This window comes from Actinoplanes sp. NPDC051343 (assembly GCF_044455125.1).
GTDB lineage: Bacteria > Actinomycetota > Actinomycetes > Mycobacteriales > Micromonosporaceae > Actinoplanes.
In genome coordinates this window covers 56,451-282,026 of record NZ_JBITEL010000007.1, presented here as the reverse complement: position 1 = coordinate 282,026, position 225,576 = coordinate 56,451, and the positions used below count along the sequence as shown (strand labels likewise).

General features: G+C 70.7%; 202 protein-coding genes, 1 tRNA gene and 4 pseudogenes (2 of these 207 running past the window's edge). 103 read left to right on the top strand and 104 right to left on the bottom strand.

Translation table 11 applies throughout. The annotated features are described in order from the left end of the window. The 4 genes in view from ACIA5C_RS24195 to uraD are tightly spaced (at most 3 nt apart) and all read right to left on the bottom strand, a layout consistent with a single transcriptional unit that may run on beyond the window. On the bottom strand, positions 1-1,149 hold the 5' portion of the coding sequence (locus tag ACIA5C_RS24195) for an 8-oxoguanine deaminase (RefSeq protein WP_396058249.1). Its footprint begins 198 nt before the window's first position; the window shows 1,149 of its 1,347 coding nt (coding positions 1-1,149); the start codon lies at positions 1,147-1,149; the stop codon falls past the left edge of the window. Then, positions 1,146-2,006 (bottom strand): factor-independent urate hydroxylase, encoded by an 861-nt coding sequence (gene pucL, locus ACIA5C_RS24190; protein ID WP_396058247.1) that lies wholly within the window; start codon positions 2,004-2,006, stop codon positions 1,146-1,148. Before pucL ends, ACIA5C_RS24195 begins: the two co-directional genes overlap by 4 nt. A gap of 3 nt (positions 2,007-2,009) precedes the next feature. Then, positions 2,010-2,369, bottom strand: coding sequence for a hydroxyisourate hydrolase (uraH, locus tag ACIA5C_RS24185; RefSeq protein WP_396058245.1), 360 nt, complete (start codon positions 2,367-2,369; stop codon positions 2,010-2,012). Continuing rightward, the gene (gene uraD / locus ACIA5C_RS24180; RefSeq protein WP_396058243.1) at positions 2,356-2,817 is read right to left on the bottom strand and encodes a 2-oxo-4-hydroxy-4-carboxy-5-ureidoimidazoline decarboxylase; all 462 of its coding nucleotides are present in this window, start codon (positions 2,815-2,817) and stop codon (positions 2,356-2,358) included. The genes uraH and uraD overlap by 14 nt, the downstream gene beginning before the upstream one ends. 61 nt (positions 2,818-2,878) lie before the next feature. Between uraD and ACIA5C_RS24175 the strand changes: the two genes are divergently transcribed. After that, positions 2,879-5,698: an ATP-dependent helicase C-terminal domain-containing protein gene (locus tag ACIA5C_RS24175; RefSeq protein ID WP_396058241.1), complete on the top strand. Its 2,820-nt coding sequence runs from the start codon at positions 2,879-2,881 to the stop codon at positions 5,696-5,698. Between the two features lie 33 nt (positions 5,699-5,731). Then, entirely contained in the window at positions 5,732-6,115 is a 384-nt protein-coding gene (locus ACIA5C_RS24170; protein ID WP_396058238.1) for a hypothetical protein, read from the top strand. On the opposite strand, the gene ACIA5C_RS24165 is transcribed toward ACIA5C_RS24170, so the two are convergent. From ACIA5C_RS24165 to ACIA5C_RS24120, 10 genes are all read right to left on the bottom strand, one after another. Then, positions 6,097-8,391 carry a putative bifunctional diguanylate cyclase/phosphodiesterase gene (locus ACIA5C_RS24165; RefSeq protein ID WP_396058236.1) on the bottom strand — a complete coding sequence of 765 codons (2,295 nt, stop codon included), beginning with the start codon at positions 8,389-8,391 and terminating at the stop codon, positions 6,097-6,099. The genes ACIA5C_RS24170 and ACIA5C_RS24165 overlap by 19 nt on opposite strands. 58 nt (positions 8,392-8,449) lie before the next feature. Further along, positions 8,450-9,172, bottom strand: coding sequence for a PP2C family protein-serine/threonine phosphatase (locus ACIA5C_RS24160; RefSeq protein ID WP_396058233.1), 723 nt, complete (start codon positions 9,170-9,172; stop codon positions 8,450-8,452). A 103-nt stretch (positions 9,173-9,275) separates the two neighbouring features. Further along, positions 9,276-10,298, bottom strand: coding sequence for a hypothetical protein (locus ACIA5C_RS24155; RefSeq protein ID WP_396058230.1), 1,023 nt, complete (start codon positions 10,296-10,298; stop codon positions 9,276-9,278). After that, entirely contained in the window at positions 10,295-11,446 is a 1,152-nt protein-coding gene (locus tag ACIA5C_RS24150; protein ID WP_396058227.1) for a transporter substrate-binding domain-containing protein, read from the bottom strand. Before ACIA5C_RS24150 ends, ACIA5C_RS24155 begins: the two co-directional genes overlap by 4 nt. Positions 11,447-12,748: 1,302 nt before the next feature. After that, positions 12,749-14,488, bottom strand: a complete 1,740-nt coding sequence (gene treZ / locus ACIA5C_RS24145; RefSeq protein WP_396058224.1) for a malto-oligosyltrehalose trehalohydrolase — start codon at positions 14,486-14,488, stop codon at positions 12,749-12,751. Beyond that, positions 14,485-16,752, bottom strand: coding sequence for a malto-oligosyltrehalose synthase (treY, locus tag ACIA5C_RS24140; RefSeq protein ID WP_396058222.1), 2,268 nt, complete (start codon positions 16,750-16,752; stop codon positions 14,485-14,487). Before treY ends, treZ begins: the two co-directional genes overlap by 4 nt. After that, entirely contained in the window at positions 16,753-18,864 is a 2,112-nt protein-coding gene (glgX, locus tag ACIA5C_RS24135) for a glycogen debranching protein GlgX (RefSeq protein ID WP_396058219.1), read from the bottom strand. 149 nt (positions 18,865-19,013) lie between these two features. Beyond that, positions 19,014-19,946 (bottom strand): ketopantoate reductase family protein, encoded by a 933-nt coding sequence (locus ACIA5C_RS24130; protein ID WP_396058217.1) that lies wholly within the window; start codon positions 19,944-19,946, stop codon positions 19,014-19,016. 50 nt (positions 19,947-19,996) lie between these two features. Next, on the bottom strand, positions 19,997-20,260 hold the full coding sequence (locus ACIA5C_RS24125; RefSeq protein WP_396058214.1) for a UBP-type zinc finger domain-containing protein: 264 nt from the start codon (positions 20,258-20,260) through the stop codon (positions 19,997-19,999). Next, the gene (locus ACIA5C_RS24120) at positions 20,257-21,840 is read right to left on the bottom strand and encodes a Na+/H+ antiporter (protein WP_396058211.1); all 1,584 of its coding nucleotides are present in this window, start codon (positions 21,838-21,840) and stop codon (positions 20,257-20,259) included. Before ACIA5C_RS24120 ends, ACIA5C_RS24125 begins: the two co-directional genes overlap by 4 nt. 119 nt (positions 21,841-21,959) lie before the next feature. On the opposite strand from ACIA5C_RS24120, the gene ACIA5C_RS24115 reads away from it, so the two are divergent. Together ACIA5C_RS24115 and ACIA5C_RS24110 are read left to right on the top strand one after the other, a co-directional pair. Then, positions 21,960-22,469, top strand: coding sequence for a 3-oxoacyl-ACP synthase III family protein (locus ACIA5C_RS24115; RefSeq protein WP_396058208.1), 510 nt, complete (start codon positions 21,960-21,962; stop codon positions 22,467-22,469). Positions 22,470-22,568: 99 nt separating this feature from the next. Next, a complete protein-coding gene (locus tag ACIA5C_RS24110) occupies positions 22,569-22,928 on the top strand; it encodes a hypothetical protein (RefSeq protein WP_396058206.1) in 360 nt (119 codons plus the stop codon). Here ACIA5C_RS24110 and ACIA5C_RS24105 read toward each other — a convergent pair. Both ACIA5C_RS24105 and ACIA5C_RS24100 read right to left on the bottom strand, forming a co-directional pair. Next, positions 22,891-23,490 (bottom strand): hypothetical protein, encoded by a 600-nt coding sequence (locus ACIA5C_RS24105; RefSeq protein ID WP_396058203.1) that lies wholly within the window; start codon positions 23,488-23,490, stop codon positions 22,891-22,893. The two genes, ACIA5C_RS24110 and ACIA5C_RS24105, sit on opposite strands and share 38 nt — an antisense overlap. Positions 23,491-23,554: 64 nt before the next feature. Then, positions 23,555-24,172, bottom strand: a complete 618-nt coding sequence (locus tag ACIA5C_RS24100) for an EcsC family protein (protein ID WP_396058774.1) — start codon at positions 24,170-24,172, stop codon at positions 23,555-23,557. Between the two features lie 290 nt (positions 24,173-24,462). Here ACIA5C_RS24100 and ACIA5C_RS24095 point away from each other — a divergent pair, with 290 nt between their 5' ends. Continuing rightward, positions 24,463-25,365, top strand: coding sequence for a proteasome assembly chaperone family protein (locus ACIA5C_RS24095; protein WP_396058201.1), 903 nt, complete (start codon positions 24,463-24,465; stop codon positions 25,363-25,365). Continuing rightward, positions 25,362-25,820 carry a YdeI/OmpD-associated family protein gene (locus ACIA5C_RS24090; RefSeq protein WP_396058199.1) on the top strand — a complete coding sequence of 153 codons (459 nt, stop codon included), beginning with the start codon at positions 25,362-25,364 and terminating at the stop codon, positions 25,818-25,820. Before ACIA5C_RS24095 ends, ACIA5C_RS24090 begins: the two co-directional genes overlap by 4 nt. On the opposite strand, the gene ACIA5C_RS24085 is transcribed toward ACIA5C_RS24090, so the two are convergent. After that, positions 25,817-26,551: an alpha/beta hydrolase gene (locus tag ACIA5C_RS24085; RefSeq protein ID WP_396058196.1), complete on the bottom strand. Its 735-nt coding sequence runs from the start codon at positions 26,549-26,551 to the stop codon at positions 25,817-25,819. The two genes, ACIA5C_RS24090 and ACIA5C_RS24085, sit on opposite strands and share 4 nt — an antisense overlap. 95 nt (positions 26,552-26,646) lie before the next feature. Here ACIA5C_RS24085 and ACIA5C_RS24080 point away from each other — a divergent pair, with 95 nt between their 5' ends. After that, a complete protein-coding gene (locus tag ACIA5C_RS24080) occupies positions 26,647-27,324 on the top strand; it encodes a rhomboid family intramembrane serine protease (protein WP_396058193.1) in 678 nt (225 codons plus the stop codon). A gap of 45 nt (positions 27,325-27,369) precedes the next feature. On the opposite strand, the pseudogene ACIA5C_RS24075 reads toward ACIA5C_RS24080, so the two are convergent. Next, positions 27,370-27,780 (bottom strand): annotated as a pseudogene (locus ACIA5C_RS24075) (class I SAM-dependent methyltransferase); the annotation flags it as partial. A 154-nt stretch (positions 27,781-27,934) separates the two neighbouring features. On the opposite strand from ACIA5C_RS24075, the gene ACIA5C_RS24070 reads away from it, so the two are divergent. Beyond that, positions 27,935-28,852, top strand: a complete 918-nt coding sequence (locus tag ACIA5C_RS24070) for a CehA/McbA family metallohydrolase (protein ID WP_396058189.1) — start codon at positions 27,935-27,937, stop codon at positions 28,850-28,852. A gap of 247 nt (positions 28,853-29,099) precedes the next feature. Here the strand turns inward: ACIA5C_RS24070 and ACIA5C_RS24065 are convergent, their stop codons facing one another. Genes ACIA5C_RS24065 through ACIA5C_RS24040 form a run of 6 tightly spaced genes read right to left on the bottom strand, consistent with a single transcriptional unit; the run spans position 29,100 to position 32,965 of the window. Beyond that, positions 29,100-29,498 (bottom strand): hypothetical protein, encoded by a 399-nt coding sequence (locus tag ACIA5C_RS24065; protein WP_396058187.1) that lies wholly within the window; start codon positions 29,496-29,498, stop codon positions 29,100-29,102. A 47-nt stretch (positions 29,499-29,545) separates the two neighbouring features. Continuing rightward, positions 29,546-30,610 (bottom strand): alpha/beta fold hydrolase, encoded by a 1,065-nt coding sequence (locus ACIA5C_RS24060; RefSeq protein ID WP_396058185.1) that lies wholly within the window; start codon positions 30,608-30,610, stop codon positions 29,546-29,548. Then, a complete protein-coding gene (locus ACIA5C_RS24055) occupies positions 30,600-31,595 on the bottom strand; it encodes an aminoglycoside phosphotransferase (protein WP_396058183.1) in 996 nt (331 codons plus the stop codon). Before ACIA5C_RS24055 ends, ACIA5C_RS24060 begins: the two co-directional genes overlap by 11 nt. Then, entirely contained in the window at positions 31,592-32,059 is a 468-nt protein-coding gene (locus ACIA5C_RS24050; protein ID WP_396058181.1) for a hypothetical protein, read from the bottom strand. Before ACIA5C_RS24050 ends, ACIA5C_RS24055 begins: the two co-directional genes overlap by 4 nt. After that, positions 32,010-32,399 (bottom strand): hypothetical protein, encoded by a 390-nt coding sequence (locus ACIA5C_RS24045; protein WP_396058179.1) that lies wholly within the window; start codon positions 32,397-32,399, stop codon positions 32,010-32,012. The genes ACIA5C_RS24050 and ACIA5C_RS24045 overlap by 50 nt, the downstream gene beginning before the upstream one ends. Positions 32,400-32,440: 41 nt before the next feature. Further along, positions 32,441-32,965 carry a pyridoxamine 5'-phosphate oxidase family protein gene (locus ACIA5C_RS24040; protein ID WP_396058177.1) on the bottom strand — a complete coding sequence of 175 codons (525 nt, stop codon included), beginning with the start codon at positions 32,963-32,965 and terminating at the stop codon, positions 32,441-32,443. Between the two features lie 226 nt (positions 32,966-33,191). On the opposite strand from ACIA5C_RS24040, the gene ACIA5C_RS24035 reads away from it, so the two are divergent. From ACIA5C_RS24035 to ACIA5C_RS24020, 4 genes are all read left to right on the top strand, one after another. After that, complete coding sequence (locus ACIA5C_RS24035) at positions 33,192-33,464, top strand: type II toxin-antitoxin system Phd/YefM family antitoxin (protein WP_396058175.1); 273 nt, start codon at positions 33,192-33,194, stop codon at positions 33,462-33,464. Next, positions 33,461-33,862: a type II toxin-antitoxin system VapC family toxin gene (locus tag ACIA5C_RS24030; RefSeq protein ID WP_396058172.1), complete on the top strand. Its 402-nt coding sequence runs from the start codon at positions 33,461-33,463 to the stop codon at positions 33,860-33,862. Before ACIA5C_RS24035 ends, ACIA5C_RS24030 begins: the two co-directional genes overlap by 4 nt. A 351-nt stretch (positions 33,863-34,213) precedes the next feature. Then, positions 34,214-34,834 carry a type II toxin-antitoxin system prevent-host-death family antitoxin gene (locus ACIA5C_RS24025; protein ID WP_396058169.1) on the top strand — a complete coding sequence of 207 codons (621 nt, stop codon included), beginning with the start codon at positions 34,214-34,216 and terminating at the stop codon, positions 34,832-34,834. Between the two features lie 273 nt (positions 34,835-35,107). Then, positions 35,108-35,776, top strand: a complete 669-nt coding sequence (locus ACIA5C_RS24020) for a hypothetical protein (protein ID WP_396058772.1) — start codon at positions 35,108-35,110, stop codon at positions 35,774-35,776. A 73-nt stretch (positions 35,777-35,849) separates the two neighbouring features. Here the strand turns inward: ACIA5C_RS24020 and ACIA5C_RS24015 are convergent, their stop codons facing one another. Continuing rightward, positions 35,850-36,464, bottom strand: coding sequence for a hypothetical protein (locus ACIA5C_RS24015; protein WP_396058166.1), 615 nt, complete (start codon positions 36,462-36,464; stop codon positions 35,850-35,852). Next, a complete protein-coding gene (locus tag ACIA5C_RS24010; protein ID WP_396058164.1) occupies positions 36,439-38,502 on the bottom strand; it encodes a tetratricopeptide repeat protein in 2,064 nt (687 codons plus the stop codon). The genes ACIA5C_RS24015 and ACIA5C_RS24010 overlap by 26 nt, the downstream gene beginning before the upstream one ends. A gap of 317 nt (positions 38,503-38,819) precedes the next feature. Here ACIA5C_RS24010 and ACIA5C_RS24005 point away from each other — a divergent pair, with 317 nt between their 5' ends. The 4 genes from ACIA5C_RS24005 (at position 38,820) to ACIA5C_RS23990 (ending at position 41,974) form a co-directional block, all read left to right on the top strand. Next, entirely contained in the window at positions 38,820-40,163 is a 1,344-nt protein-coding gene (locus ACIA5C_RS24005) for an APC family permease (protein ID WP_396058162.1), read from the top strand. Further along, complete coding sequence (locus tag ACIA5C_RS24000; RefSeq protein WP_396058159.1) at positions 40,160-41,140, top strand: acetamidase/formamidase family protein; 981 nt, start codon at positions 40,160-40,162, stop codon at positions 41,138-41,140. Before ACIA5C_RS24005 ends, ACIA5C_RS24000 begins: the two co-directional genes overlap by 4 nt. A gap of 61 nt (positions 41,141-41,201) precedes the next feature. Further along, on the top strand, positions 41,202-41,648 hold the full coding sequence (locus ACIA5C_RS23995; RefSeq protein WP_396058156.1) for an SRPBCC family protein: 447 nt from the start codon (positions 41,202-41,204) through the stop codon (positions 41,646-41,648). Next, positions 41,645-41,974 carry an ArsR/SmtB family transcription factor gene (locus ACIA5C_RS23990; protein ID WP_396058154.1) on the top strand — a complete coding sequence of 110 codons (330 nt, stop codon included), beginning with the start codon at positions 41,645-41,647 and terminating at the stop codon, positions 41,972-41,974. Before ACIA5C_RS23995 ends, ACIA5C_RS23990 begins: the two co-directional genes overlap by 4 nt. On the opposite strand, the gene ACIA5C_RS23985 is transcribed toward ACIA5C_RS23990, so the two are convergent. Continuing rightward, positions 41,951-42,889: a ribose-phosphate diphosphokinase gene (locus ACIA5C_RS23985; RefSeq protein ID WP_396058152.1), complete on the bottom strand. Its 939-nt coding sequence runs from the start codon at positions 42,887-42,889 to the stop codon at positions 41,951-41,953. The two genes, ACIA5C_RS23990 and ACIA5C_RS23985, sit on opposite strands and share 24 nt — an antisense overlap. Before the next feature lie 96 nt (positions 42,890-42,985). Between ACIA5C_RS23985 and ACIA5C_RS23980 the strand changes: the two genes are divergently transcribed. Together ACIA5C_RS23980 and ACIA5C_RS23975 are read left to right on the top strand one after the other, a co-directional pair. After that, positions 42,986-43,561: a hypothetical protein gene (locus ACIA5C_RS23980; protein WP_396058150.1), complete on the top strand. Its 576-nt coding sequence runs from the start codon at positions 42,986-42,988 to the stop codon at positions 43,559-43,561. Between the two features lie 4 nt (positions 43,562-43,565). After that, complete coding sequence (locus tag ACIA5C_RS23975) at positions 43,566-44,408, top strand: ABC transporter ATP-binding protein (RefSeq protein ID WP_396058148.1); 843 nt, start codon at positions 43,566-43,568, stop codon at positions 44,406-44,408. A gap of 10 nt (positions 44,409-44,418) precedes the next feature. On the opposite strand, the gene ACIA5C_RS23970 is transcribed toward ACIA5C_RS23975, so the two are convergent. From ACIA5C_RS23970 to ACIA5C_RS23955, 4 genes are read right to left on the bottom strand one after another with little or no spacing between them, the layout of a single operon-like run. Next, positions 44,419-45,072 (bottom strand): ABC transporter ATP-binding protein, encoded by a 654-nt coding sequence (locus ACIA5C_RS23970; protein ID WP_396058146.1) that lies wholly within the window; start codon positions 45,070-45,072, stop codon positions 44,419-44,421. Then, a complete protein-coding gene (locus tag ACIA5C_RS23965) occupies positions 45,069-48,086 on the bottom strand; it encodes an FtsX-like permease family protein (protein WP_396058143.1) in 3,018 nt (1,005 codons plus the stop codon). Before ACIA5C_RS23965 ends, ACIA5C_RS23970 begins: the two co-directional genes overlap by 4 nt. Then, positions 48,083-51,073, bottom strand: a complete 2,991-nt coding sequence (locus tag ACIA5C_RS23960) for an FtsX-like permease family protein (protein WP_396058140.1) — start codon at positions 51,071-51,073, stop codon at positions 48,083-48,085. Before ACIA5C_RS23960 ends, ACIA5C_RS23965 begins: the two co-directional genes overlap by 4 nt. A gap of 51 nt (positions 51,074-51,124) precedes the next feature. Then, positions 51,125-52,111 (bottom strand): magnesium transporter CorA family protein, encoded by a 987-nt coding sequence (locus ACIA5C_RS23955; protein ID WP_396058138.1) that lies wholly within the window; start codon positions 52,109-52,111, stop codon positions 51,125-51,127. A gap of 77 nt (positions 52,112-52,188) precedes the next feature. On the opposite strand from ACIA5C_RS23955, the gene ACIA5C_RS23950 reads away from it, so the two are divergent. Beyond that, entirely contained in the window at positions 52,189-52,887 is a 699-nt protein-coding gene (locus ACIA5C_RS23950; RefSeq protein ID WP_396058770.1) for a nicotinamide riboside transporter PnuC, read from the top strand. Between the two features lie 174 nt (positions 52,888-53,061). On the opposite strand, the gene ACIA5C_RS23945 is transcribed toward ACIA5C_RS23950, so the two are convergent. From ACIA5C_RS23945 to ACIA5C_RS23925, 5 genes are all read right to left on the bottom strand, one after another. Then, entirely contained in the window at positions 53,062-54,615 is a 1,554-nt protein-coding gene (locus ACIA5C_RS23945; RefSeq protein ID WP_396058136.1) for a peptide-N4-asparagine amidase, read from the bottom strand. Between the two features lie 98 nt (positions 54,616-54,713). After that, positions 54,714-56,690 carry a threonine--tRNA ligase gene (gene thrS / locus ACIA5C_RS23940; protein WP_396058134.1) on the bottom strand — a complete coding sequence of 659 codons (1,977 nt, stop codon included), beginning with the start codon at positions 56,688-56,690 and terminating at the stop codon, positions 54,714-54,716. 77 nt (positions 56,691-56,767) lie between these two features. Continuing rightward, complete coding sequence (locus ACIA5C_RS23935; RefSeq protein WP_396058132.1) at positions 56,768-57,718, bottom strand: hypothetical protein; 951 nt, start codon at positions 57,716-57,718, stop codon at positions 56,768-56,770. Continuing rightward, positions 57,715-58,065: a hypothetical protein gene (locus ACIA5C_RS23930; protein WP_396058130.1), complete on the bottom strand. Its 351-nt coding sequence runs from the start codon at positions 58,063-58,065 to the stop codon at positions 57,715-57,717. The genes ACIA5C_RS23935 and ACIA5C_RS23930 overlap by 4 nt, the downstream gene beginning before the upstream one ends. Before the next feature lie 48 nt (positions 58,066-58,113). Continuing rightward, on the bottom strand, positions 58,114-58,929 hold the full coding sequence (locus ACIA5C_RS23925; RefSeq protein ID WP_396058127.1) for an SAM-dependent methyltransferase: 816 nt from the start codon (positions 58,927-58,929) through the stop codon (positions 58,114-58,116). 245 nt (positions 58,930-59,174) lie between these two features. Here ACIA5C_RS23925 and ACIA5C_RS23920 point away from each other — a divergent pair, with 245 nt between their 5' ends. Together ACIA5C_RS23920 and ACIA5C_RS23915 are read left to right on the top strand one after the other, a co-directional pair. Then, positions 59,175-60,725, top strand: a complete 1,551-nt coding sequence (locus ACIA5C_RS23920; protein ID WP_396058125.1) for an alpha-L-arabinofuranosidase B — start codon at positions 59,175-59,177, stop codon at positions 60,723-60,725. A 66-nt stretch (positions 60,726-60,791) separates the two neighbouring features. Further along, the gene (locus ACIA5C_RS23915) at positions 60,792-61,958 is read left to right on the top strand and encodes an RtcB family protein (RefSeq protein ID WP_396058123.1); all 1,167 of its coding nucleotides are present in this window, start codon (positions 60,792-60,794) and stop codon (positions 61,956-61,958) included. Here ACIA5C_RS23915 and ACIA5C_RS23910 read toward each other — a convergent pair. The 6 genes from ACIA5C_RS23910 to ACIA5C_RS23885 are packed head-to-tail and all read right to left on the bottom strand — an operon-like array spanning position 61,939 to position 69,126. After that, entirely contained in the window at positions 61,939-62,814 is an 876-nt protein-coding gene (locus ACIA5C_RS23910; RefSeq protein WP_396058120.1) for a DMT family transporter, read from the bottom strand. The genes ACIA5C_RS23915 and ACIA5C_RS23910 overlap by 20 nt on opposite strands. Continuing rightward, complete coding sequence (locus tag ACIA5C_RS23905) at positions 62,811-63,212, bottom strand: DUF2000 family protein (protein ID WP_396058117.1); 402 nt, start codon at positions 63,210-63,212, stop codon at positions 62,811-62,813. The genes ACIA5C_RS23910 and ACIA5C_RS23905 overlap by 4 nt, the downstream gene beginning before the upstream one ends. Then, complete coding sequence (locus ACIA5C_RS23900) at positions 63,175-64,020, bottom strand: AraC family transcriptional regulator (RefSeq protein WP_396058768.1); 846 nt, start codon at positions 64,018-64,020, stop codon at positions 63,175-63,177. The genes ACIA5C_RS23905 and ACIA5C_RS23900 overlap by 38 nt, the downstream gene beginning before the upstream one ends. A gap of 17 nt (positions 64,021-64,037) precedes the next feature. Continuing rightward, complete coding sequence (locus tag ACIA5C_RS23895; RefSeq protein ID WP_396058114.1) at positions 64,038-65,396, bottom strand: FAD-binding oxidoreductase; 1,359 nt, start codon at positions 65,394-65,396, stop codon at positions 64,038-64,040. A 10-nt stretch (positions 65,397-65,406) separates the two neighbouring features. Further along, complete coding sequence (locus ACIA5C_RS23890) at positions 65,407-68,457, bottom strand: BTAD domain-containing putative transcriptional regulator (RefSeq protein WP_396058112.1); 3,051 nt, start codon at positions 68,455-68,457, stop codon at positions 65,407-65,409. A gap of 57 nt (positions 68,458-68,514) precedes the next feature. After that, positions 68,515-69,126 (bottom strand): hypothetical protein, encoded by a 612-nt coding sequence (locus ACIA5C_RS23885; RefSeq protein ID WP_396058110.1) that lies wholly within the window; start codon positions 69,124-69,126, stop codon positions 68,515-68,517. Positions 69,127-69,164: 38 nt separating this feature from the next. On the opposite strand from ACIA5C_RS23885, the gene ACIA5C_RS23880 reads away from it, so the two are divergent. Continuing rightward, positions 69,165-69,545: a hypothetical protein gene (locus ACIA5C_RS23880; RefSeq protein WP_396058107.1), complete on the top strand. Its 381-nt coding sequence runs from the start codon at positions 69,165-69,167 to the stop codon at positions 69,543-69,545. A 24-nt stretch (positions 69,546-69,569) separates the two neighbouring features. Here ACIA5C_RS23880 and ACIA5C_RS23875 read toward each other — a convergent pair whose 3' ends face one another. Beyond that, positions 69,570-70,700: a hypothetical protein gene (locus ACIA5C_RS23875; protein WP_396058104.1), complete on the bottom strand. Its 1,131-nt coding sequence runs from the start codon at positions 70,698-70,700 to the stop codon at positions 69,570-69,572. A 146-nt stretch (positions 70,701-70,846) separates the two neighbouring features. On the opposite strand from ACIA5C_RS23875, the gene ACIA5C_RS23870 reads away from it, so the two are divergent. Continuing rightward, complete coding sequence (locus ACIA5C_RS23870) at positions 70,847-71,671, top strand: PfkB family carbohydrate kinase (RefSeq protein WP_396058101.1); 825 nt, start codon at positions 70,847-70,849, stop codon at positions 71,669-71,671. A 38-nt stretch (positions 71,672-71,709) separates the two neighbouring features. Here the strand turns inward: ACIA5C_RS23870 and ACIA5C_RS23865 are convergent, their stop codons facing one another. After that, positions 71,710-72,510 (bottom strand): SigB/SigF/SigG family RNA polymerase sigma factor, encoded by an 801-nt coding sequence (locus ACIA5C_RS23865; RefSeq protein ID WP_396058098.1) that lies wholly within the window; start codon positions 72,508-72,510, stop codon positions 71,710-71,712. Positions 72,511-72,821: 311 nt separating this feature from the next. On the opposite strand from ACIA5C_RS23865, the gene ACIA5C_RS23860 reads away from it, so the two are divergent. The 3 genes from ACIA5C_RS23860 to ACIA5C_RS23850 all read left to right on the top strand — a co-directional run bounded on the left by ACIA5C_RS23860 (position 72,822) and on the right by ACIA5C_RS23850 (position 77,744). Continuing rightward, a complete protein-coding gene (locus ACIA5C_RS23860) occupies positions 72,822-74,393 on the top strand; it encodes an ABC transporter transmembrane domain-containing protein (RefSeq protein ID WP_396058096.1) in 1,572 nt (523 codons plus the stop codon). Beyond that, on the top strand, positions 74,390-76,099 hold the full coding sequence (locus ACIA5C_RS23855; protein WP_396058093.1) for an ABC transporter ATP-binding protein: 1,710 nt from the start codon (positions 74,390-74,392) through the stop codon (positions 76,097-76,099). The genes ACIA5C_RS23860 and ACIA5C_RS23855 overlap by 4 nt, the downstream gene beginning before the upstream one ends. A 118-nt stretch (positions 76,100-76,217) precedes the next feature. After that, a complete protein-coding gene (locus ACIA5C_RS23850) occupies positions 76,218-77,744 on the top strand; it encodes a GGDEF domain-containing protein (protein WP_396058091.1) in 1,527 nt (508 codons plus the stop codon). Positions 77,745-77,750: 6 nt separating this feature from the next. Here ACIA5C_RS23850 and ACIA5C_RS23845 read toward each other — a convergent pair whose 3' ends face one another. After that, positions 77,751-78,566: an EamA family transporter gene (locus ACIA5C_RS23845; protein WP_396058766.1), complete on the bottom strand. Its 816-nt coding sequence runs from the start codon at positions 78,564-78,566 to the stop codon at positions 77,751-77,753. A gap of 237 nt (positions 78,567-78,803) precedes the next feature. On the opposite strand from ACIA5C_RS23845, the gene ACIA5C_RS23840 reads away from it, so the two are divergent. Next, a complete protein-coding gene (locus ACIA5C_RS23840; RefSeq protein WP_396058088.1) occupies positions 78,804-80,141 on the top strand; it encodes a sensor histidine kinase in 1,338 nt (445 codons plus the stop codon). Between the two features lies 1 nt (position 80,142). On the opposite strand, the gene ACIA5C_RS23835 is transcribed toward ACIA5C_RS23840, so the two are convergent. Continuing rightward, a complete protein-coding gene (locus ACIA5C_RS23835) occupies positions 80,143-81,228 on the bottom strand; it encodes an ABC transporter ATP-binding protein (protein WP_396058085.1) in 1,086 nt (361 codons plus the stop codon). A 112-nt stretch (positions 81,229-81,340) separates the two neighbouring features. Between ACIA5C_RS23835 and ACIA5C_RS23830 the strand changes: the two genes are divergently transcribed. From ACIA5C_RS23830 to ACIA5C_RS23820, 3 genes are all read left to right on the top strand, one after another. Further along, positions 81,341-83,263, top strand: coding sequence for a diguanylate cyclase domain-containing protein (locus ACIA5C_RS23830; RefSeq protein ID WP_396058083.1), 1,923 nt, complete (start codon positions 81,341-81,343; stop codon positions 83,261-83,263). A gap of 106 nt (positions 83,264-83,369) precedes the next feature. Continuing rightward, complete coding sequence (locus ACIA5C_RS23825; RefSeq protein WP_396058080.1) at positions 83,370-83,753, top strand: hypothetical protein; 384 nt, start codon at positions 83,370-83,372, stop codon at positions 83,751-83,753. After that, positions 83,753-85,753, top strand: a complete 2,001-nt coding sequence (locus ACIA5C_RS23820) for a PASTA domain-containing protein (protein WP_396058078.1) — start codon at positions 83,753-83,755, stop codon at positions 85,751-85,753. The genes ACIA5C_RS23825 and ACIA5C_RS23820 overlap by 1 nt, the downstream gene beginning before the upstream one ends. Before the next feature lie 27 nt (positions 85,754-85,780). Here the strand turns inward: ACIA5C_RS23820 and ACIA5C_RS23815 are convergent, their stop codons facing one another. The 6 genes from ACIA5C_RS23815 to ACIA5C_RS23790 form a co-directional block, all read right to left on the bottom strand. Further along, positions 85,781-85,918: a hypothetical protein gene (locus ACIA5C_RS23815; protein ID WP_396058075.1), complete on the bottom strand. Its 138-nt coding sequence runs from the start codon at positions 85,916-85,918 to the stop codon at positions 85,781-85,783. Between the two features lie 438 nt (positions 85,919-86,356). After that, positions 86,357-88,495: a glycosyl hydrolase gene (locus ACIA5C_RS23810; RefSeq protein WP_396058073.1), complete on the bottom strand. Its 2,139-nt coding sequence runs from the start codon at positions 88,493-88,495 to the stop codon at positions 86,357-86,359. Further along, positions 88,492-89,277 carry an HlyD family efflux transporter periplasmic adaptor subunit gene (locus ACIA5C_RS23805; RefSeq protein ID WP_396058070.1) on the bottom strand — a complete coding sequence of 262 codons (786 nt, stop codon included), beginning with the start codon at positions 89,275-89,277 and terminating at the stop codon, positions 88,492-88,494. Before ACIA5C_RS23805 ends, ACIA5C_RS23810 begins: the two co-directional genes overlap by 4 nt. Positions 89,278-89,308: 31 nt before the next feature. Beyond that, on the bottom strand, positions 89,309-90,940 hold the full coding sequence (locus ACIA5C_RS23800; protein WP_396058067.1) for a glycosyltransferase family 2 protein: 1,632 nt from the start codon (positions 90,938-90,940) through the stop codon (positions 89,309-89,311). Between the two features lie 500 nt (positions 90,941-91,440). Continuing rightward, positions 91,441-92,253, bottom strand: coding sequence for a patatin-like phospholipase family protein (locus ACIA5C_RS23795; protein ID WP_396058064.1), 813 nt, complete (start codon positions 92,251-92,253; stop codon positions 91,441-91,443). A gap of 131 nt (positions 92,254-92,384) precedes the next feature. Next, positions 92,385-92,816, bottom strand: coding sequence for a MarR family winged helix-turn-helix transcriptional regulator (locus tag ACIA5C_RS23790; RefSeq protein ID WP_396058062.1), 432 nt, complete (start codon positions 92,814-92,816; stop codon positions 92,385-92,387). A gap of 85 nt (positions 92,817-92,901) precedes the next feature. Here ACIA5C_RS23790 and ACIA5C_RS23785 point away from each other — a divergent pair, with 85 nt between their 5' ends. Beyond that, entirely contained in the window at positions 92,902-93,744 is an 843-nt protein-coding gene (locus ACIA5C_RS23785; protein WP_396058060.1) for an NAD(P)H-binding protein, read from the top strand. Between the two features lie 212 nt (positions 93,745-93,956). Here the strand turns inward: ACIA5C_RS23785 and ACIA5C_RS23780 are convergent, their stop codons facing one another. Both ACIA5C_RS23780 and ACIA5C_RS23775 read right to left on the bottom strand, forming a co-directional pair. Next, positions 93,957-94,694, bottom strand: coding sequence for an NIPSNAP family protein (locus tag ACIA5C_RS23780; RefSeq protein WP_396058058.1), 738 nt, complete (start codon positions 94,692-94,694; stop codon positions 93,957-93,959). 13 nt (positions 94,695-94,707) lie between these two features. Continuing rightward, positions 94,708-95,136: a DUF899 family protein gene (locus tag ACIA5C_RS23775; protein ID WP_396058055.1), complete on the bottom strand. Its 429-nt coding sequence runs from the start codon at positions 95,134-95,136 to the stop codon at positions 94,708-94,710. A gap of 720 nt (positions 95,137-95,856) precedes the next feature. Here ACIA5C_RS23775 and ACIA5C_RS23770 point away from each other — a divergent pair. Then, the gene (locus ACIA5C_RS23770; protein ID WP_396058053.1) at positions 95,857-96,603 is read left to right on the top strand and encodes an ArsR/SmtB family transcription factor; all 747 of its coding nucleotides are present in this window, start codon (positions 95,857-95,859) and stop codon (positions 96,601-96,603) included. 128 nt (positions 96,604-96,731) lie between these two features. Here ACIA5C_RS23770 and ACIA5C_RS23765 read toward each other — a convergent pair whose 3' ends face one another. Further along, positions 96,732-97,004, bottom strand: a complete 273-nt coding sequence (locus ACIA5C_RS23765) for a hypothetical protein (RefSeq protein WP_396058050.1) — start codon at positions 97,002-97,004, stop codon at positions 96,732-96,734. A gap of 124 nt (positions 97,005-97,128) precedes the next feature. Between ACIA5C_RS23765 and ACIA5C_RS23760 the strand changes: the two genes are divergently transcribed. From ACIA5C_RS23760 to istB, 8 genes and pseudogenes are all read left to right on the top strand, one after another. Further along, positions 97,129-97,281, top strand: a complete 153-nt coding sequence (locus tag ACIA5C_RS23760; RefSeq protein ID WP_396058048.1) for a hypothetical protein — start codon at positions 97,129-97,131, stop codon at positions 97,279-97,281. Between the two features lie 102 nt (positions 97,282-97,383). After that, positions 97,384-98,025 carry a PadR family transcriptional regulator gene (locus ACIA5C_RS23755; protein ID WP_396058046.1) on the top strand — a complete coding sequence of 214 codons (642 nt, stop codon included), beginning with the start codon at positions 97,384-97,386 and terminating at the stop codon, positions 98,023-98,025. A 103-nt stretch (positions 98,026-98,128) separates the two neighbouring features. Next, on the top strand, positions 98,129-99,082 hold the full coding sequence (locus ACIA5C_RS23750) for an ATP-binding cassette domain-containing protein (protein ID WP_326631457.1): 954 nt from the start codon (positions 98,129-98,131) through the stop codon (positions 99,080-99,082). Continuing rightward, complete coding sequence (locus ACIA5C_RS23745; protein WP_326631459.1) at positions 99,079-99,924, top strand: ABC transporter permease; 846 nt, start codon at positions 99,079-99,081, stop codon at positions 99,922-99,924. Before ACIA5C_RS23750 ends, ACIA5C_RS23745 begins: the two co-directional genes overlap by 4 nt. A 19-nt stretch (positions 99,925-99,943) precedes the next feature. Beyond that, a complete protein-coding gene (locus ACIA5C_RS23740; protein WP_396058042.1) occupies positions 99,944-100,450 on the top strand; it encodes a DoxX family protein in 507 nt (168 codons plus the stop codon). 27 nt (positions 100,451-100,477) lie between these two features. Next, positions 100,478-101,311: an alpha/beta fold hydrolase gene (locus ACIA5C_RS23735; RefSeq protein WP_396058040.1), complete on the top strand. Its 834-nt coding sequence runs from the start codon at positions 100,478-100,480 to the stop codon at positions 101,309-101,311. A gap of 421 nt (positions 101,312-101,732) precedes the next feature. Next, a pseudogene (gene istA / locus ACIA5C_RS23730) lies at positions 101,733-103,408 on the top strand (IS21 family transposase). A 17-nt stretch (positions 103,409-103,425) separates the two neighbouring features. Continuing rightward, a pseudogene (gene istB, locus ACIA5C_RS23725) lies at positions 103,426-104,183 on the top strand (IS21-like element helper ATPase IstB). Here the strand turns inward: istB and ACIA5C_RS23720 are convergent. Beyond that, positions 104,104-105,270, bottom strand: a complete 1,167-nt coding sequence (locus ACIA5C_RS23720; RefSeq protein ID WP_396058038.1) for an FAD-dependent monooxygenase — start codon at positions 105,268-105,270, stop codon at positions 104,104-104,106. The pseudogene istB and the gene ACIA5C_RS23720 overlap by 80 nt on opposite strands. 248 nt (positions 105,271-105,518) lie before the next feature. Between ACIA5C_RS23720 and ACIA5C_RS23715 the strand changes: the two genes are divergently transcribed. Then, positions 105,519-106,343 carry a DUF899 family protein gene (locus ACIA5C_RS23715; RefSeq protein ID WP_396058035.1) on the top strand — a complete coding sequence of 275 codons (825 nt, stop codon included), beginning with the start codon at positions 105,519-105,521 and terminating at the stop codon, positions 106,341-106,343. A 690-nt stretch (positions 106,344-107,033) separates the two neighbouring features. Here ACIA5C_RS23715 and ACIA5C_RS23710 read toward each other — a convergent pair. The 3 genes and pseudogenes from ACIA5C_RS23710 to ACIA5C_RS23700 all read right to left on the bottom strand — a co-directional run. Beyond that, positions 107,034-107,549 (bottom strand): annotated as a pseudogene (locus ACIA5C_RS23710) (DnaA ATPase domain-containing protein); the annotation flags it as partial. A gap of 441 nt (positions 107,550-107,990) precedes the next feature. Beyond that, the gene (locus ACIA5C_RS23705; protein ID WP_396058033.1) at positions 107,991-108,893 is read right to left on the bottom strand and encodes a glycoside hydrolase family 64 protein; all 903 of its coding nucleotides are present in this window, start codon (positions 108,891-108,893) and stop codon (positions 107,991-107,993) included. Between the two features lie 12 nt (positions 108,894-108,905). After that, the gene (locus ACIA5C_RS23700; RefSeq protein ID WP_396058029.1) at positions 108,906-109,829 is read right to left on the bottom strand and encodes a glycoside hydrolase family 16 protein; all 924 of its coding nucleotides are present in this window, start codon (positions 109,827-109,829) and stop codon (positions 108,906-108,908) included. A gap of 359 nt (positions 109,830-110,188) precedes the next feature. Here ACIA5C_RS23700 and ACIA5C_RS23695 point away from each other — a divergent pair, with 359 nt between their 5' ends. Further along, positions 110,189-110,794, top strand: coding sequence for a DUF4232 domain-containing protein (locus tag ACIA5C_RS23695; protein ID WP_396058027.1), 606 nt, complete (start codon positions 110,189-110,191; stop codon positions 110,792-110,794). 54 nt (positions 110,795-110,848) lie between these two features. Here ACIA5C_RS23695 and ACIA5C_RS23690 read toward each other — a convergent pair whose 3' ends face one another. The 3 genes from ACIA5C_RS23690 to ACIA5C_RS23680 form a co-directional block, all read right to left on the bottom strand. Continuing rightward, positions 110,849-111,013 (bottom strand): hypothetical protein, encoded by a 165-nt coding sequence (locus ACIA5C_RS23690; RefSeq protein ID WP_396058024.1) that lies wholly within the window; start codon positions 111,011-111,013, stop codon positions 110,849-110,851. Between the two features lie 224 nt (positions 111,014-111,237). Beyond that, positions 111,238-111,309, bottom strand: a tRNA-Val gene (locus ACIA5C_RS23685). A 51-nt stretch (positions 111,310-111,360) separates the two neighbouring features. Continuing rightward, the gene (locus ACIA5C_RS23680; RefSeq protein ID WP_396058022.1) at positions 111,361-111,768 is read right to left on the bottom strand and encodes a TIGR02611 family protein; all 408 of its coding nucleotides are present in this window, start codon (positions 111,766-111,768) and stop codon (positions 111,361-111,363) included. A 276-nt stretch (positions 111,769-112,044) separates the two neighbouring features. On the opposite strand from ACIA5C_RS23680, the gene ACIA5C_RS23675 reads away from it, so the two are divergent. The 4 genes from ACIA5C_RS23675 (at position 112,045) to ACIA5C_RS23660 (ending at position 114,425) form a co-directional block, all read left to right on the top strand. Beyond that, positions 112,045-112,476, top strand: a complete 432-nt coding sequence (locus tag ACIA5C_RS23675; protein ID WP_020514863.1) for an SsgA family sporulation/cell division regulator — start codon at positions 112,045-112,047, stop codon at positions 112,474-112,476. Positions 112,477-112,685: 209 nt separating this feature from the next. Continuing rightward, a complete protein-coding gene (locus ACIA5C_RS23670) occupies positions 112,686-113,543 on the top strand; it encodes a helix-turn-helix domain-containing protein (protein ID WP_396058020.1) in 858 nt (285 codons plus the stop codon). 65 nt (positions 113,544-113,608) lie between these two features. Beyond that, positions 113,609-114,064, top strand: a complete 456-nt coding sequence (locus tag ACIA5C_RS23665; protein WP_203727839.1) for an Rrf2 family transcriptional regulator — start codon at positions 113,609-113,611, stop codon at positions 114,062-114,064. Between the two features lie 181 nt (positions 114,065-114,245). Continuing rightward, the gene (locus ACIA5C_RS23660) at positions 114,246-114,425 is read left to right on the top strand and encodes a DUF4236 domain-containing protein (protein WP_396058017.1); all 180 of its coding nucleotides are present in this window, start codon (positions 114,246-114,248) and stop codon (positions 114,423-114,425) included. On the opposite strand, the gene ACIA5C_RS23655 is transcribed toward ACIA5C_RS23660, so the two are convergent. Further along, entirely contained in the window at positions 114,422-115,315 is an 894-nt protein-coding gene (locus tag ACIA5C_RS23655; RefSeq protein ID WP_396058015.1) for a hypothetical protein, read from the bottom strand. The genes ACIA5C_RS23660 and ACIA5C_RS23655 overlap by 4 nt on opposite strands. A gap of 95 nt (positions 115,316-115,410) precedes the next feature. Here ACIA5C_RS23655 and ACIA5C_RS23650 point away from each other — a divergent pair, with 95 nt between their 5' ends. From ACIA5C_RS23650 to ACIA5C_RS23630, 5 genes are all read left to right on the top strand, one after another. Continuing rightward, the gene (locus tag ACIA5C_RS23650) at positions 115,411-116,961 is read left to right on the top strand and encodes a fibronectin type III domain-containing protein (protein ID WP_396058013.1); all 1,551 of its coding nucleotides are present in this window, start codon (positions 115,411-115,413) and stop codon (positions 116,959-116,961) included. 144 nt (positions 116,962-117,105) lie between these two features. Next, positions 117,106-118,704: a diguanylate cyclase gene (locus ACIA5C_RS23645; protein ID WP_396058011.1), complete on the top strand. Its 1,599-nt coding sequence runs from the start codon at positions 117,106-117,108 to the stop codon at positions 118,702-118,704. 28 nt (positions 118,705-118,732) lie between these two features. After that, a complete protein-coding gene (locus ACIA5C_RS23640; protein ID WP_396058009.1) occupies positions 118,733-119,755 on the top strand; it encodes an NADPH:quinone reductase in 1,023 nt (340 codons plus the stop codon). A 33-nt stretch (positions 119,756-119,788) separates the two neighbouring features. Beyond that, positions 119,789-122,737 carry a tetratricopeptide repeat protein gene (locus ACIA5C_RS23635; RefSeq protein WP_396058007.1) on the top strand — a complete coding sequence of 983 codons (2,949 nt, stop codon included), beginning with the start codon at positions 119,789-119,791 and terminating at the stop codon, positions 122,735-122,737. 42 nt (positions 122,738-122,779) lie between these two features. Further along, positions 122,780-124,399: an AMP-binding protein gene (locus ACIA5C_RS23630; RefSeq protein WP_396058005.1), complete on the top strand. Its 1,620-nt coding sequence runs from the start codon at positions 122,780-122,782 to the stop codon at positions 124,397-124,399. Here ACIA5C_RS23630 and ACIA5C_RS23625 read toward each other — a convergent pair. The 5 genes from ACIA5C_RS23625 to ACIA5C_RS23605 all read right to left on the bottom strand — a co-directional run bounded on the left by ACIA5C_RS23625 (position 124,386) and on the right by ACIA5C_RS23605 (position 131,531). After that, positions 124,386-127,316 carry an EAL domain-containing protein gene (locus ACIA5C_RS23625; RefSeq protein ID WP_396058003.1) on the bottom strand — a complete coding sequence of 977 codons (2,931 nt, stop codon included), beginning with the start codon at positions 127,314-127,316 and terminating at the stop codon, positions 124,386-124,388. The genes ACIA5C_RS23630 and ACIA5C_RS23625 overlap by 14 nt on opposite strands. 188 nt (positions 127,317-127,504) lie before the next feature. Then, the gene (locus ACIA5C_RS23620) at positions 127,505-128,233 is read right to left on the bottom strand and encodes an endonuclease/exonuclease/phosphatase family protein (protein WP_396058001.1); all 729 of its coding nucleotides are present in this window, start codon (positions 128,231-128,233) and stop codon (positions 127,505-127,507) included. After that, on the bottom strand, positions 128,157-129,605 hold the full coding sequence (locus ACIA5C_RS23615) for a phosphatase PAP2 family protein (protein ID WP_396057999.1): 1,449 nt from the start codon (positions 129,603-129,605) through the stop codon (positions 128,157-128,159). The genes ACIA5C_RS23620 and ACIA5C_RS23615 overlap by 77 nt, the downstream gene beginning before the upstream one ends. Further along, positions 129,595-130,581, bottom strand: a complete 987-nt coding sequence (locus ACIA5C_RS23610; RefSeq protein WP_396057996.1) for a YihY/virulence factor BrkB family protein — start codon at positions 130,579-130,581, stop codon at positions 129,595-129,597. Before ACIA5C_RS23610 ends, ACIA5C_RS23615 begins: the two co-directional genes overlap by 11 nt. Continuing rightward, on the bottom strand, positions 130,578-131,531 hold the full coding sequence (locus tag ACIA5C_RS23605; protein ID WP_396057994.1) for a diacylglycerol/lipid kinase family protein: 954 nt from the start codon (positions 131,529-131,531) through the stop codon (positions 130,578-130,580). The genes ACIA5C_RS23610 and ACIA5C_RS23605 overlap by 4 nt, the downstream gene beginning before the upstream one ends. A 66-nt stretch (positions 131,532-131,597) precedes the next feature. On the opposite strand from ACIA5C_RS23605, the gene ACIA5C_RS23600 reads away from it, so the two are divergent. From ACIA5C_RS23600 to ACIA5C_RS23590, 3 genes are read left to right on the top strand one after another with little or no spacing between them, the layout of a single operon-like run. Further along, a complete protein-coding gene (locus tag ACIA5C_RS23600) occupies positions 131,598-132,098 on the top strand; it encodes a DUF1990 domain-containing protein (RefSeq protein WP_396057992.1) in 501 nt (166 codons plus the stop codon). After that, positions 132,095-132,964 (top strand): MBL fold metallo-hydrolase, encoded by an 870-nt coding sequence (locus tag ACIA5C_RS23595; RefSeq protein WP_396057990.1) that lies wholly within the window; start codon positions 132,095-132,097, stop codon positions 132,962-132,964. Before ACIA5C_RS23600 ends, ACIA5C_RS23595 begins: the two co-directional genes overlap by 4 nt. Next, positions 132,961-133,563 (top strand): DedA family protein, encoded by a 603-nt coding sequence (locus tag ACIA5C_RS23590; RefSeq protein WP_396057988.1) that lies wholly within the window; start codon positions 132,961-132,963, stop codon positions 133,561-133,563. Before ACIA5C_RS23595 ends, ACIA5C_RS23590 begins: the two co-directional genes overlap by 4 nt. Positions 133,564-133,996: 433 nt before the next feature. Here ACIA5C_RS23590 and ACIA5C_RS23585 read toward each other — a convergent pair whose 3' ends face one another. Beyond that, a complete protein-coding gene (locus tag ACIA5C_RS23585; protein ID WP_396057986.1) occupies positions 133,997-134,878 on the bottom strand; it encodes a serine hydrolase in 882 nt (293 codons plus the stop codon). Positions 134,879-135,053: 175 nt separating this feature from the next. Between ACIA5C_RS23585 and ACIA5C_RS23580 the strand changes: the two genes are divergently transcribed. Beyond that, the gene (locus tag ACIA5C_RS23580; protein ID WP_396057983.1) at positions 135,054-135,887 is read left to right on the top strand and encodes a hypothetical protein; all 834 of its coding nucleotides are present in this window, start codon (positions 135,054-135,056) and stop codon (positions 135,885-135,887) included. Between the two features lie 81 nt (positions 135,888-135,968). Next, the gene (locus ACIA5C_RS23575; protein ID WP_396057981.1) at positions 135,969-137,312 is read left to right on the top strand and encodes a discoidin domain-containing protein; all 1,344 of its coding nucleotides are present in this window, start codon (positions 135,969-135,971) and stop codon (positions 137,310-137,312) included. Between the two features lie 21 nt (positions 137,313-137,333). Here the strand turns inward: ACIA5C_RS23575 and ACIA5C_RS23570 are convergent, their stop codons facing one another. The 4 genes from ACIA5C_RS23570 to ACIA5C_RS23555 all read right to left on the bottom strand — a co-directional run bounded on the left by ACIA5C_RS23570 (position 137,334) and on the right by ACIA5C_RS23555 (position 140,845). Next, on the bottom strand, positions 137,334-137,813 hold the full coding sequence (locus ACIA5C_RS23570; protein WP_396057979.1) for a DUF664 domain-containing protein: 480 nt from the start codon (positions 137,811-137,813) through the stop codon (positions 137,334-137,336). Between the two features lie 62 nt (positions 137,814-137,875). Continuing rightward, complete coding sequence (locus ACIA5C_RS23565) at positions 137,876-138,916, bottom strand: S1 family peptidase (protein WP_396057977.1); 1,041 nt, start codon at positions 138,914-138,916, stop codon at positions 137,876-137,878. A gap of 178 nt (positions 138,917-139,094) precedes the next feature. Next, positions 139,095-140,387, bottom strand: a complete 1,293-nt coding sequence (locus ACIA5C_RS23560; protein ID WP_396057975.1) for an FAD/NAD(P)-binding protein — start codon at positions 140,385-140,387, stop codon at positions 139,095-139,097. Then, positions 140,384-140,845 carry a winged helix-turn-helix domain-containing protein gene (locus ACIA5C_RS23555; RefSeq protein ID WP_396057973.1) on the bottom strand — a complete coding sequence of 154 codons (462 nt, stop codon included), beginning with the start codon at positions 140,843-140,845 and terminating at the stop codon, positions 140,384-140,386. The genes ACIA5C_RS23560 and ACIA5C_RS23555 overlap by 4 nt, the downstream gene beginning before the upstream one ends. A 257-nt stretch (positions 140,846-141,102) precedes the next feature. On the opposite strand from ACIA5C_RS23555, the gene ACIA5C_RS23550 reads away from it, so the two are divergent. Next, a complete protein-coding gene (locus ACIA5C_RS23550) occupies positions 141,103-141,582 on the top strand; it encodes an NADPH-dependent FMN reductase (RefSeq protein WP_396057971.1) in 480 nt (159 codons plus the stop codon). A gap of 87 nt (positions 141,583-141,669) precedes the next feature. On the opposite strand, the gene ACIA5C_RS23545 is transcribed toward ACIA5C_RS23550, so the two are convergent. Genes ACIA5C_RS23545 through ACIA5C_RS23530 form a run of 4 tightly spaced genes read right to left on the bottom strand, consistent with a single transcriptional unit; the run spans position 141,670 to position 147,123 of the window. Beyond that, a complete protein-coding gene (locus tag ACIA5C_RS23545) occupies positions 141,670-143,337 on the bottom strand; it encodes a S8 family serine peptidase (protein ID WP_396057969.1) in 1,668 nt (555 codons plus the stop codon). A gap of 39 nt (positions 143,338-143,376) precedes the next feature. Further along, positions 143,377-144,444, bottom strand: coding sequence for an epoxide hydrolase family protein (locus ACIA5C_RS23540; protein WP_396057967.1), 1,068 nt, complete (start codon positions 144,442-144,444; stop codon positions 143,377-143,379). Positions 144,445-144,457: 13 nt separating this feature from the next. Continuing rightward, positions 144,458-146,830, bottom strand: a complete 2,373-nt coding sequence (locus ACIA5C_RS23535; protein WP_396057965.1) for a DUF4132 domain-containing protein — start codon at positions 146,828-146,830, stop codon at positions 144,458-144,460. Next, positions 146,830-147,123, bottom strand: coding sequence for a hypothetical protein (locus tag ACIA5C_RS23530; RefSeq protein ID WP_396057963.1), 294 nt, complete (start codon positions 147,121-147,123; stop codon positions 146,830-146,832). The genes ACIA5C_RS23535 and ACIA5C_RS23530 overlap by 1 nt, the downstream gene beginning before the upstream one ends. 92 nt (positions 147,124-147,215) lie before the next feature. On the opposite strand from ACIA5C_RS23530, the gene ACIA5C_RS23525 reads away from it, so the two are divergent. Both ACIA5C_RS23525 and ACIA5C_RS23520 read left to right on the top strand, forming a co-directional pair. Beyond that, complete coding sequence (locus ACIA5C_RS23525; protein WP_133875253.1) at positions 147,216-147,338, top strand: ribosomal protein bL36; 123 nt, start codon at positions 147,216-147,218, stop codon at positions 147,336-147,338. Positions 147,339-147,458: 120 nt separating this feature from the next. Continuing rightward, the gene (locus tag ACIA5C_RS23520; protein WP_396057960.1) at positions 147,459-148,844 is read left to right on the top strand and encodes a hypothetical protein; all 1,386 of its coding nucleotides are present in this window, start codon (positions 147,459-147,461) and stop codon (positions 148,842-148,844) included. A 5-nt stretch (positions 148,845-148,849) separates the two neighbouring features. On the opposite strand, the gene ACIA5C_RS23515 is transcribed toward ACIA5C_RS23520, so the two are convergent. Further along, complete coding sequence (locus ACIA5C_RS23515; protein ID WP_396057958.1) at positions 148,850-149,284, bottom strand: EAL domain-containing protein; 435 nt, start codon at positions 149,282-149,284, stop codon at positions 148,850-148,852. A 5-nt stretch (positions 149,285-149,289) separates the two neighbouring features. After that, positions 149,290-149,541 (bottom strand): hypothetical protein, encoded by a 252-nt coding sequence (locus ACIA5C_RS23510; RefSeq protein ID WP_396057956.1) that lies wholly within the window; start codon positions 149,539-149,541, stop codon positions 149,290-149,292. Positions 149,542-149,882: 341 nt separating this feature from the next. Between ACIA5C_RS23510 and ACIA5C_RS23505 the strand changes: the two genes are divergently transcribed. Genes ACIA5C_RS23505 through ACIA5C_RS23495 form a run of 3 tightly spaced genes read left to right on the top strand, consistent with a single transcriptional unit; the run spans position 149,883 to position 153,160 of the window. After that, positions 149,883-151,883 (top strand): peptidoglycan recognition protein, encoded by a 2,001-nt coding sequence (locus ACIA5C_RS23505; protein WP_396057954.1) that lies wholly within the window; start codon positions 149,883-149,885, stop codon positions 151,881-151,883. 45 nt (positions 151,884-151,928) lie between these two features. Next, complete coding sequence (locus tag ACIA5C_RS23500) at positions 151,929-152,294, top strand: VOC family protein (RefSeq protein WP_396057952.1); 366 nt, start codon at positions 151,929-151,931, stop codon at positions 152,292-152,294. 38 nt (positions 152,295-152,332) lie between these two features. After that, positions 152,333-153,160, top strand: a complete 828-nt coding sequence (locus ACIA5C_RS23495; RefSeq protein WP_396057950.1) for a phosphotransferase family protein — start codon at positions 152,333-152,335, stop codon at positions 153,158-153,160. Here the strand turns inward: ACIA5C_RS23495 and ACIA5C_RS23490 are convergent, their stop codons facing one another. Together ACIA5C_RS23490 and ACIA5C_RS23485 are read right to left on the bottom strand one after the other, a co-directional pair. After that, the gene (locus tag ACIA5C_RS23490; RefSeq protein WP_396057948.1) at positions 153,161-154,429 is read right to left on the bottom strand and encodes an MFS transporter; all 1,269 of its coding nucleotides are present in this window, start codon (positions 154,427-154,429) and stop codon (positions 153,161-153,163) included. It abuts the gene before it with no gap. 9 nt (positions 154,430-154,438) lie between these two features. Next, a complete protein-coding gene (locus ACIA5C_RS23485) occupies positions 154,439-155,644 on the bottom strand; it encodes an FAD-dependent monooxygenase (RefSeq protein WP_396057946.1) in 1,206 nt (401 codons plus the stop codon). Between the two features lie 117 nt (positions 155,645-155,761). On the opposite strand from ACIA5C_RS23485, the gene ACIA5C_RS23480 reads away from it, so the two are divergent. Then, positions 155,762-156,661, top strand: coding sequence for a TetR/AcrR family transcriptional regulator C-terminal domain-containing protein (locus ACIA5C_RS23480; protein ID WP_396057944.1), 900 nt, complete (start codon positions 155,762-155,764; stop codon positions 156,659-156,661). Here ACIA5C_RS23480 and ACIA5C_RS23475 read toward each other — a convergent pair. Together ACIA5C_RS23475 and ACIA5C_RS23470 are read right to left on the bottom strand one after the other, a co-directional pair. After that, entirely contained in the window at positions 156,645-157,604 is a 960-nt protein-coding gene (locus ACIA5C_RS23475) for an NADP-dependent oxidoreductase (protein ID WP_396057942.1), read from the bottom strand. The two genes, ACIA5C_RS23480 and ACIA5C_RS23475, sit on opposite strands and share 17 nt — an antisense overlap. A 33-nt stretch (positions 157,605-157,637) precedes the next feature. Next, positions 157,638-158,093 (bottom strand): MaoC family dehydratase, encoded by a 456-nt coding sequence (locus tag ACIA5C_RS23470; RefSeq protein ID WP_396057940.1) that lies wholly within the window; start codon positions 158,091-158,093, stop codon positions 157,638-157,640. A 127-nt stretch (positions 158,094-158,220) separates the two neighbouring features. On the opposite strand from ACIA5C_RS23470, the gene ACIA5C_RS23465 reads away from it, so the two are divergent. The 3 genes from ACIA5C_RS23465 to ACIA5C_RS23455 are packed head-to-tail and all read left to right on the top strand — an operon-like array spanning position 158,221 to position 160,401. Beyond that, positions 158,221-158,802, top strand: coding sequence for a hypothetical protein (locus tag ACIA5C_RS23465; RefSeq protein WP_396057938.1), 582 nt, complete (start codon positions 158,221-158,223; stop codon positions 158,800-158,802). A 28-nt stretch (positions 158,803-158,830) separates the two neighbouring features. Then, the gene (locus ACIA5C_RS23460; RefSeq protein WP_396057936.1) at positions 158,831-159,475 is read left to right on the top strand and encodes a bifunctional 4-hydroxy-2-oxoglutarate aldolase/2-dehydro-3-deoxy-phosphogluconate aldolase; all 645 of its coding nucleotides are present in this window, start codon (positions 158,831-158,833) and stop codon (positions 159,473-159,475) included. Further along, complete coding sequence (locus ACIA5C_RS23455) at positions 159,472-160,401, top strand: sugar kinase (RefSeq protein ID WP_396057934.1); 930 nt, start codon at positions 159,472-159,474, stop codon at positions 160,399-160,401. The genes ACIA5C_RS23460 and ACIA5C_RS23455 overlap by 4 nt, the downstream gene beginning before the upstream one ends. Here the strand turns inward: ACIA5C_RS23455 and ACIA5C_RS23450 are convergent. Continuing rightward, positions 160,398-161,726 carry an alpha/beta hydrolase gene (locus tag ACIA5C_RS23450; protein ID WP_396057932.1) on the bottom strand — a complete coding sequence of 443 codons (1,329 nt, stop codon included), beginning with the start codon at positions 161,724-161,726 and terminating at the stop codon, positions 160,398-160,400. The genes ACIA5C_RS23455 and ACIA5C_RS23450 overlap by 4 nt on opposite strands. Before the next feature lie 140 nt (positions 161,727-161,866). Between ACIA5C_RS23450 and ACIA5C_RS23445 the strand changes: the two genes are divergently transcribed. The 3 genes from ACIA5C_RS23445 to ACIA5C_RS23435 are packed head-to-tail and all read left to right on the top strand — an operon-like array spanning position 161,867 to position 163,750. Further along, positions 161,867-162,451 carry an isochorismatase family protein gene (locus ACIA5C_RS23445; protein ID WP_396057930.1) on the top strand — a complete coding sequence of 195 codons (585 nt, stop codon included), beginning with the start codon at positions 161,867-161,869 and terminating at the stop codon, positions 162,449-162,451. Between the two features lie 7 nt (positions 162,452-162,458). Continuing rightward, positions 162,459-163,340, top strand: a complete 882-nt coding sequence (locus ACIA5C_RS23440) for a GlxA family transcriptional regulator (protein ID WP_396057926.1) — start codon at positions 162,459-162,461, stop codon at positions 163,338-163,340. A gap of 53 nt (positions 163,341-163,393) precedes the next feature. Then, the gene (locus tag ACIA5C_RS23435) at positions 163,394-163,750 is read left to right on the top strand and encodes an SAM-dependent methyltransferase (RefSeq protein ID WP_396058764.1); all 357 of its coding nucleotides are present in this window, start codon (positions 163,394-163,396) and stop codon (positions 163,748-163,750) included. On the opposite strand, the gene ACIA5C_RS23430 is transcribed toward ACIA5C_RS23435, so the two are convergent. Beyond that, a complete protein-coding gene (locus ACIA5C_RS23430) occupies positions 163,723-164,601 on the bottom strand; it encodes a pyridoxal-phosphate dependent enzyme (RefSeq protein WP_396057924.1) in 879 nt (292 codons plus the stop codon). The two genes, ACIA5C_RS23435 and ACIA5C_RS23430, sit on opposite strands and share 28 nt — an antisense overlap. Before the next feature lie 30 nt (positions 164,602-164,631). Here ACIA5C_RS23430 and ACIA5C_RS23425 point away from each other — a divergent pair, with 30 nt between their 5' ends. Continuing rightward, on the top strand, positions 164,632-165,327 hold the full coding sequence (locus ACIA5C_RS23425; RefSeq protein ID WP_396057922.1) for an HAD family hydrolase: 696 nt from the start codon (positions 164,632-164,634) through the stop codon (positions 165,325-165,327). Here the strand turns inward: ACIA5C_RS23425 and ACIA5C_RS23420 are convergent. Then, the gene (locus ACIA5C_RS23420; protein WP_396057920.1) at positions 165,305-165,760 is read right to left on the bottom strand and encodes a DUF6314 family protein; all 456 of its coding nucleotides are present in this window, start codon (positions 165,758-165,760) and stop codon (positions 165,305-165,307) included. The two genes, ACIA5C_RS23425 and ACIA5C_RS23420, sit on opposite strands and share 23 nt — an antisense overlap. 14 nt (positions 165,761-165,774) lie before the next feature. Between ACIA5C_RS23420 and ACIA5C_RS23415 the strand changes: the two genes are divergently transcribed. Next, complete coding sequence (locus tag ACIA5C_RS23415; protein ID WP_396057918.1) at positions 165,775-166,365, top strand: biotin transporter BioY; 591 nt, start codon at positions 165,775-165,777, stop codon at positions 166,363-166,365. A 46-nt stretch (positions 166,366-166,411) separates the two neighbouring features. Here ACIA5C_RS23415 and ACIA5C_RS23410 read toward each other — a convergent pair whose 3' ends face one another. Then, on the bottom strand, positions 166,412-167,008 hold the full coding sequence (locus ACIA5C_RS23410; protein ID WP_396057916.1) for an NTP transferase domain-containing protein: 597 nt from the start codon (positions 167,006-167,008) through the stop codon (positions 166,412-166,414). A 328-nt stretch (positions 167,009-167,336) separates the two neighbouring features. Between ACIA5C_RS23410 and ACIA5C_RS23405 the strand changes: the two genes are divergently transcribed. Continuing rightward, complete coding sequence (locus ACIA5C_RS23405; RefSeq protein WP_396057914.1) at positions 167,337-167,483, top strand: hypothetical protein; 147 nt, start codon at positions 167,337-167,339, stop codon at positions 167,481-167,483. On the opposite strand, the gene ACIA5C_RS23400 is transcribed toward ACIA5C_RS23405, so the two are convergent. Further along, entirely contained in the window at positions 167,473-169,188 is a 1,716-nt protein-coding gene (locus ACIA5C_RS23400) for an alpha-glucosidase (RefSeq protein ID WP_396057912.1), read from the bottom strand. The two genes, ACIA5C_RS23405 and ACIA5C_RS23400, sit on opposite strands and share 11 nt — an antisense overlap. 82 nt (positions 169,189-169,270) lie before the next feature. Between ACIA5C_RS23400 and ACIA5C_RS23395 the strand changes: the two genes are divergently transcribed. The 7 genes from ACIA5C_RS23395 to ACIA5C_RS23365 all read left to right on the top strand — a co-directional run bounded on the left by ACIA5C_RS23395 (position 169,271) and on the right by ACIA5C_RS23365 (position 177,592). Continuing rightward, positions 169,271-170,287: a glycosyltransferase family 4 protein gene (locus tag ACIA5C_RS23395; RefSeq protein ID WP_396057910.1), complete on the top strand. Its 1,017-nt coding sequence runs from the start codon at positions 169,271-169,273 to the stop codon at positions 170,285-170,287. A 128-nt stretch (positions 170,288-170,415) separates the two neighbouring features. Then, entirely contained in the window at positions 170,416-171,558 is a 1,143-nt protein-coding gene (locus ACIA5C_RS23390; RefSeq protein ID WP_396057908.1) for a glycosyltransferase, read from the top strand. After that, on the top strand, positions 171,555-172,637 hold the full coding sequence (locus ACIA5C_RS23385) for a glycosyltransferase (RefSeq protein ID WP_396057906.1): 1,083 nt from the start codon (positions 171,555-171,557) through the stop codon (positions 172,635-172,637). The genes ACIA5C_RS23390 and ACIA5C_RS23385 overlap by 4 nt, the downstream gene beginning before the upstream one ends. An 8-nt stretch (positions 172,638-172,645) precedes the next feature. After that, entirely contained in the window at positions 172,646-174,124 is a 1,479-nt protein-coding gene (locus ACIA5C_RS23380) for a glycoside hydrolase family 130 protein (protein ID WP_396057904.1), read from the top strand. Positions 174,125-174,199: 75 nt separating this feature from the next. After that, the gene (locus tag ACIA5C_RS23375; protein ID WP_396057902.1) at positions 174,200-175,285 is read left to right on the top strand and encodes an SPFH domain-containing protein; all 1,086 of its coding nucleotides are present in this window, start codon (positions 174,200-174,202) and stop codon (positions 175,283-175,285) included. Further along, a complete protein-coding gene (locus ACIA5C_RS23370) occupies positions 175,282-176,358 on the top strand; it encodes a hypothetical protein (protein ID WP_396057900.1) in 1,077 nt (358 codons plus the stop codon). Before ACIA5C_RS23375 ends, ACIA5C_RS23370 begins: the two co-directional genes overlap by 4 nt. Positions 176,359-176,404: 46 nt before the next feature. Next, positions 176,405-177,592, top strand: a complete 1,188-nt coding sequence (locus ACIA5C_RS23365; protein WP_396057898.1) for an SGNH/GDSL hydrolase family protein — start codon at positions 176,405-176,407, stop codon at positions 177,590-177,592. Here ACIA5C_RS23365 and ACIA5C_RS23360 read toward each other — a convergent pair. Continuing rightward, on the bottom strand, positions 177,586-178,413 hold the full coding sequence (locus ACIA5C_RS23360; protein WP_396057896.1) for a methyltransferase domain-containing protein: 828 nt from the start codon (positions 178,411-178,413) through the stop codon (positions 177,586-177,588). The two genes, ACIA5C_RS23365 and ACIA5C_RS23360, sit on opposite strands and share 7 nt — an antisense overlap. 382 nt (positions 178,414-178,795) lie before the next feature. On the opposite strand from ACIA5C_RS23360, the gene ACIA5C_RS23355 reads away from it, so the two are divergent. After that, on the top strand, positions 178,796-179,827 hold the full coding sequence (locus tag ACIA5C_RS23355) for a Gfo/Idh/MocA family oxidoreductase (protein WP_396057894.1): 1,032 nt from the start codon (positions 178,796-178,798) through the stop codon (positions 179,825-179,827). Between the two features lie 210 nt (positions 179,828-180,037). Here ACIA5C_RS23355 and ACIA5C_RS23350 read toward each other — a convergent pair whose 3' ends face one another. Then, positions 180,038-180,586, bottom strand: a complete 549-nt coding sequence (locus ACIA5C_RS23350; RefSeq protein ID WP_396057892.1) for a TetR/AcrR family transcriptional regulator — start codon at positions 180,584-180,586, stop codon at positions 180,038-180,040. A gap of 62 nt (positions 180,587-180,648) precedes the next feature. Here ACIA5C_RS23350 and ACIA5C_RS23345 point away from each other — a divergent pair, with 62 nt between their 5' ends. Then, entirely contained in the window at positions 180,649-182,091 is a 1,443-nt protein-coding gene (locus ACIA5C_RS23345) for an MFS transporter (RefSeq protein WP_396057890.1), read from the top strand. A 449-nt stretch (positions 182,092-182,540) separates the two neighbouring features. Here ACIA5C_RS23345 and ACIA5C_RS23340 read toward each other — a convergent pair whose 3' ends face one another. From ACIA5C_RS23340 to ACIA5C_RS23310, 7 genes are all read right to left on the bottom strand, one after another. Next, positions 182,541-183,404 carry an alpha/beta fold hydrolase gene (locus ACIA5C_RS23340; protein WP_396057889.1) on the bottom strand — a complete coding sequence of 288 codons (864 nt, stop codon included), beginning with the start codon at positions 183,402-183,404 and terminating at the stop codon, positions 182,541-182,543. Between the two features lie 52 nt (positions 183,405-183,456). Beyond that, positions 183,457-187,287 (bottom strand): discoidin domain-containing protein, encoded by a 3,831-nt coding sequence (locus ACIA5C_RS23335; protein ID WP_396057888.1) that lies wholly within the window; start codon positions 187,285-187,287, stop codon positions 183,457-183,459. A gap of 91 nt (positions 187,288-187,378) precedes the next feature. After that, complete coding sequence (locus ACIA5C_RS23330; protein WP_396057886.1) at positions 187,379-188,965, bottom strand: glycoside hydrolase family 13 protein; 1,587 nt, start codon at positions 188,963-188,965, stop codon at positions 187,379-187,381. A gap of 72 nt (positions 188,966-189,037) precedes the next feature. Beyond that, complete coding sequence (locus ACIA5C_RS23325) at positions 189,038-189,931, bottom strand: carbohydrate ABC transporter permease (protein ID WP_396057884.1); 894 nt, start codon at positions 189,929-189,931, stop codon at positions 189,038-189,040. Beyond that, the gene (locus tag ACIA5C_RS23320) at positions 189,931-190,881 is read right to left on the bottom strand and encodes a carbohydrate ABC transporter permease (protein WP_396057882.1); all 951 of its coding nucleotides are present in this window, start codon (positions 190,879-190,881) and stop codon (positions 189,931-189,933) included. The genes ACIA5C_RS23325 and ACIA5C_RS23320 overlap by 1 nt, the downstream gene beginning before the upstream one ends. A 60-nt stretch (positions 190,882-190,941) precedes the next feature. After that, positions 190,942-192,327 (bottom strand): ABC transporter substrate-binding protein, encoded by a 1,386-nt coding sequence (locus ACIA5C_RS23315; protein WP_396057880.1) that lies wholly within the window; start codon positions 192,325-192,327, stop codon positions 190,942-190,944. A gap of 254 nt (positions 192,328-192,581) precedes the next feature. Beyond that, entirely contained in the window at positions 192,582-193,586 is a 1,005-nt protein-coding gene (locus ACIA5C_RS23310) for a LacI family DNA-binding transcriptional regulator (protein ID WP_396057878.1), read from the bottom strand. Positions 193,587-193,888: 302 nt separating this feature from the next. Between ACIA5C_RS23310 and ACIA5C_RS23305 the strand changes: the two genes are divergently transcribed. From ACIA5C_RS23305 to ACIA5C_RS23265, 9 genes are read left to right on the top strand one after another with little or no spacing between them, the layout of a single operon-like run. Beyond that, positions 193,889-194,167 (top strand): type II toxin-antitoxin system Phd/YefM family antitoxin, encoded by a 279-nt coding sequence (locus ACIA5C_RS23305; RefSeq protein WP_396057875.1) that lies wholly within the window; start codon positions 193,889-193,891, stop codon positions 194,165-194,167. After that, a complete protein-coding gene (locus ACIA5C_RS23300; protein WP_396057873.1) occupies positions 194,164-194,574 on the top strand; it encodes a type II toxin-antitoxin system VapC family toxin in 411 nt (136 codons plus the stop codon). Before ACIA5C_RS23305 ends, ACIA5C_RS23300 begins: the two co-directional genes overlap by 4 nt. Continuing rightward, complete coding sequence (locus ACIA5C_RS23295) at positions 194,526-195,185, top strand: methyl-accepting chemotaxis protein (protein WP_396057871.1); 660 nt, start codon at positions 194,526-194,528, stop codon at positions 195,183-195,185. Before ACIA5C_RS23300 ends, ACIA5C_RS23295 begins: the two co-directional genes overlap by 49 nt. Before the next feature lie 13 nt (positions 195,186-195,198). Next, positions 195,199-195,603, top strand: a complete 405-nt coding sequence (locus tag ACIA5C_RS23290; RefSeq protein WP_396057869.1) for a YchJ family protein — start codon at positions 195,199-195,201, stop codon at positions 195,601-195,603. Between the two features lie 22 nt (positions 195,604-195,625). Further along, positions 195,626-196,480, top strand: coding sequence for a tryptophan 2,3-dioxygenase (locus ACIA5C_RS23285; protein WP_396057867.1), 855 nt, complete (start codon positions 195,626-195,628; stop codon positions 196,478-196,480). Continuing rightward, positions 196,477-197,706 (top strand): kynureninase, encoded by a 1,230-nt coding sequence (gene kynU / locus ACIA5C_RS23280; protein WP_396057865.1) that lies wholly within the window; start codon positions 196,477-196,479, stop codon positions 197,704-197,706. The genes ACIA5C_RS23285 and kynU overlap by 4 nt, the downstream gene beginning before the upstream one ends. Beyond that, positions 197,703-198,806 (top strand): amidohydrolase, encoded by a 1,104-nt coding sequence (locus ACIA5C_RS23275; RefSeq protein WP_396057863.1) that lies wholly within the window; start codon positions 197,703-197,705, stop codon positions 198,804-198,806. The genes kynU and ACIA5C_RS23275 overlap by 4 nt, the downstream gene beginning before the upstream one ends. After that, complete coding sequence (locus ACIA5C_RS23270) at positions 198,803-199,624, top strand: SDR family oxidoreductase (protein WP_396057861.1); 822 nt, start codon at positions 198,803-198,805, stop codon at positions 199,622-199,624. The genes ACIA5C_RS23275 and ACIA5C_RS23270 overlap by 4 nt, the downstream gene beginning before the upstream one ends. A 9-nt stretch (positions 199,625-199,633) precedes the next feature. Then, entirely contained in the window at positions 199,634-200,467 is an 834-nt protein-coding gene (locus ACIA5C_RS23265; protein WP_396057859.1) for a hypothetical protein, read from the top strand. A 308-nt stretch (positions 200,468-200,775) separates the two neighbouring features. Here ACIA5C_RS23265 and ACIA5C_RS23260 read toward each other — a convergent pair whose 3' ends face one another. Continuing rightward, entirely contained in the window at positions 200,776-201,846 is a 1,071-nt protein-coding gene (locus tag ACIA5C_RS23260) for an NAD-dependent epimerase/dehydratase family protein (RefSeq protein ID WP_396057857.1), read from the bottom strand. 176 nt (positions 201,847-202,022) lie between these two features. Here ACIA5C_RS23260 and ACIA5C_RS23255 point away from each other — a divergent pair, with 176 nt between their 5' ends. From ACIA5C_RS23255 to ACIA5C_RS23245, 3 genes are read left to right on the top strand one after another with little or no spacing between them, the layout of a single operon-like run. Next, a complete protein-coding gene (locus ACIA5C_RS23255) occupies positions 202,023-204,605 on the top strand; it encodes a glutamate--cysteine ligase (RefSeq protein WP_396057853.1) in 2,583 nt (860 codons plus the stop codon). A 19-nt stretch (positions 204,606-204,624) separates the two neighbouring features. Continuing rightward, positions 204,625-206,397: an N-acetylglutaminylglutamine amidotransferase gene (locus ACIA5C_RS23250; protein WP_396057851.1), complete on the top strand. Its 1,773-nt coding sequence runs from the start codon at positions 204,625-204,627 to the stop codon at positions 206,395-206,397. Beyond that, positions 206,394-208,052 (top strand): prolyl oligopeptidase family serine peptidase, encoded by a 1,659-nt coding sequence (locus ACIA5C_RS23245; protein WP_396057849.1) that lies wholly within the window; start codon positions 206,394-206,396, stop codon positions 208,050-208,052. The genes ACIA5C_RS23250 and ACIA5C_RS23245 overlap by 4 nt, the downstream gene beginning before the upstream one ends. Here ACIA5C_RS23245 and ACIA5C_RS23240 read toward each other — a convergent pair. Next, complete coding sequence (locus ACIA5C_RS23240) at positions 208,009-208,857, bottom strand: oxidoreductase (RefSeq protein ID WP_396057847.1); 849 nt, start codon at positions 208,855-208,857, stop codon at positions 208,009-208,011. The two genes, ACIA5C_RS23245 and ACIA5C_RS23240, sit on opposite strands and share 44 nt — an antisense overlap. A gap of 85 nt (positions 208,858-208,942) precedes the next feature. Between ACIA5C_RS23240 and ACIA5C_RS23235 the strand changes: the two genes are divergently transcribed. Further along, entirely contained in the window at positions 208,943-209,494 is a 552-nt protein-coding gene (locus ACIA5C_RS23235) for a TetR family transcriptional regulator (RefSeq protein ID WP_396057845.1), read from the top strand. On the opposite strand, the gene ACIA5C_RS23230 is transcribed toward ACIA5C_RS23235, so the two are convergent. Next, the gene (locus ACIA5C_RS23230; protein ID WP_396057843.1) at positions 209,491-210,168 is read right to left on the bottom strand and encodes a hemerythrin domain-containing protein; all 678 of its coding nucleotides are present in this window, start codon (positions 210,166-210,168) and stop codon (positions 209,491-209,493) included. The genes ACIA5C_RS23235 and ACIA5C_RS23230 overlap by 4 nt on opposite strands. Before the next feature lie 54 nt (positions 210,169-210,222). Beyond that, positions 210,223-211,101: an RNA polymerase subunit sigma-70 gene (locus ACIA5C_RS23225; protein ID WP_396057841.1), complete on the bottom strand. Its 879-nt coding sequence runs from the start codon at positions 211,099-211,101 to the stop codon at positions 210,223-210,225. Positions 211,102-211,260: 159 nt separating this feature from the next. Between ACIA5C_RS23225 and ACIA5C_RS23220 the strand changes: the two genes are divergently transcribed. The 4 genes from ACIA5C_RS23220 to ACIA5C_RS23205 are packed head-to-tail and all read left to right on the top strand — an operon-like array spanning position 211,261 to position 214,782. Beyond that, entirely contained in the window at positions 211,261-212,595 is a 1,335-nt protein-coding gene (locus ACIA5C_RS23220) for a nitrate/nitrite transporter (RefSeq protein WP_396057839.1), read from the top strand. Positions 212,596-212,628: 33 nt separating this feature from the next. Then, positions 212,629-213,411 (top strand): hypothetical protein, encoded by a 783-nt coding sequence (locus tag ACIA5C_RS23215; protein WP_396057837.1) that lies wholly within the window; start codon positions 212,629-212,631, stop codon positions 213,409-213,411. A gap of 7 nt (positions 213,412-213,418) precedes the next feature. Beyond that, entirely contained in the window at positions 213,419-213,919 is a 501-nt protein-coding gene (locus tag ACIA5C_RS23210; protein WP_396057835.1) for a DinB family protein, read from the top strand. Beyond that, positions 213,919-214,782 (top strand): class I SAM-dependent methyltransferase, encoded by an 864-nt coding sequence (locus tag ACIA5C_RS23205; protein WP_396057833.1) that lies wholly within the window; start codon positions 213,919-213,921, stop codon positions 214,780-214,782. The genes ACIA5C_RS23210 and ACIA5C_RS23205 overlap by 1 nt, the downstream gene beginning before the upstream one ends. A gap of 1 nt (position 214,783) precedes the next feature. On the opposite strand, the gene ACIA5C_RS23200 is transcribed toward ACIA5C_RS23205, so the two are convergent. From ACIA5C_RS23200 to ACIA5C_RS23190, 3 genes are read right to left on the bottom strand one after another with little or no spacing between them, the layout of a single operon-like run. Beyond that, positions 214,784-216,244 carry an ATP-binding protein gene (locus ACIA5C_RS23200; RefSeq protein ID WP_396057831.1) on the bottom strand — a complete coding sequence of 487 codons (1,461 nt, stop codon included), beginning with the start codon at positions 216,242-216,244 and terminating at the stop codon, positions 214,784-214,786. After that, positions 216,244-217,902: an FAD-dependent oxidoreductase gene (locus tag ACIA5C_RS23195; protein ID WP_396057829.1), complete on the bottom strand. Its 1,659-nt coding sequence runs from the start codon at positions 217,900-217,902 to the stop codon at positions 216,244-216,246. The genes ACIA5C_RS23200 and ACIA5C_RS23195 overlap by 1 nt, the downstream gene beginning before the upstream one ends. 3 nt (positions 217,903-217,905) lie before the next feature. Next, positions 217,906-219,066, bottom strand: coding sequence for an NAD(+)/NADH kinase (locus ACIA5C_RS23190; RefSeq protein ID WP_396057827.1), 1,161 nt, complete (start codon positions 219,064-219,066; stop codon positions 217,906-217,908). 216 nt (positions 219,067-219,282) lie between these two features. On the opposite strand from ACIA5C_RS23190, the gene ACIA5C_RS23185 reads away from it, so the two are divergent. From ACIA5C_RS23185 to ACIA5C_RS23165, 5 genes are all read left to right on the top strand, one after another. Next, the gene (locus ACIA5C_RS23185; protein ID WP_396057825.1) at positions 219,283-220,800 is read left to right on the top strand and encodes a ricin-type beta-trefoil lectin domain protein; all 1,518 of its coding nucleotides are present in this window, start codon (positions 219,283-219,285) and stop codon (positions 220,798-220,800) included. Between the two features lie 124 nt (positions 220,801-220,924). Beyond that, a complete protein-coding gene (locus tag ACIA5C_RS23180) occupies positions 220,925-222,091 on the top strand; it encodes a beta-1,3-glucanase family protein (RefSeq protein WP_396057823.1) in 1,167 nt (388 codons plus the stop codon). Positions 222,092-222,205: 114 nt separating this feature from the next. Beyond that, positions 222,206-223,414 (top strand): hypothetical protein, encoded by a 1,209-nt coding sequence (locus ACIA5C_RS23175; RefSeq protein ID WP_396057821.1) that lies wholly within the window; start codon positions 222,206-222,208, stop codon positions 223,412-223,414. Positions 223,415-223,486: 72 nt separating this feature from the next. Next, complete coding sequence (locus tag ACIA5C_RS23170) at positions 223,487-224,746, top strand: Bcr/CflA family efflux MFS transporter (RefSeq protein WP_396057819.1); 1,260 nt, start codon at positions 223,487-223,489, stop codon at positions 224,744-224,746. Positions 224,747-224,778: 32 nt separating this feature from the next. Further along, a protein-coding gene (locus tag ACIA5C_RS23165; protein WP_396057816.1) for a PrsW family intramembrane metalloprotease crosses the window boundary here: on the top strand, positions 224,779-225,576 show its 5' portion. 3 nt of this gene lie beyond the right edge of the window; 798 of the gene's 801 nt are visible here — the first part of the coding sequence; the start codon lies at positions 224,779-224,781; the stop codon falls past the right edge of the window.

Here is a 225,576-nt window from a genome sequence, read left to right as displayed (position 1 = left end):
CCACATCACGAGATCGGCCAGCTTGCCCGCCTCGAGCGACCCCAGGTCGTCCTGCCGGCCCAGGCACCGGGCCCCTCCCATGGTGCCGAGCCGCAGCGCCTCCCCGGCCGAGAGCGCACCCGGGCCGCCGCGCTGACGGGCCGTGTACAGGGCCTGCCGCAGCTCCTCCCCCAGGTGCGACGCCTCCTGCGAGGCCGACCCGTCGACCCCGAGCCCGACCGGCACCCGCGCGTCGAGCAGGTCGCGCACCCGCGCCATGCCCGCCCCCAGCCGGGCGTTCGAGCTCGGGCAGTGCGCGACGCCGGTGCCGGTCGCCCCGAGCCGGGCGACCGCCGAGTCGTCCAGATGTACGCCATGGGCCAGCCACACATCGTCGCCGAGCCAGCCCACCCGCTCGGCGTACTCGACCGGCGTGCACCCGAAATGCTGCCGGCAGTAGTCCTGTTCGTCGGAGGTCTCCGCGAGGTGGGTGTGCAGGCGTACGCCCTTGCTCCGCGCCAGCTCCGCCGACGAGCTCATCAGCCGCGACGTGACCGAGAACGGCGAGCAGGGCGCCACCGCGATCTGCAGCATCGCGTCGGGCGACGGGTCGTGCCAGCGGTCGATCGCCGCCGCGGTGGCCGCGAGCGCCTCGTCGGTCTCCTCGACCACATTGTCCGGTGGGAGCCCGCCGTCCTTCTCGCTCAGATCCATCGAGCCGCGGGCCGGATGGAACCGGAGCCCGATCTGCCGGGCCGCGGCGATCTCGGCCTCGAGCACGTCGCCGCCGTCGCGGGGGAAGACGTAGTGGTGGTCCATGCTTGTCGTACAGCCGGAAAGCGCGAGCCAGCCGAGCCCGGCCGCGGCCGCCGCGCCGACGATGTCGGCGTCGAGCCGGCCCCAGATCGGATAGAGCGCCTTCAGCCAGCCGAACAGCGTCTGGTCGACCGCCAGGCCGCGGGTCGCCCACTGGTAGAGGTGGTGGTGAGTGTTGACCAGGCCGGGCGTGACCAGGCAGCCGGTGCCGTCGATGCGCTCGCCGGCGGTTTCCGATGCCCCCGGGCCGACCGAAAGGATGCGGCCGTCGTCGCCGACGGCCACGTGCCCGTCGGCGTAGTAGGTGTCCGAAGCGTCGACGGTGGCGATCGCGACGTTCTCGATCACGATCACAGGTACCACTCCGCGTGTGCCTCCGGCGCGTCATCGCGGGCCACGGTGCCCTCGATCAGCCCGTACGGGCGGTCGCCGGCCAGGAAGACCTCGTTGTCGTTGGTCAGGTCGAACGGTGACAGGTCGACCAGGTAGTGGTGCCGGTTGGGCAGGGCGAGCCGCACCTCGGCGATCTCGGGCCGGGTCTCGAGCACGTGCGAACCCATCGCGAACAGCGTCTGCTGCAGCGAGGCGCTGTACGTGTTGACGAACCCCTTGGTCAGCGCGTCGACCGCCCCGTGAAAAGACTCGTACCAGTCGGCGTCGGTCGCCGAATGGCGCCACTTCGCGTCCACGGCGGTCGCCAGGATGCGGTCGTCGGTCTCCGGCAGCGTGGTGTATTTGTCGCGCGGGAAACCCCGGAACTCCGACCCGGCCGAGTTGAGCAGCACCAGGTCGCGCAGGCCGGAGACCACCTGCTGCTGATCGATGGTCACCGTGACGGCGGCGGTCCGCACGTAGTCGGCGCTCCGACGGAACGAGTGCGGCCCGAGCCGGTCCCAGCGGAACGACTCGATCGCCACCTTGGCCGCGCGGACCGGGGGCTGGGTCGCCACGAAGTGCATCGCCAGCAGCAGACCGAACTCCTCCGGCTCGCCGACGCCGTACTCCTTGGCGAACGCGTACACGGTGTTCTTCATCGTGTCGGTCGGCAGGACGCCGGCGTTGTCGCCGGTCAGGTGGGCGGCGGCGAGGTCACCGGAGAGCGCGATGCTGACGTTGAAATCGGCGAGCCGGTGCGTGTCGTCGTCGCGGAACACACGGACCAGGCGCGTCTCCGCCTTGCCGTAGCGGTTGGGTCCGAGCACGATCGCCACGGGTCAGCTCCCTCGGTAGGTGGTGTATCCGTACCTGCTCAGCAGCAGCGGCACGTGGTAGTGCCGCTCGGCGTCGTGGACGTGGAAGGCAATGGTGATCTCGGGGAAGAACGCCTCGCGGCCCAGGTAGGGCTCCACGTAGAAGAGCAGGCGGTAGCCGCCGGCCTGCCAGTCGTTGAGCGGCACCCGGTAGCGTAGGCGGCCGTCGGCGTCGGTGCGGCCCTCGGCGATCGTGCGCCAGCCCTCCGAGTCGCGGCGCTCCAGGCGTACGTAGACGTCGCGCGCCGGTTCCCCGGAGACCATGTCGAGAATGTGGGTCGAGATCCGGGCGTGCGCCTCGGCGGTGCCGTCATCCGCGGGCATCGAGCACCTGCTCCAGCCGTCGCAGCGCGATCCTGCGCAGCTCGTCCCGGACCACTCGCCGTTCGGTCTCTTCGTCGTTCCGCATCCGTCGCCCGGCCGCCGCCACGATCTCCGCCTGGCTGCGACCACTGGCGAAGATCAGGAAGACGTGCCCGAATTTTGCCTCATAAGCGCGATTCGCCGCGACAAGCGCCTCGTCCGGGCTGACGCTTTCCTGCTCCCGGCGCGACCACGCCGCCTCTTTCGTTTCACCGGCCGCACGCTCCCCGATCCGCGGGTGAGCGGCCAGCCCGAGAAGCACGTCGTCCCAGCTCAGTGCCCGGCCGGCGGCATCGGCGGCGGCCAGCAGCGCGGCCCGGTCCGGATAGGGACGGCCGGCCAGGATCGCGGCGCCCCAGGCCGGCGCCGCGCAGCAGGCCCGAAGATCGTCCTCGGTGAGCGCCTCCATCCGATCAGTCAATCAGGCCGGGCGTCCGGCGGGCACTGTTTTGTCGTACGGGTGCGCAAGGATGGGGCTCGTGCTTCCCGATCTGCCGATCCGCGCGGCTCTGCCGCGCATCACGTCGGCCCTGGCCCGCGCCGGTTCCCTGGTGCTGGTCGCGCCGCCGGGCACCGGCAAGACGACGGTGGTTCCGCTCGCCCTGGCGAGCGACGTGGGCAAGGTGGTGGTCGCGGAGCCGCGGCGCCTCGCGGCGCGAGCCGCCGCGCGCCGCATGGCCTCACTCCTGGGCGAGCGGGTGGGCGGCCGGGTCGGTTTTACCGTACGCGGTGAGCGACGCGTCTCCGCCGCCACACAGATCGAGGTCGTGACCACCGGAGTGCTGGTCCGCCGGCTGCAACGCGACCCCGAACTCGCCGGCACGGCGACGGTGATCCTCGACGAGTGCCACGAACGCCACCTCGACTCCGACCTGGCCCTGGCCTTCCTGACCGAGGTCCGTGCCGCGCTGCGCCCCGACCTGCAACTGCTGGCCACCTCCGCGACGGCCGACTCCGATCGGCTGGCCGAGGTGCTCGGCGCGCCGGTCGTGACCGCCGAGGCGCCGATGTTCCCGGTCGAGGTCGTCTGGTCGCCCCCACCCGGCCCGATCGCGCCGCCGCTCGGCCTCCGCGTCGACCCCCGCCTGCTCGACCACGTGGCGTCGGTGGCCCGTCGCGCGCTGGCCGACGGTGACGTCCTGGTCTTTCTGCCGGGCGCCCGCGAGATCGACGCCGTGGCCGGCCGGCTGTCCGGTCTGAACGTGATTCCCCTGCACGGCCGCCAGCCCGGTTCCATTCAGGACGCCGCCCTCCGGCCCTCCGACCGTCGCCGCATCGTGCTGGCCACCGCGGTCGCCGAGAGCAGCCTGACCGTCCCCGGCGTACGCGCGGTGGTCGACGCCGGCCTGAGCCGGGTCCCCCGCATGGACCACGCCCGCGGTCTGGGCGCCCTGGTCACCGTCCCGGTCTCGCGTGCGTCCGCCACCCAGCGCGCCGGCCGAGCCGGCCGCGAGGCGCCGGGCCGCGTCTACCGCTGCTGGCCCGAGGCGCAGCACGACCGCCTCCCGGCCCAGCCCGAGCCCGAGATCGCCACCGCCGACCTGACCGGCTTCGCCCTCGACCTGGCCCTGTGGGGCCACCCCGACGGCACCGGCCTGGCCCTGCCCGACCAGCCACCGGCGGGCGCCCTACGCGCCGCCGTGACAACCCTGCACGACCTCGGCGCCGTCGACGCCTCCGGCCGCATCACCCCGCGCGGCCGCGCCCTGGCCGACGCCGGCCTCCACCCCCGCCTGGCCCGAGCCCTGCTGGACGGCGCGACGCTGGTGGGCCCCCGCCGGGCCGCCGAGATCGTGGCCCTACTCGACGACGACCGCAACGCCCCCGACGACCTCCCGGCCGCCTGGCGCCGCGCCCGCACCACCAACGACCAGGCCTGGCGCTCCGAAACCCGCCGCCTGACGGCCGCCCTGACCCGGTCACCCACCGACGAGTCGACCCCCGCCGCCACCGACGCCGCCGAGGACGCCCTCACCCCCGACGACGACCCCGACCCACCACCTTCGGCGCCCGCAACCCCCGAGCCCAGCCGACCCGCCCGGCCGCCCGGGCCCGCGCATCCCATCGGGCCCGCGCAGCCGGCCAGACCTGCGCAGCAGAGGGGATCCGCCCAGCCGGCCAAGCCCGGGCAGCCGATGGAGGCCGCACAGCAGGCCGTGTCCGCACAGCAGGCCATGTCCGCACAGCCCACCGGGCCCGCGCAGCCCACCCGGCCCGCGCAGCCGTCCGGGGTCGGCCGGCCGGCGGGCGGTGGCGGTCGGCCGAGCCGGGCGGCGGGCGACGGGCGGCGGGACGCGGCGGGCGGCGGGTGGCTGACCGACGATCTGGCGGCGGGGATGGTGGTCGGGCTGGCGTACCCGGAGCGGGTCGCTCGCGTGCGTGAGCCCGGCAGCCGGTCCTATCTGATGGCCGGCGGCACGGCCGCCGAGTTGCCGGCGGGGTCCGGCCTGGCCGGGGTGGCCTGGCTGGCCGTGGCGTCGGCCGACCGGACCGCCGGGGCGCCCACCGCCCGCATCCGGGCCGCGGCGCCGCTCGACGAGGGCGCCGCGCGGGAGGCCGCCGCGACCCTGCTCGTCACCGAGACCGAGATCGCCTGGCGGGACGGCGACGTCGTCGCCCGCACGGTCGAGCGGCTGGGTGCGATCACCCTGGTCGAGCGCCGCCTGGCCGAGCCCGACCCGGCCCGGCTGCAGGCCGCCCTCCTGGACGGCCTGCGCCGCGAGGGGCTTGCCCTGCTGAGCTGGTCCCGCAATGCGACCGAACTCCGGGAACGCCTCGCCTTCGCCCGCGCCGCGCTCGGCGACCCCTGGCCCGACGTCAGCGACCAGGCCCTGCTCGACCAGGCCGACGGCTGGCTCGATCTGTCCCGCGCCCGCCGGCGTTCCGACCTGGCGAAGGTGGACGTCATCGCGGCCCTGCGCCGGCTGCTGCCGTGGTCGGTGGCCGGCCGGCTCGACGAGGTCGCCCCCGAACGGCTGCCGGTGCCGAGCGGTTCCCGGGTGCGGGTCGACTACACCGATCCCGAGTCGCCGGTGCTGGCCGTCAAAGTGCAGGAGGCGTTCGGCTGGCGGGACGCCCCACGCCTGGCCGACGGCCGCGTCCCGGTCCTGCTGCACCTGCTGTCCCCGGCCGGCCGGCCGGTCGCGGTGACCCGCGACCTGGCCTCCTTCTGGGTTCAGGGCTACCCCCAGGTGCGGGCCGAACTGCGTGGTCGCTACCCCCGGCACCCCTGGCCGGAGGATCCGACCACCGCCGCGCCCACCCGCCGCACCAACCCACGCTCCCGCTGAGGCCGCAGCCCACGTGACCGGAGGACCCCCGCAATGAGCTTTGTCGTCGAGGTCGACCGTCGCTTCCAGGTCCGGCCGGGGCTGGCGTCCCCGGTCCGCGCCCGGAGCGGCCAGCCCCTGCTGGAGCCCGGCGGCGCGGTCGAGCTCACCGTGACGGTCGGCGTTGCGTTCGAGGACGACCAGCTCGACCACCTGGGCCGCTACTTCGACACCGACGCGGCCGCCGGCCAGGTCGACCTGGCCTGCGCCGATCTCGCGGCGCATACCTGGACCGAGCTGTTCGACTTCCGGCCGACGTTCGAGCTGGTCGCCCGCCACCTCTACGAACGGCTGGCACCCGGCATCCCGCAGCTGACGTTCGTGCAGCTGCACGACGAGACGTTCGGGTCGCGGACCCGCTACCGGCCCAGGTTCTGAGATTCCAGCGGTGCCGGCCGGGTCAGCAGGGCCAGCGGGCCCGGCTGGCCGAAGAGATAACCCTGGCCCAGCGAGCAGCCCAGCTCGGCCAGGGCCGTCGCCCGCGACACCGTTTCGATGCCCTCGGCGACCACGACGACCTTCAGCTCGGCGCAGATGGCCAGGATCGAACGGCACACCGCGCCCGCCCGGTCGGGGGCGACGTCCACATCGGTCAGCGTGGAGTCGAGTTTCACGATGTCGACCGGCAGCGAGTGGAGTTGGGCCAGTGCGTTGAATCCACTGCCGAAGTCGTCCAAGGCGACGCGTACGCCCTGGGAGCGCAAGCGAGCCGCGACCGCGGCGGCCCTCGGAAGGTCGGGGATGCGCCGGGTTTCGGTGATCTCGACGACGAGGCGGCCCGGCGGGACCTGGTGCCGGGCCAGCGCGGCGAACACCGTCTCCTCGAGGCCGTCCTGGCCGAGGCGGGCCGCCGAGACGTTGACGTGCACGTCGATCGGGCGACCCCAGGCCGTTTCGAGGACGGCGATGTCGGCGCAGGCCTGGTCGAGGACGAAGTCGTCGATGGCGACGACCAGCCCGGTGCGCTCGGCGACCGTGACGAAGACGTCGGGGTGGACCGCTCCGGCCACCGGGTCGGTCCAGCGGACCAGGGCCTCGACCGCGACCATCGCGTTGTCGGTGAAGCGGACGATGGGCTGGTAGTGGACCTCGAAGCCGGACGCCGCCGGGCTGCCGCCGGCCAACGCCTGGGCGAGCAGATGGGGCAGGTCGGCGTTGGGGCCGCCGTCGTTCGAGCCGGCGTAGCGGGCCAGCGCGCCCTTCCCGCGGCGCTTGCTCGAATACATCGCGGCGTCGGCCCGGCGAAGCAGCGCGTCGGCCGACAGCGGCTCGTCCTTCTCGGGCACGACCAGGCCGATGCTGGCGCCGATCCCGATCGCATGCCCGTCGATCAGGAACGGTTCGCGGAGCGCGGCCAGGATGCGGTGGCCGATCTCCTCAGCCTCCCCGGCCGTCGACGGGTCGAGCAGCACCGCGAACTCGTCGCCGCCGAGGCGGGCGACCAGGTCGTCCGGGCCGACGCAGGCGATCGTACGGTCGGCGATCGCGCGCAGCACGCGGTCGCCCATCGCGTGCCCGAAGCTGTCGTTGATGAGCTTGAAGTCGTCGAGATCGGCGAAGAGCACCGCCAGCGGCCGGCCGCGGTGCCGGTGCGCGTCGAGCGCGAGCACCAGGCGTTCCCGGAACATCGCCCGGTTGGCCAGCCCGGTCAGCGAGTCGTGGTACGCCTGATGGTGCAGCCGCTGCTGCCCTTCGGAGACCCGGTCGAGCAGCACCGTGTTGTCGACGATCGTGAACATCTGCCGGGCCACGACCAGACCCAGGCCGAGCCATCCGAGGTACGCCTCGAACGGCGTCAGCCGGTGGCCGGCCCCGGTGCTGATCCCGATCACCACACCGGTCGCGGTGACCGGCACGTACGGCAGGAGCAGGTGCAGCCAGTCGCGCTGGGGCGAGATCTCCCCGGTCGGTCCGTGCCGGGCCGGGCTGACGGCGGCGAGCAGGATGAACGCCGGGCCGAGCAGGTAGCCCGCCGATTCCAACTGGGTCAGCGGCCCCTCGCCGAGGTGGGTCAGACGGAAGGTGTCGGTCGCTCCGAACGAGAGGACCGCCAGCCCGATCAGGTAGAGCGGCCGCCGCCCGGCCCGCGAGTCGGGCCGGGTGGCCAGCAGCAGCACGACGATGGTGAGCAGCATCAGGTCGGCGATCGGGTAGGCGACGGCCACCCAGGCCGTGCCGGAGATCGGCTTCAGCACATGCACGGGTAGCACCGACCAGCAGAAGGCCAGCAGCGACCCCGTGATCAGCACGCTGTCGAGGACGAGCGCCAGCTGGTCGCGCCGGGGCGACGTGGGCACCGGCCGGGGCCGGGTGTGCACGGCGCCGAGCAGACCGAAGAACATGCAGAGCGGCAGGATCAGGAAGCCGATGTCACGGGCCGAGGTGACCGGGCGCTCGGGCGCCGTCAGGTCCTGCGCCGCCCACCACAGACGCATCACCGCCCAGGCGGCCAGCCCGATCGCGGCGAGGAGCCGCCAATGGCGCTGCACCCCGGTACGCCCGCGGGCCGCCATCAGGCACACCCAGGCCGCAACGCCGCCCGCGATCATCTGCGCGATGTCGTCGTACAGCCGTCGCGCGTCCGGCGGGACGAGTTCGCCCAGGGCGACCGCTCCGAGGACGAGCGTCAGCGTGACGAACAGACGCGCCGTCATCATCACCACCCGCAGCCGAGACCTGTCGTAACGTACCGCAGGTGGCCCGGCCTGGGCGTTATTCGCCGGCCACGAGATCGGCGACGATCACCGTGACGTTGTCGGGGCCACCGCCCCGCAGCGCCAGGTCGATCAACCGCTCGGCACACGCCTTCGGATCGGGCGCCTCGATCATCTCCTGCTCGATCGTCTCGTTGGTGACGACCGCGGTGAGACCGTCGCTGCACAGCAGCCAGCGGTCGCCGGCCTCCGGCTCGACGATCACGTAGGCCGGGCTGACCGGCTCGCCCTGCAGCACCCGGGTGACCACCGACCGGCGCGGGTGGCTGGCCGCCTCGTCCGGCTGGATCAGGCCCTGATCGACAAGCATCTGGACGTACGTGTCGTCCTTGGTCAGCTGGTTGAGGCGGCTGTCGCGCAGCAGGTAGGCCCGCGAGTCGCCGACATGTGCCATCGCCGCCCGGGTCCCCGAGAAGATCATGGCGGTGAGTGTGGTGCCCATGCCCTGCAACGAGTTGTCGTTCACGACGGTCTCGGCGATCCGCCCGTTGGCGAGCTCGAGGGCCTTGTGCAGCGCATCCATCTGGTGCTCGTTGTCGATCGGGACGTCGAGCACCGCCATGGCGTCGATGGCGAGGCGGCTGGCCAGGTCACCGGCGGCCATGCCGCCCATACCGTCGGCGACGACGAGGAGGCGGTCGCCGGCGTAGTAACAGTCCTCGTTGTTGCTGCGGACATGTCCTTGATCGGTGACGGCCGCCCACCGGAGGTGCAAGGTCATGGCGTGCAGCTTCCCAGATCGCCGTTCCCCTGTCTGCACGCGGTAGGCGGCGCGTCGCGGAAGTGAACGCCGAAAACCATAAAAGGGCAGGTGGAAAACGTTGTCACTGCGGGTTCACCGCCCGGCCGAGACAGCGCGGATCGACCTCGGTCACCGGGCGTGTCGGCGCGACCCACGACAGCGCGGAGTCGTCGACCGCCCAGCCGCGTACCGAAACCTTGCTGTCGGGCGCCTGCTTGACCGACGGGCAAAGGATGCGGGAGCGCACCTGACCGTTAGGGATGAACGTCACGTCGCCGTTGCCCTGCAGGATCGTCGTCGAGGTGTCGTCGACCGCCACCAGCTGGCCGCGCATCACCTGCACGGCGCCGCCGTCCGGCCCGACCTCGACCGCGCTGTCCGGCAGCACCGGCGCCCGAAGGAAGACCACGCCGATCACGAACGGGGCGACGAACGCCGAGGCAACCGCCGGCCAGTGCGTGACGAGCCGGGCCGACCACGCGGGCACCGGGCCGGTCATCAGCGGCCCGAGCAGCGGCGGCACCCCGAGCAGAAGCGCGGTCGACACCTCGTGGTCGCGGACCGCGGTCTCGATCCCCGGCCAGACGAACATCAGAACGAGCGCGCCGACCAGCACCGGCACCCCGATCGTGACCCACACCATGGCCCAGCGCGCGGCCCGGAACCGCTGCACCGCGGTCAGCCCCAGAATCGAGACGACGAGCATGGCCAGCGCCGGCAGCAGCCGCAGCTGCCAGGTGAACGACGCCAGCACCGCGGCGAGCACGACCACCCAGTCCGGCATCCGCAGCGCGCTCACCGCCAGCAGCGAACGACCGGCCTCCTCGGGCGCGCTGACCAGCAGGATGCCGCCGAGCGAACGCAGCACCAGGATGACCGCGGGCACGGTCCAGACCAGCGTGATGAACAGCGCGCTGATCATCCCGAGCGGACTGATGTACTGCACCAGCAGCAGCATCGTCGGCAGATCCTGGCGGCTCAGGTACCACAGACGCAGCACCAGCAGCACCAGCGGGAAGGCCGGCAGCACGGTGAAAAGCCAGTTGAGTTGCGCCCGCCGCCGACGCGGCGGCGCCGGCGCGCCCTTGACGAAGATGTCGGTCACGGCAGGCCGTCTTCCCACGGCAGTTTGCGTACGGCCGGACGCGCGGCCCGCGGCTGCTCGGCCACCGCGATCGGGGTGTGATCGTCGAGGTTCGCCGGGATCTCGGGCTGCAGGTTATTGAGGTACGCGAGCTCCCACCGATCGTCGTGCGGATCCTTGTACGACTTGTAGAGCGTCGCGTCGACCAGCGTCTTCAGCGCCGGGTTGTCGCCGACGTTGACCCCCCACTTCTCGGTGGCGTCGTAGCCGAGATCCCAGTGGTGGAACTCCTGCGGATATCTGGCCTTGTAGCCGGCCAGGATCGCCGCGTCGGTGCTCACCGCGTCGACCCGGTCCGGGCCCTTGCTGCGCAGCAGGGAGATGCACTCACTGATCTTGTTTTTGCGCACCACTATCGCGCCCGCGGCGGCCGGAGCCGTGATGCTGGTCGAAGCCGACAGCGAGCAGACCCGCTTGTCCTTCAGATCGTCGAAGGTCGCCACCGGGGAGTGGCCGGCCAGCGTGAGCGCCGACTCCTCGGTGTACAGGTACGGATAGGAGAAGGTCGCACCCTGATCGATCCGGTCCTGCGTGATGCTGTAACTGGCGATCACCATCTTGACGGCGACCCGGTTGCCCTGCGGGTCGGCGGCCTGCATCCGCCCCCGGTCCTCGCTCTCGATGGCGTAGAACCGCACGTCCTGCCGCCGGAAGCCCAGATCCTCCGCGATCATGTAGGCGATGTCGATGTCGAACCCGCTCCACTTACCGCAGGCGACCGGCTGCGCCCGAGCCTGGCATTCCTTGCTGCCCGGCTCGTAGTAGGCGATGCCCGGCTGGTCGTCCTTCACCCCGATCGGGAGCGTGGCCCACGAGTTGACCCCGGCTTGCGCCCGCAACTCGGCCGGCGACGGCGGCCCGGCCACGAACAGCTTCACCAACGTCAGCGCCAACGCCAACGCCAACGCCAGCCCGAGCCCGGCCAGCCGCATAATCGCCAGGTTGAACCGCTGCGGCGGCTCCGGCATCTGCATCCGCCCGGGCGGCGGAGGCGGCAGCTGATCGGCCACCTCCATCTGCGCGATGTCCCGCGACGCGATGTCCTCCGCGGTCGCTTCCTCCCGCCTCCGCACCGGCCAGCGCAACCGCCCCCGCACCGACTCAGCCATCCACACCCCTCACCACCAGTGCCTCCCCGGGCCCACCATGCCGCCCATAGTGGCGTACGAGAACGACCGGAACCCATCCCCCTCCCGGTGCCTTATCCCCACAGTCCGCAGACTGTGGACGAAGCGGGAGAAATGTCAGGGCAGTCCGGCGTTGCCGAATGCCGAGGCGTCGCCCCGAGCCGGTCGGTGGCCAACGCGCGCGGCGACCCGATCGAGCCCGCGTTCGATGGCCGAGCCCATCGGGCCGCGCTACCGCCGCGTTGGTCACTGCTGCGGCCCACCCCCCGGCCCCCGGGGGCGCCTACGTGAACCGCTCGGCCTCAGCCTCTCTGTCCGCTCTTCTGTCGCCAAGCCCAGTGCGCATCGGCTCCTCGCTTCCAGCGGCATCGGCTCCCCGCTTCGGCACCGGCTCCCCGCTGACAGCGCGCACCCACTCGCCGCTAACAACGCGCACGGACTCGCCGCTAACAACGCGCACGGACTCGCCGCTAACAACGCGCACGGACTCGCCGCTAACAACGCGCACGGACTCGCCGCTAATGAACGGCGTGGACCGAGCCGCAGCGTCGAAGGCCAGGACGCCCACGACCACGTGGCCGCGCATTCGAGGTGGAGGAGGCCCGGCCGTTGCCGGGTGCAGTCGACGTCGCCGATTGTGGACAACGGCAAAAACCGTCGGAGGCAGGTGCTTAAATTTCACCCTCCCTGAAGGGAGGGGGAGGCGGCGGCGCGGTGGGAGGACGGCGGCACGGCAGACGCGACAAGGGACGACGGCGCATCAAGAGACAGCGGCACAGCTCGGGACAGCGGCACAGCTCAGGACGGCCGCGCAGCCCGGACAGCGGCACAGCTCAGAACCGCCGCGCAGCTCAGGGCCGCCGCGCAGCCGGGACAGCGGCACAGCCCGGACACCCGCTTAGCTCAGAACCGCCGCACAGCTCAGAACCGCCGCACAGCTCAGAACCGCCGCACAGCTCAGAACCGCCGCACAGCTGAGGACGGCCGCGCGTCGGCGCGGCAAGAACCGTGGCGCAACAGCTCAGCGGAATCGGCAGAAGGCAAGCGCGGCAGAGCGGCAAGGCGCGCCGGACAGCGAAAGCGCGCAGGCAAGCAAGGCAGTACAGGAAAGCGGCGCCCCACCACCACACGAAAGCGATGACCGAGCAGCACCCGAAAGCGACAGCCGAGCAGCACCCGAACGCAACAACCAAGCAGCACGGGAACGCGACAACCCAAGCAGCACTCCGGCCGCGCAAGAAGGCGGCCGGCCCGGTGGGCGGCCCCGGAGGGCCGCCCGGTCCGTCAGCGGAAGGCGACCACCACGGCCGTCTCCGGCGGCAGGTCGACGCGGTCGCGCTGCAGGACGACGCCCGGCTCGGTTGCCAGCAGCACCTTGCTCGGCACCGCCCGCAAGCTGACCGTCTGCGGGACGGTCGCCAGGTTGGCCGCGACCGCGCACTGACCCCGCTTCATCACCAAATGCTGGTCTCCGTGCCAGACCTCGACCTTGTCGAGCCACGGGTTGCTCAGGTCGGGTCGGCTGCGGCGCAGCGCGATCAACCGGCGGTACAGGTCCAGGATCTCGGCATGGCCCGGTTTGTCGAGCTCGTTCCAGTCGAGCTTGGAGCGTTCGAAGGTGGCCGGGTCCTGCGGGTCGGGTACGTCACCCGATTCCCAGCCGTGGGCCGCGAACTCGCGCCGCCGGCCGTTCTGCACCGCGGCGGCCAGTTCGGGCTCCGGGTGGCTGGTGAAGAACTGCCACGGGCTGGACGCTGCCCACTCCTCGCCCATGAACAGCATCGGCGTGAACGGTGAGGTCAGCAGCAGCGTCGCCCCGACCTTGAGCAGGCCCGGGGACAGCGTCGCCGAGATGCGGTCGCCGATGGCGCGGTTGCCGATTTGGTCGTGGTTTTGCAGGTAGGCCACGAAGCGGTGCCCGGGGGTCAGCGACCGGTTGACCGGCCGCCCGTGCCGGCGCTGCCGGAAGCTCGACCACGTGTCGGCGTGGAAGAACGCTCCTTCGAGCACGGTCTGCAAGCACTCCAGGGAGCCGAAGTCGCCGTAATATCCCTGCCGTTCGCCGGTCAGCAGGGTGTGCAGCGCATGGTGGACGTCGTCGTCCCACTGCCCGTGCAGGCCGAGGCCGCCGGCCTCGCGGGGGGTGATCAGCCGGGGGTCGTTCAGGTCGGACTCCGCGATCAGCGACAGCGGCCGTCCCAGAGCGACCGACAGCGAGGAAACCTCGACCGCCATCTGCTCGAGCAGGTTGATCGCCGAGTGGTCGACCAGCGCGTGTACCGCGTCGAGCCGCAGGCCGTCCACGTGGTAGTCGCGCAGCCACATCAGGACGCTGTCGATGATGTAGCGGCGTACCTCGTCGGATTGTGGGCCGTCGAGGTTGACCGAGGCGCCCCACGGGTTGGACCCGGCCTCCGACAGGTAGGGCGCGAACATCGGCGCGTAGGCACCGGACGGCCCGAAGTGGTTGTAGACCACGTCGAGTACGACGCCGAGCCCGCGGGCGTGTGCCGCGTCGACGAAGCGTTTCAGCCCGTCGGGGCCGCCGTAGGCCTCGTGCGGCGCGTACCAGCAGACGCCGTCGTAGCCCCAGTTGTGTTCGCCGTTGAACGAGTTGACCGGCAGTAGTTCGACCATGTCGACGCCGAGCGACACCAGATGGTCGAGCCGGGAGATGGCCGCGTCGAAGGTGCCGGCCGGCGTGAACGTACCGATGTGCAGCTCGTAGAGGACAGAGCCGGGCAACTGGCGGCCCGTCCACGACGAATCGGTCCAGGCGAATGCCGACTGGTCGTAAACCCGGCTCGGCCCGTGCACCCCCTGAGGCTGCCACTGCGAGCGGGGATCGGGTAGTCCGTTGTCACCATCCGGCAGGACGTACGCGTAGTCGGCGCCGGGACCGGCCGACGGCACGTCGAGGCGCCACCAGCCGTCGTCCCCGCGTTCCATCTCGCGGTCCTCTCCCGAACCCGGTAGGCGCAGTTTGACGGATTTCTCGGGCGCCCAGACTTCGAAGATCGTCATTCTTTCACCAGCAGGGCGACCGGGAACACGCGAAGGAGCTCGGCCACCGACAGCCGGTTCCCTCCGTAGCTCGTGTTCGTGAACACTTCCGTCCAGCTGTGTCCGTCGAGTGACAACGTGGTGTCCCCCCACCCTCCGTGCCGTGACAATCCGACCGGCAGCCGGGTGGCGACCGCCACCGCGCCGCCCCGGTCGAAGGCGAGGACGTGTTCCCCTACCCGGCCGTCGGCAAACACCGGTCGATAGGACGCGAAGAGCTCCGGCCGCTGCCGGCGCAGACGCAGCGTCCGCGACGTGACCAGGAGCTTCGCCGCCCCGCTGTCGTCGACCGGCGGAAGCCACCCGTCGTCCATGCGGGCCAGGAGCGCGCGCCGCAGCGAGAAGTCGACCGGCCGCCGGTTGTCCGGGTCGACCAGCGAGTGGTCCCACAGTTCGGTGCCCTGGTAGACGTCGGGCACCCCGGGCATGGTCAGTTGGATGAGCTTCTGCCCGAGCGCGTTCGACCGGCCGGGGGCGGTGATCGAGGCCGCGAAGTCGTCCACCTCGCGGTGCAGGGCCGGATCGTCGTAGATCTTGTCGACCATCTCGGCCAGCCGGCCTTCGAAGCGCTCGTCCGGGTCGATCCAGCTGGTACCGGCGCCGCTTTCGCGGGCGGCTTTCAGCGCGTACGCCTGAAGCCGTTCCCTGGAGATTGGCCACGCACCCACCGCGGCCTGCCAGACCAGGTGGGCCAGCGCCGGGTCGGGGAGCGGAGCGACCCGGACCCAGCGGCGCACCACCTCGGTCCAGTCCCCCGGCACCTCGGCGAGCACCGCGAGCCGGGCCCGCACGTCCTCGCTGCGCTTGGTGTCGTGGGTGGAGAGCGTGGTCATCGACTGCGGCCGGGTGCGCTGCCGCGACTCCATCGCCTCGTGGAAGTCGTCCGGCGTGACGCCGAACTGGCACGGGTCACAGCCGACCTCGTTGCGGGCGGTGAACCGGGTCCAGCGGTAGAACGCCGTATCTTCCACGCCCTTGGCCATCACCGCGCCGGTGTATTGCTGGAACCGCTGCGCGAGTTCCTCCGACGGCTGCCGCAGGCGCGCCGTGAGCTGGTCGAGCACCGGAATCAGCTCGGGTCGCCGCCGTCCGGCCTCGGCGCGCGCCCGCGCGAGATGCCGCGCCCCGAACGGCAGATAGGAGCGGTAAACCGGAAAACACGCCGCAAGTTCGGCCAGCGCCTTGGGCGCGGCCTCGATTTCCGGTACGAGGTGGGCCATCCGCTGAAGTTCGGCCGCCAGCTGAGTCGTCGCCAGGGTGTGCTTGGTCTGGTGGACCAGGGTCTGCCAGGTGACCTCGCCCCCGGTCAGGTGGTGGTCGAGCGTGTCGAAGAACCGCTCGGTGCTGGTGTCGACAAACACGCCGCACACCTCGGCCAGCGCGTCGTAGCCGGTGGTGCCGTCGACCGGCCAGGGCGGCGGCTCCTCACCCGGCTCGAGGATCTTCTCGACGACGAGCCAGGCGTCGGGGGCGGCGGCGCGCAGGCGTTCGAGGTATTCGCCGGGGGCGCGCAGACCGTCCGGGTGGTCGACGCGGATGCCCTGGACGGCGCCCTCGGCGTACCACCGGAGGATCTCGGCGTGGGTGGCCTGGAAGACCTCCGGGTCTTCGACCCGCAGGCCGGCCAGGTCGACGATGGCGAAGAACCGGCGGTAGTTGAGCCCGGAGTCGCCCCGGGTCCAGTTGGCCAGCTCGTAGTGCTGCCGGTCGTGCACCTCGCGGGCGGTGCCCTCGCCGGTGCCGTCGGCGATCGGGTAGCGCTTGTCGTAGTAGCGCAGTTCGCCGTCCTCGACGCGTAGATCGTCGAGCGCGTCCGGCGAGTCGGCCAGCACCGGGATCAGGAGCCGGCCGCGCGACCAGTCGATGTCGTAGAACTTGGCGTACTTCGACTCCTCGCCGTTCTTCAGGACGTCCCACCATGTCGGGTTCTCCGACGGAACGGCTACCCCGGCGTGGTTGGGCACGATGTCGATGACCAGGCCGAGCCCGGCCGCGTCGAGCGCACCCCGCAGGTCGAGCCGGCCCTGTTCGCCACCCAGCTCGGGATTGACCTTGGTGTGGTCGACGACGTCGTAGCCGTGGGCGGAACCGGGAACCGCCGCCAGTAGCGGGCTGGTGTAGAGGTGGCTCACCCCGAGATCGGCCAGGTAGTCGGCGAGCGCGGCGGTGTCGGACAACGGGAACTCGGGGCGGACCTGGACTCGGTAAGTTCCAGAAGGGGGCATTTAGACCGTCCTGTCCAACACGATGAGAGATCTGTCGGGCACCCAGAGCTTGTCGCCGGCCTCGACGACCGACGGGCGATCCGGGGACGGCTCGGCCGTCTCGATGACCTTTTCCCACTTTTCGCCGTATTCAGCCGGCGGAGTGGCGAACTCGATCGGGGCATCGTGGGCGTTGAAGAACAGCAGGAACGAGCTGTCCACGTGGCGCTGGCCGTACTGGCCGCGCTCCCGGATGCCCTCGCCGTTGACGAAGAGCGCGACCGCCCGCCCGAAGTCGTTGCCCCAGTCGTCGCCCGCCATCGGCCGGCCGTCGGGAGTGAACCATTCCAGGTCGGGCAGCGGGTCGCCGCCGCCGCGGGCGGTCACCGGCAGGCCGGTGAAGAACCGGCGGCGCTGGAACACCTGGTGCCGGTGCCGGAACGCGGTCAGCTTGCGGGTGAACTCGAGCAGCTGCTCGTCGGCCGCGCCCCAGTCGACCCACGAGATCTCGTCGTCCTGGCAGTACGCGTTGTTGTTGCCCTGCTGGGTGCGCCCGAGTTCGTCGCCGTGCGAGATCATCGGCACGCCCTGGCTGAGCATCAGCGTGGCCAGGAAGTTGCGCCGCTGCTTGGCCCGGAGCGCCCGCACCTGCTTGTCCTTGGTCGGACCCTCGATGCCGCAGTTCCACGACCGGTTGTAGCTCTCGCCGTCGCGGTTCTCCTCGCCGTTGGCCTCGTTGTGCTTGTCGTTGTACGAGACCAGGTCGTTGAGCGTGAACCCGTCGTGCGCGGTCACGAAGTTGATCGAGTGGAACGGCTTGCGCCCGTCGTCCTGGTAGAGGTCGGCGGAGCCGGTGATGCGGGAGGCGAACTCGGCCAGCGTGGCCGGCTCACCGCGCCAGAAGTCGCGGACCGTGTCGCGGTACTTGCCGTTCCATTCGGTCCAGTTGGGCGGGAAGTTGCCGACCTGGTAGCCGCCCGGCCCGACGTCCCACGGCTCGGCGATCAGCTTGACCTGGCCGACCACCGGGTCCTGCTGCACCACTTCGAAGAACGTGGAGAGCCGGTCGACGTCGTAGAACTCGCGGGCGAGCGTCGAGGCGAGGTCGAATCGGAACCCGTCGACGTGCATCTCGGTCACCCAGTAGCGCAGCGAGTCCATGATCAGCTGGAGGCTCTGCGGGCTGCGCACGTTGAGGCTGTTACCCGTGCCGGTGTAGTCCATGTAGAACTGCGGCTGATCGTCGACGAGCCGGTAGTACGTCCGGTTGTCGATGCCCTTCAGCGACAGCGTCGGGCCCAGGTGGTTGCCCTCGGCGGTGTGGTTGTAGACGACGTCGAGGATCACCTCCATGCCGGCCTTGTGCAGCGCCTTGACCATGCCGCGGAACTCCTGGGTCTGCTGGCCCAGCGTGCCGGTCGACGAGTAGCCCTGGTAGGGCGCGAAGAACCCGATCGTGTTGTAGCCCCAGTAGTTACGCAGACCCAGGTCGTCGAGGCGGTTGTCGTGCACGAACTGGTGCACCGGCATCAGCTCGACCGCGGTCACGCCGAGGCTCTTGAGGTGCTCGATGATCGCCGGGTGGCCGAGCGCCGAGTAGCTGCCCCGCATGTCCTTGGGCACCTCGGGGTGCCGCTCGGTGAGCCCCTTGACGTGGGTCTCGTAGATCACCGAGTGGTGATAGGGGATGTCGGGCCGCCGGTCGTTGCCCCAGTCGAAGTACGGGTTGACCACCACGCCCTTGGCCATGTACGGCGCCGAGTCGAGGTCCGACATCTGGTCCGGGTTGTCGAAGTCGTACGCGTAGAGCGACCGGTGCCACTGGATGTCGGCGTCGACCGCCCGCGCGTACGGGTCGAGCAACAGCTTGTGCGGGTTGCAGCGGAGCCCGCGGGACGGGTCGTAGGGCCCGTAGACCCGGTAGCCGTACCGCTGGCCCGGCTCGACCCCGGGCAGGTACGCGTGCCAGACGAAGGCGTCCTGCTCGTGCAACTGAACCTTGCGCTCGTTGCCGGCCGGGTCGAACAAGCAGAGTTCGACCGCCTCGGCCACCTCGGAGAAGATTGCGAAGTTCGTGCCCGTGCCGTCGTACGTGGCGCCCAACGGGTACCGGTGACCAGGCCAAACTTGCATTTCGTGCTCCCACCCCTCGACCGTCATGCGGCGGGACTCATGCCCCGGGGCTGAGCTATGTAACCCTGGGCGACGGAATCCTGTGCCGTGTCCGCCGCCATTCTCTCCGATCGGCGCAGCGCGTTCGGCAGGACTGTCCGGTTACCGCCCTAGCGTCCCCCGGCCGAGGTCATCCGGCCGTCGGAGTAGAGGGCGAGGTGGGTGTAGGCGGCCGAGAGCAGAGGCACCGGGACCCCGTGCTCGGCCGCCCGGGTCACGAAATCACCGAGGATCGCGTCCGCCTCGACCGGCCGCCCGGCCATCATGTCGCGGTACATCGACGAGGTGGTCGGCTGGTCGCTGGCGACCAGCTGTTCGAACATGGCGACCGCGCCGGGCCGCGGTGCGTGCCCGGCCGCCGTCGCGACGGCGAGCGCCTCGGAGGCCACGGCCTGCGCGAACACCGCCCCGCCGGGCGCCCGGTTGATGTCGCCGACGGTGCCCTGCATCAGCGTCGTGACCGCGCCGAGGGTGGCCAGCAGCACCCACTTCTCCCACATGCCGTCCACCACCGTGCGCGACGGGTGGGAGTCGAACTCCTCGCCCTCGAGCGCGAACGTCACGTCGGGCAGCCGGTCGTCGTCCCCGCCGTCGAGCGGGCCGTAGCTGAGCCGGAGCGGCCCGCCCATCAGCACCACGTCGCCGTCCGCGTTCAGCGTGGCCATGATCACACAGACGCCGCCCCACACCCGTTCCGGCCCGAACGCCCCGACCAGCTGATCGAGGTGGCGCATGCCGTTGAGCAGCGGCACGATCACCGTGCGCGGGCCGAGCGTGGGCGCCATGTCGAGCATCGCCTGCTCGAGCGCGTAGCTTTTGACGGCCAGCACGACCAGGTCGTACGGCCCGTCGAGCGTCTCCGTGGTGACCGTGCGCGGGTGCACGACCGCCTCCCCGTCCGGGCCCTTGATGTGCAGGCCCCGCCGGTCGAGTGTCGTCCGGCGCCCCGGCCGCACCAGGAACGTCACATCCTTGCCCGCCTGCGCGAGGCGGCCGCCGAAATATCCGCCGGTCGCGCCGGCACCCACGAAGAGAGTCCGCACGAACGAACCTTATTCAACCTGGCATCACGCGAACAGACTCCGGGCCGTGATCAGCCTAGATGCTCGTCCAGGTAGCACCAGCGCCACGACTCGCCGGGTTCGAACGAACGCATGACCGGGTGCCCGGTCCCCTCATGGTGGGCCGACATGTGTTTCAGGGGGGAGGAGTCGCAGCACGCGACCATGCCGCAACCGAGGCACAGCCGCAGGTGGACCCAGTCGTGCAGGCCGGCGGCGTGGCACTCGGGGCAGCCGGCCTCGTAGGCCGACAGCGGGGCCGCCTCGACGGCCTCCTTGAGATGCTGGCAGATCACTCGTCACTCCGTTGCAGCAGGGACTCTTCCAGATCCAGGTCGCGCTGAGCGCGGGTGAGCACCTCTTCGGGGATGCGACCCTCGTTCCGGGCGATCTTGAAGACTCGGCGTTCCGCACCGATCATCTCGCGCCGCAGACGACCGTACGCCGCCGAGGGCGTCTCCTGCTGCTGACTGCCGAGCCGTTCCCAGGCATTGTTGGACCGGCTCTCGACCAGCGCCCGGAGCCGGTCGACGACCGACGTCGGCGCGCCGTCGGCGTTGGCCTCGAGCGCCTCGAGCGCGGCCCGGCTGGCCTGGTGCTGCACACCGGCCTCGGCCAGTGCGTCGGCCGTGGTGTTGTCCTGCCGCACGCCCAGGCGTACGGCCAGCCAGGACAGCGTCGTGCCCTGCAGCAGCAGCGTCACCACGATGACCGCGAACGCGATGAAGACGAACAGATTGATCGGGTAGTCGGGGACGAAATTCTTCGGGTCGGGGTTGGGCTTGGGCAGCGTCTGCGCAGCCGCGAGCGTGACCACGCCGCGCATGCCCGCCCATCCGATCACCGTCGGCACCGTGATCGGCGGCCGTTCCTCGCGCCCCCGGATCCGCGGCAACAGCCGCGGTAGGTAGGTCGCCGGGTACAGCCAGACGAACCGGGTGACCAGCAGCGTGCCGATCACCGCCACGGTCACCCCGACCGTGGTGCCGACGCTGGTCTCGATGTCGCTGCCGACCGTCCGCAGTTGCAGGCCGACCAGCAGGAAGACGATGCCCTCGAGGAGGAACGTGATCATGCGCCAGACCGCCTCCATCTGCAGCCGGGAGGTCGGCGACAGCAAGTAGGGCATGCGGTGGCCGAGGTAGAGCCCGGCGATCACGACGGCCACCACGCTGGAGGTCTTCAGCTCCTCGGCGACGATCACCACCACGAATGGGGTCAGCAGCGAGACCGCGTCGTCGAGCAGCGAATCCTCGATCTTGCGGTGCAGCTTGGCCGCGATCCACGCGGCGGCCAGCCCGAGCACGATGCCGCCGCCCGCCTTCAGCACGACCTGCCCGGCGATCGGCCAGAACCCGACCGAGGCACCGGCCAGCGCGGCGGTGGCCACCCGGACCAGCACCAGGGCGGACGCGTCGTTGAGCAGGCTCTCACCCTCCAGGATGGTCACCACCCGGCGGGGCAGCCCGATGCGCTTGGCGATCGCGGTCGCCGACACCGCATCGGGCGGGGCGATGATCGCGCCCAGCGCCACGCAGGCGGCGAACGGGAACTGCGGGAGCAGCACGTGCAGCACGATGCCGACCGCGAACGCCGTGAACAGCACCAGGCCGACCGCGAGCAGCAGGATCGGGCGCAGCGCGCGACGGAACGCGGGCACCGAGGTCTCCAGCGCGGCGGTGTAGAGCAGCGGCGGCAGGATGCCGATCAGCACGAGGTCGGGGTCGAGGTGCGCCTCGGGCATCCCGGGCACGAAGGACAGGCCGAGCCCGGCGACGAGCACGACCAGCGGGGCGACGAAGCCGAGCCGCCGGGCCAGAGCCGCGCCGAGCACAGAGATCGCCACCAGGGCGACGACGTCGACGATGCTCTCCATGCCGGGAAGCTTATTGAATCCTTCGCGCCGGGTCGCGTGCCGCAACTCACCCTGACGGCCAGGAAGATAGGCAGTTCTACTCAGGCGCGGGGCACTCGGCGTACGGAAGGCTGTCGCCCATGAACAACGTCGGGATCACCGGGATCGCCTACGCCCTGCCCGCGCGCGAGCTGGCGACCGCCGAACTGCAGCGCAAGGTCGCGGTCGCGAGCGGCCTGATGCTGCCGCCCGGCATGTTCGAGCAGGCGACCGGCATCACCCGGCGCCGGGTCGCGGCCGACGACGAATATGCGTCCGACCTCGCCGTCGACGCGGCGACCAAGGTGCTGGCCGACACCGGCACCGACCCGCTCGACGTCGACCTGCTGCTGTTCGCCAGCGCCACCCGCGACATGGCCGAGCCCGCCACCGCCCACGTGGTGCAGGCCGCTCTCGGCAGCCGCGCCCACGCGCTCGACGTCACCAACGCCTGCAACAGCTTCCTCAACGGCATCGACCTGGCCCGCTCGATGATCCTGGCCGGGCGGGCGCGGCGGGCGCTGGTGGTCACCGGCGAGACCCCGACCCGGGCGATGCGGCCGCGCATCGACGGGATGGCCCAGGCGCGTACGGCCTCGTGCACCAGGTGACGCTGCCCTACCTCGAACGCTTCGTCGGGGAAGGTCGTTCTGCGCCCCCGGGCGGTCTACGGGCCGGGTGATCCGCATCTGCTGCCCGGCCTCCAGCGCGTGGTCCGGGCCGGCACCGCCTGGCTGCCCGGCCCCGACATCCGGATGAGCCTGACCGCGGTGGAAAACCTGGCCGACGCCTGCCTGAGGGCGCTGACCTGGCCCGCGGGCGCTTACAACATCGCGGATGCGACGGCCTACAGCCGGGACGCCGCCGTCGCGGCGGTGCTGGGAGTTCCCGTACGCCATGTGCCGTCAGCCGCCGCAGAGGCGGCCGTGCGGCTTGGTTCGAGTCTTTTGACCCGTTACGCCCTCGACCAAGTCACCGACGGCCTGGTCCTCGACATCGGCAAGGCCCGCAGCCGGGGCTGGACGCCGACGGTCAGCCTGTCTTCGTCGGGATCGAGCGCGCGACCGTAGAGGCCCAGGTGCCGTCCTTGCCGATCTTGGTGAAGACGGCGTCGACCGAGAAGACGTACGCGGTCTGGCGGTCGAGGCCGGTGACCGGGGCGCTCATCATGCCGCAGCCCGAGCCCGGCTTGATCACGGTCCAGCCGATGTCGCGCTGGTTGCCGACTGACAGCTGATGTTCGGCGATCGCGGTGACCCGGTATTCGACCAGGTCGGCGCCGCCCGGGTTGTACCAGGTGACGGTCGCGCTGGTGGTGCCGGCCGACACGGTGGCCGAGTCGATCTGGCCGCGGTGGAACTTGATGCTCGCGCAGTCGTTGCCGCTCACCGCCGGGGCGGGCGTCGGCGAGACCGTGCTGATCGCCAGGAATCCGCTCGGGAACGGGGCCGGCGACGAGTACGACACGGCCGGTGTCGGCACGGGCGTGACCGGGCCGCCGTTGCTGAGCATCCACGGCGTGGTGGCGCTGGGTGCGACCGTGGCCTGGGCGTCGGTGGACGCCTTGGCGCAGCCGCCGAGCAGCAGCCCCGCGAACGGGATCACCAGCAGCGCAAGCTTTCCACGACGCACGCGTCCTCCAGGACCTCGAGCCGGAACCGTACGGGGATCAGTTCGGCATGCCTGGAGGGGTTGCTTAGCGTGCGGGCGCCGCCTCCCGGTAGCGGCAGCAGGCCCGGTCGGCGAGGTCGCGGGTGGCCGACGAGTTGACCCAGGTGCCCAGCATGATCTTGGCGCCGGGCATGACCTTGGCGAAGACGCGCTTGGCCGTGCGTACGCCGGCCATCTGCGAAAGGCGCACGCCGAGCTTGACCACCACGCCGCTGAACGGCCGCACCGCCATGCCGGAGAACAGGCGGCTCGCCCGTTCCCGGCCCGCGGCCACGCCCAGCGCGAGCCGGGCGGTCGACGGGCCCTTGTGCACCCGCTGCAGCACCAGCAGTTCGGCGGCCCGCTCGGCGGCGGCCGGGTCGACGCCGTACGCCGCGGCGATGTGCAGCACCATGCGCGAGTGGGTCCACGCGAGGACGCCCACGTCGAGGACCGCACCGGGAAGCGCGCCGGCGCCGGACACCGAGCCCGAGATGCGGCCCAGGGTCGTGAATCGCTTGATCGCCAGGACGGCCAGATCGTCGGCGGTGAGAGCGGGGAACTCTGCGCGCACGTGATCGGTCCAGGTGGCCGCCTCGGGTCCGAGCAGCCGCACGGCCTCGATCGCCAGGTGCTCGGGCGCGTATTGCGGATCGGACCTCATGCGGGCCCACAGGGAACCGGGTGGGGCTTCGGTTTCCGGCAGGACCACGCGAGGATGGTCGGAAGGGATGTTTGCGGCCGCTTCGGTCACCAGATCACTCCGTGGGGGGAAGGGAAGGATCCGACGCCATTGTGCCGTGCACATGCACGTGCACGCGACCCCCAATGTGATGTTGTGCCCAACCCGAGATCCACAAACGCGATTTGGCAAGATCCAGTGGTCGCCGGAATGAATGCCGGTGCACGGTTGTTCTGAACGACCACCCCGTTTCGAAGCACAGGAGGTCTGCGGTGCTCGACCCCAACGAGCTCTACGAGCTGGCCGACGACCAGCCGGACCTGGACGGGCCGGTCCTGGTCCAGGCCCTCACCGGGTTCGTCGACGCCGGGAGCGCCATTCAGCTCGCCCGCGAGCATCTGCTGGAGCGCCTCGACAGCCGCGTCCTCGCGACCTTCGACCTCGACCAGCTGCTCGACTACCGCTCCCGCCGGCCCACGATGGTCTTCATCGAGGACCACTGGGAGAGTTATGAGGAGCCCCGTCTCGCGCTGCACCTGGTGCGCGACCAGCTCGGCAGCGAGTTCCTGCTGCTCGCGGGTCCCGAACCCGACCTGCAGTGGGAGCGTTTCATCGCCGCGGTGACCGGCCTGGTCGAACGTCTGGGTGTCAAGCTGACGATCGGCCTCAACGCGATCCCGATGGCGGTGCCGCACACCCGCCCGGTCAGCGTCACCGCGCACGCCACCGACCAGAGCCTGCTCGGCGACCGCGAGTCGTGGCTGCAGCGGGTGCAGGTGCCGGCCAGCGTGGGCAATCTCCTCGAGTTCCGCCTCGGCAAGGGCGGGCACGACGCGATGGGCTTCGCCGCCCACGTGCCGCACTACCTCGCCCAGGCGACCTACCCGGCGGCGTCCGAGCTGCTGCTCGACTCCGTTTCGCAGACCACCGGGCTGGCCCTGCCGACCGGCGAGCTGCGCGAGGCGGCCAAGCTGGTCCGCGACGACGTCGACAAGCAGATCGCCGACGACGAGCAGGCGAGCCGCCTGGTGTCGTCGCTCGAGGCGCAGTACGACGCATTCCTCCGCGGCCGGGAAAACAACCTGCTGGCCGAGGATTCCGGTCCGCTGCCGACGGCCGACGAGCTCGGCGCCGAGCTGGAGCGCTTCCTGGCCGAGCAGTCCCGGGACGAATGACCGTGAAGCTGACCAGCACCCTGCACGCCCGCGGCCCGGCCGGCGCCTTCGTCCTCACCGACGACGAGGTGGCCGCGCTGGGCGCCGGCCGCAAGGCCTTTCCGGTCAGCGTCACCGTCAACGGCGTGACACTGGCGCTGCGGCTGGCCCGGATGGGCGGCGAAAACATGATCGGCCTGGCCCGGGCGGCCCGCGAGACGGCCGGCGTGACCCTCGGCGAGACCTACGACATCGAGGTCACGGCCGAGGAGGCCGGCACGCGTACGGTCGAGGTCCCCGACGACCTGGCCGCCGCCCTCGCCGGCGACGCGCAGGCCAGGGGCCGTTTCGACGCCCTGGCCTACTCGCACCGCAAGGAGTTCGTCCGCTGGATCTCCGAGGCGAAGCGCGAGGCCACCCGCACGCAGCGCGTCGCCCGGACCGTCGAGATGGTCAAGGCGGGCGAAAACCGCTAGCCGAGCCAGCCGATAACCGTCTGGATGTGCTCGTCCCAGAACGACCACTCGTGGCCGCCCGGCCCGTAGCCCGCGTCGAGGTCCACGCCGGCCGACGCACACGCCGCGACGAAGCGCTCGTTCTGCTTGAGCAGGTGATCCTCGGTGCCGCAGCGGAGCATCAGGCGGGGCAGCGCGGCCGGGTCGGCGTTCTTGATCAGCTGCAGCAGGTCCTCGTCGGTGCCGGCCACCTCACGGTCCGGAAACACCCGGCTGACCAGGGTGCGCATGTGCGGCCGCAGGTCGTACTCCTGGATGTAGGCCAGGTCGAGCGCGCCGGACAACGTCGCCGCCGCGGCGAACCGCGCCGGGTCGCGGAGCGCCCATTTCATCGCGCCGTAGCCGCCCATCGACAGGCCGGCCACGAAGGTGTCCTCCCGCCGGGCCGAAACCCGGAACAACCGTTCGACAGCCTGGGGAAGCTCCTCGGAGAGAAAATCCCAGAACCTCATCCCGTACGCCTCGTTGGCGTAGAAACTGCGGTGCACCGACGGCATCACGACCGCCAGCCGCTTGTCCTGCACGTACCGTTCGATCGACGTGAAGCGGGTCCACGCGGTGTCGTCGTCGGTGAGGCCGTGCAGCAGATAGAGCACTCGCGGCGGCGGCCCGTCCTCGTCCGGCATCAGCACGGTCATCGAGGTGGACAGTTCGAGTGTCTCGGCGAAGAAGTCGCAACGGATCATGGCCATGTGGCCCAGTCTGTTCCGGCGCCACGACAGATGTCACGGCAAAGCGCGGCCGTTTCGCACCGGGCGCGTCCGCCCATCGATGAAACGGTGTCGAGATGGTTGTCGTTCTCTATCTGTGCGCGGGCGCGGTCATGCTCGCAGGCCTCCAGCTGCTGCTCGAACTGACCGGCTTCGGCCCGCCGTGGCAGGTCGTCCCCCGCATGTGGCGACGGCCGGTTCCGCCGGTCGCCACCGGGCTGGTCGCCGTGTTCGCGGTGATGGGCGTCTGGCAGACGGTGCACCCGGCGATCATCGGCGCGCTCGAGCGCGACCCCAGCGGCGGCTGGTGGCGGGTCGTCACCGCGCTGCTGGTCCAGTCGGACGGCTGGTTCCAGATCGTGTTCAACTTCGCCGCACTATTGGTGGTCGTCCCGGTCGCGGCCCGCACGCTCGGCAACCTCTGGACGCTCGCCGTCTATCTGATCGCCGGCGTCGCCGCCCAGGTGGTCAGCGCCGCCGGCTGGTCGCCGCACGGCGGCGGCGACTCGGTGGCGATCTGCGGCCTGGTCGGCGCGCTTGCGGTGGGTTACAGCTTGCGGGGTACGCGACGTGAACTGCGCCTGCTCCAGCTGCTGATCCCGGTCGCGGCCCTGGTGCTCTGCGTGCTCACCAACAATCACGGCGTCGGCCTGGCCGTCGGCTGCGTGCTCGGCGTGCCGCTGGCCGGCCGTCCAGGACGCCCGGCCGAAGACGACGCCCATCGTGCCGACCGTCATCTCGGCCTCGACCGCTAGACCGGCCTCGGTGAACCACCCGGCATAGCGCGCGGGCGTCCGTTTGTGCACGTGGACCCGCATCGGATGCCCGCCGTAGCCCTCGGTCTTGAGCCGCGACCCCTCCCCCGAGTGGAAGCCGACCAGCACCGGGCCGCCCGGCCGCAGCGCCCGCCGGAACCGGCCGAGGACCGGCACGATCTCGTCGTCCGGCACGTGGATCATCGAATACCACGCGATGATGCCGCCCAGGTCGGACGCGACGAGATCGGTCATCGACCCCACCTCGAAGCGAACACCCGGGTGGTCACCGCGGGCGATCCGCACCATCTCCGGTGACAGATCCACGCCGTACGCGTCAAGCCCGCAATCCCGCAGGAAGCCGGTGAAGTGTCCCGGACCGCAACCGACGTCGGCGACCGTTCCACCACCCGCGGCGCGGACGAGATCGGCGAAGATGCGGAAGAGTCCGCGCATGTAGACCTGGTCGTCGAGCGAGTGCCGCACGAGGTCGGCGTAGTTGCCGGCGACCGTGTCATAGGACGTGCGCGTGTCGGCGAGCCACTCGTCCTCGATCGGCATCGCGCCACGGTAGCGGATCGGGAAATCCTCGCCGCGTTAGGCTGGCGGGATGTCGACCGAGGGGCCCGGCTGGTACCGCGGGGACTGCCATGTGCACACCGACCGGTCGGTCGCCGGCGAGCTGACACCGGCGCAGGTCGCGGCGGCGGCACGCGAGTTCGGGCTCGACTTCATCGCGGTCACCGAGCACAACACGGCCGACACGCACGGGGCGTTCGAAGATGCCGGCCTGCTGGTGATCCGCGGCCAGGAGATGACCACGCGGACCGGGCACTGGCTGGCGCTCGGCATCCGGCCGGGCGAGACGATCGACTGGGACTACGGTGTTCGCGACGCGGTGATCGCCCGGCACGTTTCCGGCGTCCACGACAGCGGCGGGCTGTGCGTGGCGGCCCATCCCCACGCGCCCTACCCGTCGGGGACCTTCATGTACCCGTTCGACGGATTCGACCTGGTGGAGGTGTGGAACGGCCAGTGGGCGTCGGACCGGCCGTGGAACGCCGACAACGAGACCGCGCTGAAGGAGTGGGGCCGCGGGCTGTCCACGGCGGACCGGCGCCCGGCGATCGGCAGCAGCGACACCCACCTGACCGGCCAGATCGGCGTGCCGCACACGGTGGTGTTCGCCGCCGAACTGAGCACCACGGCAATCTTGGACGGGCTGCGGGCCGGACGCAGCTGGATCACCGACTCGGTCGGGGTGTCGCTGTCGCTGACCGCGACCGCCGGCGATGCCACGGCCGGCATCGGGGAACGCCTGGAGTCCGGCGGGGCCCCGGTCCGCGTACGGCTGTCCTTCGACGGCGTGCCGGAAGGCACCGCCCGTTTCCACACCGAGCGTGGCTCGTTCCCCGCCCCGGCCCGCGAGTGGCCGACGACCGCGGCCGAGGCGGGTTTCGTGCGGGCCGAGGTGCGCCACCCGGACGGGCGGATGGCGGCCCTGACCAACCCGATCACGCTGGCCTGACCCGGCGCCGCAACCTCACGCCGGCTCGACCGAGCGCCGCAACATCACGCCGGCGTGACCGGGCGGACCAACATCACGTCGGCTTGGCCCGGCGGCGCGACATCACGCCGGCCTGACCGAGCGGCGCGGCGTCACGCCGGCCTGACCGAGCGGCGCGACATCACGCCGGCCTGACCGAGCGGCGCGACATCACGCCGGCCTGACCGAGCGGCGCGACATCACGCCGGCGTGGCCGGGCGGTGCGGCGTCACGCCGGCGTGGCCGGGCGGCGGAGGAGGAGCCAGGCGTCGGCCGGGAAGAGGCGGTGGGCGATGGCCCAGGCGGCGGCCGAATAGTAGGGGCGGGCGGCGGCCTCGTCGAGGATCTGCGGATGGTCGGCGGGATGGTCGGTGCCGCGCCAGCGGATCGTGCAGTTGCCGGCGGCGAGCACGTTGCGCACCCAGTTGGTGCGGGCGCCCCACGGCAGGTTGATGACGAACAGGCCCGGCGCGGTGGTGATCGCGACCGGTACCTGCAGGTCGCGGCCGCTGACCCGGCCGCGATGGTGCACCACGCCCCAGATCGGGAGCAGACGGCGGCCGGCCAGCACGCGTACGGCCGGGGCGGTGGCGCGGGCGAACCGCCAGGAAGTGTTGTCGGGAGCCATGCGTCGATGGTTCTCCGGCGGCGGTCTCGGCACATCCGGGCGGCCCGTCAGATGTTGTGGGGGTTTTCCGTCAAGGCGTACGCCACCGCGTCCGCCCGCCCGCGGGCGCCGATCTTGCGGTAAAGGCCGGCCAGGTGGCGTTCCACGGTGTGCACCGCGATGCCCAGCCGCCGGGCGATCTCGGCGTTCGAGTCGCCGGACGGGAGGAGCCGCAGGACGTCCCGTTCCCGCGGCGTGAGGGAAGTTCTCGCGGGCCGCTCTTTCGCCGGGCCCTTTTTCGCCGGGCCGGCCCGGCCGTCGACCACGAAGCCGATGACCAGTTGAAGATCGGTCGCCTGATCCTCGATGAACAGCGTCGGGGTGGTGCCCGCCAACTCGACCAGGCGTCCGTCCGGCAGCCGTTCGGCCAGGCGCCGCGACACCTCGACCGGCATCTGCTCCTCGCTCTGCCGGTGCAGAACCAGGGTCGGCGCACGCACCCGCTCGACCTCCGCGCTCACGTCGATGTCGCGGGCCGCCGCAAACCAGGCCTTCGCCACCGGCGCGGTCGTCGCGGTGCGGAACGACTCGGCGGCCCACCGGCCGGACGACGCCGCATCCCAGCCGAGCCAGGCCGTCGCCGCGGCGTCGGCGAACAGACCCCAGTCCTGGTCGACCAGCGACAGCAGAGCCTGCGTCTGGGCCGGACCCATCACCTCCCGCAGCCGCGGCGCCCCGCCGAAGAGGACCAACCGGTCGACCCGCTCGGGCCGGCGGGCGGCGTACGCGATAGCGGTCGTGACCGCATGGTAGTAACCGAGCAGCGACGCCCGCCGGATGCCGGCGTCGTCGAGGACCGCGGTCAGGTCCCTGAGGTGGGCGTCGACACCGAGGTCGGCCAGGTCGATCCGCCGGTCCGAGCTGCCGGTCCCCCGCCCGTCGTAGAGGACCACGGTCAGGTGCTGGGCCAACGCCAGGTACGCCGCGCGCAGGGCCGGCACCCGCCACTGCGCCACGATGTTGCTCAGCGAGGGCAGCCAGACAAGCACCGGCCCCTGCCCGAAGACCTGGTAGCCCAGAGTCACCCCGTCGGCGGCCCGGGCGAAGCGCAACTCCGGCGTGTTACCGGTCATGGCCCGCCCCCACCGCGGCAAGAGCCTTGGCGATGTTCCACTCGGCCAGGTCGAGCATCCACTGGCGCTCGGGGAAGTCGGTGTCGGCGATCCGCAGTGGACCCTCGATCAGCGAGAGCACCTGCGCAAAGCGGTAGAGCTCCAGCCGATGAGGGTCGAGGTCGACCGGGCGCAGCGCCGGATAGTCATCGTCGAATCGCAGCTGGAGGAAGGCGTGCTCCCATTCCACGTCGAAGTAGGCCCGGCCCTCGATGTCGATGACCGCGGGTTCGCCGGAGGACGTGACGAGCACATGATCGGGACCTAGTTCACCGTGCACCAGGGCGTACGCCCGGCGCGGGGTGACCGCGCCGCGCAGCCGGCGCACATGGTCGGCGATCGGTTCGTGTGCGTCGGCGAGCCGGGCGTCGCGGGCCGATGCCAGGCCGAGGTGGCCGAGTGCGCGGTCGACGATGACGTCCTCGGCGGGGCGGCTCTGGGAGGCCTCGCCGTGGGCGAGGGTGGCGAGCTTGCCGTAATGCGGGCCGAGGGTGGTGTGCATGCGGCGCAGGGCGTCGCCGAGTGCGGACAGCGGTGCTGCGGCGGCCGCCGGGTCGCGTTCCATCAGCGTTTCGAGTTTGAGCGTGCCGGCGTCCTCGACCAGCGCGAGGTCGGCCGGGAGGTAGCGGCCGTCGCGGTCGAGCATCAGCAGCCGCGGGGTGGGCACGCCGGCGGCCGTGAGCGCGGCATGGTTGATGCCGAACAGCTCGGCGCCGGACGCGTCGGTGAACGGATCGTCGGGGACCGTCGGCGACGGTGGCCAGTAGTTTTCGCCCGGCGCCCACACGTAGAGCATCACCGTCGTCCGGTCGTCGAGCGTGAGCCGGTAGACACCCTTCTTGCTGCCGCCGGCGAGGCGGTCGAGGCCCGTCACCCGGCGGTCGGTGCCCAGTTGCTCGGCCACCACCTCGCGCACGTCCTCCGGCCGGAGGAATGTCCTTGTCATGCCGCCATCGTGCCCGATGTGTCGCCGCTGGGCACCGGCAGTTGGAAGACCGACCAGCTGTCCACCGGCTGGAAACCGAGCATTGCGTTGACCGCGCGCATGTGCGTGTTGTCCTCGGCATTCCAGGCGTCGATGACGCGCAGCGCCGGCTCGTTGGCCCGCGCGTACGCGTGGTTGGCCGACTTCACGAGCAGACCGAGCCGATGGCCGCGATGAGCCGGCTCGACGATCGTCACCCGCTGCCGCGCGTGGGTGTCGTCGTCCGCCTCGAACGCCAGCTTGGTGCGGGCGACGATCTGGCCGGTCGCGTCGTGTCGGGCCGCCGTCGAGTACGAGCGGTGGCCGCGACCCCGTTCGGTCGACTCCTGGGCGCGTACCCGGCCGGTGTCGTACACATGCTGCTCGACCGCCAGGTCACCGGTGGGTGCGTCGACCATGAGCCGGCTCTGCAACGCGGGCGACATCCTCGACGATCTCCTCCGGTGCCGCGTCGCGCCACTGCACCAGCGAGTATCCGTCCGCGTGGGTCTGCGTTGCCGCCCGGTCGGCGACCTGGCACCGGACCCTGATGCTGGTCACGCCCGGCTGATGACCGCGGCTGGTGAGGTAGTGGTAGCCGGCCCCGTCCCGGGCGAGCAGCGCCTCTTCGGTCGACGTGGGCCACGGGTGCTCGAACCGGGCCATGTGTTCCGCTCGGCTCGGTGTGGGGAAGTCGGGCTGGTCGTGGGCTGTGACCGCGACCACCAGGTCGTACCAGCCGACCATCGCCGCGGAATCAGCCGAATCGAGCGGCGCGATGATCATGCCCGTATTGTCCGTTCGGCGTGCCCCGATCAGCAACGGAATTACGGTCCGGTCGGAAGTCGCTTCCAGAACTGCCGTGCCGCGAATCCCTCGCGCCGAAGCCAGTGCTCGGTGTAGACGATCCGGTTCGGTTCGATGACCACGAGCGTGTCGCTCGGCGGTTCGCTGAGCGGGCGGCCCCGTTCGGCGTGCTCGTTCTCCCACCGGAAGGCGCCCCAATAGCTGTCTCGTTCGGGATGGTCGGGAGGCAGCACTCGGGCGTCGCCGAACAGCTGTGCTCCGCGGCTGCTGGCCAGCCCGACCAGCGGGGCGAAGATGCCGACGGAGACCCGCGGGTCAGCGGCGATGTTGCGCAGTTTTGGGGACCGGGGCGCGGCGGTGAACATGACCGCGAAGTCGAGCGAGTAGTAGCGCACCGGCGTGGCCAGTGGCCCTTGCGGCCCGGCTGTGGCGAGCACACACATGTTCTGCGAGGACAGCAGGTTGAGGATGCGCTCGTCAAGGCATTCCCGCGGTAGTTGATGAGCCGGCATGGGCTCCGAGAGCCATGGGTTCGTCAGCGGCATTCGGGATCCGTCGTCACATCATGATCCTATTCGGATCTGCGCAATCACCGGCGCTGGTCATCCATCCGAGGAGCCGCTCGTCCGCAAACGCCTTGGTCCCGGCGCCGGCTGAGTGGGTAAGAGCCATCCGGACCGCCACGCACATTTCTCAAACCTCATCGGTACCGGCAATTGTCGCCGCCGATCGCTCCGCTCGGTGTACTACATTTCGTACTACACTCTCGTCATGGACCGCATCCCTATCCGCAGCCTCAACCAAGACACCGCAGGCGTGCTCGCGCGGGTCGAACAGGGCGAGACCGTGGAGATCACGAACCGTGGGCGCCTTGTCGCCAGGATCGTTCCGGTCGGCGCCGATCCGCTCGACGAACTGGTCAATACCGGCGCGATAACGCCGCCGATCATCACGCTCCCCTTCGCGATGCCGACCGGAGTGCCGGTGGCCGACCAGGATGCCGGCGAGTTGATCTCAGGTCTGCGGGATGAGGAACGCTGGTGATCTATCTCGACACGGCGGCGCTCGTCAAGCTCGTCCGGCCCGAGGCCGAGTCCCGCGCCCTCGTCGACTGGCTGGGATCCCGGCCCACAGAGCGGGTCGTAGCCTCAGCGTTGGTCGAGGTTGAGCTACCTCGTGCCCTGCGCCGGAGTGCGCCCGGAGTTCTCGGCGGTGTCGCCGCAGTGCTCGCTCGTCTCTATCGCGTCGATATCAATGCCGCCGTCCGCGCAACCGCCGGTGCGTATCCCGAGCCTGGACTTCGTTCGCTGGACGCCATCCATCTGGCCACCGCGGAGTTCCTCGTTGCCAGCGGCCAACCGATCAGTGCGTTTGTCACGTACGACAAGCGCTTGGCGGAGGTGGCGGAGCGGGCCGGCCTCGACGTCGTGGCGCCGAACTGATGCCATGGCGCGGATGACACGGACGCGTTTGCCCGCTGTCGACCCCCGCGGAGTGGTTTCGTGCCGTGTCTCGGTGCTGTTTAACCGGGTCGAGGATGCGGAGCGCTCCTGGGCCAACCGGTTTGAGGTTGACCTGCGCGGGCCTTTTCAAATGGCAAGAGCGTGGTCGACGCTGCGCCATTGAAGTTGGCCCGCGAGGTGCTGGGCCTGGGGCATGAGATGGTCGCGTTCGAGCCAGGACTCGAACTCGACGTAGCAACCCATCGTCGCCGTCCACCACAGGACCGGAGAGTGGCGCTGTCTCTTGTACTGGGAACTCAGTCACCTTACAAAATATGGTAAGGTCTGGGCATGAAGAAGGGGCACGTGGACTGGGCGAACGTGGACTGGCCGGCACCGTTGCGCGACGCAGTCCTCCGGTGGGGTACGCCGGTCGGGGTGGAGGACGCTCGCAAAGACTGGGCGCGGTTGATCGACGCGGCGCAGGCAGGGGTACCGACGTTGATCACCTACGAGCGCTCCGGTTGGATGTGGGCGGTGCTGGTGCCACTGACCGAGTTGGACGAACCACAGGCAGTCCTGCCTTCTTATCAAGTGTCGGAGGCGCGGCCGAAGATCGCCGAGCTGTTACAAGCCGCTCTCGCCGGCATGCCGCAACTGCTGCGCCGCCACAACACGGCGGTCGCGGCACTCATGAGCGCGGCTCCCGACGCACGGCTGAACGTCGAAGAGCTGCTGCGCGCCGGAGCGACTCTCACCCTGGAATACGACCCCGGCAACCGGGGAGACCTCATCGATGACGGCAACGTCGGCCGGCCACCGCAGCCGGAAACCTTCCGGGCCATCGCTGTCGACCCATCCGGCGCTCATATCGGCACAGGCACCGGCGCCAGCGTCGCCCACGCCCTCGCCCGCCTACACCGTCCGCCCGCAGAACCACCAATCGAGTACGACGAGGCCGCCCCAGTCTGACGACCCGGCGATGCGCCATCCGCAATCACGGTCGCTGCTCCCGTCCACCTTTACGTCACGCTGTACCTCGTGACGATGACGGTGCCTGTTGCCTGCGGCAGTGCAGCCATCATTTCGGCGGCCGACTCGGCACGTACGGGTGATTCGCAACCTTCCCGGACACCTCGCAGAGTTCGCGCGGATGCGACACCGAGAGCCGGTCGCGGACGGTTGGGAATGTCGTACCCGTCGATTAGAATGTGTGTACTAAAAGCGGCCGTGACCTGCGAGGAGATCAACGTGACCGTGCCCGTTTTGTCAAGTTCCACCCCCGTGATCCCGCCCTACGCGACGATGCTCGGCTTCAGTCGGTACGTGACCCGCACCGGCCCGGCCAAGGCAACGTTCGTGGGTGGTCTGCGCAAGGCTCGCGAGCGGCGGTCCGGGTTCAACCCGCACGGTCAGCTCGTCAAGGCACTCAAGGCCGACATCGCGTTCCGCACCGGCGGCAGCTACCTGTCGGGGGTGGTCGATCTCGTCAAGGACCGGTGGAAGCCGCTCTACGAGGCGGTGTCGGCGGGGGCCAAGACCTATCTCGACAGCCTGGGCGACCCCGAGCAGGTGAGCCTGGCCCAGACCCGTGACGCCCTGGCGTCGGTCGGCCCGCTGATGGTCAAGGTCAACCCGCACTTCGGTTTGCACCACGCCGACGGTCGCCGCGAGGCCGTCCGCCTGCACTTCGACGAGGCGCCGCCGACCCCCGAGGCGGTCACCGCGACGCTGCACCTGATGGCCCGCCACATGGACCAGATTCTCCCCAACGCCGAGCCGGTCCTGGTCGACCTGCGGCGCGGTCAGGTCCATCGGCTCGAGGCGGCGACCAAGCCGTCCGACATCGAGAGCTGGCTGGCCGGCGAGGCGGCCGCCTTCACCGCCATGTGGGCGGCCACCGCGGCCGCGTAACCGGCTGCGACGGGGCGCCGCGCCGAGCGGGGGTTGCGCGGCGCCCCCGGGGGTCCGCAACGACCGAAGCCGGTTACCGACCCGACGTGCCCCCGGGTGCCAAACCCCGGGCCAGCACGACCGACGGATCTGCACGACCCGCCCGGGTCAGCGCGACCAGCCGGAACAGCACGGCCAGCCGGGTCAGCACAGCCAGCCGGGTCAGCACGGCCAGCCGGGTCAGCACGGCCAGCCGGAACAGCACGGCCAGCCGGGTCAGCACAGCCAGCCGGGTCAGCACGGCCAGCCGGGTCAGCACGGCCAGCCGGGTCAGCACGCCCGGTAAAGCAGCGCGCCCCACCAGCAGCGCGCGGACGAGCAGCGCGCCGTTAGAGGATGCGGACTCTCGGGCGAAGGCCGGGAAGTCGCCGGCGGTCACGGCTGCGTCCAAGGTGTCCAGTGCTGGCTCGTCGGGGTCGGCCAGGTCGAGGTAGCCGGGGTCTTCGCCGTGGGAGGCGACTGCGCCCGCCGACAACGCCGGGGTCGCCGTGTCCTCTGCGGCGTCGGCCACGTGTGAGTGGTCCAGGGCCTCGGCGGCCGTGCGGGGCAGCTTCATCGGCTCGCCGCGGAGGAAGCGGAAGACGTCCTGGTAGGCGGCCGGGATGGTGGGCAGGCGGACGTGCTCACCCTTCACGTAGCGGATCTCCACGCCGGGCAATGATGCCGACGCCAGTGGCACCCAGGTGGAGCGGCGGCCCGTGCACCTCGGTGGTGGTCACCGCCCTCGGTGCGCCTCCTCCCCGGCCCGGGGCGGCCGGGGCGGAAGCCGCCGGTCGTGGTCCGCTCGGCGAGGCGACCTCGAGTTCGACGGTGAGGCGCCGGTATTCGTCGCCGTTCACGCACACCGAGACGTCGATGCGGGCTTGGCCGGGGTCGAGCGGCACGATGGCGAGGCGCCGGTCGTCGGAGTCGCCGGCCGACGGCACGGTGAGCGCGAACGATGCCATCCACTGGGTGACGTCGCCGGCGCTCGCCACGTCGAAGTTCCCGGTGTACGACTGACCGCTGACCGGGCTCAGCGCCACGTCGGTCGAGGCCACGATCCACGAGGTCTCGAGCCCCCCGGGCGGGATGATCGAGCGCGGGATCTCCCGGATGCCGAGGCCGAGGTTGCCCGGTTGCGGTGCGCCGACCCGGAAGGCCAGGGTGTAGCGGTGCCGGGCGACGAGCGGGATCGCCGAGTCCGGCGGGCGCTCGTCGACCCAGACGTTGATGATCTGCGGCTCGCCCTCGTCCTCGCCGGTGGAGAGAAGGTCGGGCGGTTCGAGGCAGCCGTCGTCACCGTCCGGACGGGGGCCACCAACGCGCATGTCGGCCGGGCCGGCAGCCGCGCCCGCGGTCGCAGCCGCGCCGGTGGCCGCGCCGGTGGCCGCGCCCGCAGCCGCGCCCGCAGCCGCGCCGGTGGGCGAGACGGCGTCGCCGCCGCGTACGACGTAGTCGTCGGGGCTCCGGCCGCTCAGTGCGGACCGCCATTCGGGCGGCAGGGCGGATGCGGGTAGGGCGCGGATCGCGGCGTCCCGGATGGCCGTGGGCGCCACCACCTGAGCCACTCCGGCGAGAATGGAGACGAGCCCGGCCGCGGACAGTGCCGTCATGGCCTGGCTGCGCCACAGATATTCGGTCGCGGCCGCCGGATCGCCGGTCGCGGCCGCGGCCGCACCCAGATAGCCGAGGGTGGTCGCCGCCCCGGTGGAGTCGTGCACCAGCCCGAACGCGGCCTGGGCCCGTTCCAGGAGCGGCATCGCTTCGCCCGGTCGTCGGTCCAGCAGGGTCACCACGCCGAGTCGCTGCAGGCCGGTCGCGACCCCGCGGGTTTCCTCGGTGAGCGCGTAGCCCCGGACAGCCAGCTGATAGTTTTCGCGGGCCACGGAGTATTGACTCCGCATCTCGGCGACCTGGCCCAGCCGGAACAACGTGTTGGCCGCGGAGAGCCGGTCGTCGGTCTCCTCGTAGGCGGAGAGGGCCGCGCGATAGAAGTTGACCGCGTGGTCGAGGCGGCCGGTGCGCTGGGCCGCCCGTGCGAGCAGCGAGTGGATCTCGGCCGCGGTGCCCAGGTCGCCGGACGAGAGCAGCGTCCAGGCCAGTTCACCCATCTCGGCGCGGACCAGGCCGAGGAGGTCGGTCGGCACGGTGCTCAGGGCGGCCGCGGCGAACCTCTCCAGCCGCTCGCCCGTTGTCACGAGAAGGCCGGTCGCGGCGGCCGGTCTGCTACGCAGGAGACCGACCACCGAGCCGTCGGCCGGTAGCACCACCGGGCTGCCGCCGATGCCCAGCCCGGGCGGCAACCGGGCGGCCGCCACGTGGCCGTGTCCCTGCCACACCCCGTCGATCAGGACCAGGCGTTCATCGGACGCGGGTGAGGGTACGACCACCTCGACGCTGCGGCCGACCTCGACGTGCTTGCTCGGCAGGAAGCGGGCCGTCGGTCCGGCAGGTTCCACGCAGCGGACCATCGCCAGGTCGAGCTGGCCGTCGGCATAGGTGATCACGGCCGGCAGCCGCTGCCCGCCGGCGCGGACCACCCAGAGGCCGGCGTCCGGGTCGGCGAGCATGCGCGGGCCCACCGCGTGCAGCGATGTGAGCACGTAGCCCGGGGCGACCGAGATGCCGGTGCCGAGGACCTTGCCGGCGTCGTCGGTGACACGGACCAGAAAACCAAGGGCGTCGGGCAGCGAGATATCGGACATCGGCCATCTCAACTCGGGCGATCGAAAATGGGACGTTCGAAAATCGGGCGATCGAAAATCGGGCGGCGCGAGGCCGAAAATCCACCATGACATGCCCGGTCGAGCAGCGGTCGGCATCGATCGCGATCTCACCCGCCCGAGCGTCCAAGTCGGACCACCTGGCCGATCCGTTCCGGCCAGGCGAACAGGTCTCGACTTTGACCGCCGGCGGATGTTGCATGAGAGATCACGACCGTCGATGGGTTGCCCAATGCTGGGAGGCAACAGTGCAGGCCGGGGAAGAGCAGAAAACCACGAATTTCGGGTATCAGACTGAATTGCGGCGCAGCCTCGGGTTCGCCGATCTGGTGTTCTACGGACTCATCTTCATGGTGCCGATCGCCCCGATGGGGATCTTCGGCTCGGTCTTCGAAGGGGCCGGCGGGATGGTGGCCCTGGCCTACGTGGTCGGGATGATCGCCCTGGTCTTCACCGCCGCGTCGTACGCGCAGATGGTGCGGGCGTTCCCGCTCGCCGGCAGTGTCTACAACTACGCCGGCCGGGGCATCGCCACGCCGGTCGGGTTCCTCGCCGGCTGGGCGATCCTGCTCGACTACGTGCTGGTGCCGAGCCTGCTCTATCTGGTGGCGGCGGTCGCCATGCATTCGACGGTCAGCGCCGTACCGGTGTGGCTGTGGCTGGTCATCTTCGTCCTGTTCAACACCGTCGTGAACTATCAGGGCATCAAGATGACGGCCCTGATCACGCGGGTGATGCTGGTCGGGGAACTGATCGTGCTGGCGATCTTCATCGTGGTCGCGATCGTCGCCCTGGCGGACGGCAAGGGGCACGGCTGGTCGTGGACGCCGATCTACAACTCGGACACGTTCACCTGGTCGCTCGTCTTCGGTGCGGTGTCGATCGCCGTCCTCAGTTTCCTCGGTTTCGACGGCATCAGCATGCTCGCCGAGGAGAACACCGGCGGCGCCAACCAGATCGGCCGGGCGATGGCCGCGGCTCTCGGGGTGGCCGGTCTGCTGTTCATCGCGCAGACGTGGCTGGCGGCTCTGCTCGTACCGAATCCGGCTGACCTGATCGCCAACGGCGACCCGGAGGGCACCGCCTTCTACGACGCCGCCCGCGTCGCGGGCGGCGGATGGCTGGCCACGCTGACCGCCGTGGCGACCGCGATCGCCTGGGGGGTCGCCAACTCGATGGTCGCCCAGGTGGCGACGTCGCGCCTGCTCTACGCGATGGCGCGGGACGGGCAGCTGCCGAAGCTGCTCGCCCGGATCTCGGCCAAGAACCGGGTGCCGACCAACGCGCTGACCCTGACCGCGGTGCTCTCGCTGGGGATCGGCCTGTGGATGGCGTGGCGCGACGACGGCATCTCGCTGCTGTCGAGCCTGGTCAACTTCGGCGCTCTGACCGCGTTCCTCGTGCTGCACGTCGCCGTGTTCTGGCATTTCATCATCCGCAAGCGCAGCCGCGACTGGATCCGGCATCTGCTGCTGCCGCTGATCGGATTCGCCATCCTGGCCTATGTGGTGATCAACGCGAACGTGGCCGCCCAGCGACTCGGCTTTATCTGGCTCGGGATCGGTGTGATCGTGCTGATCGTCCTCTACTCGACCGGTCGACGGCCGGAATTGTCCGGCCTGAATGAAGAGGGACAAGCATGATCCGCTACGAGATGGACGAGAAGCTGCTGCGCTACACGTTCGGCGATCATCCGCCGGTCGCCGAGGTGCCGCCGGGCAGCGTGCTGGTCACCAACACTCAGGACTGTTTCGCCGGCGCGGTGCGCACGGTCGACGATCTGCCGTCCGCGGTCTGCCCCGCCTTCAACCCGGTGACCGGGCCCTTCTTCGTCCCGGGGGCCGAGCCGGGCGACACGCTGGCGCTTCATTTCCGTACGATCGAACCGTCCCGCAACTGGGGCATGTCATCCACGTTCCCGCACTTCGGAGCCTTGACGACGACGCACACCACGGCGATGCTCCACCCGCCGCTCGAGGAACGCGTCTGGAAGTACGACATCGACGTCGCGGCCGGCACGATCCAGTTCCGGGCCCGGCGCAGCGACCACACGTTCACCCTGCCGATGGACCCGATGCTGGGTACGGTCGGGGTGGCCCCCGCGGCCGGCGAGGCGCGGGCGACGATCGTTCCGGACGCGCACGGCGGCAACCTCGACACCCCGGAGATCCGGCCCGGCACCACGGTCTACCTCGGCGTCAACGTGCCCGGTGCGCTGTTCGCCTTCGGCGACGGGCACGCACGGCAGGGTTACGGCGAGGTCTGCGGGGTCGGGGTCGAGACGGCCATGAACGTGACCGTGGCGGTCGACCTGATCAAGGGCACTCCGACGCCGTGGCCGCGGATCGAGACCGACGACCGGCTGATCTCGATCGGGGCGGCCCGGCCGCTCGAGGACGCGTACCGCATCTCCCAGCACGACCTGATCACCTGGGTGGCCGGGCTGACCGGCCTCGAGACGCTGGACGCCTACCAACTGATCTCGCAGGCGGGCACGGCCGCGCCGGGCAACGTGTGCGATCCCAACTACACCATGCACGCCGCTGTCGCGAAGTCGATCATCCCAGGGCTGAACGGCTATGACGGCGTGCACGAGAACCTGAAAAATCTGCAACCGTAAGGTTGCGTCTCGTCGTCCCGATGTGCAACTGTGTGGTTGCACATCGACGACGGGAGGATCCATGAGCAACGACAAGATCGAGCGGGAGACGTTCATCAAGGCGCCGGCCGAACGGGTCTGGGCGGTGCTGACCGAGCCGGCCGAGGTCGACGGGTGGTTCAGCCCCGGCGGGCCGTCCGAGATCGACCTGCGGCCGGGCGGCGTCATGACCCTCAACCACGGACAGTACGGGGCGTTCCCGATGCTGATCGTCACCGTCGACCCGCCGCGTCACTTCGCGTACCGCTGGGCCAGCGCCTATCCGGGCGAGACCGCCACCGAGGACAATTCGACCCTGGTCCAGTTCTTTCTCCAGCCGGAGGCCGAAGGCACCCGGCTGCGACTGGTCGAATCCGGTTTCGCCGGCTTGGAGATCCCGGCCGACCGCGAGCGGACCGCCGGCTACGACAGCCACTCCGGCGGCTGGACCGAGATGGTCGACGTCCTCCGGGAGTACGCCGAGAAATGACAACCGAGCTCGAGGTGCTGTCGGCGCTCGCCGACCCGACACGGTGGGAACTGATGGACCTCATCGCGACCGGTGACGGCGCGACCGCGACCACGCTCGCCGACGGGCTGCCGGTGAGCCGGCAGGCGATCGTCAAGCACCTCGGCGTGCTCGAGCGCGCCGGCCTCGTGAGCGGCCGGCGCGCCGGACGGGAAATGCGTTATTCAGTGCGCGTCGAGCAACTCGACGCCACGGCCCGGTGGATGGCCGCCGCCGCCCGTCGCTGGGACGACCGGCTCGCCGCCATCAAAGAGCTGGCGGAATCAGGCGAACAGGGCGCTCACTGACTCTCCGTTGTGGATCCGGCGCATCGCCTCGGCGAGCGCCGGCGCCACCGACAGGATCGTGAGCTTTTCGCTGCGCTTGGCGTCCGGGATCGGCACCGTGTTGGTGCAGACGATCTCCTCGATGTCCTTCTCGGCCGACAGGCGGGCGATCGCGTCGTCCGAGAACAGGCCGTGCGTGCAGGCCACCCGCACGCTGCGCACGTTGCGCTCGCGCAGCCGGTCGAGCAACTCGAAGACCGTGCTGCCCTTGGCGATCTCGTCGTCGAGCACGATGACGTCACGGTCGGTGACCTCGCCGATCACCGAGCTGATCACGACCTTGTCGTCGGCGTACCGCTGCTTCGCGCCGGCCGCGACCTCGACACCGAGCAGCCTCGCGAAGGCCGCCGCCTCCTTGGCGTAACCCAGGTCGGGCGCCACCACCACGGTGTTGCTCAGGTCGTAGCCGCGGAAGTGGTGGGCGAGTTCGCGCAGCGCGTGCAGGTGGTCGACCGGGATGCTGAAGAAGCCGTGCACCTGCGGCGAGTGCAGGGTCATGGCCAGCACCCGGTTGGCGCCGGCGGTGGTGAGCAGGTCGGCCACGAGACGGCCGCCGATCGAGATGCGCGGGGCGTCCTTCTTGTCGCTGCGGGCGTACGCGTAGTGCGGCAGCACCACGGTGATCCGGCCGGCCGAGGCACCCCGGGCGGCGTCCAGCATGAACAGCAGCTCGACCAGGTTCTCCTGGGTCGGCGGCACCAGCGGCTGGATCAGGAAGACGTCGCGTTCCCGGCAGTTGCCCTGCAGCTGCACTTCGATGCAGTCGTTGGCAAATCGGGAGGTCTTGGTCGGCAGGAGCGGGACGCCGAGGTGCTCGCATATCTCGGTGGCCAGGTCGGGATGGGCGGATCCGGTGAAGACGGCGATATCGCGCACGATGCCCACCCTAGGAGGCACCGGAACGGCACTTGCGGGCGACCACCGGTCCACGCAGGCTCTGTACGCCGATCACCGCGTCGAGAGGGCCGCCCCATGAGTCTGCCGCCGATCCACCGTCAGGTTGTCGTCCCGGCACCGCCCGAAACGGCGTTCCGGCTCTTCGCCGACCACCTCGACGGCCCGGTTCTGATGTCCCAGCCGCCCCAGCCGGTGCTGGTGCGGCGGCCGGACGCGTCGACCGCGACGATCAGTTTCGCTCCGGTGGGTGACAGTGCCGCCCTGGTTACGGTCAGTCAGTCGCGCACCGATTCCTGGCGGCCGCTCGGCGCGTTCGCGGCCGCGGTCGCCGGTCCGTTCACCGGCGACGACGCGGTGGTCATCGTGCTGCGGCACAGCGCCGCACCGGGCGTCGGCGACCCGTTCCAGCACCCGCTGTTCGGCGCCCACGCCGGCTTCCTGGCCGGTCTGCGCGAGCGCGGCATCCTGGTCGGCGCCGGTCCGTTCGCGGGAACGGGCGACGGCATGGCGATCGTGCGGGTGGCCGGCCCGGCGGCGGCGGCCGAGGTGGTACGCGCGGCCCACGCCGACGACCAGTCGGTGACCGGCGGACTTCTCGAGGTTCAGGCCCGTTCGTGGGTCGTCATGATGCACGGATCTTCGCTAGCGTGAGCACATGAACGGACTTGCCGTAGCCTGCCGCCGCGTCGTGCACATCTACCGCGCCGAGGCGGGGGACGTGGTCGCGCTGGCCGGTGTCGACCTGTCGATCGCCCCTGGCGAGACGATCGCCCTGGTCGGGCCGTCCGGGTCGGGCAAGTCGACGCTGATCGCGCTGCTCGCCGGCCTCATGCGCCCCTCGGCCGGCCGCATCAACATCGGCACCTACGACATGGGCAAGCTCTCCGACTCCGAGATCTCGCGCCTGCGGGGCACCGAGATCGGGGTGGTCCTGCAAGGTGCCTCCCGCAACCTCCTCCCGTACGCGTCGTTGCACCGCAACATCTGGCTCGCGCAACGACGGGCCGCGCACACCCGGGGCATCACGCTGGACGACCCGGACCGCATCCTCGACCTGGTCGGCCTGCCCGGCCAGGGCCGGCAGCGGCTCTCCGACCTCACGCCGGGCGGCCGGCAGCGGGCGGCGCTCGCGGTCGGCATCGCCACCGGCCCCGGCCTGCTGCTGGTCGACGAGCCGACGAGCCGCCTCGACACGGCCGGCCGCGACGAGGTGCTGGCGGCCATGGAGACGGTCAACCAGGAACGCCAGACCACGATCGTCGTCGTCACCCACGACAACGAGGTCGGCGCCCGCCTCGGCCGGGCGGTCACGATCCGCGACGGCCGGGTCGGCGCCGAGGGCCGCGACGGGCAGGACTTCGCGGTGGTCGCCGGCGACGGCACCGTCCAGCTGCCGCCGGAGGTGCTCGGCTCCTACCCGCCCGGCACCCTCTTCACCGTCCAGCACATCGACGGCGAGGTCACGCTGGTGCCCGGCGGCACCGAGCACGTCGCCTGACCGGCCGAGGCTATTCGCGCACCCAGACCGCTTCGCCGTCGACCAGGTGGAGTTCGCGGTCGCACGCGGCCGCGGCCTCCGGGTCGTGGGTCGCGAAGACGACGGCGGCGCCGCGGCCGGCTTCGGAGCGCAGAAGTTCCATTACGCGCTGGCGGTTGGCCGCGTCGAGCTCGCTGGTGATCTCGTCGGCGAGCAGGATGTCGCCGCGCAGGGCGAGGCCGCGGGCGATCGCCGTGCGTTGCTGCTGACCACCGGACAGCTCCTCGATCAGCTGGTTGGCCTGGCCGGAGAGGCCGAGCGGCTCGAGCGACTCGGCGGTGCGCCGGCGGGCGTCGGCCGGGCTGCCGCCGGTGGCGATCACCGCGACCGAGATGTTCTCCGCCGCGGTCAGGATCGCCGCCAGGCCGTTGTCCTGCGGGATCAGCACCACGCCGAGCGACACCGCGTGGTCGCGGTCGCCCAGCTTCGCCCCGTCGACCAGCACCTGACCGGTGGCCGGCGACAGCAGGCCGGCCATCCCGCTCAGCAGCGTGGTCTTGCCGGCGCCGGACGTGCCGGTCACAGCCAGGATCTCGCCCGGCCGGGCCTCGATCGTCACGCCGCGCAGCACCGGCGGGCCGCCGTTGTAGGCGAAGTCGGCTCCGTCAACGGTCAGCGTTTTCACGCTTGCCTCTCTTTCCTGGTGACTCGACGGCGCAGGTCCCGGCCGGTGGCCGCGGCCACGAGGGCCAGGACCAGGAAGACCGCCACGGTCGTGCCGATCACGGTAGGCAACCCGGGCCAGGTCGGCAGGGGCAGGTCGGGCGGGTCGACGCCGGCCAACGGCAGGGCCCAGCCGGTCGAGACCCAGGCGATCAGCGCGGTGATCAGCCCGACCACCGCCGCGATCGCGACCAGGATCGGATAGGTCCACCCGGTGGCCCAGGCGAGCCGCCCCCGGCTCAGTCCCTGCCCGCGCAGCGCCGACAGGTCCTCGACCCGGCGAGATCGGTCGACCGCGGCCGCCAGCACCAGTGCGCCGGCGCCGAGCAGCACCGACAGCGTGCCGGCCAGCACGTAGAACCAGAGCGAGAGCGCTGGACCCTGCTGGTCGAGCTGGCGGCGGACCTGACCGGAGCGAGTGTCGCCGCTGATCGTCAGGCCTTGCTCGGAGAGCCGCGCGAGGATGCCCGCGGGCGCGTTGCGGTTGAGCCAGATCTCCGGGTTCAGCGACTGGCCGGCGTCGGTGGCGAGACGGTCGGCCCATTCCAGGTCGACCAGGACCGCATGGGTTCCGGCCTGGGGCACCGCCGGCAGCCGGTCGATCAGCTTGATCGGCGTCGGGCCGCCGCCCGCGCCGGTGATCGAGTCGGCCAGCGGTGCGGCACCGGAATAGGCCGCGGGCAGCGGGAACGGCGCGTCGATCGGGTTGATCCAGGCCGCAAGCACGCCGGGCGCGTTCAGGCTGATCCGCAGCCCGGTCGGGTCGGCGGCGAGGGTGCCGGGCTGGGTCATCCGCCAGCGGGCCGGATCGGTGAGCGGACCGGTCGGGTCGGCCATGCTGAGCGAATTGACGACCAGCTGGCCGGTGAGTTCGGCGTTCCCGGAGGCGGTCACGACCTCGATGCCGTTGAGCCGGCAGCCCTTCTGGCACGCGGCGACCCGCTGCACGTAACTGGACCGTCCATTGTGAATCTTGCCCAGCTGCACCAGGGAGTCACCGAGGCCGGTGGTCGACGACACCGCCACCTCGAGCCGGAGGTCCTTCGTATCGTCGAAACCGCTGCCGGTGGCCACGACGGTGATGTCCTGTCCGGTGAAGGCCAGCGGCTCCGGCGCATCGGGACGCAGACGGCGTTCCACTTCGGACGCGGACGGGCCGCCGGACGGCCAGTTGGCCACCGTGGCCAGCCGGGTCGTGTCGACGGCGAGGCCGGGCGGCTCGTTGTGGCCGATGCTGGGCAGCCGGACCACGGCCATCGCGTACCTGCCGTCCGGGTCGACGTTGCGCACCGCGGTCAGCAACTGGCTGCGGAAGACCGAACCGCCGACGTCGAGCACCCGGTCGGCGCCGATACCGAGCCCGGACTGCACCGCCCGGCCGCCGTTGGCCACGTCGATCGCGCAGGCGGAGTAGCCGGCCACGGCGACCGTCGCGACCAGCAGAGCGAAAAGCCGTTGCGCGCCCGGGCGGCGGGAGAGCTGGAAGGCGGCCAGAGCCAGGCCGAGGTTGCCCCGGCCGAGGGCGTGCACGGCGTACCGGGTGACCGCCGGAAGCAGCAGACGGGCGGCCACCACCGCGACAGCGAGCACCAGGAAGGCGGGCGCCAGCAGGCTGATGCCGGTCAGCGCGCCGTCCGAGATCGCCAGCTGGACCGTGGTCACGACCGCGAGCAGCACGATCACCGCCTCGGTGGCCAGCGCACGCGGGCCGTTGGCGACGATCGCGTTGCGGCGCAACAGGTTGGCGACCGGGCTGAGCAGCTGGCGGCGCTGGGCGAGGACGGCGGCGAGGAGGGCGGCGAACGCGGCGAACGGCGCGTACTTCAGGGAGCCCCAGCCCGGTTCGACGCCGACGCCCGGGAAGCGGGCGGCGGCGACCAGGTTGACCAGCAACTGCCCGGCCAGGCACCCGGCGGCCGCGCCGATCACCACCGAGGCGAGATTTTCGCCGGTCGCCAGCCACCATCGCATCCACCACCGGGCGCCGCGCAGCGCGACCACGGCCAGTTCGGGCTGGCGGCCCTCGGTGCCGTAGCTGACGGCCAGGAAGATGCTGAAACAGGCGAGCAGCACCAGAGGCACCGCCAGCACCGGCACCAGCAGGTGGGCGGCGGCCCGGCCGGCGTCGATCCGGTTGAGCAGGGCCGGCATGTCGGTGGTGATCTGGAGCCCGCCACCGAGCTGGGTCGATTCCGAGTTGACCGTGGTCAGGCCGGCCCGCAGCTGGTCGAGACGGTCGGGGTCGAGCGCCGCCGGTCCGGCCGTACCGTCGATGGCCTTGGCCGTGTCCCCGTGATCCATCAGGTCCATCGTGGCCGAGTTGGTGAAGACCGGCTCACCCGGTCCGAGGCCCCGCACGGCGGTGAAGTAGCCGCGGGTCCCCCAGTACGTCTCGTCGGGTGCGATCGGACGGTACGTTCCGGCGATCACCAGCTTCTTGGGCTTGCCGTCCGGGAGGAAGCCGGGGTCCCGTGGGTCCTCGCTGAACTTGGCCGCCCGCATCGTCACCGACTGCCCGGTGGTCAGGTTCAGCCGCTGCGCGGTCGCCACCCCGATGATGATCTCGCCCTCGGCGACTGGGCAGCGGCCGGTGACCATGCGTACGTGCGAGCAGGCGTCCTGCCGGAACACGAAGCGGTCGGCGTACCGGCGGCTCTCCTCGATGCCGATCACCGAGAACTCGGCCGAGTAGGTGTAGGCGAACCCGGGCAGGTTGACCAGCGCCGCGCCCACGTCGTTGAAGTCGATCTGTCCCGCGTCGCCCTGGCCCTCCCGGTCGTTCTGCACCGCCGTGATCGCCAGGCCGCGCTCGCCCGGGGTGGCGGTGGCAATCTGCCCGGCCGCGATCGCCCGGTCGGCCGCGATCAGATAGGCCGGTGAGGCGACGGCGGCCGCGACCGCGAAGAGGGCGAGCAACGCGAGCGTGACCGCCTGGCCGCGCCGCGACCAGATCATCCTGAGAACGAGCGAGATCATCGGAGGCCCTCCCGGAGCCGCCGCAGCAGCGGGAGCACGGAGAGCCAGCCGACCACGCCGAGCACGGCCAGAGCGACCAGCCCGGCCAGGGCGACCGCGACGGCACTCAGCGGACCCGGCGGGGCGAGGACGGTCCAGCCGTCGGTGAAGGCGGGCACGGACGTACGCGCGAGCGGCCGCGCCAGCACGGCCGCGAAGAGTCCACCGGCCAGACCGGCCAGGATCAGCCCGGCCGAACCGGCCCAGCTCGCCGCTTGCGCCGTCCGCGCGCCGAGACCCTGCACCCGCAGCGCGGCCAGCTCGTCCAGCCGCGTACGCCGATCGACCGCGCCGGCCACCGCGATGGTCGCCGCCGCGAGCAGCAGCCCGATCACCCCGGCCAGCAGCGCGAACCGGGAACCGGCCGAGGTCCCCTGCTGCCCGAGCCGGTCGACCCGGGCCGCGACCGACTGGTCATCCACGATGGACAATCCGTTCCGCTGGAGAGTGTCGATCAGACCTTGGCCGGCCCCGGCGGCCAGCCACACCTGGAACCGGCCCGCGGCCGGGACGTCGGCGATGAGACGGCGGGACGCGTCGAGGTCGACCAGCACGCCGTCGCGGCCGAGCACCGGCAACGCCGCAGCGGTGCCGGCCACCCGCACCGGTGCCAGCCCGAGACCCAGCGACTGGAGGCTGGGCTCGGCGAACTCCCAGTCGGGAGGCGGCGACCCGGCCAGGACGATCGGCAGCGGCAGCCCGGCGTCGACCGCCCAGACCTGATCGTCGGTCCCGATGGAGCCGCTCGGGTTCTCGTCGATCTCCATCCGCAGAGCGCCGTGCGAGGCGTCGATGTTCATGGCGGCGCCGAACGTGCCGCCCCGCCAGCGATCGATGTCGGCCAGGGACTTCCCGTCGAGGACGGTCGCGTCGGGGTTCTGCTGGGTCAGCCCGCGCACGGTGACCGCGGTCGGGAACGCGGCCGCCGCGGTGCGCCCCTGCCGATCGGTCGGCGTGGTGACCTCCCAGCGCACGATGCGGCAGCCCGGCGCGGCCGAGCAACCGCTCACCGCGGAGGTCAGCGTCTGTTCGCCCAAGCCGAGCTGGCCGAAGGAGACGCGGGTCGACACGCCGGTGCTCTCGTGCTGCAGAACCAGCCACAGCACGGCGGCCGAGTCACCGTCGTGCTCCACGCGTACGGTCAGATGATCGCCGGTGATCGGCGGCAGCGCCGGCGGACCGGGATCGTCGGCGACCGCCGACGGCAGAGCCGAGATGTCACCGAACTCGGGCCGCCAGCGAGCGACCGCGGCCAGCCGGGAACTGTCGACCGCGAGCACCGAGGGCGTGTGGGCGGTGTCGATGACGGCCGCCATCGCCTGCCGCCCCTGCGGGTCGGCCCGGCGGACCGCCTGCTCGAGGACCGTACGGTTGGTCGCCTGCACCGTGAGCACCCGCGGCGCACCCAACTCGGCGGCGCTACGCACGGCCCGGTGCTCGCGGTCGGCCAGCCAGCCGCCGAGCGCGGTCGTGAACATCGCCACCACGACGACGACCAGTGCGAACACCCGGTCGGTGCCGGGCCGCCGCGAGACCTGCACGGCGGTGAGACCGAGCCGGAGCCGCCCGGCCCGCACCGCCGCGCCGCCGCCCCGGTCGGCGACACGGGCCAGCAGGCGGGCGAGCAGCAACGCCACCGCCAACGCGACGAGTGCGGGCGCGGCCAGCGCGAGGCCGCCGACCGCGTCACCGGTGCGGGCCTGATAGACCCCGGCCACCGCGACCGCGAGCAGCAGCAGGTCGATCAGCCCCGACTTCCAGTCACCACGACCCGACGTGACCTGACGCAGCAGCCGGACGACCGGCAGCCGCTGCGCCAGCGCCTCCAGCAGCGCCAGCACCAGCAGCCCGCCGATCAGCACCGCGGCCACGGCGACGATCGACTGCAGCAGCGCCGACCGCTGATCGGTCGAGTCGCGGACCGGGCCGGCCAGCAGCCGCGCGAGCAGAAAGCCGAGCGGCAGCCCGGCTATCGCACCGGCCGCCAGCGGAACCAGGTGCTGGCCCCAGGCCAGGCGCAGCATGCTCAGCGGCGTGGCGCCGCGCAGCTTGAGCAGGGCGACGTCGCCGCGCCGGTCGCGCCCGGTGTAGCGGCCGGCCAGACCGATCGCGAACCAGGCCAGGATCAGCACCTGCACCAGCGAGACGGTGACCGACGTCTTCACGGTCGACCGGTCCTTGGCCACCGCGGCGAGCAACGGCGCGCTGTTGACGACCAGGCGCAGCTGGCTCTGCCCGAGCCGGGCGTCGGCCTGGTCGAGGGCTGCGGTCAGGTCGTACCCGCCGTCGCCGCGCAGCAGCGGGTCGGGCACCTGCAGGTCGTAGGTGACGGTCGGGTTGGCCAGCTGCGGGGCCTCGAAGGTGTCGATCGGCGTGAACGCCGGCTCGAGGCCCACCTGCGCCCGGAAGAGGGCATTGCTCCAGTACGGCGAATCCGGCCCGACCTGCGTGTAGACCGACACGATGCGGAAGGTCAGCGGCGGGCTGGTTATCGAGGACTGCTCGGTGATCCGGTCACCCGCCCGCAGCCCGAGCCGCTGGCTCGCCCCCGCACTGATGGAAAGCTCGAGCGGCTTGACCGGGCACGTGCCCTGGAGCTGAACGTGGTCGCAGAAGTGGTCCCGGAACGCCACCGGCATGGCGTCGCTCTGCGACCCGCGGTTGACGGTCATGGCGACCACCAGACCGTTCTCCGCCGCGGTGGCGGGCAGCGGGAGCATGCCCCGCACCTGGCCGGCGAACTGGTCGACGGTCTCCCGAGGTTTGCCGTTGATGTGCGTGATCTGCCGTACCGACACCGACCGCTGATCGGACGGAGCCGCGGCGACGTCGACCGTGGCGGCCGACGTCTCGCTCGCGAACGCGAACCAGGGCCCGGCCGCGGAAACCGCGGCGGCCAGGCCGGAGAGGATGAGCACCGTCAGAACCTGCGCGGTACGGGTTCGCACGGCTCCAACGATGAGCGCCAACATCATCCGGCAGGGTACACAAACAAACGGTTACAGCCAGCCCCGTTTCTTCAGGTACCAGTAGAGGCCACCCGCGGAGACCACCAACAACACCGAGCTGTAGACCAAACCGGAAACTTTTCCGAAACCCGGGTACGGCAGATTCTGGCCGAAATAGCCGGTGAGCGCGGTCGGCACCGCGATGATCGCGGCCCACGCGGCGAGCTTGCGGGTGATGTCGTTGAGCACGTTGCTCTGCTCGGTCAGATCGGCCTGCAGCAGCCCCTCGATGCGGTCCCGCAGGTGCTCCACCTCGTCGACGGTGTGCATCGCGTGGTCCTCGACGTCGCGGTAGTAGGGCCGCAGCCCGTCGTCGACCAGCCCGAGGTCGGCCCGCATCGCCCGGCCGACCAGTTCCGGCATCGGCGCCACCGCCCGGCGCAGCGCGGCCACCGTCTTGCGCAACGCGATCGCGTGCCGTCGCACCGGCCGCGGCGCGCCGCCCTCCTCCAGCAACTGGTCCTCGACGCTGTCCATGCCGCCGTCGAGCCGCTGCGCCGCCGAGAAATGCCCGTCCACGATCACGTCGAGCAGTCCGTACAGCAGAAAAGCAACGCCGCCCTGAGCGGCCAGGGCCGCGTCGGCATCCCATCGCTGCACGAACCGCGAGGTGTCACTCGGGCTTTTCCGTACGGTGATGAGCGCGCGATCGGTCACGAAGGCGCTGACCTCGGTCTTGCCGAACCGGGAGGCGTCGGTGGCGATGTCGACCGCGTACACGTTGAGGAACAGATGGCCCGGGTACCGCTCCAGCTTGGGGCGCTCGTGGTCCTGCACCGCGTCCTCGATCGCCAGCGGGTGCAGCCGGAAGTCGCTCGCCACGGCCTGCAGGTCGGCGGCGTCGGGGTCGAACAGGTCGAGCCAGAGCACAGACTCGGGGTGCTCGCGGAGCAGACCCGGTGCTTCGTCGGGCGAGAAGCCCTCGGCCACGACCTTGCCCTTCTCGTACAGCCGGGCCGCGCCCTGGTTGGAGGTCACGTTCCCCACTATGCCCGCCGGGTGGCCCCGGAGAAACGGCGGCCGACCTACGATGAACCGTGACTTGGCTCAATCACCTGCTGACCTCGTTCTACGACGCGAAGTGGCAGGTCACCAGCGACCAGGCGATCTACTACCGAGAGATCGTCGGAAACGCCTTCGGCCTGGGCTCGGCGCTGTTCGGTCTGCGCCGCAACGCACTCGCGTGGCCGGTCGGCATCGTCGGCAACGTGCTGCTGTTCACCGTCTTCATGGGTCAGGCGGTCGGCAACGACCAGGGCACCCCGCTCTACGGCCAGGCGTCCCGCCAGGTCTTCTTCCTGATCACCAGCATCTACGGCTGGTGGCAGTGGCGGCGCAACCGGCGGCGCACCCACGGCACCGCGGTCGAGCCGCGCTGGGCGACCCACCGCCAGCGCCTGCTGTACGGCCCGCTCGCCCTGGCCGCCGTCGCGGTGTGCTACTTCGTCTTCCGCGCGATCGGTGCCGGCTTCCCGGTGCCCTGGTGGTACTACCTGGCCGACTCCTGGATCTTCGTCGGTTCGATGCTGGCCACGTACGCCATGGCCCGCGGCTGGGTCGAGTTCTGGCTCTGCTGGATCGCCGTCGACCTGGTCGGCGTCCCCGAACTGCTGCACTTCCGCTACTACCCGTCGGCGATCCTCTACGCCGTCTACGCCGCCTTCGTGATCTGGGGCTTCATCGTCTGGCTCGGCATCTCCCGCACGATCACCCCGCAGCGCCTGGCCGACCCGGCCATCGAGACGGTCGCCTAGTCCCGACCGCCGGCCAACGGCCTAATCACCGAGGGCACACCGAGGAACCGTCCCGCCGGACGACCTGTTCCCGGTCGGATGGGCCTTCAGCTGCGGCGACGCCGCGTTCCCACTGACCGCCGGCGCTCCCGCGAACATCGCGGGTGCGGCCGGCCGAGCCGGAACCGACGACTTCTACTTCGCCGCCGACGTGGCGGGCGCCTGACCGACCACGAAGCCGTTCCTCGTGCGGATCGTCCGGTCGTACCGGCCCTGGCGGTAGCGCTCCTCGGAGGTGCCGGTCGCCTGGCGCTGGTCGCGGGGCGCGTCGAGCAGGTAACTTGCCTGGCCGCGATAGGTGTCGGATCGGCCGAGCCCGGCGTCGGTCATGGTCAGCGTGGTGGTCAGGCGGTCGCCGGCGTCGACGGTGATGCCGCCGTCGAGGGTGTAGCGGTCGGCCGCCCGGGTGACGCCGGCGAACCGGGAGCGCCCGGCGACCAGGCCGGTCACGTCGTCGGTCCACGAGGCGGTCAGCGCGTCCGGGTTTTCGCCGGCGCCCCAGCGGTGGGTGCTGTCGTTGCCGACCCGTTCGCTGACCGAGGTGGTGACCAGACCGTGCGAGGTCCGGACGTAGCCGGTCGCCCGGAAGGAGTGCACCGCGTGCACGGCGACGCTTCCCGGGCCGGTGGTGACGTCGTCGGTGAGCGTGCTCAGGTGCGAGCCGAGCAGCGCACCGGTCACCGGCCGGCCGCCGGGGTCGCGCCAGCCGAGGAAGTTGATCGGGGTGTCCCAGCCGCCCTGCCCGACCGGGACTCCCACGACGTGCACCGACACCGTGTGCGGGGCGCCGTCGGTGAGCCGGCCGAGGAACGGCGTCAGGTCGTAGCCGATCGGCCGGATGTCGAAGGCCCGCGGTGCGGGCAGCACATACCAGAGGTACGGGTTGGACCAGCCTCCCGTGTAGACGTGCGGGAACGGCGCCGCGATGCCCGCCACCCGGCCGTCGACCAGCACCTGCACCTCACGGTAGGGGCCCGGGTCGGCCGGGCACGAGTAACCGGTCGGGGACGGCGCGGTCAGGTACCAGAATTCCTCGCAGCCGCCACCGGAACCGGTCGCGTAGACCTCGGCGAGCAGGCGCTCGGTGTCGCGGGGCACGGTCAGGGTGCCGGCCAGATCCTGCCCGTCGGTGTGCTGATCGGCCAGTGGCAGCACGTCATCGGCAGTTCCCGGTGACCGGGAGGCGGCGTAGAAGGTCAAGGTCACTTTGACCTTCAGCACGCCGGTGTACGTGTCGTCGACCGTGTTGCCCAGGTACATGTTGACCGTCTGCGGCCGGGCGAGCAGCGCCGAATAGGCGGTCACGTCCTTCTCGACCGACCACGCGATGCCGTCCGGCGACGGCTCGGGCGTCGACGTCTTGAAGATCTCGACGCCGCCCATGGTGAGCCAGCCGAGCCGGTCGTACTGCCGCCCGGCGACCGAGCCGTCGAGCCGCAGCACGACCTTGGCCCACGGGCCGCGGCAGGGCGCCGCGTAGGACTGCGAGTAGACGTCGTAGTTGTCGAACGCGTGGTCCACGATCGTGGCCGAGCACGACCGGGTGGGCGGCTTGGCGATCGCCGGTGCGGCCGTCCGCGGGTTGTCCCAGTCGGAGCCGGACATGGGGGGCGGCTCGGCGGCGTGGGCGGCCGGCGCGAAGGCGAGGGCGACGAGGATCCCGGCAGCGACGGCGATCAATCTGCGCATGGCGATCACGATGCCATCGACGGCGACTGATGTCGATGCGCGGCTCCACCGCGTACCGGAAAGGCCGGGAGCGCCGAGCGCTCCCGGCCCGCAGAGCGTCAGGCCGCGGACGGCCCGGTGTTGACCCGGGAGCGCACGACCTCGACGACGTGCGCGACCGCCTCGTCGATCGAGACGCCGTTGCGCTGGGAGCCGTCGCGGTAGCGGAACGAGACCGTGCCGCCGTTGACGTCGTCGTCGCCGGCGATCGCCATGAACGGGATCTTCTGCTGCTGGGCGGTGCGGATCTTCTTCTGCATGCGGTCGTCGCCGTAGTCGACCTCGGCGCGGATGCCTTCCTTGCGCAGGCGGCCGACGAACGACGAGAGGTAGTCGGCGTGCTCGTCGCGGATCGGGATGCCGATCACCTGCACCGGGGCCAGCCAGGCCGGGAACGCGCCCGCGTAGTGCTCGACGAGCACGCCGAAGAAGCGCTCGATCGACCCGAACTTGGCCGAGTGGATCATCACCGGCTCCTGCCGGGTGCCGTCGGCGGCCTGGTATTGGAGGCCGAAGCGGGCGGGCTGGTTGAAGTCGTATTGAATCGTGCCCATCTGCCAGGTGCGGCCGATCGCGTCGCGCGCCTGCACCGAGATCTTGGGGCCGTAGAACGCCGCGCCGCCCGGGTCCGGCACCAGTTCGAGGCCCGACTCGATCGCGACGTCCTCGAGCGCCTTGGTGGCGACCGTCCACTGCTCGTCGGAGCCGATGAACTTGTCGCTCTGCGGATCGCGGGTGGACAACTCGAGGTAGTAGTCCTCGAGGCCGAAGTCACGCATCAGCGAGAGCATGAAGTTGAGCAGGTGACGGATCTCGTCGGGCGCGCCCTCGGCGGTCACGTACGAGTGCGAGTCGTCCTGGGTCAGGCCACGCACCCGGGTCAGGCCGTGCACCACACCCGACTTCTCGTAGCGGTAGACCGAGCCGAACTCGAACAGCCGCATCGGCAGTTCGCGGTAGGACCGCCCGCGCGAGGAGAAGATCAGGTTGTGCATCGGGCAGTTCATGGCCTTGAGGTAGTAGTCCGCCCCCTCGAGCTCCATCGGCGGGAACATCGTGTCCTTGTAGTACGGCAGGTGGCCCGACGTGTGGAACAGGCCCTCCTTGGTGATGTGCGGCGTGCTCACATAGTGGAAGCCCTCCTCGATGTGGCGGGCCCGCACGTAGTCCTCCATCTCCCGCTTGATCACCCCACCCTTCGGGTGGAAGACGACCAGGCCGGAGCCGATCTCGTCCGGGAAGGAGAAAAGATCGAGCTCGCTGCCCAGCTTGCGGTGGTCGCGACGCTCGGCCTCGGCGAGACGATTGAGGTACGCCTTGAGCTCGTCCCGCGACGGCCAGGCCGTGCCGTAGATGCGCTGGAGCTGCGGGTTCTTCTCGCTTCCGCGCCAGTAGGCGGCCGCCGAGCGCATCAGCTTGAACGCCGGGATGAACCGGGTGCTGGGCAGGTGCGGGCCGCGGCACAGGTCGCCCCAGACGCGCTTGCCGTCCTTGTCGATGTTGTCGTAATGGGTCAGCTCGCCGTGGCCGACCTCCATCACCTCGTTGGCGTCGACGTCACCCTTGAGGTCGACCAGCTCGAGCTTGTAAGGCTCGTTCGCCAGCTCGACCTTGGCCTGGTCGAGCGACTTGTATTCGCGCCGGCGGAACGTCTGGCCCGCCTTGACGATCTCCTGCATGCGCTTCTCGAGCTTGCCCAGGTCGTCGGGCTGGAACGGCTTCTCGACGTCGAAGTCGTAGTAGAAGCCGTCGGTGATCGGCGGCCCGATGCCGAGCTTGGCCTCCGGGAACACGTCCTGCACGGCCTGGGCCAGCACGTGCGCGGCCGAGTGGCGCAGCACGTTGAGCCCGTCCGGCTCGTCGATCGCGACCGGGGTCACGTCGGTGTCGAGCTCGGGCTTCCAGTCGAGGTCGCGCAGGCGGCCGGCAGCGTCGCGGACCACGACGACCGCCTTGGGGCCGCTGGTGGGCAGACCGGCCGCGGCGACCGCGTCGGCCGCCGTGGTCCCGGCCGGGACGACGAGGGGGTCAGACACGGTCTTTCTCCTTCACGCAGACGAGACCCGGCGATTCCAGGCCGGTGACGATGCTATCCGCCCGCGCATCCGCACCGTCAGAACACCCAGAGCGCGTCCCACTTCGGGTCGTTGCCGTCGCTGAGCTGGGTGTGCTGCTCGTTGCCGGGCACATAGTCGACCACGTAGCCGTCGGCCTTCTGCAGCCGCTCGGTCGCCGCCAGGTCCATCTGCACCCGTTGGAGCCCGGGGCTGCCGGCGCCGTCGCGGATCTCGTCGAGCCGCTGCTGCTCGGCCAGCAGCTGGGCGTGCCGGCGCTTCAGGAGGATGCGGTTGGCCGCGTCCCGGTAGCGGCTGGGCAGGCCCACGGCCGCACCCACCGCCTCGGGATATCGGTTGACCAGATCTTCGCGGCTGAGCGGGTCGATCCGCTGCCACCAGTCGGCGAGCCCCTGTGGGTCGCCCGGCGCGAAGGACGCGGCGGTGGCGTTGGGCGGCAGCTGGGGATCGGCCGGCACGGTCGGCAGCTCGGCGCCGCCGGGGTCGACCTGGGAGAGCTGGAACTGAGCCGAGAGGTCGCTCTGGTTGGCCTGGTCGAGGATGTCACCGAGCAGTTGCGCGTAATATGCCGCGCTCGCCTGGGCCGCCTGCAGCCCGGCCATCGGCGCGGCGCCGCCGGCGAGCGGGCCGGCGCCGGTGACCGAGCCACCGGCCAGGTCGACCCGGAAGCCCTTGCTCTCGGCCTCGCCGACCACGCTGTGCACCATCTGGCGATATCGGTCGAGCTGGTCGGCGAAGTCGCGGATCACGCGCGCACTCCAGTTGACCGGGTCGTACGCCGTGGAGAGCCGCTTACGCAGGTCGGCGTCCTGCGCCGCGGCCGCCGCCGAGCCGGGCCCGGCCGACCAGTAGTTGGGCAGGTCGCGGGTGGCGGTGCCGAGGTCGCCGACCGCCTCGTCGATCTGGTGCGCGAGCCGCTCGTAGTGATCGGCGACCGCGCGGATCGCCGGAGTGTCGGCCGCCATCAGGCCGGACAGCGTCATCGTCATCGCGACGCGCCCTCGCCGGCCGACAGGATGCGCGCGACGGCCGCGCCGGCCCGGCCGATCCGCCGGCCGGCCGCCAGGTCGGCGCTGTCGTAGTCGGCGGCGGCCCGGTGCAGGCTGCGCCCGTGTTCCTGGATCGCGCGCGCGAGCATCCCGAGCGAGGAGTGCCAGTGGTCGGCCACCATGCCGAGCGCGACCTCGCAGGTGACCGAGCCGCCGACCGCGCCGGTGGCCGAGCCGCGCCAGCCGTCGATGTCGCCGGCCGCGCGGACGAGCCGGGCGCCGATCCCGGCGACGTCGTCGCCGAGGGCCATCAGCTGGGGAATGTCGATGCTGGTGCCGTCGTCCACCGGAATGCTCCACGGTCAGCGGTCATTGGGACACTGAGCGTATGACCCTCAGGCAATCCGGGCGACGCCGGCGTAGACCGCCGCCTCGGCCGGCGACGGGCGGGTCGCCGGGTCGTCGTCGGGGCGCCAGTCGACGACCGGGACGATGCCCGGCTCGACCAGGTCGTGGCCGCGGAAGAAGCGGGCGAACTCGTCGCGGGTGCGCGGCGCGGCCGGCTCGCCGCTGCGCTCGAACGCCGCCCGCAGGGTCTCGGCCACGTCGGGCGGGAGCAGGTCGAGTGTGCCGTTGGACATCACCAGAAAGCTGCCCGGGGGCATCGCGCCGACCAGCTTCTCGACGATGCCGTAGGGGTTCATCTCGTCGGTGATGAAGTGCATGACCGCGACCAGCATCAACGCGATCGGGCGGCCGAAGTCGAGGGTGCCGCGCACCTCGGGGGCACTCAGGACGTCCTGCGGGTGGCGCAGGTCGGCGTCGACGTACGCCGTTGCGCCGGCGGCCGAGCTGGTGAGCAGCGCACGGGCGTGGGCCAGCACTATGGGGTCGTTGTCCACGTAGACGATGCGGGACTCGGGCGCGACCGCCTGGGCGACCTCGTGCACGTTGGGCCGGGTCGGCAGCCCGGTGCCGATGTCGAGGAACTGCCGGATGCCCGCCTCGGCGGCCAGCATGTGGACGGCCCGGCGCAGGAACCGGCGGTTTTCGACCGCCGTGGTGCGGGCGGCCGGATAGACCTTGGCCAGCATCTCGGCGTTGGCCCGGTCGGCGCCGAAGTTGTCCTTGCCGCCGAGGTAGTAGTCGTAGCGGCGGGCCGGATGCATGCGACTGGTGTCGATGCCCGGCGGTGCTTCACGCTCGCCCATTTCGGACCCCCGTCCACATGCGACTGTCGTCACCTTATCCGACAAACGATGCATTCCGAAGCCCGTACGGCGGCGTTCACATAGCGATCGAAGATCGCTCAGCGTCGCCAAATATGACCGTTGCATTTATGGCCGGGCGCCGCTATGTTAACGTTCACATCGACGAGCGTCCCCGCGTTGTCCACCGGGCGCGGGCCGTTCGACGGCAGCAAGTGCCAATCCCCCCTGCAACGGAAAGGCTTGCAATGGCACTTCGAAATCGACGCCTGCGGAGCTCCGCTCTCCTGTTCGCCGCCGCGGGCGCCCTCGTCGCCGGAGTCCTCACCGGCTCGGGCACCTCACAGGCGGCGACCTCGCAGCCGTGTGACATCTACGCCTCCGGCGGCACCCCCTGCGTCGCCGCGCACAGCACGACCCGCGCGCTCTACGGCTCCTACAGCGGCTCGCTCTACCAGGTGCGACGCTCGTCCGACAACGCGACGCTGAACATCGGCCCGGTCGCGGCCGGCAGCTACGCCAACTCGGCCGCCCAGGACTCGTTCTGCTCGGGCACCTCCTGCGTCATCACGATCATCTACGACCAGTCCGGGCGGGGAAACAACCTCACCCAGGCGCCGGCCGGCGGGGCCGCCGGCGGCCCCGACAACCTCGCCTCCGCTACGGCCGCGCCGACGTCGATCAACGGCCACAAGGTGTACGGCGTCTTCGTCGCCCCCGGCACCGGCTACCGCAACAACCACACCTCGGGCATCGCCACCGGTGACGCCGCCGAGGGCATGTACGCGATCTTCGACGGCACGCACTACAACGGCGGCTGCTGCTTCGACTACGGCAACGCCGAGACCAGCAGCAACGACACCGGCAACGGCCACATGGAAGCCATCTACTTCGGCAACATCAAGGTCTGGGGCTACGGATCGGGCAACGGCCCGTGGATCATGGCCGACCTCGAGAACGGCCTGTTCTCCGGCGTCAACCAGCACCTCAACTCGGGCGACCCGACGATCAACTATCGCTACCTGACCGCGATGGTCAAGGGCACCGCCAACCAGTGGGCGATCCGGGGCGGCAACGCGGCGTCCGGCGGGGTGTCCACTTTCTACAGCGGCGTGCGGCCCAACGTGTCCGGCTACAACCCGATGCACAAGGAGGGTGCGATCATCCTGGGCATCGGCGGTGACAACAGCAAGGGCGCGCAGGGCACGTTCTACGAGGGCGTGATGACCTCCGGCTACCCGTCCGACGCGACCGAGAACTCGGTCCAGGCCAACATCGTCGCCAACAAGTACGCCAACGCGACCGGCGGCGGCACCGGCGGCACCACGCTGACCCCGGGCCAGAGCATCTCGCTGCGGGCCACCACCGCCTGCTGCACCACGCGCTACCTCGACCACTCCGGCACCAGCGTGGGCACGATCGTGGTCAGCTCCTCGAGCTCGTCGACCGACAAGGGCAACTCGACCTGGATCGTCCGGGCCGGCCTGGCCAACAGCTCGTGCTACTCGTTCGAGTCGAAGAACACTGCCGGCAGCTACCTGCGTCATCAGAACTTCCAGCTGTACGCGCAGGCCGGCGACGGCAGCTCGCTCTTCAACCAGGACGCGACGTTCTGCTCGCAGGCCGGCCAGAACGGCCAGGGCAACTCGTTCTCGTCGGTCAACTACCCCGACCACTTCATCCGGCACTACGCCGACGTCGGCTACGTCGCGAGCAACGGCGGCCCCAACACCTGGGACTCCGCGACCTCGTGGGCCGACGACGTGAGCTGGGTCGTCAGCTCCCCCTGGACCCCATAGGCGCCCGGGCCCGCGCCCCGGGAAAATCGGGGGCGCGGGTCGTACGCCAGCCGTTAGCGTGGCGCCATGGAGAAGATCAACGACCGCCTGCTCAGCTGGGCGAGCCTGCTCGAGACCGAGACCCGCGCCCAGGCGGAGAAGGCCTCGAGGCTGCCGTTCATCTTCCCGCATATCGCGTTGATGCCCGACGCGCATCTGGGCAAGGGTGCGACGGTCGGCTCGGTCATCCCGACGCTCAACGCGATCATCCCGGCGGCGGTCGGCGTCGACATCGGCTGCGGCATGGCCGCGGTCCGCACGCAGTACCACCGCGACGAGCTCAAGAGCGATCTGGGCCCGCTGCGCACGTCGATCGAGAACGCGGTTCCGCTCAGCGCCGGGGCGTACAACTCAAGCGTCAGCGAGACGGCGCGCAAGCGCGCCGATGAGCTGAAGGCCAAGGCCGAGCGCGCGGGTTTCGATCCGGGCCGCTACGCCGGCAACTGGGAGCTCCAGCTGGGCACGCTCGGCTCGGGCAACCACTTCATCGAGGTGACCGCGGACGAGAAGGGCGCGGTCTGGCTCTTCCTGCACTCCGGTTCGCGCGGCGTCGGCAACAAGATCGCCTCGCACCACATCAAAGTCGCGCAGGAGGCGATGAAGCGCTGGTGGATCCGCCTGCCCGACCCGGACCTCGCCTACCTGCCGGAGGGCACCGACGAGTTCTGGACCTACATTCGTCAGCTGCGCTGGGCACAGGACTTCGCGCTGGCCAACCGCGACGAGATGATGGACCGGGTGGTCGCGTGCTTCGGCGAGTTCGTGGGCGGCGAGGTCCGTGAGCTCGAGCGGGTGCAGTGCCACCACAACTACACCGAGCAGGAGGAGCACTTCGGGCGCAAGGTGTGGTTGTCCCGCAAGGGCGCGATCAACGCCGAGAGGGGCCGGCCGGGCCTGATCCCGGGCTCGATGGGCGACGCGTCCTACGTGGTGGTCGGCAAGGGCAACCCGGTCGCGCTCAACTCGTCGCCGCACGGCGCGGGTCGTGCCTTCTCGCGCTCGAAGGCCCGCAAGACCTTCACCCGCGAGCAGCTGCGCACGGCGATGAAGGGCATCGAGTACCGCGACACCGACGCGTTCCTCGACGAGATCCCCCAGGCCTACAAGCCGATCGACGTGGTCATGCAGGACGCCGGCGACCTGGTCGAGATCCGGCACACGCTGCACCAGCTGGTCAACGTGAAGGGCGACTGACGGCCCGCCGGGGCGTCGCGTTGACCACGGCGAGGATCGCACCGGGCAGCATGACCACCGCGCCCACCACCTGCGTCGGCGTGAACGACTCGTGCAGCAGAAGGGCGGAGCAGGTGACGCCGAAGAACGGGACGGCGAACATGGTGATCGTTGCCGTGGACGGGCTCACCTGGGCCAGGCCTCGGTAGTAGAGAAGGTAGGCGAGCGCGGTCGGCCCGACGGCCAGATAGGCGAGGGCGGCCCAGGCCGTACCGGAAACCGCGGCCCAGTCGGCCGCCGGCAGGGCCGGCACCGCCGGGATGAGCAGCGCGGCGGCGCCGACCGCGGTCGCGATCGTGGTGGCGCGCAACGGGTCCACGCCGGTCAGGACGCGTTTCGACGCGATGGTGTAGCCCGCCCACGCCGCCGCGCCGAGCAGGTAGAGCAGGTCGCCGAGCAGGCGCGGGCCGCCGAAGCGGGCCCCCGCGAAGAAGACCACCGCGCCGGCGAGCCCGAGCAGCAGGCCGGCGGCGCGCAGCGGCGTGGTGCGTTCGAAGCGGACCAGGACGACCAGGATCGGGCTCATCACCGGCACGATGACGCTGCCGTCGATCGATGGGGCCAGCGACAGCGCCCAGAAGAAGAACACGTTGTAGGCGAAGACGCCGAGCAGCCCGACCAGGCCGCAGCGGACGATCTGAGACCGGGTCAGCCGTGGGCCGCGGGCGAAGAAGCGGCTGGCGGCGAGCAGGATCAGGGCCGCGAGGGCGAACCGCAGCAGTGCCGCGACCTGGTGCGGAAGCTGCTCGACCACGACCTTCGAACCGGCGAACGCGCTGCCGAACAGGGCCATCGTGACCAGCAGCGAGGGGTTCACGGGTGCATCCGGGCGCCCTTGAGAACCTTGTCGACCGCATTCTTGGGGCCGAAGACGGCCAGACCGACCAGGTCGAGCTTCTCGGTCGCCACGGCGCGGACGGCGGCGCGGTTGTCGTCGTCGTTGCCGGTCGCGAACAGGTCGGCGGTGAAGATCGAGGTCGGCAGGTGGCGGTCGACGGCCCGCGAGTGGGCGGCGCGCAACACCGGGGACGGGCCCTCGAAGATCAGCACCGGCCGGCCGAACATGGCCAGATATTGCACGCCGCTCCCGTCCTCGTAGGGCGCGCCGACCAGCGACCGGTCCATGCCGCTCACCAGGAAGGCGGTGACGTTGAGGCGCTGCCAGGTCAGGAGGTCGTCACGGAGCAGAACGGCGATCTTGGTGTCGAAGGGCATGGGACCGACGATCCGCCAGGAGGACCGGCCGGGTCTTGTACGAAGTTGACGCGAACGCGCCCGGGCTGATGCCGAGGATCCGCTTGAAGTGGCGGGCCAGGTGCGGCTGGTCGTAGAAGCCGCTGCTGCGGGCGACCGAGCTGAGCGGTTCCCCGGTGAGGATGAGCCGGCGCGCCTCGTCGACCCGGCGCGACGTCAGGTACTGGTGGGGCGACATGCCGAACTCGCGGCTGAACGCCCGCACGAGGTGGGACGGGTGGAAATGCAGGGTGCGTCCGGCCTCGTACAGCGACAGCCCGTCCAGGATGTGCGCTTCGAGCAGGTCGCGGAGCTGATAGGCGGCGGCCTGATCGCGCAGGACCGGGCGCACCGGGTCGCCCAGGTGCGCCCGTACCCCGTCGGTGAGCAGCGCCAGCAGGGATTCGGCCCGCAGCGACTCGCCGGGTTCCCGGAGCGCTCCGTGCAGGGCCGAGATCGTCCGCCGCAGGGGTCGGTCGGGGAAGCCCGGACCGTCGACCGCCCGGCCGATCAGGCTGCCCGACAGATGACCGCTCTCCAGATAGATCACCCGCTTGCGGAATCCGCCCGGCGTGGCCGCGGCGCCGTCGTGCGGCACGTGCGGCGGCAGGATCGTGACCATGTCGCGGGAGGCGAACCGCTCGTGGTGATGCAGGTCGTAGCGGACCGTGCCGTCGTCGACGATGAGCAGCGTCCACGTGTCGTGGGCGTGCATCGGGTAGGCGTGGTCGGTGAAGTGGGCGTGCAGCACCTCGGCCACGCCGGCCAGCGCGGGCCGCCACGCCTGCATCTGAGGAGCGGTCACGCCTATGAGGGTATGCCGGACGGCCGGATGTTCTGGTTGAGCCGGAACAGGTTGGTCGGGTCATAGCGGTCCTTGACCGCGACAAGCCGGTCATAGGTGTCCTTCGGGTAGGAAGGGCCTTCGCCGGTGAAGTTCACGTACGCCGCCGCATCCGGCCCGGCCGCACGGGACGCCTCCCGCGCCCAGGACACCGCGGCCGGATAACCTGCGGCGTCGGCCGAGCGGGCCACCACGTTCAGCAGGTACGGATGGTCGCGGTTGCCGAACGCACTGGCGTCGGCCGGCACCCGGCCCATCGCGCCGCCGAGTTGGTGGATGTGCAGCTCGGACATGCCGTTGGGCACCCGGGAGTATGCCTCGACCAGCGGCGCCGGGTCGAGGTCGTCGAAGAACGCCGATCGGAAGTAGTTCCAGACGCCGCGCGGGTACAGCGGGTCGAGCATGCTCTGCATCGCCGTATAGGGCATCGGCCCGAACAGGTCGGTGACGACCGGCGCCAGCGTCCGGAACGGCCGTGTCGCGGCGTCGCCGGACGCGAGGTCACCCGACCACACCCCGAGGACCGCCACGATCGGCTTGCCGTGCACCTCGGCGGGCAGGAACGGCAGGGGTGGTGCCGTGGTCAGGTTGAGCGCGAGCGACAACTCGTCGGGGGCGTCCAGCGCCGCGAACGAGGAGAGCACCGCCGCGGCATCCGAACCGTGATAGAAGACGAGCCCGGCGAAGACCGTCGGCCCGACCTCGTGGAGCCGGAACTCGAACGAGGTGACGACGCCGAAGTTGCCGCCGCCGCCGCGTAACGCCCACAGCAGGTCGGGATGTGATTCCTCGCTGACGTGCAGATAACGGCCGTCGGCCGTGACGATGTCCGCGCCGATGAGGTTGTCGCAGGTCAGACCGCATCGGCGGACCAGCCAGCCGATCCCGCCGCCGAGCGTGAACCCGGCGATGCCGGTGGTCGAGACGAGTCCGCCGGTCACCGCCCGCCCGAAGGCCTGCGCCTCGGCGTCGACGTCGCTCCAGAGGCAGCCGGCCTCGGCGATGAGCGAGGATCGGTCCGGCGAGACCCGGACGCCGCGCATGAGGCCCATGTCGAGGACGATGCCGTCGTCCACAGTGGAAAATCCGGGAATGCTGTGCCCGCCGCCCCGGACCGCCAGTGGCAGGCCTTCACTGCGGGCGAACTCGACCGTCCGCAGCACGTCCGCCACCCCACGACAGCGGACGATCAGTGCCGGCCGGCGGTCGTGGGCACCGTTCCAGATCGCTCGCGCCTCGTCGTAGCCGGGGTCGTCGGGCCGAATCAGTTCGCCCCGCAGGACCGAGGCGAGTTCGCCGACCGTAGCTTCACCAGTTGTCATGCGAGCGACGCTAGGAAGCCGGTCTTTGCATCGCCTTAGCGCGCGCGTAGCCGAGCCGGCAGCCCAGCCGGCCGAACAACTCCAAGGCGACCTGGCCGTGCCGGCCGGGAGCGCCCAGCTCGGCCGCCAGCAACCGGGTCCACGCCTCCAGCCGCAGGTATCCCTGGGGAACGAACGCCTCCACCGCCTGCGATGCCAACGAACGGGCACGGTCGCGATCCCCGGCGAACAACTCGATCACCGCAAGGTCGAGCAGGGCCCCGGCGACACCGGGTCCGTCGTCCACCGACTCTCCGCGGTCCAGGGCCGTACGCGCGAGCCGGCGCCCCTGGACGACATCGCCGGCCGCCGCGGACAGCAGACCCAGGTTGGCCAGGCTGAGGTTTTCGCCCCGCCGGTCCCCGAGCCGCCGGCGCAGCGCGAGCGCCTCGCGCAGATGGGCGAACGCGGGGTCGAACCGCCGCGCGTCCCGTTCCACGCACCCCAGGTGGTTGAGCGCGTGGGCCAGCCCGGCCGCGTCGTCGATGCGCGCGAACTCGTCGGCCGCCCGCGAGGTGGTCGAGAGGGCGGCGTCCAGATCGCCGGCCAGCCGATGGACGTAGCCGAGCGCCGACCGGGCGTAGGCCCGGCCCTGGACGGCACCGACCCGCCGGCCGAGCAGCCACGACTCCTCGAACACCGGGACCGTCGCGTCGCCGACCGGCGCCAGCGGCAGGCAGAACGTCACCGCGGGCAGGAACGGCGGGACATCCGAGCCGACCTCGCCCAACCGGGTCAGGCAGTCGTCGAATCGGCGGGCTGCCGTACGTACGTCCTCGCGGAAGAGCGCCGCAAGCGCGGCCAGCCAATGTGCCGTCGCCGCGACCGCCGCAGGCGGGTCGCCCTCGCTCTCGGCCAGCGCGACCCGCTCCACCTCGTCGATCTCGGCCACCCCGACCAGCAGGATGCCCCGCATGAGCCGGGCCCACGTGGCGTCGGTCGGCGCACCCGACTTCTCCGCGACCGCGACCGCCTCGCCCGCCCGCACCGGCAACCGGTGGCTGAGGCCCCGGCGGGCCTCGAGGATCGCCAGTGCGAACAGGGCCCGCGTGCGGTCGGGCGAGGGTCCGGTCTCCACCTCGAGAATCCGTTCCAGCCACCCGGCGCCCTCGGCGAAGTGGCCGCGAGCCAGCCAGTACCGCCAGAGGCTGACCCCGAGCGACAGGGCACCGGCCGGGTCGTGACGCACCGCCCAGCCGAGGGCGGACCGCATGTTGTCGTGGTCGACGTCGAGACGCTGCGGTCGTTCGACCACGATCCCCGGCGCGAGATCGGGGTCGCGGTCGGCGGCCAGCGCCCGGAAGTGCCGGAAGTGGGCGGCGTCGAACGCGTCGGTCTCCCCCGCCTCGGCCAGCCGTTCCCGGCCCAGCTGGCGGATCGTCTCGAGGAGGCGGTAGCGCGAGCGGTCGCCGGTGCGCTCGATCTGCACGAGCGACTTGTCGACGACCCTCCCGAGGCAGTCGAGGACGTCACGGCCTTCAAGCCGCTCGTCGGCACAGACCTCCTCGGCCGACGGCAGCGAGAAACTGCCGGCGAACACCGACAGCCGGCGCAGCAGGATCTGCTCGTCGGTGGCGAGCAGGGCGTGACTCCATTCAAGGGCGGCCCGCAGCGTGGTGTGCCGGGTGATCGGGCCGCGGCGTCTGAGCAGGGACAATGCCTCGTGCAGCCGCTCGGCGATCTCGACCGCCTCGAGGTGGGAGGTGCGGGCGGCGGCCAGTTCCACCGCGAGCGGGATGCCGTCGAGGCGGCGGCAGATCTCGGCGACCGCGGCCGCGTTGCCCTCGTCGACCACGAAACCGGGACGCACCTCGCGCGCCCGGTCCGCGAAGAGCCGCACCGCCGCGCTCTCCCGCAGCGACGGCACGCGGAAGGTGACCTCGCCCGGTGCGTGCAGCGGCTCCCGGCTCGTCGCCAGCACGGCCACACTCGGGCAGGCGCGGCGGACCTCGCTCGCCAGTTCCGCGCACGCACTCAGCAGGTGCTCGCAGTTGTCGAGGATCAGCAGCAGACTTCTGGACCGGAGCCGGGCGACCAGGGTTCGCAGCGGGCGGGAGCCGGCCGCCGGGTCGAGGCCGAGTGCGGCGGTCACCGCGTCCGGCACCAGCCGCGGATCGGCGACACGGGCGAGGTCGGCGAACCAGGCACCGTCCGGGTAGGAGCCGAGCAACCGGCGGGCGGCCTCCTCGGCCAGCCTGGTCTTGCCCGCGCCGCCGACCCCGGTGAGGGTCAGCAGGCCGCCCGCGGTCAGGAGGCGGTGCACGTCGGTGATCTCGCGTTCCCGGCCGACGAAGCTGGTCAGCGCCGGGGCGAGATTGTCGCTGGCCGGTCGCGGTTCGCCGTCGCCGGTCAGAAGATCGCGATAGAGACGCTTGGACTCCGGGTCCGGGTTGCTGCCGTACGCGGTGAGCAGATCGTCGCGCAGCCGCTCGTACCGGGCCAGGGCTTCCGATCGGCGACCGGCGTCCGCGAGGTGCCGCATCAGGCCGCGAACCGCCCGCTCGTGCAGCGGGTCGATCTCGAGCCCCCGGTGCAGCGACGCCGCATCACCCACGTCGACGAGCAGTTCGCAGAGCAGTTTCCGCAGACCGGCGCGCGGGCCGGCCGCCCAGTCCTCGAACCGGTCCTCGGGCAGCAGATCGCCGGTGTAGGCGGCGATCGCCTCGCGCCGGGTGGCCCGGTCACCGGCCAGCTCCCGGAACCGGTCGGCGTCGACCTCGACCGGCCCGTCGGCGCAGAGCACCACCAGGTCGTTCTGCAACTCCATCAGCCCCGCGCGCGCACCGTCGCCGGCGAGCACCCGCCGGGCCACGTGCAGAGCCTGATGCAGGTTGTTGACCGCCGACTCGACCGGCCGCCCCGGCCACAGCCGGTCGAGCAGCACGTCGCGGTGCAGCCGTTGGCCGGGCGCCAGGGCCAGCAGCTTGACCAGAGTGCGGGCCTTGCGCAGCCGCCACTCGCGGGCGTCGACGGGCCCGTCGTCCCGATCGATCCCGAACTCGCCGAGCAGGCGGATCCGCACGCGCCCATCACAGCAAAGTGCGCCCGGCCGATCGACGCCCGGACAGCAAGCCGACAGTCAGCGGTCCTGTCCGCCGCGGCGCCGCTCGATGTCGTCGAGGACCTCCGGGTCCCACTTCGAGGCGTTCCAGTCGTCGCTGCTGACCTGCATCGTGCGCGGCCGGGCCGGGATCTCCAGGCCGGTCTCGCGGCGGAGCGCCGACCGCACCACGACCACGCCGGCGATCAGGACGGCGATGCCGCCGATGCGCAGGGCGGCCTCCAGCAGGACGGCGCCGTTCAGCGACGACACCCGCGCCGGCAGCACGTAGGCCAGACCGACCATCAGCAGGCAGAGCGCCATCGCGAGGTAGCCGACGACGCCGGGACCGTCCGGGCGCAGCCGGTGGACGCCGACGATCCAGACGATCGTGGAGACCACCAGGCCGAGGATGCAGACCAGCCCGATCAGGCCGGTGATCGTGGTGCCGAGCAGCACCGACGCCTGCGTGCCGACCGAGGTCGGGTCGGCCGCACCGCTGCGGATCGCCGCATAACCGGCCAGACCGAGCGCCGCGACCGCAACGACCACGAACGCGTAGACCGCCCCGAAGCGGATCACCCGCCGACTGGCCACGGCAAACGTCTCCTCCGCCGCACCGGGCGGCCGCGGGCCCCTGTCGCTTACCATGCCCGGCAAGATACCCGTCCTGGACGAGGAGCCGAAGGATGCGTACGTGGAAACTGCTCGCGATCCTGGCCCTGATCGTCGTCGCGGCGGGCGGATACTGGCTCGGCCGTTCGACCTCGCCCGCGCCCGCGGCCGCTGATCAGGGCTACGCCGCCGGGGTGCGCGCCGGCCGCGCCGAGCAGGGCACCCTGGGCCTGCCGACCACCGACAAGCAGATCTTCGACGCGGGCTACCAGGCCGGCGCCACCGACGCGTTCGCCGGGTTCGACGGCGGCTGGGACCACAAGATCCCGTACGCGATCGTCCTCAACCCGGGCGACGACATCACCTACCAGATCGCGTCCCGCGTCGAATTCACCCCCGGCGTCGCCTATTACCTCTGCCCCGACGGCCACTCGGTCTGCCACCAGCCCCGCTGAGAGTCGCCTGCGGGCCTTTCCCGGTCAGGCGTGGTTGTTCAGCGCCTCGGGTGCGAAGGAAGGCCTCGCGCCGTTGTCGGGCACTTCCTCGGCCAGGACGGTGCGCTCGGGAACCGAGGGTCTCGGAGCCTGGGCGTGCGGATCCTTACTGGGCAACTGGTTGAGGATCTGCTGCGCGCGGTCGTCGGCCACCCGGGTGACGAGTTGCTGAGCGATGCCGAAGATCAGGGCGTAGGCCAGGATCTGGCGCTGGCTGTCCAGGTTGGTGAGGCCGGGTACGAACCCGCCCGCGAGCAGCAGCATCCCGATCACCGCGGTCAGCGCGCCGGACGGTCCTTTGAGGACGGCGAGTGCCGTCGACACCGAGTAGGGGGTCGAGGTTCCGCGCAGGTTACGGATGGCCACGAGCGCACCCAACGCGCCGCCGATCGCGCCGAGCCCCGCCACGATCAGAATGTCGCCGGGGGCGGGCGACTGCTGCTCGCCGCTCGGGCAGACACTGAAGCCCCGCGCACCGGCCGCTGCCGCCGTGACGCTCGGGTTGAAGCACATCGGGATCGCGTCCGGGAACGCCGCGACGGCGACCAGCAGCGCGGCGGTCAGCAGGGCCATCGAGAGTGCGGTCAGCAGGATGATGTTACGGAAGTCCCGCAGCCGCACGTACTGCTCGTCCGAGGCGTCGTAGGCGGTCTCCATCGCCTGTTTGAGAACCGCGCGGCGGGCCGGTCCGCGCACCTCCCGGAGGAGACCCTCGGCCTCCACCCGGCGCGGGTCGTTGCGGTCGAGCGCCGCCGCCAGGCGGGTCGTAACCTCGGGGACCAGCGCTTCGACCTCGGCCGGTGGCAGCAGGTCGACGAGAAATTCCTTGGCCGCGTGCAGGTGCAGGAAGGCCTGCTCGACCGACGTTCCGCGCCACCGGTCCTGGCGGTCGCGCCGGGTCCGGCGTCCGACTCCGGCCGGGCGGCACGCCCGCTCGGCCTCGGCGAGATGACGTTGTACGGCGGCTTTGCTGGCGGCCTCCGCACCGGTCAGCGTGCGCGCGGTGACGGCGTCCAGCCGGTTCCGGATCCGCTCCGCGTCGACGGAGGCCTGCACAGCCCACTGTTCCCGCCACGTCGGCGGAAAATCGGTCAGCAAGTCGGGTGGCGAGCTCATCGCAACCTCCCGGGGTGAGACACGACACGCTACGCATGCCGCCGACTACAGTCAGTCCCCCAGGCGACAGGTGGAAAATCCCGTACATGACTGGAGAAGGCGCTCGCCCGCGGATCGTCGCCGACCATGCCGCACGGCCTCGGCCAGTGGCGGCTGTCGTCGGCCAGCTGGCCCGCGACCTCGTCCTGACCGTCGACCAGGTGCCTGCGGCCGGCTCCGCCGGAGACGCCACCGACCGTTTCGAACAGCTCGGCGGCAAGGGCGCCAACCAGGCAGTCGCCCTCGCCCAGCTCGGTGTGCGCCCCCGGCTGATCGCGGTGGCCGGCGACGACGTGATCGGCGACGTGCTGCTCGACCAGGCCCGCCGCGACGGCATCGACGTCGATGCGGTCATCCGCCGCGTCGACACCCTGACCGGGCTGATCGTCGAGCTGCTCGACGCCGACGCCCAGTGGCGTTACGTCCAGCACCTGCCGCCCGGCGTGCTGCTGAGCGAGAACGACGTCCTGGCCGCACGCGAGGTGATTGCGAGCGCCGACGCCGTACTCGTCCAGCTGCAGCAACCGGCTCCCGCCGCCTTGGCCGCCGCCCGGATCGGCCGCGAAGCCGACCGGCTGGTCATCCTCGACGGTGAGGTGAGCGACCGGCGCCTGCTGGCCTTCGCCGACGTGATCCGGGCCGACGAACGCGAGGCGAAAGGCCTCGACGAACACGTCCTCGACCAAGGGCCGTCCCTGCTTGCCCTGGCCGAGTCCGACGCGAACGTGTTCCTCTGGCGCGGTGGCCGGCTGCGGGTACCTCTGACCGGCGACAAGGTGGTCGACACCACCGGGGGTGGGGACGCCTTCACCGCGGCGCTGACGGCCGCGCTGCTTCGCAAACTTCCGTACGAGGAGGCCGCCCGGCTTGCGACCGCGGCGGCCGGCTCGACGGTCACCCATGTCAGCGGCCGACCGGATTTGCGCCGCTGACGGACCGCGACGCCGCCGGTTGTCAGCGGGCGCGCGGGTCAGCGACGGCCGTCGTCCTCCATCAGCAGCCGCAGCTTCGCGAGCGACTGGGTCAGCAGCCGCGAGACGTGCATCTGTGAGACGCCGGTCTGCTCCGCGATCTCGCTCTGGGTCCGGTTGCCGTAGAAGCGCAGCGAGAGGATCCTCTGCTCGCGCTCGGTGAGGGTGGCCATCGCCGGACCGAGGGCGATCCGCAGCTCAGCCAGGTCGAACCCGTGATCCTCGGCGCCCAGGGTGTCGCCGAGTTCCTGCCCGTCGCCCTCGCCGATCGGGGTCGACAGGCTGGTCGCGCTGTAGGCCCGGGCCCCTTCCAGCCCCTCGAGCACCTCCTCCTCGCTGACGCCGAGGTGGGTGGCGATGTCCGCGACGGTGGGTGGCCGCCCGAGGGTGTGGCTCAGCGTGTTGTTGGCTGCGGTGATGGACATCCGCAGCTCCTGCAACCGGCGCGGAACCCGGATGGCCCATGTCCGGTCGCGGAAGTGGCGCTTGAGCTCGCCGAGGATCGTCGGGATGGCAAATCCACTGAAATCGACACCGTGCACGGTGTCGTAACGGTCGACTGCCTTGATCAGCCCGACCATCGCCACCTGAACCAGGTCGTCGGCGTGCTCGCCGCGGTTCAGGTACCGCCGCGCCAGATGCTGTGCGAGCGGAAGCCAAGCCTCGATCACCCGTCCGCGCAGACGGTCGCGCGCCGGGTCGTCCACGTTCATCGTCGCGAGCGCCTGAATCAGCCGCGCGGCGCGCTCTTTGTCCACGTCGACGTTGCTGCGGCGCGCGGAAACATTCGAAACCTGCATCAAGGCTCTCCCCTGACAGTGCGGTCCCCGCCGCCGTTAGCCAACATAGCCCCTTCGGACCAATCCGCGCCAGCCGAAAGTATGAAGTGTCGCAGGCAGTAGTGCTGTGGCCGGCGCATCGACGCGTCGACAAACGCCTCAATGGAGGCTTGCCGGACGGACCCGTGCGCCGCAATAACCGGTTCGAGGACCGCCTTCTCATCGGACATGATGGGCGGATGTGGACACGGGGGCCCTGGCGATATCTCGGTTGGCTGGCCTGGCGGCAGAGGGGTCGAATCGGTTTCGGGGGGCTCTGGAGTTCACTCTGGATGGCCAGTCTGGCCGTCACGCCGTACCTGATCTCGCAGGCGATCGACCGCGGCCTGCGGCCGCGGCACGCGGGCCCGCTGTTCGCCTGGGCCGGCGCGATTCTGGTCGTCGGCATGGCCAATGCGGTGCTGGGGATCCTGCGGCACCGCACGATGACCAAGATCCGGCTGGACGGCGCGCTGCGCACCGCCGACGCGGTGATGGCGCACGCGGTCGGGCTCGGCGCCGCGCTCCCCCGGCGGATCACCGCCGGCGAGGTGGTCACCATCGGCATCGGGGACGTCTGGCTGGTCGCGCGGGCCTTGACGGTGACTGGTCCCGGGGTGGGCGCCCTTGTCGCGTACGCCCTGGTTCTGACCCTCCTCGTGCACGTCTCCGGCCTGATCACCCTGGTCACGGCCGGCGGGGTGGTCGTCCTCGGGGTGCTGCTCGGCCCGCTGATCAGCCGGTTGAACAGCGCCGGCGGCGATTATCGGGAACGGCAGGGCCGGCTCGCCACCCGCCTGGTCGACGTGCTCGGCGGCCTGCGCATCCTCAACGGCCTCGGCGGCAAACAGGCCCATCTGCGCCGATACGCCGCCGAGTCGGACGCGGTGCGGGCCGAGGGCTACCGGGTCGGCGGCGCGCTGAGCTGGATCACCGCGCTGGGTGACGGCCTTCCGACCATCTTCCTGGCCGCGGTCACCTGGCTCGCGGCGCGGCTCACGGTGCGAGGTGACCTCACGGTCGGCGAGTTGGTCGCGGTTTACGGGTACGTGGCGATCCTGGTCGTTCCCACCTGGATGTTCATTTTCAGCGCCGGCGACGTGAGCCGCGGCGTGGTCGCGGCCCGGCGGATCATCACGTTCCTGCAACTGCCGCTCGAACCGCCGGGCGACGGCCCGGCCCCCGAGTCCCCGGCGGTGCTGCGCGACCCGGAGTCCGGCGTGATCGCCGAGCCGGGCCGGCTGACCGTGCTCGCCTCGGCCCGCCCGCAGGACTCGGCCGTAATCCTCGACCGGCTGGGCCGCTACGGCGGGACCGAGGCCACCTGGGGTCCCTACCCGCTCGCCGACGTGGCCAAGGCCCCGGTACGCGAGCGGATTCTGCTCGCCGACCACGAGGCCGACATCTTCGCGGGCACACTGCGCGACGTCATCGCCGGTCGCACCGCAGCCGGCGACGAGGCGATCCGGCGGGCGATCGACGCCGCGGTGGTCGCCGACGTGGCCGCGCTCGATCACCGGATCGAGCGGGACGGCCGCAACCTTTCCGGCGGGCAGCGGCAGCGGGTACGGCTGGCCCGGGCATTGCTCGCCGACCCCGAGATGCTGCTCGCGGCCGAGCCGACGTCGGCGGTCGACGCGCACACCGAGGCCGCGATCGCCGAGCGGCTGACCGCGGCCCGGGCCGGTCGCGGCACGGTGCTGGCCACCACCTCGCCGGTGCTGCTCGACCGGGCCGACGTCGTGCACTACCTGGTCGACGGGCACGTCGCGGCCTCCGGCACCCATCGCGACCTGCTGGAACACGAACCCGGCTATCGCGATCTGGTCAGCCGTACGTTCTCCGGGGCGGAGGAGACGCGATGAGCTCGACCACCCTGCCGATCGCCGGCACCCGTCAGGTGGCCCGGGCGGCCGGACGCCTGCTCGCCGCCGACAAGCGGGCGGTCGCCTTCACGATGCTGCTCAACGTGCTGTCCGCGGTGGCCGCCCTCGGCGCGCCCTACCTGCTCGGCCGGATCATCGACGACGTCACCGGCTCGCACGGCGGCGACCGGATCGACCTGCTGGCCGGGGCGGTGCTGGTGTGCGCGTTCGCCCAGACGCTGCTCGCGCGGTGGGCGCTGCTGCTCGGCTACCGCTTCGGCGAACGGACGGCGGCCCGGGTCCGCATCGGTTTCCTGTCCCGCGCGCTGGCCCTGCCCGCCTCGGTGATCGAGCGGGTGCCGCCGGGTGACCTGGCCGCCCGCGGCACGACCGACGTCGACGCGGTCGCCGGCACGCTGCGCGACGTGCTGCCGGGCGCCTTCGTGGCCGCCATGCAGGGCTTGTTCCTGGTCGGCGCCGTGTTCCTGCTCGATCCGCTGCTCGGCCTGGCCGCGTTGTCCGGGCTCTCCGGCATCATCCTGGTCGGCCGCTGGTACCTGCGCCGGGCCCGCGAGGCCTACCTCGAGGAGGGCGCGGCCAACTCGGAACTGGCCGAGGAACTGGCCGCGACGACCGCCGGAGCCCGCACGATCGAGGCGTTCCGGCTGCACGAGACGCGGCTGGCCGTCGGCCGGGCCGCGATCGCGCGGACCAAGCGCAGCCGGCTGGCCACCCTGCGGCTGCGATCGGTGTACTTCCCGGTGACCGAGGGGTCGTACAACGTCCCGGTCGTGTTCGTGCTGCTGCTCGGCGGCCTGCTCTATTTCGACGGGCGGGTCACGCTCGGCACGGTCGCCGCGGCCACCCTCTATCTGCGCCAGCTCGTGGGGCCGATGGACACCATCCTGATCTGGCTCGAGCAGATGCAGAGCAGCAGTGCGTCGTTCGCCCGGGTCGAAGGGCTCTCCGCGGTGCCTCCGGCGCCGGTTTCCTCGGTTGAGGTGCCGGCGAACGACCGGATCGAGGTGTCCGGCGTGCGCTATGCGTACCCGGGCGGCCCGGACGTGCTGCACGACGTCGACCTCACGGTCCAGCCGGGCGAGCGGCTGGCGATCGTCGGCCTCTCCGGAGCCGGCAAGTCGACCCTCGGCCGTCTGCTGGCCGGGGTCGACCGCCCGCCGGCCGGCACGGTCACCGTGGGCGGTGTCGCGGTGGCCGACCTGCCGCCGGACGTGCTGCGCCGCCAGGTCGTGCTGGTCACCCAGGAACACCACGTCTTCCGGGAGTCGCTCCGCGACAACCTGATGGTGGCGGCGCCCGACGATCGCTTACGCGAGGCTTTGCGTACGGTCGGCGCGGACTGGGCCGTCGACCTCGACGCCGACCTGGGCGAAAACCCGCCGACCGGCGCCCAGGCGCAGCAGCTGGCGCTGGCCCGGGTACTGCTCGCCGACCCGCACACGGTGATCCTCGACGAGGCGACCGCGCTGCTCGACCCGCGGGCGGCCCGGGCGGCGGAACGCGCGCTCGCGGCGGTGCTGCACAACCGCACGGTGATCGCCATCGCCCACCGCCTGCAGACCGCCCACGACGCCGACCGGATCGCGGTGATGGACGCCGGCCGCGTCATCGAGCTGGGCACCCACGATGACCTGATCACGCGCGACGGGCCGTACGCCGCCCTGTGGCGGCAGTGGCACGGCTGACGCCGTTGATCAGGGCGCTACGGTGGGTGGCAACTCGACTGCAACCGCATTGCCCTTCGTGCGGTACCCCTCGTGCGGGATGATCGAGGGGGCGCGGCTCAACCGCGGGGAGGTGCACATGACTGCGGAGTTGGTGATCCGCGACCACCGTGTGCGCCTGGCCGAGCTCGAGGGCAGCCGGGCCCTCGACGAGTTCGCCATGACCCGGCGGCAGGCCGCCGAGCTGCGGGCCCTCGCGGTCGAGGCCGGCGACGACGAGGCGGTGCACCGCTGCGACATGCTCGTCGCCGACGTGCTGCTGCGCGAGGGACACCTGGGGCCGGCCGGGCACAGCGCCCACCAGACCCAGGAGTGGGCCGAGACGCACGCCCGGCCCTTTGTTCAGGCCCGGGCCCACCGGGTGCTGGCCAACTTCTACCGCATGCTCGGAGACTTCCCGGAGGCGCTGGCCCACGGCGTACAGGGGGTGGCGAAGCTGCCGCCGGAGGCGGCGCCGGCCGTCCGCGCCCGGCACCTGATCATGCTGGCCTGCACGCTGGACGACAGCGGCTCGTTCGACGAGGGCGAGACGCGCTACCACGAGGTGCTGCGCATCTCGGCCGAGATCGGCGACGACGGGCTCGCGCTGCGGGCGCTCAACAACATGGCCTTCAACGCGTACGAGGCCGATGACGAGCCGGCGGCGAGCGTCCTCGCCGGCCGCATGCGCGAGGTGGCCGCCCGCGGCCGGGCCCTGACGGCCAAGGAACTCGACACGATCGCGCGGGTCGAGATGATGTCGGGCCGGTACGCCACCCTCGAGGTCACGCTCGCCGGGGTGCTCGACGGCACGGTCCTCGACGCGGACGGCGACGGCGCGGCGGAGTGCCTGCTCACGCTGGCCGAGGCCCGCCGCCTCAGCGACCGGCCGACCGCGGCGCAGGTCGCGCTGGACCGGGCGGTCGAGCTGTGCGAGCGTCGCGGGCTGGCCCGCGCCCGCGTGCAGCTGCGCCGGGAACAGGCGGCGCTGTTCGCCGCGACCGGCCGATACAAAGAGGCCTACGAGGAGCAGCTGCGCTATCAGGACAATCTGTCCACGCTGCAGAGCACCCAGCGGGAGGCCCGGGCCCAGGCTATGCAGGCGATCTTCGAGGCGAACGAGGCCCGGCAGGCCACCGAGCAGTTCCGCGAGATGGCGCACCGGGACGCCCTGACCGGCCTCCACAACCGCCGCTACATCGACGAGCAACTCCCCAAGCTCCTGGGCCGCGGCGGTCACCTGTCGGTGGCGATCCTCGACCTTGACCACTTCAAGCACATCAACGACACGCTGTCCCACGCGATCGGCGACGCCGTGCTGCAGCAGCTGGGCCGCCTGCTGCAGGACCGCACGACCGGCCCGGCCGTGGCGGCCCGGCTGGGCGGCGAGGAGTTCGTGCTGATCCTTCCCGGCCTCGACGCGGCCGCGGCCGCGCTCTACTGCGAACGCGTGCGGCGGGCGATCCACGACTTCGGTTGGACGACGATCACCGGCGGGCTGCCGGTGACCAGCAGCATCGGCGTCACCACCGCCGCGCCGGCCTCGACCGCGGCCGCCCTTCTGGCCGCGGCCGACCGCAATCTCTACGTGGCCAAGCGCACCGGCCGCGACCGGGTAGTGGTCTAGGTCCGGTCACCGGGCCAGGCAGGCGACGGACAACACCGCCACGATCACCCCGTAGAGGTGGACGGTATGCAGGCGCTCGCGCAGGAACGAGCGGTTGAGCACCAGCGTGACCGCCGGATAGAGCGACGCCACGACGGCCGCCGGGGTGAGCACCTCCGCCGCCGAGGCGAGGAACGCCGCGTCGGCCAGGACGTCGGACGCGCCCACCGCCATCACCGGAAACCTGATCGACGCCCGCGGCCGGAAGACCAGCGCCAGAAACAGCCCGACGATGCCCTCGATCGTCCGCGCGAAGGCGATGGCCCAGAACTGATCGGCCGCGCCCGCCTCATGCAGCAGCACGAAGTAGGCGCCGAAACCGAGCGCCGCCCCGAGACCGCACAGATTGGCCAGCTGGCGCGTACGCCGCCGCTCCGCACTCGGCACCGGCCAGCTCGCCAGGGTGACACCGGCCAGCCCGCACGCCACGCCGAGCCCGGCACCGAACCCGAACCGTTCGCCGTGCAGCAAACCCCACCCGACCGGAACCAGCGCGGCGACCGCGGCGACCGGCGCCACCACGGCCGGTGAGCCGTCCCGCATCGCCCGGTAGAGCAGGCCCATCGCCGGCAGCCCCACCAGCCCGGCCACGACCGCCGGCCAGACCCGCGCGTCCCACACCGGCGCGACCCCGCGCACCGCGACCGCCAGCAGGGCCAGCACCATGGCGGCCACGTTCGACCCGATCAGAACCGTCAGCACCGGCAGCCGCCGGCTCAGCATCCCGGCCAGAAAGTCGGAGACCCCCCAACCGGCGGCCGCCCCCACGGCCGCCACCAGCATCCATCCCACGCGGTCAGCAACTTCCGCCGTCAGCACCCATGCGCCGATGATGCCGATCGCGAAGCCGCAGGTCAGTCGCCCGAAAGAGGCCTAATCCCTCGTGCGGGGGAGGTAAATGGCCGACCGCGCTATTGACCCGAGCCGATAAATCGGCCAACGTTCAATCCGAACGCGACACCACATCTACGGGGGTTGATAGTGGTGGCACGGCTTCGGCATTCCCAAAATTCGGCCACCATGCCTTTGGTGACCTTCCTGGTCACGGCCGTCCTGGTCGTGGTGACCTCGGTCCTTCAGATGTCGGCGCACGGGCTCAGTGTCCCGGGGCGCATCGAGACGACCTTCCAGTTGGTGGCGCTGCCGCTCTCCCTGGCCGGAGCACTGATCCTGGCCCGGCGCCGGAAACGCTTCGGGCTGCTGCTCCTGGTGTCCGGCGCCGGGGTTTACACCGGCCCGGCCAACTACCTGCACACCGCGCTGCTGGTGATCTCAGGGCTCCTCCTGGCGGTGCTCACGGCGGTCGCGGTGGCGGCCGTCGCGGTCGCCCCGGCCCGGTCGGGGCTGGCACGGCTGGTCGACCGGCTCCACCACGGTCAGCGGGCCCAACTGCTGGCCGTGGTGACCCGCCTGGCCCGGCAGCTGGAGTCGGCGCTGCCGCCCGAACGCGTGCTGCCCACGATCGTCGACACGCTGGCCGACGCGCTCGAACTGCCGTACGCGGCGATCGAACTGTGCCGCGACGGCGGATTCGACATCGCCTGCAGCCGGGGCCGGCCCACCGGGCAGGACGTGTGCTATCCGCTCGCCTACCGCGGCGAGCCGATCGGCCGCCTGGTGCTCGGCCCGCACGTGCCGTTCTCACGCCGCGACGACGTGCTCATGCGGGACCTGGCCACGCACGCCGGGGTGGCCGTCTACGCCGTACGCCTCACCGCCGACCTGCAACGCTCCCGGGAACGGCTGATCGCGGCCCGCGAGGAGGAACGCCGGCGGCTGCGGCGCGACCTGCACGACGGCATCGGGCCGGCGCTGGCCGGGATGGCGTTCCGGCTGGAGGCGATGGCCACGGTGCTGCCGGCCCGGCCGGAGGAGGTCGGCATGCTGATCGGCGGCGTACGCACCGACATGCGCCAGGCCATGGGCGAGGTGCGCCGGCTGGTCGAGGGCCTGCGCCCACCCGCCCTCGACGAACTGGGCCTGGCCGGGGCGATCCGGGCCCACGCCGACCGCCTCGTCGGCCTTGTCGTGACCGTCGAGGCGCCCGGGCAGTTGCCGCCGCTGCCGGCCGCGGTCGAGGTGGCGGTCTACCGGATTGCCACCGAGGCGCTGACCAACGTGATCCGGCACGCGGCCGCCCGCCGCTGCGCGATCCTGCTGCGGGTCGGCGACGACGTCGAACTCGAGGTCATCGACGACGGCCGCGGCCTGCTGCCGGCCCGGCGCGGACGTGGTTTCGGCCTCGACTCGATGCGGGAACGCGCGGCCGAACTCGGCGGCACGTGCGTCACCGAGCCGGGGCCGGACGCCGGAACCCGGGTGCGGCTCCGGCTGCCGGTCACGCTGGAGGTGCTCTGAGTCAGATGCGGGCTCCGGTGCCGGCGTTGAAGAGGTGCACCTCGCCGGTCTGTGGCTTGATATGGACGGTCTCGCCCAGGCTGGGCTGGCGGTGCCGGGTCGTCCGCACGACGAAGCGCTCGTCGGCGCCCTCCAGCAGCGTGTGGCCATAGACGTTGACGTCCGAGCCGAGGTCCTCGACCAGGTCGACCTCGAGCGGCAACCCGCCGTCGGCCTCGGTGACCAGGTCGGTCTCCTCGGGCCGGAAGCCGACCGTCACCTTGCCGTCGCCACCCTCGGCCGCGGCGACCTGCTCGGTGGTCAGCGGCACGGCCAGCGGACCGAAGTCGGCGCCGGTGTCGGTGATCAGCACGGTCTTGAGGTTCATCGCGGGCGAGCCGATGAAGCCGGCGACGAAGACGTTGCCGGGGGTGTCGTACAGGGTGCGCGGGGTGTCGACCTGCTGCAGCTCACCGTCGCGCAGCACCGCCACCCGGTGGCCCATCGTCATGGCCTCGACCTGGTCGTGCGTCACATAGACGGTGGTGACACCCAGCTTCGCCTGCAGCGTCGCGATCTGCGAACGGGTCTGCACCCGCAGCTTCGCGTCCAGGTTCGACAGCGGCTCGTCCATCAGGAAGACCTGCGGCTCGCGGACGATCGCGCGGCCCATCGCGACCCGCTGACGCTGGCCGCCGGAGAGCGCCTTCGGCTTCCGCTGAAGGTATTCCTCGAGCTGCAGAAGCGCCGCCGCCTCCTTGACCCGGCGGTCGATCTCCGCCTTGTGGGTGTGCCGCAACTTGAGGGCGAACGCCATGTTCTCGTACACCGTCATGTGCGGGTAGAGCGCATAGTTCTGGAACACCATCGCGATGTCCCGCGACTTCGGCGGCAGATTGGTGACGTCGTTGCCGCCGATCAGGATGCGACCACGGTCGACGTCCTCGAGACCGGCGAGCATGCGCAGGGCGGTCGACTTCCCGGAACCGGAAGGGCCGACCAGAACGAGGAACTCCCCTTCCTCGATGTCGAGGGTGAGTTCGTCAACCGCGGGGCGCTCGGATCCGGCGTAGATCCGGGAGGCGTGGTCGTAAGCGACAGTAGCCATTTGAGCCACTTCCTTTCGAGCCTCCTTGAACCGTAGGAACGAGATCACCCGGTCGGCCAGAAGAGATGTCGCGGATCACAAAACTGGCCCGGAGTAGCGGTATGGTCTCCCGATGGCCGACGGCCCCGTCGTGGGCGTTCTTTCCCCCTTCCTCGGCGGGTGGTACTTCGGCGGTGTGATCGACGGCATCGCCCAGGTCGCCGCCGGGGCCGGAGCCGCGGTGGTCGCTGTGCAGACCCTCGACGCCGGCACCGACCAGCTGGAGCTGATCGAGCCGCCGCACCCACCCCATCCCCTGGCCTGGGACCACGCCGCCGGCTTCGTCGTCATCGTGAACGCGGCCAGCGCCAAATACCTGCAGGAGATCCAGGCCACCGGCCGGCCGGTCGTCGTGGTCAGCCACGACTTCCCCGAACTCGAATGCCCGACCGTCTTCCCCGACAACCGGGTCGGGGTGCGCGCCGCGGTCGAGCACCTGATCCGGCACGGCCACCGGCGCATCGCGTTCGCCGGCTTCATGGGCGCGCTCGACCAGAGGGAACGCTGCGAGACGTACCGTCAGACACTGATCGAGAACGGCATCACCCCCGACCCGGAGCTGATCTTCGAAGCGGTCGACAACCAGCAGGCCGGGGGCGAAGGCGCGGCGCACGCGATGCTGGCCGCCGGGCTGCCGTCGACCGCGGTGCTGACCGGCACCGACCTCAACGCCGTCGGCCTGATGCGGGTCCTCACCGCGGCCGGCTGCCGGCTACCCGACGATCAGGCGATCATCGGCTTCGACGACCTCACCGACGCGTCGTTCACCGACCCCCGCCTGACCACCATCCGGCAGTCGCTCTTCCAGGTCGGCTCCACCGCAGCCCGGGCGCTGCTGTCGGCGATCGACGGCCCGGGCGGGCAGGCGGTGCGCCACGAGGTGGCGACGCAACTGGTCGTACGTGAGTCGTGCGGTTGCCCTTCGCCCGAGTTCCCGGGCAGCGAGACCGACGCGGTGCGTGCGCCCGAGACATTGCGCGCCGAGGGCCGGTCGCAATACCGCGAACGCACCCGGCTCCAGGCGGCCCTGAGCAGCCAGTACGACATCAGCCTCGACCTGCTCCGCAGCCACGAGGAAGACCCCCGGCAGCTCGGCTGGCTGCGCCGCACCTCGGCGCGGGCGGGCTGCCTCGGGCTGTGGACGGAAACGCCCGGCCCCGGCGACCGCACGCTCGACATCGTCGGCCACTTCCATCGCCCGGCCGCGCCCTCGACCCTGCCCCCGGTCCTGGCCAGCGGGTTCCCTCCGCCGGCCATCCTCGACGCGGTGCGTGCCGAGCCGGGCGCCCTGGCCTTCGTCGTCCCGGTGCGGGTGCGAGACCGCGACTGGGGACTCCTCGCCACGGTCGACCGGGTGGACCTGCAAGCGGCCACCGGGCGCGAGCCGATCAACCAGTGGGCGGCGCTGCTGACAGTGGCACTCGACTATCAGGCCGTACTCGCCACCCTCCGCGAGCAGAAGGAGCAGTTGCGCGCCAGCGCCCTCTACGACCACCTCACCGGCCTGCCCAACCGGGCACACTTCCTGCAGTTGCTGGCCGCGGCGATCGCACCCGGCCCCGAGCGCCGGCCCGACGTCGCCGTGCTCTTCGTCGACCTCGACGGCTTCAAGCTGATCAACGACACGTTCGGCCACGCCGTCGGCGACCAGATCCTGGTCGAGGTGGCCGAACGGCTCCGCACCGGCCTCGGCGACCACGGCACGGCGGGCCGCTTCGGAGGCGACGAGTTCCTGGTCCTGCTCGACGCCCTCGACGACGACCACACCCCGGTGGCGATGGCCCAGCGCCTGCAGACCTCGCTCAACCGCCCGCATTGGCTGGCCGGCCACCAGCTGACGGTCACCGCAAGCATCGGCATCGCGCACGCCCACCAAACGCCGCTGGCCGACGCCGAATCCCTGGTCCGCGACGCCGACACCGCGATGTATCAGGCTAAATCCCGCCGCGACCCCAGCCAGGCGCTCTTCGAACTGAACGCCGACGACCGGTTCTGAAGTCGTACTTCTGACCATCGGACAGCGCTTCTACGGTCGCTCTTAAGTATTTCGTTCCGCCGTCGCAGGTCTGGACAGGTCGAGGACGCAATTCAGGGGAGCACCGATGGCCGAGACACTCAAGATTGGACTGGTCGCGCGCAACGACCACTATGACGACGACGATCCGCGCTGGTTCGCGCAAACCGCGATCCTCGTCCACGACCTCGGCCACGACACCGGATCGCTGCGCCTGCACCGGACGCCGGTGCCCGGCACCAAGGGCGCGGTCGACCAGCTCATCCTGTCGCTCGGCTCGGCCGGGGCGTTCAGCGTCGCCGTCCAGGTGATCCGGGCCTGGCTGAGCCGGGACCGGCGTCGCTCGGTGGAGTTGACCTTCACCGACGCCAGGGGCACCACCAGGACCGTGCGCGTCTCGGCCGACAACGCCGGGGCCGACGCCCTGGCACCGCTCATCATGGCCGCTTCGGAGCTCGCCAAGGAGCAGTGATGACCTACCGGGCGCTGCTCATCGGCAACAGCGTGTTCGAGGCGGACGCCGGGCTCAACCCGCTCAACGCCCCGACGAAGGACGTCGCCCGGCTGCACCGGGCCCTCGTCGACTCCGCGACCGGACTCTTCGCCGAGGAGAACGTCCGGCTGGTCATCGAACGAAGCTCGCACGACCTGCTCGACGAGCTGGACCGGTTCTTCTCCGAGGCCCACCGCGACGACTTGCTGCTGCTTTACTACAGCGGGCACGGGCTGCTCGACGAACGCAACCAGCTCTTCCTGTGCGGCCGCAACACCCGCTCGGACCGGCTGCTGCGGACGGCGGTCAGCAACGTACGGATCAACGAGTTCATCGAGCAGGCGGTGGCCCGGTGCACCGTGATCATCCTGGACTGCTGCAGCAGCGGCATGTTCAAGGGCGGCGACGTGGCCGCACCGCTCGCCGGCCCGGGACGCTACGTCGTGTCCAGCACGCGCGGCGCGGCGCTGGCCAACGACGCGGCCGTGGCGACCGGCACGAGCCTGTTCACCGAACATCTGGTCACCGGGCTCCTCGGTGCCGCCGACGACCGGGACGGCGACGGCTACCTCGACCTGCGCGAGGTCTTCGACTACGTACGGGCGAAGCTGTCCGCCACCACGAAACAGATCCCGCACTGCCGCTTCGACGGCGACGCGGCGGTCATGCTGGCCAAACGGCCCGCCGCACCGGCACCGGCCGCCACCGCAGCCGCCCGCCGCGCGGGCGACCCGACCTTCGTGCTGTCCGAAAACACGGTCACCTTGCGCGACGTGGGACCGGACGAGCGGCTCGGCCCGGAGGTCATCGAGATCTTCCCGCTGGCCGACGCCGAAGTCGACTGCACGGCCGAGACCGACGCCGCCTGGCTGGACGCCGAGGTGCGCGGCGGTCAATTGACCATCGAACTCCGGCCCCATCCGGGTCCCAACCGAGGCAAGATCGTCGTGCGCGACCGCAGATCGGGTACGGCACAGGTCGTGCGAGTGCACGTCACGGTCGATCGTCGCAGCGCCGGGGCACAACCAGCGATCGCTGACAGTCCTTCACAACCGACGCCCGCCGACGGGGCGGGACAAACGGGGATCGCTGCCGAGCCGCCGCCGACCCGCACCCTCGCCCGGGTGCGGATGCCCCACGCGGTTCCACCGCCGGACAAGCCCGACGCCGGCGACTCTCCCGGCCCGGATGCGGGTGGTCGCGGAGGGAAAAGACGATGGCTCGTCGGGCTGGCCGCGGCGGCCGTCCTCCTTGCCGCCGGCGCGGCGGCCCTGCTGTTCCCCGCGGGCCGTTCCCATACGCCGATCCCGGCATTGGTCGGCCTGACCCGCGCCGACGCCGAGGCGACGCTCCACGCGAAAGGACTGACGGCGACCGCTGTCCCCGCCCCCTTCGGCTCCACCTGCGCACCGGACGCGGTCGTCGCGCAGAACCCGCCGGCCGGTCAGCCGGCCGACCGAGGCATCCCGATCAGCATCACCGTGTGCAACACAACGCCCTCGGCCCCGGCCCCGACCGCCCCGCACTCGACCGGCTCGACCCGGGGCCCCAAGCTGGTCGGACTGCCCGACCTCGGTGAAACCTGCGGCTCCGCCGACCAGGCTTTGCGCAAGGTCAACCTATCCACCAGGTGCGTACCGAAGGACAGCGCTTCGTCCGCCGGACGAGTGGTCGGATCCAACCCTCGCCACGAGGCCCCGACAGGCTCCACCGTCGACGTCTTCATCTCAAACGGCAGTCTGTGCCGCGTTCCCGATGTGCAAGGCCTCTCCACGGAGGCAGCCGACGAACAGCTAAAGCGCCATCAGCTCGAGTCCCAGATTCGAGAAGAGCCATCAGACGAGGCACCCGGCACCGTCATCAAGCAGAGTCGATCACCCGAAGACGAGGTCAAATGCGGTACGTCCGTAACTCTCACCGTCGCAACAACGCCGCCCTCGCCAGTCACCGACCCGACGGCCTCGAACAACGGCGGCTGAAGGCCGACAGCAGGAGCGCGCAGCCGATCAGGTCGGCCCGGCGGTCGACATCGCGGATGTTCGTACGCCGGCGAGGAGGTCGGCCACGCTGTGGGCTTCGATACCGGACGGTAGGCCGTCGGTGAAACGGGCCACGACCGCCCGTACGTGGCTCTGGGCCACCACGGACAAGCCACCGTAGCTTCGCCGATTCCTTCGGGCGCGTCGACGTCGAGGCGTACAGCATCCAGGGCGCCGGGCACAGCCTGCTGTCCAGCGGCATGGCCGCGTACGCGATCGCGTTCTTCGGTCTGAACAGCGCGACCACCACGACGCCGCCGACCACGCCGGCCACCCACTGCGCCGACGACCCCGCCCACGACTGCGCCGACGACCCCGCCGGCCGGGTCCGGCGGATGCCGGGTCACCGACACCGTCAATGCGTGGAACACCGGTCTCACCGAGAGCGTCTCCATCACCAACACCGGCCAAGCCCGCATCGTTCACCCTCAACGGTGCCTCCTGCTCCACCGCCTGACCGAAGGCCACGAACGGAACCCGGAAGCTCGCCCTGGCCGTCCACGCAGTACCGGCGTGGACGGCCGGCAGCACCAGGAGCACGACTCAGGCTCCCGGCGCCCGGACCACCCGCGGTGCGTTCGCCGGCCCGAAAGCGAGTGCCCCCACCGGTTCGGGTACGGCGGGTTGCGGTGGCCCGAGCACCGCCAGCGACTCGACCCAGTAGCGGACCATTGCCCGGCTCGTACTCTCTTCCCGGGTGAGGCCGGCGCCGAGCCGCCGGCGGGCGGCCGTGGGGTCGGAAAGGGCCACGTCGGCGGCGAACAGATCGCCCCAGACCCGCGGTTGAGCGCCCAGCTCGCGCTCGCGGGTGGCCGACGGCCCCCGGTAGAACGAACCCGCGGTCAGCGGCAGCAGTTGAATGCCGAGGACGGACTCCGGCTTGGGGTCGAACCACGTCGCGTAGTCGATCTTCGCATCCCAGACGATGCCCGCGGTGGTGTGGGCGTAGCCGGGCTGGCGGGTCAGTCCGGTGCCGAGCCAGTACATTCGGGCGGTGGCCGCCTCCAGCGCGTAGTGGGTAACGCCGTAGGCGGTCATCTTCGCGTTGTCGCGGACCAGTCCCCACCGGACCACCGCCTCCCAGGCCGCGACCGCCTCGCCGGACGACTCCTGGTTGTTGCCGTCCGCGAAGGGCGCGAATCCGGAGGCGGCGGAGCTACCGAGGTAGGCGTTGAACGCCCGGAACGGCGGCAACCCGTCCGCCGGGCCGATCGCCAGGGACCCGGCGTAGTCCCGAATGATCAGATCCACCACGTCGCCGTAGTCGCGGGCGAACCCGGGGTCGGCCGCCCCCAGGACCGCCGCGGCGCGGATCAGGTAGCCGTACTGGAAGTGGTGGTCGTTGTAGTCCTGGGCACCGAACTCGGCCGGCACGGCAATCAGGCCGCCCCACGTCTTGTCATAGCCGAAGAAGCGGTTGTCGGAGGGCCCGCTGTAGGTCAGCCAATCGATCAGTTGCGGCTTGAGCCGGGCCAGCGCCGTCGTTCGCTGTGCGTCCGCGCCGGTGGCCACGGCCACCTCGGCGACGGTGGCCAGCCGGCCGAGCTCCTTGAGCCCGAAGTAACTGCCTCCGGCGCCGGGCGGGTCCGCCAGATCGCGGTCCAGGTCGGTCCGTACGGCGCGCGTTACCGCCTCGCTCAGCGGCACTTTCGGTACGGCGGTGAGCAGTCCCGGCATCGGTACCCGGACCCGCACCGCATTCGCCGTGACAAGTGACATCGTGCCTCGTGCGTCGGGGTACGAGCCGGCCACCGGTGCCGGTCCGGGAACCAGACCGGCCTGCTGATGAGGCAGGAGGGCCCACGCCCCGGCGCCCCCATCGGCCCGCCGGGCGGTGAGCGTTTGAGTGACCGTCCCGGCCGCGGCGTCGTACGCCATCGCGGCCGTGGTCTGCACGACCGGGTCGCCGGTGCTGGCCCGTTCCCAGCTCGCCCGGTCGGCGCCGGCGGGTACTCGCGCCACGGCCAGCTGCTCGCCCGTTCCGGTCACGGTGGAGCCGCTGAGTTTCAGGCCGGCACCCAGAACGTCCCACCGGCCACCCGCGATGTCGAGCCGGGCCCGGCCGGCCGAGCTGCCGGCATCGGAGAACGCGCCGGTCAGCGTGGGCGCCGCGCCGTGGAAGCGCAGCCACAGCACGGGGCTGCCCTGCACCAGGGTGACGTCGACCCGGCCGCCCCCGGCGAGGCCGACCCGGACCACGACATGGAAGGCGCCGTAGCCGACGACGCTGACGCCTCCGGTGGCGGCGCCGACGGTGAGGGCGGCCAGGAAGGGGGTGGTGATGGCATTGGCCGCGGCGGTGACCGGAGCGCCGCTGATCTGCAGTCCGCCCGCGGCGGCCTGCACCGCGAGCGGATGGGCCCAGATCGGCTTGGTGCGGGGCCCGGTCAGCGCGGAACTCCACCACTGGTTGGTCGGCACCGCAAGGCCTGCGAGGTCACCGGCCTGAACGGGTGCCTTGGTCGGGGTGGAACCGGCCGACAGCGCAGCGGCGATGCTTCCGCGGCCGGTCACCGCCGGTACGGCGAGCCGCGTCGTCGCGGCGTCCTCGGTGACGGTCCCGACGCTCTTTTCCTGCGCGGGCGCTTCGGGGCGGGCCGGTGTGACGGCCGGCCCGGAGCTGCACGCGGTCAACGCGGTGAGTGCCGCGATCGCGGTCACGGCCGATCGGCGGCGGCTCATGCGCTGTTCACCGCCGGGGTGCGACCGACGGCCGTGGTGGTGTCGACGACCGCGGTGAACTGGAGGCCGGGCACGAGCGTCCGGACGGTCGCGAGGGCCGCCGGGTCCGGCCGCAGCACGACGGTCAGCCGGTCCGGGCTGTTCACCGACGGCGCTGACTCGACCTCCGGCTCGACCTCCTGCAGCGTCGTGACGATTCGCCCGCTCAGGCCGGGGCCGGTCACGTAGGCGGTCATCCCGAGCCGCAGCTTGCGCAGCGTTTCGAGCGGCACATCGACCTGAAAGGAGAGTTTGGCCGGATCGTAGAGCGTGACGATCGGCTCCCCGGCCCGGGCTATCTGGCCGGGCGCGACGTTGATCTTGGTGACGACGCCGGCGGCCGGCGCGTGCAACTCCTGCACCCGCGCCCCTCCGCCGTCCGCGGTCCGGGTGATGACGGCCAGGACCGCACCGGCGGTCACACTCGTCCGCTCGGTGGTCAGCATCCGGGTGACGACGGCGGCATCGGGCGAACCGACGGTGATCGGCTGCGCAGTCAGCACCGCCGAGCCCGCATCCACCAGCATGCGGTCGGCGAGGCGCTGTCGTACGAGGCAGAAGCCGCCGCCGGCGGCCGCGGCCAGCAGGATCAGAACGACCACTGACGTACGCGCGAAGAGCAGTGCCCGTCGCAGCCGGCTCCGCCCGGGCGGAGCCGGTGCGGCGCCCGAGGTGGGGTCGGGGCTCGGCGACGCCGCGGTGGTCCCGTCATGTTCGATGGTCGTGTCGAGTGTGGAGTTCATGGTGGTGCCTCTCTCGCGGGTGGGACCTCGGTCAGGCGGCGGCCGCGACAGGCTGCGGCTGGGTGGCGGGCTGTCCCTCGGCTGAGGGCAGGCCGCCGACGGGAGGACGGGGGCCGCCCGGCGGTACGGCCGCGGGGGTGGCGCGGAGCCGGATCCGGCCGCCGGTCACCGACTCGACGATCATCCGGCCGAGGATCAGCACGATCATGGCGGCCCAGCCGACGGACAACCAGGTCGGCGCCGGGTCGGCCATCACCAGCACGCCGACCACGATGCCTGTCGCGTTCAGCACCAGCAGGGCGAGCAGCGGCATGACGACCCACAACGACCGGGCGCTGTCGCCGCCGGCGTTGGTGGCCTTCCACTTCGCCGGCCGGCCGAGCAGCACGCCGCCCAGCGCCCGCAGATGTACGGGGGCGGCACCGATGCTGGCCACGATCGCGGACAGTTTGAAGCCGCCCGACTGCAGCCAGGTGACCAGCAGCACGGCCGCCTGGAAAGGCAGGTAGTGGGTGGCCCACGCGACGCCGTCGGCGCGGATCGGGCTCAGCGCGAACAGCAGATAGAGCGCCGGGAACAGCATGAAAGTCAGCATCGCCACGGACAGCAGGTAGTGCGTGCCACAGAACAGGTACTGCAGGCGTTGGTCGACGGTCAGGCCGCTGCCGCGTTTGAACAGGCGGCCGCGCAGCAAGACCTCGAAGCCGCCGCCGGCCCAGCGCAGCTGCTGCTTCAGGTAGGACGGAACATCCTCCGGCGCCAGCCCGCGGGCCAGCACCTGCGGTACGTAGATCGACTTCCAGCCGCGTTTGTGCAACTCGATCGACGTCCAGATGTCCTCGGAGTTGCTGCCGGTCCAGATGCCGCCGATGCTGTCGAGGGCCGCCCGCCGGAACATGACGTTGGTGCCGACGCAGAACGCGGCATTGAAATGGTTCTTGCCCGGGCAGACCAGCTCATAGAAGATCCGCTGGGCTTCACCCGAGCCGGTGGCCACCAGATTGACATTGTTCGTGTACGCCTGCGGGGACTGCACGAACGCCACGTCCGGGTCCTGCAGGTGCGGCAGGATGGTGAGCAGGAAGTTGGGCTCGGGCACGTGGTCGGCGTCGAAGATGACCACGAACTCGCCGTCCGTACGGGCGAGTCCGGCGTTGACGTTGCCGGCCTTGGCGTGCGCGCCGCCCGGACGCCGCAGGTAGTCCACGCCCACCTCGTCGGCGATCCGGCGCAGCTCGTCGCTGTCGCCGTCGTCCAACAGCAGCGTCCGATGGGGCAGCTGCATCTCGCGGGCCGCGAGCAGGGTCCGCCGGACGAGCACCGGTTCCTCGCCGTACGCCGTGACGAAGACGTCGATGGCGGGGACGTCGGCGCCGGCCCGCAACTGGTTGCGCCAGACAGTGACATCCACCGGCTCGGGCCGGTCGTCGTGGGCCAGGATGGTCCACCAGGTCCCGACCAGGTGCAGTGCGGTCAGGCCCTCGGCGGCCAGCATGGCGATCCACAGCCAGCCCGGTCCACGGTAGGCCGGGTTGAGCAGGAACAGTTGATAGAACACGGTGGCGGTGAGCGCCGCGATGATCGCGACGCGCGTCGAGCGCTGCAGCGGCCGCCATGCCAGGCGGGTCCCTACCCGGGCCGGTAGTGCGGGCGGTGCCGTCATGAATGCTCCCTGGACTTGATATTCAATGCAGTGAATCGGTGCCGTTCTCCAAGAGAACAGGAAGACCCGGTCCGGCGCGAGCGTCTGGAGAACATTTCTTTCCGGTCACGGATTGCAGATCAAAAACGAACACATAATTTGATTCTCACGGATTTCTTGATCCGCACGGCCACCGCTCTGAGCTGGGGTCAAACGGGCGTAAGGTTAAATCGGAGAGAAATAAGTGCGCCGTCCGTCACGGGTGACGCGATCGATCAGTGAGCGACATTACAGGGGCCCATGATCCCGGTGTCGGCAACATCAATGCGTTCGAAATACGCGCGAAACTTTATCGACGCCTCGTGCTCGCACAAATGACCGATCGGTGGAGAGATCCATTTCGGAAATGGTGATTCACCGGCCACGACGTGACCTGCCCGAGAGGTCCATGGCCCCCGTGACCGTCACGCCGTCGCCCGTACCGGCCGTTGATCTCGCCCTGAAGGGAGCGCGGCCGAATGTCAGAGGCCGGCGTCGTCCAAGGCGGCGGTGGCCAGGTCACGGCCGAGCGAGATCATCTCGGCGGCTCGATGGAAGTCCATCACCCGACCCGCGCTCACCGGCACCGCAATGTGCACGTCCGGCGGCAAACCGGCCATCCGGTAACGCGCGATCATGTCCTGCATCGCGTCCAGCGAGCTGGTGATGACGTCGGCGAGGCGCAGGCTGCCGGGGTGCCGGGTGTGGGCCGCGATCCGGATCGGGGCGCCGGTTTCGTGGTCCGGGCGACGGGCCAGCAGCGAGACCGCCACGGTCAGGTCGGCCTGCGCCGAGGCGGTCGGATCGATCGGCACCGGGTTGAGCAGACCACCGTCGGCAAGTACCCGGCCGTCGGCCAGCATCGGGGTGATCAGGCCGGGGATGGCGATCGAGGCCCGGATCGCCGAGCGCAGCGAGCCCTTCTGGAACCACACCTCGCGACGGGCGGTGATGTCGGTGGCCACCGCCGTGTACGGGATCGGCAGATCCTCGATCAGCGTGTCGCCGAGGAAGCCGCCGAGGTGATCGATCAGCCGGTCGGCCGTGATCATCCCGGGCGACGACCACTTGGGGTCGAACAGCCGCAGTACGTCACGCTGCTTGAGCCCGACCACCCACTCGGTGAACTCCTTGAGCCGCCCGGCGGCCATCACCCCGCCGACCAGGGCACCCACCGACGACCCGGCGACCGCCACGACCTCCAGGCCGCGCTCGCCGAGCACTTCGATGACCCCGATGTGCGCGAACCCTCGCGCTCCACCGGACCCCAACGCCAACGCGACCCGCGGGGACACGCTCCCGATGCTAAACGGCCCACACGCTCGCGTCATGCCCGTCACGCGGCATCCACGCCGCCTGAGCGACCTGGCGGCGCCGCGCATTATCGGGTGCCAGATCAGTGCGTCTGATCCTGCCGGAGAGGATGTCAGTCGGGCTCGGCCAACAGCACGCTCGCCGCACGCTGGATCTTGGTCAGCGCAGACAGCAGAGTGCGGCGCTCGGCTGCGGTCAAGTCTTTGGTGACGCTCTCTTCGAGGCGACGTCGTTCCGATTCGACAGGCTGCCGCAGGGCTCGTCCGGCGTCGGTCAGCCACAGACGAACCAAGCGGTTGTCCCGATCGTCGCGGCGGCGGGTGATCAGGCCGGCGTCGATCAGGCGCCCGGACATCTTCACCACCGCCGGCGTCGAGACGTTCACCTTGGCGGCGATCTCGCCGGGCGTGCGGCCATCCTGGTTCCACAGCACCGCCAGCAAGTGATCTTGACCCAGGTGGAGGCCGTGGCGCTGCATGGCAGCCTCTGCGGCCGCGCGCACCGCTTTGTTGGTGATGCCGTGCAGGTCGAGAAACTCGGGCACCAAGCCTCCTCATTGACGACAGATCATTAACCGGTTATCGTTCGGGCAGAAGATCATTAACCGGTTATCGATCCTGGAGTGAATCATGCTACTGATCACCGGCGCCACCGGGAACGTCGGCCGGGAATTGATCGCGATCCTGGCCGAGAGAAGCGCCGACATGCGCCTTCTGGTCCGCAACCCAGCCCGGATCGTCGCGTCCACGAAGCACGTCGTCGCTGACCTCGACGACCCCGCGACTCTGCCAGCCGCCTTCGACGGCGTCGACAAGCTGTTCCTGCTCACCCCGGGCATCGGTCTGCGTCAGACGGAGAACGCCGTCACGGCAGCCCGGGCCGCCAACGTGGGACACGTCGTTCACCTGTCCTCATCCAACGTGCTCGGCGACCCCATGCCGGCGATGGGCCGTTGGCATCACAACCGGGAGGAACTGATTCGCGCCGCGGGCATCCCAGCCACGATTCTGCGACCAGGCGCCTTCATGACCAACGCGCTGGACTGGCTGCCCACGATCCGAGCGGGCGGCTTCATTCTCGACCCCGTAGGCCCCGGCCGGTACGCCCCGATCGATCCCGCCGACATCGCCGCGGCGGCCGCCATCGCCCTGACCGAAGACGGCCACGAAGGCAAGCAGTACGTCCTCACCGGACAGCAGGCGCTCACCGTGGCGGAGCAGGCCCGCACACTCGCCACCGCTATCGGCCGGCATATCACCGTGCGGCCGGTGGCCACCCCCGAAGAGGCCGTACGATCCCGCTTCCCGAACGGGGCGCCCCCGCCGCTCGCCGCCGCCCTCATCGAGGGCTTCACCCTCATGCGTGCCGACACCACCGGTTTCCGTACCGACACGATTCACCGCCTGCTGGGCCGCCCGGCCGGAACCTTCACCGAATGGTGCACTCGGAACGCCCATCGTTTCTCTTCATAGACCCGCGAATCCTCATGTCTCGAGTACGGCGACTCGATCGGGAAGATTGAAGCGCAGTCATCTCGGCATTTCCGTGCGGCGCAGGGCCGGAGCCACTGACCAGCCGCCGATTCCCGGGGCACAGAATCCGGTGACGGTACGCTGCCGCTGAGAGCCTGGTGGCGGGACGGGGCAAAGCATACGGTTGGCAGTTGGTTACCCGGCACCGCGGTTCACCGGAGCAGCGACCGCGCGGTGGGCTCGAGCCGCAGCCGTTGGGGGCCTGCCGACCACCAGGCCGATGCAGGCGGCAGGACATTCTTGCGCCAACTCCGCGAACTCTCCAATCGCTCGATGTGGCCGTCCATCTGGTTCGTGTCGGCGAAACGGGTGAACCACACGAAAATTTCCTCGCCGGTGCGCACCGGCAACGCCGGAAAGGTGTTCGGTGCGTGCTCCGACCGTAGGTAGGCCAGCGGTTCGCCGCCAGTCTCGGCCAGCACAGGCCGCACTATCTGCTCAAAGAATTCGACGAGCCCGGAGGTGAACCGACCCTCGCCTTGCCACAGGGTGGCGAGCAAGCGCGACGGCGGGACCGCCGCCGGCTCGTCCGGCGACGGTGGAGCAAACGTCGGCCGCGGAAATCCGGCGGCGGCCGACGCCGGACGCAACAGAAGTACGTTGTCGGAGTCGATCATAGTTACGTTCGCGGCCTCGCGGTGTGCCTGCCAGACAGGGCCGCCGTAGAACCTCCCTAGCGCTTCAGCGCGACAGGGCATGGTGTCAAACCCCCGGATCCAGACGAATCTGTCCGGGTCGTCCAAGTCGCGGAACTGCCCGAGGACGGTGATGCCGGCCGCCTCCTGCGTCTCGACGAACTCCCGTTCGAACAACTCGATCAACACGTCTCGTTGCTGATGATGCAGCGTGTACTGCCGCAATTCGACGATCGGGCACCGCAAGTCTCCCATCGGATCCACTCCCTTACGACGCTTCTGCCGGGTCGGCGGTGAGGTTGTCGGAGCGGCCGGCCTCGATACGCGACCACTGCGCGATGGGGCGTCCGCTCGGCCAGCTGAGAACCGGTGTCCAAGTCGGTGGGCCGGTCTCCGTACGGGCCGAGGTGCACTTCTGGGGCCATCCGGCTGGAGAAGCCTCCCACGGCTCCTGCCGTCCCCAGACTGTCAGATCCATGAGCGGCCCGATCAGCGGGAGGGTGGCGTCCACCTCGACCATCGGCAGGTGTCGCCGAGCCGAGGCGATCGTGTCGCCCTCCCGGGTGTGCGCCTTCTCGCGGACTCGAAGCTCGGCCAGCTTCGCCTCGAACACGGCGCGATCCACCGACGGTGGCAGGCTCGCCGCGCCGGACGGGTCGGTCCCGCGCCCGTCGGCGCTCATCGGTTCATCAGCCACGATCGTCTCCTCGTCTCAGTGACGGCTCCGCCGGTCGGCGAGCCGGCCCTCACCGTGCCTGGGGACCGAGCCTGAGGGAAACGATTCGCCCACGACCGAAGACAGGTGACCGGTTAGGCACCGGGGATGCCCGGCGATCGGCGTCGAGCAGGGTGACCGTGGTGGCCGGGAGGCCCGGCAATGTGGCCTCGGGGATCGGCGGGTCGCTTTCGAAGCCGCGTTGAACTAACCCGCCTCGAGGCCCCGGCGGGGGGCTTATCGGCATCACCGTGATTACGGACCTTGGCACCTTCGCCCAGGCACCGGGTTCTGCCCAACCGTTCGTCGCCACCCGAAGACTCCTGCTGGTCGCGCGCAGCGAGGCTGGCGCGCATTCGGTGTACGCCGAATGCTTGTGCGTCCCGGTGCCGGCCCGTCACGCTGGTATCCACGGTCACGGAGGTCCAACTCTTGATCACCTTTGCACTGAGTCCGGACGTCCTCGGGCAGACCCGATTCTCGTTCTCGCCGTTGGCCGAGGCGGCGTTGAGCCTGCGCCTTTTGGGCCGGCCACAACCCACGCACGTGCATTCACCCTGGTTGCGGGAGGCTCGTGGCCGGCTCGACCGGGTTGATCTCGAGCTGCTCCTGTCCGTGGTACCGCCCGGGCCATACATCGCCTCGTGCCTGGTACCCCCCGGACGGGTCTCCCAGCCCTCACTGGAGGAGCAACTGAGGGCTATGACCAACCTGACCGCCGCCGACCTGGAGCGCGACCTACAGCAGGTCTGGTGCGGCCGGCCCCCTCCGCGGCGAGTCGCCGAGCTGCTGGACTCCGGGCCTCGAGCCACGCCTCGGCTGGCGGAGGCACTCTGGGACTACTGGGATGCGGTGATCCGGCCGTTCTGGCCGCGCATGTGCGCGGTTCTGGAGGACGACGTCAGCCACCGCATGGCCGGCCTGATGGACGAAGGCGTCTACTCCTTGTTGCGGGACCTGCATCCCGAGATCAGCGTCGAGTGCGACCGGATGTACGTCGACAAACCGCACTGCGACGGCGAAGTGCAGTATGCGTCGCAGATGATCCTGACCCCGTCGGTCTTCGCCTGGCCGGACCTGATCCTGGATGACGGTGGCAGCGGCCGGTTCGGACTGACATACGGCGCGCGCGGCATCGCCCGGGTGTGGGAGGGGCACGACGCCCCGGCCGTGCGGGGGCCGGAGCCGCTGGCCACGCTGCTCGGCCGTACCCGCGCCGCGATCCTCCGCCGTACCTCGATACCGATGTCAACCACGCAGATCGCTCGCGAGCTCGGCCAGAGTCCGGCGGCGGTCAACGAGCACCTGGGGATCCTGCGCGATGCGGGTCTGCTCACCAGCCGGCGGTCAGCACGCAGTGTCCTGTACCGGCAGACGCCGTTGGCCGAGTACATGCTTCGGGCTCAACCGGACACCGTACGGGTACTGCGCCCCACCGCACGCGGTTGACCGGACCGGGCCGCCTGTACCAGTGACGAAGTCGGCGTCTGCGCCGAGCCGTCCACGGCTCCGATCTGGTTGCATGACTGTTCCCTGGCGATGGCGGACAAGTCGCGCGTCTGAGCCTCGATCACGTATTACGATTCGTACTGGGGCAGATCGATGGCCTCGGCTCGGCTGAAGAGCAGCCGCCGGGAGAGCCCACGCAACGGGCGGCTGACCATCATCCGAGTCGAAATCCAGCGGGCACGGATGGCGGCTTTCGACTGCGGCGCATAAGAGCGGATCCCGCCGGGCGGCATCTGCTGACCGATCTGCACGTAAGGGCGGACGATCCGCTCGTACGCCGCCAACGCAGGCTGGTGCTCTGTGGTCCTGGCCAGCTTGGCTTTGGAGGTCTCCACCAGCACCGTTTGTAGGTCAGTGCTGACACCACCCGGACCAGGAGAGCACCCTAGTGTTGGTGGGAGTTGACACCACCCTGGCGGGCGCGCAAGCGGAGCGAGTCCGAGCAGATTGAGCGGAGGTGGGCGCATGTCGGCGACGAAGCTCCTGGTGCTCGGTATCGTGCACCTCTCCGGCGGCGCGCATGGCTACCAGGTGCGGTCCGAACTGCAGAGCTGGGGTGCGGCCGATGATCCGGGTTCGTGGCGAACGGTCCCCGATCCCCTCAAGATGCGCTCCTAATCAACCTTGACTAGTCGTTCCTCCTCGCGTACTTTGGCCAAGTAATCAAACTTGACTAGCTCAACCAATCCGTTCGCAACACCGAGAGAAGGAATCGAACCCATGGGAAAGTTCGCGATCGAGACGAGAGGGTTGAGCGGGGGTGGGCGAGTGTCGGCGACGAAGCTCCTGGTACTCGGTATCGTGCACCTCTCCGGCGGCGCGCATGGCTACCAGGTGCGGTCCGAACTGCAGAGCTGGGGTGCGGAGAGTTGGGCCAAGATCAAGCCCGGCTCGATTTATCACGCGCTGAAGAAGGCGGCGGCTGATGGCCTCCTCACCGAACACGCCGAGCCGGGCAACTCTGGGCCGGAGCGCGTTCTGTACCGCGTGACAGCTCGGGGACGTGACGAGATGGTCGAACTGGTCCGCGACGGTCTGCGGCGCACCCACGACCCGGACATGCTCAACGCGTCCATCGCCATGTTGCCCATGCTGACCAGGAAAGATGCCATCGCGCACATTAACGAGCGGGTCGCGCGCCTCGAAGCGGAGCTCGTAGTGCAGGCCAAGTGGCGGGAGAACCCGAACCCCGACATTCCCGAACACGTCCGCGATCAGGCCGAACTGTGGGCGGGACACGCACGCACCGAACTGGAGTGGGCGAAGAGCTTGAGCAAACGACTGTCTGAGGGCGCCTACACCATGGCCGATGATCCGGGTTCGTGGCGAACGGTCCCCGATCCCCTCAATATGCGCTTCTAATCAACCTTGACTAGACGTTTCCTCCTCGTGCACTTTGGCCGAGTAATCAAACTTGACTAGCTCAACCAATCCGTTCGCAACACCGAGAGAAGGACTCGAACCCATGGGAAAGCTCGCGATCGAGACGAGAGGGTTGAAGAAAAGCTTCGGCAAGACCCACGCGGTCGCCGGTGTCGACCTGGCCGTGAGCGCCGGGGGCGTGTACGGCGTGCTCGGTCCGAACGGGGCGGGCAAGACCACCACGATCCGCATGCTGGCCACGCTCCTGCGCCCCGATGCCGGAGAGGCGCAAGTGCTCGGTTACGACGTCGTGCGTGACGCCCGGGCGGTGCAGAGCAGGGTGGGCCTCACCGGGCAGTTCGCGTCGGTCGACGAGGACCTCACCGGGGTGGAGAACCTGTTGCTGCTCGCCAGGTTGCTCGGCTACTCACGCCGCCGAGGCAGGGAGCGGGCGGCCGACCTGCTCGACGCGTTCGGTCTTGCCGAGGCGGCCGACCGGCAGGTGAAGAAGTACTCCGGCGGGATGCGCCGGCGCATCGACATCGCGGCGAGCCTGGTCGTCACCCCCGAACTGATCTTCCTCGACGAGCCCACGACCGGGCTCGACCCGCGCAGCAGGAACCAGGTCTGGGAGATCGTCAGGGGCATGGTCGCCGAGGGCGCCACCGTGTTGCTGACCACGCAGTACCTCGACGAGGCCGACCAGCTGGCCGACCGGATCGCGGTGATCGACCACGGGAAGGTGATCGCCGAGGGCTCGAGTGGCGAGCTCAAGGCATCGGTCGGTGCCGGCTCGCTGCACGTACGGCTACGTGCGCCCGAGCAGCGGGCCGAGGCCGAACGGGTCCTCGCCGGCGTCCTCGAGGTGCCGGCCGAGCCGTCCGCCGACCCGGCCGCGCTGTCCGCGCGGATCTCCGACCCCGAGCGGGTCGCCCGCGCCCTGGCCGAGCTGTCCCGCAGCGGCATCGACGTCACCGAGTTCGCGCTCGGTCAGCCGAGCCTGGACGAGGTGTTCCTCACCCTGACCGGACACGCCGCCGAGGAGGATGCCGCATGAATGCCACGACCGCGGAACAGGCGTCGGCGCCGGTCACCGAGGACGCGCTGCGCAGTGTGCTGTTGGCCGGCGAGCGGCCGTCTCGCCCCGGCCCGGTGCTCACCTCGCTGACGTTCGGCTGGCGCGCTTTGCTGAAGATCAAACACGTGCCCGAGCAGCTCGTCGACGTGACCATGTTCCCGATCATGTTCACGCTGATGTTCACCTACCTGTTCGGTGGCGCGCTCGCCGGGTCGACACAGGAATACCTGCAGTTCCTGCTGCCCGGCATCCTGGTGCAGGCGAACGTCATGATCACCATGAACACCGGCATTACGCTGAACACCGACATTCAAAAGGGCGTTTTCGACAGGTTCAGGTCGCTCCCGGTGTGGCGACCGTCGCCGCTGGTCGGCGCCCTGCTCGGCGATGTGATGCGCTACTCGATCGGGTCGGCGATCGTGATCACGCTCGGACTGGTCCTAGGGTTCCGGCCGGAGGGTGGCGCCGTCGGCGTGGTGCTGTCGGTCGCGCTGCTGCTGGTGTTCTCGTTCTGCCTGTCGTGGCTGTGGACGATGCTCAGCCTGATCCTGCGCACGCCGAACTCGGTGGCGGGGGTCAGCATGATGGTGATGTTCCCGCTGACGTTCGTGAGCAACATCTTCGTGGACCCGAAGACGATGCCCGGGTGGATGCAGGCGGTCGTCGAGGTCAACCCGATCAGCCACCTGGCGACCGTGGTACGCGGCCTGATGGACGGCTCGGTGCCCGCCGGGGAAATCGGCTGGGTGCTCGTCTCGTCCGTACTTCTCGTCGCGGTCTTCGGTCCCATCACCATGGTCCTCTACCGCAACAAGAAGTAGATGCCGCTACCGCGAGCACTTGGTCGAAATCAGCTTCGACAACCCGGCCCACTCGGCCAACGCCATCACCGGTACCAGGCCCGGACACGACAAGGAGAGCCGAATGAGCACCATCCCCAAGAACAACTCGGAAACCGTTGCGCACACGCCCGGGCGGGCGAGCAGCATCGGAGTCTGGATTCTGCAAGTCGTGCTGGCGGCGATAATCGCCGGCGGCGGAATCTCGAAGCTCGCCGGCGACCCGGTCATGGTGGACATGTTCGCCGACATCGGGGCTGGCCAGTGGCTCCGGTACCTGGTCGGAGCGCTGGAGGTCGCGGGAGGGGTTGGACTCCTGATCCCGGCTCTGGCGGGCCTGGCCAGTCTCGGGTTAGCGGCATTGCTGACCGGTGCTGTCATCACCGATCAGTTCGTGCTCGAGCAGAGCCCTTGGCTGCCGCTCGCCTGTCTCGTCGTGGCGGCCGTGATCGCAAGGGCGCGGTGGTCGCGCACTGAGGCCGTCGTCGGCACGCTGCTCAGGCGCTGAGACAAACCTCTCGAACGGAGATGTGAGATGAACGAGATGGACTTTCGCGTGACATCAAACGATGGCACCACCATCGCCTACGACAGGGAAGGAAGCGGTCCGGCCGTCATTCTGGTGGGCGGAGCACTCGACGAGGGGGTGGAGAACGCTCCCTTGGCGCCAGCTCTCGCCGAGCACTTCACGGTCTACAACTATGCCCGTCGGGGACGCGGCGCGAGCGGCTTCACCGAGCCGTACGCCGTGGAAAGGGAGATCGAGGACCTGGATGCGTTGATCGCGGAGGCGGGCGGCTCGGCACACCTGTTCGGGGCGTCCTCAGGCGGCGCGCTGGCGCTGGAAGCCGCCGCGGCCGGGTCAGCCATCGACACGATCGCCGTGTGGGAGGTGCCCTACGCGGCCGGGGACGACATACGCCCGCGATTCGAGGAGTACATCGCGGACACCCGACGCGCCTTCGACGCCGGGCGAGACGAGGAGGTTCTCGAACTGTTCATGCGCCTGTCCGGCGCTTCCGACGACAACATCGCGGCCAGGAAAGCGGCAGGCAAGCAGACGTCGCATTGGGCGGATTCGGTCGCCCTCGCGCCCACGCTGGTCCACGACAGCGTCTTCCACAACCGCTACCAATTGCCGACCGATCGACTGGCAACGGTCACCCAACCGGTCCTGGTCACCACCGGAGGACCGATCACGGTCCCCTACATGGCAGGCCTGCCCTCGGACTTCTTCGACCGCGCAGCCGACGAGCTTGCAGACCTACTACCCCACGCTCAACGGGAGACCCTCGACGGGCCGGATCACGTCGTCGACCCACAGACCATCGGCCCACTGTTGCTACGGTTCTTCAGCACCGAACACTGAGAGGCCCGCGAGGTGGTGCGGGAAGACCGATTAGGCACCGCGCAAGCAGATCTTCGTCGCGCCAGGGACACGGGGCGGACAGGTGGTGCCGAGGTTGATGTCGTCGGCGGCATCACAGGCCTGATCCTGGGCGTGCTCGTCACCAACGTCTTCGTCGCCACGCAAGGCCGGGCCGTCGTACTGACCTGGGCTTCAGTGGGACTCGATCTGGCCTACTCGCGGCTCATCGGCTCCGTCGTCGGTCGTACCCCGCACTCCGGGCCGCCTCAGTACCGCCCACCGAACCCCTGCGCAGCACATGACCAGGCACCTCGGTAGGGCCAGTGATTCCGGGCTGTGGTCGCATGCGGTCACCGTTCCCGGGCGGTGGCCCGGTGCCGAAAGTCGTGCCCACGGCGTGCTCACGTCAGGAGTGCCACCGATGACGCAGCCGCGTTCCCGGGTCGACCTGTACGTGGCGATCCGACGGGATGCCCGATCTGGGATGTCCAACCGCGCGCTGCAGCGCAAGCACGGCGTCGGCTTCCGAACCGTGACAGCGGCGCTGGAATCTGCATGGCCGAAGGAGAGAAAGCAACCGCCCAAACGCGACTCACGACTTGACGCGTACCGAGTGGTGATCGACGACTGGCTGCGCTCGGACCTCGACGCGCCGCGGAAGCAGCGACACACGGCGAAGCGGATCTTCGATCGACTGCTTGACGAACATGACGGGGCCGGGGTGGTGTCGTACTGGATGGTCCGCGAGTACGTCGCCACCCGACGCCGTGAGATTCGCGTCGAGGTCGGACGGGAACCTGCCAACGCGTTCATCCCGCAAGAGCACCTCCCGGGCCGCGAGGCCGAGGTTGACTTCGGCGACGTCGCCATCCGCCTGCGCGGCGAGCTCGTAACCTGCGCGCTGTTCAGCCTTCGGCTCTCCTACTCGGGCAAGGCCGTGCACAGGGTCAGTGCCTCGGCTGGGCAGGAAGCCTTCTTCGAGGGTCACGTCCACGCCTTCAACGTGCTCGGCGGGGTGCCGACCGGGAAGATCCGCTACGACAACCTCAAGGCCGCCGTCGCGAGCGTGATCGGGTTCTCCCGCCAGCGGGTCGAGGCCGACAGGTGGACCGCCGTCCGTTCCCACTACGGCATCGAAGCCTTCTATTGCCAGCCCGGAATCCAAGGTGCGCACGAGAAGGGCGGCGTCGAGGGGCAGATCGGCTGGTTCCGACGCAACCACCTCGTCCCCATCCCAGAAGTCGACTCCCTCGCCGAGCTCAACGCTATGGTCGACGCCTGGGACGAAGCCGACGACGCCCGGTGGATCGGGTCCCGCGCCCGCACGGTCGGGGAACACTTCGCCACCGAGCAGCCACTCCTCGCGCCCCTGCCGACCGAGCCGTTCGAGACCGGCCGCTGGTTCACCCCGCGCGTGGACCGGTACGCCCAGGTCACGGTCCGGATGAGCAAGTACTCCGTGCCCGCGCGCATGGTCGGCCGTCAAGCCCGGGTGCTCCTGAACGCCAGCGACCTGGTCGTGTTCGACGGCAGGACCGAGATCGCCGCCACGAACGGCTCATGACCAAGGGCTCGACCCGGGTCGACCTGGACCACTATCTCGAGGCCCTCCTCCGCAAACCGGGCGCGCTACCCGGTGCGAAAGCGCTGGAGCAGGCCAAGGCATCCGGGCGGTTCACGCCCGTTCACGACGCCTGGTGGGCCGCGGCCTGCAAGGCCCACGGTGACGCCGACGGCACCCGTGCCCTCATCGAGGTCCTGATGCTGCACCGGCACCTTCCACACGACCACGTCGTCGCCGGACTCGCGACGGCGCTGCGTGCAGGCGCGCTCACCGCGGACGCTGTCGCGTTGGAAGCGCGCAAGTACAACGACACAGCAGATGGCGGAGCCGACGACACGACAGCGGACCACCAGTCCCTGATGAGCGGCGACAGGGCACGCGGAGAAGGCGAGATCCCTGCCGTGCGATCGCTGACCGAGCGCCGGCTCCGCGCCCACATCCCGGCCGACACTCGGCCGCTGCCGAGCGTGGAGAAGTACGACCAGCTGTTGGCCAGCCGACGTGACACCCCGAACGAAGGAGCCGCACCGTGACCACCAAGCGCCGTGGAATGACCGAAGAAGCAGCCGACGCCGCGATCGACCAAGCGTGCCGGATGCTGCGAATGCCCACCATCCGCAATTCCTTCACCGACTACGCCGACCGGGCAGGGCGTGAGCAGATGTCTTACCGCGGGTTCCTCGCCGAACTATTGCTTGCCGAGCGCGACGATCGCGCCCGACGCCGGTCCGAACGCCGGATCAAGGCCGCCAAGTTCCCCCGCGAGAAGTCCCTGCGGGCCTTCGACTTCGACGCCAACCCCAACATCGATCCCGCCGTGATCCACACCTCGCCAAGTGCGAATGGGTCCAGAAGGGACAGCCGCTGTGTCTGATCGGGGACTCCGGCACCGGCAAGTCCCATCTGCTGATCGCACTCGGCACCGAGGCCGCCATGGCCGGCTACCGGGTCAAGTACACCCTGGCGACCCAGCTTGCCAACGAGCTCGTCGAGGCCGCCGACGAGATGACGCTGGCGAAGACCATCGCCCGCTACGGTCGCGTCGACCTGCTGTGCATCGACGAACTCGGCTACATGCAACTCGACCGCCGCGGCGCGGAACTCCTCTTCCAGGTCCTCACCGAGCGTGAGGAGAAGGCCTCGGTCGCGATCGCGTCCAATGAGTCCTTCGGCGGCTGGACCAAGACCTTCACCGACCCCCGGCTATGCGCAGCCATCGTCGACCGACTCACCTTCGGCGGCACCATCCTCGAGACCGGCACCGACTCCTACCGTCTGGCCCAAGCCACAAAGCAGCGGACAACCTGACACCCGTCGGGCGCGGAAGCGGTGCCGACGCAAACCAACATCCGCGGCACCGACACGTGCCCGGCGGTGTCAGAACTCGCCAACAAGCGGTGACGGACGAAACCTCCGCAGCCACCAGCTCACCCGCGAGCACATAGGCGCCGACCAGAGCCGGGCTGGTGCCAAGCCCGGTCAGCGGCGAAGGGCAACACGCCGCGTCTCCCACCAGCGTGATCCGGCCCGCGCTCCAGTGATCCATATGCACCTGGACCAGGGCGTCGAAGTAGAAGTCGTCCGCATCGCGGGCGGCTGCGAGTAGTTCCGGCGTACGCCAGCCGAGGCCGGCGAAGCGGTCCTCCAGAAGCCGGCGTTGCGCATCGAGGTCGCGCCGGTCGTACGCCAGGGGTTCGGACGTGAAGGACAGAGCCGCCTTTGCCAATCCGGCTTCCCGTCCCGGCCGGAGGCTGACCACCAGGCCCCCGGGAGCGTTGAACATCTGATACCAGCCGTCCAGCGATGTCGACTCTTCGGCGGTGAACCACGCCATGTAGCCGCCGAGCGGGCGGACGAAACGGTCCTCGGGCCCGAAGGCCAGGCGGCGGGTGGCGGAGTGTGGACCATCGGCACCGATGACCAGATCGAAGACCTGCTCGCTTCCGTCGCTCAGGGTCGCCCGCACCCCGTCTGGGCCGTCGACGAGAGCGCGGATGCTCGTCGAGAACAGGTAAGTAACGCCGGCCGCGAGACTGGACTCGACGAGGATTTCCGCCAGGTCGCCGCGCAGGACCTCGATCTCGCTGATGATCCCTTCGCCGCCGAAGTCCTCGATCGTCATCTCGGTCCGTCGACGACCCCGGTCGTCGACGTCGGCGATGCCCTGCTGGTGCAGGCTGACCGCACGCACACGGTCCAGGAGGCCCATCCGGCGTAGCACGGTTCGTCCCGCACCGCGGATGTCCACCGCCTGCCCACCCGGCCGGATCCGGTCCGCGATCTCGACGACCGCCACCTCGGCGCCCGCACGAGCCAGCAGACATGCGACAGCGGGGCCTGCGAGGCCACCACCACTGACCAGAATCCGCCGGCCCGACAACCCATTCATCGACATGCCCGAACCCTGCGCCGTCCGCCGGTCACCGGCAAGGATTCGGCCGGCGTCGAAGGCAAACCACCAAATGCCGGTGGTCCCCTGCCCTGGAGCCCCATGCCCAGAAGCGTCCTCCCAAAGTAGATATCGGATGGTCCGTGAACTCACCGACGCCGGTCTCGACGTCGCGGTGGCCCGTAACTCGGCGGCGAACAACCGGGCGTACGTCCAACCTCCGCGGTGGCGCACCGCTTCGCATCATTCGTCCTGTGCCGAAACATTACGGCCCGCAGTTGAACCCCGTATGGTCCGCCGTCGGTGGGCAGATCCACTACGACCACATGGAGGCGATCATGAACGACCAAGCAGCCAATCCGGCCCTTCCGCCTGTGGTGGACCGAAAAACCTGGCAGGACGCGCGGGAAGCACTGTTGGCACGAGAGAAGGCGCACACCCGTGAAGGGGACGCGATCGCGGCTGCACGGCGGCGGCTGCCGATGGTGGAGGTCGACGCCACCATCGAGGTCATCGGTCCTGACGGACCGATCACGATCCTTGACGTCTTCGAGGGCCGAAAGCAGCTCATCGCGTACTTCCACGCCTGGTGGCCCGACCAGCCCGCCGCGGAGCAATGCGAAGGCTGCACATTCTTCAACAGTCAGGTCCGCGAGCTGTCCTACATCCATTCCCGCGACGCCACGTACGCCGTGCTCTGCAAGGGCCCGTACGAGGAGAGCGTCCGCTACCGGAACTTCCTCGGCTTGGATATGCCGTGGTACTCGGCTGAGAAGACGGCGCCGCAGCTCCTGGAGGGCCGTGACTGGCAACGCCACCACCTCGTCTTCTACGTCCGCGAGGGCGAGCGGGTGTTCGAGACGTACTACACCGGCGGTCGCGGCGTCGAGATCATGGCACCCACCCACGGGCTGCTGGACATGACCGTCTACGGACGCCAGGAGACATGGGAAGACTCCCCCGACGGCTGGCCCAAGCCCTGGGGGGACGCCAAGAACCCCCAGGTCTGGCGTATGAACGGACGCCCCATCGTCCAGTGGTCCCGCATTGAGGCCGGCCGCTCCGACGAGCTGACCTAGGGCTCGCACGATCCCGGTGGAGGCGCCTGGAACTCAGTCGCCAGGCTTTGCTCGCCTTCGCGGCGGGCTTCCAGCTCGGCGTCGCGATCGCCTGGCGGGATCATGCCGGTCTCAGCGAGGAAGGCGGCGATGAGATCGGCATGGTTCTGGCAGGTTTGTAGGGCGGTGTTTGCCGGCTTTCCCGGCCTCCGACTACTACGAAGCCTCCGCCCCGCCCGACGCCATCAGCAGACGACGCACCTGCCATGCCTTCTCCGCTGGCCGCGTGAGGCGAGGGCGACACCGGGCGGTTCGCACGTTCACCTGGTATCGATCGACGAGTGAGGCACCCAGCTCTACCCCTGCGGCATCGCCACGGCTACGCCGCAGACATTCACCATGGCCTCCCGACGGCTTGTCACATCCCCGCCGAAAGTTCCCCGGCCGCCAAGGCGGCGGGTGCACACCGCAACCAGCCGACCCATATCCGCCGGGTTCGAGCCGGTGGGCCGTTAAGGGGCGTCATACACTGGTCCCGCCTCCTCACGACCAACGGGCGCACGGTCTGCCGCAAGACCTCCCAGGTCAAATGAGTGCAGTGCTGACCCGCCGGCCGCTGCCGGAGCCATCCTGCACCAGCAGGCTGACAGAACCTATTAGATCAGTGCACCTCGGGCCCCGGAGGGCTCAATTCCGTCGGAGCGTGGCCAGAGTGCCCTGATCCGGTGGTTGGATGTCCGCAATCAGGCCCCACTCGAAGCGTGTCCGCAGGCGGTCATCCAGAGTGAATAGTTGCCGCGGTGAGCGGTTGGAACTGATGACGATCTGCTTGTTGGCGTTGTGCAGGGCGTTGAAGGTATGGAGGAACTCGTCCTGTGCTCGGTCGCTCTTCTCCAGAACCTGGATGTCGTCGATCAGCAGGATGTCGACCTCGCGATAGCGACGCTGGAAGGCCGATGTCTCGTCCGGCAGCGGTGAATGGACGAGGTCATCGGTGAACTGTTGGGCCGACACGTATCGGACAAGCCGCGCGTTGCCGGCCGTCCCGGCGTACTGCCCGATGGCATGCAGCAGGTGTGTCTTGCCCAGCCCGGAGCCGCCGTAGACGAACAGCGGGTTGTAAGGCCCCGCCGGTGACTCGGCTACGGCGACAGCCGCGGCGTGTGCAAAACGGTTGGCTGCGGAGACGACGAACGTCTCGAAGGTGTACGCGGGGTCGAGCCGGTCCTCTTCGATGACGGCGATGCTAGGCCCGAGACACACGTTCTCGCAACGGAACCACAGCCCCGGCCGAAGCGGCGCCAGCCGCGGGGCCCGCTGTGGGCCTCCCGCGTCTCGAGCCCGGCTGCACTCGCGCAACCTCCGATGCTGAACGTTGGCAATTTGCCCGGCTCGGCCACCAGCCCAGTGGCAGCATGTCGTGGTCCCTCCCACCGAGCAGCCGGGGTGGCGCGCGAACTCGGCGGCAAATCCGGGTGTCGGAGCCTTGTTCTGGGCTGCTTTGCGCTGTTGTGCTCCGGTGCGGGCTCCGCGATAGTGGTCGGCGCCGGCTCGATCGTGTGGTCTTCGGTCAGATCGAGCGGTGAAAGCAGGACCGGCGAGCTGAGGGTGAGCGCGGCAGCGAGAACACGAGGGTGAGCCTACGGCCCGCCCTCGTGTCGATCGCTGTTACCAGCCTACGGCGATGAGCATGTACTGCGGGTTGTCGATGGCGATATAGCTGGACTGGTCGGCGGCGTCGTCGTACGGGAAGCCGTAGGCCTTGTGGGCGATCGCGTGGTTGTGCCAGAAGCGGGCGTAGTAGTTGGCCGGGCCGTTCTGGTAGTAGAGGCTCGTGTCGCTCCACTTTGCCTGGGCGAGCTGCGCGACGTGCCGGTTTAGGGCGCCGCAGAGGGCGGCACTCGTCGCAAGCGGGCCGGCACACCCGAAGACGTCGGCGGTGGAGACGTTGTATCCGAGCGATGTGGCGTAGTTCTTGAAATAGTCCTGGTACTGGCCGCCGGGCTGGAATGCGGTGTCCTTGGAGGGCGCAAGGATCCGATAGGGAGCCTGCACCTGGGCGAGGTGCTTGAACTGCGTGGGCATGTTGTTGACGAATTCAGCGAAGGTCGCGTTGCGGGGCTGCGCGAACGTCGCCTGGGTTTCGCCGACGGTAGCCTCTTTTCCGCTCTTGGTGTGGGTGCGGATGGCGAGTTTGAGCCCGAAACCGTCGACACGGGTGGTGTTGACGCCGATCCAGGAGGCGGTGGTGTTCAGTTCGATGAAGTCGGAGTACTGGCTGTCCGGCGAGCCGAGGTGGAAATACATGCGGGCGGCGGTGACCACCGGGACGTCGACGTACTGTTTTTCGGCGATCGAGTGGGTCTGGCCGTTGAACGTCCAGTAGACCTTGCTGTCGGGATATTCGCCGTTGGTGCGGTTGAGCACCTTGAACGTCATGACGTGGCTCGACACCGGGATGCCGCTGGTGCTTCCCCAGAAGTCGGCCGCTGAAGCGGGGGCGGCCAGGCACAACCCGGCGGCCACGGCGGCCGCGGCCATTCCCGTGCGGAGGGCGTTGATGATAGGCATCGGATGGGCCCCTTATTTCTTGTAGACGGCGACGTAGTCGACCTTCATGGCGTGGCCGCCGACCGTTGCGGTGGTCGGCCCACCCCCGAAGGCGTTCGGGAAGCCGCCGCCCATCGCCAGATCGAAGATGATGAAGAACGGATGATCGACCGCCTTTGACCAGGTGTCGGCGGGCACCTGGTTGGCTTGCACGGTGAAGTAGTTGGTGCCGTCGCGGTACCAGCGGATCTGCTCCGGCGTGACGGATCGGTCGATCTGCACGGCGTACGTGTGGTAGCCCGTCTGGCATCCGGCGCAGGCGCGCTCGCCGCTGCCGATTCCGGTCGACTCGTTGCACGGGCCGCCCGGGTTCGTGCCGCAGTGGAACGTGCCGAACACCGAACTGCGGCCGTTGACGTCCTCCATGATGTCGACCTCGCCCGAGGTGGGCCAGGGAGTGCCGGTGCGCAGGGTGGAGCCGAGCATCCAGAACGCCGGCCAGTAGCCCGCGCCGTTGGCCGTGGTCACGTCCGGCTGCTGGATCGCGGCCTTGACCAGCATGACCTGACCGGCCGCGACACCGTACGTGGCCTTGGTCTCGATGCGCCCGGAGGTCCAGCCGGTGGTGGGGTTGGTGCCGGCGTGTTTGGCCTTGATGACCAGGTGCCCGTTGCCGTCGCGGAATACGTTCTGGGTGCTGTTGGTCATGGTCTCGATCTCGCCGGTCCCGAAGTTGCTGCCCGGTCCGGTGTCGTACTGCCAGGCGCTGGTGTCCACGCCGCTGTTCGCCGCACCGTCGAAGTTGCTGCTCCACGCCAGCGTGAACCCGGCCGGCGGCGCCGGAATCGCCGCGGCCCCGGCAGCGCCGGTCGCCGCGTCCGCGGGACTGACGGCCGCAGCGCACAACAACGCGCCGGCGGCCACCGTGACAGCTGCTTTTCGGGGTAACCGTCCCATGATTTTTCTCCCACGTTCAGAGGTTTCTCCGAAACGACAAAGTTTGCTTATAGATGTTCGACCGGTCCACCGATACACGTCAATCCCCGTCAATGTAAGAGTTCTGCAAGGGGACTTCTGTCGCGAGGTGACGGGTAGTGCCACGCATGGTCGTGCCGCCCGTGAAAGTGTTCAGGCGATCGTGAGGTGGGCCAGGTCCACAGCAGACCGTCCTCCCACGGCCATGTGTAAGCGTTTCGTTCGGATTGGGTAAGCGATTGTCCTTCCTGTTTGGGTGGCACGTGCGGGGGGGAGCAATCGGCTCGGTCGCGTGTCCGGCGTCGACTGGTCCGAAAGAGCGAAGCGGAACCGAGAATCTGATGCGTATCAAGGCGATGTCACTGGTATCGAGCGGCCTTCTCGCGGGTGTGGCGCTCGCGGCCTGCGGGAAGACGGGCGTGGTGAACGCCGAACCGGCCGCCATCTCGTCCAGCCGGCCTCACGCCGCTGCATCAATGGCTTCGAACAGTGGCCCGGGCGGGAACGGCGGAACCGCGTTGTGCACCGTGGACGACCTGAGCGGGGGCACCAAGCCCGACGACGGCGGCGGTGCGGCCGGTCACGAGGGTAGATTTGTCATCGTCACCAACATGTCGGGCTCGGCCTGTGCGTTGAAGGGGTTTCCGACCGTCGCGTTCTCGGCGGATTCCGAGGGCACCCTGGTGGGGTCGGCGTTCGAGCGGATGCAGAGTGACACTCCCGAGAAAATTGTCATCCAGCCCGATAAGGACGCGTACATCAGCGTGCTGCTCGCCGACACCGGCGCCGAAGGCGACGATTGCGAGCCGACTCACGTCGAGGGCTACTCGATCCAGTTGTCCGGCAGCGACCACAAGCTGATCGTGAAGGACATGCAGACCGCCTGTTCAGCCGAGGGCAAGGGCGTTGGCCAGATCGGGCCGTTCATCCAGGGCACGCCGGAGTAGAGCGCTTCGCGTGACGAGCGCGTGGCCGAGCCGGGGCGGCGTGTCAGCCGACGCCTACTGTGCGGCGGGAAGGATGCACGCGGGCATGTCGGAACGGCGGGCGACGCACACACCCGCGATCTGATCGGCGGTGAAGACGAGGCGGGTACGCACGACCACCGACAAGTCGTCGACGATCACGTCCGGCTTGCGCCCGCAACAACCGTTGCAAATCGGCACGCTCCGAGATCCGCTCGGCGGCGAACCTGGTCGAAGGAACCTCGATCGACTGATCAGCAGTCATCTCGAACAGCAGCGACCGTACATCCTGCCGCCTGGGTAGCTCCAACGGAAGCCGCGACAGGCCACGCTGCGCTCACCCGGAAGCCGCACGAACCAGCAAGGTCAAATTATGACGAAGGCGCGAACGCTCTGGTTCGCGCCTTCGCGCACTGCCAACTATGTGGGCGATACTGGGATCGAACCAGTGACCTCTCCGGTGTGAACGGAGCGCTCTCCCGCTGAGCTAATCGCCCTCGACGGGACCAGACTCTACTAGACAGCGCGCCCGCGCGGCGAATCAGGGGTCAGTGACTCGCCAGCCAGTCTCGGCTTTCGGCTATCAGGTCGACGCCGAAGCTGAGTCTTACGGAGCCCCACACGACGGCCGCGACGAAGACCAGCCCGATCAGGCCGATGAGGGCGCGGGCGGGCCAGGGGCGCCGGCCGATCCAGCGCGTCCAGCCTTGGACTTGGCGTTTGGTGAAGTCGAGGAGTTTTTTGGCCCACGTGAACTCGATGGCCCAGATGGCGAGGCCGAGGATCACGATGGCCCAGCCGGGGCCGGGGAACGGGATCAGGACGATGCCGAGGGCGATGACCAGGGTGCCCAGAATGCCCACGCCGATGCGCAGCGCGAGGCGACCGGTGGGGCTGGCCCGGATCTTGTTGAGGATGTGTCCCGGCGAACGATCTTCGTCCGCTTCTGTACCCATTTCATCCCCCAGTGTTCCCGGGCCCCGTCACTACCCGGGAGGAATGGACGTTACCGGAGTAAGTCAACTGCTGGACCACCCGACGCCGGGCGGAACCGAGTACTTGGGCAGAACAGGACAAGATATCGCTTTATGTCTTGTGCGAAAGGGTTTTCGGAACCGTCTTCCCACTACTGGGTGAGATCAGCGTATGGCGGAGCGTAATGACAGGGATCACCTGAGTATGGGAAACGCGGGGTTCACCAGCCTCGCAGCGGTGCCGGGGGGAGTTCGTCCATGAGTACCATTCGTCCAACGACCGTCGAGGTCGAGACCTCGCTGCGGCTCGTAGCGCCTGATGCCACGGCTCTGCCCGTGCGCGCCAGTCTCCGCTACGACCCGGCGGACCCGTACGCGGTCCACGTGTTGTTCCACGCAGAATCAGCCGGTGGGGAAGCCGTGAGCTGGTCCTTTGCGCGGGAACTGCTCGTGACCGGGCTCGATGAGCCAGCGGGTATCGGCGACGTCCGGGTGTGGCCGTGGGCCACGCCGCGGGGGGATTTTGTCGCCTTGGCGCTGTCGTCGCCTGACGGCAACGCGCTGTTCGAGGTGCCGCGAAGTGTCCTTGTCCGATTCTTGCGGCGCACCTATGTGGTGGTGCCCCGCGGTCGGGAATCGGAGCACCTGGACGTCGATGCGGCGGTGAACCGGCTTCTCGCCGGTCGTTAAGGAAAACGCCGAGGGCGATCCGCCCGGACACTGCCGGTCCGGACGGGTCGCCCTTTCCATGCATGAACCCGACACTAGGTCGAATAGCGGAATCGGCGGGAAGAAACGCCGAATATTCGGGCAACTATTCACCCGGCCCGCGTTTTCGTGGGCAAACGAGGGGCGAACACATGGTGCGCCCCTTGTCAGCGCCGGTTACGGTCGGCGCGATGTCCTCTGTTGACGCGATCGCGGGCATAACCGCGCCGACCATGGTCCCGCCCGGTTGGGCGGGCGTCGGCACCTGCGCGCTCGACGCCGACGGCACCTTCGGGCCGCGGCTGCTCCCACACCACGTGCTGATGTTGACCACGGCCGGGCACGGCCCCGTCGAGGTCGACTTCACGACACTGAACTGCCGGCCGGGCACCCTGCTGTGGGCGCACCCGGGCCAGGCTCTCCGTCTACCCACCCCGGGCCTCGACGCCTCGTTCGTGACCTTCGAGCCGCGGCTGGCCCGCCAGCCCGAGCCGGACGGCGTCCGGCACTGGCAGCTCGAGGGCGAGGACGAGGACGCGGTGATCAGCGACTTCTCCCAGCTGGCGGTCGACTGCGAGCGACATAGGCCGGGCCCGCTCGCGGCCGCACTGCTTCAACATCAGCTGACCGTGCTGCAGCTGCGCATCGCGCTGCTCACCCCGGAGCGGAACGACGCCGGGCCCGAGGCGCGCACCTACGCGCACTTCTCCCGGCTGCTCGAGGACGGCCATCCGAGCAGCCGCCGGGTCGAGGACTACGCGGCCGATCTCGGGTGCTCGGTGCGGACCCTCACCCGCGCCTGCCTCGCGGTCACCGGGCGTACGGCCAAGCAGGTGGTCGACGACCGGGTCGCGCTGCAGGCCCGCCGGTTGCTCGCCTGCACCCCGCTCTCGGTCGCCGAGATCGGACGCCATCTGGGCTTTCCCGAGCCGACCAACTTCGGCCGCTTCTTCCACCGCGAGGTCGGCACGAGCCCCGGCCAGTTCCGCTCCCAAGTGGCGCCGAACGGCCGGATTCCGGTGCCCGCACAGCGACGATCACCTGACTGACCGTAATTCCCACAAATCCGTGGGGTATGTGCGACGTCGATCACCCGAAGGAGCATGATGGGTGAGTGCAGATCTCCGCGCGCGGCGACTACGCGGTCCGGGCCGCCCTCAGCTTGGCGCAGGCCTACCCGTCGCTGATGTCGGCCCAGGCCATCGCTCAAGATCAGGACATGCCTCGCAAGTTCCTGGAGGCGGTCCTGGCCGATCTTCGCCGAGCCGGGGTGGTGCGGGCCCAGCGCGGCGCCGAGGGCGGTTACACACTGTCGCAGCCGCCGCGCGACGTGACGATCGGCCAGATCCTCCGGGCGGTCGACGGGCCGCTCGCCGGCGTACGCGGTCTGCGGCCGGAAGAGACCCGCTATGAGGGAGCCGCGGAAAATCTGCCCAATCTCTGGGTGGCGGTGCGCGCCGCGGTCCGCGAGGTCGTCGACGAGGTGAGCCTGGCCGAGCTGATCAGCGGCCGCATGCCCGCCCACGTCCGCAAGCTGACCACGCGCCCCGACGCCTGGCAGCCGCGCTAGACGCTCGGCGGGCATGAGGCCGGCGGAACGGGCCCGAAGGCGGAACGGGCCGGAAGGCGGAACGGGCCGGAAGGCGGAACGGGCCGGAAGGCGGAACGGGCCGGAAGAGGGCCGAGGTTTCTAAAAAGAACAGAACGGGAACCGGTCGCCCATCTGACGAACCACTTGGGAGGGACGACCGATGGCCGTTTTGTTCCGCAGCCGTAAGAAGATCGGCCCGATCATCTTGAACTTCACCGAGCACGGTTTCTCCTCGTGGAGCATCAAGATCGGCCGCTGGTCGTGGAACTCGCGCACCCGGGCGAACCGCGTCGACCTGCCCGGCCCGCTGTCCTGGCGGCAGAACAAGCGCAAGGCCTAAGCCGCCGCGATCATGACGTCCCCGCCGAGCCGGCCGTGGTCCGGCTCGCGGGTGACCGCCCCGGAGTCGATCAGCGTGTGCAGCACCCGTACGGCGTCCGCCGCGCGATAGATCGTCTCGGTCAGGGCGAATGTTTTCAGGTCGGTGACGCTCGCCGGGCCGCTCGCGGCCAGGTGGGCGAGGAGTTCCCGGCGCAGCGGTCCCGGATGCGGCGTCAGCGAGATGTCGATCAGGTGCCGGTCGGGGTCGCCCGGGTCGCGGTAACGCACGCCCGCGAACTCGTCGACCGCCCACAACGCGTCCTTGAACCCCTCGAGGCTCTTGCCCGAGGTCGTGCCGAACGCGAGCACCTGCCCGGCCTGTTCGCCGGTCGCCATCTCGACCTCGGCGAACAGCGGCCACCCGGACCGATAGACCTCGGCCGATGCTCCGGCCGGCAGAATCAGGAGGACCTCGGCCGGCTTTCCGCCGGTCAGGGCGGCGACGGTGGTCGCCGCCGGCGGCTCGCCGGCGCTCGCGTCGAGATAACCCAGCAGGGGTACGCGCTGAGCACCGAGCGCCTTCAGGCCGACCCCGAGTCGTTCGTCGGTGCCGCCGGAGATCGTGTGCACGGCGAACCCGGCCGCCGAACCCGCCTCCTGCTGGGCCCGCTTGAGCCGTTCCTCGATCGGCCCGAGGTCGGCGCCGACCGCCACCATGGACAGTTCCCGCCCGCGGGCGAGGTCGGGCTGGTCGGCCAGCACGCGGACGGCCTCCTCGGCTGCCGCCCCGCCGTCGGCGTCGGCGTAGCCGTGCGCGTAGACGACTCGGCGCCCGCGGTGCAGAGCGGCCGGGGCCCACGCTTCCAGATGACGGACGAGCAGCTCACGCTTGACGGTGGCAACGGACATACCCCGATTTCTACCGTGTTCCGAAGCCGCAGGCCAGCGCGGCGTTAGCGGCTGCGGACTTGTACCTACCGTATTCATGTGAGCACTATGGGGTGGTGGCCCCTCCCCTCGCCGAACTCACCGCACGGGCGCAGACGCTGACGTCCGCGGGTGACCTTGCGGGTGCACGGCGCGTGCTGGCGACCGTCCTCGACTCCGAGCCGGCCCCCGATCCCCGCCGGGCCACCCCCGATCTCGCGCTCGCCGCCGCCCTGCACGCCCGCATCCTGATCGCCCTCGGCGATCCGCAGGCCGCCCGCATGTGGGCCGGCTTCGCGCACGCGGCCGAGGAACGGCTGCACGGCCCGCACGACGAGCGCACGACGGCGGCGGCCGCGACCCACGCCGCGGTGCTCCAGCGGGTCGGTCACTTCGGGCGGGCCGTCCAGGTCTATCAGCAACTGCTCGGCGACCTGACCGAGGTGGACGGTCCCGACTCGCCCCGGGTGCTGGCCGCTGAGGCCGACCTCGCCACCGCCGAGCACGCGGCCGGGCACTGCTCGGCCGCCCGCTCCCGGCTGGCCACGGCGTGGCGGCGGCACCGGGCGGTGTTCGGCGACGCCGCCCCGGCCGGCATCAAGATGCTGGCCCGGCTGGGCTCGATGGAACGGGAATGCGGCCGGCTCACCGAGGCGGGCGAGCACTTCGCGAAGGCCCAGGAGCTGTGCGCGCGCTACCTGCCGGCCGACCACCCGCTGGTCGGTCAGGTTGCCCGGCTCGCCACCGCGCAGCCGTCCGGGCGCCACACGTGCGGCCGGGTCGAGCGCACGGCCGGCCCGCAGGACGCGCCGACCGTGCAACAGCAGCCCTTCCCGCGGCGCCCGGCCGTGCCCGACCGGGCCGGGTTCCCGCCCGACGACCTGGGCGGGCGACCCGACAACCGGCCGACCGACCCCAACGGCACGGTCTATCAGCAGCCGCTCTATCTGGCCGACGTGCACCAGGCCCCGGGCGACCTCACCGGCCGCCACGCCCGTGCCGACACACCGCCGCCACTGCCCGGCCAGCGCGCCCCCGACTACGGTCCGGACGGACGGCCCCAGCCGGTCGGCACCGCGGCGGCGGGCACCCGCACACTTCCGCCCAACTCGGAACGGCTCCTGCCCGTACGGCAGGAGGCGCCCGACCCGCCACGCTCCCGTCAGCCGTTCATCCTGGCCGCCGTTCTGGTCGGCGGCGTGGCCGCCGCCGCGGCCGTGGTGCTGCTGACCCTGCCCGACGCCGACGGCGCGGTCGGACCGAGCGCACCGGTGACCACCCCGCCCGCCTCGGCGGCCTCCACCGCCCCGGCGGCCAAGACCCCGACGGCCGGCGCGACCCCCTCGGTGCCGCCGGCCGACCCGGGCGCGCCGACCGCGGTCAGGCTCCGCGACAACCGCGACAGCGTCACGCTGAGCTGGCACTACCCGAAGGGCGCCGAGGGCCCGATCCTGATCTCGGGCGGCCGGGCCGGGCAGCCGCAGAGGGCGTTCCAGCAGCTGCCCTCCGGCACGGACAACTACGTCGTCTACGGTCTCAACGACGCGCAGAACTACTGCTTCACGATCGCCGTCGCCTACTCGACCGACCACATCGCCGATTCCTCGCCGGTCTGCACCAAGCGGTAGCGGCCGTCTGAGCCGCACACCTTCGCGGCGGCCGAAGTCTCACCGGCCCCGCAACCCCGCTGCAACCGTTCGGGAACCGGCTTGCACCCGGGCGACCGGATCGTGATTCGTCACGGCATCACACCCGACCCGGAAGCAGGCACGGTGACGACCCTGTTGGGCCTCGCGGAGGTGCTGGGCCTCGCGGAGGCCCTGACCGAGCTGGAAAGCCTGCGCCACTCCGAGTTCCGGGACCTGGCCGGGCCGGCCGCGGCGATCCAGGCGCGGGCGCAGGAACTCGGTCTCGACGACGAGGCGCAGCGGGCGCTGCTGCTGATCGGCACGGCGGCGCTGCGCGAGGGCCGCATCGGCGAGGGCGGCCAGATCGCCCAGCGGGTGCGCTCCTGGGCCGAGCAGCACGACCACCCGCTGCTGCTGGCCCGCGCTCACCGAGAGCTCTCGATCTTTTATCGGCTGGTCGGCGACCTGTCGGACGCGCTGACCCACGGCGTGCACTGCCTGCAGTACCTGCCCGAGTCGGCGCCGCCGACGATCCGCATCCGGCACCTGGTGACGCTGGCCGTCGCGCTCGACGGGAGCGGGTCGGTCGAGGAGGGCGACCGGCGCTCGCGGGAGGCGCTGGCCCTCTCCAAGGCGATCGGCGACCACGAGCAGACGCTGCTGATCCTCAACAACATGGCGTACACGGCGTTCGAGGTCGGCGACGAGCCGGGTGCCCGCGACCTGACCGACCAGATGCGGGAGGTTTCGGCCCGCACCGGCGAGCCGCTGACCGCCAACGAACTCGACACGATCGCCCGGGTCGACATGATGAGCGGCCGGTACGGCCGGGTCGAGCAGGTGCTGGCACCGGTGCTGACCGAGCGGGCGCTGCCCCACGAGAGCGACGCCATCGCCGAGTGCCTGCTCACGCTGGCCGAGGCGCGGCGGCTGGACGGCCGTTTCGCCGCCGCCCAGGACGTGCTGACCCTGGCCGTACGCCAGTCCGAGGACCGCGGCCTGGCCCAGGTCCGGTCCCGCGTACGCCAGGAGCAGGCGGCCCTCTACGCGGCGGCCGGCCGTTTCGAGGAGGCGTACGAGGAGCACCGCATCTACCACGCCTCGAGCACCGCCCTGCTCAACACCCAGCGCGACGCCCGGGCCCGCGCCCTGCAGGCCGTCTTCGAGGCGACCGAGGCACGCCGGACCAGCGAGCACTTCCGCGAGATGGCCCACCGGGACGCCCTGACCGGCCTGCACAACCGCCGGTTCGTCAACGAGCGCCTGCCGGTGCTGCTCGGCGAGGCGGCCGCGCAGGGCACGCCGCTGGCGGTCGCGCTGGTCGACCTCGACCACTTCAAGCGGGTCAACGACACGCTCTCGCACGCCACCGGCGACGAGGTGCTGCAGATCATCGGCGAACTCCTGCAGCAGGCCACCACCGGCTCCGACGTGGCGGCCCGGATGGGCGGCGAGGAGTTCCTGCTGATCTTCCCGGGTGCGTCACCGGCCGAGGCGGCCGAGCGCTGCGAACGGTTGCGGCTGCGGGTCCGCGCGTACGCCTGGGGACCGGTCACCGGAAGCCTGCCGGTCACCACCAGCATCGGCGTCACGACGGTGACCGGCGCCGGCCCGACCTCCTCGACCGTCCTCTCCCGGGCCGACGACAACCTGTACGCCGCGAAGCGGGCCGGCCGCGACCGGGTCGTCGCCGACGGCGCTCCGGACGCGCGGCCGGACCGGGGGCAAGCCTTGAGCGGCTGACCGGCCGCAACCGTGGAAGGATCGGGGCATGAGGGCGATCATCTACCGCGGTAACGGCGACCCCGAAGTGCTCCAGCTGGTCGATCGGGAGGTGCCCTCCCCGGGCGCGGGTGAGGTGCGGGTGCGGGTCGCCGTGTCGGGCGTCAATCCGACGGATTGGAAGACCCGCTCCGGCGCCACCAACCCGCTGCAGTTCGACGAGGTCACGCCGCATCTCGACGGCGCCGGCGTGATCGACGCCGTCGGGGACGGCGTCGATCGGAGCCGGGTGGGTCAGCGTGTGTGGCTGTGGATGGCCACCGCCGGGCGGCCCACCGGCACCGCCGCCGAGTTCACCGCGGTGCCGGCCGAGCGGGCCGTGCCGCTGCCCGACGCGGCCGGCTTCGACCTGGGCGCTTCGCTCGGCGTGCCGGCCCTCACCGCGCATCGCGCGCTCACCGTCGCCGAGGACGGGCCTCGCCGCCTCCGGCCCGGGGCGCTGGACGGCAAGGTGGTGCTCGCGGCGGGTGGCGCCGGAGCGGTCGGGCACGCCGTGATCCAGCTGGCGCGCTGGGCCGGCGCGACCGTCATCAGCACGGTCAGCGGGCCGGAGAAGGCCCGGCTGGCCACCGCCGCGGGCGCGCACCATGTGGTCAACTACCGCGAGGGCGATCCGGCCCGCGAGATCCGCAAGATCGCTCCGGACGGTGTCGACATCGTCGCCGAGGTGGCGCTCGGCGCCAACCTCGCCCTCGACCTGGCCGTGCTCCGGACGCGGGGCACGATCGCGACGTACGCCAACGACGGCGGCAAGCCGGTCGAGCTGGACGTGCGGCAGAACATGACGTTGAACAGCCGCTTCCAGTTCATGGTTCTCTACACGGCCGGGTTCGACGTGCTCACCGGCGGAGCCGAGGACGTCGCCGCGGCGGTGCGGGACGGGGCGATGCCGGTGGGCGAGGCGCATGGGCTGCCGCTGGTGCGCTTCCCGCTCGACCGGACCGCCGAAGCCCACCGTGCGGTGCAGGACGGCGCGGTCGGCAAGGTCCTGGTCGACGTCAACGGAGACTGATGAGGCTTTCTGACGCGTCGTAGAGTCCACTGCGTGACCGACGTCGGGTTGCGGTTGCTGGGAGCGGTGGAGCTGCGCGTCGACGGGATCGACGTGCCGCTGGGTGCGGCGCGGCAGCGTACGGTCCTGGCCGCCCTCGCGGTCGACGCCGGCCGTCCGGTGCAGATCGACACCCTCGTCGATCGGGTGTGGGGCGTCCACCCGCCCGGCCAGGTACGCGGCGTCGTCTACAGCTACGTCAACCGGCTGCGGCACGCGCTGCGCTCAGCCGGCGGCCGGGCGGCGCTGGCCCGGCGGTCCGGCGGCTATGCGCTCGACATCGACCCCACCTGCCTCGATCTCCTGCTGTTCGACCGGTTGACGCGCGGCGGCTCACTCGAGGAACTCGGCGCGGCCCTCGCCCTGTGGCGCGGCCCGGCGCTGGCCGACCTCTCCGGCGAGTGGGTGGTGCGCACCCGGGATCTGCTCGCGCAGCGGCGTCTGGACACCACGGTCGACTGGGCGCGGGCGCAGCTGGTGGCGGGCGGCGCCGACTCGGTGGTCGAGGCGTTGCGGCCGCTGGTCGAGGAGCACCCGTTGGTCGAGCCCCTGGCCGCGCTGTTCATCGAGGCGCTGCACCGGACCGGCCGCGGCGCCGAGGCCCTCGACCGGTGGGCGGCCGTACGCGGGCATCTGGTGGCCGAACTCGGAACCGAACCGGGCCCGCAGTTGCAGGCAGTCCATCAGGTTCTGCTGCGTCCGGGCGTGTCCCGGCCGAGTTCTCTGCCGGCCGACACCGCGGCGTTCACCGGCCGCCGCCGGGAGATCGACCGTCTCGCGCGGGCCGGGCTGGGCGTGCACGCCATCGCCGGCATGCCGGGGGTCGGCAAGACCGCCCTCGCGGTGCACGTGGCGCACCGGCTGCGGGACGCCTTCCCCGACGGGCAGATCTTCGTCAACCTGCACGGCCATACCGCCGGGCGGGACGCCGCCGATCCGGCTGAGGTGCTGGCCGGCCTGCTCCTGGGGGACGGCCTCGATCCCCGGCGGCTCCCGGCGGGCGCCGAGGCCCGCTCGGCGCTGTGGCGGTCGCGGCTGGCCGGGCGGCGCGCGCTGATCGTGCTCGACAACGCGTACGACAGTGCCCAGGTGACCCCGCTGCTGCCGGCCGCCGCAGGCTGCCTGGTGCTGGTCACGAGCCGGCGGTTCCTCGGCGACCTGCCCGCCGACGCGGTGCCGGTCGCGCTCGACGTGCTCGCCGCCGACGAGGCCGGCGCCATGTTCCGCCGCCTCGCGCCCGCACCGGCTGACGACCCGGCCGAGCTGGTGGCGGCGTGCGGCCGTCTCCCGCTGGCCGTCTCCCTGCTGGCCCGGCTGCTGCGCCGGCATCGGAGTTGGACGGTCGCCGACCTGTTGCGCGAGACCCGCGAGCGACTCCTCGACGCGACGGCCGAGCATGCCAGCATCGCGGCCGCCTTCGACCTCTCGTACCGTCACCTGCCTGCCGCCCGGCAGCGCATCTTCCGGCTTCTGGCCTCGCATCCCGGCACCGAGTTCGAGCCGTACGCGGTGGGTGCCCTGGCCGGCCTGCCGCCCGCCGCGGCGCTGACCGAACTCGACGCGTTGCACGCCGACAGCCTGCTCATCGAGGTGGCACGGCACCGATACACGATGCACGACCTGATCCGCTCGTACTGCCGGAAGCTGGCCGGTCCGGACCGGGCGGCCCGCGCCCGGCTGCTCGGCTTCTACACCACGACCGCGGACGCCGCGAACGCCCGTCTCGCCCGCCTGACCCGTCCCGGGCCGCCGCCACCGGCCCTTCCCGGGGGTGTCGAACCGCTGGCCTGGTTGCGGGTGGAGCGCGCGAACCTGGCCGCGTCCGCCGAGGCCGGGCCGCTCGTGGCGGTGACCGCCGGGATGGCCGAGCTGCTGCGCCGGGACGGGCCGTGGAGCGAGGCGCTGGACCGCCACGCCCGGGCCGTCGAGCGGGCGTCGGGGGTGGACCGGGCCAACGCGCTCGTCGACCTGGCCACCGTGCGGCGGCTCACCGGCGACTTTCCGGGTGCCGCCGGGGACGCCCGGGAGGCGCTGGCCGGATATCTATCGGCGGGCGAGCGGCTCGGCGAGGCCAACGCGCTGATCGTGCTCGCCAAGGCGTTGTCCCGGGCGGCCGGGTACACCGAGTCGATGCCGGTCATCGCGCGCGCTCTGGACGTCTACCGCGATCTGGGCGACCGTCCCGGTGAGGCCGGAGCCCTGGTCGAGCTGGCGATCGCACGGGGCATGACCTCCGACTTCCGTGGCGCGCAGCAGCTTCTCGGCCAGGCACTCGAACGCTATCGCGCGCTCGGCGACCGGCCCGGCCAGGCGTACGCGCTGCGGATCCTCGGCATCGCACACGGCCGGGTCGGCGACTTCGCGGGTGCCCGCGAGCTGCTGAGGAATGCTCTCGACCTCTATCGGGGGCTGGGCGCCCGCCTCGGCGAGGCGTTCACCCTCAACGACCTGGGCCGGGCGGCGGCCGGAACCGGGGACTACCCGGCGGCCGTCGACTCGTTGCGCGCCGCCCTCCGCCGCCACCGCCGTCTCGACCATCGGGTGGGGCAGTCGACCGCCCTGCACTACCTGGGCGCGGTCCTCCGCCGCTCCGGTGACCTGGCCGGCGCCTCGACCGCCCTGCAGGAGGCACTCGCGCTCGATCGCGAGATCCACAACCGGAGCGGCGAGGTGATGATCCTCAACGAACTGGGCGCCGTGCACCGGCTCTCAGGCGACGTCGAGCGGGCGCTCACCGCCCACCGCGCGGCTCTCGTCCTGGCCGAGAAGGTGTCGAGCCCGTTCGACCGGGCGCTCTCGCTGGCCGGGTTCGGCCGGTGCGCCGTGGCCCGGGGCCGCCATCGCGAGGGGCGAGCCCAGCTGCGGGCCGCGCTGACCATCCTGCGGCGCATCGACGCGGCCGAGGCGACGGAGGTCGCGGCCGATCTGGCCGCCCTCCCGTGAGGACTCCAGAAATGCTCCAGATCGGTGTCGCACGCTCCGGTCATGAGAACGCTTTCCTATGCTCACGGAACCTCGACCGAACCGCTGCTGGGCGACACCATCGGGGCTCACCTCCGGCGCATCGCCGACCGGTTCGGCGACCGGGAGGCGCTGGTCGACGTGCCGAGCGGCACCCGCTGGACCTATCGGGAGCTCGACGAACGGGTCGACGTGCTGGCCCGCGCGCTGGCCGGGCGGGGCATCGCCCGGGGTGATCGGGTCGGCATCTGGTCACCGAACCGGCCGGAGTGGATGCTGCTGCAATATGCGGCGGCCCGGATCGGGGCGATCCTGGTCAACATCAACCCCGCTTACCGTACGGATGAACTGCGCTATGTCCTGCGCCAAGCCGGAGTCGGCCTGCTCGTCGCCGCCGAGAAGTTCCGGTCGTCGGACTATCGCGCGATGATCGCCGAGATCGGGCCGGACTGCCCGGACGTGGTCTTCCTCGGCGCCGGTTGGGAGGCCCTGCTCGGCCGGGCTGAGGACGTCGTCCTCCCGGACGCCGACCTGTCACCCGACGACCCGATCAACATCCAGTACACGTCGGGAACGACCGGCTTTCCCAAGGGAGCCACGCTCTCGCACCACAGCATCCTCAACAACGCCTACTTCGTGGCGCATCGCCAGGGCTGGTCGCCGGCCGACCGGGTCTGCGTGCCGGTGCCCTTCTACCACTGCTTCGGCAATGTGCTCGGCACGCTCGCGGCGATGACTCACGGCGCCTGCGTGGTGATCCCGGCGCCCGCCTTCGAGGCGCGGGCCACGCTGGCCGCGGTCGAACGTGAGCGCTGCACCGCGCTCTACGGCGTGCCGACCATGTTCGTCGCCGAGCTCGCCGAGCCGGAGTTCGGCCGTTTCGACCTGTCCAGCCTGCGTACCGGGGTGATGGCCGGGTCGCCCTGCCCGGTCGAGGTGATGAAGCGGGTGGTCGCCGACATGGGGATGACCGAGGTGACGATCTGCTACGGAATGACCGAGACGTCGCCGGTGGCCACGCAGAGCCGCCGCGACGACGACCTGCAGCGGCGGGTGTCCACGGTCGGCACTCCCCTGCCGCACGTCGAGGTGAAGATCGTCGACCCGGCGACCGGGTTGACCGTGCCACGCGGGGAGGCCGGCGAGTTCTGCACGCGCGGCTACTCGGTGATGCTGGGGTATTGGGACATGCCGGAGCGTACGGCCGAGGTGATCGACGCGGCGCGCTGGATGCACACCGGCGACCTGGCCGTCATGACCGCGGACGGCTACGTCAACATCGTCGGCCGCATCAAGGACGTGGTGATCCGCGGCGGCGAGAACGTCTACCCGACCGAGGTGGAGGAGTTCCTGCGCACCCACCCCGGCATCGTCGACGCGCAGGTGATCGGCGTGCCCGACGACCGGTACGGCGAGGAGGTCATGGCCTGGGTGATCCCCCGGGCGGGCACCGAGCCGCCGACGGCGGCGACGCTCCGCGACTTCTGCGCCGGACGCCTCGCCGCCTACAAGATCCCCCGCTACGTGAAGGTGGTGGACGCCTTTCCGCTCACCGTGACCGGCAAGGTCCGCAAGGTCGAGATGCGCGAGCAGTCGATCCGGGAGCTGGGCCGGGAGGCGGCCGCGGCCGTCACCACGGCATGAGGTGGGCCGGGACGGGCCGGGAGAACAGGTAGCCCTGCCCGTGGGTGCAGCCCAGCTCACGCACCAGCTGCTGCTCCTCGACCGTCTCGATGCCCTCCGCGATCACCTTCAGACCCAGATTCAGACCCATCGCCACGATCGTGCGGACCAGCTCACGGCTCCGCAGACTCCCCGTCGAACGCGACACGAACGACCGGTCGATCTTCAACGCGTCGAACGGCAGATCATGCAACGCCTCCAACGACGAATAGCCCGTACCGAAGTCATCGATATGCACCTCGACACCCATCGCCGTCAACTCCGCGATCACCCGCGTCGCATGCCGCACATCGTGCATGATCACCCCCTCGGTGATCTCCACCGCCAGCAGGGCCGGGTCTACGCCGGTGGCCACCAGGTCGGCGATCAGGTCGCCGTGCCAGAACTGCCGGTTGGACACGTTGACACTCATCCGGATCCCCGGACGGCCCCACTCGGCGACCTGCCGGCTCGCCTCCCGCAGCACCCACGTGCCGATCTTCACGCCCAGATCGCTCTCCTCGGCGATCGGCAGGAACACCGGCGGCACCAGCAGCCCGCGGGTCGGGTGCCGCCAGCGCAGCAACGCCTCCACCCCGCACACCACACCACTGTCCAACGCCACGATCGGCTGATAGAACAACTCCAACTGGCCGTCGCCGATGGCATTACGCAACTCCGCGCCGGTCCGCAACCGATCCAGCGCCGACTCGTGCATCGACGGCACGAACAGCGCATGCGCCCGCTTCCCGCTGCTTTTCGCGAAATACATCGCCGCGTCCGCATCCCGCATCACCGCCTGGGTGTCGCCGTAGCTGTCCGCACCTACCGCGATGCCGATGCTCGCGGTCACCGCGACATCGGTGTCGCCGAGCCGGCACGGCGCGGAAACCGCCGCCTGCAAACGCTCGGCCAGCACCGCCGGGACGTCCGGCCCGCCGAAATCCTCGATCAGCACCGCGAACTCGTCGCCGCCCAGCCGGGCCGCCGCCTCGTTCACCCGCAACTCGACCGTCACCCGCCGGGCCACCTCCTGCAGCAGCCGGTCGCCGGCCTCATGCCCCAGACTGTCGTTGACCAGCTTGAACCCGTCCAGATCCAGCAACAACACCGCATACTGCCGGGCCCGGCCCATCGCCAGCATCAACCGGTCACGGAAATGACTACGGTTCGGCAGCCCGGTCAAATCGTCGTACAGCGCCGCCCGCCGCAGGACCTCTTCCTGCTCCCGCAACGTCTGCAACACCGAATCATGCTCCAGAGCCACACTGAGCAACGCCGCCCACTGATTCATCGTCTCCCGGCCCTCGGCCAGACCAGCCTGAATCGGACCGACCAGCGCCAACATCCCCCAGTCCCCGTTGTCCACCTTCAGATGAGCGACGAAGATCATCTCCTGGGCGGCGACGTCGACCCGGTCGATCAGCTCGGTGGGTGGGAACCGCTCGATCTCCAGCCGCCCGCAGCCCGGCATCCCGGCCTTGCCGTCGTACGTGGCGATGACGTCGAGGACGCGGCGGCTCGCCTCGGGCTCGTCGGGCCACAGTCCCAGGCAGCCGCCGCGGATGTCGGTGGCCCGCAACCAGTCCAGTGACCGCGGATCCCGCTCCTGGCTGCGCAACAACTGCATGCTTACCGAATATTGGGTCCCCAGCGCCGACATCGTCGACCGGCCGTGCGCGACCTGGAACGACGACTGCGCCTGAGCCAGCACCACGAAGATCTGATAGACCAGGTCCTCGCTGCTCCGCAACGCCCGGCCGTAGTCGCGGAACAACCGCATCACCGCCACCGCGACCTCGTAGTTCTCCAGGCGCCGGGCGACCGGCTGGAGCAGCCGGCGCAGTTCGGTGCCGGTCGGCGTCGGCAGCCCGGTGGCGGCGTCCGCGAGCACCGCGGCGACGCCCTTGACCGACATCTCCAGCTCGGCCGAGTGTCCGGCCGTCGACCAGGCCGGCATGTTGGCGTCGACGGCCCGGCGGATGTCGGCGAGCAGCCGGTCGGGGCCGCCCTGTCCGTCGGCCGGCCCGGAGGCCAGGGCGAGCGGGCCCGGGCAGCCGCACGACTCGCGCACGACCAGACCGGTGGCAACCCGGTGCTGCTCATTGCGGACCGGGTCGCCCCGGAGCATCCGTGCGACCAGGTCGACCGCGAGTTCGCCGATCTGGTCGAGCGGTTGCCGGACGGTAGTCAAGCTGGGGATCATCGACGCGCTGTCGGGCAGGTCGTCGAAGCCGATCACGGCCTGGGCGGCGGGCAGGTCGTAACCGGCCTCGCCGAGCACCCGCAGCACGCCGATCGCGTTCTGGTCGTTGCCGCACATCACCGCGGTCGACGGCAGCCCGTCGGCCAGCATGCGGCGGGCCGCCCGTTCGCCGCCCGGCTGCTGCATGTCGCCGGTCTCGTAGAAGAGGCGGTCGTCGACCGGCAGCCCGGCCGCGCGCAGCGTCTCCCGATAGGCCTCGTAGCGCTCGCCCGTGTCCACCTGGTCCGGGTGCCCGGCGAAGGCGATGCGGGTGTGGCCGTGCTCGATCAGGTGACGCACGGCGGCGGCGGTGCCCGCCCGGTTGTCCGGCGCGATGGTCGGGCAGCTCACCCCGTCCGCGTTGTCGCTGATCACCACGACCGGCCGGCCGCTGCGCCGGGCCTCGCGCAGATACGCCGAGCCGGCGCCGTTCAGGAAGATGACGAACCCGTCGATGTGTTCCCAGGCCACCCGATGGTCGAATGTGGGCGCCTGGTCGAAGTCGAGCCGGAACGTGCCCGCGTCGAGTGTCTGCACGGCGATCAGCCGCCCGTCGCGCGAGGCCACGCCGGCCTGCATGCCGCCGAGCAACCCGCCGAAGTAGGTGCCGCCGAACCAGGTCGAGAGAACGCCGAGGACCGGACCCTGTCTCACCGCTGCGGCCTCCTCCGGCGTTTCGGCCCTCAGCTGACCGCGAGGCTGACCGCCAGCTCGAGCTCGGCCAGCATGCCATGTCCGGCCGCGGAAAGGTCACCTTCGACGAAGGTGGAGCTCGGAGACCTCCGCATCGGTCCACGGCCCGGCCAGGGCGGCGCACCGGTGCAGCAACGGGTGGTCGGGCATCAATCCAGGGTCGCATGCGCGGGCGGCCACCGAAGCGAAACGACCACCGGATAGTGGTCGGACGCGAGCGGGTCGTCCCGCACGACCTGCGCCGACGTGGCCTCCAGGCCGCCCGCGAGCAGCACGTAGTCGAGCCGCATCGGTGCGAACTCGGCACCTCGCAGGGCCGTCGGCACGGTGCTGCCGTCCCCCGTCCCGGACGCGATCCAGGCGTCCGAGAAGCCACCGGCGAAGGCGGCCATCGCCCGGGTGTCGATCTGCCCGTCCGGCCCGAGGTGCCGCTTGCGATAGCCCGGCGGCAGCGGTCCGGGCACCGACAGCGAGTTGAGATCACCGGCCAGGACCACGGGTCCGCGGTGGGCCAGGCGGGCGGTCAGCCACACCGCCTCGCGGCGGCGGCGCTCCGACGCGTACGGGTTGAGGTGCGTGCTCACGACGGTCAGTGACTCGCCGCCGGAGCGCAAGGTGACCGCCGAGGCCGCGTGATGCAGTTGCCACCCGAACGAGCGCCGCCGCGTCGCCGTCAGCGACGGCCGCCAGAACACCCCGACCGCCTGGCCGAAGACCGACCGGGCGACGTGCCCGGTCAGGCCCGTCGCCTCGGCGAACCGGTCCCGGCGGAAGCCGCGCAGCTCCTGAAGGGTCAGGACGTCAGGATCCTGTCGTCTGACCAACTCGACGATCGACGGGAGCCGCGATCCGCCCCCGTGCAGCAGGTTCCACGTCATGACCTTCACGAAGCACCGTCCAATACAGCACCGAGATCCAGCAGGCGGCGAGCAGCGCGGCTCCCAGGGCGTCGGTCGGGTGATGCTCGCCGCGGTACATCCGGGACAGCGCGACCACGGTCGGCATCACGACCGCCAGGCCGACGAACACCCACCGCCACCAATGACGGACACGACCGGTGACGACGATCGCGATCGCGGCCCACACGCAGATCGTGGCCGCGATGTGCCCGGACGGGAACGACGAGGTCGGCATGTGCCCGTCCAGCTGAGCGACCGGCGGCCGGGGCCGGTCCACCGCGGCCGCGCTGCACAGGAACAGCGTGATCTCGCCGACCATGGTGAGCACGACGAACAGGACCGGCCGCCACTGCCGCCAGAACGCCAGCGCGAGCGGGCAGAACACCAGCGAGATCGCCAGGATCGCGTGGGTGTCGCCGGCCTTGCTGCCGAGCCAGCTCAGATGGTCGAGCGACGGCGTGCGGAAGGTCTGCAGCCAGCGCGGCACCGCGTTGTCGGGCCCACTCGGGATCACGTGTGTGAGCAGGTAGCCGACCACATAGAGCAACCCGAACGTCAGCACCCACCCGACCAGGATCTCGGTGCCCTTGGCCCACGGGTGCGGCAACACCCGGCCCTCGGAAGGGGCCGGCGCGATGTCGGCCTCCGGTTCCAGGCCCTCCGCCGGCGAGGGAGTCGGCAGGCCCGCTTCGCGCCGCCAGACCCGGAACGCGTACGCGGTGACAGAGATCCACGCCGCGCCCAGCATCCACCCGGCCAGCACGTCGGACACGAAGTGCACGCCCAACGCGATCCGGCTCAGCCCGATCAGGGCCACGATCAGCGCGGCCAGGCCGACGAACCAGCCCCGCCACCGGTGCCGCACCACGGCCAGGAAGACCAGCGCGAGCATGCCGTAGACGACCATCGAGCCGAGCGCGTGCCCGCTCGGGAAGCTGTTGCCCTGCCCGTGTGCGACCGGGTCGGCGACCACCGGCCGCACCCGCCCGACCAGCGTCTTCAACGACGGGTCGAGGATCAGCGCCCCGATGCCGGTGACCGTCAGGTAGATCGCCAGGCGGAACTGGCGCCGGATCAGCAGCGCCACGACGGCCAGCACGACCAGCGGGATCAGCGTGCCCCGGCCGCCCAGGTGGGAGATCGCGGTGGCTACCTGGACCGCGGCCGGGTGCGCCGAGACGGCCCGGTTGAGGCCGTTGGCGACCGACTGGTCGACGTGCAGCAGCGGACTCCAGTGGTACCGCACGAGCAGCAGCAACGTGCCGAAACCCAGGCCGGCCGCGACGACGGCCAGGAAACCCAGAACGCTTCGCTCGGCGAAGTGCCGGAACGGAAGACGCTCAGCGGCCACGACCGCTCCTTTGCTTGGGCGGCTGCCGCTGGGCGACAGCCGGCTTCCAGACGTCCTGCTTGGCCGGTCGCCGCACCCCGACCCGCTTGGCCTCCAGCTGGGCGGCGAAGGCGACCCCGATGAACAGGGCGAGCCCGGTCAGGTTGGCCCAGAGCAGCAGGGCCATGATCGCGGTGAGGCCGCCGTACGTGGCGCCGAACTGGCCGCTGAACCGGACGTACCCGGCGAGCAGGATGCTGGCCAGCCACCACAGAACGGTCGCGACCACCGCCCCGACCAACAGCCACGACAATGCGGGCTGGTGACGGCGCGGGGCGTACCGGAAAAGAAGGCCCACCGCGATGACGGTGAGCACCAGGCTGAGCGGCCATCGCACGAAGTCCCAGGCCACCCGGGCCTCGCCCGCCCAGCCCCAGTGCCGCTCGGCCGCTTCGCCGAACGGCCGCCCGGCCACCAGCAGCAGAAAGCCGAACAGCGCGGGCACACCGGCGACCAGCATCAGCACCGTGGCCCGGGTGTACTTCGCGACCGACGGCCGGTCGCGCTCCACGCCGTAGATGCGGTTGGCGCCCCGCTCGATCTGGGCCATCGCCGTGGTCAGCGCGATCAGACCGGTCAGCAGGCCGAGGACCAGCGCGACCTCGCCGTGCTTGTCCTCGAACAGCTGCCGGACGAGCGGCTCGCTGGCGCCCGGGGTGATCGCCAGGATGGTGTCGCCGACGATCTTGCCGCCGTTGTCGGCCCCCAGATCGGCGGCGAGCCCGGAGAACGCGATCAGGAACGGGACGACGGCCAGGCACAGCTGGAACGCGAACGCGCGGGCATGACTGAAGCCGTCGCCGTACCGGAAACGCACGAACGCGTCCCGCACCAGCGGCCACCGGCCGTAGCGGCGCAGCGCCCGGTAGGCGTCGTCGGCCGAAAGGTCGTCCCCGCTCATGTCCCGGGTTTCCGGGACCGGTTCGACGCTGCTCATTCCGCCCACTCGGAAGCTTCGTCGGCCGCGGCCGAGGCGTCGTAGGCCAGGTCGGGGTCGCTGTCCGGCTGCGGCACGCAGAGCAGCAGGGCCCGCCGCCGCATGCCGACCTTGAGGGTGCGGCCGGGATCGATCAGGTCGCCGTCCAGCTGGCGGGGCTGCCGCTGGTTGCTGACGATCTCGATCCGCTCGGCGGTGTAGGTCTCCATCAGCGGCTTGCGCTTGCGGCGGAGGATCACTCCCAGCCCCAGCGAGACCCAGTGCCCCAGGCTGCTCGGGCTCAGGATCGCGACGTCGAACTTGCCGTCGTCCGGCTCGGCCTCGGTGAGCAGCCGGACGCCGCCCTGCAGCCGTCCGACGTTACCGACGATCACCGAGCGCGGGCGGCGCAGCATCGGCGCGCCGTCGTCCAGCCGGATCCGGACCCGCATCGGACGGTCCCGCAGGTGCTTGAGCGCCCCCACGACGTACGCCGGCCAGCCGACCGCCTTCTTGACGGTCTCCGACGTGCCCTCCAGCATCTGCGCGTCGAAGCCCATCCCGGCCATCACCACGAAACACCGCTCCTCGACCGTGCCGACGTCGATCCGACGCCGGCCGCCGTCCAGGGCCACCTGCACCCCGGTCGCCGCGTCACCGGCGAGGCCGAGATTGGCCGCGAGCAGGTTGCCGGTGCCCGCGGGCAGCACGGCCAGCGCGACGTCGGTGCCGGCCAGGGCGGTGACCACGGCGGTCACCGTGCCGTCGCCGCCGCACGCGAAGACCAGCTCGGCCCCGTCGCGTACGGCCGCCTCGGCCTGACCCCGGCCGGGGTCCTCCTTCGTGGTCTCGAACCAGGCCGGTGCCGGCCACCCGGCCGTGGCCAGGCCTTCCTCGATCGTCTGATGCAACCGGTCGAGATCGGTCACCTTGGTCGGGTTAACCACGACAGCGCTGCGGGGTCCAGTCACGAAGCTCCCTTTTCCCACATGGGCAACTCGAGAATCATCGGCCCCTCCTGTGGGCACACTTGCCACGTGAGTGAACTGACCTATGCACCGGTCGGGCGGACCTTCACGGGTGACCTGCCGGACGGATTCCGTCATCTGCACTACCGCACCTACCTCGGCAACGGCGACGACCTGTTCCGTCGCTCGGCCGAGGCGGTGCTGACCTTCGCCATGCACCGGGCGATCGGGGCCAAGATCGACGCCACGGCCGATCGGGCCGCGGCGGGCGTGCGGCTCACGGTGGGTGCCGGCCCGCTGAAGGTGCCCTGCGAAGTGGTCTGGGCGGTCGACGAACCGGCCCGGGCCGGGTGGGGCTACGGCACGCTGCCGGGGCATCAGGCCTCCGGGGAGGAGGCCTTCGAGGTCGTACGCGAGGAGACCGGCCGGGTGTGGTTCTCCGTCATCGCGTACAGCCGTCCGGCGCGGCTGCCGATGAAGCTGGCCGGGCCGGCCTCGGTGCTCGTCCAGCAGGCGTACGCCCGGCTCCTGGGCCGGGCGCTCAAGCGGCTCGGTACGGTGAACGGGTGAGCAACACGTCGGTCACCTGGTGGGGGCACAGCACCCTGTGGCTCACCGACTCCGGCAGCACGCTGCTGACCGACCCTGTGCTCACCGATCGCCTGGCCCATCTGCGCCGCGCGGCCGGTCCGACCCCGCAGCTGCCGGGCGAACCCGATGCGATCCTGCTGTCCCATCTCCACGCCGACCACTTCCACCTGGCGTCGCTGCGCGCCGTACCCGGGAAGCCGTTGTTGATCGTGCCGCGAGGTGCCGCGGGTTTCGCGGCCAAGGCCCTCGGGCCGCGGGCCGCCTCGGGCCCCGCCTCGGGCCTCGCCTCGGGCCCCGCCTCGGGCCCTGCCTCGGGCCCCGCCTCGGGCCCCGCCTCGGGCCTCGCCTCGCGCATCGTCGAGCTGGCCCCGGGCGAGCAGATCGCGGTCGGCGGCGTCAAGGTGCGGGGGGTGCCGGCCGCGCACGACGGCGGCCGCGGCCCCTGGTCCCGTGAGCGCGCCCACGCCATGGGCTTCGTCGTCGAGGGCGCGGCCCGCACCTGGTTCGCCGGCGACACCGGGCTGTTCGACGGCATGTCCGACCTCGGCCCGCTCGACCTGGCGTTGATCCCGGTCGGCGGCTGGGGACCGACGCTGGGCTCGCACGGCCACCTCGACGCGATCTCCGGGGCGGAGGCGTTGCGCCGGTCGCGGGCCGGCTGGGCCGTCCCGGTGCACTACGGCACGCTGTGGCCGATCGGCATGGCCCGGGTGCGGCAGCACATGTTCCGCGAGCCGGGCGTCCGCTTCGCCGAGGAGGCGGCCCGGGTCGCGCCGGAGGCCAAGGTGCGGGTGCTGAACCACGGCGAGACGCTGACCATCAACCCGATCGGCCACGTCGCGTGACCGCGGCCCTGGCCGCCCTGGGCTGGCTGTTCCTGGTCGTCTCGTTCGGCGCGATCATCCCCGTCGTACCCACCGGCGCCGCGGTCAGCGGCGCCGCCGCGCTCGCCTTCCACAACAACAAGCTCGACTTCCTGTTCGTGATCGCCGCCGGCGCCGCCGGCGCCTACCTGGGCGACCTGGTGATGTACGCGATGTGCCGCCTCGGCGGCGAACAGCTGGCCCGGCGGCTGCGCTGGCTGCGCGACGAGGAACACCTGGCCGCGGTCAAGGAACGCCTCCACCACAGCCAGGTGCCGGTCCTGCTGGTCTCCCGGCTCATCCCGGGCGGCCGGGTGCCGGTCCTGCTGGCGGCGGCGTTCCTCGGCCTGCCCTGGCGCACGTTCGTGGTGGCCAACGCGCCGGCGTGCGCCTTGTGGGCCACCGTCTACGCGGGCATCGGCGTCGCCGGCGGCTCGATCTTCGGAAAACCGTGGCAGAGCGTGGTCGCGGCGGTGATCCTGATCCTGATCATCAATCAGACCGTGTCCTGGATCCAGAAACGGCGCCGGCCCGCCGCCTCCCCCTCCCCCGCTCCCGAGCCCTCGGATCAGGTCAAATAGGTCCAGGTCTCGACGGCCCATCGACTCGTAGAGCCGCTGCCCATCGGCGACGACTGCGGGTAGGCGGTCGTCGAACCCGTCGGTCATCACCCGCCCGGTCACCGGGCGGCCGTAGCCGCGGCCGCGGTGCTCGAGCAACGTCGCAATGTTGTAGACGCCGATGTGGTCGCCGGTGAGAATGCCGAGGCCGGTAGCGACCGGCACACGGTCCACCTCCACGAGGTAGGTGCTCGCCCACGGCGCATCGATCACCGAGTCGGTCATCAGCGACCGGATGACCTCGGCCGGGGCGCCGAAGCTCGCGGCCAACGTCTCGCAGAAGATCTGACGCTCGGCCGAGGTGATCCTCCACACGGCAGCCACCCACCCCGCTCGGCCCGCGACGCTGCCCCGGTCGCCACCGACCCCGGCCCGGCTGAGCGGGGCGCTGGGGCTAGTACTTCAGGTATTGCCTGGTCATCTTGGCTACCTTTTCGACGACCTTGATGCCGTCGGCCATGGACCTGTGGCCGTGGGAGAGGACGGCGACCGACACGTCGGTGCTCGGGCCCGTGATGCGGCCGACCGTGTTGACGACCCAGCGGCCGCTGTCGGCCGTGCGGGTGTCCCAGCCGTTCTTGACGGTGAAGACCTCGCCCGTCCTGGCCGCCGCCGGGACGCCCCAGTCCTGCGACTTGTCGACGTGGTTCATCAGGTTGAAGGCGAGCTTGCGGGAGTCGGCGTCGAGCGGGGACGACGTCGAGACCAGCTGGGCCAGCAGCTTCACCTGGTCGTCGACCGTGGTGCGGGTCAGGCCCCAGGCGCTGTTGACCTTGGTCTGGGTGAGGCCGAGCCGCTTGTCGCAGGCCTGGACGGCCGGGTTCTTGCCGAGTTTGTTGAACAGCGAGGTGGTGGCGTCGTTGTCGCTGAGGTGGATCATGCGCTTGGCCAGGGAGAGCTCGGTCGAGGTCAGGTCGCGGCCCTTGTCCTGGGCGGTCATCAGCAGGCAGGCGAGCACCTGCACCTTGACGACGCTGGCCGTGTCGTAGGTTTCGGTGCCGCGGTAGGAGAACTTCTGCCCGGTCTTCTTGTCGAGCACGGCGACCGAGAACTCGGGCACGCTCTTCGCGTACTGCTTCAACGCCGCGTTGAGCGCGGTGACCTGCTTGGCCCTGGCCTGGGCCGCGAGTTCTTCCGGGGTGGGCCCGGTGGGGGCCGGGGACGATTTGCTGGTCGCCGCCGAGTCGGAGAAGCCGGCTAACGGCAGACTGCCGCCGTCGTGCTTCATGCCCAGCCCGACCAACCCCGCACCTCCGAGGATCCCCACTGCCGCCACGGCCAAGATCCAGTTTCGCGTACTCCGCACAGGTTGCATAGTGCCGTGTCGAAGGCCGTCATGGTCACTCTGGGGCCCCCTCTTACCAAGTTGTCAGAGACTTTCGACGGACTGCCTGGGCGGCATCACCGACAGTCACCGGTTTGGGGTGCGTCGGGAGGGCATGATGTGTGCTATGGCTTTCCCCCTGCCGTCGGTGGCGGCAATTGCCGACCTGACGCGCTCCGCGATCGGTCAGGTGCTGGAGACCGCGGCCGCGGCGGCGACGGTGCCGGTGCGGGTCATGTCGCTGCTCGGCCAGGCCGAGTTGCTGGTCAACCGCATAACGGTGATCGCCGACCAGGCCGAGATGCTGGTCGGACGGGTCACCGCGATCGCCGCGGCGGCCGAGGGCACGATCGGCGAGGCGCAGGTGGTGGCCGCGGCGGCGATGCGTACGGTCGCGGCGGCCGAGGAAACCTCGGCCGCCGCCGACGCACTGGTCGGCCGGGCTGTGCAGACCGCCGATGCGGCCGCGCTGGTGGTCGGCCGCGCCGCGGTGATCTCGGACGACGCGGCGGCCGTGGTGCGGCAGGCCGGTGACATCAGCTCGACCGCCTCCGACGTGGTGCATCAGGCGGCCGGCATCACCGAGGCCGCGTCGAGCGTGGTCGGCGAGGCGTCGGTGATCACCGGGACCGCGGAGGAGATCACCGAGCGCGCGGCGTCGCTGCTCGACAGCTACAGCGACACGCTGAGCAAGGCGGCGCCGCTGGCCGCGCGGTTCGTCGACGAGCTGTCGCCGGAGGAGGTCACCGCGGCGATCCGGATGATCGACCAGTTGCCGAGGCTGCGCCGGCATTTGATCGAAGACATCATGCCGCTGCTCGGCAAGCTCGACCAGGTCGGCCCCGACCTGCACAAACTCCTCGAGGTAACGGAGGACCTGCACCTCGCGATCACGGGCCTGCCGGGCCTGAGGATGCTGCGCCGCCGGGGCGAGGAGCGCACCGAGGAAGATCGTCATTAAGAGTCTTGACCATTCGACTCGAAATCGACAAGTATCGATAGCAGCCGCTTTCCGTCCCCCGCTGGGAGTGCTGCCGTGGTCATGAAGAAGGTTTTCGCGTCGATGGCCGTGGTCGCGGCCGCCGCTCTACCCGCTGCACCGGCTCACGCCAACACCCTCGCCGCCGGTGGCCGGTCCGCCGTCTACGGCGGCGGACCGTTCTACAGCGGCGGACAGTCCGTCATGAACACCCTGCGCGCGTCCGGGTTCACCACGGTCGTCCTGTGGGCCATCCACGTCCACGCGGACACCGGCGACCTCTACCTCAACGATCAGCTGGTCGTCTCCAACGGGCAGTACGTCGGCAACGCCGACTGGCCGGCCCAATTGCGGACGCTCAAGCAGGCACCCACCTCGGTCAACCGCATCGAGGTCTCGGTCGGCTCGGCCGGGCCGGACGACTGGGGCGCCATCGCGAGCCTGATCAGCCAGGGCGGCACCGGCACGTCGAGCATCCTCTACCGCAATTTCCAGGCACTCCGGTCGGCCACCGGTGCCGACGCCATCAACGACGACGACGAGCAGCACTACGACCTGAACAGCACCACGTCGTTCGCCCGCATGGTGATCTCGCAGGGTTACACGTTCACGCTCGTGCCGTACACCAACATGGGTTTCTGGCGTTCCGTGAAGTCCAACCTGGGCGCGTCGGTGGACCGAGTCTACCTGCAGGACTACGCGGGCGGCACCGGCAACGACCCCGGCGCGTGGGCGAGCAGCCTGGGCATGCCGGTCGATCCGGGGCTGTGGAGCAAGCACGGTTCGGGCTGCGCGACCGGCGACAGCCCGACCGACGTCGGCAACAAGATGCGGGCGTGGAAGGCGTCGGCCGGGATCCCGGGTGGGTTCATGTGGCTGTACGACGACATCCAGGCCTGCGCCGGCCAATATCCGGCATCGGCCTACGCGGCCGCCATCAACAACGCCACCGGCGGCGGCAGCACACCGCCGCCGGTGCCGGCCGGCCAGAACGTCGCGCTCAACCGGCCGGCCACCGGCTCGGCGTCCTGCAACTCCGCGGAGTCCCCGGCGAAGGCGGTCAACGGCAGCTTGAGCGGCGGTACGACCGACAAGTGGTGTTCGCTCGCCGCCACCAAGACACTCACGGTCGACCTGGGCTCGAGCCGTTCCCTCAACGGTTTCGTCGTCCGCCACGCCGGAGCCGGCGGCGAGTCCGCGACCTGGGACACGCGCGACTACGACATCCAGGTGTCGACGGACAACGCGACGTGGAAGACCGTCGTGCAGGCCCGCGCCAACACGGCGGACGTGGCCGTCCACAATGCGGCGACTTCGGGCCGCTACGTGCGGCTCAACGTCATCACGGCGGAGCAGGGCGGCAACTCGGCCGCCCGCATCTACGAGTTCGAGGCCTACGCGTCCTGACGACCTCGCGGACCGCCACCGTCAGAGTGCGTCCATCAGCACGTCGAGGTGGCCGGCGTGCTGGGCGGTCTCGCTGATCATGTGGACGAGCATCCACCGCAGGTTGACGCGGTCCCTACCGAACGAGACCAGCTCGGCGCGGTCGTCGAGATCGTCCAGCGAGGCGACCGCGGCCCGGCTGCGGTCGCAGGCGGCCGCGTAGAGCACCCGCAGCGAGTCGAGCGAGTCGGACGCCGCCGAACTCCAGGCCCACTCCTCGTCGGCGGAGGTCCATGGCGCGGGGAACTCCCGGCCGAGCAGCTTGTGGGTGAACCAGAGGTCTTCCATCTGGGCGAGGTGCTTGACGATCCCGCCGATGGTCATGTCGGTGCCGTCCCGCAGATGCTCGGCCGCCTGCGCGGGAGTCACCCGGTCGAGCCGGCCCAGCACGCCGGCGCGGTGGACGTCCAGGAAGGCGGTGAGGGTGGTCCGTTCGTCGGCGTTCAGCGGCGGATAGGTCACGGCCCGCATTATGACGAACGAGCGGCTCCCGAAGGAGCCGCTCGTCACGCAGAACGGGAGGATCAGAACACCGACACGCCGTACACGCCCAGCGGCTCGGTGACCGGCTGGAAGTACGTCGTACCGCCGGAGGAGCAGTTGCCGCTGCCGCCCGAGGTCAGGCCCAGCGCGGTGGTGCCCGCGTAGAGCGAGCCGCCGCTGTCGCCCGGCTCGGCGCAGACCGTCGTACGGATCAGGCCGGAGACCGAACCCTCGGAGTAGTTGACCGTGGCGTTCAGCTGCTGAACCTTGCCGGAGTGGATGCCGGTCGTGGAGCCGCGGCGGTAGACGGTGCTGTTCACCGCCGGGGTGCCGGCCGACGTGATGTCCTGCGAACCGACCGCGCCACTGATCGTGATGCTGGTGTTGGTGTAGCGGACGATGCCGTAGTCGTTGCCCGGGAAGCTGGTGCCCGCGCGGGTGCCTAGCGTGGTCGACCCGTTGCTCCAGGTCGCGCCGATGTTCGTGCAGTGTCCGGCGGTCAGGAAGTAGTAGGTGCTGCCGCTACGCACGTTGAAGCCGAGCGAGCAGCGGGCGCCACTGACGTAGATGGCGTCGCCGCCGGAGATCTCAGTGCTGATCCTGCCCGCGACCGTCTCGAGGCGGGCCTTGTCGCCCAGCTTCGCCACGATGGACCTGACCAGGGCGAGCTTGGCGCCGGTCACGGTGCTGTCGGCGCTGACCAGGATCTGGTTGGTCATCGGGTCGACGGCGAAGGCCGTGCCGGCCGTCTTGAGGGTCGACTTGAGGCTCTCGTCGGCCGCGTTGAGTTCGGCACCGCTGTGCTTGACGTAGCGGGGGGTGGCGCCGGCCGCGGTGACCGAGGCGGCGGTCGCGGCGTCGGTCACGTTGACGATGACCTTGCCGCTGTCGTCGACGTACGAGCCGGCGGTCCGCGCGCCGAACTGGCTGTCGATGCTGGAGGCGAGCGCGGAGGGTGCGAACGACGGGTCGACGCCGGCGGCCGTCGGGGCGGCTGACGCGGGTGACGCGACGAGCGCGGAGCCGACGAGCACGAAGGCGGCCAGGCCGACGATCGGTCGGCGCAGGTTCCGGTTGAGCACTGGTTCCTCCCGGGGGATGGGGGGTACGCCGGATCCGGCGTACTGGTGCTCTCGCAGTATTGACGCTTCTCGATATTGACACAAGCTAGGGCGATTGTTTCCGCGACGATGATCGAAGCAGCTCTGACCTGCGGAAACATCGTGGTCATAAAGCGGTGATATCACCGCTTTGGGATGGTCAGACGCCGGCCAGGAGCGAATCCCCCACGAGAGAGGAGGCCTGCGCCCGAATCTCCGGCACCGCCGTCGTCTCCCACTGCGCCCCACGCCGCAGCGGCCCGATCAGCCAACGACCGGGCTGCGGCCGCCCGCCCGCGTCCAGCAGACGACCGGACGCGTCGATGTCCAGACCCAGCCCGTGCGGCCCGACCCGGGCCTGCCCGGCCGCCAGCAGACCGCCGACGAACGAACCGGCCGCGGCCGGGAGCCGCCCGGGCCCGGCACAGTTCACGACCGCCCCGAACCACTGGGCTCCCACCTCCAACTCGGCCATCAATCCGCCGGCCGGCGGCGCGATCAGCGAGCGCAATCCACCCGCGCGCACCTCCAGCCGTCCCTCCGCCCGCAGCGAGGCCACCCGGGTCCCGACCGCCGGCGCCATCCGATGACGGTGACACTCCCACGGGCGGGCCAGATGACGCAGGAAGGCGTCCTGCTCGGCCGGGGTGAAGGCGACCCACAGTTTGTCTAGGTGGGGACGCAGGCCATCGACCACGGCCCGCCAGTCGCCCGCCTGCGCGGCCGATTCCCGTACGGCCCGGACGACGTCCCGCAGACTCGCGCAGTCGTCGAGCACCGGAACCGCGGGCGGCGCCGCCCGTACGGTGTGGGTGAGCGGCAACTGCCCGCGCCGGCTGACCAGGGTGACCGGCGCGTCCCGTCGCCCGTCCGCGGTGAGGGTGAGCGCGGCGTCGACCGCGGTGAGCCCCGCCCCGATCAGCAGCACCGGCACGTGCGGGTCGAGCGCCTCGAGCGCACCCGCCCGCCACGGATCGTCCACATAGTCCGGACATCGCGGGTCCACCGCCACCGGCCGCGCGGCCGCCGGGTGGCCGGTGGCCAGCACGACGTCGTCGGCGCGCACGAGTTCCCCGTCGGCCAGCACCACGCCGGCGTTGCTCAGGGCGGCCGCGCGCTCCCCGCGTACGGTCAAGCGGTCGCCGAACGCGGCGTGCGTCTGGACGAAGACCGCTCGCAGATACCGGCCGTACTCCTCCCGGGGCCGGAATTCGTCCGGACCGCAACCGGCCCACCGGGCGAAGCCACCGGGGTCGTCGGGGTCGGCGCCCATGGCCGCGGCGCGCGAGTTGAGCAGATGCCAGGGCCGCGCCGCACTGCCGTAGGCGAGCCCGCCACCCGGTTCGCCCGGCTCGACGAGCACCACGTCGTCGCCGGTCGCCCGCAGGATCTGCCGGGTGGCCAGCACGCCCGAGGCACCGCCGCCGACCACCGTCACCGTTCGCCGTGTCATCGCCGGACGACCGCCACCGCGGCGTCGTCGGCCAGCCGGTAGCCGAGGCCGTAGACCGTGGTGACCAGGTCGGGATCGTCCACTTTGGTGCGCAGGCGGCTCACGTGCACATCGACCGTCCGGTTGGTGGTGTAGGTGTGGCCCCAGACGTGGCTGAGCAGCTGGGTTCGACTGAACACCTGCCGCGGGTGCCGGGCCAGGAACAGCAGCAGGTCGAACTCGAGCCGGCTCAGCTCGAGCGGGACGCCCTCGCGCAGGGCGGTGCGGGCGACCGGGTCGAGGCTGATCCCGGTGCCGGGTGGCGGCTCGTCGAGTTCCACGGCGACGGCCGGGCCGGCCACGTCGACCAGGTCACGCAGGACCGCGAGCACGCGGTCCCGGCCGGCGCCGCCGGCGATGCTGATGGTCACGGTCACCGGGGGGTCGGGCAGCACATCGGGTACGGCGAGCACAGTCATCCTCTTCTCCCATATGTCTAGTAGGTTAACTGGTCGAAGATGGCCGCGACGGCAGCGGCGCGCCCGTCCGGCACCCGGAATTGGAGAACGGCAGGTTCCCCAACTCTGACCGCCGCCCACCTCCCATGTCAACCAAAGCCTAGAGGTTTACTAGGATATGAGACCCACGTTGACAGCGCGGTCTTCGCGATGGAGGTTGAGGGAGCCGCTCTCGACTTCCCGCATCGTGGAAGGTACGGCCCTCTTCAAGGAGTGACATGACCCGGACCGTTGTCGTATCGGGAAATCCGCGCCCGGCCTCCCGCACCTCCGCCCTGGCCCTCGCGGTCGGCTCGGCGCTCTCCGACGCACCGCTGCTGGTCGAGGTCGGCGCCCTGGGCACCGGCCTGCTGACCCCGGGCGACGAAGCGACCGCCGCGGCGCTCGACGCGATCCGATCGGCGGATCTCCTGGTCGTCGCCACCCCGACCTACAAGGGCAGCTACACCGGCATCCTCAAGGTGCTGCTCGACCGGTTGCCGTCGGCGGCCCTGGCCGGCAAGCAGGCGGTGCCGGTGGTGACGGCCGGCATCGCCCCGCAGGCGGCGGCCGCCGAGGCCCTGCTCCGGCAACTGCTCACCGAACTGGGCGCCGAGGTCCTGCCCGGCCTCCCGGTGACCGAGGCCGACCTGCCGTCGTCGGAACAACTGGCGGCCGCCTACGCCCAGGATTTCCACAGTCGCGTGACAGCCGGCTGACATGGCCGGCGCCTAGGCTCGCAGACAACACCGTCCCGCTCGGCGACCTCCTGCCCCCAGGCCGCCGAGCGGGACGCTTTCGTTGAGTCAGGCCACCGTGAGGGTGTAGGTCGCGGTCGCCAGATTGCCCGCGACGTCCATGAACTGCACGGTGAAGGTGAAGTCGCCCGCTTCGAGCGGGATGCCCTCGATCAGGCCGGCCGCGTCGAGGGTCAGACCGATCGGCAGGGCACCCTCGCTCACGGCCCACGTTCCGGGCCGGCCGTCGGAGACGGCCAGCTTCTGGGCGTACGCGGACCCGGCCGTCCCCGACGGCAGCGAGACCGTCGAGATCACCGGGGCGCCGCCGGTGACCGTGAAGGTGACGGACCGGGTGACCGCGTTCGGTACGTAGTCGACGAACCGGACGACGACCGTGCTCGTGCCGGGCGTGGTCGGCGTACCGGAAAGCGCGCCGCTCGCCGTAAGCCTGAGCCCGGCCGGCAGGTGACCGCTCGCGACCGACCAGGAGCCGCGGCGGCTCGCCGCCAGGGCGAGCCGGCCGCTGAACGCGTGGCCGACCACGGCCGGGAAGCCGCTCGAGGCGATGACCGGCGCGGCGGCCGGGGCGGGCACGTAGAGGAGACGGTCGGGCGAACCCTTGAGACCGGTGACCTTGCCGGTGGTGGCCTTCGCGACCAGGTAGTTACGGACCTGGGCCGGGGTGTCGGCCGGGTAGGCGTCGAGGACCAGCGCGGCGGCGCCCGCGACGTGCGGGGCGGCCATCGAGGTGCCGCTGAGCACCGCGGTGGCGGTGTTGCTGCTGCCCCACGTGGAGCGGATGTTGACGCCGGGGGCGAACAGGTCGAGGACGCTGCCGTAGTTGGAGAACGACGCGCGGCGGTCCCGGCTGTCGGTCGCGCCCACGGTGATCGCCGAAGCCAGCGCGGACGGGCTCTCGGTGGCCGCGTCGACGTTCTCGTTGCCGGCCGCGACGACGTACGTGACCCCGGAGTTGATCGACCGCTGGACGGCCGCCTCGAGGGACTTACTGCGGTCGCCGCCCATGCTCATGTTGGCGACGGCCGGCTTCACGGCGTGCGTGGTCACCCAGTTGACGCCCTGGATGACGTCGTAGAGGTCACCCTCGCCGGAGCAGTCGAGGACCCGGACCGCAACGATCCTGACCTTCTTGGCCACGCCGTACGTGCTGCCGCCGATCGTGCCGGCCACGTGGGTGCCGTGGCCGTTGCAGTCCTGCGCGGTGGCGTCGTTGTCGACGTAGTCGACGCCGTAGGACGCCCGGCCGCCGAAGTCGCGGTGGCTGATCCGCACCCCGGTGTCGATCACGTACGCGTGCACCGAGTCACCGTCGTCCATCGGCGTGTACGCCTTCGACGGCGTGACGGTCCGCTGGTCGATGCGGTCCAGCCCCCAGTCGGGACTCTTCTGCGTCGCGGCGATGTGCACGACGCGGTCCTGCTCGACGTACCGGACGGCCGGGTTGGCGGCCAGCCGCCGGGCCGCGGTGACCGTCATCGCGGCGGACACCGTCGAGCCGGCCCGCTTGAGCACCTTCGCGCCGGCGAGGTGGGTGCCGGCCGCACCCATGGTGCCGTCCTTGAGCGTCACGATGTAGCGCCCCGGGATCGCCCCGGCCATCCCGAGTCCGAGCACCCGTCCCTCAGCCGGCTGGGCCGTCGCCGGGGCGGCGGTCGCGGCCAGCGTGGCGGCCGCCGTGGCGGTGAGGAGGGCTCCGAGAGCGCGCAGTCGCATGGCCTCTGAATTCGGGCGCCGCCGGGCCGAGTTGAGGACTCACCGCCCCAGGCCGGTCACGAATTCGGTCAGGTCGGCAATCAGCAGTTCGGGCGACTGATGGGCGGCGAAATGGCCGGGGCGGTCATAGACGTTCCAGGCGACCACCTGGCGGTGCCGGGCCGGGACCAGGCGGCGGAACGGCTGATAGTCGTGGGCGAACTGGGCGGCTCCCAGGGGCACCGTGGTTGGCTCGGCCGGGACCGGGTGCAGGGCATCCTCGCGGTAGATCCGCATGGCCGAGGCAACCGTGCCGGTCAGCCAGTGGATCGACACGTTGGTCAGCACGAAGTCGGGGTCGAGGCCCTCGCGGTAGATCAGGCAGTGCCAGCCGAGCAGGCCGACCGGCGAGTCGGCGAGCGCGAAGGCCAGCGACTGCGGCTGCTGGGCCTGCACGCGGTGGTAGGCGCTCATGTTGGCCTCGAACCACACCTGGTCGTCGAGGGCCGCCCGCTCGTCGTCGCTCGGGTCGTCCAGGTGATCTGGGGTGTCGGTCCAGATCTGGGTGACGTGCACGCCGGCCACCGCCTCCGGGGCGATCCGGCCGAGCTCGGGAGCGATCGTCGAACCCCAGTCGTTGCCGGCCGCGACGTAGCGCCGGTAGCCGAGCCGCCGCATCAGCTCGGCCCAGGCGTGGGCGATGCGCACGGGTCCCCAGCCGCGGCTGTGGGTCGGCCCGGAGAAGCCGAAGCCGGGCAGCGACGGCACCACCAGGTGGAAGCGCTCGGCGAGCGGACCGAGCACGTCCAGGAACTCGGCGACCGAGCCGGGCCAGCCGTGGCTCAGGATGATCGCCGGCGCGTCCGGGTCGGCGCAGCGGATGTGCAGGAAGTGGATCCGCTCCCCGTCGATCTCGGTGCGGAACTGCGGGTACGCATTGAGCCGCTCCTCGACCGCACGCCAGTCGAAGCCGTGCAGCCAGCGGTCGGCCAGCTCGCGCACGTAGCGCCCGGGTACGCCGTAGTCCCAGCCGGCGTCGTCGAGCTCGTCCGGCCAGCGGGTGGCCGCCACCCGCCGGCGCAGATCGTCGAGGTCATTCTGCGGAACTGCTACGCGAAAGGTCTCCATGCCAGGGTGACGATCAGCCGGGCAGCTGCCGGACAATCGTCGGGTCGGAAATTTTGTCGTCGGCGGCCAGCATGATCGCCTTGGACAGGATCACCGAAAGCATCCGGTCGTCGTCGAACGGCAGCGCCAGCTCCTGGATCTTGGCGGGCGAGCGACTCGGGACGATGCACAGATAGCGGTCGTTCGGCTCGATCAGGATGTTGCCCGAGCCCAGGTGGATCTTGTAGGCACCGCGGACCCCGGTGACGCGCAGGAAGCGGCCGTCGATTGCCATTCGCGGCCCGGCGGCCAGCCGGGGCAGCAGCCTCTCCAGCACGTCACGCCGCACTGCCGCGCCGGCGGTGAGTTCGCCGAAGCCGGTGCGCTCCCAGTACGCGAAGAACCGGTGCTCGCCCCGGTCGGCCCACGCGTCGTCGGCCGCGATCGAGGTGACCCCGACGAACAGGTCGACGTCGCGCATCGCCTCGCTGAACACCAGCGGCGGCACCTCGGTCAGCGCCGCGGTCACCCAGCCCGTGCCCTCGCGCCGCGCGAACCGCACCTGATCGGTCGAGCAGAAGGTCGCGCCGTACTCGATCTCCTCCTCGACCAGGTCGTAGAAGAACGACGCCCGCCACGCCCCGGCGGCGAACTCCCTGGTCGCCTCGCCGTCGTAGCCGCCGTCGAAGAAGCCGAGATAGTTGCCGCTCCAGCCGCGGGCCCGCAGGAGCGCGGCCAACTGGTTATAGCGCAGGATGTGTGCGGCGAACCGGTTGGAGTAGACCCGGGTCTCCTGTTCGGCCGGGGTGAGCGGATAGATCTCGCGGAACGCCTGCTTGAACGGCTGCCGAAGCCCCGACTCGACGATCCGGTCGCGCCAGTGGCTCACTTCGGCGGGCGCGGCCCGGAGCGGATGCCAGAGCCGCACGTTCGCGAAAGAGCGATCGGACGGAAGGAAAGCCGTCCACGTCTCGCCGTCGTCGGAACCCTCCCAGATCAGCCGCCGCGCGATGGTGCCGGTCACCGGGTGCTCGAGGTAGCGCGTCACCCAGGTGTCCCACTTCCACTCCCGCCCGGCCGCCAGCAGTCCCTCGATGCGCTCCCGCTGGAGCCCGAGAGTTTTAGTGAGCGCTTTGACCACCGCCCGCGGCTCGTCGGCGTCGACCCCGGCGGGCACGCTCCGGAGCGGCCGCCCGTTGCGTACGGCCCGCAGCCGCGCCTTCTCCCCGTCGATCTCCACCGTCAGTTCGAGGCCGTCCGGCCGCGTGAAGACCCGGGTCGCGTGCTCGTCGACCGCCAGCTCGGCCGCCTCGCCGGGTGCCCAGCCGCGGCGCTCGGCCACCCGGTCGAGGGCGGTGTGCACCCGGGCCTTGAGCGCCTTGTATCGCACCGCCGTCGACATCGCGGCCAGCGCGCGGGCCGGGGTGTCGCCCGCCCGCTCGGCCAGCGCCTCGACCGCGGCGGCGGCCACCCGCGGCGCGATCGGGTAACCCACCGACCGGCTCGGCGGCGAACCGGCCACCAGCCCGAGCCGGGCCAGCGTCGCCGACGCCTGTTCGCCCGGGTCGGCCGCGACCAGCCAGGTCAGGCCGCGCAGCAGCGTGTCGGTGTCTTCGTGGATCTCGTCGGCGAGGGACACGAAGGTCTCGAGCATGGCCCGCACCACAGCCGCGCCGTCGGGCGCGGCGGCCAGCCGGCTCTCGGCCGTGCGCCGCCAGGCCTTGGTGGGAACCGGCTTGGTCAGCGAGAACGCGTGCAGCAGCAGCGGGCGCAGGCCGGTGCCGCCCAGTCGCTCGCCGAGCGCGGACCGGATCGCCGGGCCGACCCGGTCGCCGTCGTGCAGCAGGTAGGGCGGCAGGCGGTCGGTGAGCCGGTCGATCACGTCGGTGTAGAGCCCGGCCACCCGCAACCGCTCATCTTGGGTATGGATCTCCTCCCGGGCCTCGGCCAGCACCGCCTCGAAGACCGGCAGCAGCCCGGACAGCTCGGTGTCGGGCAACTCGGCCGCGATCAGCGCGGGCAGGTGGTAGGCGCCGCCGTAGGGACGCCACTCCGCCCCGGCCAGCACGGCCAGCGACCAGATCAGGTCGCCGCGGCGGAAGCCGACCCGGTCGTGCAGCAGCGCCACCCAGGCCCGCCCGGCACCGTGACCGGGTGGGAAGGCGGTGGCCTCCCAGTGCTGTATCTGCAGGGCGACCAGCCGACGGTCCCCGGCCGGCCAGTGACCGACCAGTTGCCTCATCTGGCGCAGATCGATCGTCTCGGCCTGGCGCCCGACCGCCCGGGCGACCTCCGCGACCGGGTAGTCCGCGGGGTCGTGGGGCACCTGACGGTCGCCCTCACCGGGCGGCGTCTCGTCGACCCCGGCCGGGACAACCGGCGCCGCGTCCAGCAACGACAGCCACATCAGCCACCGGCCAGGGGCACGAGCCGGATGAACGAGACCTCGGCGGCCCGGCTCAGGTCGATCACCTCGTCGAGGTCGTCGACCTGGCGGTTCCCCGCGATCATCACGAAACCGTTGCGCGCGAACGCCGCGTCGATCTGCTCCTCGGCGACCGGCTTGCCACCGGCGTCGATCCACAACCGCACCAGCTCCCGAGCGGTTATCTCGACCGGCAATCCGGGCAGCACCCACGACTCGATCTCACGCCCGGTCATCGTCTCGTCGCGCACCTTCACATCGGCCACGGCGCACATCCTGGCGCATGGGTACGACAGAAATATCGAACCCGCGGGTGGCGTTACTCAAGCGCGTCGGCTGAACGCCCGGCGCGGAGAGAGGTTCCGTCATGAAGGTTCGTAACTCGCTGCGGTCCCTGAAGGCCAAGCCCGGCTCGGTGGTGACCCGCCGGCGTGGTCGTCAGGTGGTCATCAACCGCAAGAACCCGCGCTGGAACGGCCGTCAGGGCTGACGCCACGCGCGGAATCCGCCAGCAATCCGGGCGCGTACGCGATAACTTGGAGACAGCGAAGGCCGGAGTCCCGCCGCCACGGGGCTCCGGCCTTTTCGTCACCCCGTAGATTCTGTTGCCGTGCCTGGTGTCGCGTACCCCCTGACCGACAATCGCCGCAGCAGTGCCGCCTTCGGACGGCACGTGGTCGCGGAGGCGCTCCGCGCCGCCGACCCGGCCGCCGCCGACGCGGCAGCCCGGGAAACCGACTGGCGCAAGGGTTATCTGCGTCACTTTCGCGCATCGGTCGAGGCCGGTCTGGACGGTTCCGACCGGGCCATCGCCGCGGCCGGTCTGGCCGCCGTCCACGACCGCATGCGGTTCGTGAACGGTGCCGCCGAGACCAGCCTGGACGAGGCCCTGGCGGCGGAACCCGACCGGCCATTCTCGACGATCGACATCGTCGGCGACGAAGTGGCCGAAAAGGAACTGACCCTGCCCTACCGCGGCTCGCTCCTCAGCGGCGACTCGCTGCGCAAGCAGCTCGACGTCTGGGTCGCCGGCGGCGTCATCGAGCCGTCGTGCGCGGAGATGGTCCGCGAGGTCGCCGACCACCCGTCCTGGCTCGACCTCGCCGACCAGCGGCTGGTCGTGCTCGGTGCGGGCGCCGAAATGGGCCCGCTGCCGGCCGTACTCGGCTGGGGCGCCACCGTCGTCGGCCTCGACCTGCCGCAGTCGTGGAGCCGCGTGCGCGCCCGGAAGTCGGCCGGTCGCCTGATCGCCCCGGCCCGCAACGACGTGCCGGGCGCCGACCTGCTCACCGACCTGCCCGCGATCGCCGCCTGGCTGCGCGGCATCGAGGGCCGGCTGATCCTCGGCAACTACGTCTACGCGCCGGGCGCCGCCTATCCCCTGCTGTCGGCCGCGGTCGACGCGCTCGGCGTCCACCTGGGCCGGCACCGCGACGACCTCGCACTCGCCTTCCTGGCCACCCCGACCGACGTCTTCGCGGTGCCGGACGAGGCGGTCACCCAGGCCCGGGCCCGCTACGACGCGAGGTCGCGACGGTCCCGGCTCACTGCCGCGGCTTCCGCCGGTCGCCTGCTGCGCCCCAACTTCCCGTACGCGGTGAGCCCCGCCATCAACGACAGCCTGGTCCCTCAGCAGGGGCCCAATTACGCGCTCGCCAAACACATCCAGCGCTGGCGCGCGACCGTGGCCCGCGCCTCGACGACCGTCAGCCTCACGGTCGCCCCGCCGACCCGCACCCGCTCGGTCACCAGCAACCGCCTGCTGGCCGCCGCCTACGCGGGCGCCCATCTCTTCGACGTCGAGGTCTTCGAGCCGGAAACCGCCAACAAGCTCATGGCCGCGCTGCTGGTCCACCAGATCCGCAACCCGCGTCCCGCGATGGAACGGGTCTGGCAGGAGGAGGCGTTCGGCGCGGCCCACGGCGGACTCTGGCGTACCGCCTACTCACCGCGTACGGCCCTGCCGCTGGCCGCCGTGCGCGGCCTTCTCCCCTAGCCTCCTCACCGCGTACGGCTCGGCCGCCGGCCGCCGTGCGCGGCCTTCTTTCCCAGGCCTTCGATCCAACCGGTGAGGTTCTCGGGCCGGTCCGCCTTGCCGTAGAACGAGCCCTGGACCAGATCGCAGCCCTGGGCGCGGAGCCAGTCCCGCTGGACCCCGGTCTCCACACCCTCGGCGACCACCCGCTGGCCCATCGCCCGGGTCATCGCGAGCACCGCGCGGACGATCGGCTCGTTGGTGCCCTCCGCGCCGACGTCCATCACGAACGACCGGTCGATCTTGACGATGCCGACCGGGAGGCGGTGCAGGTAGCTGAGCGACGAGTAGCCCGTACCGACGGCTCGCCACGCGGTCAGCCGGCGGGCCGACTCGCGGAGCAGCCACGTGCCCATCCCGACGATCATCGGAGTCTCCTCGGCGATCGGGACGAACTCCATCGGGCTCACGTGGCCGAGCTCGGGCGAGTGTCAGCGAACAGGTACGCCGCGAGGGTCAGCAACCGCCACGGTCCACGGGCGTCCGGCTCGACGTTGCGGCGCGGACCCAGATGCAGCGCCACCAGGCCGCCGAGCAGGATCACCGCCATCGCCGGGGTCCGCAGCGCCACCGGGCTGAACACGAAGACCGCGAGCGCGGTGAGGCCCAGGCCGAGATGCCGCAGCCCGGCCCTCGCGGCGGACTTCTGGAGCGTCACGGGTCAGCCCATCGGCCGGGCCGGCCACGGCTCTACCAAAGTCTTTGTGCTTATCGGGGCGCTCCCCGCTTATCCGACTTTTATTCGCAATTCCCGGGACCGTTGGGGCTGCAGCCGTGCAGGGTGGCAGTGGCCGATCAAGTGAGACCACGGGGGTTCACGTGCACCGAAATCGGACGAAACGCCGGGCCACCGCGGCCCTGGCCACCGCCGCTGTTTTGCTGCTGCCGAGCGGCACCGTCCCCGCCGCAGCCGCCGCTCTTCCGGCCGCTGCCGCGCATGTCCCAGCCGCTGATTCTGGCGCCGCAACTGCCGGTTCTCGCGGCGCAGCGGCCGGCGGCGTGAGCAAGGTCGCCGGGGATGCGGGGCCGGCCCTCCAGACGCTGCCGTTCGCGGCGCTCGGTCGATCCGCGGCGGGAGGCGCGACCCTTCCCGAACACACCACCAAGCCGTTCAGCCTTCTCGGCGTGACCTGGACCGATCCGGCCGCGCCGGTGACCGGAACCGTGCAGATCCGCACCCGGGCCGGCGCAACCGGCCGCTGGACCGCGTGGCAGAGCCTGGAGTCGGACGGTTCACAGCCGGGCGACGCTCGCGGCTCCACCGACCCGCTCTGGGTGGGCGAATCCAACGGCGTGCAGGCCCGAGTCGTCGGCGGCCATGCCCTGCCGGCCGGCCTCCGCGTAGACCTGATCAACCCGGACGCCGCGGCGAAAAAATCGAGCCTCGCGCGCGCGGCCACCCCCTCCCCCGCCCCTCAACTGGGTGGGGCGACGAGTGAACCACAAACGACCGCCCAACTGGCCCGCTCATCCACAGGCGGCGCGCGATCCACAGGCCGCACGCGAACCCTCGCGCTGCCGACGCGCCCGGTTCCCCGGATGGTCACCCGCTCGGGCTGGGGCGCCAACGAGCGCATCGTCAAGGGTGCCCCGGAGTACACCGGCCCGGTCCAGGTTTTTTTCGTGCACCACACCGCGACCGGCAACGGCTACAGCTGCTCCCAGTCCGCCGCCATTGTCCGCGGCATCCAGGCCTACCAGGTCCGGAGCAAGGGCTGGGACGACATCGGCTACAACTTCCTGGTCGACAAGTGCGGCAACGTCTTCGAGGGGCGGGCGGGCGGCGTCGGCCGGCCGGTGCTCGGCGCGCACACGCTCGGCTTCAACGCCGACGCGAGCGCGATCGCGGTGATCGGCACCTTCGACAACGTCGGCGTCAACTCGGCGGTCCGGACGGCGATCGCGACCGTGGCCGCCTACAAGCTGGGCGCCTACGGCAACAACCCGGCCGGCACGGCGACCTTGATCAGCGGCGGCGGCAATCTTTACCCAAAGGGCGCGCGGGCCACGTTCTGGCGCATCTCCGGTCACCGCGACGCGGGCCGCACCGACTGCCCGGGCGACACGCTTTATTCTCAGTTGCCCCTGATTCGGAAGATCGCCGGGGCGGCGCCGGTCGGGCTGCGGTTCCAGCACATGACCGGGGCGGTCAAGCGGGGGCGGCTGCTCTACACCCGGGGTGCGATCAAACCGCTCTGGAATCTGTCCACTCCGAGCGCGCTGATCAACCGGTTCGAGGTCCTGGTCGACGGCTCGCTGGTGCTGGCCGAGCCGGGCGGGCACCGGACGGCGCTGCTGCACCTCCCGCCGGGCGGCCACACGGTGACGATCCGGGCCGAGCACCTTTCCGGGCGGGTCAGCGCGGTCACCGCCAAGGTGGTCTCGGACGCTACGGCCCCGGTTTTCACGTCCGGGCCGGAGGTGGCGCTGCGGACGGGCGCGCTCAACGGCACGGTCCCGGTCCGGCTGGGCTGGGCGGCCTCGGACGTCAACGGGTTGAGTTCGGTGCGGCTGCTCCGCCCGACCGCGGTCGATCTGGGCACGGTCGCGCACAGCCGGAACGGCACCCTGCGACCCGGTGTCCCGGCCACTTTCACCGTGGCGGCGACGGACCGGTCGGGGAACGTGGCGAGCGGCTCGGTTACGCGTACACCGGAGGTTGTCTCGGAGGCCGCAGCCGAGCGCACCGGAACCTGGCGCACCTTGAGCAACCCGGAATATCTGGGCGGGGTCGCTCTCGGCAGCACCGCTGCCGGAGCGACCGCGACCTTCGCCGTCACCGGCCGGTCGGCCGCGCTGGTCTTCGGCCGGGGCGCCGACTCGGGCCGGGTGCGGGTCTTCGTCGACGGCGTCGATGCCGGCCTCGTCGACCTGCGGTCGACCTCGACCGTCTTTCGCCAGGCGGTCTGGTCGCGGTCGTGGGCCGATGACGGTTCCCATTCCGTACGCGTGGAGCTGCAGGGTCCCGCCGTGCTCGACGGGCTCGTCGACCTGAAATAGAAAGCCTGACAGCAGGTGTCAGTCTCGGCGTCCATGATCGGTCACATGAGTGGATTCGCAACCCTAGCCATGATCAATCTGGATGCCGAGGACCCGGCGGCCCTCGCGGCCTTCTATTCGCAGGTGCTCGGCTGGGAGGTGCTGCACACCTCGGACGAGTACGCCATGATCGGCGACGGCTCGACGAGCATCGGGTGGGGCAAGGTGCCCGGCTATTCGGCGCCGGGCTGGCCGCGGGAGACCGCGCCCAAGCGCTACCACCTCGACTTCTACGTCGAGGATCTCGACAAGGCCGAGGAGCAGGCGCTGGCGCTGGGCGCGACCAAGCCGGCCGAGCAGCCGAACGCCGAGCGCTGGCGCGTTCTGCTCGACCCGGGCGGCCACCCCTTCGACGTCTGCCTCCGCAGTTGAGGGCACCGGCGCCGGCAGCTGCGGGATAGTGTGCCGGGGTGCAGGCGTCGGAACTCCCGCGGGCGATCGCCGCGGCCACGTCGACCGCTTCGGCGCTCGGCCTGGCCGCCGACGACGCGATCGTGCTGCAGAACTCCAACAAGCTCACCCTGCGCCTGGTGCCCGCCGAGGTGCTGGCCCGCGTGGCACCTGCCGCGGACCGGATCGCCCAGTTCGAGGTCGACCTCGCGCAGCGGCTGGCCGGGCCGGGCAGCCTGGTGGCCGCCCTCGACCCCCGGGTCGAGCCGCTGGTCTACGAGCGCGACGGCTACGTGATCACGCTGTGGACCTACTACCCGCCGGTGACCTCGCAAGCGGTCTCGCCGGCCGACTACGCCGACGCACTCGTGCGCCTGCACGCCGGCATGCGCACGGTCGACTTCCCGGCGCCGCACTTCACCGATCGGGTCGGCGAGGCCCAGCGACTCGTCGCCGATCGGGACCGCACCCCGGCTCTCGCCGACGCCGACCGGGGGCTGCTCGGCGACACGTTGCGAGACATGCGCCGGGCCATCGGCGAACGCGGTACGTCCGAGCAGCTCCTGCACGGCGAGCCGCACCCGGGCAACCTGCTCACCACGCGGAGCGGGCTGGTCTTCATCGACCTCGAGACGTGCTGCCGGGGGCCGGTCGAGTTCGACCTCGCCCACGCGCCGGAGGAGGTCGCCGGGCACTACCCCGGCATCGACCACGATCTGCTGCGCGACTGCCGCACGCTGGTGCTGGCGGTCATCACGATGTGGCGCTGGGACCGCGACGACCAGCTCCCCGACGGGCACCGGCTCGCCGGGGAGTGGCTCGACCAGATCCGCAGCCGGACGGCGTGATCAGGCCTTCGTAGGTTGGGCGAGCGCGCTGCTCGCCTCGGTGCCGAAGCGAACCCCGCGGTTCTCCTTGCCGAGCGCGGTCAGCACCGCGACCGCGATCAGCACCGGCACGACCGTGACCGCCAGGGCGAACGGATAGCCGTGCGAATCGGCCAGCGACTCCTGGATCGGCAGGTTGAACGCGGCCAGGCAGTTCCCCAGTTGGTACGTCACACCCGGGTAGAAGCCGCGGATCTCGTCCGGGCTCAGCTCGGTCAGGTGCGCCGGGATCACGCCCCACGCTCCCTGCACCATGATCTGCATCAGGAACGACCCGAGGCAGAGCAGGCCGGCGGTGTGCGAGTACGCGAAGATCGGCACGATCGGCAGGCCGAGCACCGCCGCGATCACGATGATCCGCCGGCGGCCGAAGCGCTGCGACATGGTGCCGAACACCGTTCCGCCGATGATCGCGCCGATGTTGTAGATGACCGCGATCCAGGTCGCCGTCGTCGCCGACAGGCCGATGCCGGTCTTGAGGAACGTCGGATAGATGTCCTGGGTGCCGTGGCTCATCCAGTTGAACGCCGTCATCAGCAGCACCAGATAGACGAACCGCCGCACGATCTTGCCGTTGAGCAGGACCTGCCGGATGCCGACGCGGGTGACCCGGGCGCGGGCCGCCTCCCAGACCTCGGACTCCTTGACCCGGGCCCGGATCAGCAGCGAGATCAGCGCCGGGATGATGCTGAGCGCGAACAGCCACCGCCAGGACAGCCCGAGAACCGAGTGCACCAGCAGGAAGGCGAGCGACGCCAGCAGGTAGCCGGTCGAGTAGCCCTCCTGCAGGACGCCGGAGAAGAAGCCGCGCCGGTGGGCCGGGATCTTCTCCATCGCCAGCGCCGCGCCGAGACCCCACTCGCCGCCCATCCCGATGCCGTAGGCCAGGCGCAGCACCAGCAGGACGCTGAAGTTCGGCGCGAACGCGCACGCGAATCCGATGATCGAGTAGAAGCAGACGTCGACGATCAGGGGGATCCGCCGGCCCACCCGGTCGGCCCAGATGCCGAAGATCAGCGCGCCGACCGGGCGCATGACCAGCGTGACGGTGGTGAGGAACGCCATGCGTTCCAGGGAGACGCCGAAGTCCCTGGCGATCTCGGCGTAGACGAGCACGACGATGAAGTAGTCGAAGGCGTCCATGGTCCAGCCCAGAAAGGCGGCCAGGAAGGCGTTGCGCTGGTCGGGCCGTAGGCGGCTCTCCTCGGGTGGCGCGGCGGCGGTGTCCATGAAGGGCGGTTAACCCCGGACCGGCATCGATAAACGCGAGTAGTCCGGCAGGGCGATCGCCTCGGCCCGGTTCATCATCTTGCGCATGATCGCCGACATCGGCCAGCGGCCCATCATGCCCCACGATTTCATCCGCAGCCAGATCATGAACCGGCTGCGCGGGGCGAAACTCCGGAAGCCGCCGGGCGGCAATTCCATCGACGCCTTCGCGTACGGCCCGAGCACGCGCTGAAAGGCGGCGAGCCCCCGCTCGCAGTCTCCACCGGCCGCCGCCAGCTCGCCGGCCAGCACGTACGCCCCGACCAGCGCGACACTCGTGCCGAGCCCGGCCAGGGGCGAACCGCAGGCCGCGGCGTCGCCGAGAAGCACCACCCGGCCGCGATGCCAGGTCTCGACCCGGACCTGGTTGACCGAGTCGAAGAAGAAGTCGTCGGCGGACGGCATCGCGGCCAGGAATTCGTCGACCCGCCAGCCCGCGCCGGTCAGCCGCTCGGTCAGCGCCCTCTCCGCGTCGGCGCGACTGATCCGCTCGTATGCCGGCTCGGCCACGCTGAAGCTCAGGCTGGCCTTGGCCGTGCCGCCGCGCTCCGGCCGCAGGCCGGCGACCAGGCCGCCGGGCGCGTTGTACATGTAGAAGAGGTGGTCGGTGTCGCCGGGGTCGGGCACGGTGAAGTAGGCGCCGTAACCGCCGAGATAGCGTACGAACTCCTTCTCCGGCCCGAACGCGAGCGCCCGCACGCCGGAGTGCACCCCGTCGGCCCCGATGACCAGGTCGAACCGCTCGCGGCCGCCGCTGCGGAAGGTCACGCCGGCCCCGTCGGCGTCCTGCTCGATCCCGACGATCCTGTCGCCGAACCGGTAGTCGGTGTAGGCGGCCGTCGCGTCGTGGAGGATCCGGCCCAGGTCGCCCCGCGCGATCTCGATCTCGGCCACGATGCCCTCGCCGGAGAACGCGTCGGCCATCATCACCCCGCGGCGCCGGTTGTCGCGGTCGACGATCGCGATGCCCCGCTCGTCGACCCGGTTGTCCTTGATGGTCTCGAGCAGCCCCATGCGTTCGACGACGGTGCGCGCGATGCCGCGTACGTCCACCGCGTGCCCGCCCGGCCGCGGGCCGGGAGCCGTTTCCACGATCGTCACCTCGGCGCCCGCCCGGTGCAGCCAGAACGCCGCCGCCGGGCCGGCGATGCCTCCGCCGGAGATCAGAACCCGCACTTCCCGCTCCTTCTTGCGTACGCTGTAAATCGATGTACTAGCCACGGTAGGACAGCGCCTGCAAGCTGGCAAACTGCACTAGTACAGTGCCGGGGAAGACCGAGAGGTGTACTAGCCATGGAACCGCCATACCGTCAGATCGTCAGCGACGTGCGGCGCCGCATCGAGGCGGGCGAGCTGCGTCCGGGCGACCGGATCCCGTCGGCCCGGGCGATCACCCGCGAGTGGGGGGTCGCCATCGCGACCGCGACCAAGGCGCACGCCGCCTTGCGCGAAGAAGGCCTGACCGTCGCCCGGCCGGGCGTCGGCACCGTGGTCGCCGGCCCGTCCGCCGCCCGCGACCGCGAGCTCACCCTCGCCCGCATCGTCGCCGCCGCGATCGCCCTGGCCGACCGCGACGGCCTCGCCGACCTGTCGATGCGCCGCCTCGCCGGCGACCTGGGCGTGGCCACCATGTCCCTCTACCGGCACGTCCCCAGCCGCGACGAGCTGTTGCTGGCCATGATCGACGCGGCGATCGGCTCGGTTACGCTGCCGCCGCGCCCGCCGAAGGGCTGGCGGGTTGCCCTGGAGCTGGTCGCCCGCCGCGAGTGGGCACTGTTCAAGAAGCACCCGTGGCTCGGCCCCTCGATGTCCCTGACCCGCCCCCAGCTGGCCCCCAACGCCATGCGCCTGAGCGAGTTCGTGCTGGCCGCCTTCGACGGGACCGGGCTGACGTTCGCCGAGCGCATGTACGTGCAGGTGCTGCTCTTCAGCTTCGTCCGCGGCCTGGCCAGCGCCCTGGAACCGGAGGTCGAGGCGCAGCGCGAGAGCGGCCTGACCGTGGACCAGTGGATGGAAACCCAGCAACAGGCCCTCACCCGGATCATCCGCAGCGACGGCTTCCCGCACTTCAGCGCCCTGGCCGAGGAAGAGTTCGACCTCGACCTCGACCGCCTGTTCGAGTTCGGCCTGGCCCGCCTGCTGGACGGCATCGGGTCCTTGCCGGCGTCCGGCGACGTCAAGCCGGCTCGATGATCAGCACCACCTTGCCGCAGCCGTGGCGCGACTCGACCGCGGCGTGCGCGGCCGCCACATCGGACAGCGGATAGGCCCGGACCGGCATCGCCAGCACGCCCCGGGAGGCCAGCTCGACCACCTCGGCCAGGCGCGCGGGGTCGCGCGGAGAGCGGACGACCCGGGCGCCGTGTGAGGGGGCGACGATGGTGCCGATGCGGTCCGGCGGCACGCCGAGCGCCACCGACTGGGCGATCGCACCGCCGCCGGCGGCGTCGAGAACCACCGTCGGGAGACGCCTGGCGACCAGCCGCACGCTGTGCGGCAGGCTTTCCCCGTACGCGACGGGAACGGCGCCGAGCCTGCGCAGATAGTCGTGGTTGGCCCGGCTCGCCGTGCCGATCACCGTGGCCCCGGCGAGCCGGGCCAGCTGGACCGCGAGCGTCCCGACACTGCCCGCCGCCGCGTGCACGAGCAGCACGTCCCCGGCCCGCACCGCCAGCTCGCGCAGCGCCCCGCTCGCCGTCTGGGCCGCCGCGACCAGACCGGCCGCGGTCGGGAAGTCGAGGTGCGGAGGCTTGCGGACCGCGTCGCGAGCCGGGACCACGACCGCCGAGGCCTGGCCGTTGAGCATCGTCGAGCCGAGCACCTCGTCACCGACCGCCCACGGGACGCCGGGCTCGGACCGGTCACCCGCGCGCGCATCCGGATCGGAGTCCGCGGCCGGGGGCACCACCGCCGGGCCCACCGCGTCGATGACACCGGCGTACTCCTGGCCGATCTGCTGCGGGAACGACACCCGGTCACGGGCCAGGTCGCCCCGGCGGACCGCGACGTCGAACGGCTGGACTCCGGCGGCCCGGACGCGTACCCGGATCTCGCCCGGACCCGGAACCGGGTCGGGAAACTCGGCCACCCGCAGGACCGAGGGTGGGCCGAAGCGGTCGAAGACGGCGGCTCTCATGCCGCCAGCCTGCAAGCTAAAGCTGGAGTGAGGTCAAGGCCGCTTGGCGACCATGTTGACCGCGAGCATGCTCATCACCACCACGTCGTCCTGGTTGAGCAGCTCGGCCTTGGTGCGCACGATGCCGCGGTCCGGCTTCGAGCGCGACTCCCGGGCCTCGACGACCTCGACCCGCAGGCGCAGCACGTCGCCCGCGCGCACCGGGTGCGGCCAGCGCAGCTCGTCGACGCCGGGCGAGGCCAGGCTCGCGACCTTGGAGAGGTAGTTGTCGGCGAGCAGGCGCATCATCAGCCCGGCGGTGTGCCAGCCGCTGGCGATCAGGCCGCCGAACGGGCCCGCCGCCGCGTAGGCCGGATCGGTGTGCATCGGCTGCGGATCGAACTTCCGGGCGAAATCCAGCAGTTCGTCCTCGGTGAGGGTGGCATGGCCGTATTCGTAGACTGCGCCCGGTTTGTAGTCGGCGAACCAGCGATCCTCGAGCGGTGTCATGCCGGCCAGCATGTCATGTTCACCCAGTGTTGATCCGGATGGCCGGAGAGCTGATGAAGGGTCGCCGCCCGGTCACGATCGGCGGGCGGGCGGCGGATCTCGTGCCCGTCGTCGCTACGGTTAGCGGGTGTCCGAGATCCCGTGGTGGGGGCTGCCCCTCATCGCCGCCCTGTTCGCCCTGGCCGGTGCCGCGATCGCGCAGCTGGTGAGCGCCCGCACCGACTACCTGATGAGGCGGCGCCGCCGCACCAAGCGGTGGTACGCGGAGCGCAAGGCCGCCTACGTCGAGTTGCTGGCGGTCTTCGAGCGTGCCGTCTACCGCCTACGCGCGGCGTTCGAGGCGGGCGACAAGCCGCCGTCCGGGCTGACCTACGTCGACGAGGTCGGTCCGGCCCTCATGCAGGTGCGGCTGCTGGCCACCGGGCCGGTCCGCAGCGCCGCCCTCGCCGTGCACCTGCTCCTGCAGAAGCTGCACGGCGAGATGAATCCGAGCGCCGTCTCCGGCGTACGCCCGGAAACCCACTTCCGTGAGCTTCTCGCCCAGGTCCCCCTCGTCATGCAGCAGTTCGAGGCCGAGATCCGTGAGGAGCTCGGCATCGACAGCAACCCGCCGTCCTCGCTCGACGGCGACCGCGGCGGGCGGGGCCTGCTCCGCCGGGCGCCGCGGGTCCCGGCGAGCCGGGAAGAGGAGTCCGGCGTCACTGGCTGATCGCGCAGGGGTAGGGCAGGATCGAGATGTGACCGAAGAGATCCCGCTCGATGACGTCTCCGCCTCCGTCGCCCGCAGCGGAATCGTCGCGATCCTGCGCGCGAAGACCGCCGACGGCTTCGCCGCGGTCGCCGACGTGCTGGTCGAGGCCGGGATCACCGCGATCGAGGTGACGCTGACCTCGCAGGGCGCGACCGAGGCTCTGGCCGGTCTGCGCCGCCAGTTGCCCGACACCGTGGTGATCGGGGCAGGCACGGTGCTCACCGCCGGCGAGGCGTCGGCGTCGGTCGACGTGGGCGCCGACTTCCTGGTCTCCCCGGTGCTCGACCCGGAGCTGGTCGCCGGCTCGAGTGTCCCGTTCTACCCGGGTGCGCTGACCCCGACCGAGATCTACTCGGCGATGCGGGCGGGCGCGCCGGTGGTCAAGCTCTTCCCGGCCGGCGGCCTCGGCCCGGCCTACCTGCGCGACATCCGCGGCCCGCTGCCCGGCGCGCGCATCATGCCGACCGGCGGCATCAAGATCGAGGACGTGGCCGACTGGCTGGCCGCCGGCGCGGTCGCGGTCGGCCTGGGCAGCCCGCTGATCGGCGACGCGGCGTCCGGCGGCGACCTCAGGAAGCTGGCGGCCCGCGCCCGGCAGGCGGTCAGCGCCGTCGCGATAGCCCGGTCATGAGCGGCGGTCTCTTCACCTTCGGCGAGACCATGGGCCTGATCGCCGCCGACGGCATCGGCCCGCTCGCCCACGCCCGCAGCTTCGGGTTCGGCATCGGCGGCGCCGAGAGCAACGTGGCGGTCGGGGTGGCCCGGCTCGGCGGCGAGGCGACCTGGCTCGGCCGCGTCGGCCCCGACTCGACCGGCGACCTGATCGCGGCCCGGCTGACCGCGGCCGGCGTGCGCACGCTGGCCCTGCGCGACGAGGCGTTCACCGGGCTGATGGTGCGTTACCGCCGGTCGGGGGCGTTCGCCCACGTCGACTACCACCGCGCGGGCAGCGCCGGCTCCCGGCTGACCCCGGCCGACATCCCGTCCGCCGAGGTCACCGGGGCGTCGGTGCTGCACGTCACGGGCATCACCCCGGCGCTCAGCGAGTCGGCCCGCGCGGCCGTCTTCCAGTCGATCGAGACCGCGAAGTCGGCCGGCGTGACCGTGTCGGTCGACGTCAACTACCGCAGCAAGCTGTGGTCGCGCTTCGACGCCGCGCCGGTGCTGCGCGACCTGGTCGCCCGGGCCGATGTGGCGTTCGCCGGCCCCGACGAGGCGGCCCTGTTCGTCGACCCGGCCGACGCGCTCGGCGAGATGGCCAAGCTCGGCCCGGCCGAGGTGGTGATCAAGGACGGCGCCCGCGGGTGCTCGGCGCTGATCGACGGCGAGCTTCACCACGTTGCGGCAGTCGAAGTCACGGTGATCGATCCGGTCGGCGCCGGGGACGCGTTCGTCGCCGGTTACCTGGCCGACCGCATGGCCGGAGCGACCCCGGCGGCCCGGCTGGCCACGGCCATCGCGGCCGGGGCCTTCGCGGTCACCGTTCCCGGCGACTGCGAGGGGCTCCCCGACCGCGACGAGCTGGCCGCCCTCGGCGGCGACGACCTGCGGCGCTAGCAGACGGTGCCGCGAGGCGGCACGGTCAGCGAGATCAGGTACGCGTCGGTGACCTGCCGGATGCAGGCGCTCAAGCTGTACGACCCGTGCCCGGCACCCTGGTAGACGACGAGCGCCCCGTCGCGCCCCAGCTGGTGCTCGACCGAGGTGGCCCAGTTGACGCCGGTCGCCGGATCATGCAACGAGTTGATCAGCAGCAGTGGTGTCCTGGTGTGCACGCGCAGCGTGTGCTGCGGGTTGGCGACCGGCTTCGGCCAGCCCAGGCACATGGTCAGCGACAGGACCTGGGCGCCGTAGTGGAGGTCCGGTGCCGCGGTGCCGGCCTTGCGGAGAATGGCCGCATAGTCCTGGTAGTCGCGCACCGGCAGCGACCAGTCGTTACAGAAGGCGGCGGGCACCACCACGAGCGCACCGGGGTCCGGGATGGCTTCCGGAGTTGCCAGAGCCTGGGCCAGCCGCGGGTAGTTCGGATCCTTGAGGAGCTTGAGCGTCAGCGCGTCGAGCTGGAACGGTGTGACCGCCAGTTGCCCGGCTGCGGCTTTGGCCAGCGCGGCCGCGTATTGGGCGCGCACGTCCTGCCCGGGCGTCGCCGCCGCGAACGCGTCGAACGAGTCCTGCTGGGCCCACGACTGCTCGACCAGGAACCGCGACGTGCTGGTCGGGCGATGGTCGACCACGCTTTCCAGCACGATCGCCCGCACCCGGCCGGGATAGCGCTCGGCGTACTGCTCGCCCAGCAGCGTGCCGTAAGAGCTGCCCTGGAAGGTTAGCGTGCGCTCGCCCAGCGCGGCCCGCAGCGCGTCGAGGTCGCGGACCGTGCTGGCGGTGTCGGCGTGGTCGAAGATCGGCCCGGTGTTCTGACGGCAGTCCGCCCACAGCTCCCGGTTGTATTCGACGGTCGCCTCGAAGTCGGCTTGGCTGGTCAGCACCGGCGAGGGAGCGGCCGGCCGGTCGGACGAGCACACGACCGGATTGCTGCCGCCCACGCCGCGCGGATCGAAGCTGACGATGTCGAAGTGCTTCTGCAGGTCGGCGCTGAACCGGCCGAGCTTCTCCTGCAGTGTCTGCACGCCCGAGTCGCCCGGTCCACCCGGCCCGAATATCAGCGTGCCGATCCGGTGGGCCCGGTCGGTGGCCGGATGCCGCGCGACCGCCAGGCCGAAGGCCGGGCCGCCGGGGTGCGACCAGTCGACGGGCAGGGTGAGAGTCGCGCACTCCGCAGCGAAGTCGACGCTGCAGTCATGCCAGTCGAGCCGATCGGTCACGCCCGGGGCCGGCCCGGCCACGCTCATCGCCAGAGCCAGGGTGGAGGCTAGTAGTTGCATGCCGTCGATCCTTGAGGAGGGCCGGCCGGTGCGGAATCGGTAGCAACCCCGGCCGTACCCGTAGTGGCTGACCGGATCGTTCCGGGGGTAGCCCGGATGATGTCTTCTGCCGAGGCGCGGCAGCAGCCGATGATGACGGCATGCAGAACGCGCTGATCGTCATCGACATGCAGGAGTCGTTCCGGGTCCGGCCGCTCTGGACCACCCTGCACAACCCCGCGCTGCTCGACAACGTGCAGCGGCTGGTCGACGCGGCCCGGCGGCGCGGCGACGAGGTCGTCTGGGTGCTGCACGCCGAGGAGGGCAGCGGCGGCGAGTTCGACCCGGCCAACGGGCACGTGCGGCTGATCGACGGGTTCACCCCGGGCAAGGACGAGCCGATCATCGTCAAGAGCTCGCACAACGCCTTCTCCACGACCAACCTGCAGCAGGTGCTGACGATGCGCGGGGTCGGCTCGGTCACGGTCTGCGGGATCCGCACCGAGCAGTGCGTCGAGACCACCGCCCGGGTGGCGAGCGACTTCGGGTATCCGGTGACCTTCGTGACCGACGCCACCGGAACGTTCCCGATCCCGCACTGGGACGCCCCGGCCGACATTTCGGTGGGCGACCTGCTGGCCGATCCGCGTACGCTGGCGGCCGCCGACGTCGTGGCCCGCACGGAGTACGCGCTGGCCGGTCGTTTCGCCACCGTCACCGGCACCGACGCATACCTGGGAGGCTGACCGGATCGTGAGCCGCGTGGTCTTCGTGCTGCTGCCCCAGGTGCACCTGCTCGACCTGTCCGGACCGGCCCAGGTGTTCGGCACGACCGAGCGCTACCACCTGTCGTACGTCGCCGAGACCACCCCGGTGCCGTCCTGGCAGGGCCTGCCCCTCGCCGCCGACCTCGAGTGGCCGGCCCTCGGCCCCGACGATCTGGTGCTGGTGCCCGGTTTCCGCGAGGGCCACGGCCAGGTCTCGGCGGAGACGCTGCGGAAGATCGCCGCCCACCACGCGGCCGGCGGCACGGTGGCCAGCGTCTGCGCCGGGGCGGCCGTGCTCGGGCGGGCCGGGCTGCTCGACGGCCGACGCTGCACGACCCACCACGAGCTGCAGAACGACCTGGCCCGCGACCACCCGGCGGCGACCGTGGTCCGCGACGTGCTCTACGTCTGCGACGACCGGGTGGTCACCTCGGCCGGCATCGCCAGCGGCATCGACCTGGCGCTGCACCTGGTCGCCCAGCGGTTCGGCCCGGCGATGGCGGCCCGGGTCGCCCGCGAGATGGTGGTCTTCGCCCGCCGCAACGGCGACGAGCAGCAGGCGTCGGCGATGCTGCGCCACCGCGGCCATCTGAGCGATGTCGTCCACCGCGTGCAGGACCGCATCGACGCCGAGTTCACCGCGCCGCTGCCGCTGCCCGCGCTGGCGGCCGGGGCCGGGGTCAGCGAGCGCACGCTGACCCGGCTCTTCGCGGCGGCGGTCGGCCGCACCCCGCTGCAATACCAGCAGGTGCTGCGGGTCGAACGGGCCGAATACCTGATCGGCCACGGCACCACGGTGGAGTCGGCGGCCCGTGCGGTCGGCTTCGCCGACGCGCGCATGCTGCGCAAGCTGAGGTCGCGCCCGTAGGATTCGACGCCGAAGCCTCCCGCAGCCTCGACTTCGCCCGACCGGTGGCGCTGATGCTGATGTCGCTGCTGCACTTCCTGCCGGACGCGGACGATCCATATTCGACCGTGGCCCGGCTGGTGTCGGCCCTGCCTCCGGGCAGCTACCTGGTCATCTCCCACGGCACGTACGAGACGCTCGAGCCCGAGCAGGCCGCCCAGTTCAAGGCGCTCAACGCCGCCAGTCCGGTGCCGTTCCAGCCGCGCGACCGCCGGGAGGTGGGCCGGTTCTTCGACGGCCTCGACCTGGTGGAGCCGGGGATCGTGCCGGTGGCGGCGTGGCGCGACGACGACCGCGACGACGACCGCGACGGTCCGCGGCCGCCGGCCGACCAGGTGGCCTACTACGGGGCGGTCGCCCGGGTTCCGTAACCGGGATGGCCGAACAGGCCCGGCAGCCCGCCGGTGTGCAGGAAGACGATTCGGTCGCCGTGGCCGCCCGCGATCAGAGACGCCAACGCCCGGCCGGTGTAGGTCGGGTCGAGGAAGATCCCTTCGGTGCGGGCGGCGAGCGCCAGCGCATCCCGTACGGCATCGGTGAGCGCCGCATAGCCGGCGCCGACCTGGCCCCGGTCGATCCGCAGGTCGCCCGCCGCGACGGCGCCGCCGAGCAGGGCCGAGACGGTGGCCGCCGGGTCTCCGACCGCGCCGGTGTCGACGCCGACCACCCGCTCCGGCCCGAGCTCTGCGACCAGGCCGGCCATCGTGCCGCCCGAGCCGAGGGCGACCACCACCGCGTCGAAGTCGCCGACCTGGGCTTTCAGCTCGCGCGCGCAGGCCGCGTAGCCCGCGATCGAGGTCGGGTTCGAGCCGCCGAAGGGGATGACGAAGCCGTCTTCCTTCTCCACCGCCTCGGCCAACGGGGTGTCCCCGGCCCATCGGATCTCGGCCCCGGCAAGGTCGTCGAGCAGCAGGTTGCCGCGGTGTTCACGGTCGGTGCCGGCGAGCACGAGCACGCAGCGTAGGCCGAGGCGCGCCGCCGCGGCCGCCGTGAGACGGGCGTGGTTACTCTGCGGGCCGCCCGAGGTGATCACGGTGTCGGCGCCACTTTGCACGGCCTGCGCGCAGGTGTATTCGAGCTTGCGCACCTTGTTGCCGCCCCCGCCCAGGCCGGACAGATCGTCCCGCTTGAACCACAGCGCGTCCAGGCCGAGCCGCTTCCCCAGCCGCGGCGCGGACTCGACCGGGGTGGGCCAGCTGCCGAGCGAAATCGGTTCGATCACCGCCCGAGTCAACCACTACGGTCGTCGGTTGTGCAGCTGCGTGGCGTACTCCTCGACCTCGACGACACCCTCCTCGACCAGCGCGGCGCGGTCCGGCGTGCGGTCGACGCCTGGCTGCCGACACTCGGCGTGACACCCACCCCCGAGCTTCACCGGCTCTGGGTCGACCTGCAGGAACACCATCTGGTCGCCTGGCGCGAGCGCACCGTGACGTTCAGCGAGCAGCGGCGCCGCCGGCTCCGCGATTTCCTTCCGGTCATCAAGATCCCGTACGCCGAGTCCGAGCTGGACGGCGCCTTCGACGGCTATCTGGCCGCCTACCAGCAGGCTTACGCGCTCTTCGACGACGTCGCCGGCGCCCTGGACGCCCTTGCCGAGGCCGGCCTGGCCACCGCGGTCCTGACCAACGGCGTGATCGAGCAGCAGAACGACAAGATCCGCCGGGTCGGGCTGACCGGCCGCCTGGGCCCCGTCTTCACCGCTGAGGGCCTGGGCGTGGCCAAGCCCGACCCGTCGGCGTTCGCGCTGGTCTGCGCCGAGTGGGGGCTGCCGCCGTCCGCGGTCCTCAGCGTCGGCGACCGCCACGAGCTGGACGTGCGGCCGGCCCGGGCGGCCGGCCTGCACGCGGTGCACCTCGACCGCCGGGACGAGGGCCCGCACGACGAGCCGTCCCGCATCACCTCGCTGGCCGCGCTGCCCGCCTTCATCCGCGCTCGTACGTCGTGAGCAGCTCGTAGTCCTTGTCCGGGCCGGTGGCATGCCAGTGCTCGGTGAACGTGTCCGGCCCGGTGATCTGCCCGGCCACGACGTACGCGTCGTCGCGGCACGGGTGCTCGGCCGACCACCGGCCGTCGCTGAGGTCGAGGCGGTAGAAGTCCCGGCCGTCGGCGAACTTCACGTCCAGGACGTGGTCGCCCCGGTCGACGTACCGCAGGAACCGCTCGGCCGGGCCCCGATGCCCGCCGAAGCTCAGCTCGCCGTGCTCCTCGTACGCCAGGTCGTCGGAGAACCGGGCCCAGCCCACGAAGACCCCCTCGACCCCACGCCGGTGATCGACGACGCGCCGCCGGACCGACCAGCGCCCGCGCAGGAAATCGGCGGCTGTGCGATGGGCAACTGCGCCGTCGCGCGGCTCCGGATAGTGTTCGGCCGCCGTCACCTCTGGAGGATCGCATGTCCCACTCCGTCGCCCTGTCCCGGTCCCGGCCGCTCGTCCTGGCCGACCTGATCCCGGGCGCGCTGGCCCGCGACATCGCGCTGGTCGCCGGTGGCGCCGGGCTCGTCGGCGCGCTCGCCCAGATCGCCGTGCACGTGCCGGGCACGCCGGTCCCGATCACCGGCCAGACCCTCGGCGTGCTGCTCATCGGCACGGCGTACGGGGCGCGCCGGGCGGCGGCCGCCATCGCGCTGTACGCCGTCGCGGGCATCCTCGGCGTGCCGTGGTTCGCCGGCCACCACAGCGGCTATGCCGGCGCGTCGTTCGGCTACGTCGTCGGCTTCTTCGCCGCCGCCACGCTCTGCGGCTTCCTGGCCGAGCGCGGGGCCGACCGGTCGGTTCTGCGCTCGATCCCGTCGATGCTCGCCGGCGAGGTTCTCATCTACGGCATCGGCATGGCCTGGCTGGCCGTGGCCGCCCACCTGACGCTGAGCCAGACGATCGCCCAGGGCCTCACCCCGTTCCTGCTCGGCGACGCCGTCAAGGCGGCCCTCGCGGCCGGCCTGCTGCCCGCCGCATGGGCGCTGGCAGGCCGCCGCTCCGCCTGACCGTCCGCCCCGGAGCGGCCCAGTCCGCCCAGGCCGACCCCGGCGGTCAGTTCAGGTCGGATGGCACGTCGATGTCGCTGTCGTCGGCCACGTCGCCGACCGGCACCACCCGCACCCGGTCGGCGTGGGCGCGCAGATAGTCGCGGGCACCCCGGTCGCCGACCGCGGCTGCGGCCACGCCGGCCCAGTGGTCGCGGCCGAGCAGCACCGGGTGGCCGCGCCGCCCGTCGTAGCCGCCCATCGCCAGGGCACCGCGCGCCGCCGCGGGCAGCGGGCCTGCGCCGGCGTCCACCTCGGCGATGACCCGCCGGACCGCCTCGGCCGTGACCCCGGGCATGTCGACCAGCAGGATCACCGCGGCGTCGGCCGCACCGCCGACGAGCGCCGCCAGACCGGCCCGGAGCGAGGACCCCATCCCCGCGGCCCAGTCCACATTGACCACGGTCGCCGGCAGGTCGGGCGCGGCCTCGCGCACCCGCTCGGCGCCGGCGCCCAGAACCACCGATGTCCGGATGCAACCGGCTTCGCGGAGGGTGTCGGCCGCCCGCTGCACCAGCAGCCGCCCCTGATAGGCAATGAGCGCCTTCGGCATGCCGTATCGCCGGCCGGCGCCCGCCGCCAGCACGAGCCCAGCGACTTCCATGCGGGGAGCGTAATCCCGTGGACCGACCCGGCGGCCCGCGGTACAACCAGCGGATGACCGAGGAGCAGTTGCCCGGCGGGCGGACTTTCGGGGCCGTGCGCGCCGCGGCGGCTGCACGACACGACCGCGACGTTCCGGCCGTCCGGCGTTGCGGTCTGGCCGGCATCGCCGAGCCGGCCGGGTTCGGTGACCCGGCCGCCGTGGGCCGCCGACCTGGAACGCTCCGGTGCCGAGGTGGCCGCGCTGCCGGACGAGTTCTGGGCGGTTTAGCGGAGATCGATCGCGGGGTAATGGCACGCCGCCACTAACCCCCGATCGAGGAGCAGGAATGTCTATCCAGGGTTTTCTCTACATTGTCGCCATCATTCTGCTGGTGCTGGCGGCTCTGCCGATCCCGGTGCGCGGGGTCAGCCTGGCGCTGCTCGGTGCGGCCTGCGCACTGCTCGCCTTCTCCTGGAACACGATCACGGGGTGACCGTGCGCCGATAGATGACGGCCTGCCACGGGGCCAGGGTGAGCTCGGTGGCAGGCGCGGGCAGGTTGGACAGGACGAGTTCGGCCCCCGACCACGAGGCGGCGTCCGGGATCTCGGCCTGGACGGTGTCGCCGGTGAAGTTGCCGATCACCAGGAGCTCGGTAGTGCCGCGCCGGCGGGTGAAGGCGTACAGGCGGTCGTCGTCGGGCAGCAGCATGGTGAAGTCGCCGTCCACCACGGCCGGCTCGGTGTGGCGCAGGTCGATCAGCTGCCGGTAGTAGTGGAAGACCGAGTCGGGGTCGTCCCGCTGGGCGGCCGCGTTGATCTCGACGTAGTTGGGATTGACGGCCAGCCAGGGCGTTCCGGTGGTGAAGCCCGCCTGCGGCGAGGCATCCCACTGCATGGGCGTACGCGCGTTGTCGCGGCCCCGCGCACGAAGGACGGTCAGCACCTCCTCCGGCGTGCGGCCCTCGTGCTCGGTTGCCTGGCGGTACTGCCCGAGTGCCTCGATGTCGCGGAAGTCGGCGATCGACCGGAACGGGAAGTTGGTCATGCCGAGTTCTTCGCCCTGGTAGACGTACGGCGTCCCGCGATGCAGGTGCAGCACCGTGCCCAGCATCTTGGCCGAGGCGACCCGGAAGAGGTCGGAGTCGTCGCCGTAGCGGGAGACCGCGCGCGGCTGGTCGTGGTTGTTCCAATAGAGGCTGTTCCAGCCGACGTCGGCCAGCCCGGCCTGCCAGCGCCCGAGGATCGCCTTGAGGTTGCTGAGCTTGAGCGGGATCAGCCGCCAGGGGTCGCTGCCGCGGTCGGCCCACACGTGGTCGAACTGGAAGACCATGTCGACCTCGTGGCGGTCGGGGTCGGTGAACAGCTTCGCCTCGTCGACCGTCACCCCGGGCATCTCGCCGACGGTCAGCAGCGCCTCGCGTCCGGCGAACACGTTGTCGTACATCTCGCGCAGGAATTCGTGGATGCGTGGCCCGTTGATGTAGCCCGCTGAGCCGTCGGCGAAGGCGGCGCCGACCGGCAGCCGGCCGTCGGGCAGTGAGCCGTCGGGGCCGACCGCCTTGGAGATCATGTTGATGACGTCCATCCGGAAGCCGTCGACGCCCCGGTCGAGCCACCAGCGCATCATCGAGTAGATCGCCTCGCGGACGACCGGGTTCTCCCAGTTGAGGTCGGGCTGCTTGCGGGAGAACAGGTGCAGGTAGTACTCGCCGGTCGCCTCGTCGTACTCCCAGGCCGACCCGCCGAAGGCGGCACCCCAGTTGGTCGGTTCCGCGCCCGGCGAGCCGGGCTCCATTCCGGTACGGGCGGGGCGCCACCAATACCAGTCGCGCTTCGGGTTGTCCCGCCCGGCGCGGCTCTGAACGAACCACGGATGCTCGTCCGAGCTGTGGTTGACGACCAGGTCCATGACGATCTTCAGGCCGCGCTCGTGCGCGCCCTTGAGCAGTTCGTCGAAGATCTCGAGCGAGCCGAAGAGCGGGTCGATGTTCTGGTAGTCGCTGATGTCGTAGCCGTTGTCGTCCTGCGGGGACGGGTAGATCGGGGACAGCCAGATCACGTCGACGCCGAGATCGGCCAGGTGGTCGAGGTGGTCGATGATGCCGCGCAGGTCGCCCATGCCGTCGCCGTCCGCGTCGGCGAAGCTCCGCGGGTAGATCTGGTACACGACCGCCTGTTTCCACCAAAGATCCGTCATGGCTCTTCTCTAACACGAGAACAGGGGGTGAGACCCGAAGGCATACTGAACGCGTGCTGTTGTCCGGAAACTCCGAAAAGTCGTGAAAGTGGCGATGCTGGGGCCGATCGCCTGGCGTACGCCGCCCCGGCACTACGGGCCCTGGGAACTGATCACCAGCCTGCTGACCGAGGGCCTGGTCGCGCGCGGCATCGACGTGACGCTCTTCGCGGCCCTCGACTCGGTGACGACGGCGACGCTCGACGGCGTCAGCCCCCGGGGGTACGAGGAGGACGCCGACCTGGACGGCCGGGTGTGGGAAGCCCTGCACACCAGCTACGCCCTGTCCCGCTCGCACGAGTTCGACCTGGTGCACAACCACCTCGACTGGCTGCCGCTGGCGTTCTCCCAGCACTGCGCGGCGCCGATGGTGACGACCATCCACGGGTTCTCGGGGCGCAACATCGTGCCGGCGTACCGGCGGGCGCGCTCGCAGTACGTGGCGATCTCCGACAGTGACCGGGCGCCCGAACTCGACTACCTGGCGACCGTGCACCACGGCATCGACCTGGCCGGGTTGCCGCCCGGGCCGGGCGGCGACGACCTGATCGCGTTCGGCCGCATCCACCCGGACAAGGGCACCGACCTGGCGATCGACATCGCCGAGCGCTCGGGGCGACGGCTGGTCATCTGCGGGATCGTGCAGGACCGCACCTACTTCACCGAGCGCATCGAACCGCGGATCGACGGGGAACGGGTGCTCTACCGGGGGTCGGTGGGGCCGGCCGAACGGGCGTCCGTTCTCGGGTCGGGGGCGGCGCTGCTGCACCCGATCCGGTTCGCCGAGCCGTTCGGTCTCTCCGTCGTCGAGGCGATGGCGTGCGGGACGCCCGTCATCGCGTACCGGAAGGGATCGATGCCGGAGGTCATCGACGAGGGGGTGACCGGACGCCTGGTCGGTGATGTCGACGAGGCGGTCGCGGCGGTCGCCGGCGTGCCGGGAATCGACCGGGTGAAGTGCGCCGCGCGCGCCCGGGAAAGGTTCTCGGCCGAGCGGATGGTCGACGACTACCTGGCGATTTACCGCAAAATCGTCAGTTCAAAAGGCCTTCCGGGTTAACGTCAGAATGTGAATTGCACGTTAACCGGGGCAATTTTCCCCGCGCGTTGCAATGACATCCGCGCGCCCCGAGCAGCGCGCTTAGTCGTGCTGCGGGGAGGCAGCCGCGGACAAAGAAAGGCCCCGTCATGCCCGCCACATATGGGTTTCTCAGCACATACCCGCCCACGGAATGCGGTTTGGCGACATTCAATGCCGCACTCGCGACCCATCTGAATACGACCGGCGGCGCCGGCGTGGTCCGGCTGCTGGCCGGCGACGACACCGGCGGCGGCATCGAACTCGACCGGAACGCCGCCCGCGTGGTGCACACCTGGCACACCGACACCCCGGGCGGCTGGGCCGCCGCGGCGAACGCCCTCAACCGCTTCGACGTCGCGGTGATCCAGCACGAGTACGGCGTCTACCCGGGTGACGCCGGCAACGAGGTGCTGCCGCTGCTGCGGGCACTCAAGGTGCCGGCCGTCGTCGTGCTGCACACCGTACTCAGCCACCCCGACCCGCTGCAGCGCTCGGTGCTGGAACGGATCGCCGTCTCGGCCGACGCGCTGGTCACCATGACCGACACGGCCCGGCAGCGGCTGATCTCCGGGTACGCCGTCGACCCTCGCAAGATCGCGGTGATCCCGCACGGCGCCCGCAGCCACGAACGCGCCGGGCAGGCCGGCCACGATCGCCCCCAGCTGCTCACCTGGGGCCTGCTCGGGCCCGGCAAGGGCATCGAGTGGGCGTTGCGCGCGCTGGCCCTGCTCGACGAGCCGCGGCCGGTCTACACGATCGCCGGGCGCACCCACCCGAAGGTGCTGGAGCAGTTCTCCGACGCGTACCGGGACTCGCTGAAGGCGCTCGCCGGGCGCCTCGGGGTGACCGAGGCGGTGCGCTGGGAGGACCGCTACCTCGACGACGCCGAGCTGTCCCGGCTGATCCTCTCCTCCGACGTCGTGGTGCTCCCCTACGACTCGACCGAGCAGGTCACCTCGGGTGTGCTGATCGAGGCGGTCGGCGCCGGGGTGCCGGTGGTGGCGACCGAGTTCCCGCACGCGGTCGAGCTGCTGGCCAGCGGGCCCGGACTGCTCGTGCCGCACCAGGACCCGGAGGCGATGGCGTCCGCGATCAAGCATCTGCTGGCCGAGCCCGGACTCGCGGGACGGCTGACCGGCCTGGCCGGCGGCCCGACCCTGCGCTGGCCCGCGGTGGCCGCCCGCTACCAGGCCCTCGCCGGGCGCCTGATCGCCGAGCGCACGCCGGTCGCGGCGTCGGTTCCGGCATGACCGCTGGGTTGCGGCTGGTTCCACCGCCGATGCACATCACCGATGCCCCCGTTCCCGACTGGAGTCACGTCGTCCGGCTGTCCGACGACACCGGACTGCTCGAACACGCCCGCAACGCGATCGCCCGGCGTGAGCACGGCTACTGCGTCGACGACGTGTCGCGCGGCCTGCTGGTCGCCTGCCGGGAGCGCCGACCGAGCGGCCAGGTGGTCGCGCTGGCCGAGCGCTACCTCGCCTTCCTCACCCACGCCCAGGGCCCGGACGGCGGGTTCCGCAACCGGATGAGCTACGACCGGCGCTGGCTCGACGAGCCGTCGACCGGCGACTGGTGGGGCCGGGCGCTCTGGGGCCTGGGCACAGCGGCCGGCCGCTGCCCGGTGCCGTGGATCCGGCGGGAGGCGCGGCTCGCCTTCGGCCTCGGCGTACGGCTGCGGTCCCGGTGGCCACGGGCGATGGCTTTCGCCGGTCTCGGCGCAGCCGAGGTTCTTCGCACCGACCCGCGGGCGCGGGACGCGACCGATCTGCTGTCCGACGCGGCGACCATGATCGGTCTTCCCGGGCCGGATCCGTCCTGGGTCTGGCCGGAGCCCGAGCTGACCTACGCCAACCCGGCGCTCGCCGAGGTCGTGATCGCGGCCGGTGACCTGCTCGGCGACGAGCCGCTGCTGGAGGCCGGCCTGCGGATGCTCGGCTGGCTGTGCGCGATGCAGGAGAACGACGGGCACCTGTCGACGGTGCCGGTCGGCGGCTGGCGCCCGCACATGCCGAAGCACCGCTTCGACCAGCAGCCGATCGAGGCCGCGGCGACCGCGGACGCCTGCGCGACGGCGGCCGCGGTCACCGGCGACGACGTCTGGGACACCCCGCTGGCTCAGTCGGTGGCGTGGTTCCTGGGTGACAACGACACGAGGACGGTCATGCACGACCCCCTAACCGGCGGATGTTATGACGGATTGACGGCAAATGGTCCTAATCTGAACCAAGGAGCCGAATCCACCCTCGCGCTCGTCTCCACGCTGCAGCATGCGCGCAGATTGGCGACCCGGAGTGCGACCCGACCGTCAGGCGGCCTAGCGTGACCGCAGTCATGAACTCGCAGACCCTCGTCACCCGGCACGACGTCGTCATGGAACCCGACGACCGGCGCGTGGTGATCAAGCTGTTCGTCCCCGGCGAGGACGCCCAGGTCGGGCAGAACCGGGCGTCCAGCCTCATCGAGCGCATCCTGCAGCTCGACGAGGACGAGACCGCCCGCCTGCTCGAGGACGTCCTGAGCCGGTTCGCCGGGCGTCACCACGACCTCCTCGGCGTCTTCCAGCACCACTACGAGGTCGTCCAGCACCGGGTGCCGGCCGAGATCGAGCTCTCGCCGACCGCCCGCACGCTGATCGGCGCCTACTTCAGCCACGAATACTCGGTCGAGGCGGCGGCGCTCTGCAACCCGTCGATGGTGCCGCACCCCGACCAGACCGACCTCGAACCGGGCCAGCTGCGGGTGGCGATCAGCCTGCGGCAGATCGGCGAGGGCCACATCTCCTCGGTCGGTTTCTGCACGGCCGTGCTCGGCCCCGGCGACGCGATGAGGCTCGAGGACCGGAGCGGCCCGCTGGTCGTCGGCCAGCGCGGCGGCGCCAAGCACCTGCGCCAGCAACTGGCCGCGGCGATGATCGACGCCGGCATCGACAACGAGGCCTCGGCCTACCTGATCTCGGCACTCCCCGAGTGGTACACCGACGAGGAGTTCGAGGACGTGCTGGTGCAGGTGCCGGCCGAACTGCTCGCCCGGATGACCAGCCAGGCCACCCTCGACCGGCTCCGGCACATCGTGGCCGCCGACTACGCGGTCACCTACCCCGCGACCGTGCCGCTGCACCAGCGGGTGCTGTGGCCGGCTACGCCCGACGAGAGCAACGGCATGGAGGACGCCCGGTTCGTGCAGGTGCTCGACCCGGACGGGCGCCACTCCTACCAGGGCACCTACACGGCGTACGACGGGCGGAAGATCTCCGGACGGGTGATCTTCAGCCGCGACCTGCGGCACTTCGAGATCACGGCGCTGCACGGGCCGGCCGCCCGCAACAAGGGCATGGCGCTGTTCCCGCGCTACGTCAACGGGCGCAAGCTGGCCCTCTGCCGGTCCGACGGCGAGACGCTCGGGCTCAGCGAACGGGACGACGAACACCGCTGGCAGAACGCCGTACCGCTGTTGACCCCGCACCGCGGGTGGGATCTCATCCAGGTCGGCAACTGCGGTTCGCCGATCGAGACCGAAGCCGGCTGGCTGGTGCTCACCCACGGCGTCGGCCCGATGCGGCGGTACGCGATCGGCGCCATGCTGCTCGACCTGGAGACACCCGAGCGGGTGATCGCCGACCTGCCCGAGGGGCTGCTCGACCCGGACGACGTCGAACGCGAGGGGTACGTGCCGAACGTCCTCTACTCCTGTGGCGGAGTACTGCACGAGGGGCGTTTGTGGCTGCCGTACGGCGCGTCCGACGTCCGGGTCGGCTTCGCCAGCGTCGACCTCGAGCGGCTGCTCACCCGGATGGTGCCGACCGGCTACTGAGATCCCCGATACCCCGCAGTAGCAGGTGATTGCTAGCGTCACCTGCGCTGCGGGTTATTTCTCTGGGGGGTTCGCGTGGGTCTTTGGGACAAGCTCAAGGGCGAGCTGATCGACATCATTCAGTGGACCGACGACAGCCGGGACACGATCGTCTGGCGGTTCCCCCGCTACGACAACGAGATCAAGATGGGCGCCAAGCTCATCGTCCGCGAGTCACAGACGGCGGTCTTCGTCAACGAGGGCACGATCGCCGACGTCTTCCCGCCCGGCACCTACACGCTGACCACCCAGAACATGCCCGTCCTGAGCACGCTCAAAGGCTGGAAGTACGGGTTCGAGTCGCCGTGGAAGGCCGAGGTCTACTTCGTCAACACCCGGCAGTTCCCGGGCCAGAAGTGGGGCACCCAGAACCCGGTCATCGTGCGGGACCCCGAATTCGGCGCGGTGCGCCTGCGCGCCTTCGGCTCGTTCACCCTGCGGGTGAGCGACCCGGCGGCGCTGCTGCGCGAGATGGTCGGCACCGACCCGCAGTTCCGCACCGAGGAGGTACGCGAGTACCTGCGTCAGCTCGTCGTCGGCCACCTGGGCAGCGCGCTCGCCACGGCCCAGGTCCCGATGCTCGACCTGGCCTCCAAGCAGCTAGAGATCGGCAACACGCTGGCCGCGGTGATCAGTGACGAGCTGGCCTCGTCCGGCATCACGATCCCCAAATTCATCATCGAGAACATCTCGGTGCCGCCGGAGGTGGAAGAGGCGCTCGACAAGCGCAGCTCCATCGGCGTCGTCGGCGACCTCGACAAATACACCAAGTTCCAGACCGCCAACGCGATCGAGGACGCGGCCAGCAACCCCGGCGGGTCGGGCGAGGGGTTCGGCTTCGGGCTCGGCATGGCCGCCGCGCAGCAGGCCGGGGCCGCCCTCAACCGGCCCACCCCGGCGGCTCCCCCACCGTTGCCCACCAAACAGTGGTTCATCGGCGTGAACGGTCAGCAGCAGGGGCCGTACGACACGGCCGGGCTTGCCGGGCAGGCCCGCTCCGGCGCGCTGACCCGCGAGACGCTGGTCTGGAGCGAGGGCATGGCCGGCTGGACCGCGGCCGGCCAGCTAACCGAGCTGGCCTCGGTCTTCGGTGCCGTCCCGCCTCCCCTGCCGCCCCAGTGAACCAAAGCCAGTACCCCTGCTCGAACTGCGGGGCCAACGTCGAATACGCACCGGGCACAACCGTTCTCCAATGCCCCTACTGCGGGGCGAAGACGCCGCTGCAGCCGACCGGCGTGCAGGTGCGCGAGCACTCGTACGCCGAATTCGCCGGACTCCCCCGCAAACCCATCGCCACCCTGGCCCCGCACGTCTTCAAATGCCGCGGCTGCGGCGCGGTGACCGAGAGCGACAAACTCTCCGACCGGTGCCAGTTCTGCGACGCGCCACTGATCGCCGACGCCGCCGAGGGCGACATGGTGACACCCGAGGCGGTGCTGCCGTTCGACCTCGACCGGGCCCGCATGCGGGAGGCGCTGCGCACATGGGCGTCGTCACGCTGGTTCGCGCCGAACAGCCTGAAAAAGGTCACCGAGGCCGAAACGGCGCGCAGCACCTACCTGCCCCACTGGACGTACGACGCGGAGACGACGTCGGCCTACCGGGGCGAGCGGGGCGACCACTACTGGGAGACCGAGACCTACACCGAGAACGGCGAGACGAAGACCCGCCAGGTACAGCGGACGGCCTGGCACCCGGTGCGCGGCGTGGTCGACCGCAGCTTCGACGACGTCCTCGTGGCGGGCACGACGCGGGTCGCACCCGAACACCTGGACACGCTGGAGCCGTGGCCGCTGCCCGAAGCTTCGGCGTACCGCCCGGAATACCTGGCCGGCCACGAGACCCTGCGCTACGACGTCGAACCCGAACAGGGCCTGACCAGGGCGCAGGAGACGATGCAGTCGGTGATCCGCGACGACTGCCGGCGCGACATCGGCGGCGACGAGCAGCGGGTGCACAGCGTCGACACCGACTACCGCGCGGTCATGTTCAAGCTGATGCTGCTGCCGGTTTGGGTGGCGGTCTACCTGCACGGCGGCAAGACGTACAACGTGCTGGTCAACGGCCGCACCGGCGAGGTCGCGGGCGAACGGCCGTACAGCGCCCTGAAGATCGCCCTCGCGATCTCTCTGGCCGTCGTGGTGATCGCCGTGATCGTCGTTCTCTGGGCCCTGCACAACGGAGGACACCAGTAGGTCACAGACCATCCGATCGGCGGCCCGGCTGCCGATACCGCAGGGCATGCGCCGCATTGCCATCGCTGCCCTCGCGGCGGCCGCCCTGGGATCCTTCGGTGTCCCGGCGGCCGCGAGCGCCGGCACGCCGGGGCCTTCCGGCGTCCCGGCCGCGGGCGCTTGGGGCTCTTCCGCCGCCCTACCCGCGGACTCCTCCGCCGCCTTGGCCGCCGGCGCCTCTTCCGCCGCCGTGGCCGCGGGCACCTCTTCGGCCGCCTTGGCCGCGGGCACCTCTTCCGCCGCCTTGGCCGCGGATCTTTCCGCCGCCGGGACCTCGGACTTCGATCCTGCCTCGGGGACCGATCCTGCCTTCGGCGGGGCGCCGATCCGGATCATGCCGCTCGGTGACTCGATCACCTATGGCGTCGGGCCGGCGGTCGCCAACGGCTACCGCACCGACCTGTACGACCGGCTCACCCGGGCCGGCCTGAACGTCGACTTCGTCGGCGGTGTGCAGTCCGGCGACGGCGCCGACCCGGACAACGAGGGACATCCCGGCTGGACAATCGAGCAGATCTCGGCCGAGGTCGACACGTGGATGGCCGACGCCCGGCCCGACGTGATCCTGCTGCACGCCGGCACCAACGACATGCGGGCGTCGGCGACCGTGCCGACCGCGCCGGCGGCCCTCTCCGCCCTGCTCGACCGGATCGAGGCGGACGCACCGCAGGCGGAGGTGTTCGTCGCCGAGGTGACCGGCGCCGGAACCACCCCCAACCGGCCGATGTGGAAGCGGCGCATCGACGCCTACAACGCGCGGATCCCGGCGATCGTCGACGCGAAGGGACCGAACTTCCACCTCGTCGACCAGAGCGGCATCGAAGGCATCGACCTGACCGACGTCGTACATCCCAACACCTTCGGGTACGCCAAGATGGCGTGGAACTGGTACCAGGCGATGATGCCGGTGCTCGATGTGAGCGGCAGCGCCTGGCCGACGACCGGCAACCCTTACCGGCTCACGGTCGGCCGGCGATGCATCGGCCAGTCGAGCGGCGACATCGCCACCTACGGCCTGGACTGCCACACCTGGTACCTGCGGCCGAAGACCACCGGTTCCACGGTGCGGACCTGGCAGCTGCCGGTGCCGGTCACCCGGTACGTCAAGGTCGTCATGGCCGTCAAGAAGGCCGGCGGTAAACCGGTGACGAAGACCGTCAAGGTTTCGACCACCCGGTGGATCCAGGGCTATTGACCGACCGAGCCGGCGACGACCCAGATCGTGAGGACGGCCAGGAAGTCGCCTCGCGCGCCGGCGGCGTCGACGTGCGAGAACCACTCGTCGCGTACCCCGGGCGGCGCCATCCAGGCGTCCTGGCCGACCAGCGGGTTGATCATCGGCAGCACCACGGCGGCCGACGCCGGGGTGGCAAACAAACAGGTCACCGGCGTCGCGGTGACCTGCGTGAGCCCGCGGGCGACGAGCCGGCGCCGCAGGGTGCGGCCCATGTCGTACTGCTTAGGGGTGAGCCGACCGTGCATGAGCTCCATGACTTGGCGGGCCAGCCCCGGCGGCACCCCGTCGAAGGCCAGCGAGCCCCAGTCGGTGTCGATCAGGCAGATGCGGCCGCCGGGGCGGGTGATCCGCACCAGTTCGGAGATGCCGCGCTCGGCGTCGTCGACGTGCTGGAGCACCCGCTCGCACCACACGCCGTCGAAGCTGTCGGCGGCCAGGTCGAGCGCGCACACGTCGCCGGTGCGGTAGTCGACGTTGCTGCCGTCGTGCCGCTGCCGGGCGACCGCGATCGTCGCGCTCGACGAGTCGACGGCGAGCACCTCACCGGTCGGGCCCATCTCGGCGGCCAGCCACCGCGACACGTCGCCGGCGCCCGAGCCGGCGTCGAGCAGGCGCTGGCCGGCCTCGGGCCGCAGGGCACGCACGGCGGTCTGACGTACGCGGAGAATCTCCGGGTGGCGACCCATCTCGTCGAGGGCGGCCAGCAGCATCGCGGTCATCTCGGACGGCTGGCCGTCGAGGTCGGCGAACGGGGTACGTTCGATCTGCGCGGGCGTCATGCGCCATTCTTTACACGCCGGACCCCCTGTCGCCGGGTCGCGGTCATCCATCCGACAGGAGAGGATGAGGACACCACTCACGGCGTGGGCCAGGGCACCGCCAGGCGGTGCCGATAGGCGTAACTGACCAGCTGAGCCCGGTCCCGCGAGCCCGTCGAGGGCCGGCCGCGGTCAGCAGAATCGCCTCCAGACGCCGATCGGACCGGGTGCGCCACCGTCACGGTGCGCGTGACCCCGAGCCTCCAGCGGGCGGCCGTGCCCTGCGGGAGGTTCTCGGGCTTCGGTCATGCGTGTCACCTTCACCGTTGCCCGCCGCTCGGTCCTTTTCCAATAGCGGACCGTGGGATCGGCGATCTCCCAACGGTGTGGCAGGCTTTTCGGAATGAGCGATGCGGTGCGGTTCGGACTTGTCGGTTACGGCTTCGGCGGGCGGGTGTTTCATGCCCCGCTGCTGACTTCCGCGGCAAATGTCGAGTTCGCCGGCGTGATGACCAACAGCCCCGAGCGCCGCGAGCAGGTGCTGGCCGACCACCCGGGCGTCACCACGTTCGGCTCGCTGGCCGAGATGGCCGCGGCCGGCGTCGAGGCGGTCTCGATCTCGACGCCCGCGGCGACCCACGCCGAGCTGGCCGAGGAGGCGCTCGGTCTGGGCCTGCCGACGGTCGTCGACAAGCCGTTCACCATGAACCTCGAGTCGGCGAAGTCGGTCGTGGCCAAGGCTCGCGAGGGCGAAGTGCTGCTCAGCGTCTACCAGAACCGTCGCTACGACTCCGACTTCCGCACCGTCCGGCGGCTGATCGACGACGGCCAGCTCGGCGCGATCCGGCGCTTCGAGTCGCGTTTCGAGCGCTGGGCGCCCGACCGCAAGCCGGGCGCGGCGGGCGGCGGCACCCTGCTCGACTTCGGTTCCCACCTGGTCGACCAGGCGCTGGTGCTCAACGGCCCGGCGACCCGGGTCTACGCCGAGATGCGCGGCGCGGGCGAGCTCGACGACGACATGTTCATGGCCCTGCACCACGTCAACGGCGTCGAGTCGCACCTGTGGGGCAGCTGGCGGCAGGCCGCGCCGGGCCCGCGTTTCCGGGTCACCGGCACCACGGGAACATACATTGTGGACGGCATCAACAGCATGGACGGCCAGGAGGCGGTGCTGAAGTCGGGCAAGTCGCCGGCCAAGCTGGGCGACCGCTGGGGTGTCGAGCCCGAGCACGCATGGGGCCGCCTCCATCGCGGCGCGACCGGTGCGACCATCGAGTCGTCGCGCGGCCGGTGGGACCTCTATTACCCGGCGTTCGCGGCGGCCGTGCGCGGCGAGGGCCCGGTGCCGGTCGACCCGGCCGACACGCTGCGCGCGATGGCCGTGCTCGACGCCGCCCGGGTCAGCGCCCGCACGGGCACGTCAGTCACCCTCTGACCCAGCCGCACGTCGTGAGCTCCGGGCAGATCCGTCTCCGCACCTTGAGGCTGGCCGCCCAGGGCCGCCGGCCACCCCGTCAGCCACCGCTTTGGGGCTCCGACACCCACCGGCCCGGGACCATCAAACGCGGCTAGGGCCCGCAGTTGTCGCCAGGCCGTCAGCGCAGCCAAGCCCGTGCGGGACCACCAATGCAGCCAAGGCCGCCGGTCAGCCGCGGATGCCGTCCAGGGCGTAGCCCAGCACGCGATCGCGCTGTGCCTCGTCGACGTAGCCGGCCGAGACCAGGCCGGAGACCATCCGGAGGACGTCGTCGAAGCTGGCGTCGGCGCGGACCTCGCCGGCCTCCTGCGCGCGCAGGAAAAGGGGCTCGCCCGCCGCGTACATGATTTTGCGGCAATCCCGGAACATCTCGCTGTCCCGGTTGAGCGCCTCCATGATGGCGCGCTTGGTCGCCGCGTAGCCGACGAACCGCTGCAGCCAGACGGCCAGCGCCTCCCACGGTGGCCGGTCGGCGACCTGGGCCGCCACGGCCGCCAGCTGGTCGATCTCTTCGACGTAGACGCTGCGGAAGAGGTCGTGGCGCGTCGGGAAGTTGCGGTAGAGCGTGCCGATGCCGACTCCGGCCCGGCGCGCGATGTCTTCCAGTGACGCTTCGGTGCCGTTTTCCGCGAAGGCGTCGCGGGCCGCCGCCAGCAGGGCCTCGAAGTTGCGCCGGGCGTCGGCTCGTTGCGGACGGCGCACCAGATCAGAGCTCAACGAGATCCTCCCCACAGAAACGGTCCCTTGAACCGGAGGCACCCCTCCACTAATCTGGAGGCATGCCTCGACTTTACCAGAGTTCACCGCGCCTGACCTTTGTGGTGCTCGCGGCCGCGGCGGCCGCGTTCTCGCTGATGCAGTCGCTGGTCACGCCGGTTCTCCCGACGATCCAGCGGGACCTGCACACCAGCGCCGGCACGGTCACCTGGGTGCTCACCGCGTGGCTGCTCGCCGCCTCGGTCGCCACCCCGCTCATGGGCCGGATCAGCGACATGATCGGCAAGGACCGCACGCTCCTGATCGCCCTGGCCGCGATCGCCGTCGGCTGCCTGGTCGCCGCCATCGCCCCCAACATCGGCGTGCTGATCGTCGCCCGCGTCCTCCAGGGCCTCGGCGGCGCCGTCTTCCCGGTTTCGTTCGGCATCCTGCGCGACGAGTTCCGGCCCGCCCAGGTCTCGTCGGCGGTCGGCGCGATGGCCGCGGTCATCGCCACCGGCAGCGGCCTCGGCATCGTGCTGGCCGGCCCGATCGCGGGCGCGCTGAACTGGCGCTGGCTGTTCTGGATCCCGATGGGCGTCGTCGTGCTGGTCGCCGTCGCCGCCTGGCGTCTGGTGCCCGCCTCGCCCCACCGCACGCCCGGCCGCGTCAACTGGCCGGCGTCGCTGCTGCTATCGGCCTGGCTGGTCGCCCTGTTGCTGCCGCTGAGCGAGGCCACCTCGTGGGGCTGGGGCTCGGCCCGCACGATTTCGCTCATCATCGGAGCGGTACTGCTCTTCGCCGGCTGGCTGGCCGCCGAACTCCGCTCCGCCAACCCGCTGATCGACATGCGGATGATGCGGCTGCCCGCGGTCTGGACCACCAACCTGGTCGCCCTGCTCTTCGGCGCCGTGATGTTCGGCGTCTTCGCCTTCCTCCCCCAGCTCATGCAGGTGCCGGCGGTCTCCGGTTACGGCTTCGGCGCCAGTGTCACCGCGGCCGGCCTGCTGATGCTGCCGATGCTCGTCATGATGGCGATCTTCGGTTCGCTGAGCGGCCCGATGTCCCGCTGGATCGGCAGCAAGGCCCAGCTTCTCGGCGGCGCCGCCCTGAGCGCCCTGGCCTGCCTCTCGCTGGCCCTCGAACACGGCGAGCGCTGGCCGGTCGCCACCGCCGGAGCTGTCTTCGGCATCGGTCTCGGCCTGGTCTACTCGTCGATGATCAACCTGATCGTCCAGAGCGTCCCGATGCACCAGACCGGCACCGCGAGCGGCATGAACACCAACATCCGCACCATCGGCGCCTCCATCGGCACCGCCGTCGTCAGCTCGATCATCACCTCGCACCCCGGTCCGGCCGGCCTCCCCGCCGAGTCCGGCTACACCACCTCGTTCATCGTCCTCGCGGTGACGGGCGTGGCCGCCCTCCTGGTGGCCCTGCTCGTCCCGGCGACCCGGCGCCCCGCCCCGGCCCGGGCCGACGAGCCGGTCGAGGCTATCCCCGAGCTGACTCCCGTGGAGGCCTGACCACCCACATTCCTCCAGGCGAGACGCAGGACCGGGGGAGATCGCGCTGGTGATGCCCCTGGGCGCGCCGATACCGCCGTCCCCGGCGGCGTCGCGGGCGCTGCTGGCGGCGTTCGAGGAGCGCGGCATCTCCTGGCACCCCGGCCGGGTGGTGCGGGAACTCGACCCGGCGCGGCGGGTAGCGGTGCTGGCCGACGGCGAGGACATGCCGTTCGACCTGTTCCTGGGCATCCCGGTGCACCGGGCACCTGAGGTGCTTCATCGAGTTCGGCCACGAGCAGATCGGCCGGGTCGAGGTCACCTTCCGCCAGGGCGAACCCCCGGTCGGCCGCTTCGGCGACGCCTCCGACATCTACCGGGCCGACAGGTCCGCCTTCGGCGCCGAGCGCGCCCACCGCTGGTTCGGGCGCGAGTGGTCCAACACCTGAGCCGGCGGTGAGCGCGCTCGCCTACGGCCGGACCAGCGTGGTGAGCATCGCGTCGATGTCGTTGATCAGCGAGAGGTGGCCCTCGCCGGGCACGAGGTGGGAGTCGGCGCCCGGGATGTGGGCGCTGAGCCACTGACCGTGGGTGAACGGGACCATCCGGTCCTGGTCGCCCTGCCAGATCGACACCGGAACCGTGATCGCGGCCGGGTCGAAGCCCCAGTCGGCGGTGAAGGCGAGGTCGTCGTCGCGCCAGCCCGCGATGCCGGTGGAGAGCGCGTGCCGCGCCGACTCGGCCAGGAAGGCCGCCATCGGCCCTTCCAGAGCCTTCTTGTCGACGTCGGAGATCAGGTCGCCGAAGGCCGCGACCACGGTTTCCGGGGTGACGTGCGCGAACGCCGGCTCGGCCGCCGTCATGAACTCCGACAACTGCGAGGGGCCGGCCAGCGCGGCCCCGAACTCGGCCACGTTCTCCTCGCCCATGCCGGCCAGCCAGTCGAGGCCAGGAGCACCGTACGGTGCCACGCCGGCCATCGAGACCGCGCCCCGGCACCGGTCGGGCAGCAGGGCGGCGCAGGCCAGGGCGTGCGGGCCGCCGCCCGACCAGCCGAGGGTGACGAAGTCGTCGATGCCGAGCGCGGAGAGCAGCGCGGCGATGTCGGGGGCCACGTCGGCGACGCGGCGGCCGGAATGGGGGGTGGATCCGCCGTAACCGGGACGGCCGGGGGTCAGAACCCGGAAACCGAGGCGGAGGGCAGCATCGTTCAGCAGCGCGCTGCGTGTGGCGCCACCCGGTGTGCCGTGGTGCAGGACGAGGGCGGGCCGGTCGGCCTCGCCCTCGATGAGATATTCCAGCGTGCGCCCGTCGGGCAGCTCAACGCGTTCCATGTGAACAACATAGGCGTGAGGGGCCCGCGCCGGGCGGGCCCCTCGACAAAGATCAGTTCCGGTTGATGGTGAAGGTCGTGGTCGGGTTGTTGATGTCGACCGCGTTGTTGCTGAACTGCAGGTTGGTGAAGGTCGCCGAGCCGACCGCCGGGCCTTGGTTGGCCTCGGGCAGCGGGTTGGCCCAGATGCCGAAGCCGGACTTGGCGTCGAACTGGTCGCCGCTCTTCTGCGCACCGCTGATCGTCACGTTGGTGAAGACCGTGTCGGTGATCGGGTTCTGCGGTGCGTTGTTCGCGTAGTTGGTCTGGAACATGATGCCCGAGTAGGTCGGGTCGACGATGTCGATGTTGGACACCCGGATGCCCTGGAAGACCTTCGACGCGGAGAACAGCCACATCGCCGGGAACGTCTGCTGGCCCCAGAAGTGGCCACCCGACCGGACGAGTGAGATGTTGTCGAACGTCGTCGGCGGGCTGGCACCGAAGCCGTTCATCGGGATACCGAAGTCGAGCGAGCTGATCGTGATGCCGGCGTAGACCAGCTGGTCGGCGACGTACAGGTTCTTGAAGGTGTTGTTGTAGCCGCCGTAGACGGCGATGCCGGCGGCCCGCCAGGTCAGCGTGGCCGACAGGTTGGACAGCGTGTTGCCGGTCTCGTCACCGCTGGCCTGGTCGATCGCCGAGAAAAGGGCGAAGCTGTCGTCGCCGGTGGCCCGGGCGTCGTCGTTGTCGATCAGGTTGCCGGTGCTGTTGTTGGTCAGGTTGATGCCGTCCGCGAACGTGTCCCGGATCCTCGAATTCTTGAAGACAGAGTTGTCGACGTTGGTACCCCAGACCAGACACATGACGTGTTCGGCCCAGAGGTTGTCGACCGTGATGTTGTGAACGCCGTGCAGGTCGAAGACCTTGCCCGGGCCGTCCTGGCGGATGTTGTAGTTGCCGAAGAACGCGAACCCGCTGAACGTGGATCCGTCGCCGCCGGTCTGTACGGAGAAGCCGGCGTCACTGTTGTTCTGGGTCTGCGGCGTCAGGAACTGCGTGTACCACGGTCCGGCGCCGACGACCGACAGAGCCCGGCCGTAGACGTTGAGCTTGCCCTGGATCGCGTAGCTGCCAGTCGGCAGGTAGACGCCGGTCTTGGTGGTGTCCTGGCGGGCCGCGTCGAGGGCGTTCTGCACCGACTGCTGGTCGAAGCCGGCCGGTACGACGTACTTCGAAGGATCCGGGTTGGCGATCGGCGCGACCTGCTCGGTGTTGATGAAGTCGATCGCGATGTTGCCCGGGTTGCCGCCGTCCTTCTGCAGCTTGATCGTGCTGCCGGCCGCCACCGTGCCGTTCAGCATGATGTTGGCCTCGTCGTAGATGTGCCGCGGCCCGCTGCCCGAGTTCTGCGGCGCAGTTTCGTCGCCGTAGAGCCAGGCGTACTTGGAGTCGAGCGGCAGCGTCTTGTTGAGGGTGCCGTTGACGTAGACGTTGATCGAGCTGGTGGTGCCGTCCGGGATCGAGAACCGGGCGACCAGCGTGTTCGTCGAGGCGCGCGTGGTCCATTGGACGAACGCGCCGGTCGTGTTCAGCGTGACGGCTTTGCGGCCCGAGGCCTCACCGGCCAGGTCGCCGACCGTACGGTTGGGCCCGACGATCGCCGCGCCGCCGCCGATCTGACCGTCCTCGGCCTCGTAGGCGTCGTAGGGCATGTTGGCGCCCCGACCGACGAACAGCGGCTTGTCGGACGTGTTGTTCGCCTGCTTGACCGACAGCTCGTTCGGGTCGACGGCGACCACGGTGTGCACCGTGTACTTGCCGTTCGCGGCCTTCCAGGTGCCGAGCGTGATGGCCGGTGAGGACGCGCCGGCCGCCAGCGTTCCGGTGTACGACCCGGTCAGCGTGGCCACGGTCGAAGACCCGGAAACCACGGTCACGGTCACGGCGTGCGAGCCGCTGCCCGAGGCGATCGTGCCCTGATTCTTGAGCGTGGCGGTGAAGGTGACCGTGTTGCCGGCGGACGGGTTGCCCGGCGACCACGCGACCGACGACGCGACCAGGTCGGAGCTGGCCACCGGCGAGACGGTCAGACTCGTCGGGTTGTTGTAGGAGTTGTTGGCGTCGTTGGTCTCGATGACCGTGTTGGCCTCGTCGACGACCGACTTGACCGAATAGGTGCCGGCGTTCTGCGCGCCGACGTTGGCCGACACCGTGGTCGACGCCCCAGCGGCGAGAGCCGGAACGGCAGCGGTGCCGACCTTGGCCGCACCCAGGTAGAAGTTGACGTTGGAAGCGGGGCTGGAAGCCGTACCGGCGTTGCGTACGGTCGCCGAGAGAGTGACCGCGTCGGTCTCGACCGGCGAAGCCGGGGAGAACGACATGCCGCTGACCGTCAGGTCGGGGTTCGGGGCCGGGGTGCCGATGACCTGGAGTTCCGCCACCTGCCCGCTCGGCGCACCGCTGTTGGCGGTGAAGGACAGGCGCAGGTCCGCGGTGGTTGCGCTGACCGGGACGGTCACCGTGTTGCCGGTGGCCGGGTTGAAGGTGTACGAGGCGGAGCCGACCAGCGTCGTGAACGTCGTCGAGCTCTGCTCGCGGCCCTGCACGGAGAAGGTCTGCTGGCGGGTGCCCCAGGAGCTGTCCGGGTTGAGCTTGACGACCACCGAGCTGACGGCCGCGTTGGCGCCCAGGTGCACGGTCAGGTTGGCCGGGTAGGCCGAGCCCTCCCAGTAGGTGGCCGCGTCGTTGTCGTTAGCGTTGGCGGCCACGAAGGTGAAGACGGTCGAGGAAGCCTCGATCGGCTTGCCCAGCGCGAGGTTCGTCCCGCCGGTCGCCGTACCGGTGCGGGTCACCGTGTTGCTCGCGGCACTCTCGTTGCCGGCCGCGTCGCGCGCCTTGACGTAGTACGAGACTGTCGCGCTGTCCGGCTGGCTGTCGGTGTAGGTGAGCGCGTTGACCGTGGTCCGCAGCGCCCCGTTGGCGTAGACGTTGTAGCCGGTCACCCCGACGTTGTCGGTCGACCCGCCCCACGACAGTTTGATCTGCCCGGAGCCCGGCGAGGTGTAGGACAGCGTCCCCGGAGTCGTGGGCGCCTGTGTGTCGCCGGAAGCGCCGGTGCGGGTCACCGTGTTGCTGGCCGCCGAGGCGTTGCCGGCCGCGTCGTGCGCCTTGACGTAGTAGGAGACGGTCGCGCTGTCGGCCCGCATGTCGGTGTAGGTCAGCACGTTGCCGGCCACCGAGGTCAGCAGGCTGCCGTTGGCGTAGATGTCGTAGCCGGTGACGCCGACGTTGTCGGTCGACGCGTTCCAGCTCAGGCGGATCTGGCCGGACGCCGGCTGGGTGTAGGCCAGGTTGCCGGGCGCGCCGGGCGCCTGCGTGTCACCACTCGCCGGGCCGTAGACCTCGAGCTCGGAGAGCTGAGCGGCCGACCATCCGGTGTTCGCGGTGAAGTTCAGGCGTACGTACCGGGTCGTCGCCTGCCCGCTCAGGTTGATCGTCGCGGTGTTGCCGGTGGCCGGGTCGAACGTGTAACCCGCACCGGCCACCAGGTTGCTGAAGCTGGAGCCGTTGGTGCTGCCCTGCACGGACAGGGTCTCGGTGCGGGTCGCCCACGAGGTGGCCGGCGGCAGCTTGAGGACGAGCTGGTTGATCGCGACCGACGAGCCCAGGTCGACCTGGAGCCATTGCGGGAAGGCGTTGTTCTGGCTCTCCCAGTAGGAGTTGGCGTTGCCGTCACCCGCGTTGCCGGCCGGGTAGACGTCGGTGAAGGTGCTGGCGGTAAAGGTCTTGCCGGCGGCCAGGTTGGGACCGGCGGCCATCGCCATCGTGGGTGCGGAGATGAGAACGGAAACGACTCCGACCGCGGCGGCGGCCGCGAGAAGTCGTCTTCTGAGCTTGTGCATGGCGGGAGCGCACCTTTCTGGTGAGTGAACCCCTGCCTTCTGATCACCAGCTGCCCGGCGCCGCCCGGTGGAGGGCGACGCCGGGGAGACTTCAGCGCATGCGCAGCCAAACGGCGGTGTCCGGGGGGATGCGGTCACCGTCGAGAGGGCCACTGGCGAGCAGAAGGGACTCGTGGTCCGGCAGCGCCACCGGCGCGTCGGACAGGTTGAGGACGCACGCGAACGCGGCGCCCCGGCAGTACGCGAGGACCTGGGGATGCAGGTCGATCCACGCCATCGCCGAGTCGTGCAGGCCCAGCTCGTCGCGGCGTAGCGCGATCGCGGACCTGTACAACGAGAGCATCGAACTGGGGTCGCCGCTCTGGGCCTGGGCGGTCAGGCCCTTCCAGTCCGGGGGCTGGGGCAGCCACGGCGTGGCGGTGCTGAACGCAAACGGCGGCTCGTCGCCCGACCAGGGCAGGGGCACCCGGCAGCCGTCCCGGCCGTGCCCGCGCCGGGCCCACATCGGGTCCTGGTGCTGATCTTCCGGGATCGCCTCGTTCTCCCACAGGCCGAGCTCCTCGCCCTGATAGATGTAGGTGGCGCCGGGCAGCGAGAGCGACAGCAGGGCCGCCGCGCGAGCGCGCCGGGTGCCCAGCTCGAGGTCGACCGGGGTGCCGTCGAGGTTGTTGTGGAAGCTGAACGTCGTGTCCTCGCGCCCGTAGCGGGTCACGTGACGGGTGACGTCGTGATTGGACAACACCCAGGTGGCCGGGGCGCCGACGGCGGCATGGGCGTGGAGCGTACGGTCGATGCTCTCCCGCATCAGCGTCGGGTCCCACGCGCAGCCGAGCAGGTCGAAGTTGAACGCGGCGTGCAACTCGTCCGGGCGGAGGTAGTTGGCGAACCGCTCGACCTCCGGCATCCACACCTCGCCGATCAGGGCACGGTCTCCCGCGTACGAATCGGAGACGCGCCGCCAGGCGCGATAGACGTCATGGACCCCGTCAAGATCCTGGAACGGGTGCGGCGTGTCCGCCACGACCTCCGGCAGTGTGGGGTCCTTGAGCAGCAGGGCGGCCGAGTCGATGCGGATGCCGTCGACCCCGCGGTCGAACCAGAACCGCAGGATGCTCTCGAACTCGGCCCGTACCGCCGGGTGGTCCCAGTTGAGGTCGGGCTGCTCCGGGGTGAACAGGTGCAGGTACCAGGCGCCGTCGGGCGTACGCGTCCAGGTCGTGCCGTCGAACTCCCCTCGCCAGTCCGTCGGCATCTGGTCGCCGTTCTCGCCCCGGCCGGGCCGGAACCAGAACAGCTCGCGCTCGGGCGCCGCCGGGTCGGCCAGCGCGGCCTTGAACCACGGGTGCTCGCTCGAGATGTGGTTGGGCACGATGTCGACGATCATGCGGATGCCGGCCGCGTGCGCCTCCTCGATCAGCGTCTCGGCCTCGGCCAGGGTGCCGAAGACCGGGTCGATGTCGCGGAAGTCGGCCACGTCGTAGCCGCCGTCGGCCATCGGCGACGGGTACCACGGGCTCATCCAGATCGCGTCGACACCTAGCTCGCGCAGGTGTCCCAGGTGCGTGCGGATGCCGCCGATGTCCCCGACCCCGTCGCCGTTCCCGTCGGCGAAACTTCGCGGGTACACCTGGTAGATAACCGCGCTACGCCACCACGGACCACCGTCTGTTGTGGACACAAGCACCTGCTTTCTGCGTATATTTCAGTTGGTTTAGGACAGGGTGATCCCGGCGGGCGGGACCCTGGCCCGCTAGCCCTTGACGCTGCCGGCAGTCAGGCCGGACATGATGTTGCGCTGGAAGATCAGAAAGATGATCACGGTCGGGATCGCCGCGATGACCGAGGCGGCGACCACCTCGTTCATCGGCGAGCCACCGGAGAAGGCATAGATGCCGACGCTGAGCGTGCGCGTCTCCGGCGACGGCATCACCAGCTTCGGCCAGAGGAAGTCCTTCCAGACCGCGGTCACCGCAAAGATCGAGACCACGCCGAGGATCGGCCGCGACATCGGCAGGATGATCGACCAGAGCGTGCGCAGCGGCGACGCGCCGTCGACCATGGCCGCCGCCATGAGGTCCTCGGGGATCGAGTCGAAGAACCGCTTGAGCAGGAAGATGTTGAACGCGTTGGCGATCAGCGGTAGCCAGATCGCCCACGGCGAGTCGAGCAGGCTGACGTGCACGAGCGGCAGGTCGATCGCGGTCACGTACTGGGGGACGATCAGCACCATCGCCGGGATCATCAGCGTGGCCAGCATCAGACCCAGGACCACGTTGCCGAAGATCGGGCGGAGCTTGGAAAGCGCGTACGCCGCCGCCGTGTCGAAGATGAGCTGGAACACCACCGCGCCGGCCGCGTAGTAGAACGTGTTGAACATCAGCTTGCCGAGGTTGAGGTCGTTCCACGCGTCGGAGTAGTTCGACGGCTGGGGATGCTGGGGGAACAACGTCGGCGGGGTCTGCGCGATCTCCTGGCCCGACTTGAGCGCGCCGGTGACCATCCAGTAGAGCGGCCCGATGAACACGACGGTGAAGACGAGCACCACCGCCGCGAGCACGATCCAATAGAGGACCTTGCCCCGGCCGCGGCCGATCTGGGCGTCGGAGATGAGCGTCCGGCTGCCCGAATCCGTTGTCTTGGCCATCAGGCGTTCTCCTTCGTGGTGAGCCGCACGTAGACGGCAGAGAAGGCGGCGAGGACCAGCAGCATGATGATGCCCAGCGCAGCGGCGCCGTTGAGGTCGTTCTGGAAGAAGCCGTGCTGGTAGATCAGATAGGCGACCGACGTGGCCGAGTCCTGGACGCCGGCGCCGTTGGCCAGGATCAGCGGTTCGATGAACAGCTGCATGGTGGCGACGATCTGCAGCATCGCGAGCAGCGCCAGGATCAGCCGGGTCTGCGGGATGGTCACGCTCCACATCCGACGAAGGACGCCCGCACCGTCGAGCTCGGCCGCCTCGTAGAGCTCGCCCGGGATCGTCTGCAGCGAGGCCAGATAGATCAGCACCGCGCTGCCCATGTTCATCCAGGTCGAGGCGATCACCATGGCCGGGACCGCGACCGCGGTCGACTGCATCCACTGGGAGGTCGGGAGATGCAGGGCGCTCAGGATCGCGTTGAACAGGCCGGCCTTGCTCGGGTCGTACGCGTAGTACTTGAAGAGGAAGAGCGACGAGGCGGGCGGCAGCATCACCGGCAGGTAGACCAGGATCCGCAGATATCCCTTGGCGTGCCGCAACTCGTTGAGCAGGATCGCCACGAAGAACGGCACCGCGTAGCCGAGAACCATTGCCAGGACCGTGAAATAGAGGGTGTTCTTCCACGCGGCCCAGAAGCTCACGTCGTGCACGATGCGGACGTAGTTGTCCCAGCCCACCCACGTGGTCACGCCGCGCCTGGTGTGCTGGAAGCTCATCACGACGCCGCGGATCATCGGGTACCAGTAGAAGAGGGCGAAGCACAGGATCGCCCCGATCAGGAACGTGTATCCGGTGACGTTGTCCTGGAACTTGCGGCCCATGCTCGTGCGTCGGGCCTTCATCAGGTAGGGCGACGCCGAGCGGCGGGCCTTTACCGGGGCGGTGGTGATCGCCAAGGGAGACTCCTTCTCCTCCGATGCGGGGACCTGGCGGCCCCCGCATCTTCATTGGCTCGGTCAGCTACCGGAGGCCATGAGTGAGTTGACCTTGGTCTCGGCGGTCGAGAGCAGCTGGTCGACGCTGGCGTTCTGCTTGGTCAGCACGCCGGACATCGCGCTGTCGAGCACCGCGTAGATCGCCTGGGCGTTCTTCGGCTCGACCTTGATCGGCACCGGGTTCTGCTCGAAGAGCGCGAAGTTCTCCGCCGGCAGGTTGGCGTTGGCCTTGCGGTCCGACTGCTCCTGCGTCGCCGCCGGGCTGCCGTTGGTGAACAGCTGCGGCTCGGGCAGGCCGACCGGCTGGTTCTGCGGCTTGGCCCGGGGGTAGTCGAACTGGCCCTTGCCCGGGGTCAGCTTCTCGAAGGCGAGCCACTTCAGGCCGGCCTTGACCTGGTCGGGAGTCAGGCCCTTCTTGAAGAAGTAACCCTCGCCGCCGCCGAGGGCGGCCTTGGCCGGGCCGTCCTGGCCAGGCATCGGGCCCATCGCCCAGTCCTCGTACTTGCCCTTGAACTGGGTGACGATCGCGGTGGTGACGTCGGGCGCGCCGATCAGCATGCCGACCTTGTTGGACGCGGCGAGCGTCAGCAGGTCGGGCCACTGCAGCAGCTGGCGGGTGCCCATGCTGTTGTCGGTGAAGCGCATGTCCTTGAGGTTCTGCAGGACCTGCTTGCCCATCGGGTTGTTGAAGTCGGCCTTCTTGCTGTCGTCGCTCAGCATCTGGCCGCCCAGCGAGTAGAGCTCGGCGGCGTAGTGCCAGCCGCCGGTGTTGCCGGCGCTGTAGTCGCCGTAGCCGGCGACCCCGCCGCCGAGCGCCGAGATCTTCTTGGCCGCGGCCCGGACGTCGGCCCAGGTCTTGGGCGGGTTGCTGACGTCGAGACCGGCCTTGGCGAACAGCGTCTTGTTGTAGAGCAGGCCCATCGAGTAGTTCTTCGTCGGGATGGCGTACTGCTTGCCGCCGTCCTGGAAGATCGCCTTGGCCTGCGGGTCGATGTCGTCCCAGGTCGGGATGTTGTCCTTGGTCGCGTACTGGCTGATGTCCATCGCCTGGCCCGAGTCGAGCACCTGCTGGACGTCGGTCATGTAGGCGTAGAAGACGTCGGTCTCGGTGCCGCCGGTGAGGCGGGCGGTGAAGTCCGGCGGGTTGTCGCACTGCTGCCCGACACTCACGCTCTTGATCGTGATGTTCGGGTTCTGCGCCTGGAAGGCGGCGACGTCGTCGTTCCAGTCCTTCTGAAGGTCCTTCTGCGAGTTGTCCGGCTGGCAGTCGACCGAGATGGTCACCTTGCCGCCGGCGCTCTTGGAGCCGCTGTCGTCGCTGCTCTTGGTGGAGCACGCCGCGAGGCTGAGTCCCAGGCCGGCCGCTAGGGCTGCTGCCACGGCCTTCCGGTATTGCGGTACGGACATGAGTCCATCCCTTCTCCGAACGAAGCTATCCATGGACTTCACTGATCTGCGCTGTCGTCGCCGCGTGTTCCCCGGGGTCGCCGCCGAGGCCCAGCGTGAGTGGAGTCACTGTAACTAGGCCGTCGTATTTCGGCAAGGTTTCGACTGTGCTTTGAAAAGATGCGACTGAAACTCCGGCAGATGTACACAGGATGCCTCCGGGAAACGAAAAAGGGCGAGCCCGCAGGCCCGCCCTTTCCGTACGTTCGTGCTGGTCAGACTCTTGTCAAAGCCGGACCCGTCGACCCGCGCACCACCAGTTCCGGCTCGAACAGCAACTCGTCGGGCGCGACACCGCTGCCCTCGATCTGGTTGACAAGCAGGTCGACCGCCGCCTGCCCCATCATCTCGATCGGCTGCCGCACGGTCGTCAGCGGCGGGTCGGTGCACGTCATCAGCGCCGAGTCGTCGTAGCCCACGACCGAGATGTCACGGGGCACCTCGAGGCCGAGCCGGCGGGCGGCGCGGATGGAACCGAGCGCGATCACGTCGCTCGCGCAGATCATGCCGGTCACGCCCTTCTCGATCAGGCGCCCCGCGGCCAGGCGGGCACTCTCCATCGAGAACGTGGTGCGCTCGACGAACCAGGACTCGCCCTGCACCCCGGCGATCTGGGCCAGGGCGGCTATCTTGCGCCGGGACGGCACATGGTCCTCCGGGCCCATGACCATGCCGACCCGCCGGTGACCCAGCGACTTCAGGTGCCCGTACGCCTGCTCGACCGCCACCGCGTCGTCGGTCGAGATGTGCGGGAACCCCAGGTCGTCGACGCCCGCATTGACCATGACGACCGGCATGCGGCGGTCGGTCAGCGCCCGGTAGTGCCCGTGCTCGGCGTCGGCCAGCGCGTACGACCCGCCGGCGAACACCACGCCCGACACCTGATGGTCGAGCAGCATCTCGATGTAGTCACGCTCGGGCACGCCGCCGATCGTGCGGGCCGCCAGCAGCGGGGTGAATCCGCGCTGCGCGAGCGAGGCCGTCACCACCTCGGCCAGCGCCGGGAAGATCGGGTTCTGCAGTTCGGGCAGGACGAGGCCGACCAGCCGGCCGCGCTCGCCCCGCAGTTTGGTGGGCCGCTCATAACCCAGGACATCGAGCGCGGTCAGCACCGACGCCCGGGTGGCCTCGGAGACACCGTTGCGCCCGTTGAGCACCCGGCTCACGGTCGCCTCGCTGACCCCGGCCTTCTTAGCCACCTCGGCTAGACGTTTGGTCACGGCGGAATCCTACGTCAGCGGACTGCAAATCTCGAACCGCAGCTTGCAGCCGGTACGAGGCAGCGTGACTGGAATTGCAAACCCTGTCATAAGTACCGACCGCGCCCACCACCATTGTTTCCACGATGTTGCGCGACCTGTACACCTCCGCCACCCGAAACCGAGAGTTATGCGAGTAAGCAAACACTCTCCGTAGTCGCCCGCACCGCAGGATCCGTCACCGCTTACACCTCGGTTCCATAACGCGCCTGCTTCGAAGACCGTCCTTCGCGGGTAGAACATTTCGTTCTACACTTGATGCCATGGAGAGTATCGGTGTCCGGGAGCTGAATCAGAACACTAGTCAGGTGCTGGCACGGGTCAGCGGTGGCGAGACAGTAGAGATCACCGATCGTGGGCATCCGATCGCTCGGCTGGTCCCGGTGGACGGTGACCGGACCGTCCTGGCGCGGCTGGTGGCCTCCGGGCGGGCGGCTGCCCCGACCAGCTCCGGGCCGGTACCCCTGCCGCCGAAGCTCGGCGACGACAGCGTGGACGTGGCGGCAGCGCTCGCCGAGATGCGGGACGAGGAGCGCTGGTGATCTACCTCGACTCCGCCGCCGTCGTCAAACTGGTCCGGCAGGAGGCCAACAGCGCCGATCTGGCCTCCTGGCTGCATGCACATAAGGACGTGCCACTGGTTTCCTCCGCCCTGGTCGAGGTCGAAGTTCCCCGAGCCCTCCGCCGTTTCGCGCCGCAGGCCTTGGTGGGCGTCCCGGCCGCGGTCGGGCGTCTCTTCCGGCTCGAGATCGACGGGACGATTCGCGCGACCGCCGCCGCATACGCCGAGCCGACGCTTCGCAGCCTCGACTCCATCCACCTGGCGACAGCGCAGATCCTGACCCACGAGTCCGGGACTCCGCTGCTTGCCTTCGTCACCTACGACAAGCGCCTGCTCGAATGCGCCCGGGCGGCCGGGTTCCCCACGGCGAGCCCGGGCCAGGACTGATTCCGGCGAGACCGCGGTCCCGGCGGAATAGCGTAAATCTGCCCGGACCCCGCATATCGGATGAGATCGTGGAGCCGCGTAGCGGCGGTCGGAGCGGGGGCGGCATGAGCGAGTGGGACCAGGGTGACGACTGGACGGCCGACGCCACCGCGCAGGACGACTGGTCGTCGCCCGCGCAGCTGTCGGTGTCCGGGCACCGGCTGGCCGACGTCAGCAGCGACATGGCGACCGCCTGCCGGAACGCCGTGAAGGCCGCCGAAATGACGGTCGCCGTCATCCAGCGGCTCGAGTCCAAGGGCATCGAGATCGGCAAGGTCGTGCAGCTGATCGCCACGATCGCCAAGCAGACCAACCTGCTCGCGCTCAACGCGACCATCGAGGCGGCGCGGGCCGGCGAGGCCGGGCGCGGGTTCGCGGTCGTGGCCAGCGAGGTCAAGGACCTGGCCAACGAGACCGCAACCGCCACCAGCGAGATCGGCACCCAGGTCGGCGGCATCCGGGCCGACACGCAGAACGCGGTCGAGGCGATCGAGGAGATGCAGGGGCTGATCGGCGAACTGGTGCGGTGCCAGCAGGTGATCAGCGGGATCGTGGTCGAGCAGGCGGGCTGAGAGACTTCACACCATGGCGAAACAAGCTCTCTGCCCTTGCGGGCGCGGCCTGCCGTACGCGGAGTGCTGCGGCCCGGCCCACCAGGGCACCCCGCCCTCGTCCGCCGAGGCTCTCATGCGCTCGCGCTACAGCGCGTTCGCGCGAGACGACGACGACTACGTGCTCCGCACCTGGCACCCGCACACCCGCCCGGCCACGATCGAACCCGACACCGGCCTGCGCTGGGTCGGCCTCGACATCATCGAGTCGACCGGTGGCGGCCTGTTCGACGCCGAGGGCGTGGTCGAGTTCCGGGCGCACTACCGCGACCACGGCAAGCCCGGCGACATGGTCGAGCGGAGCCGGTTCGTACGCCACGAGGGTCAGTGGGTGTACTGGGGTCCGATCCTTACCGACGGGTCCCTCGCCAACCTCTGACCTCGTGTGTTCTCCTTCAGGCATGGCCGAGAACCAGCGACCCCTCGAGGACGGCATCGTCCACGATTTCAAGGTCAACCTCTCGTACGGGCGTTACCTGCACCTCGACGAGATTCTGCACGCTCAACACCCCGTGAGCGTTCCCGAACACCACGACGAGCTGCTGTTCATCCTGCAGCACCAGACCTCGGAGCTCTGGCTCAAGCTGGTACTGCACGAACTGCAGGCGGTGCTGCGCCAGCTGGCCAAGGACGAGCTGCGGCCGGCGCTCAAGGGTCTGGCCCGGGTCAAACACATCCAGCGCACGCTGACCGAGCAGTGGTCGGTGCTGGCGACGCTCACGCCCAGTGAATACGCGGAATTCCGTAGCTTCCTCGGCACCTCGTCGGGCTTCCAGTCCTACCAGTACCGGGCGGTCGAGTTCACACTCGGCAACAAGGACCGCCGGATGCTCTCGATCTTCAACGACGAGCCGGACGCCCGCGCGATGCTGGTCGAGGCCCTCGAGGCGCCCAGCGTCTACGACGAATTCCTGCGCTACCTGGCCCGGCACGGCCACGACGTGCCGGTCGAGCTGCTGCAGCGCGACGTCACCCTGCCGTACGCCTTCAACGAGGACCTGGTGCCCGTCTTCAAACGCATCTACTCCGACCCGGAGCAGTTCTGGGGGGCCTACGAGGCGTGCGAGGAACTGGTCGACCTGGAGGAAAACTTCCAGCTGTGGCGGTTCCGGCACCTCAAGACCGTGGAGCGCACGATCGGCTTCAAGCGTGGCACCGGCGGCTCCAGCGGCGTCAAGTTTCTGCGGGACGCGCTCGACCTGACGTTCTTCCCCGAGCTGTACGCCGTACGCACCGAGATCGGAGTCCCCCATTGAGCGACGACCTGCTCGAACGCGCCGCCGGCCTGGACGCGGCCGATCCGCTGGCCCGCTACCGCGACGACTTCATCACCCCGCCCGGCGCCGACATCATCTCCTACCTCGACGGCAACTCGCTCGGCCGCCCGCTCGCCGCGACCGCCACGCTGATGGAGCAGTTCATCCAGCGGCAGTGGGCGGGGCGGCTGATCCGCGGCTGGACCGACAGCTGGATGGAGTGGCCCCTCGAGTTGGGCGACCGGCTCGGCCGGGTCGCGCTCGGCGCCGGCCCGGGCCAGGTGGTGGTCGCCGACTCGACGACCGTACTGATCTACAAGCTGGCCCGGGCCGCGATCGGCGCCCGCCCGGGCCGCCGCAAGGTCGTGCTCGACACCGACAACTTCCCGACCGACCGCTACGTGCTGGAGGGCATCGCCGCCGACCGCGGCCTCGAACTGGTGTGGATCGAAACCGATCCGCGGGCGGGCATCCACCCGGCGCAGGTTTCCGAGAAGGTCGATTCCGACACCGCGCTCGTGCTGTTCAGCCACGTCGCGTACCGCTCGGGCTGGATGGCCGAGGTGGCCGAGATCAGCCGGATCGCGCACGAGGCCGGCGCGCTGGCGATGTGGGACCTGTGTCACTCGGCCGGGTCGGTGCCGATCTCCCTGGACGCGTGGGGCGTCGACCTGGCAGTCGGCTGCACCTACAAATATCTCAACGGGGGTCCGGGGGCGCCGGCTTTCGCGTACGCCCGGCGGGAGCTGCTCGCCGAGCTGCGGCAGCCGATCTGGGGTTGGATGGGCCATCGCGCGTCGTTCGAGATGGGTCCCGGCTACGAGCCGGCATCCGGCTCGCGGGCGCTGCTCAGCGGCACCCCGCCGATCCTGGCGATGGTTCCGCTGCACGCCAATCTCGACATGCTGGCGTCGGCCGGGATCGAGGCGGTGCGGGCAAAATCGGTGCTGCTCACCGAATATGCCCTCGATCTGGCCGACGCGTGGCTGGCGCCGCTGGGGGTTTCCGTGGTCAGCCCCCGCGACCCCGCGCGGCGCGGCGGGCACGTGACGCTGCGGCGGGCCGGTTTCGCCGATCTGCTCGACCCGCTGTGGGACAGCGGGGTCATCCCGGACTACCGGCAGCCGGACGGCCTGCGCATCGGACCGGCCGCGCTGAGCACGAGTTTCGGCGAGGTGCACCGCGGCCTGTCGGTCCTGCGCGACCTGCTCGCCAAGCAGTCGTGACGCAACTGGTGGCCGCCGCTTCGCTGTGGTGGGACGGCTCCTGGCACTCCGGTCAGGCCCTGCGGGTCGCCGATCTATCGGTGGTCGCCGCTCCGGACGATGTGCAGCGGTTGCCCGGCACGCTGCTGCCCGGCCTCACGGACCATCACGTGCACTCGGCGCTGGTCGACCTGCCGACGGTCCGGGCGGGTGGGGTCAGCGCGGTCTGGGATCTGGGCGGCGTCCCGGGAAAGGTCGCCGAGTTGGCTCGGCGGGCAGCAGCCCCGGTGGACGACGCCGAAAACTTGTCGGTGGGGGCTGCTCTAATGGCCCCACCCAGTACGGGGTGGGGGCGGTCCGGGGCGCCGCCGCTCCCCGGCCACGGGCGGTCCGGGATGCCGTCGCTCCCGGGCCACGGGCGGTCCGGGGCGCCGACGCTGCCGAGCGTTCGGTTTGCCGGGCCCTTTCTGAACGCTCCCGGCGGTTACCCGAGCGATCGGCCGTGGGCGCCGGCCGGAAGCTGGCGTTCGCTGGCCTCGGCCGGCGAGGCCGCCGACGCGGTCGATGCGGCCCATCGGCTCGGGGCCACGCTGATCAAGATGACGGCGCATGCGGGCGGGCCGCTGCTTTCGCTCAAGACGATGACGGCGGTTGCCGAGGCGGCGCACGCGCTGGAGTTGCCGGTTGTCGTGCACGCCGAGGGGGACGGCACGGTCGAGCGGTCCCTCGACTGCGGCGCCGACTTCCTGGCCCACACGCCGTGGACGTCGCCTCTCGATCCGGGGCTCGTCAAGGCCTGCGCCGCGCGGATGACGTGGATCAGCACGCTCGACATCCACGGCTGGGGAACGGAAACCCCGGAATCGGTCACCGCGGTCGGCAACCTTCGGCAGTTCCTGTCGTACGGCGGGAGCGTGCGCTACGGCACCGACCTGGGCAACGGGCCGTTGCCGCCGGCGATCAACGCGCGCGAGATCCGGCTGATGCAGTCGGCCGGGATGTCCCCGGCCGAGATCCTGGCTTCGATGGCCGGGCCGGGTGTCGCGTGGATTCCCGGCGGTCTCGACCTCGACCCGTCGGGGTTCGCGGATGTACTGGCCACAGCGAGGGTGCTCTCATGATCGTTGTTACCGGCGCCAGCGGGCGCCTCGGCGGCCGGGTCGCCCGTCTTCTCGGCGGCGGGACCCGTCTGGTCGTGCGCGACACATCCCGGGCCCCGGCGCTCGGATCGGAGGTCGTGACGGCTTCCTACAGCGACTTCGACGCGGTGCGGCAGGCGCTGGCGGGCGCCGACGTCGTGTTCATGGTCTCGGGTGCCGAGGCGCCGGATCGCGTTGCCCAGCACCGTAACTTCGTCGACGCGGCGGTCGCCGCCGGGGTCGGGCACCTCGTCTACACGTCGTTCGTCGGGGCGGCACCGGACGCGGTGTTCACGCTCGGCCGCGACCATTGGGCGACCGAGGAGCACATCCGGGCGAGTGGGCTGCCGTACACCTTCCTGCGCGACAACATCTACGCCGACTTCCTGCCGATGATGGCGGGCGAGGACGGCGTGATCCGCGGTCCGGCCGGCGACGGGCGGGCCGCGCTGGTCGCGCAGGACGACATCGCCGCGGCGGCGGTCGCCGTCCTGCGCTCGTTCCCGTCCCACGCCGGCCGGACGTACGACATGACGGGGCCCGCCGCGATCACGCTGACCGAAGCGGCGGCGACCGTCAGCGAGGTGACCGGCCGCGCGGTCCGTTTCCACGACGAGACCCTGGACGAGGCGTACGCGTCGCGGGCGGTCTACGGCGCCCCCGGCTGGCAGGTCGAGGCGTGGGTGAGCACGTACACGTCGATCGCGTCGGGCGAGTTGGCGGCGGTCAGCGACGACGTCCGGCTTCTGACCGGGCATCCGCCCATGTCGCTGCGCGAGCTGCTGACGCGCAATCCCTAAGATGCCCGGGTGCGCATCGAGTTCACGTACACCCGGGGGCCGGACCACTACGCCGGCCACCCGGCCGTACCCGGGAAGCATCCGTCGGCGACGCCGAGCTACGTCATCGCCGCCGTCATCTTCCTGGCCGGTGCCACCCGGACGGTGGCCGCGCTCGTCTCCGGCACCGGGCAGGCCGTGTCGTGCGGCGCCCTCGGCGTCCTGCTCGGCGCGTCGATCGCGGTCGCGGCCCGCCAGCGGCGAAAGGCCCGCTTCGTGATGCCGCCGTCCGCGATGGAACCACGGCAGTGGGTCGTCTCCGACGAGGGCGTAAAGATCTCGCACTCGGCCGCGTCGGTGACGGTCGCCTGGCCCGCCTTCCGGTACGTGCTGGAACTGCCGCGCGCCTACCTGTTCGTCATGAGGGACCCGGGCGACAAGCGCACCGTCGAGGCCCTCCGCGAGGTCTTCGCCCGGCACGGCATCGCGCTCTACTCGCGGCCGATGGTGGGCCGACATGCTGCTGGAGTTCAGCTCGACCCGCACACCGGGCCGCGGCCTGCTCCGGGCCGACTGATCGCGGTCGCCGGCACTCAGACGCCGTCCGGCTCCGCCGGGCGACGGTGCTCGTCGGCTCCGCTCCGGCCATGGGCCGGTCGCTGCCGCGCCTCCTCGGCCAGAGAGTCGTCGACCCGCGCCTCGGCCCGATCTGCCTTGGCGGCATCCCGATGTTCGTGCGCCTGCCTGCGGTGCGTCTCGGCATCGCCCAGGCCGGCGTCCGCGGATCGCTCGTGCAGCATCGCAGCCGACTCATGCATCTCCGCGCTCGACCTCGCGGCGGTCGCCGCGTTCTCAGCGGACTGAATCGACAATCTCTGGGACTCGTCGGCGAGCTCGGCGGCGTGGTCGGCCTGGTGGACGGTCGAACCTTCCGGCTTGGCGCCCTGCCCGGCCGCCGAGGACTCCTGGCCGCGCAGTTCCGCCAGACGACCCGCCGCCTCCGCGGCTCGCTGCCGCGCCTGGCCGGCGCGATCGTGTGCGTCTTTCGCCCGGCGCCCACGTCGGTCACGGGCCGCCTGCTCCTCGGAGTCAGTCATGGCTCAATCATCCATCGCACGACCGCCGGAAGACGCACCCGGAAGCCCGGGAGGACGGCGTCTTTCGTACGGAACTCAGGCCTTCCAGACGTCCTGGTTGGCCTCGTACATCTCGCGGAGGATGGCCGGCACGTCGTAGGTCAGCTTCCAGTCCGGGTAGTCCTCCTGGAAACGGCCGATGCCGCTGATCCACCACTGGTGGTCGCCGACCCGGTTTTCCTCGACGTACTCGGTGCGGGCCTCGAGACCGGTGATGTCCGAGGCGATCTTGAACGCCTCGATGTGGCTGCAGTTGGAGAAGCGGCCGCCGCCCATGTTGTAGACGCCGGCGACGCGGGGCGCTCGGAAGAAGGCCTCGAACGCGGTGACGAGGTCGTGCGAGTGGATGGCGTCGCGGACCATCTTGCCCTTGTAGCCGTAGATGCGGTAAACGCGCTGTTCCATCACGCAGCGCATGACGTACGCCAGGAAGCCGTGGAGTTCCGCGGCCGAGTGACCGGGGCCGGTCAGCGTGCCGCCGCGGAAGACGGCGGTCGGCATGTCGAAGTAGCGGCCGTACTCCTGGACCATCACGTCGGCGGCCACCTTCGAGGCGCCGAAGACCGAGTGCAGGCACTGGTCGATCGACATGGTCTCGTCGATGCCGCCGTACCACTTGTGGTCGGCGGGCAGTTCCCAGCGGGTCTCCTGCTCGATCAGCGGCAGCGAGTTGGGCAGGTCGCCGTAGACCTTGTTGGTCGACGTGAAGATGAACGGCGCGTCGGCGCAGTGCTGCCGGACCGCCTCGAGCATGTTGATCGTGCCGACCGCGTTGACGTCGAAGTCGGTGAACGGCTCGCGGGCGGCCCAGTCGTGCGACGGCTGGGCCGCGCAGTGGATGACCAGCCCGACGTTGCGGCCGAGCTTGGCGAAGAGCGCCGCCAGCTTCTCCCGGTCGCGGATGTCGATGTCGTGGTGCGTGTAGCGGTCGCCGACCTCCTTCTTGAGGCGGTCGAGGTTCCACTTGGTGGAGCCGTCGGCGCCGAAGAAGTAACCACGCATGTCGTTGTCGATGCCGACCACGTCCATGCCGAGGCCGGCGAAGTGCCGAACCGATTCCGACCCGATCAGTCCGGCGGATCCGGTCACGACGACGACACTGCTCATCTGGACAACCTCCGGTAGTAGAGAACGGGCCCGAGGCTACCGGGTGTGCACCCGGGGGGTGGCCGCCGGTGGGGGTCCGATGCTTGGCGCGAGCCGGAAATGGGCACGCAACACAGTCGGTACATCCGATGGCGAGGCTCCGGCTGATCCCCCGGACAGAACAGGCGGTCGAGAGAATGACGGAGTCCCTGCGCGTGACGACGGCGCACCCGGCGGCTGAACCCGAGCTCACCCTGGGCGTCGAGGAGGAGTTGCACGTCGTCGACCTGGTCACCCGCGAGCTGGTGCCACGGGCCCCCGAGATCCTGGCCCGCCTGGACGACGGCCACTTCTCGGCCGAATTGCACCGTTCCGTGGTCGAGACGAACACGCCGGTGGCCGGCACTCTCGACGACCTGCGGGACGGCATCGCCGGTCGGCGGAAGACCGCGATCAGGGTCGCGGAGTCGCTCGGGCTCGGTCTGGTCGCCGCCGGGACCGTGCCGCTGGTCGACCTGGACTCACTCCCGGTGACGCCGACGTCGCGCTACCGCCGGATGCTCGACGACTACCAGTTGCTGGCCCGCGAGCAGCTGATCTGTGGCGCCCAGGTACACGTCTCGGTGCCGGACTCCGACGAAGCGGTCGCGGTGGCCCAGCGGGTCGCGCCGCATCTGCCGGTGCTGCTCGCGCTGAGCGCCAGCTCGCCGTTCTGGATGGGCGAGGACTCCGGCTACGCCAGCGTGCGCTCGCTGGTGTGGCTGCGCTGGCCGACCGCCGGCGACCCGGGCGTGCTGAATTCGGCCGCCGAGTTCGACGAACTGGTCGATGACCTGCTCGCCTCGGAGACGATCACCGACCCGAAAATGGTCTATTTCGACGTGCGCCCGTCGGCCCACCTGCCGACCGTCGAGCTGCGGGTCACCGATTCGTCCCCCGATGTCGACACCGTGGTCCTGCTGGCCGGGATCTTCCGGGCGCTCGCGAAGAAGGCCCGCGACGAGCATCGGGCGGGCGTACCCCTGGTGAAGAGCAAGCCCCCGCTGCACCGGGCGGCGATGTGGCGGGCCGCCCGCTCGGGCCTCGAGGGCGACCTCCTCGATCTGCCCCACTCCCCGGTGCCGGTGCCGGCCGCGGTCGCGGTCGAGCGCCTGGTCAACGACCTTCGCCCGCAGCTGGAAGAGCTGGGTGACTGGGAACAGGTCTTCGACCTTTCGGTGCGGGCGCTCAGCCGGGGCAGCTCGGCGGCCCGCCAGCGCCGGGCTCTCGCCCGGCGCGGCCGGCTCTCCGACGCGGTCGATCTGGTGGTGGCGGACACGCGAGGCGGGTCGACGGGTCTCGCGCCGATCGGCGCCGGCGACACGGTGCCGGGCGGCCTTTTCCCGTACGCGCGGAGCGGTGACGAAGCATTCCGGGACGGTGAGGTCGCCCCGGAGTACGCCGAACTGGTGACCGCGCTCAGCGGGCTCGGCTCGGCCGGTCTGCGCCGCCGCGAGGACAAGCGGGACGACGAGCAGCGGGCGCGCGGCATCACGTTCAGCGTGGCCGGTGAGGCGGCCACCCGGCTGTTCCCGTTCGACCTGGTGCCCCGGCTGGTGCCGGCCACCGACTGGCGCGATCTGCAGGCCGGCCTGGTGCAGCGGGTGCGGGCGCTGAACGCGTTCGTCAACGACGTCTACGGCGAGCGCGCCGCCGTCCGCGACGGCATCGTCCCCGGCTGGGTCGTCGACGGCTCCCCCGAACTACGGCCGAGCGGCGCCCTGATCGGCACCGACCGCGTACGCACCCAGGTGGCGGGCGTCGACCTGGTCCGCGACGACCGGGGCGCCTGGCGGGTGCTGGAGGACAACCTGCGGGTGCCGTCGGGCATCGCGTACGCCATGCAGAACCGGCGTCTCACCGAGAGCGTCCTCCCCGAGCTGCCGGAACCGCCCGGTCTTCTGGGTGTCGAAGACACCCCGGCGATGTTGCGACGCGCCCTGCGCGAGTCGGCCCGCCCGGCCGCCGCCGACGACCCGCGCCTGGTCGTGCTCAGCTACGGCCCGGACGACTCGGCCTGGTTCGAGCATCGGCTGCTGGCCGAGGAGATGGGCGTGCCGGTGGTGCGCAGCACAGAGCTGTTCGTCGACGGCACGCGGGTCTTCCGGACCCGGGACGGCAAGCGCTACCCGGTCGACGTGGTCTATCTGCGGATGGACGAGGACACGCTGATGCATGCGCCCGGCGCCGACGGGATGCCGCTGGGCCCGAGTCTGGTCGCGGCGCTGCACGCGGACACCGTGGTGCTGGCCAACGCGCTCGGCAACGGGGTCGGCGACGACAAGGCGATCTACGCGTTCGTGCCGAAGTTCATCGACTACTACCTGGGCGAGCGGCCGCTGCTGGCCGACGTGCCGACCTATCTGTGCGGGCTGCCCGACGAGCGGGCCGAGGTGCTCGGCCGGCTCGAGGAGCTGGTCTGCAAGCCGGTCGACGGCTACGGTGGCGACCGCATCGTGATCGGCCCGCACGCGACGCCCGACGAGCTCGACGCCGTGCGCCGGCAGATCCTCACCGCCCCGCACCGCTGGGTCGCGCAGGAGGTCGTACGGCTGTCCACCCATCCGGTCTTCGACGGCCACGAGCTGTCCCCCCGGCACGTCGACCTGCGTGCGTTCGTCTTCACCGGGGCCGAATCGCACGTCGCGCCGGCCGCGCTGACCCGGGTCGCCCCGTCCGGCAGCATGATCGTCAACTCCTCGCGAGGCGGCGGTTCCAAGGACACCTGGTTGTTGAGCTGAGGAGGAGGAGGAGGCCGATATGTGTGGGATCGCCGGTGAGCTGCGATTCGACAACCGAGCGGCGGATCCGGGCGGCGTGGAACGGATGCTGGCCGCAATGGCGGCGCGCGGCCCCGACGGCGAGGGCGTCCGGGCCCAGGGGCCGGTCGCTTTCGGCCACCGCCGGCTGAGCATCATCGACCTCTCGGACACCGGCCGCCAGCCGATGACCGACGACGAGCTCGGCCTCACGCTGGTCTTCAACGGCTGCATCTACAACTACCGCTCCCTGCGGCAAGAGCTTCAGGGGTACGGCTACACGTTCTTCTCCACGTCGGACTCCGAGGTGATCCTCAAGGCGTACCACCGCTGGGGGGCCGACTGCGTGACCCGTTTCGCGGGGATGTTCGCCTTCGCGATCGCCGAGCACCACACCGGCCGGGTCGTGCTGGCCCGCGACCGCCTCGGCATCAAGCCCCTCTACGTGTCGTCCTCGCCCGGCCGGCTGCGCTTCGCGTCGACGCTGCCCGCGCTGCTGGCGGCGGGGGACGTCGACACCTCGATCGACAAGGTCGCGCTGCAGCACTACATGACGTTCCACTCGGTGGTGCCGGCGCCGCGCACGATCCTCAACGGGGTCCGCAAGCTGCCGCCGGCCACCATCCGCACGGTCACCCCGGACGGCACCGTCCGCGACCGGGTGTACTGGGAGGCCTCGTTCGAGCGGGACTCGTCGATCGCCGAGGCCGAGTGGCCGGAACTGCTGCACGAGAAGCTGCGGCTCGCGGTCGAGCGGCGGATGGTCGCCGATGTGCCGGTCGGGGTGCTGCTCTCGGGCGGCATCGACTCCAGCTACATCGTGGCGTTGCTGGCCGAGCAGGGGCAGCGGGGGCTCACCACGTTCAGCATCGGGTTCGAGGCGGCGGGCGGCGAGACCGGCGACGAGTTCGCCTACTCCGACCTGGTGGCCAAGGAGTTCGGCACCGAACATCACCAGATCCGGATCGGGCGCGACCGGTTCCTGCCCGCGGTCGACCGGACCGTAGCGGCGATGAGCGAGCCGATGGTCAGCCACGACTGCATCGCGTTCTATCTGCTCAGCGAGGACGTGGCGAAGCACATCAAGGTGGTGCAGTCGGGCCAGGGCGCGGACGAGATCCTGGCCGGTTACAGCTGGTATCCGCCGCTCGCCGACGTGCAGCGGGAACGTGCGGTCGACGCGTACGCCCAGGAATTCTTCGACCGTCCCCACCGCGACCTGGCCGCCCAGCTGAATCCCGACTGGCTGGTCGACCGCGACGTCAGTCGCGAGTTCGTCGCGGCGAGCTTCGCGAGGCCCGGCGCGCCGACCGCGGTCGACGCCGCGCTGCGGCTCGACTCGCAGGTGATGCTGGTCGACGACCCGGTCAAACGGGTGGACAACATGACCATGGCCTGGGGGCTCGAGGGCCGGGTGCCGTTCCTCGACCACGAACTGGTCGAGCTGGCGGCCAGGTGCCCGCCCGCGCTGAAGCTCGCGGACGGCGGCAAGGGGGTGCTCAAGCAGGCCGCGCGCGGCGTCGTGCCGGACGCGGTGATCGACCGGACGAAGGGTTATTTCCCGGTTCCCGGCATCCGCCACCTCGAAGGGCCGATGCTGGACCGGGTCCGCGACGCGCTGAGGGCGCCGGCCGCCCGCGACCGCGGGTTGTTCCGGCCGGACTACGTCCAGCGGCTGCTGGCCGACCCGAACACCCCGCGCACCACGCTCGGGGCCAACCAGTTGTGGCAGCTGGCGCTGCTGGAGATGTGGCTGCAGGAGAACCGGATTTGAGCGGCAGCTGGTCACCGACCCTTTCCGAGGACGGGCGGCGCTCGGCGTACGTCTCGGACCGCGGCGGCATGCCGCAGGTCTGGGTCGAGCCGGGGTCGGTCGTCCCCACCGGCTCGTCACCCGTGATCGCGGTGCGGTGGTCGCCGTGCGGTGCCTGGCTGGCCTGCGAGATCGCCCCCGGCGGTGCGCCCCGGCACGAGCTGTGGCTGGTCCGGCCGGACGGGTCCGACCTGCGGCAGGTGGCCGGCTTCGGCGCCGACAGCGCCGAGAACATGCGGTGGCTGCCCGGGCGGTCGCTGCTCGCGGTGACCGAGAACCTGACGACCGCCCTGGTCATCGACCCGGCCACCGGCTCCCGGACGGTGGTGGCCGAGGGTTCGTTGATCTCACTGCTCGACGTCGGCCCGTCCGGGGTGCTGCTGCGGCATGGACCGCGCGGGAGCCGCTTCCTGGCGGTCGGGAAGTCCTTCGTCACGCACGGGGAGGACGGTGTCTTCGGGCCGGACGGGCAGACCGTCTTCGCCCGCAGCGAGGCCGGCGAGTTCCCGGTGCTGACCCGGGATCGTGAGGTGATCGCCGCTTCGGAGACGGCCGACGTCGAGGACTTCGCCCTGACCACGACCGGCGGCACCGCGGCCGTGCTGTGGAACCGCCGGGGCGGCACGTCCGAGCTGACCATTCTCGACCTGGTGACCGGTGGGCGGCTGCCGGTGCCGCTGCCCGGGCTGGTGGTTTCGTCACCGTCGTGGAGTGCGGACGGGAGCACGCTGACGTTCGCCGCGTCGGGTCCGGGCCGGCCGTGGGGGGTGTGGACGTTCGACGACTCGGGCCTGCACCCGGTGTCGGCCCCGCCGGCCGCTCCGGAGGCGGTCCAGCCGGTGCTGCACACGTTCGCGTCGCACGACGGGCTGGAGATCAGTGGCTGGCTGTATCGGCCGGATTCCACGCCTTCGCCGACGGTGCTGTGGTTCCACGGCGGGCCGGAGTCGCAGGAGAGGCCGGGACACGATCCGCTGTTCCAGGCGCTGGTGGCCCGGGGCATCGCGGTGTTCGCGCCGAACGTGCGGGGGTCGTCCGGCTTCGGCCGTTCGTTCGTCAACGCCGACAACGGGGCGCTCCGCTATGCCGCGATCGACGACGTCGCCTCGTGTGCGGAGTACCTGGTTTCTTCCGGCATCGCGCCGGCCGGGCGGATCGGCTGCATGGGCCGGTCCTACGGTGGTTACCTGACGTTGGCGGCGCTGGTGCGCTTTCCGGAACTGTTCGCGGTCGGTGTCGACATCTGCGGCATGTCGAACTTTTTCAGTTTTTATGAGCACACCGAGCCGTGGATCGCGGCCGCCGCGGTCTCCAAGTACGGCGACCCGGTGGCCGACGTCGCCCTGCTGAAGGACCTGTCGCCGCTCACACACATCGACGCCCTGCGCGCGCCGCTGCTCGTGGTGCACGGCGCCAACGACAGCAACGTGCCGGTGATCGAGGCCGAGCAGATCGTGGAGGCGCTGCGGGCCCGCGGCGTCCCCCACAAATACCTGCTGTTCCCGGACGAGGGCCACGAACTGCTGCACCGCTCCTCCCGGGCCACCTTCCTGCGCGAGACCGTCGACTGGCTCAGTGCTCACCTGCGGCCGGGGGGAAGTCGGCCGAGCGGCTGACGTCGGCCCAGGCGGCGGCCTCGGCGGCGCGCTCGTCGGACGACTTGCGGGCCAGGTCGACCGCCGCAGCGCCGAGCAGCAGGCGGAGCGGCGGATCGGGGTGGTTGACGACGTCGAGGAGGATGCGGGCGGCGCGGACCGGATCGCCGGGCCAGGTGCCGTCGGTCTCCCGGCGGAAGGTGTTCATCTTGCCGACCGTGGGCTCGTAGTCGGGGGTCACCGGGTGGAAGCTCATCGACGAGCCGCCCCAGTCGGTGCGGAACGGGCCCGGCTCCACGATCGTCACCTTGATGCCGAGCGGCTTGACCTCGGCGTTGAGCACCTCGGAAAAGCCCTCGACGCCGAACTTGGCCGACTGGTAGGCGCCCATCCCGGGTGAGCCGCCGACCCGGCCGCCGACCGACGAGAACTGCAGGAAGTGCCCCGAGTGCTGCCGCCGGAAGACCGGCAGGGCGGCCCGGGTGACGTTGACGACGCCGAAGAAGTTGGTCTCCACCTGTCCACGGAAGTCATCCATCGGGGTGTCCTCGATCGAGCCCGAGTTGCCGTAGCCGGCGTTGTTGGCGACCACGTCGAGGCAGCCGAAGCGCTCGACCGCGGCGGCGACGACCGACGCTGCCGCAGCGGGATCGGTGACGTCGAGGGCGAGCGGGAGCACGCGGTCGCCGTACTCCGCGACCAGGTCGGCCAGCTGGGCCGGGCGGCGGGCGGTGGCCACGACGTTGTCGCCCGCGGCGAGTGCCGCCGAGGCCAGGTCGCGGCCCAGGCCGCGGGAGCTGCCGGTGATGAGCCAGGTTCGTGCCATCTTCAATCCCTACCTACTGGTTGGTTGGTTACGTTCCCACTGTAGCAACCAACCAGTCGGTAGGCAGGTGGGTAACATCACCGGCATGGTGGTGAGAGATGCCGAGGCCTCCCGGCGGCGGATCCTGCGCGCCGCGACCGCGGAGTTCGCCGAGCACGGCATAGCCGGGGCGCGGATGGACCGGGTAGCGGCCCAGGCCGAAAGCAGCAAGGAACGCATCTACGCGTACTACGGCAACAAGGACGCGCTCTTCGACGCCGTCTTCACGGCCTCGGTCGCGCGGACCCTGGAGGCGGTGGCGTTCGACCCGGACGACCTGCCGTCGTACGCGGGCCGCATGTTCGACTACTTCGCCGACCATCCGGCCGCCCAGCGCCTCACCACCTGGTACCGCCTGGAGCGCCCGACCGGCCGGGGCCTCGACGCCGTGATCGAGGCCAACCGCGAACGGGTCGAGGCGCTGAGCCGGGCCGGGCACCGCGAGTTCCCCCCGGTCGCGCTGCTGACGCTGGTGCAGGCGATCGCGAGCGGCTGGGGAACGATGAACCCCGAGTTTGCCGGGGCGGCGGCGACGGTCGACCGGGCCGAGCGCCGCCGGACCGTCGTCGAGGCGGTCCGGCGGCTCATCGCAAACTAGAGACGCGGCGTGGCCGTGCCGTACACCAGCTGGGCATAGGCGGCGTACGCCGCCGGCGCCTGCTCGGCCACCACGTCGCGAACCTCGGCCGGGATGTTGCCCAGGGCGTCCTGCACCGCGGCCGGCTCACCCTCGTACATCATCATGCCGAGCGCCAGCGGCAACATCTCCGGCTGCATCGTGGTCGCCGCGCCGGCGACCATCGCGTCCCACTCGTCCACCGTGATGTGCTGCTCGACCAGCGGCATCACCCGCTTCTCCTCGGTGCTGAGGTGTTCCTCCAGCAACGGCAGCAGCTGCGCGAGGACGCCGACCGCCGCGTCCCGGGCGGGCACATCGGCCTCGGACCGCCAGGCGTCGATCGTCTTGCCCAGCAGTCCGCCCAGGTCGGCGACCCGCTCGTGGTGCTCCTCCATGGTGCGCACGAGCGGCGCCAACTCGGACGGGCACCGCTCGAGCAGAAGCGGCCAGAGCACCCGGTCCTCCCCCGAGTGGTGGTGATGCAGGATCCCGCCGATCATCCCGATGTGGTCGGCGACCACCTCGGCCCGCCGCCAGTCCCCCTCGGCGACGCCCCGCACCAGGTCCGGCATCAGCCCGAACTCGCGCCGGAACGCGGTGTGCACCATGATCATTTCCCGGGTCATCGCCCCGGGCGTCTTCGTACCGGTCATTTCTGTTCCCCCCTTGACCTGTCGTCCGTCCAGACGGGCCCGAGGGGGAAGAGTTCAGTGACCGGCGAAGAGCGTCACTGTCCGGATCCCGTCAGCGGTCACGGTGAGCACGGCGGTGCCGAAACGCTCCCCACGGAACCAGGCCTGGGCGGCCGGCTGGTCGTTGACCGTGGCGCCGGCCATCCGCCAGTCCCCCGGCGCGCCCATCGACGGCACCGCGAAGCCCAGGCAGACCTCCCGCCCGGCGAACCAGGTGCGCGAACCCACCGGCTCGATCGCGGCGTCGGCCCGCAGCACCCGGCGGAACGCCTCCGGGTCCGAAGCCTCCCAGGCCGCCATGTAGCCGGCCAGCAACTCGCGGGCCCGGGGCGACGACGGCTCGAGCACCTCGTCGCGGTTGGGCGCCGCCTCGCCCAGCTTGGCGCGGGCCCGCTGCAGCGCACTTTTGACCGCCGGAACGCTCAGATCCAGCGCCTCGCCCGCTTCCGCGGCCGAGAACGCCAGCACATCACGAAGCAACAGGACGGCCCGCTGCCTCGGCGGCAGCAGCTGCAACCCCGCGATCAGAGCCAGACGTACGCCCTCGCGAGCGGTGACCACGTCGGCGGGGTCACTGGGAAACGGCTCGATCCAGGCCGTGGCGTCCAGGAGCTCGGCCGGGGCGGCCGGATCGTCGGCCGGCGGCCCCAGCCCGGACGGCAACGCCCGGCGGCCCCGGCCGTCCAATGCCGACAGGCAGGCGTTGGTCGCGATCCGGTAGAGCCACGTCCGCACCGAGGACCGGCGCTCGAAGCGCTCCCAGCCCCGGGCCGCCCGCAGGTAGGTGTCCTGCACCACGTCCTCGGCCTCGTGGAAGGAGCCGAGCATCCGGTACGCGTGCGCCAGCAGTCCCCGGCGCTCCCGCTCGAAGGCACCCGTCAGTTCCTCGTCCATCTGCCTCATTGTGTCCATACCGTGCCGACCCGCGCGTCACCCGAAAGGAATCGGCGTGATGCGACGCACGTGTGGCGCAGGTCCAATTCCGTTGTGACCGCGGTGTCCGCGGAGAAGGCTGGGTGGCGTCCCGTGTAAGGAGCGAGTGGAAGGCGGCACATGGCCCTGCGTCCCGGTGCCCGGGCCTGGGCTGTCTGGTCCGCCGGTCTTGCGGCATACACGATCGCGGTCCTGCATCGCACCTCGCTCGGCGTCGCCGGGCTCGATGCGCAGCACCGCTTCCACATCGGCGCCGGGGCACTGGCCTCGTTCGCCGTGCTTCAGCTGCTCGTCTACGCCGGCCTCCAGGTGCCGGTCGGGCTGTTGCTGGACCGGTTCGGTTCGCTGCGTCTGGTCGTCTCCGGCGCGCTCGTGATGGCCGCCGGACAGGCTCTGATGGCGACCACCCACAGCATCGGCGGCGCGGTCGCGGCCCGGGTGCTGGTCGGCGCCGGCGACGCGATGACCTTCATCAGCGTGCTCCGGCTGGTGCCGCAGTGGTTCCCGGCCCGGCGCGTACCGGTGCTCACCCAGATGACCGGTCTGGTCGGGCAGGCGGGACAGGTGCTCTCGGCCGTACCGCTGGCGGCCGTGCTGGCCGGACCCGGCTGGACCACCGCCTTCATCGGCGCCGCCGGCGCCGGGGTCTTCGTGGCGATCGTGGCCTTCGCCGCGCTGCACGACACCCCGGAGCGGCGGATCAGCAGCGGCCCGGCGATCACACTCGGGCGGCTGGGTCGCGACCTGCGCGAAGCGTGGCGGCACCCGGGCACCCGGCTCGGTCTGTGGACGCACTTCACCACCCAGTTCACCGGCACGGTGTTCGCGCTGATGTGGGGCTTCCCGTTCCTGATCGCCGGCGAGGGCCTGCGCCGCACCACCGCGAGCACTCTGCTGACCCTGTTCGTGCTGGTCGGCATGGCGGCCGGGCCGCTGATCGGGATGCTCGTGCAGCGGCACCCGCTGCGGCGGTCCTGGCTCGTGCTCGGCGTGATCACCACCAACGCGCTGGGCTGGGGCCTGGTGCTGGCGTGGCCGGGACGGGCGCCGCTGCCCGTACTGGTGCTGCTGATCGTGGCACTCGGGCTGGGCGGCCCGGGCTCGATGATCGGGTTCGACTACGCCCGTACGTTCAACCCGCCCAACCGCCTCGGCACCGCGACCGGCGTGGTCAACGTCGGCGGCTTCGTCGCCTCGCTGCTGACCATCGAACTGATCGGCCTTATCCTGGACGCCCGCACCGGTGGCCGGGCCGACTACGGCATCGCCGACTTCAAGATCGCGATGGCCGTGCAATATCTCGTGGGCGCGGTCGGCCTGGTCGGCATCCTGCGAAACCGCAGGCTGGCCCGGCGGCGGATGGCCGAGGAGGGCGTCGTCGTGCGTCCCCTGCGAGAGGTGCTGGCGCAGCGGCGGCGTTTAGCTCCGCGCCCAGTGGTAAAGGCAAAGACCTGACCGCGTCCGATTGATCGGAAATAAGAGGAGGACATGTCTGAGCACGCACCGGACCGCATCTGGTCCGGCATCGACATTCCCAAGACCATTGCCGGCGTTCTGGCCGCGGTGACCGCCGCTGTCATCGGCTCATTTCTAGGAGCGGCCGGGACGCTGGCCGGCGCGGCCCTCGCCAGTGTCGTCGGCTCGATCGGCACCGAGATCTACCGCAAGCTGGTCCACCGGGGTCAGCAGAAGATCGTCGCCACGTTCGTGACCGCGCCGGCCGCGGTCGGCACGCCCGCGGTGGCCGCCGCGGCCGACGAGTCGCCGTCCCAACCGGAGCCCTCGCCGGTCGACGACCAGCCGGTGGCCGTGGCCGCCGCCCCGCGGAAGATGCGCTGGGGCCGCGTGGCTATGCTCGCCGCCGGTGTGTTCGTGCTGGCGATGGGTGTCCTGTCCGCTTTCGAGCTGATCAGCGGCAAGACCGCCGCCGACGCGGTGACCGGCCGGCACAGCACCTCGACCAGCACCGTCGCCAAGCTCTGGGGCGGGGGCCACGACAAGAAGCAGGAGAGGCCCGTTCCCGCGACGACGCCGAGTTCGACCGCGCCCGTCTCGGACGCGCCGAGCGAGGCGCCCAACGGCGGCGAAGCCCCGTCGAGCGAGCCGGCCACGACCGACACCAGCACCGCACCGAGCGCGCCGTCGACCACGACCGACACCACCACGCCGAAGCCGACCGCAACGGATACTCAGAACTCGGACGGAGGCGACAGCGGCGACCAGAACAACATCGCGCCGCCGGCCACCCAGCAGCCGCAAGAGACGGAGTAGAACCGCGATGGACGCGAAGGACATCCTGCTCGACGGCTTCGGCCGCCTCCCCGACGAGGTCAGCGGCGCCCTGCGCGGCCTGACCGCGGAACAGCTGCGCTGGGCCCCGGTCGAGGGCGCCAACACGATCGGGTGGCTGATCTGGCACCTCACCCGGGTGCAGGACAGCCATCTCGCGGACCTGCTCGGCACCGAGCAGATCTACGTGACCGGCGACTGGGGCCCGAAGTTCGGCCTCAAGTCCGACGCGTCCGACACCGGCTACGGCGACTCGGCCGGCCAGATCAGCCGGGTCGAGCCGCGCAGCGCCCAGGTGCTGCTCGACTACTACCGGGCGGTGCACGACCGGACGGTCGGCTACGTCGCCGGGCTCAGCGACGCCGACCTCGACGAGGTCGTCGACGACCGCTGGGATCCGCCGGTCACCCGGGGTGTCCGGCTGGTCAGCGTGATCGACGACGACGCCCAGCACGCGGGTCAGGCGGCATACCTTCGCGGGCTGCTGTAGTGACGGCGACCGACCGGGCGAGCCACACCGCGGTGCTCGTCTGCCAGGGCCGGGCCGCCGCGAACGAGCGGGTCGCCCCGGGCCGGTTCGCCGATCCGACTGCTCTGACCCTGCTGCGCGAGACTGAGCGCGGTCTGGTGCGTCAGGTTCGCGAGGGCACCCCACCGGCCGGTTTGAAGGCACGGATCGAATACGAAGTGGTGCGCGGCTCGGCCGAGGTTCTGGTGCCGCGGACCATCGCGATCGACGACGCGGTCCGCGAGGGGCCGCGCGAGCAGGTGGTCATCCTCGGGGCCGGGCTGGACGGCCGGGCGTGGCGGATGACCGAACTGCGCGACAGCGAGACGTTCGAGGTCGACCAGCCCGCCTCCCAGCGCGACAAGCGGGAGCGGGCGGTCGCCCTCGGTGATCGCCAGCCGCACTTCGTGCCTGTCGACTTCGGCCGCGACGATCTGGCGGTCACCCTCGAGGCGGCCGGGCACCGGGCCGACCGGCCGACGACCTGGGTCTGGGAGGGCGTCGTGCCCTATCTGACCGCCGACGAGGTGCGGGGCACGCTCGACGAGGTTGCCGCCCGCAGCGCGCCCGGCAGCCGCCTGATCGTCAACTATCAGTCCGACAGCACGAGCACGCTGGTCGTGCTACGGGTCTTCACCACTCTGTTCCGCCGGGTCAGCCCGTGGCAGAACGAGCCGTGGCGCTCGACCTGGACGGCGGAGCAGATGCGCGACCTGCTGACCGGGCGCGGCTTCCGGGTCGTCCGCGACGACGACCTGCTGACGCTGGCGACCGCGCTGCCGATGAAGCTCGGTCAGCGCGGCTCGCTGCGCAACAGCCGCGTCGCGGTCGCCGAGAAAACCTAGGTCAGGCCGAGGACGGCTCGGCCAGCGGCAGCCGCACCTTGAACTTCGTGTCGCCGGGGCGCGACTCGAGATGGATGTCGCCGCCGTGGCCGTTGACCACGATGCGGTACGAGATGTCCAGGCCGAGCCCGGTGCCCTCGCCGACCGGCTTGGTGGTGAAGAACGGCTCGAAGACCCGCTTCTTCAGGTTTTCCGGTACGCCCGGCCCGCTGTCCCCGATCGAGACGACCGCGTAGTCGTCGTCCCGGTAGGTCTTGATGGTCAGCGTGCCGACGCCGTTCATGGCCTGCACCGCGTTGTCGATCAGGTTGGTCCAGACCTGGTTGAGCTCGGCCGGGTGGGCCGGGATCTGGGGTAGCGAGCGGTCGAAGTCCTTGACCACCTTGATCCCGGTGCCGATCTTGTGAGTGAGCATGACCAGTGTCGATTTGAGGCCGCTGTGCACGTCGATCCACTGGTGGGCGGCCCGGTCCATCTGCGAGTACTGCTTGGCCGCGTTGACCAGGGTCGACACCCGGCTGGTGGCGTCCTCGATGTCACTCATCAGCTGCTCGGTCTCGAGCGCGTAGCCGATCCAGTGGATCGCCTGGTCGAAGAGGCCCGGGTCGCCGACCTTGGTCTCCATGTCGCCCAGGCACTCGAGGTCGATGCCGGCCTGCGCGAAGATCGGTGCGAGGTCCCAGCCGCCGGTGACGTTGCGCCCGTCCATCCAGTCGCCCAGCTCGTCCTCGCGGTCAGCCGCCTCCATCGCGGTCAGCGTGGGCGCCTTGGCGGCCCTCTCGATGACCTCGTCCTGCAGCTCGATGAGGGCGTTGAGGCGGTCGGCCGGCACCTTGCCGGCGGCCAGCATGCCGAGCTTGTGCCGCATGCCGGCGACCCGCTGGCGCAGCGCCGAGGTGGCCCGGGACGCGGCCGCGGCCGGGTTGTTGAGCTCGTGCATGAGGCCGGCCGAGAGCGCGCCGAGGGCCTGCAGCCGCTGCCGTTCGCTGATCGCGGCGGCGGAGGTGCGCATGCCCATGACCAGGCCCTCGAGCAGGTGGATCGCCATCGGGAACCACTCGCGCATCATGTAGCCGAAGTCGTCGGCCGACATGACGAAGAAATCGCAGTCGTCGAGCGCCCGCATGCCACCCATGTACTTGCGGGGCACGCCGTCGTCACGCAGGTACGACTGGGTGGCGCCCATGTAGACGCCGCGCTGCTCGGTGCGGCTGGTCTGCACCTCGTCCTGCCCGACCCGGCGGGACATCGCGATGGTGCCGCTGAGCAGCACGAAGAACTGCGTGGCCGGGTCACCCTCGCGGATCACGACGCCGCCGGCCGGCATGTGCATGGTGCAGCCGTGCGCCGAGATCCAGCGCAGCTGCTCGTCGGTCAGCTTCTCGAACAGGAACAGGGTGCGCAGCTCGTCCGGGGTCAGAGCGCCAGGCTCGCACGGGGCGAGAACAGGAACATCGGACATTATTGGGCCTCCAGGTAACGATGGACCAGCGTGACGGCCATCGCGCCCTCGCCGACCGCCGAGGCCACCCGTTTGACCGAGTTGGCCCGGACGTCGCCGGCGGCGAAGATGCCGGGAACACTGCACTCCAGGTAGAACGGATCGCGGTCCCGATCCCATCCCTTCGGGCGGGTGCCGTTCGTCAACAGATCCGGTCCGGTGAAGACGAAGCCCTTCTCGTCGCGCGCCACCGCCGCTCCGAGCCAGTCCGTACGCGGCTCGGCGCCGATGAAGACGAACAGCGCGCCGCACTCGACCGTCGTCTCGGTGCGGCCCTTGCTCTCGCAGATCGTGATGGCCTGCAGATGACCGTCGCCGTGGGCCGCGATCACCTCGCAGCCCGTCCGCACCTCGATGTTGCCGATGCGGTGGAGCTGCTGGATCAGGTAGTACGACATCGACGACTCGAGCGAGTCGCCGCGGACCAGCAGCGTGACCTTCTTGGCGTACCGGGCGAAGAAGAGTGCCGCCTGGCCGGCCGAGTTGGCGCCGCCGACGATGTAGACCTCGGAGCCCGCGCAGGCCGGGCCCTCGGTCGCGGCCGAGCCGTAGTAGACGCCGGAGCCGGTGAGCCGGGCGATGCCGTCGGCCACCAGCGGGCGGTAGGCGACACCGGTGGCCAGCACGATCGAGTGGGCCGAGATCTCGCCGCCGTCGGCGAACGTGAGCGTGCGCGCCGACCCGTCCAGCCGCAGGCCGGTCACCTCGCGGGTGTTGAGCACCTCGGCCTCGAACTTGCCGGCCTGGCGGCGGGCCCGGTCGGTCAGCTGGGCGCCCGAGATGCCGTCCGGGAAGCCCAGATAGTTTTCGATCCGCGAGCTCTGCCCGGCCTGGCCGCCCATCGCCTGCCGCTCGACCAGCAGGGTCTTGAGGCCCTCGGAGGCGCCGTAGACCGCGGCGCCGAGCCCGGCCGGGCCGCCGCCGACGATGACCAGATCGTAGAAGTCGCGGCCGGGGGTGGTGGACAGGCCGGCCGCCTCGGCGACCTCGGTCGTGCTCGGCTGGGCCATCGCCCGGCCGTCGGCGGTGACCACCAGCGGCACCGCCTCGGGGCCGACTCCGGCCGCCTCGAGCAACCGGCGGCCCTCCGGCTCGTCGGCACCGAGCCACTTGTAAGGCACCAGGTTGCGGGCGAGGAAGTCGCGCAGCTCGTACGACGGCTCGCTCCAGCGGTGACCGACGACGCGGATGTCCTCCACCTCGCGGTCGCCGGTCGCCTGCCAGGCGTCGAGCAGCGCGTCGAGCACCGGGTAGAGCTTCTCCTCGGGCGGGTCCCACGGCTTGAGCAGGTAGTGGTCGACGTCGACCAGGTTGATCGCCTGGATCGCGGCGTCGGTGTCGGCGTACGCCGTGAGCAGCGCGCGCCGGGCGTTCGGGAACAGGTCCATGCCCTGTTCGAGGAACTCGATGCCGTTCATCTGGGGCATGCGGTAGTCGGCGAGCATGACGGCCACCCGGCCGCCCCGCAGCTTCAGCTCCTTGAGGGCCTCGAGGGCCTCGGCGGCCGAGGAGGCGCGGACGATGCGGTACTGCTCGCCGTACCGGCGGCGGAGGTCGCGGGCGATGGCTCGTGAGACCGACGGGTCGTCATCGACGGTCAGGATGGCGGGATGGCCCATGTGTCATTCCCCGTCTGCTAGCAAGTCGGAGTATTCCGGGTGGCGTTCGACGTAGCCGGTGACGAAGGGGCAGGTGACCTTGACCGGCATGCCCCGGGCCCGGGCGTCCTCGAAGGCGGCCGCGGCGAGCCGGCCGGCCAGGCCGCGGCCGGAGACGCTCTGCTCGATCTCGGTGTCGAGGAATTCGATGTAGTCGCCGCGGCGGCGGTAGTCGAGCGTGCCGGCGGTCTCGCCGCCGAGCAGGATCTCGTAACGCTGCTCCTCGAAGTTGTCGACGACCCGGGAGTTGCCGCCGTCCGGCAGGCCGACCTGGGCGCTGCCCTCGACCCGCAGCTTGCGCCGGGCCCGCTCGTAGAACGAGGTGGTGCCGAGGCGGATGACCTGGGCGGCGGCCGGGATCGGCTCGATGGTCAGGCAGTCGCCGGCGTCGGCGTAGCCCTCGATGATGCCGTCCACCTCGATCGCCAGCCGGCCACTGGGCGGCAGCACGTCGAGCTCGAGTTTTTCCTGCAGGGCCAGCATCAGCGGCCGGTTGAACGAGGAGTGCGCGGCCGAGGCGGTCACGATCAGGCCCTCGACGTTGGGCGAGACGATCGGGCCGCCGGCCGAGAACGAGTAGGCTGTCGAGCCGGTCGGCGTCGACACGATCACGGCGTCGGCCGCGTAGTTGACGAAGTTTTTGCCCTCGACCTTGATGCCGACCGCGGCCAGTCCGTCGCCGGGCACCCGCACCACCGCGATGTCGTTGAATGCCGACACCTCTTTACCGTCGGGGAGTGTGGTGCGGACCGCGGTGCGCGCCTCGACCGTGAACCGGTGCTCGTCGATCGCGGAGAGCGCGTCGCCCAGTTCGGGGAGGTCGACCTCGGCCAGGAAGCCGAGCCGGCCCACGTTGACACCGAGCACCACCGTCTTGCGGCCCTCGACCAGCCGCATCGTGCGCAGCATCGTGCCGTCGCCGCCCAGGCTGACCAGCAGGCCGGCCCGCTCGACCATCTCCTCGGTGGTGACCGCCTCGGCCTGGCAGTCGATGCGGCTGATCTCGTCGTGCAGGCCGAGCACGGTCACGTCGTGCCGCTGCGCCCACGCGACGATCGCGTTGATCGCGGCGCCGCAGTCGCGCCGCGGATGCAGCACGAGGCCGACCACCTTGATCATTCCCATGCCCCGTCACACCTCATCAGTCGTCCGGTCGTTTCGCCGTTCAGCCTTGCACGTCGGGGGCCGCATCGGCGAGGCCGCGCGACCCACCACACGTGGGTCGGTCGGGCATGTTTCCGGAAGGTTTCTTGACAGCGTTGTCAGGCATAGACAGACTCCAATTCAGAGAGCGCTCTCCTTCCCTGGTCAACCCCCGTTTTTTCCAGGAAAGGAACCCCCATGCGACGACCGTTCACCATTGCCCTGGCGATCCTGACCGCGGCCACGTTCATCCCCACGGCCGCACACGCCCAGACCCCGACGAATGCCCCGTTCGACATCGCGCCGGACATGCTCGCCGCGATGCACCGCGACCTGAAACTCGACGACGGTCAGATCGCCGTGCGGCTGCGCACCGAGGCGGCGGCCCCGGTGGTCGAGAAGACGCTGCGCGCACGGCTCGGCTCCGCCTTCGCCGGCGCCTGGATCCCGGACGGGGCCACCCGACTGACGGTTGCGGTCACCGACCACCAGGCCGAGGCGGTCGTACGCGCCGAAGGGGCCGACCCGAAAATCGTCGCCCGAAGTGCCGGGGACCTGGCCTCCGCGCGTACGAAATTGGACCGCAACGCCGCGCACGCGGCCGCCGCCAAGGTCCGGGGTTGGTATGTCGACGTGCCCGGGAACCGGGTCGTCGTGCTCGCCGCACCCGGCGCATTCGCCCAGGCCGAGGCGTTCGCCCAGGCCAGCGGAGCCGGCGCGGTAACCGTACAGACGATGGCCGAGCAGCCACGCCCGATGTACGACATCCGGGGCGGCGACCAGTACGTGATCAACGGCAACACGCTTTGCTCGATCGGCTTCGCGGTCGCGGGTGGCTTCGTCAGTGCCGGGCACTGCGGCGGCGCCGGCAGCCCGACCCTCGGCTACAACAACGTGTCGCAGGGCACCTTCGCGGCGTCGGTCTTCCCCGGCCACGACTACTCCTGGATCCAGACCAACGGCAACTGGACCCCGCAGCCCTGGGTCAACAACTACTCCGGCGGTAACGTCCTGGTCGCGGGCTCGCAGGACGCGGCGATCGGCAGTTCGGTCTGCCGCTCCGGCCGCACCTCGGGCTGGCACTGCGGCACGATCCTGGGCCGCAACGAGACGATCGTCTACAGCCAGGGTTCGGTCTCCGGGCTCTCCCGCAGCGACGCCTGCGCCGAACCCGGCGACTCGGGCGGCTCCTGGATCTCCGGCAACCAGGCCCAGGGCGTCACCTCGGGCGGCTCCGGCAACTGCACCTCCGGCGGCACGATGTGGTTCCAGCCGGTCAACCCGATCCTCTCCGCCTACGGCCTCTCGCTCACGACCTCGGGCGGCGGCTCTTCCTCCTCTTCACTGATCAGCAACTGGAACGGCAAATGCGTCGACGTGCCCAACTCCAACTTCTCGGACGGCGTGCAGCTGCAGATGTGGGACTGCAACGGCAGCGGCGCCCAGAAGTGGAACTTCGTGAACGGGACCCTGCAGACCTCGAACAACAAGTGCATGGACGTGGCCTGGGGTTCGACCGCCGACGGCGCGGTCGTGCAGATCGCCAACTGCTCGGGCAACGCGGCGCAGCAGTGGGTGCTCTCGGCCGCCGGTGATCTGGTGAACCCGCAGGCCAACAAGTGTCTGGACATCACCGGCTGGAACGGCAACAGCGGCGCCCTGATGGAGCTCTGGACCTGCACCGGCGGCGCCAACCAGAAGTGGCACCGCGGGTAACTCTGCTTGGAAATTCGGGCAGTTCAACCTTAAACGGACCTTAAAGATCGACACCCACCCGGCGCATCGCCGGACTCCTTCGAACCATGGGGTGACATCCCCAAATTTTGGAGGCAGTTCGACGATGCGCCGTAAGCAATCGAAGATCCTGACCGCCCTCGCTGTGCTCGGAGCGGCGACGGCCGCGTGGTTCGCGCTACCGGCCTCGGCCGACGAGGCCCCGCTACCCTTCACCGTCACCAACAACACCGGCCGCGGCGACGCCGTCTTCCTGTACGTGCTGGGCACGAACCTGACGACCGGCAAGCTCGGGTACGCGAACGCTTCCGGCCAGTTCACCGAATGGACCGGGGGCGCGGCGACGCCCGTACCGGCACCCGACGTGTCCATCCCCGGGCCGGCGTCCGGTGCCGCCACGACGATCCAGATCCCGCGGGACATGTCCGGCCGGATCTACGAGTCGTTCGGCCAGAAGCTGGTCTTCAAGCTGACCACCGACGGACTGGTGCAGCCGGCGCCGTGGGCCTCCGGCGACCCGAACCACGACATCCTGTTCGACTGGAGCGAGTTCACGCTCAACGGCGGCGGGTTGTTCATGAACAGCACCCAGGTCGACATGTTCGCGGTGCCGCAGGAGGTCAGCGTCACCTCGGCCACCGGCACCTCGACCAGCGGCGCACCGGTCGCCGGCGGCCGGCAGAAGATCATCGACCAGGTTAAGGCGTCCGGTGACTTCGCGCGCTCGGTGGTGACCGGTGCGGACGGCACCGTGCTGCGGATCCTCTCCCCCGGCAAGGCGGCCGACGCGGGCCTGATGAGTCCCACCTACTACGACTCGTACATCGCGTCGGCGTGGGCGGCGCCGGTCACGGTCGTACCGTTCGCCGACCAGCCGTCCCGGCGCTTCGCCGGCCACCCCTCCGGCAACACGCTGGTCTTCACCGACTCGTCGGGCGCCACCGTGGCGACCTTCGCCAAGCCGACCACCGCCAACGTGTGGGGCTGTGACGGTGCTCTCGCCGCGCCCAACGACCAGGTGGTCGGGCCGATCGCGCGCACGCTCTGCGCCGCGCTGGTGCGGGGCACGCTCGGCACCCTCGACACCCAGCCGAGCGGGACGGCGGCCGACTTCTACCGCAACAGCACACCCGACGTGTACGCCAAGGCGATCCACTCCAACATGGCCGACGGGAAGGCGTACGCGTTCGCCTTCGACGACGTGCAGAACCAGGAGTCGCTGGTGCACGACGGAGCGCCGACCAGCGCCGGGATCACGATGACTGCCTTCTGAGGGGCGGCGCGGTGACCTGGTTTCCGGGCGGGGAAATCGGGTCACCGCGCATCCTCAGCGTTCGATACAGTGCCGGTTCACGAATTTCGCTCGCAACCGGGGGAACCGCCACCCATGCCGAACGACCCCACGCCGCAGTCGGAGCCATCCCCGTCCGACCCTGAGAACGCTGCGCCGCCCGCTTCGGCTTCGGGGGCCGCCCCACTTCCGGTCGATCCGACCGCTGCGCCGGCCTCGGCCGGGGAGACGCCTCCGTCCGCCGATCCGACCGCCGCGATCCCGCTGCCGCCTCCGGCCGCCGCGCCCGCCGAGCCGCCACCCCCGGACGACCCGCCCGCTGGACCGCCGAGTGCGGGTGCCGGGTCCGCCTGGCCGTCGCCGATGGGTCAGCCGCCGTCGAGCGGCGCGCCGGCCGGGCCACCGCCGATCGTGCCGCCGCTCAACCCCTGGCAGGCGCCGGGTGGGCCGGTCGCCGGCCCGTTCCCGACCGTTTACCAGGGCCCCTACGCTCCCGGAGCCGTCCCACCGGGCGCCCTGCCGCCGGCCGGGGGTTTTCCGCCGCCGCCCAGCGCGGGCTGGCCCCAGCCGCCGAAGCAGCGCACCTTCAGCGGCGGCCTGATCGCCGCGATCGCCGTCTTCGCGGTCGTGCTGCTCGGCTGCATCGGCGCGGTCGGCGTCAGCGTGCTCCGCTCGGGCAACTCGTCGGACAGCGCCGACCCCGCGTTCCGGCCGAGCTTCCCGACCTTCCCGACCGACGAGCCCGCCATCCCCGGTCTCGACGACGATGACGACAGCGCGCCCGCCGGCCCGCAGGCCAGCCCCGCCGCGGTCAAGGACATCGACGACCTCGACGACGTCTGCGATCAGCAGATGTATTTTCCGCAGTCGCCGAAGTACCAGGGGAAGGCCCCGCACCCGATCGCGATCATGGTGAAGGACCGGAAGGACATGGACACCCGGATCTCTTCGTCGATCTACGACCCGGGCTATTCGTTCACGAAGGTTCGCCGGGACGCCTGGAACGTCTACTTCCACCCGGCCAAGGCCCAGCTGACCGCCTGCGTCGACCTGGTCAGCAGCGGCGCGAAGGTCAAGACCTGCAAGTTCGACGACCCGAAGCCCGACACGCTGCCGCTCAAGGTGGGCACCTACCAGCTCACGCTCTTCGAGACGTCGACGCGCAAGCAGTTGTTCGCGAAGAAGATGACCGGCGACGACCGCACCTGCCCGACGGTCGTGCTCCTCGGCAACGATCGCAACCTTTACACGAGCATCAGCGACCGCGCCTACATCGCGGCCCTCAAGAAGTTCGTGGAGAAATAGCCCAGGTGTGAGCACCGCAACGTACGTCGAACCATCGGGAAGAACACCCGCGGCAACCGACTTGTCGCGGGTGTGACCGATTTACCTTCCGGCGAGCTCCTGACCGCCCGGCGCCGCCTCGGCCTGGTGCTGGTGCTCGGACTGCTCGCCGCCCTCGGCCCGCTGACCATCGACATGTACCTCCCGTCGCTGCCCACGATCACCGGCGAACTCCACACGTCGGCCGCGGCGGTCCAGCTGACCCTCACCGGCACGCTCGTCGGCCTGGGGCTCGGGCAGCTGCTGATCGGCCCGCTGTCCGACGCGTTCGGCCGCCGGTTGCCCCTGCTGATCGGCATCGGCGTACACGTGCTGGCCTCGGTCTTCTGCGTGATAGCGCCCAACCTGGCCGTGCTCGGCACGCTCCGGGTGCTGCAGGGTCTTGGCGCCGCGGCCGCATCGGTGGTGGCGATGGCGGTCGTCCGTGACCTCTTCGAGGGCATGGCGGCGGCCCGCATCCTGTCCCGGCTGATGCTGGTCATCGGCGTCTCGCCGATCCTCGCCCCGACCATCGGCGGCGCGATGCTCACCTGGACCTCGTGGCGCGGCGTGTTCGTGGCGCTCACGCTCATCGGTGTGCTGATCATGACGGGTACGGCGTTGTTCCTCCCCGAGACGCTGCCCCGGACGCGGCGGCGCAACGGCGGTGTCCGCGGCACGATCCGCGACTACGGGCGGCTGTTCAGCGACCGGGCGTACGTGGGGCTGATCCTGGTCAACGGCCTGTCGCTGGCCGCGCTCCTGGCGTACGTCAGTGGTTCGAGCTTCGTGCTGGAAGACCAGTTCGGGCTCAGCGAGCAGGAGTTCGCGTACGTCTTCGCCGGCGGCGCCGTCGGCCTGATCGGCGCCACCCAGCTCAATCTCCGCCTGCTGCGGCGCTGGGCGCCGCAGCGCATTCTGGCCGGCTCCCTGATCGGCGCGCTGGTGTCCGCCGTGGTCCTGGTCGTTCTCGCGGTGACCGGCATCGGTGGGCTGGTCGGCGTGCTGGCCCCGCTCTGGCTGGTGCTGACCGCGGTCGGGCTGGCCATGCCGAATGCGCCCGCGCTCGCCCTGTCCCGGCACGGCGAGGCGGCCGGAACCGCGGCGGCGCTGCTCGGCGCCGTCCAGTTCGGCGTCGGGGCGCTCTCGGCGCCGCTGGTCGGTGTGCTCGGTGCCGGCGCCGGCGCGATGGCGGCCGTCGTGCTGATCGGCACGGTCGCGGCCAACCTCGTGCTCTGGCTCGTCGTACGCCCGCACCGGATGCCGGCCGAGGAGTTCGCCGTCGACGAGCGGGTGATGGTCGCAGCACATTGAGCAATGGCCACGGCGATGGGAGGATCCCCGACATGCGCGATCACTCCCGTCGCTGGGCCTGGCTCGGAGTTCTCCTCATCGGGCTGATCCTCTACGTCGTGGTGCTGCGAACCCTGATCCACACGCAGAACCCCAACTTCGTTCCGGCGCTCATCCTGCTCGGCGCCACCGTCATCCCGCTGGCGTTCCTGACCTTCGCCCAGGCCCGCACCGGCCGCTGGCAGGTGCCGTCGTCGGCGCTGGCCGTCGCGGCGTTCTTCGGCGGCGTGATCGGCATCGTGGTCGCCGGCACGCTCGAATACAACTCGATGCGCGACCTGGGCGTGCTGCCGCTGGCGCTGGTCGCGGTGATCGAGGAGGCGGCGAAGCTGATCGTCCCGATTGCGCTGCTGTTCACGATCCTGGCCCGTCACGAGCGGCGGCTGCCCTCCGACGGCCTGATCATCGGGGTCGCCTCGGGCATGGGCTTCGCGGCGCTCGAGACGATGGGTTACGCGTTCACCGCGCTGCTCCAGTCGCAGGGCAACATCGGCGCGGTCGAGCAGACCCTGTTCCTGCGCGGGCTCACCTCACCGGCCGGGCACACCGCGTGGACCGGCCTGACCGCGGGCGCGCTGTGGGCGTTCATCGCGAGCCCGACCGGCAAGCGCTTCCTCGAGTTGCTGGCCACCTTCGCCGGGGCGGTCGTCCTGCACACGGCGTGGGACACGTTCGCCGGCCTGCCCGCCTTCATCATCCTGGGCGTGCTGAGCCTGGGCTGGCTGTTCCTGGCGCTGCGGCGCTATCGCACCTTCGGCGACCACTCGCTGCGACTCTCCCCGCTGACCATT

Excerpts from the sequence above, each read along its gene's own strand:
- uraH (WP_396058245.1), bottom strand. The coding sequence starts at position 2,369 with ATGCCCGCGGATGACGGCACCGCCGAGGCGCACGCCCGGATCTCGACC.
- uraD (WP_396058243.1), bottom strand. The coding sequence starts at position 2,817 with ATGGAGGCGCTCACCGAGGACGATCTTCGGGCCTGCTGCGCGGCGCCG.
- ACIA5C_RS24175 (WP_396058241.1), top strand. The coding sequence starts at position 2,879 with ATGGGGCTCGTGCTTCCCGATCTGCCGATCCGCGCGGCTCTGCCGCGC.
- ACIA5C_RS24170 (WP_396058238.1), top strand. The coding sequence starts at position 5,732 with ATGAGCTTTGTCGTCGAGGTCGACCGTCGCTTCCAGGTCCGGCCGGGG.
- ACIA5C_RS24165 (WP_396058236.1), bottom strand. The coding sequence starts at position 8,391 with ATGACGGCGCGTCTGTTCGTCACGCTGACGCTCGTCCTCGGAGCGGTC.
- ACIA5C_RS24160 (WP_396058233.1), bottom strand. The coding sequence starts at position 9,172 with ATGACCTTGCACCTCCGGTGGGCGGCCGTCACCGATCAAGGACATGTC.
- ACIA5C_RS24150 (WP_396058227.1), bottom strand. The coding sequence starts at position 11,446 with ATGGCTGAGTCGGTGCGGGGGCGGTTGCGCTGGCCGGTGCGGAGGCGG.
- treZ (WP_396058224.1), bottom strand. The coding sequence starts at position 14,488 with ATGACGATCTTCGAAGTCTGGGCGCCCGAGAAATCCGTCAAACTGCGC.
- treY (WP_396058222.1), bottom strand. The coding sequence starts at position 16,752 with ATGCCCCCTTCTGGAACTTACCGAGTCCAGGTCCGCCCCGAGTTCCCG.
- glgX (WP_396058219.1), bottom strand. The coding sequence starts at position 18,864 with ATGCAAGTTTGGCCTGGTCACCGGTACCCGTTGGGCGCCACGTACGAC.
- ACIA5C_RS24120 (WP_396058211.1), bottom strand. The coding sequence starts at position 21,840 with ATGGAGAGCATCGTCGACGTCGTCGCCCTGGTGGCGATCTCTGTGCTC.
- ACIA5C_RS24115 (WP_396058208.1), top strand. The coding sequence starts at position 21,960 with ATGAACAACGTCGGGATCACCGGGATCGCCTACGCCCTGCCCGCGCGC.
- ACIA5C_RS24100 (WP_396058774.1), bottom strand. The coding sequence starts at position 24,172 with ATGAGGTCCGATCCGCAATACGCGCCCGAGCACCTGGCGATCGAGGCC.
- ACIA5C_RS24090 (WP_396058199.1), top strand. The coding sequence starts at position 25,362 with ATGACCGTGAAGCTGACCAGCACCCTGCACGCCCGCGGCCCGGCCGGC.
- ACIA5C_RS24085 (WP_396058196.1), bottom strand. The coding sequence starts at position 26,551 with ATGGCCATGATCCGTTGCGACTTCTTCGCCGAGACACTCGAACTGTCC.
- ACIA5C_RS24080 (WP_396058193.1), top strand. The coding sequence starts at position 26,647 with ATGGTTGTCGTTCTCTATCTGTGCGCGGGCGCGGTCATGCTCGCAGGC.
- ACIA5C_RS24070 (WP_396058189.1), top strand. The coding sequence starts at position 27,935 with ATGTCGACCGAGGGGCCCGGCTGGTACCGCGGGGACTGCCATGTGCAC.
- ACIA5C_RS24065 (WP_396058187.1), bottom strand. The coding sequence starts at position 29,498 with ATGGCTCCCGACAACACTTCCTGGCGGTTCGCCCGCGCCACCGCCCCG.
- ACIA5C_RS24060 (WP_396058185.1), bottom strand. The coding sequence starts at position 30,610 with ATGACCGGTAACACGCCGGAGTTGCGCTTCGCCCGGGCCGCCGACGGG.
- ACIA5C_RS24055 (WP_396058183.1), bottom strand. The coding sequence starts at position 31,595 with ATGACAAGGACATTCCTCCGGCCGGAGGACGTGCGCGAGGTGGTGGCC.
- ACIA5C_RS24050 (WP_396058181.1), bottom strand. The coding sequence starts at position 32,059 with ATGTCGCCCGCGTTGCAGAGCCGGCTCATGGTCGACGCACCCACCGGT.
- ACIA5C_RS24045 (WP_396058179.1), bottom strand. The coding sequence starts at position 32,399 with ATGATCATCGCGCCGCTCGATTCGGCTGATTCCGCGGCGATGGTCGGC.
- ACIA5C_RS24040 (WP_396058177.1), bottom strand. The coding sequence starts at position 32,965 with ATGCCGCTGACGAACCCATGGCTCTCGGAGCCCATGCCGGCTCATCAA.
- ACIA5C_RS24035 (WP_396058175.1), top strand. The coding sequence starts at position 33,192 with ATGGACCGCATCCCTATCCGCAGCCTCAACCAAGACACCGCAGGCGTG.
- ACIA5C_RS24025 (WP_396058169.1), top strand. The coding sequence starts at position 34,214 with ATGAAGAAGGGGCACGTGGACTGGGCGAACGTGGACTGGCCGGCACCG.
- ACIA5C_RS24010 (WP_396058164.1), bottom strand. The coding sequence starts at position 38,502 with ATGTCCGATATCTCGCTGCCCGACGCCCTTGGTTTTCTGGTCCGTGTC.
- ACIA5C_RS24000 (WP_396058159.1), top strand. The coding sequence starts at position 40,160 with ATGATCCGCTACGAGATGGACGAGAAGCTGCTGCGCTACACGTTCGGC.
- ACIA5C_RS23995 (WP_396058156.1), top strand. The coding sequence starts at position 41,202 with ATGAGCAACGACAAGATCGAGCGGGAGACGTTCATCAAGGCGCCGGCC.
- ACIA5C_RS23990 (WP_396058154.1), top strand. The coding sequence starts at position 41,645 with ATGACAACCGAGCTCGAGGTGCTGTCGGCGCTCGCCGACCCGACACGG.
- ACIA5C_RS23980 (WP_396058150.1), top strand. The coding sequence starts at position 42,986 with ATGAGTCTGCCGCCGATCCACCGTCAGGTTGTCGTCCCGGCACCGCCC.
- ACIA5C_RS23975 (WP_396058148.1), top strand. The coding sequence starts at position 43,566 with ATGAACGGACTTGCCGTAGCCTGCCGCCGCGTCGTGCACATCTACCGC.
- ACIA5C_RS23965 (WP_396058143.1), bottom strand. The coding sequence starts at position 48,086 with ATGATCTCGCTCGTTCTCAGGATGATCTGGTCGCGGCGCGGCCAGGCG.
- ACIA5C_RS23945 (WP_396058136.1), bottom strand. The coding sequence starts at position 54,615 with ATGCGCAGATTGATCGCCGTCGCTGCCGGGATCCTCGTCGCCCTCGCC.
- ACIA5C_RS23935 (WP_396058132.1), bottom strand. The coding sequence starts at position 57,718 with ATGACGATGACGCTGTCCGGCCTGATGGCGGCCGACACTCCGGCGATC.
- ACIA5C_RS23925 (WP_396058127.1), bottom strand. The coding sequence starts at position 58,929 with ATGGGCGAGCGTGAAGCACCGCCGGGCATCGACACCAGTCGCATGCAT.
- ACIA5C_RS23920 (WP_396058125.1), top strand. The coding sequence starts at position 59,175 with ATGGCACTTCGAAATCGACGCCTGCGGAGCTCCGCTCTCCTGTTCGCC.
- ACIA5C_RS23915 (WP_396058123.1), top strand. The coding sequence starts at position 60,792 with ATGGAGAAGATCAACGACCGCCTGCTCAGCTGGGCGAGCCTGCTCGAG.
- ACIA5C_RS23905 (WP_396058117.1), bottom strand. The coding sequence starts at position 63,212 with ATGCCCTTCGACACCAAGATCGCCGTTCTGCTCCGTGACGACCTCCTG.
- ACIA5C_RS23900 (WP_396058768.1), bottom strand. The coding sequence starts at position 64,020 with ATGCAGGCGTGGCGGCCCGCGCTGGCCGGCGTGGCCGAGGTGCTGCAC.
- ACIA5C_RS23895 (WP_396058114.1), bottom strand. The coding sequence starts at position 65,396 with ATGACAACTGGTGAAGCTACGGTCGGCGAACTCGCCTCGGTCCTGCGG.
- ACIA5C_RS23885 (WP_396058110.1), bottom strand. The coding sequence starts at position 69,126 with ATGGTAAGCGACAGGGGCCCGCGGCCGCCCGGTGCGGCGGAGGAGACG.
- ACIA5C_RS23880 (WP_396058107.1), top strand. The coding sequence starts at position 69,165 with ATGCGTACGTGGAAACTGCTCGCGATCCTGGCCCTGATCGTCGTCGCG.
- ACIA5C_RS23875 (WP_396058104.1), bottom strand. The coding sequence starts at position 70,700 with ATGAGCTCGCCACCCGACTTGCTGACCGATTTTCCGCCGACGTGGCGG.
- ACIA5C_RS23865 (WP_396058098.1), bottom strand. The coding sequence starts at position 72,510 with ATGCAGGTTTCGAATGTTTCCGCGCGCCGCAGCAACGTCGACGTGGAC.
- ACIA5C_RS23860 (WP_396058096.1), top strand. The coding sequence starts at position 72,822 with ATGGCCAGTCTGGCCGTCACGCCGTACCTGATCTCGCAGGCGATCGAC.
- ACIA5C_RS23855 (WP_396058093.1), top strand. The coding sequence starts at position 74,390 with ATGAGCTCGACCACCCTGCCGATCGCCGGCACCCGTCAGGTGGCCCGG.
- ACIA5C_RS23850 (WP_396058091.1), top strand. The coding sequence starts at position 76,218 with ATGACTGCGGAGTTGGTGATCCGCGACCACCGTGTGCGCCTGGCCGAG.
- ACIA5C_RS23845 (WP_396058766.1), bottom strand. The coding sequence starts at position 78,566 with ATGCTGGTGGCGGCCGTGGGGGCGGCCGCCGGTTGGGGGGTCTCCGAC.
- ACIA5C_RS23840 (WP_396058088.1), top strand. The coding sequence starts at position 78,804 with ATGCCTTTGGTGACCTTCCTGGTCACGGCCGTCCTGGTCGTGGTGACC.
- ACIA5C_RS23835 (WP_396058085.1), bottom strand. The coding sequence starts at position 81,228 with ATGGCTACTGTCGCTTACGACCACGCCTCCCGGATCTACGCCGGATCC.
- ACIA5C_RS23830 (WP_396058083.1), top strand. The coding sequence starts at position 81,341 with ATGGCCGACGGCCCCGTCGTGGGCGTTCTTTCCCCCTTCCTCGGCGGG.
- ACIA5C_RS23825 (WP_396058080.1), top strand. The coding sequence starts at position 83,370 with ATGGCCGAGACACTCAAGATTGGACTGGTCGCGCGCAACGACCACTAT.
- ACIA5C_RS23820 (WP_396058078.1), top strand. The coding sequence starts at position 83,753 with ATGACCTACCGGGCGCTGCTCATCGGCAACAGCGTGTTCGAGGCGGAC.
- ACIA5C_RS23810 (WP_396058073.1), bottom strand. The coding sequence starts at position 88,495 with ATGAGCCGCCGCCGATCGGCCGTGACCGCGATCGCGGCACTCACCGCG.
- ACIA5C_RS23805 (WP_396058070.1), bottom strand. The coding sequence starts at position 89,277 with ATGAACTCCACACTCGACACGACCATCGAACATGACGGGACCACCGCG.
- ACIA5C_RS23800 (WP_396058067.1), bottom strand. The coding sequence starts at position 90,940 with ATGACGGCACCGCCCGCACTACCGGCCCGGGTAGGGACCCGCCTGGCA.
- ACIA5C_RS23785 (WP_396058060.1), top strand. The coding sequence starts at position 92,902 with ATGCTACTGATCACCGGCGCCACCGGGAACGTCGGCCGGGAATTGATC.
- ACIA5C_RS23780 (WP_396058058.1), bottom strand. The coding sequence starts at position 94,694 with ATGGGAGACTTGCGGTGCCCGATCGTCGAATTGCGGCAGTACACGCTG.
- ACIA5C_RS23770 (WP_396058053.1), top strand. The coding sequence starts at position 95,857 with ATGACCAACCTGACCGCCGCCGACCTGGAGCGCGACCTACAGCAGGTC.
- ACIA5C_RS23760 (WP_396058048.1), top strand. The coding sequence starts at position 97,129 with ATGTCGGCGACGAAGCTCCTGGTGCTCGGTATCGTGCACCTCTCCGGC.
- ACIA5C_RS23755 (WP_396058046.1), top strand. The coding sequence starts at position 97,384 with ATGGGAAAGTTCGCGATCGAGACGAGAGGGTTGAGCGGGGGTGGGCGA.
- ACIA5C_RS23750 (WP_326631457.1), top strand. The coding sequence starts at position 98,129 with ATGGGAAAGCTCGCGATCGAGACGAGAGGGTTGAAGAAAAGCTTCGGC.
- ACIA5C_RS23745 (WP_326631459.1), top strand. The coding sequence starts at position 99,079 with ATGAATGCCACGACCGCGGAACAGGCGTCGGCGCCGGTCACCGAGGAC.
- ACIA5C_RS23735 (WP_396058040.1), top strand. The coding sequence starts at position 100,478 with ATGAACGAGATGGACTTTCGCGTGACATCAAACGATGGCACCACCATC.
- ACIA5C_RS23720 (WP_396058038.1), bottom strand. The coding sequence starts at position 105,270 with ATGTCGATGAATGGGTTGTCGGGCCGGCGGATTCTGGTCAGTGGTGGT.
- ACIA5C_RS23705 (WP_396058033.1), bottom strand. The coding sequence starts at position 108,893 with ATGCCTATCATCAACGCCCTCCGCACGGGAATGGCCGCGGCCGCCGTG.
- ACIA5C_RS23700 (WP_396058029.1), bottom strand. The coding sequence starts at position 109,829 with ATGGGACGGTTACCCCGAAAAGCAGCTGTCACGGTGGCCGCCGGCGCG.
- ACIA5C_RS23695 (WP_396058027.1), top strand. The coding sequence starts at position 110,189 with ATGCGTATCAAGGCGATGTCACTGGTATCGAGCGGCCTTCTCGCGGGT.
- ACIA5C_RS23680 (WP_396058022.1), bottom strand. The coding sequence starts at position 111,768 with ATGGGTACAGAAGCGGACGAAGATCGTTCGCCGGGACACATCCTCAAC.
- ACIA5C_RS23675 (WP_020514863.1), top strand. The coding sequence starts at position 112,045 with ATGAGTACCATTCGTCCAACGACCGTCGAGGTCGAGACCTCGCTGCGG.
- ACIA5C_RS23670 (WP_396058020.1), top strand. The coding sequence starts at position 112,686 with ATGTCCTCTGTTGACGCGATCGCGGGCATAACCGCGCCGACCATGGTC.
- ACIA5C_RS23660 (WP_396058017.1), top strand. The coding sequence starts at position 114,246 with ATGGCCGTTTTGTTCCGCAGCCGTAAGAAGATCGGCCCGATCATCTTG.
- ACIA5C_RS23655 (WP_396058015.1), bottom strand. The coding sequence starts at position 115,315 with ATGTCCGTTGCCACCGTCAAGCGTGAGCTGCTCGTCCGTCATCTGGAA.
- ACIA5C_RS23640 (WP_396058009.1), top strand. The coding sequence starts at position 118,733 with ATGAGGGCGATCATCTACCGCGGTAACGGCGACCCCGAAGTGCTCCAG.
- ACIA5C_RS23630 (WP_396058005.1), top strand. The coding sequence starts at position 122,780 with ATGAGAACGCTTTCCTATGCTCACGGAACCTCGACCGAACCGCTGCTG.
- ACIA5C_RS23620 (WP_396058001.1), bottom strand. The coding sequence starts at position 128,233 with ATGACGTGGAACCTGCTGCACGGGGGCGGATCGCGGCTCCCGTCGATC.
- ACIA5C_RS23610 (WP_396057996.1), bottom strand. The coding sequence starts at position 130,581 with ATGAGCAGCGTCGAACCGGTCCCGGAAACCCGGGACATGAGCGGGGAC.
- ACIA5C_RS23580 (WP_396057983.1), top strand. The coding sequence starts at position 135,054 with ATGGCTTTCCCCCTGCCGTCGGTGGCGGCAATTGCCGACCTGACGCGC.
- ACIA5C_RS23575 (WP_396057981.1), top strand. The coding sequence starts at position 135,969 with ATGAAGAAGGTTTTCGCGTCGATGGCCGTGGTCGCGGCCGCCGCTCTA.
- ACIA5C_RS23560 (WP_396057975.1), bottom strand. The coding sequence starts at position 140,387 with ATGACACGGCGAACGGTGACGGTGGTCGGCGGCGGTGCCTCGGGCGTG.
- ACIA5C_RS23555 (WP_396057973.1), bottom strand. The coding sequence starts at position 140,845 with ATGACTGTGCTCGCCGTACCCGATGTGCTGCCCGACCCCCCGGTGACC.
- ACIA5C_RS23550 (WP_396057971.1), top strand. The coding sequence starts at position 141,103 with ATGACCCGGACCGTTGTCGTATCGGGAAATCCGCGCCCGGCCTCCCGC.
- ACIA5C_RS23545 (WP_396057969.1), bottom strand. The coding sequence starts at position 143,337 with ATGCGACTGCGCGCTCTCGGAGCCCTCCTCACCGCCACGGCGGCCGCC.
- ACIA5C_RS23540 (WP_396057967.1), bottom strand. The coding sequence starts at position 144,444 with ATGGAGACCTTTCGCGTAGCAGTTCCGCAGAATGACCTCGACGATCTG.
- ACIA5C_RS23535 (WP_396057965.1), bottom strand. The coding sequence starts at position 146,830 with ATGTGGCTGTCGTTGCTGGACGCGGCGCCGGTTGTCCCGGCCGGGGTC.
- ACIA5C_RS23530 (WP_396057963.1), bottom strand. The coding sequence starts at position 147,123 with ATGTGCGCCGTGGCCGATGTGAAGGTGCGCGACGAGACGATGACCGGG.
- ACIA5C_RS23525 (WP_133875253.1), top strand. The coding sequence starts at position 147,216 with ATGAAGGTTCGTAACTCGCTGCGGTCCCTGAAGGCCAAGCCCGGCTCG.
- ACIA5C_RS23515 (WP_396057958.1), bottom strand. The coding sequence starts at position 149,284 with ATGGAGTTCGTCCCGATCGCCGAGGAGACTCCGATGATCGTCGGGATG.
- ACIA5C_RS23500 (WP_396057952.1), top strand. The coding sequence starts at position 151,929 with ATGAGTGGATTCGCAACCCTAGCCATGATCAATCTGGATGCCGAGGAC.
- ACIA5C_RS23490 (WP_396057948.1), bottom strand. The coding sequence starts at position 154,429 with ATGGACACCGCCGCCGCGCCACCCGAGGAGAGCCGCCTACGGCCCGAC.
- ACIA5C_RS23480 (WP_396057944.1), top strand. The coding sequence starts at position 155,762 with ATGGAACCGCCATACCGTCAGATCGTCAGCGACGTGCGGCGCCGCATC.
- ACIA5C_RS23475 (WP_396057942.1), bottom strand. The coding sequence starts at position 157,604 with ATGAGAGCCGCCGTCTTCGACCGCTTCGGCCCACCCTCGGTCCTGCGG.
- ACIA5C_RS23470 (WP_396057940.1), bottom strand. The coding sequence starts at position 158,093 with ATGACACCGCTCGAGGATCGCTGGTTCGCCGACTACAAACCGGGCGCA.
- ACIA5C_RS23455 (WP_396057934.1), top strand. The coding sequence starts at position 159,472 with ATGAGCGGCGGTCTCTTCACCTTCGGCGAGACCATGGGCCTGATCGCC.
- ACIA5C_RS23450 (WP_396057932.1), bottom strand. The coding sequence starts at position 161,726 with ATGCAACTACTAGCCTCCACCCTGGCTCTGGCGATGAGCGTGGCCGGG.
- ACIA5C_RS23445 (WP_396057930.1), top strand. The coding sequence starts at position 161,867 with ATGCAGAACGCGCTGATCGTCATCGACATGCAGGAGTCGTTCCGGGTC.
- ACIA5C_RS23435 (WP_396058764.1), top strand. The coding sequence starts at position 163,394 with ATGCTGATGTCGCTGCTGCACTTCCTGCCGGACGCGGACGATCCATAT.
- ACIA5C_RS23415 (WP_396057918.1), top strand. The coding sequence starts at position 165,775 with ATGTCCCACTCCGTCGCCCTGTCCCGGTCCCGGCCGCTCGTCCTGGCC.
- ACIA5C_RS23410 (WP_396057916.1), bottom strand. The coding sequence starts at position 167,008 with ATGGAAGTCGCTGGGCTCGTGCTGGCGGCGGGCGCCGGCCGGCGATAC.
- ACIA5C_RS23405 (WP_396057914.1), top strand. The coding sequence starts at position 167,337 with ATGTCTATCCAGGGTTTTCTCTACATTGTCGCCATCATTCTGCTGGTG.
- ACIA5C_RS23400 (WP_396057912.1), bottom strand. The coding sequence starts at position 169,188 with ATGACGGATCTTTGGTGGAAACAGGCGGTCGTGTACCAGATCTACCCG.
- ACIA5C_RS23390 (WP_396057908.1), top strand. The coding sequence starts at position 170,416 with ATGCCCGCCACATATGGGTTTCTCAGCACATACCCGCCCACGGAATGC.
- ACIA5C_RS23385 (WP_396057906.1), top strand. The coding sequence starts at position 171,555 with ATGACCGCTGGGTTGCGGCTGGTTCCACCGCCGATGCACATCACCGAT.
- ACIA5C_RS23380 (WP_396057904.1), top strand. The coding sequence starts at position 172,646 with ATGAACTCGCAGACCCTCGTCACCCGGCACGACGTCGTCATGGAACCC.
- ACIA5C_RS23365 (WP_396057898.1), top strand. The coding sequence starts at position 176,405 with ATGCGCCGCATTGCCATCGCTGCCCTCGCGGCGGCCGCCCTGGGATCC.
- ACIA5C_RS23360 (WP_396057896.1), bottom strand. The coding sequence starts at position 178,413 with ATGACGCCCGCGCAGATCGAACGTACCCCGTTCGCCGACCTCGACGGC.
- ACIA5C_RS23355 (WP_396057894.1), top strand. The coding sequence starts at position 178,796 with ATGAGCGATGCGGTGCGGTTCGGACTTGTCGGTTACGGCTTCGGCGGG.
- ACIA5C_RS23345 (WP_396057890.1), top strand. The coding sequence starts at position 180,649 with ATGCCTCGACTTTACCAGAGTTCACCGCGCCTGACCTTTGTGGTGCTC.
- ACIA5C_RS23340 (WP_396057889.1), bottom strand. The coding sequence starts at position 183,404 with ATGGAACGCGTTGAGCTGCCCGACGGGCGCACGCTGGAATATCTCATC.
- ACIA5C_RS23335 (WP_396057888.1), bottom strand. The coding sequence starts at position 187,287 with ATGCACAAGCTCAGAAGACGACTTCTCGCGGCCGCCGCCGCGGTCGGA.
- ACIA5C_RS23325 (WP_396057884.1), bottom strand. The coding sequence starts at position 189,931 with ATGGCCAAGACAACGGATTCGGGCAGCCGGACGCTCATCTCCGACGCC.
- ACIA5C_RS23315 (WP_396057880.1), bottom strand. The coding sequence starts at position 192,327 with ATGTCCGTACCGCAATACCGGAAGGCCGTGGCAGCAGCCCTAGCGGCC.
- ACIA5C_RS23305 (WP_396057875.1), top strand. The coding sequence starts at position 193,889 with ATGGAGAGTATCGGTGTCCGGGAGCTGAATCAGAACACTAGTCAGGTG.
- ACIA5C_RS23295 (WP_396057871.1), top strand. The coding sequence starts at position 194,526 with ATGCGCCCGGGCGGCCGGGTTCCCCACGGCGAGCCCGGGCCAGGACTG.
- ACIA5C_RS23290 (WP_396057869.1), top strand. The coding sequence starts at position 195,199 with ATGGCGAAACAAGCTCTCTGCCCTTGCGGGCGCGGCCTGCCGTACGCG.
- ACIA5C_RS23285 (WP_396057867.1), top strand. The coding sequence starts at position 195,626 with ATGGCCGAGAACCAGCGACCCCTCGAGGACGGCATCGTCCACGATTTC.
- ACIA5C_RS23270 (WP_396057861.1), top strand. The coding sequence starts at position 198,803 with ATGATCGTTGTTACCGGCGCCAGCGGGCGCCTCGGCGGCCGGGTCGCC.
- ACIA5C_RS23260 (WP_396057857.1), bottom strand. The coding sequence starts at position 201,846 with ATGAGCAGTGTCGTCGTCGTGACCGGATCCGCCGGACTGATCGGGTCG.
- ACIA5C_RS23255 (WP_396057853.1), top strand. The coding sequence starts at position 202,023 with ATGACGGAGTCCCTGCGCGTGACGACGGCGCACCCGGCGGCTGAACCC.
- ACIA5C_RS23250 (WP_396057851.1), top strand. The coding sequence starts at position 204,625 with ATGTGTGGGATCGCCGGTGAGCTGCGATTCGACAACCGAGCGGCGGAT.
- ACIA5C_RS23240 (WP_396057847.1), bottom strand. The coding sequence starts at position 208,857 with ATGGCACGAACCTGGCTCATCACCGGCAGCTCCCGCGGCCTGGGCCGC.
- ACIA5C_RS23235 (WP_396057845.1), top strand. The coding sequence starts at position 208,943 with ATGGTGGTGAGAGATGCCGAGGCCTCCCGGCGGCGGATCCTGCGCGCC.
- ACIA5C_RS23230 (WP_396057843.1), bottom strand. The coding sequence starts at position 210,168 with ATGACCGGTACGAAGACGCCCGGGGCGATGACCCGGGAAATGATCATG.
- ACIA5C_RS23225 (WP_396057841.1), bottom strand. The coding sequence starts at position 211,101 with ATGGACGAGGAACTGACGGGTGCCTTCGAGCGGGAGCGCCGGGGACTG.
- ACIA5C_RS23220 (WP_396057839.1), top strand. The coding sequence starts at position 211,261 with ATGGCCCTGCGTCCCGGTGCCCGGGCCTGGGCTGTCTGGTCCGCCGGT.
- ACIA5C_RS23215 (WP_396057837.1), top strand. The coding sequence starts at position 212,629 with ATGTCTGAGCACGCACCGGACCGCATCTGGTCCGGCATCGACATTCCC.
- ACIA5C_RS23210 (WP_396057835.1), top strand. The coding sequence starts at position 213,419 with ATGGACGCGAAGGACATCCTGCTCGACGGCTTCGGCCGCCTCCCCGAC.
- ACIA5C_RS23200 (WP_396057831.1), bottom strand. The coding sequence starts at position 216,244 with ATGTCCGATGTTCCTGTTCTCGCCCCGTGCGAGCCTGGCGCTCTGACC.
- ACIA5C_RS23195 (WP_396057829.1), bottom strand. The coding sequence starts at position 217,902 with ATGGGCCATCCCGCCATCCTGACCGTCGATGACGACCCGTCGGTCTCA.
- ACIA5C_RS23190 (WP_396057827.1), bottom strand. The coding sequence starts at position 219,066 with ATGGGAATGATCAAGGTGGTCGGCCTCGTGCTGCATCCGCGGCGCGAC.
- ACIA5C_RS23185 (WP_396057825.1), top strand. The coding sequence starts at position 219,283 with ATGCGACGACCGTTCACCATTGCCCTGGCGATCCTGACCGCGGCCACG.
- ACIA5C_RS23180 (WP_396057823.1), top strand. The coding sequence starts at position 220,925 with ATGCGCCGTAAGCAATCGAAGATCCTGACCGCCCTCGCTGTGCTCGGA.
- ACIA5C_RS23175 (WP_396057821.1), top strand. The coding sequence starts at position 222,206 with ATGCCGAACGACCCCACGCCGCAGTCGGAGCCATCCCCGTCCGACCCT.